This window comes from Arthrobacter sp. B2I5, assembly GCF_030816735.1.
In the GTDB taxonomy this organism is placed as follows: Bacteria; Actinomycetota; Actinomycetes; order Actinomycetales; family Micrococcaceae; genus Arthrobacter.
Genome location: NZ_JAUSYF010000001.1, coordinates 283,515 through 508,707, shown reverse-complemented (window position 1 = coordinate 508,707; position 225,193 = coordinate 283,515). Strand labels below are relative to the sequence as shown.

The window sequence follows — 225,193 nt, the reverse complement described above, 5'->3', positions numbered from 1 at the left end:
CGGCCTCCGGGCGCCTTCGTGCTTTTGCCGCACGCTGAGCGCAACCTGGACGCGGCATTCAGGGGCGGCTTGAGGAGCAGCACCACAGCGGTGCCCAGGAGCGCACAGAGGAGGACCGTCACAGGATGTCCCCCGGGTCCATGGCCAAACGGGCCGCCAGGGCAGGCCAGCCCGGAGCCCGCGCACCTGATTCTTCAAGGGCCGGCACCACCCTCAATCCCTCCGGGCCGTCGGCAATGAGTCCTACGCACAGGACTTCCCTGCCCCGGGGCGTCCTGCCCACATGGATGACAACATCGAGGGCGCTGGCAGCCTGGAGCCGCACGGCTTCGGGTCCCAGCCCTGCGAGCGCCCCGAGGGCGTTGAGCCTGGCGGGGACTGCTGCTGCCGTATTGGCGTGGATGGTGCCTCCGCCGCCGCTGTGCCCGGTGTTCATCGCGGTGAGGAGTTCGCGGACTTCCGCGCCCCGGCATTCGCCCACCACCAGCCTGTCCGGGCGCATGCGCAATGCCTGCCGGACGAGTTCACCCAAATCCACTGCCCCGCCGCCTTCAAGGTTTCCGTGGCGTGATTCCAGGGCGACCACATGGGGATGGACAGGATTCAGTTCGGACGCGTCCTCGATCAGGACCAGCCGTTCCTCCGCCGAACACAGGCCCAGCAAAGTGGACAGCAGGGTGGTCTTCCCGGAGCCCGTGGCGCCGCTGATCAGGAAGCTCAGCCTCCGCTCCACTACTTTCTCCAGCACGGCCTGCAATCCCGGACCGAACATTCCGCCGGACCGCAGCTCCTCCATGCTGAAGACCCGCTCCCTGCGGATCCGCACGCTCAGCAGCGTCCCGGACGTGGAAACCGGCGGCAACACGGCATGGACACGGTAGCCGCCGGCAAGCCTGACATCGACACAGGGTGAACCGTCATCCAGGCGGCGGCCGCCCGCGGCGACAAGCCTGCAGGCCAGGGCCCGCAGCTGGGCCTCGCCGTCGAACAGGACGGGAACCCGCTCGATGCCGCGGCCCCGGTCCACCCAGACGGAGCCGGGAGCGTTGACGAAGATGTCCGTGACAGCCGGGTCCCGGGTAAGCTCCTGCAGCGGCCCCAGTCCGTTCAGTTCGGCGCTGATCCGCTCCACCGCGGCGAGGGAACCAGCGGTGCCCAACAGCTTGCCGGTGGCCTGGACTGCCGCCGCAACGCGTGAAGGCGTCACGGCTCCCGCCTCAGCCATCATGGACTCCCGGACGGATTCCAGCAGTCCGGAATCGACCCTCCTGGCGCCGGTTGTTTCCCTGCTGCCCACCGGGCGGGCTGCCTGGTGCGCTTCCAGGATGCGGGTGCTGCGCCGTGAACCCAGGCCTCCCGCCGCCGCTGCACTGCCCGTTTCACTGGCCGGAGCCGGCGGACTGCCCGCCGCCCGCCTCATGCCATGTCTCCCACCGTCAGGTCCTCGCCCAGCCAATCGAGCGCAGAGGCAGCGAAGCGCCGGATATTCCGGCGCTTCCCCAAGTCCAGCAGTCGGCCGGATTCCATTGCTCCCGCAACGGCGCGCAGTTCAGGTATCCGGCCCTGCACCGGCAGCCCTACAGCATCAGCGATCAGCGCACTGTCCAGGGCAGAACCGGGCCGGCCCCGGACCAGCAGGGCCGCCTCCACCGGCGGAAGCTCCTGGAGCAGGCGCACCGCCGCCACTGCCGCCTTCAGCTGGGCGGGCACCACCATCAGGATCCGGTCGCAGTCCCACGCCACCGTATGGAGCGGCTCTGCACCCCTCCCCACGTCGAGCAGGACCAGTTCATAGCCACGGCGGGCCGCGTCAAGCACACCGGCTGCTGCGGCGGCGGCGACAGGAAGGGGCTGCTCCCGTGTGGCAGGCCAGGACAGGAAGGAAAAGCCTCCCGCGACTGGCAGGGAATCCGAGAGCTGGAGGGGGTCGATGCATCCCCTGGCCTCAGCGAGATCCGGCCACCGGAGCCCGGGGTTTTCCTCGGCGGCGAGGGCCAACTCCAGGCCCCCTCCCCATGGGTCGCCGTCTATAAGCAGCACACGCACCCCCAGCCCTGCTGCCGCCTGCGCTATCCAGATGGCGGCGGTGGTGGCTCCGGCCCCGCCGCAGCCGCCCGTGATGCCAAGGACCAATCCGCCGGGGCCCGGCGACCGGGACCTGCTGAGATGGTCGGCCAGCCAGGCAGCAGCATCCGGCAGCACGGCAACACGTTCCGCCCCCAGGGCAGCGGCGAGGTGCCAGAGGCTGTCCCCCTCACCGTCGAGGCCCACCATGACCGCAGGTGCGTGCCGCCGCGGCGGCAGTTCGCGCACGTCACTGCCTACCAGGACGGCGGACGCCGCTTCCCAATAGCGTCCAGCCTCCACGGCATCGGGCACAACGCGCAGCTGCGCACCGGCCGCTGCCACGATACGCTCCACTTCGGCCCGGAGGACCCCGGAGGAGGTCACCAGCAGCACCTCGCCCGAACCGGCCGGCAGCGAACCCTCAGGCTTTGCACCATCAGGTTTTGCGTTGTCCGGCAGCCAGGCCGTGCCGGATGACGCCACCTCCGTTGGCCGCCAGGAAGTGGCGGCCTGTCCCGGTCCGGACGGGGATGCGTTCAGCTGGTGCCTGCTCATGGAGCCACTCTGCCGCGGACACCCAATCCGGTTAAGGGAACAAACTCCGTATGTGGACAACCCGCACCACGGACACCGCTGACCACACCACCTCGAGGGCAAGCCAGACCGAACGGCAGAGCACACCGAACGGCAGGGCAGAATGGAACCATGTACCTGCTGCTCGCCGCCCACCCCCACGGCGCGGCACTCCAGGAACTGACGCAGGCGGGCCACGCCCAGCCGGCCAACCCTGAACCCCGCACCGTGGCACTCAGCGGCCTTGCCGGCGTCGTGCGCGATCTGGAAGCCCGGCGCCCCGGCGGCCAGCCGCCCCGCTGGATCTGGCAGCGGACCCAGGACTGGTACCCGGCGCTGCTCGCATCCGGGGTGGAGGTGGAACGCTGCTATGACCTCACCCTTTGCGGCAACATCCTGGCCTTCTCCCAGTTCAGCGCCCACACTGACTATGCCCGGAACACGGACAGGATGCCGGTGGAGGATCCCGTGCTTCCGCCAAAGGCGCTGCAGCCACCGCGTCCCCCTGCGGACCAGGGCGCCCTGTTCGACAACCCCGCCGCGGCACCGGCATCCGGCTGGACGCTTGAGGAGATCCGGGCTGAATACGCGGCCCAGCAGGCCGCGCTGGCCGCGGTGGGCATGGCGGAAAACCGTCGGAACCGCCTCCAGCTGTTGCTCGCGGCGGAGTCCGCGGCCGCCATCGTGGCCGCGGAGATGCAGCACGCCGGCGTCCCGTGGCGCGAGGACCTGCACGAACAGATCCTGGCCAGCCATCTGGGTCCCCGCCCGCCGATGGGCCAACGCCCGGTAAAGCTGGAGGCGCTGGCGGCGGAGCTGCGCACCCTACTCAATTCACCCGGGCTGAACCCGGATTCCCCGCAGGACCTGATGCGTGCCCTGCACCGCAACGGGATCGAGGTCAAAAGCACCCGGAAGTGGGAGCTCAGGGAGTCCAGCCATCCAGCCATCGAGCCGCTGCTGGAGTACAAGAAGCTTTCCCGCCTCCATACCGCGAACGGCTGGGCCTGGCTGGATGCCTGGGTGGACGGCGGGAGGTTCCGCCCGGAGTACGTGGTGGGCGGCGTGGTGTCGGGGCGCTGGGCTTCCCGTGGCGGCGGCGCGCTGCAGATCCCCCGCCAGGTCCGCGGCGCGGTGCACGCTGACCCCGGCCACAAGCTCATCGTGGCTGATGCCTCTCAGCTGGAACCGCGCGTTTTGGCTGCCCTCGCGCAGGACTCGTCAATGGCTGAGGCGGCGCGGGACCAGGACCTGTATGCCGGGATTGCCGCCAAGGGGTTTGGCGGGGACCGGGCCAAGGCGAAGATGGCGCTGCTGGGGGCTATGTACGGGGCCACTTCCGGCGAGGCGGGCCGGCTGATGCCGCAGTTGACACGCATCTATCCGCGCGCCGTGGACTTTGTGGAACGCGCGGCACGGACTGGTGAGTCGGGCGGGACGGTGACCACCAGGCTGGGCCGCAGCAGCCCTCCGCCGTCCGGGCAGTGGTTCCTGAGCCAGCGCTCGGCCACGGCGGACGAGCAGCGGCGGGCAGAGTCGATCGCCCGGTCCCGCGGGCGCTTCACCCGGAACTTCGTGGTCCAGGGCTCGGCAGCGGACTGGGCGGCCTGCTGGCTTGCAGAATTACGACGGCGGCTGCGCGCCTTGCGGACGGCAGGAACCGGTGGCAGCGGCGGGGGTGTCCGGGCCGAGCTTGCCTTCTTCCTGCACGACGAGGTGATGGTGCACGCGCCGGCTGACGGCGTCGGCGCCTGCATCGCGGCCATCGAGGAATCAGCGAAGGCGGCGAAGGAACTGCTGTTCGGCCCCATCCCTGTGGAGTTCCCGGTGAGCATGGCCGTCGTCGACTCCTACGACCTCGCCAAATAGCCGGGCGCAAGGGCACGCTGCTGCTAAGGCTGGCAGTACCCTTGGCGACGCAAAAGTAACCTACCCGGCGGTAGCTATACTCCCCCGGTGACGGACGTTACAGTCGAAGCGGCGACTGAAGCAGACCGGTCCACACGCTGATGCAACGACGCATACCAGGGAGGTCCCCGTCCATGGCGGGAAGATTTGAAATACACCGTGCAGGCGACGAGTCGTACCGCTTGAGGCTCACCGACGCCGAGGGCAACATCGTTGCGGTGTCCCCAACCTTCAAATCCCTCAGCATGCTCCGCGACGGGATCAAGGCCATGCGCGAGAATGCCGCCACCGGGATCGTGGTGGATTTGCGCCAGCAGCAGGCCTGAAAACTAAACCCCTATCGGGTGCAGCCTGGTGCGGTCCCATGGAACGGACCAGCCGAGCTGGTCGAAGAGGCCGCTCAGGACAATGCCGGTGAATCCCCACACCACCACGCCGTTGACGGTGAAGGCAGGGCTGTCGAACGAGCGGCCTGCCCGGTGGACGGTGGCCATGACCCTGTTGTCCGGGTCCAGGAGGTCCCTGACCGGGACGCGGAACACCTGGGCGGACTCGCCGTAGTCCACCACCCGGACCGGCGACGGCGAATGCCACCACCCGAGCACGGGCGTCACCAGGAAGTTGCTGTGGGCCAGGCCCAGGTCCTGGAGCGTGCCCAGGACTTCCACCCCGCCTGCGTCCAGTCCGGTTTCCTCCTCGGCTTCCCGCAGCGCAGCCGCCACCGGTGTTTCGCCCCGGTCTATGCTGCCGCCGGGAAACGCCACCTGCCCGGGATGCGAGCCCAGGGTGCGGGCGCGCTCCAGGAGCAGGACATCCAGGTCCGCCGGCGCCAGCGGTTTGCCGGACGCTGCCGGGACATCATCAAGCACGCCGAAGAGCATCAGGACCGCTGCCCTGCGGGCACGTGCGGCATCAACGGTCAGCGCGGCCCAGCGTGGATCAGGCGGGCCGGCCGTTCCGGATTCCGCCCGCCGGACCAGGCCGGCCAGGTCTTCGCGTGCGCTCACGAAGTCCTCGTCTGGGAAGCCATCCGGATCTCCGCGGCCCGGTGCTGTTCCGACAGGTACTGCTCCAGCAGTGCCTCGCTGCCGGGTGCAAGTTCATATTTAAGGAGCTTGGCCGCCTTGCCGGGGTCGGTTTCCCCCAGCCCGTAACTGGGGCACCAGTTGGCGACCGGACAGGCCCCACAGGCGGGCTTCCGGGCATGGCAGACGCGGCGGCCGTGGAAGATCACCCGGTGGGACAGCATGGTCCAGTCCCTGCGCTCAAACAGTTCCGCCACGTCCTGTTCGATCTGCACCGGGTCCTCGGACTGGGTCCAGCCAAACCGTTTGGCGAGCCGGGCGAAGTGCGTGTCCACGGAGATGCCCGGGATGCCGAAGGCGTTGGCGAGCACCACGTTGGCGGTCTTGCGGCCCACGCCGGGCAACGTGACCAGATCCTCCATCCGCCCCGGGACTTCGCCATCAAAGTCGTCCACCAGGCGCGTACACAACGCACGGACGTTACTCGCTTTGGCGCGGAAGAACCCGGTGGGCTTGAGGATGGTTTCCAGCTCCGTGGGGTCCGCCTCAGCCAAGGCCCGGGCATTGGGCCAGCGCGCGAACAGCACCTTGGTGACCTGGTTGACCGTGACGTCGGTGGTCTGGGCGGACAGCACGGTGGCCACCAACAGTTCGAACGGGTTGCGGAAGTCCAGTTCCGCATGGGCGTACGGATACTTTTCGGCCAGGGCCCGGTGGATACGCCGTGCCCGCCGCTTCAGCGCCAGGACGGATTCGGACGAGACCACGGGCATCCCCGTGGCCTGCCCGGTCTTGCTGCGGGGCCCTGCCACCGGCGTCAGCCGCGCTCGATGTTGCTGAGGTCGCGCAGGACGCCCAGCCGCCCGTCCGTGTGCTGGACCAGGAATTCGTTGCCCCGGTCCTCAAGTGCCAGCACCCATCCGCCGGGTTCAATCACGAAGGCAGGGGCACCAGTGCGGGGGTCGTACGCGGTGCGGTGCTGGGCAACGGCGAACCAGAACGCCTCATGGATCGGTTGTCCGTCAGCCTCGTCGTGGCGGCTGGACGGATCCACCGTTGCCCCGATCGGCTGCTCGGCACGGACCTGCTGGTGCACGGCCGTGGCGGCCGGCGGTTCCCATGCCGCCTGTGGAGCGCCGGCTGCAGGGGCTGCCGCGTGCTGCGTCTCCTCCGCTGCCGGGGTTGGGCCAGGGCGGACGACGTCGGCTGCCTGGGTGGGCGGGCCAGCGTCCGTATGCGGTGTCCCGGCTTCCTGGTCGGAGACTTCGGGGGCGGTTGATACGGGGGCGGTTGGCGCGGGGGCGGAGGCGGCCGCTCCGGCAGCTGCCGCGCCGGTTCCCGCACTGGCGGTTCCTGCGGTAGCGCTCCGGGGACTCGTCACGGGGACGGCAGCGGTGGCAGGCATGTGCGCCGAACGCGCGGGCTCATGGTCGGGCCCGGAAGCTCCCGGCTGGACTGCGGAGGAACCTGCTCCTGCGCCACCGAACAGGGCACCGCCTTTGAAGCCGCCCTTTGACTGGTTGGAGCCGGACTGGTTGGAACCGGACTGGGGCTTGGGGGCTTTGGGGGTCCGCGGCTTCCGGGCCGGGACCGCGGCCTCGCGTGCCACGATGTGGGCCGGCGCTTCGGGCCGGTCCTTGAAGTCGGCCGAGAGGTACGGCAGGAAGCGGCCGAGCACGGTGGCGGCGAAGAGGATGAGCGCGCCGATCAGCCCCACCAGCAGGCTGGTGGCATATCCGCCTGCAACCGACAGGAAGAAGAAGGCCAGGGCGAAGGAGGCCACTACGGAGGCGAACTGGTCGATCGAGAGCGACCCCACCCGGATCCTGGTGGCGGGTGCAAGGCGGCGGGCGGCGAACAGTGCGCTGGCGATCAGCGGCAGGATGATGCCCAGTCCCAGGAAGAACAGGTTGTTCAGGTTCCACAGGTTGTACCTGGCGCCGAAGAGGGGAAGCAGGGATGCGACGAACAGGACCAGGGTGGCGGCGAAGACGGCCAGGTCCCGCACGGTGAACGGACCAAGCACGGCCTGGTTGGCGTTCGGGTCGATCTTTGCGGAAGCGGCCTTCTGCCCTGCAGACTGCCCCTTGGCGTCGTTGCCGGCCGGTGTTGCGTGCCCTGATCCTCCCAGGGCGGATCCGGATCCGCCGGTTTCCGCCGTGGTATCCGGGCCCGTTCGCTGGCCGTAGCTCTGCTGGTTCATTCTGCTCTCCTTAGCGTGGCGGCACCGGGCCCGGTCCGGACCCGAAAACTGTGCCGTCTTGACATGCGGTCCGGGCCCGGCAAGGCACTGTTTGCGCCCCGCCGGAGGGGTCCGAAGTGAAGTCACAATTCCATCTCAGCCTAGTCAACGGCCAAGCTGATCACTAGCTGGGGCAGGTCTCCACGCGTGCCGGGCGAGTCATGAAGACGCCATTCACCGCATAAAAAATGCCGCTCGCGGTGGTGCATGTGACGCCGCACACAGACGGTGCGCGGGAAGCATTAGGCTTGATTGCGGAACAGCTCTTTGCGGTATGCCGCCCCGGCTGAAGCCCAGTGCCGTGCGAACGGCGGGCCATGCGGCGGCGGCGTCCCGCGCGGCAAAGATCGATGAATGATGAGGTTCACATGTCCCAGGACACCCCCAGCTCCACGGCCACCGTTCCGTCCGCTTCGGCCCAGCCGGCAGGACAGGAAGGCCGCCAGGGCGACGCCTTTGAGAACCTGCTCAATGAGACCCGGGCTTTCCCGCCCTCCCCTGAATTCGCTGCCGACGCCGTTGTCACCGCAGCCGAGTACGACGAGGCGAATGCTGACCGGCCGGCATTCTGGGCCAAGAAGGCACGGGAACTGCTGACCTGGAGCAAGGACTTCACGCAGGCCCTGGACTGGTCCGATCCGCCGTTCGCCAAGTGGTTCGTGGGCGGCGAGCTCAATGCCGCCTACAACGCCCTGGACCGGCACGTCGAGGCCGGCAAAGGCGACCGCGTGGCCATTTACTTCGAGGGCGAGCCCGGCGACACCCGCACCTACACGTACGCCCAGCTGACCGAAGAAGTGAAGAAGGCAGCCAACGCTTTCGAGTCCCTGGGCGTGGCCAAGGGTGACCGGGTTGCCGTGTACCTGCCCATGATCCCGGAAGCCGTCATCACCCTGCTGGCCTGCGCACGGATTGGCGCGGTCCACTCCGTGGTCTTCGGCGGGTTCTCCGCCGATGCACTCCGGTCACGGATCGAGGACGCCGAGGCCAAGCTCGTTGTCACCGCCGACGGCACCTACCGCCGCGGCAAGCCGAGCCCGCTGAAGCCCGCCGTTGACGACGCCCTGGCCCATGACGGCCACACCGTGCAGAACGTGGTGGTGGTCAAGCGCAACGGCCAGGACGTGGACTGGAAGGAAGGCCGTGACCACTGGTGGGCGGACACGGTGGAAGCCGCCTCCCCCAAGCACACTGCCGTGGGCCACGATTCCGAGCACCCCCTGTACATCCTGTACACCTCGGGCACCACCGGGAAGCCCAAGGGCATCCTGCACACCACCGGCGGCTACCTCACCCAGACCGCCTACACCCACAGGGCCGTCTTTGACCTGCATCCGGAAACGGACGTGTACTGGTGCACAGCCGACGTCGGCTGGGTCACCGGCCATTCCTACGTCGCCTACGCGCCGCTCATCAACGGGGCCACGCAGGTCATGTACGAAGGCACCCCGGACTCCCCGCATCAGGGCCGCTGGTGGGAGATCGTGGAGAAGTACAAGGTTTCCATTCTCTACACGGCCCCCACCGCCATCCGCACCTTCATGAAGTGGGGCGCGGAGATCCCGGCGAAGTACGACCTCTCCTCCCTGCGGGTGCTGGGTTCGGTGGGCGAGCCCATCAACCCGGAGGCCTGGATGTGGTACCGCAAGGTGATCGGCGGCGACAAGGCACCCATCGTGGATACCTGGTGGCAGACCGAAACCGGCGCACAGATGATCGCCCCGCTCCCCGGCGTCACCGCCACCAAGCCCGGTTCGGCGCAGGTTCCGCTGCCCGGCATTGCCGTGGACGTCGTGGATGAGATGGGCGAATCGGTCCCCAACGGCCACGGCGGCTTCCTGGTTATCCGCGAACCGTGGCCGGCCATGCTCCGCGGCATCTGGGGGGACCCGCAGCGGTTCAAGGACACCTACTGGTCCCGCTTCGAGAACATGTACTTCGCCGGTGACGGTGCCAAGAAGGACGAAGATGGGGACATCTGGCTGCTGGGCCGCGTGGACGACGTCATGAACGTCTCCGGGCACCGGCTCTCCACCACCGAGATCGAATCCGCCCTGGTGAGCCACCCCGCCGTGGCCGAGGCCGCCGTCGTGGGCGCCACGGACGAGACCACCGGCCAGGCCGTCGTCGCGTTCGTCATCCTCCGTGGCGATGCTGTGAACAACGGTGACGCCACCGTCCAGGAATTGCGCAACCACGTGGGCAAGGAGATTGGGCCCATCGCCAAGCCCAAGAACATCCTGGTGGTGCCGGAGCTGCCCAAGACCCGGTCCGGCAAGATCATGCGCCGCCTCCTCAAGGACGTGGCCGAGGGCCGCGACCCGGGCGACGCCACCACACTCTCCGATCCCACGATCATGCAGCAGATCGCCCAGTCGTTGCGGAAATAGCGGCATCAGTAAGACGACGGCGCTGCCCAGCCTGGGCGGCGCCGTCGCCGTATGCTGGGAGCAACCCTGTTACCCGCGATGAAGGAATCCGCCCACATGCTTGCAGCTGCCCGCCACCAGGCCATTGTGGATGCTGTTCAACGCGAGCGGGTGGTGCGGGTGTCGGACCTGGCCGCGCAGCTGGGTGTCTCGCTGATGACAGTGCGGCGGGATATTGAGCAGCTTGAAGAGGGCGGGAAACTGGAACGCATCCACGGCGGTGCGAAACTTCCCGGGGATGCCAGTGCCCATGAGCCCGGTTTCGAGCTGAAGTCCACACAGCTGACGGCGGAGAAGCGGGCCATCGCGGTGGCCGCGGCGGGGCTGGTGCAGGAAGGCATGGCGGTCGGTTTGAGTGCAGGCACCACCACGTGGGCCCTGGCCCGGGAACTGACGGGTGGACCGCGCATCACCGTGGTGACCAATTCGATGCGGATTGCCGATCTCTTCCACCCCGGCGGGTCCACCGTGATCCTCATAGGCGGCGAGCGCACGCCGTCAGACGCCCTGGTAGGCCCCATCGCTACGGGCGCCCTCAAGCAGCTGCACCTTGATGTCCTGTTCCTGGGGGTCCACGGGATGGATGCAGATGCCGGGTTCACCACTCCAAACCTGCTCGAAGCCGAGACCAACCGCGCGTTTGTGGCAGCCGCACGGACGACCGTGGTGCTGGCCGACCACACCAAGTGGGGAATGCTGGGCATCAGTTCCATCGCCGCCCTGGATGACGTGGATGAGGTCATCAGCGACGCCGGACTCAGCGAGGAGGCCCGGCGGATCCTGCAGGAGCGAGCCAAGCTGCGTATAGCCGCAGTACCCATGCCAACGTAAGAATGCGCGGCGGGCAGGGCCAACCGATAGATTTGCACGCATGACTGAAGCCACCTCCACTGTCGAAGCCGGCCGCGGCACCATCCTGGTCATCAATGGCCCCAACCTGAACCTGCTGGGTACGCGGGAGCCGGAGAAGTACGGCACGTCCACCCTTACCGATGTGGAGCAGCTGGCCGTTTCCGCGGGAGAGCAGCATGGCTTTGCAGTGGAGTGCGTCCAGTCCAACCATGAAGGCGTCCTGCTGGACACCATCCACGCCGCCCGGCAGAACGCCGTCGGGATTGTCCTCAACGCCGGCGCCTTCACGCACACGTCCGTGGCACTTCGTGACGCCCTGGCCGCCGTGCAGCTCCCCGCCGTCGAAGTTCACATCACCAATGTGCACCAGCGGGAGGAATTCCGGCACCACTCCTACCTGTCGCCGGTCTGCGCGGCGGTGATTGTTGGCGCCGGGGTCTTCGGCTACAAGCTCGCCATCGACTACCTCGCCGAGGTCCTCTAGCCGGGAGGCGCTATTTCTGGATGCACTGCCCGGACGAAACGGGAGCGGACAGTGCCGGCGCCTGCTCTGCCACCGGGTCAAGGTCGTTCATGGTGATGGCGAACCCCACCTCGGCATCGGAGGTTGCCTTGGCGAAGATCACGCCGGCCACCTGGCCGTCGTTGGTGAGCAGCGGGCCGCCCGAGTTTCCCGGCTGCACATCCCCTGCCAGGCGGTAGATGTCCTCCGGCGAGGGGTTGTTTCCATAGATGTCCGGGACCAGGACTGTGGCGATGTCCTGCACCGTGGCGGGCTTGGACTGGAAAGGTCCGCCGTGCGGATATCCGGCGAACGCGGCCTGGCTGCCGCCGGGCAGGTCGCGGCTCAGCGGCAGCGGCCGGGACGGCAGGTTGTCCACGGCAAGGACCGCCAGGTCCCGCTTGGTATCGAAGTAGACCACGCGCCCGGGCATCGCGCCGCCGTCGGACATCTCCACCACCGGCTGCGACACGCCCGCGACCACGTGCGCGTTGGTCACCACGCGGTCCTGCGAAACCACGAAGCCGCTGCCGGTCTGGTTCTGCCCGCATTCGTACGCGGTGCCGGCGATCCTGAGGACCGACTGTGCCGCTTTGTTAAGCGCCGGCGTATTGGTGCTGGTGTTGGGCACCTGGACTTTCTGGCCCTGGTCCAGCCCTTCGATCAGCGTGGGGATGCCGTTGCCGATCACCGTGGAGCGCAGCTGCGCCATGGTGGCCTTGACGGGAGTGGGGGTGAGACCGTCGATAAAGCGGATCACCTTGGACTCGGCCAACTGCTGGGACACCACCGGGACGCCGAGGGAGCTGACACTGAAGGCCAGCATGGACATCACCAGGGCCGAGACCACGAGGTTCAGCGCACCGCCCACCAGCCGGTCCACCGCACGCAGGGGCCGGATCCGCACCACGCCGCGGAGCTGGCGCCCCACCATGGTGCCCAGCCCGTGCCCCAACGCCATCAGGACGACGGCGGCGGCGATGATGGCGGTAAGCCTCCATCCGGAGTCCTCGACGAAGGTGCTGACGAGGGGGACGGCAAAGAAGGCGGCAATGGCACCTGCAGCAAACCCTGCAAGGCCACCGGCCGTGACCAGGAACCCGTTGCGGAGGCCATAGATCAGGTATGACAGCAGCGCCAGGATCAGGACGATGTCCAGGACAGTCAGGCCGACCACAAAGGCTCCTTATTAACAGTTGAATTCCCATTCTAGTGGCGGACACTGACAAACTTCCGCGGCCTGCGGCGCCGTCCGGCAGACCCGCGCTCAGCTGCCGGCAGGTGTTTCGGCTGCCAAGTTCGTCACAGAACGTTGAAAATTCTGAAACAATGGCACAAGCGCCACAGCCGATACTTTTACTCAGGAGATTTCATGGACATCGAGGTACTGCGCCGAGCACCCCTTTTCGCCACGCTCGACGACGACGCATTCCGGCTTCTGACGGATGAGCTGACCGAGGTGGACCTGTCCCGGGGCGCGTCCGTGTTCCGCGAAGGCGACCAGGGTGACCAGCTGTACTTCATCGTCTCCGGCAAGGTGAAGCTCGGACGCACCTCACCTGACGGCCGCGAATCGCTCCTGGCCATCCTCGGCCCGGGTGAGCTCTTCGGCGAGATGGCGCTGTTCGACCCCAGCCCCCGCACGGCCACCGCCACCGCGGTGTCCGAAACCCGCCTGGCCGGGCTCAAGAACGAGAGCCTGAACACCCTGCTGCGCACGCGCCCCGAGGTTTCGGCCCAGCTGCTGCAGGCCCTGGCCCGCCGCCTGCGCCGCACCAACGACTCCCTCTCCGACCTGGTGTTCTCCGACGTCCCCGGCCGCGTGGCCAAGGCCCTGCTGGACCTTGCGGACCGCTTCGGCCGGCCGGCCACCGATGGCGTCCTGGTGGCACACGAGCTGACCCAGGAAGAACTGGCGCAGCTGGTGGGCGCCTCCCGCGAGACGGTCAACAAGGCCCTGGCCGAGTTCGTCCAGCGCGGCTGGCTCCGCCTCGAGGCCCGCGCCGTGGTCATCCTGGACATGCAGCGCCTCCGCCAGCGTTCCCGCTAGGACCGGGCAAAAAGTAGGACACAGCAAAAAGGCCGCCCCGAGGGGCGGCCTTTTCCGTATCTGGGTAGCGGGTTAGTTCGTGACCACGTCCAGTTCGACGACGGCCCACGACAATGCGGGAAGGCTGAGCCGGAGCTCGGACCCGCTTGCCTTGGCGCCCTGGAGCGGTTTCAGGCCCACCCGTTCCGGATTCTCCTGGTTGTTGATGGTGAAGCGGTCACCGCCCTCCGGGATTTCGAGCACCTCCGCCCTGACTACCCGCTGCGCGTCGAAGCCACGCAGGCTGACCTCCACCTCGGCGGCCTCCTCCAGTCCCCGGTTGGCCAGGAACAGGGCCACGCGGCCCGTTTCCTCGTTCCAGGTGGCGCTGACATCCACCAGGTCGGTGTCGCCGAACCGCGCGTTGGCGTACTTGTCCGAGTCCACGGACAACCGCAGGATCCGGCCCTTCGCCAGTTCGGCCATCCGGGCGAACGGGTGGAAGATGGTCTGGCGCCAGGCCGGCCCGTTCTCCTCGCTGAAGATGGGGGCAATGACATTGACCAGCTGTGCCTGGTTGGCGATTTTGACCCTGTCCCCGTGGCGGAGCAGCGAGTTGAGCAGGGTCCCGACGACGACGGCGTCCGTCACGTTGTACTTGTCCTCGATGACCCGGGGGTGCTCACGCCAGCCGGCCTTGGAGACATTGTGCGGCTGGTCTTCGGTGTCCAGGCCCCGCTGGTACCAGACGTTCCACTCGTCGAAGGACAGGTTGATGTGCTTCTTGTGCTTGCCCTTGGCCCGGACGGCGTCGGCAGTAGCGATGACCGATTCGATGAAGTAATCGGTATCCACAGCACTGGCGAGGAAGCTGCCCACGTCGCCGTCACGCTCCTGGTAGTAGGCGTGCAGTGAGACGTAGTCCACCTCCTCATAGGCGTGCGACAGGACCGTCTGCTCCCATGCACCGAAGGTGGGCATCCCGGAATTCGAACTTCCGCAGGCCACCAGTTCGATGTCGGGATCCACGAACCGCATGGCCTTGGCCGCTTCCTGGGCCAGCCGGCCGTACTCTTCGGCCGTCTTGTGGCCGATCTGCCACGGACCGTCCATCTCGTTGCCCAGGCACCAGAGCTTGATGTCGAACGGGTCCTTGTGGCCGTTCTTTGCCCGCAGGTCGGACAGGCGGGTGCCACCGGGATGGTTGGCGTATTCGACGATGGCACGGGCGGCGTCCACTCCCCTGGTGCCCAGGTTGATGGCTTCCATGATTTCGGTGCCGGCCTGCCGGGACCAGTCCACGAACTCGTGGAGGCCGAAGGCATTGGTCTCCAGCGTGTGCCAGGCACCGTCCAGCCGGCGGGGGCGGTCTTCGCGCGGGCCGATCCCGTCCTCCCAGTCATAGCCGGAGACGAAGTTGCCGCCCGGATAGCGGATGACGGTGGCGCCGAGCTCCTTGACGAGCTTGAGGACGTCCTGGCGGAAGCCGTTTTCGTCGGCCTCCGGGTGGCCCGGTTCGTAGATACCGGTGTAGACGCAGCGGCCCATGTGTTCGACGAATGAGCCAAACAGCCGGCGGGGCACGTCGGCGATGGTGAAGTCGCGGTCGAGGGTGATCCTGGCGCGGGACATGTGCAAATCTCCTTGGTTGTGCTTCGGGTCTGTGCTGGAAAAGCGAAGGCGGGAATCAGGTGCCGGCGAGTCCCGTCGTCGCAACGCCTTTTATGATCTGGCGCTGGAAGAACAGGAACACCAGGATCAGCGGCAGGGCTGCGAGCAGGGCCGACGCCATGTTCTGGGCGTACTGGATGCCGTAGGCGCTCTTGATAGTCTGCAGCCCCACGGGGAGGGTCAGGATTGAGCCGTCGTTGGTGGCGATGAAGGGCCAGAGGAAGTTGTTCCAGGCGCCAATGAACACAAAGATCGCGACGGCGGCCAGGATGGGACGGGACAGCGGCAGGATGACCTGGAGGAAGATCCGCATCCGGCTGGCGCCGTCCATCACCGCGGCCTCCTCGAGTTCACGGGGAATCTGGTCGAAGAACTTCTTGAGCACGAACACCATGGCGGGGTGGATGACCTGCGGCAGGATGATGGCCCACGACGTATCGATCATGTGCAGTGCCACCATTTGGTAGAACAACGGAATGATCAGGACCGGCGGCGGGATGATGATGGACGCGATGATCACCACCATCAGGACCTTCTTGCCGCGGAAATCGATCCGGGACAGGGCATAGGCCACCAGCGCGGAGATCACCAGGGTGATAACCGTGATGGCCGCACTGGTGTACAGGGAATTCCAGGTCCACAGCGGGATGTTGCCGTCCTGGAACACCTTTATGAACGCATCGGCGGTAAAGCCCGACGGCGGGATCCAGCTGATCTTCGGAGCGGCGGCGTCCGTCTCGCTCTTGAAAGCAGTGGCGGTTGCCCAGGCGAAAGGTACCAGCCAGAGGACGGCCAGCAGCGCGGCGACTGCCAGGACTGCGGCCCGGCCGGGGGTCATCCTGCGGCCGGTCCTGCGGCCGGCGGATGATTTGGCAGTGGCGGTGACGGGGCGGGTGAGGGTTTCGGTTGCCATGGCTATGCACTCCTGCGGCGGGTGATGAAGAACTGGATGACCGAAACAGCCACGATCAATCCAAAGAAGATGTAGGAGATGGCTGCCGAATAGCCCAGCCGGTACCCGGTGAAGCCGGTTTCGAAGATGTACTGCACCACTGGCCTCGTTGCGCCCCCGGGCCCGCCGGCGGTCATCTGGTAGACCTGGTCGAAAATCTTCAGCGAGGCCAGGATCTGGAGGAGCACGATCATCACGGTGGTGGGGGCCAGCTGCGGCAGGGTGATGGAAAAGAACTGCCGCCAGGCGCCGGCACCGTCCAGCGATGCTGCCTCGTAGTGCTGGGCCGGGATGTTCTGCATCGCAGCCAGGTACAGCAGGAAGTTGAACCCCACGGTCCACCACAGCGTGGCGATGACGATGGCCCACATCGCTACGCCGGGGTCATTCAGCCAAGCCACCTTCGGCAGCCCGATCTTCACCAAGGTGTCGTTGATGAGGCCCAACTGGGGGTTGTACATCCAGGTGAAGAACAGGGACACCACCGTGGAGGCCAGCAGGTACGGGGCAAAGTAGGAAAGCCGCCACAGCCATTGTGCAGGCAGTCCGACGTTGACCAGTGCCGCCATGATCAGGGCAACGACCACCAGTGGGATGGTGCTGATGACCGTGAAGTAGAGGGTGTTGCCCAGAGAATGCCACATGTCGGCGTCGGCGAGGGCCTCTGCATAGTTGGCGAGGCCGATGACACTGTCGTTGGCACCGGTGAGCGACTTGCCCGTCATGCTCATGTACAGCCCGTAAAGGAGGGGCCAGACGAGGAAGACCAGGAAGAACGCCAGGAACGGCGCGGCGAACGCCCAGCCGTTGAGGTTGTCCCTGCTCCCTTGGGAACGGGGCCGGGCGGACCGGGATCCCGTTCGGTTGAACTGTTTTTGGTGGGACAGCCCTGGCAGCGTGCCCGCCTGCCCCTCGCTGTCGTGGGATGTAGCTAAGGAACTCATTTGGACTCCTGTGTCGCTTGGCGGTTCACACCGGGTTGGGCCGGGAAAGCAGGGTGTTGGTGCGCCGCACGAAGGCATCCCAGCCATCAGCAGCCTTGTCGCGGCCGAGGAGTACGTTCTGCACGGTCTCGGCAAAGTAGGTCTGCCAGTCGGAGCCTGAGCCGCTGAACCAGGCCTCGGGGTCGTAGGCGATAATGTCCGCCGCGTTGGCATAGTGGATCTGGGGGGTGAGGTCGCGGTAAGCCTGGGACTGCACCACCGGCTGGTACGCAGGGATGTGGCCTGCCTCGGCCCAGGACAGGGAGCCTTTGAGGATGTCGCTGACGAATTTGTAGACATCACGGCGCTTCGCGTCGTCGACATTCAACTGACGGGGCAGCACGAAGGAATGCGAGTCGGCATAGGCCGCTGGTGTGCCGTAAAGCGTTGGAATGGTTGCTGCGTCTACCGGGATGCCTGCCTTCTTCATCGTTGGCAGTTCCCAAACGCCGCTGAACAGCATCCCCGAGCCGCCCCTGGCAAACTCTGCGATCCCTGTACTGATATCACCGCTCTGCGCCGCGATGGTGTCGTCGAAGAGCGATGCCATGAACTCCAGGGACTCCACCGCCGCTTCATTGTCCGCAACCATCGGCTTGCCGGGCGTCAGCTCCATGTCCGCGCCGTGCTGCCGGTAGAGGGTGTAGAAGAGCCGCCACATCTGGGACCCGCTGCCAAGGTAGCCAAAGGACAGCCCGTGCGCCTGGGTCACCTTCTGCATTTCCCGGGCCATGCTGAGGAATTCCTGGGGCGACTTCGCCTCCTGCAATTGCCCGTTGCTGCCAAGCAGTCCCGCCTTTCCCGCCACGTCACGGTTGTAGAACATGACAAAGGGGTGCGAATCCAGGGCGATGGAAAAGACCTTGCCGTTGTTCTGGCTCTTGTCCCAGATCCTCGGCGCGAAGTTCTGGGCCGTGACGCCGAATTCGGACAGCAGGTCCAGGTCCCACGGGTCGATCAGGCCGCCGGGCGCGTAGCCGGGAACCCGGCTGGCATGCATGATGGCCAATTGCGGCGGCCGCCCGCCGGCCGAAGCCATGGCGAGCTTGGTGTAGTAGGGCGGCCCCCAGGCAAGGACCGTGGGATGAACCTTGAACCCGGGGTTTGCGTCATTGGCCTTGCTGATCATGGCCTGCATCTTGATGCCGTCACCGCCGGACAGCAGATGCCAGAACTGAATGTCCCTGACGGCCGCTGCGGAGGCGTTCCCGCCGCACCCGGCCAGGGCCGCTGCAGCGAACACGCTGCCCACGGCCGCGGTTCCTGATAACAGCTGCCGTCTTGACAGCTGCCTGCCTTCGAAAAACTTAAACTGCTTCACCCGTCACTCCTTTGGATGGGTCCGCTGAAAGTCATTTCCGTGCCACAAACCGTTGTCGCTGCCTACCCGCAGCCACGCCCCGGAGGGTTTCAGTGTGACGCACGCCTCACATTACATCGATGTAATGACTACCGCAATGAAAAATTGTTAGCGTTCCCAAAGTGACCCGCTGCTCTCGGTTAGCTGCCGGAAGGTGTGGCACGGGGTTGAGGGTGGGAGGCCGTACTCTCCCGCTCAACGATCCGGTAGTCGATGGCCACGACCCTCTGCGGGCCCTCGCGATCGCCCATGCGTTCGGTCAGGAGGCGCAGTGCCTCCCCGGCCACCTGGCGCTTGTCGAAGGAAACAGTGGTCAGCGATGGCACTGCGTACTGAGCGTCTGCAATATCGTCGAACCCGGCCACGGCCACATCGTCCGGAACCCTGATCCCGCGTTTCCACAGCACGCTGAGTGCTCCGATGGCCATGGAGTCCGTGAAACAGAACAGGGCCTCGGGGAGCGGGTGCGAGTCAAGATAGGTTGACAGCGCTTTCGCCGCTGTGTCCGGGCTCCATTTTTCGCAGGGGATGATCAGGGAGTCGTCCCGGGCAATGCCAAGTTCTTTGAGTGCCGCATGGTAACCACGGGTGCGGAGGACGGCCGCCGCCGAGCCCCGGCCTTCCGCGGCACCCAACACTGCGATGCGCCGCCTGCCGGTCCTGCCGAGCGCCAGGGTCATGTCGCGCGCGGCCGCGACACTGTCCACCCATACGCGGTCGGCCAGTTTCTGGGACACCTCCCCCAGCAGGACCACCGGCGGGAGGGCAACCCCCACTTTGACGGCACTTTCATCCAGAACCACGGGGTTCAGGATGAGCCCGTCGATCAGGTTGGACCGCGCCCGCGACATCAGTTCGTACTCACGGGCGGGGTCGGACCCCGTCTCCTCGATCTGTACGCTCCACCCCTGCTCGTGGGCTACTTCCACCACGCTGTGCGCGATCTCGGCGGAGTACGGCGTTCCGAGGTCGGGCAAGGCCAGGGCAATGACGCCCGACCTGCCGTTGCGGAGCCCCCTGGCCGAGAGGTTGGGGACGTAGTCCAGTTCCGCCATGGCCCGCTCCACCTTGACCCTGGTGGGACCGCTGACCGGAACAATGCCGTTCATGACGTTCGAGACCGTCTTCGGCGAAACCCCTGCGAGGCGCGCTACGTCCTTGACCGTTGCGCGCAACGGCGCCCCCTTGCTCCCGGTATGGCTTTGGTGACGATTTTACTCCGGCCCGCACTCCCCCAAGCTGCACCGAGGGCGGAGCTTCAGCGTTCGCGCTGGTGGTCCCCCGCCACGGTCTTGGCGGCCTCGACTTCGAGCATGAGCCTGCCGTCTTCTTCAACCAGTGTTGGCTGGTAGACGTGCGGCTTGCGCTTGTAGCTCAGGTAGGCGATGCAGCCGTTGGCCGAGGCCATCTTCTCGAGCATGATTTCGGAGCCGGGGACCAGCAGCTCACCCAGCTGGCGGCCTACGGTGTTCTCCTGCCCCGCCTCATCGCCCAGGGCCGTGGTGTTCCGCTCCTGGATCACCTGTGCGGCGTTGACCCACCTGCCCCACACGCCCTTGCCCTCAAGCAGCGAGGGTTCCTGGCCGAGCGGAACGGTGGCGGCGAAGTAGCGGGTGTCGAACCGGCGGTGCGCAAAGTCGGGGCTGCGCCAGTTGACGAGGGACTTGAGCAGATCGGTCCGGAGGGAGAGGCCTCGCTTGCCCAGCACCTGGGCGAGCGTTTTCTCCTGCTCGGCCACCGCAATGCGTGCCCGCATCCACTCGGGGGTGGAGGTGGCCTCGACCGTGCTGGACATGTCCGGGCCCGCCAGCAGCACCCCGGTTTCTTCGAAGAGCTCACGGATGGCGCCCACCACGTGGCGCCGCGCCAGCCCGACGTCGTCCGTTCCCATCTGCTCAGCCCAATGCTGCGGTGACGGGCCCAGCCACCCCATGGCATCGTCGTCGGCCGGATCAAGGGACCCGCCGGGGAAGGCGAGGACCCCCAGCGGCGAGGAGCCGGGCCGGTAACCCAGCCACGTCTCCAGGCCGGTGGGCGAATCACGCAGGAGGACTACGGATGAGGCGTAGCGCGCTGCCCGGGGGGTGCGCTCGCCGTATTCGAGCCAGCTTTGCGCTGCCCCTTCAAGGTCCTGGGGAAGTGCAAAAAGGCGTCGCGCGAGGTGTGGCAAGGGAAGTGTCCGGTCTTAGCTGAATTCGGCGATCAGCTCGACCTCTACGGGAGAGTCGAGCGGAAGAACGGCAACGCCGACGGCGGAACGTGCGTGCTGCCCGGCCTCACCGAGGACGCGGCCCAGCAGTTCCGAGGCGCCGTTGACGACGGCGGGCTGGCCGGTGAATGTGGGATCCGATGCGACGAATCCCACAACCTTCACGATCCGGGTGATCCGGTCCAGGTCGCCGATGACGCTCTTCACGGCGGCCAGGGCATTGACGGCGCAGACGGCTGCGTAACGCTGCGCGTCCTCGGGGGAAACGGTGGGCTCGTCGGCATACCCTTCGGTACCGGCGGACACCTTGCCCGTAGCTTCGAGTTTGCCGTTAATAAACGGAAGCTGGCCCGAGGTGTAGACGTGGCTGCCGGAGACGACGGCGGGAACGTAGGAAGCCACCGGGGCGGCCACCTCCGGGAGGGTGATGCCAAGTTCCGCGAGGCGCTGTTCGACGGCGGAAACGGGCGCCGTTGCGGCGCTGGACTGGGCTTCTGCGGGGGTGCCCATGCTACTGCTTCTCCCTCTTGAGGTAGGCGACCAGGCCGTTGCCGTCAGGTCCGGGGACCACCTGGACGAGCTCCCAGCCGTCCTCCCCCCACTGGTCCAGGATCTGCTTTGTGGCGTGGATAATGAGCGGAATCGTCGCGTACTCCCATTTGGTCATGAGAGAAAGCGTAGCCCTTGCCGGTAAAGTGGAAAACATGGCGACTCGCAACAACCCCTTATTCGACACTGCCACCACACTGGGTAAGATCCTCGTTTTCCTTGGTGTGAGCGCGATTTGCGGTGTCCTCGTGGCGGGCCTGCTGGTCCCTGCCGCGGCCGTCTCCGGCAGCGCGGCAAGCGGTTCCATCGACTTCTTTGATTCCCTTCCGGCAGAGCTGAAGGTTGATCCCCCCAGCCAGACCACCCGGATCCTGGCTGCCGACGGCAGCGAGATCGCCAGCGTGTACACCGAGAACCGCACCAAGGTTCCGCTGGACCAGATTTCGCCGAACATGAAGAACGCCATCATCGCCGTTGAAGACAGCCGGTTCTACGAGCACGGCGGCGTGGACACCACCGGTATCCTCCGCGCGTTGGTGAGCACCGCCCGGGGCAACAAGCAGGGTGCGTCCACCATCACGCAGCAGTACGTCAACAACGTGCTCAACGCGAACCTCGCCGCCGCCGGCGAAGAGGACCAGATCAAGCTCAACGGCGTCAACAAGGGCGTGGGTGACAAGCTCCGCGAAATGAAGCTCGCCATCGCCCTGGAGAAGGAGTTCAGCAAGGACCAGATCCTTGAGGGCTACCTGAACATCGTGTTCTTCAACCGTGACGCCTACGGCATTGAGGCCGCTTCCCGGTACTTCTTCAGCACCACCGCCAAGGACCTCACCCTCCCGCAGGCAGCGCTCCTGGCCGGCCTGGTGAACAGCCCCTCCGCCTTCGACCCCATCACCAACCCGGAGAAGTCCAAGCAGCGCCGCGACCTGGTCCTGGGACTCATGCTGAACCAGGGCAAGATCACCCAGGCCGAACATGACGCCGCCGTGGCCACCCCGGTGGAGCCCAAGGTGACCCAGCCCAAGCAGGGCTGCGCCTACGCGGCCTCTGCCCCGTACTTCTGCGATTACATCCTGCACCTGCTCGAAAACAACCCGGCCTACGGTGCGGACGTGAAAGAGCGCCAGCGGCTGATCTACGGCGGCGGGCTCACCATCACCACCACGCTGGATCCCAACGCCCAGGCCACGGCGCAGGAGCAGGCCAATGCAGCCGCCGGCGCCAACCCTGATAAGTGGGGCGCCGCCATGGTGTCCGTGCAGCCCGGCACCGGCAAGATCATTTCGATGGCCCAGAACACCACCTTCCTGCCCGGCCAGGGCTTCGACTCACAGTTGAACTTCAACGTGGACAAGCTGGACAAGGACGGCAACGACCTCAACGGCATGGGCGGCGCGCAGCCGGGGTCCACCATGAAGCCATTCACGTTTGCCGAGTGGCTCAACGAGGGCAAGACCATGAACACCACGGTCAACGCCGCGCAGCGCGTCTATCCGATTGGCTATCCGTGGAAGAACACCTGCGGCAAGATCCAGGGCGCCTACAGCACCGCACAGAAGAACGCCGGCCTGGACGCCGCGGACGACCTCCAGAACGCAGAGCCCCAGTGGTACAGGCCGTTGACGGTCCTGGAGGGCCTCTATAACTCCATCAACACCGTGACGTTTGCTTCGGCCGCCCAGCTGGACTTCTGCGGGATCCAGAAGATTGTGGACGCCGTGGGACTGCACAGCGGCTTGCCGTCAGCGGACGGCAGCGAGCCGAATCCCAAGGTGAACATGATGACCCTTGGCAACCTGCTGGGTTCCACCCAGACCTCGCCGCTGACCATGGCCAGCGCCTTTGCCACCTTCGCGAACGACGGCAAGTACTGCGAACCCATCGCCATCACCGCCGTCACGGACGCCACCGGCAAGCAGCTCCCGGCGCAGTCCAGCAGCTGCCGTGATGCCATCAAACCTGAAGTTGCCCGTGGCGTGAACTATGCGCTGCAGGAAGTCCTGAACCGGGGTTCCGGTTCGTTGATCCAGCCCCGCATCTCCACCCGGACCAACTTCCCCATCGGCGCCAAGACCGGTACGTCGAACAACAACGGCTCCACCTGGGTTGTGGGCCACACCACGGGGCTGGCAACGGCTGCCTGGTTCGGCGATCCGTTGGGCGACCAAAGCCGTGCAGGACAGAACATCACGGTCAACGGCAAGTTCTACAAGGGCATTGACGGCTACATGATCGCCGGCCCCATGTTCTCCAGCTACATGGCCAAGATTGCCCCGGCGTACGGCACCAACCCGTTCCCGGCACCGCCGAGCAACATGATCAGCGGAACCACCACTACCGCCCCGGGAAGGACCACCCCGCAGGCTACCCAGGCCCCCGTTCCGACGGCACCGGCTCCGCAGACTCCCGCCACCCAGGCGCCGGCCCCGGCACCCACGAGCAACGGAAACGGGAATAACGGAAAGGGCAACGGCTAAGCGTCCATGAACATCGACACCCTGGCAAGCCGCGCACGTGCAATCGGGCGCGGCTTTGCCGTCACTGCAGGCGCCGGCGCAGCAGCCGGAATGGCTGCCTTCGGCTATGGACTGTGGGAGAAGAACCAGTTCGTGCTCCGCAAAGAAACGCTGGCCATCCTGCCTCCCGGCCGCGAACCATTCCGGATCCTGCACCTCAGCGACATCCATTTCGTACCGGGGCAGAACAGGAAGGCTGACTGGCTGGGGTCGCTGGCGGACCTTCAGCCGGACCTCGTGGTGAACACGGGCGACAACCTGAGCCACGTCAAGGCCGTGGACCCGCTGCTGGACGCTTTGAAGCCGCTGCTGCAATTCCCCGGCGTCTTCGTCCCCGGCTCCAACGATTACTTCGCGCCCAGCCCCAAGAATCCGGCAGCGTACCTGTTGGGGCCGTCCAAGGTGAAGCCGAAGCCGATCGCCCTCGACTGGCCGCGCCTGCGCTCGGGCTTCGGCATGAGCGGCTGGGTTGACCTCACCAACCGCAACCAGTCCCTGGTCCTCAAGGGCATGCGCTTCGATTTCTCCGGCGTTGATGATCCGCACCTGAAGCGGGAACGGTACGCCGGCTGGCCCCGCGGAACTGTCAGCCAGGATGCGAATGACCACCTCCGGGTAGCGGTCATCCACGCGCCGTACCAGCGGGTCCTGGACCACTTCACCGAAAGCGGAGCGGACCTCCTGCTGGCCGGACACACGCACGGCGGCCAGCTGTGCATCCCCGGTTACGGAGCCATCGTGTCCAACTGCGACCTTCCCACCTGGCGTGCAAAGGGCCTCAACGACTGGTCAAGCAACGGAAGCACGACGCCGGTCAACGTCTCGGGCGGCATCGGCACCTCGCGCTTCGCCCCGGTAAGGATCGCCTGCAAACCTGAAGCGGTCCTGCTGACCCTGACCTCCCCCAACTAAGTCCCCCGCATTACGGTCTGCAATAACTGGGCAAGCGGCACGCGTCGCTCAAAATCGTTGTGAACCGCCTCACGCCAATGGCATAGGGTAGTTGCTACAGGAAACTACATTCGTTTTAGAGCTTGAGAAGCGGGCATGGCCAAGCAGACTCCATTTTTCCGATCCATCAGCCGTCTTTATCCGCACGTCCGGCCCATCATCCCCAGGCTCCTGATGGGACTCCTCTGCGCCCTCCTGGCCAGCGTGGTGGCCCTGACCATCCCGCAGGTGCTGCGGGTCCTGGTGAACACGGCACTGCAGCCAGGGGGTACGCCGGATGCCGTCTGGGTTTCCGCCGCAATCATCCTGGTCCTGGGCATCGCCGAGGCGGGACTGGTGGCCCTGCGCCGGCAGTTCGTCATCAACCCCGCCACCTCCGTGGAAACCCGGATGCGGGTGTCCCTCTATGACCACCTGCAGGAACTGACCGTCTCCTTCCACGACCGGTGGGGCTCCGGCCAACTGCTGTCGCGGGCCATGACGGACCTGAACTTCCTGCGCCGCTGGATGGCCTTTGGCGCCATCATGCTGGTAGTCACCACACTGACCGTGATCATCGGCATCGTGGCCATGTTCGCCATGAGCTGGCAGCTGGCCCTGATCTTCCTGGCCGCCGCCGTTCCCATCACCATCAACAGCTTCCGGTTCCGCACCCGGTTCAGCAAGGTTGCCCGCCAAAGCCAGGACCAGGCCGGGGACCTTGCCACAACGGTAGAGGAATCCGTCCACGGCATCCGGGTGCTCAAGGCCTTCGGGCGCAGCCGGGAGGCCCTGGAAAACTTCAACGAGCAGGCGGAGGAACTGCGCCAGACGGAGATCGCAAAGGCACGGCACCAGGCAACGTTCACCATGGTGGTCACCCTGCTTCCCGAACTCGCCCTGGGAGCCGGCCTGATAGTGGGCGTGATGCTGTGCGCCAGCGGCGAGTTGAGCATCGGCGCCCTGGTGGCGTTCTTTGCCACCGCCGCAGTCATCGCCTCCCCCGTGGAATTTTCCGGCATGCTGCTGGCCATGGCACTCACGGCCAAGACCGCCGTCGACCGCCACTACGAAGTGATGGACACGCAGAACGCCATCACCAGCCCCGCACAGCCCAGCAGCCCGGGCCAACTGTCGGGGGCGCTCCGCTTCAACCACGCAACCTTCGCCTTCGAGGACGCACCGGACAAGCCGATCCTCAAGGACATCAACCTGGACATCCTGCCCGGAGAAACCATGGCCCTGGTAGGCATTACCGGCAGCGGCAAGAGTGCGCTGATCCAGCTGGTGCCCCGGCTGTACGACGTCAGCGGCGGCGCCATCACCATCGACGGCGTCGACCTCCGGGACTTCGATGTCGAGGAGCTGCGCAGGATCGTCGGTGTAGCTTTCGAGGACACCACGCTCTTCTCCAATTCCGTGCGGGACAACGTTTTGCTTGGCGCCCCGGTCCGCACGGAGGATGTCCTGGACGAGGCCCTTGACGTGGCCCAGGCACACTTCGCCTATTCCCTGCCCGAGGGCGTGGACACGCTGATCGGCGAGGAAGGCCTGAGCCTGTCCGGCGGCCAGCGGCAACGCATTGCCCTGGCACGTGCCATCGCCGCGCGTCCAAGAGTCCTGGTCCTGGACGATCCGTTATCCGCCCTGGACGTTCACACCGAAGAACTGGTGGAGGCCCGCCTCCGGGAGGTCCTGAAGGACACCACCACCCTGATCGTGGCCCACCGTCCTTCCACCGTGGCCCTCGCAGACCGGGTGGCTTTGCTGGAGGACGGACGCATCACCGCGGTCGGAACGCACACCGAGCTGCTGGCCTCCAACCAGCACTACCGTTACGTCATCGCCAGCCTGGACCGGGAGCCGCGGGACCTGGACTCCGAACTGTCGGCCCTCGAAGACCAGGCTGAGGAAGTGACCCGATGAGCACCGCAACGTTCGGCACCGCCAATGAAGACAACGCCCACCTCAGCAAGAGCGACAGCAGGGCAGTACGACGCCGGTCGCTCGCCCTGCTGCGGTCGCTGATCCGTCCGGTGCGGGTACGGTTCTGGCTGACCATCGCCATGGTGGTCCTGTCCCAGGCCGCACGGGTCGCCGGCCCCGCACTGATCGCGTTCGGGATTGACCACGCCCTGCCCGCCCTCCAGGCCGGCGACAACCTCCCGCTGGTGTTCACCGGCGTCGCCTACCTTTTGGCAGCCATTGCGACGGCGGGACTCACCGCCCTCTACGTCACCTCCACTGCGCGGCTCAGCCAGGCGATGCTGCTGGACCTGCGCGTGCGCGTCTTCCGCCACACGCAGCGGCTCAGCCTGGAGTTCCACGAAAAGTACACCTCCGGCAGGATCATCGCCCGGCAGACCTCGGACCTGGAGGCGTTGCGCGAACTTCTCGATTCGGGCGTCAGCTCCCTTGCTTCCGGCATGCTCTTCATGGCCTTTACCGCCGTCACCATCTTTGCCCTGGACTGGCGGAGCGGCTTGTTGGTGCTGGCCGCCGGCGTGCCGATGTTCTTCCTCTCCCGCTGGTACCAGAAGCACTCGCAGATCGCGTTCCGGGAATCCCGCGTGGTCTCCGCCCGGCTGATCGTGCACTTCGTGGAAACCATGACCGGCATCCGCGCGGTCAAGGCCTTCCGCAAGGAGAAGGAGAACTCGGAGCGCTACGGCAAACTCGCCGAGGACTACCGGCTGGTCACCGTCCGGTCCATCAACCTCAACGGCATCTTCCAGCCTGGCCTGGTGCTGATCGGCAACGTCTGCGTTGCCGTGGTCCTGCTGTTCGGCGGATTCCGGGTGCTGGGCGGCGAGCTGGCAGTGGGCGTGCTCCTGGCCCTCATCCTCTCCACCAAGCGGTTCTTCCAGCCCGTGGACCAGATGGCCATGTTCTACAACTCATTCCAAAGCGCCCAGGCAGCCCTGGAAAAAGTGTCCGGACTGCTCGAAGAGGTGCCCACGGTCCGGCCGCCGAAGAACCCGCTGCCCCTTCCCAGTGCCACGGGGCGCATCGACTTCAACGGCGTGGAATTCCGCTACGGCGATGGCCCATTGGTGGTGCCCCGACTGGACCTGCACATCCCGGCCGGGCAGACCGTTGCGCTGGTGGGACAGACAGGCGCCGGGAAATCCACCCTGGCCAAACTCATTGCACGCTTCTACGACGTCACCTCCGGCACCCTCACCCTGGACGGCGTGGATCTCCGCGACCTGGCTACCACCGACCTCCGCCGGAACATCGTCATGGTCACCCAGGAAGCCTTCCTGTTCAGCGGCTCGGTGGCGGACAACATAGCACTTGGCCGGCCTGAAGCATCACGCGGGGAGATCGAAGAGGCCGCCAAGGCGGTGGGCGCGCATGAGTTCATCCTGGAGCTTCCCGAAGGCTACGACACCGACGTCAACAAGCGCGGCGGCAGGGTCTCCTCCGGCCAGCGGCAGCTGATCAGCTTTGCCAGGGCGTTCCTTGCGCAACCGGCGGTGCTGATCCTGGACGAGGCCACCTCATCGCTGGATATCCCGTCGGAGCGGCTGGTGCAGGCCGGGCTGGCCCGCCTGCTTGCTGGGACGGAGGCGGCGCGCAGGACGGCCCTGATCATCGCGCACCGCCTGTCCACGGTGGAGACGGCGGACCGTGTCCTGGTGGTGCACGACGGCCGGATCGTGGAGGATGGCACGCCGGAGGAACTGATCGGCGGCGGCGGACGCTTCGCCGACCTGCACGGGGCATGGAAAGACTCGCTGGTCTGACCCGCTTCTTCGGTTCGCCGCCCGGGATTTCACATCCAGAGCCTGGATCGGCTATCCTTGTAAAGTTGCTTTTGCAGCGGATCGGGATGTAGCGCAGCTTGGTAGCGCGCTTCGTTCGGGACGAAGAGGTCGCAGGTTCAAATCCTGTCATCCCGACCATAACGAAAAGAGGGTCTCCTTGCGGAGGCCCTCTTTTTTCATCTCGATGTGGTCACGGCCATCGCCTAGCGTTTAACAGAAACAGCCCCGGAGCGCTTGCTCCGGGGCTGTCTCATCGCCTCCTGTTGCGAGGAAGCTATTTATCCGGGATCAGGCCAGTTGCCCACGTAGGTAATGGTGGCATCCTTGCTTTTGTCCTTCTTCACCTTTGCAGAGGCGGGGTCAGGCCAGTTGCCTACAGCTACCGACGTACCCGAGTTATCGGCGACGGAACCTGAAGCCAGGACGGCCGGAGCCGCCGCAGAAAAAGCCAGGGCCCCAGCCAGGGCGGCCGCGGTTGCGATCTTCTTCAACATATAAGTTCCTCAATACGAGTCGGATTCGTTACAAAGCCAGCACTGTCCTTGTTGACACACATTGTAAAATATTTTCCACAGGGACTGTCAAGCATTCGGCAGCCCAAGTGTCCAGAAGGAGGAAACGCGTGGGCAACGGGTTCGGAGAGAAACTCCGCGCGGAGCGCCTCGAGCGTGGACTGACGCAGGCCGAACTGGGCAAGGACCTGTATTCACCCAGCTACATTTCTCTGCTCGAAACCGGACGCCGGGAGCCGACGGCCGAAGTCATTGAAGAATTGGCGCGCAGGTTGGAACTCGCCCCCAAGGCGCTGGAGGCGTGGAGCCAACCGATTTCCGTAAGCGACGCCGAGTACGTGCTGGCAGGGCTCTACGCCCGCCAGGCCTGGGACCTTCGTGACTATCCATTGGCAGCAAGTCACGCTGCCACGGCCGCGAAGATTGCCCTTGAGGGGCGAAACACCAGCGCGTGGTGGAACATGACCTACATGCAGGCCGAATGCCTTATCAAGCAGGGAAACTGGCGCGACGCCCAGAAAATCATGGAGCACCTGCTCGAGCACCCCATGGCCAGGGAATCGGCCGGCCTTGCCGTTCGGGCACACCAGATGCTGGCCGGAATTTACCAGGGCCAGGGGCAGCTGAGTCTTGCGGTGGACCAGGGGATCCAGGCAGTGGACCTCTGCAAGCAGCTCCCTAAGGGCTCCACGTTGATCATCAACGCCCATCACGCACTCATTGGCGCTCTTGCAGAAAGCGGTCGGCTGGACGACGCCTGGATGTATTGCCAGGCAATGATTGACCACGTCGACGAGCTCTCAATGACCCAGCTCGCCGGCGAGGTGGCTTGGGTTGTTGGGAACGTCGCATTTATGCGGCATGACTACATGGAAGGCGTCAAGCACCACGAACGGGCAGCGCGCCTGCTCTCCCCTGCCAACGACATCGAATTGTGGGCCCGGTTCAATAAGGCGTCGGCAGCGGTTCGGCTATCCTCTGGCATCGTGGAACCGGAGACGCTTTCGTCGATCGAACGGGCTGAACTGGCATTGTCGATTGTGGGTGGGAACAAGTCGGATCAATTGGAAGTCGCCTTCATCCGTGCCCGCTGGCTGTACCTGACCGGGGATATCGTTGCCGCCGTCGAAAAATTGCGCGAGATCCATGCGGAGCGGGAGCATCTTGCCAAGCACACCGCCGGGGAGGTTTCACTGCTGCTTGGCAAGTCCCTCAAGGCCGCGGGCGATACCGACGAAGCACTGGTCCATCTTGAGGACGCCCAAAAGGCGTTCGCCGCTGCCGGCGCACAGGACCGGGTCCAGCAGGCGCTGGACGCCATCCTGGAAATCAAGCTGGCGCAGAAACGCGCTGCCGCGGCCGCCAAAGCCAGTTAAGCGAAGCCAGGTAAACCCGCAAAAGCGGGCTTACCTGGCTTCAAGGTTGGCCGAGGCTGGCCTAGGAGAACGTCTTTCCAGTGATCTTCTCGTACGCTTCGACATACCGGCCGCGGGTACGCTCCACTACCTCCGCGGGAAGCGCGGGCGGCGGGGTGTCCGAAGATTTGTCCCAACCGGACTCGGCTGACGTGAGCCAGTCCCGGACATACTGCTTGTCGTAGGAAGGCTGGGCCTGGCCCGGCTTGTAGGTGCCGGCGTCCCAGAAGCGCGAGGAATCCGGGGTCAGAACCTCATCGCCCAGGGTGATGGACCCGGAGACGGCGTCGTAGCCGAACTCCACCTTGGTATCCGCCAGGATGATGCCGCGCTCGCGGGCGACCTTTTCCGCCGTCGTGTAGATCTTCAGCGTCAACTCGCTGAGGCGGGCGGCGATGTCGTCGCCAACCAGCGCCACCACGGCGTCGTAGGTGATGTTCTCGTCGTGCTCACCGATCAGCGCCTTGGCTGACGGTGTGAAAATGGGGCGCTCGAGCCGGGACCCGTCCAGCAGGCCTTCGGGCAGCGGGATGTTGCACACCGTTCCGGAAGCCTTGTACTCCTGCAGGCCGGACCCTGTGAGGTAGCCGCGGGCGATGCACTCCACCGGGAACATGTCCAGCTTCTTGCAGATCATCGCCCGGCCCTCCACCTCGGCCGGCACGCCGTCCTCCACGGTGGAGCCGAGCACGTGATGTTCCACGCCCAGTTGGTCAAACCACCAGAGGCTCAGCTGGGTCAGGATGCGTCCCTTGTCGGGGATTTCGCTGGACAGCAGGTGGTCGTAGGCGCTGATCCGGTCGCTGGCCACCACCAGCACGCATTCCTGGCCAACGCGCTGCAGGATGGACTCGTCGGCGGGCTCGTAGAGGTCGCGCACCTTGCCGGAGTAGACGTGTGTCCAGCCGGGCAGGTCAAGGGTTTTGGTGGCGTAGCCGCGGTTCTCTGGGGTTGCAGTCATGGGTCAGGCCTTTGCTTTCACGATGGGCATGGAGCCCGTGGCGCCGTAAGGCACCTTGATTTCCCCGCGGGCGGCTTTGCGTCCGACGTCGGTGCGGAACTGCGAGCCGTCCAGCTTCACCAGCTCCACGCCGTCGTACGCTTTCTCGCGTGCCTCCACCAGGTCGCTGCCAAGGGCGACGACGGCCAGCACCCGTCCGCCGGCGGACACCACCTTGCCTTCGTCGTCCAGGGCGGTTCCGGCGTGGATGATGTGCACGCCGTCGAGTTCCTCAACCTTCTTGAGCCCGCGGATGCGGTCGCCGGTGCGGGGCTTGTCCGGGTAGTTTTCCGAGGCGATGACCACGGCGACGGCGGTTTCCCTGGCCCAGCGCAGCTCTTCTGCCTTGTCCAGTTCGCCCTTGGCGGCCGCCATCAGCAGCGCACCGAGGGGGGTCTTGAGCCGGGCGAGGACCGCCTGGGTCTCGGGGTCGCCGAAGCGGACGTTGAACTCAATGACGCGGGTGCCGCGCGAGGTAAGGGCCAGCCCGACGAACAGGACGCCTACGAACGGGGTGCCGCGGCGGGCCATTTCCTTGACGGTTGGCTGGGCTACCCGGTCAAGGACTTCCTGGACCAGGCCTTGCGGGGCCCACTCGAGCGGCGTGTAGGCGCCCATGCCGCCGGTGTTGGGCCCTTCATCGTTGTCGAAGATGCGCTTGAAATCCTGTGCGGGCGAGAGCGCCACGGTGTTCTGCCCATCGCAGAGGACAAACAGGGAAACTTCAGGGCCGTCCAGGAACTCCTCGATGACCACCGAGCCGCCGGCGTCGAAGCAGGACTGGGCGTGCGCCAGGGCTTCATCGCGGTTGCGGGTGACCACAACGCCCTTGCCGGCGGCGAGCCCATCGTCCTTCACGACGTACGGGGCACCGAAGGTGTCCAGGGCGGAGGCTGCTTCCCCGGCATTCGTGGCCACCATGGCCATCGCCGTGGGGACGCCTGCTTCCGCCATGACTTCCTTGGCGAAGGCCTTTGACGCCTCCAGCTGGGCCGCTGCCTTGCTGGGCCCAAACACGGGAATGCCGGCTTCGCGGACGGCGTCCGATACGCCCGCGGCCAGCGGAGCCTCAGGGCCCACCACCACGAGGTCCACGCCGAGCCGGGTGGCCAGTGCCGCAACCGCCTCGGGATCGTTGCCGTTGATGTTGTAGGTGGGGACCAGCTTGCTGATGCCGGCATTGCCAGGCGCCGCGTGGACCTCGGACACGTTGGGGTCGGCAAGCAGGGAGCGGACAATGGCGTGTTCGCGGCCTCCGGGGCCAATGACGAGTACCTTCACAGTGTCCAAGGGTACTTTGTGCACCCTCCCGGCTCCTAAGCTGTGTCCTCCCCCGCCCAGTCAATCCGGACCCCCGCCCGCTCCGAACCATAGACATGACAAAGCTGCGAAACAGGATTACAGGCCCCGCAACCATGGCCGCATTGGCAGGCGTGGTGGCAGCCGCCGTCGTACTTGCTGTTGCGGAGCTGACCGGGGCGTTCTTCACCGCCAGGGCTACTCCCCTGTTTGCCCTGGGGTCCACCTTCATCGATTTCACGCCGCCGGCGTTGAAGGACTTTGCGATCGCCACCTTCGGTACCAACGACAAGGCGGCGCTGTTCGTGGGCATGGGCGTGACCATCGCGGTGCTTGCCTGCATTCTGGGCGTGGTGGCCTACCGGAAATGGGCGCTGGGCGTCCTGGGCGTGCTGTTCATGGGGGCCGTGATCGTGGCCAGCGTGGTGACCCGCGCGGGGGTGGGCGCCGCGGATGCCATCCCTTCCGTGCTGGGAACCATTGCCGGGTTGGTGGTCCTGCGCCGCCTGATGGTGCCGCTGTGGGGCTTGAGGTCGTGGCCGGAGGCTCCGGCGGATACAGCGGCCGACGGCGGGGAAGAGGTTGGGAGCAACGGCACCAGCCGCCGCCGGTTCTTCGCGGCTGCCGGGATCACCGCAGTAGCCGCGGGCATTGCCGCCACCGGCGGGCGGGTGCTGGCTGCCGCCCGCAGCAATGTGGCCAAGGCAAGGGAAGCGCTGGCCTTGCCGTCCCCGGCAAAGGCCGCAGCCGTCGTACCCGCCGGGGTCCAGTCCCCCGTGCCCGGGGTTCCGCCGTGGCTGACCCCCAACGGCGATTTCTACCGGATCGATACGGCGCTGAGCGTCCCGGAAATCAATGTTGACGACTGGGAACTGCGCGTGCACGGGCTCGTGGAACAGGAGGTCACTCTGACCTTCCAGGACCTGCTCGACGCCGACCTGATCGAGTCGCATGTCACGCTCACCTGCGTCTCCAATCCCGTGGGCGGCAACCTGGCCGGCAACGCCAAGTGGCTGGGCCTGCCCATCCGTGAAGTCCTGGCGCGCGCCAAACCCAAGGGCGGGGCGGACATGGTGCTGTCGAAGTCCATCGACGGCTTCAGCGCCTCCACTCCCCTGGAGGTCCTGCAGGACGACAGGGACGCCATGCTGGCCATCGGCATGAACGGGGAGCCGCTTCCGCTGGAGCACGGCTACCCGGTACGGATGGTGGTTCCCGGGCTGTACGGGTTCGTCTCCGCCACCAAGTGGGTGGTGGACCTGGAGGTCACGCGGTTCGCGGACAGCAAGGCCTACTGGACCGAGCGGGGCTGGTCGGAGCGCGGACCCATCAAGACGATGGCACGCGTGGACGTGCCGAAATCCTTTGCGAAAGTACCGGCCGGGAAAGTCGCCGTGGGCGGTACCGCCTGGGCCCAGACGCGCGGCATCACCAAAGTGGAACTCCAGATCGACAATGGCGACTGGACGGAGGCAACCCTTTCCACCGAAGCGTCCACCGTCACCTGGCGCCAGTGGTCTTACGAGTGGGACGCCACGCCCGGCCCGCATTACATCAAGGTCCGGGCCACGGACGGGACCGGGGAGGTACAGACGGACCAGCGCGCCGATCCCGTCCCTGACGGCGCATCGGGGTGGCAGTCGGTGATGGTCACCGTGCAGTAGTCCCGTGCTGCAGTCCCGGGCATCTGCGGGGCTGGCCCATAGACTGGCTGTATGCCGCACAATCCGCATGCCACCTTCACTGTTGACTCCGCCGTCGAACTGGCCGTGATCGAACGAAGCGGCTTTGTGGAGTCGCGGCACATCGGTTCGGCCGTGCTCCTGTCCGCGGACGGTTCGGTGGTCACGGAACTCGGGGACATCAACACCCCCATCTATGCGCGGTCCACGCTCAAGCCGTTCCAGGCCCTGGCGTCCATGCAGTCAGGGGTTCCGCTGAGGGGCGCCCAGGTGGCCATCGCGTGCGGAAGCCATACCGGATCCCTGGACCACATGGATGTGGTGGCGGGCATGCTCAAGGCAGCGGGCGTCCGTGAAGACCAGCTGCAGTGCCCTGAGGCGTGGCCGCAGGATGAAACGGCCCGGAACTGGCTGGTGCGCTCGGAGAAGGGGAAGTCGCGGCTGGCGTACAACTGTTCCGGGAAGCACGCAGCCTTCCTGTGGGCCTGTACTGAGAACGGGTGGGACACGCACAGTTATCTGGAGCCGAACCATCCGTTGCAGCAGCGGGTCCGGACCGTCGTGGAGGAATACACGGGCGAGAAGATCGCGCACCTGGGGATCGACGGCTGCGGCGCCCCCGTGGCGGCTGTTTCCCTGAAGGGCCTTGCAAGGGCATACTCCCACCTGGCCAAGGCCCCCGGCGACCAGAGCTTCAGCGCCAGGGCCGCCACCATCGCCACCTCGATGCTTGACTACCCCTGGGCGGTGCAGGGCCGCGGCGAAGCCAACACCCTGGTGATGGCTGAGCTGGAGGTCATTGCCAAAATCGGGGCTGAGGGCGTCCTGGCCATGGCAACGCCCCAAGGCGTCTCCGTGGCAGTCAAGATCCTTGACGGCAATGTCCGCGCCACCTCGCTGGTGGCCCTCACCCTCCTCGCCGCGGCAGGGGCCGTGGAGATCCCGGGAGTTGCCAGCACCCTGGAGCGCGTGGTGGAACCCGTGCTCGGCGGCGGCCGCCCGGTGGGCAAGATCAGGCTGGGACCGGCAGTTTCCGCGCTCCTGGACTGACGCCCCATCCCCCAGCGACACACCGAAGGAAGATTGAACGCATGGCCGTAGCCCGCCGTCGTATTGATGTCACGGAAGGCAAAGCAGCACTGAAGGCATGGCTGGAAGCTGCCCAGCCGGCGTCGGACGCTCCCCTGCCGCGGACCGTCCTGGCCACTGCGGTCAGGTACTCATTGGAGGAGGTGACGGCGCGCGCACCGGGGAACTCCGTGGAGGTGCGCGTCCCGCCCTTTGGCGTCACCCAGTGCGTTGAGGGTCCGCGGCATACGCGCGGAACCCCGCCCAACGTGATTGAGTGCGACGCCGCCACCTGGCTTGCGATGGTGACCGGCCAGTTGGGCTGGGCGGAGGCAGTCGGGGCCGGCAAGGTGGCAGCGTCCGGCCTGCGCGCGGACCTGTCGGCCCTGCTGCCGCTGTAGCCCTACCGGTGCGGCTACCCGCGGCCGATGAAGGGCATCCCCGCCGCGGTGACCACCACGGAGCCCACGCTGGCCGAGGCCGGCATGTTGGCCATCATCAGCACCGCACGCGCAGCATCCGCCACCGGGAACATCGGCTCCACCTTGCGGCTGCCGTCCGCCTGCAGCGCCCCCGAGCCGACGCCGATGGTGTCCATGATCTCGGTGGCGGTGTTGCCGATATCGATCTGCCCGCAGGTGATGCCGTAACCGCGGCCGTCCAGTTCGATGCTCTTGGTCAGGCCGGTCATGGCGTGCTTGGTGACGGTGTAGGCCACGGTACGCGGCCGCGGTGAATGCGCGGAGATGGAGCCGTTGTTGATGATCCGCCCGCCCTGGGGTTCCTGCACCTTCATGGTCCGGACGGCAGCGGCGGCGCACAGCATGGACCCGGTCAGATTCACGGCCAAGGTGGCGTTCCAGTCCGCCAGGCTGATCTCGTCCACCCCGGCCGCCGGGCCGAACACCCCGGCGTTGTTGAACAGCACGTCCACGCGCCCCCACCGTTGGCGGGCCGCCTCGAAAAGGCGTTCGACGTCGTCGGGCCGGGTCACGTCGCAGGGAACCACCAGTGCGTCCGGGCTGCCGTCCGCTGTTTCCTTCAGCTGCGCCTCCCGGCGGCCGGCAAGTGCCACCCGGTATCCGTCGGCCAGCATCTGCCGGGCAACCTCCCGCCCGATGCCGGAGCCTGCGCCGGTGACGACGGCGACCTTTCGGATCTGATCAGGGCTGCTCATAACGTCCTCCTCGCCTGCACCGGTCATATTTGCATCCTACGCGCACACATCCATAATCTCGAATAGCAAAAATGTTTTCTCGCAATACGAAAAACATGAGCCCGATGCGTTCAAAGATGAAAAGAGGCTGACGTGGCTGCAGGAGAAGATACCTCCCATATCCTCAGCGGGTTGACTAACCAGCTGCCTGATCGTGATCCGGAAGAGACTGCCGAGTGGGTTGAGTCCCTGGACGCGTTGATCAGGGAACAGGGCACCGAGCGTGCCCAATACATCATGCGGAGCCTGCTGCAGCGCGCGGGCGCGCAGAGCGTCGGGGTGCCGATGGTGACCACCACCGATTACGTGAACACGATCCCGGTGGACCAGGAAGCCGAGTTCCCGGGCAACGAGGAGTACGAGCGCCGGTACCGGGCGTACATGCGGTGGAACGCCGCGGTCATGGTCCACCGGGCGCAGCGGCCCGATATCGGGGTCGGCGGGCACATCTCCACTTACGCCGGGGCCGCGACCCTGTACGAGGTCGGGTTCAACCACTTCTTCCGCGGCAAGGACCACCCCGGCGGCGGGGACCAGGTCTTCTTCCAGGGCCACGCCTCCCCCGGCATGTACGCCAGGGCGTTCATGGAAGGACGCCTGTCCGAGGAGGACCTGGACGGGTTCCGGCAGGAAAAGTCCCGGGCCGGCCACGCCCTGTCCTCCTACCCGCACCCGCGCCTGATGCCGCACTTCTGGGAATTCCCCACCGTGTCCATGGGCATCGGCCCGATGAACGCGATCTACCAGGCCCAGAACAACCGCTACCTGCACAACCGCGGCCTGAAAGACACCTCTGACCAGCAGGTCTGGGCGTTCCTGGGCGACGGCGAAATGGACGAGCCCGAGTCCCGCGGCCTGCTCCAGCTGGCAGCGAACGAGAACCTTGACAACCTGAACTTCGTGATCAACTGCAACCTCCAGCGCCTGGACGGGCCGGTGCGCGGCAACGGCAAGATCATGCAGGAACTCGAAGCGTTCTTCCGCGGCGCGGGCTGGAACGTGATCAAGGTCGTCTGGGGCCGGGAGTGGGATGACCTGCTCACCCGCGACACCGACGGGTCCCTGGTGAAAATCATGAACGAGACCGTCGACGGGGACTACCAGACCTACAAAGCCGAATCCGGCGGGTTCGTCCGCGAACACTTCTTCGGCAAGACCCCGCAGACCAAAGACCTCGTCGCGGACCTGACCGATGACCAGATCTGGAACCTCAAACGCGGCGGCCACGACTACCGCAAGGTCTACGCCGCCTACAAAGCAGCCACCGAATTCAAGGGCAAACCCACCGTCATCCTCGCCCACACCGTCAAGGGCTACGGCCTGGGCCCGCACTTCGAGGGCCGCAACGCGACCCACCAGATGAAGAAACTGACCCAGGATGACCTGAAGAAGTTCCGCGACCACCTCCGGATCCCCGTCACCGACGAACAGATCGAGAACGACGCCTACCGGCCGCCGTACTACCACCCCGGTAACGACGCCCCGGAAATCAAGTACATGATGGAACGCCGCGCCGCCCTCGGCGGGTCCGTGCCGGAGCGCCGGAACACCCACGCCGAAATCGCCTTGCCGGACGCGAAGTCCTACGAGGTGGCCAAGCGGGGTTCGGGCAAGCAGCAGGCCGCCACCACCATGGCCTTCGTCCGGCTCCTCAAGGACCTGATGCGGGATAAGAACTTCGGCAAGAACATCGCCCCGATCATCCCCGACGAAGCCCGCACCTTCGGCATGGATGCGTTCTTCCCGACCGCGAAGATCTACAACCCCAAGGGCCAGAACTACCTGTCCGTGGACCGGGACCTGGTCCTGGCCTACAAGGAATCCCCCGCCGGGCAGCTGATCCACCCCGGCATCAACGAAGCCGGCGCCGTCGCAGCGTTCACCGCCGCCGGAACCGCCTACGCCACCCACGGCGTACCCCTGGTCCCGGTCTACGTGTTCTACTCCATGTTCGGCTTTCAGCGCACCGGCGACGCGTTCTGGGCCGCAGCGGACCAAATGACCCGCGGCTTCATCATCGGCGCCACCGCAGGCCGGACCACCCTCACCGGCGAAGGCCTCCAGCACGCCGACGGCCACTCCCCCCTGCTGGCCTCCACCAACCCCGCCGTCATCACCTACGACCCCGCCTACGGCTACGAAATGGGGCACATCATGCGCTCGGGCCTGGAACGGATGTACGGTCCGGACTCGGACGACAAGAACCTCATGTACTACCTCACCGTGTACAACGAACCCATCATCCAGCCCGCAGAACCGGAAAACCTCGACATCGAAGGCGTCATCAAGGGCATCTACCTGCTCGCCCCGGCAAAGATCGACGGTCCCCGCACCCAGATCCTCGCCTCCGGCGTCTCCGTGCCCTGGGCCATCGACGCCCAACGCATCCTCGCCGACGACTGGAACGTCTCCGCCGACGTCTGGTCCGTCACCTCCTGGAACGAACTGCGCCGCGACGGACTCGCCGCCGAAGAAGAAGCCTTCCTCAACCCCGGCCAACCCGCCCGCACCCCCTTCGTCACCCAGCAACTCGAAGGCGCCACCGGCCCCATCGTCGCCGTGTCCGACTACATGAAAGCCGTCCCGGACCAGATCCGCCAATTCGTCCCCAACGAATTCGCCACCCTCGGCGCCGACGGCTTCGGCTTCTCCGACACCCGCGCAGCAGCCCGCCGCTACTTCAAAAACGACACCCACTCCATCGTGGTGAAAGTGCTGCAGCTTCTGGCGGCGAGGGGCGAAGTGGAGGCGGGAGCGCCGCAATACGCACTGGACCGCTACAAGCTCCTGGACGTTACGGCCGGGACCACGGGCGGGGCAGGCGGCGACGCCTGATCCCGGCACAATCCGGCAGCCGGGTCATTTCCGTGGGCAGACTGACCCGGCTCCCTTGTTTGGTTAGGGTTCAGTTATGGGCAACACGGGGCCGGACAATTCGCAGCATTGCGAGACGACGGGCATCGTCCTGGCCGCCGGTGGAGGCACCCGGCTCGGTCTGGGCCCTAAGGCGTTGCTCCCCTACCGTGGACGGCCCCTTGTGGAAATGATCGCCGGGAACCTCCTCGACGGCGGCTGCCGCGAGGTGGTGGTGGTCCTCGGAGCGGGCGCACCGGACGTGGCAGCGACGGCAGAACTGGACCGCTACCGGGTCATCGTCAACCAGGACTGGCACACGGGAATGGGCGGTTCGTTCCTGCTCGGCCACCAGGCCGCTGATCCGGGAGACCACCTACTGATCGCACTGGTGGACCAGCCCGGCCTGACGCCCGCAACGGTGGAGCGGCTGCTGGCCCGCCACCGCCCCGGACGGATCACCGCCGCCGCGTACCGCCGCCGGGACGGCCTCGACGAAGGCGGCGACGCCGAACTCCAGAGGGGTCACCCGCTGCTCATCGACGCCTCGCTGAGGGATGCGGTGTGCGCGACTGTAACGGGCGACGCCGGGGCACGCCGCTTCCTGCAGGCGCATCCGGAGCTGGTGGACGCGGTGGATTGCAGCGACCAGTCAACGGGTGAAGACGTGGATACTCCGGACCAGTTGCACCTTCTCGGCTGACACCCGCTGATCATGCCTATATGCGAAGGTACCGTTCAAGGGCATCTTCTCCGGGTGACTTTCCATGTCGAAAGAAGTCAATACTGCCAGGCCTAAGTCCCTCCGGCCAGTGTGGTGGTTCCCAGTCCTGGTGTTCGCTTTTGTAGTGCCGGCCGGCCGGAGAGGTCCAGCCGGGTGGTTCGTTCTTGCCGGCCGGGGTGGGTTTCCAACGTGTGGTGTGCCGGAGCCTGTGGTGCTTGGGGCACGGTTGTCCCAAGTTGCTGATCCCCGTGGTGCCGCCTTTGTGCCAGGCGAGGATGTGGTCGGCTTCGTTGTCCAGCGAGTTGTTGCTGCACCCAGGGAACGGGCACTTGCCGTCCCGCATCCTCAGCCAGGCCCGCATCGCTTTCGTGATTCGGTAGCTGGTCCTGCCGATCTCCAACGGCGCCCCGTCCCGCGGATCCACCAACACCCGGTGGAAAGAATCTGCCCCGTCCGCGACCAGCCGCCGGGCCATCGACGCCGGGATCGGCCCGTACCCGTCCAGGACCGCCGGCTCCTCCGTCACCCCCATCAGCGCGAACACCGGGACCGTGACCAGAACCTGCGCCCGGACCGGCGAGGACGGGAAATCTGCTGCTTCAACAGTCCCCGCGGTGCTCCCGCGGGCGTCCGTGCTGGCGAGAGTTCCGCTGCCAAGAACCGCGTCGGCAAAGATGTCTGCACGGAGCTGGGCCATGGTGCGGGACTCGTTAGGGCCCTGCATCCCCCGGGCAACAGCGGTGAGCCGGTTCCAGCCAGCCAACGCCTGGTCCGAGGGCAGGCACGCGCTGAGCCAGGCCATCCCGTCCTGGTCCGGCCGGAACTCCACCCGCCGGTCCGCCACACTCTTGGCGTGGCGCTTCTCAATCGACTCCGCGTGATGGCGTTCCCGCCAGAGCCGGGCCTTAACCTTGAACCGGTGCGCCGGCATCTGCCCCACCGGGCACCCCCTTGCCGCACCCGGTGCGTCAGGATCCAGGAAATGCGCCTCCAAGGCCGCCGCCCCCGCAGCATCAAGGCTGGCCGTCTCATCGGCCATGGCCACGGCGTCCTGCCATGAAATCACCCCGACCTGCAAAGCCTCCAGGGTCCGCGGCAACGTGACGGTTACGGCGTGGGAGGTGGCAAGGAAAGACCCCGCAGCCCGCGGACCCAGCGCCAGCACGCACCCTATCTCCGCCGCGACCGCCATCTCCTGCGCCAGCACCGGCACATCCGCCCCGCCACAGCACAGGCGCTGTCCGCGTACCGTACCGCGGCTTTCGCCTTCAGCCCAGCGATCCCCGCCTCGGCCCGCCGGGACCCAGCCAAAATATCCAGGCACCCATCCGCCAAACCGGCCAACGGATCCGCGGCCGAAAAGGGCTCCAAACCCGCCCCATCAACTTCTGCGTTGAGCACAGCGAGGGCAGCCTTGATGTCCTCAAACGCCCTCACCACTGCCGCTTTTCCCATAAACCCATCATGACAAGGGGGTCTGACAATCCGGCCTGCAAAGAGTTCAGCTCAGTCCTGCACCCCTCCCGCCAGCAACTGCTCCAGTCCCCGTTTGAAGCCAGCCCGGCCGCCGTGGGCGGGATGCCGGATTTTGGGGGCGTTCAGCCCGCAGCGCTGCAGGCTGTGCTGCGCCACGTTGCCCACTGCCACGATGGAGCTGATCCCAAAGAGCTCCGCCAGGTCCTGCCAGAAAGGTGTCCCCAGCTTTGTTTCAGAGGGCCTGGGCGTGCGGTTGGACAACGGCTTCCCTGGTTGATGGGGATGCCAGGGAAATGCGCTCCACAGCAGTGGCAGAAGCCCGACTTCCTCCAGCACCTGCCACATCACAGTGGCCGTTGGCTCTGCGGCAACTCCCGCAGCTTCGGGCGGCAGCACGTACCCCTTCCCGGGTCCAAAGAGCCCGAAGCTGTTGGCGGGGCCCTCAAAGATGGTCCGGTTGGTGAAAGGGACGCCGGTGATGCGCATGCCCCTGAATCCAGGCGCCTCCCCTACCAGCAGCACTCCGGGCCGCCGATCGAGCATTTCCTGCAGATAGATTTCCAGGTTGCGGCGGCGCAGCTCATTTGCCGGAACCGAATGGTTGAAGAAGTTGTTGGCCGCCGCTCCCGTATCCACAGCCGCAAGCCGCTCAACAAAATCGTGGACGGAGGCGGTCACCGGCGTGCTCCCAATCAGGCGGCGAACGTTACCAGCGCGGGTGGATGGACTCGCGGAAGTAGTGGTCGTAGATCCAGCGCACCCCGTCGTCGAACTCCTTGCCCACGTTGACCGTAGCCGCCGCGGCATTGGCCCGGGCCTGCTCCACATTGCGGGCACCGGGGATGACGGTGGTGACCCCATCCTGTGCGGCGATCCAGGCGATGGCCGCCTGCGCCGTTGCAGCGCCGGAAGGCACCAGCTGCTCGAACTCAGCCACGGCCTTCAGGCCCAGTTCGTAGTCCACGCCAGAGAAGGTCTCACCGACGTCGAAGGCTTCGCCCTTGCGGTTGTAGTTCCGGTGGTCGTTCTCGGCGAAGGTGGTGTCTTTCGAGTACTTCCCTGACAGCAGCCCGGAGGCGAGCGGCACGCGTGCGATGATGCCCACGCCTGCGGCCTTGGCAGCAGGAAGCACTTCATCCAGCGGCTTGAGCCGGAAGGCATTCAGGATGATCTGGACCGATGCAGTCCCCTCGTGCCGGATCGCTTCGAGGGCCTCGTCCGTCCGTTCCACGCTGACGCCGTAGTTCTTGATTGCGCCTTCGGACACCAGGGTGTCAAGGGCGTCGTACACCTCGTTGTTGCTGTAGACCGGAGTGGGCGGGCAGTGCAGCTGGACCAGGTCCAAGGTGTCCGTGCCCAGGTTCTTCCGTGACCGGTCAACCCACTGGCGGAAGTTGGCCAGGGTGTAGTTTTCCGGCCGCTGTTCCACCCGGCGGCCCATCTTGGTGGCCACCGTGACGCCCAGGCCCGGGTTGTCCGCGAGGAACTTTCCAATGGCCTGCTCGCTCTTGCCGTCGCCGTAGACATCGGCGGTGTCAAAGAGGGTCACGCCGGCCTCCACGGAGGCTGCGAGGATGGCCTGCGCCTGTGCCGGGTCAACGTTGCCCCAGTCCGCCCCGAGCTGCCAGGTACCCAGCCCCACAATGGAGACGTTCCGTCCGGTCTTGCCTAAAATCCGCTGTTCCATCCCACGACTATATGCAACGATGCAACCCGCGGTCAGATCCGCCCCGCTGCGAACTCCTCTGAGGCAGGATGTGACCCCATCGCACTAGGACGGAACGTGCTCCACCTTGGGCACCAGTCCCGCCTCTCTAAGCCCCAGGTAGATCCGGTCCCGTGCAATGGGCAGGGACGCGAAGCGAACTCCGGTGGCGTTGCGGATGGCGTTCGCGAGCGCCGGGGCCACCGGGTTGAACGGGCTTTCGCTCATGGACTTGGCCCCCAGCGGCCCCATCTTGTCGTTGGTGTCCGCGAAGTAGACCTCGCTGCGCGGCACGTCCGCAAAAGTAGGAATGTGGTACTGCCGGAGGATGTCCGTGGTGACCTTGCCGGCGTCGTCCACCACCACTTCCTCGTACAGCGTGGCACCAAGGGCCTGCGCGATCCCGCCTTCGATCTGGCCGCGGCACTGCCGCGGGTTGACCACCACCCCGGCGTCGGCTGCCTGCACGCTTTGCAGGATTTTCAGCTCGCCGGTGCCGCGGTTCACCGCCACCCGGAAGCCGTGCACGTTGAACGCGACGGAGCGCGGCGTCCCGCCCCAGCGCCCTTCGGCAGTGAGTTCGACGCCGGCTTCCGCGGCCGCCTGCGCAAGTCCCGAAAGTGCCACGGGAGTCCCGTCCACCACCAGGGAATCCCCGTCGAGGACGCACGCGGAGGCCTGGGTCTGCCGGATGCCGGCGGCGAACGCCCGGATCCGGACCGCCAGTTCCTCCGCTGCTGCGAGGGTGGCCTTGCCGGCCACCACGGTGCCGGCTGAGCCGAACGCGCCGGTGTCGTGCTCCACGAGGTCGGTGTCCGATTGGCGCACCGCCACCCGGGACGCCTGCGTGGAGAGGGCGGTGGCGGCAAGCTGGGCGTGCACCGTGGTGGTGCCGTTGCCGAATTCGGCGGTTCCGACGTCGGCCTGGTACGTCCCGTCCGTCAGGAGCCGCAGGCGGGAATGGGCAAAGTGGCCTCGCGGCGGCACAGTGTCGATCATGGACAAGGCAGCGCCTTCGCCCACCATCCAGTCCGGCCCCAGATCGTCAAGGCCCGCCTGCCGGTAGCGTTCGCTGCCGCGGTCAAGCGCATCCCGGACCAGGTCCAGGCACTGGTCCAGCCCATAGCTGCCGTAGTGGACGTCCTCCTCCGGATCGGGCTGCGTGGACAGCATGTGGTCCCCCTCGCGGACCATGTTCAGCCGGCGGAACTCGAGCGGATCCATGCCGATCCCGGCGGCCAGCTCATCCATGGCGGACTCGATGGCGAAGATCATCTGGCTCAGCCCGTACCCGCGGAAAGCACCGGCCGGCACGGTATTGGTGTACACCGAGTGCGCGTCCACTTTTTTATTGGCGCAGTTGTAGACCGCCAGCGATTCGCCGCAGCCGTGGAACATGACCCCTGGACCGTGGTTGCCGTAGGCGCCGGTGTTGGTCACCACGTCCAGCTCCAGGGCCGTCAGCTTCCCGTACTGGCTGGCCCCCGCCTTCAGCTTGATGGTGAACGGATGCCGGGTGGTGGTGGCAATGAACTGCTCGGTGCGCGTCAGTTCCAGCTGGACCGGCCGCTTCAGCTTCAGGGCCGCGAGCGCCACGAGGTCCTCGGTGAGGACTTCCTGCTTGCCGCCGAATCCACCGCCCACGCGCCCGGCCACCACGTGGACGTTGTCCTCTTCCAGGCCAAAAATCCGGCACAGGGTACGGCGGACCAGGAACGGTACCTGGCTGGACGTGCGCACCTGCAGCCGCCCCTCGGCGTCCACCGAGGCGATGGCGGCATGGGTTTCCAGCGCCACGTGCTGCACCCGCTGGGTTTGGTAGGTCTGTTCATGGATGAAGTCTGCGGCGGCGAAGCCATCGGCCACGCTTCCCAGCTCCGAATGCAGCTCCGCCACCACGTTCCGTTCAGGCCGTGCAATCCGGGAGCGGGCAGCATCCTTGTCCCCATGGACCAACGGCGCGCCGGGCAGCAGTGCGTGCTGCGGCGAGAGGACGGCCGGGAGTTCCTCATACTCCACCTGCAGGGCACGGACGCCTGCTTCCGCGGCGCCCACTGATTCCGCCACGACGGCGGCAACCCGCTGCCCGATGAATCGGACCACGTCATCGAGCACCCGGGTATCGTCGGGGTCATCCGTGAACAACTCGTGCTGGGCCGTGGAGAACAGTTGCTCGGGCGCATCCTCGGAGGTGAAGACGGCGACTACTCCGGGGACCTTCAGCGCCGCGGCCTTGTCGATGGACACCACGCGGGCATGGGCAAGTGGCGACCGCAGGATCTTGAGGTGCAGCAGGCCCTTCAGCTGCTCCTGCGGAACGTCCAGGGTGTACCGGGCCGTTCCGGTGACCACTGCCCGGCTGGCCGGTGCCGGGACGTCGTCACCCAGCCGGCCGGCTTCCGGGTCCGGCTGCCCCTCCCCGGCGATGCCGGAGCCCGGCCCCTGGGGATCAGGATGGCCGGCATCCCCGCAAACCGCGTCCGCGATGGCGCGGTAGCCGGTGCACCGGCACAGGTTGCCCTTGAGGTTCCGCGGCAGGTTCTCCTTCTGTTCATCACTGAAGGAGGCGGCAGTCATCACCATGCCGGCCGTGCAGAAGCCGCACTGGAAGCCCTGGCGCTCCAGGAACTGCTGCTGCACGGGGTGAAGCTGCCCGCCGGGGAACTTCCCGTCAGCGCCGTTGGCCGCGGCGAGCCCCTCGATAGTGGTGACGGAGTGCCCTTCTGCCCTGACCGCCGGGTAGATGCAGCTGTGGACCGGGGTACCGTCCACGTGCACGGTGCAGGCTCCACAGTCGCCGCCGTCGCAGCCCTTCTTCACCCCGAGGTTTCCCTGCTCCCGGAGGAAGGTCCGCAGGCACTGCCCTGGACGGGGCGCGGCGTCCGCGGAAGCTCCGTTGATCTCGATGGCCATGCTCAGGCCCCTTTCGAAAGAGTTGTGCGCCCGGATCCCGGCATCCCGCCGGTCCTCGGCGGCCAAAAGTCCCCGGACACAGCCAGTCCCGGCGTTCCCTGCGGCGCTGCAAGTTCGGCCCGGATTTCCTCGGCCAGCCGGTAGGTCATGTCGCGGCGCCAGGCCGGAAGCCCGTGGATGTCGTCGTGGTAAAGGTCTGCAGGGATCGCCTCATCGAGGGCCGTCGTCAACTGGTCCGCCTCAGGCAGCGCGTCGAAACGGAGCTGCATGGGCCGCTTGGTGGCGGCGGTGACCGTCAGCACCAGGGAGGTCCCGCCGTCGAGCCTTCCAATGAGCAGCACCCCGGACCTGCCCAGGTTGCTCAGCGACAGGCGGCGGAAGGCCACGCGGGCGGAAAGGGCCGACGCCGGGAGGTGGACGCTGCGGAGCAGCTCGCCTGGTGCCAGGCCGTTCCTGGCATCACCGGTGATGAAGTCCGCCACCGGGAGGGTGCGGCTGCCGCCGCCTGGCGTCAGGATGGTGGCCACGCCGTCCAGCCCGGCGCAGAGGGAGATGACCGGTCCGGCGGGCAGCGAGGTGCAGAGGTTGCCGCCCACCGTGGACATGTTCCACACCTTGAAGGAGGCCACGAAGGAGTCGCAGCATGCCCGGACCAGGTCCAGCGCGGGCCAGCCGCGGCCCGAAACATCCGGCAGGCCCGGAAGGCTGTACAGCTCGGCGATGGTGCAGGTGGCGGCGAGCTCGATGCCGTCGTCGGTCACCGTGATGGGCGTCCATCCTGCAGCGCCCAGGTCCAGGAGCCGTTTGAGCGGCTGCGGCCCGAAAGCGTAGCTGCCGTAGGAGAAAAGGACCGTCCCGCCGGCCAGCCAGGCGTCGCCGTCGCGCCATTCCGCGGGGTCGGTGGTGCGGACCACCGCCTCAATGGTGTTCATGTCCATGCGATCTCCTGCTTGTCGACGTCTGTGGGCGCCGGGGCGGGCGCGGGGTGGGAATGCGTGGGATGTTGATGGATGGCGCCGGACGTTTCCCGCAGCGGCAGGCAACTGGCCGCACGGCTGCGGGCGGCGATGATTTCGGCGGTGATGGACACCGCCACTTCCGCGGGGGTGACGGCGCCGAGGTCCAGCCCGATGGGTGAGTGCAGCTGCGCGATCCGCTCCGGCGGCACGCCTGCGCTGAGGAGTTCGGCAACCCGCTGGAGGTGGCTGCGGCGGGAGCCCATGGCGCCCACGTAGGCAAGGTCCAGGGCAAGCGCGGTTTCCAGCAGCGGGATATCGAACTTGGGATCGTGGGTTAGGACGGCGGCCACGGTTCGGTGGTCCGTCCGGCCGGCGGCCGCCTCCGACGCAACGTACCGGTGCGGCCAGTCGGCCACTACCTGGTCGGCGGCGGCGAAACGGGGCTGCCCGGCAAACGCCGGCCGGGCGTCCACGAGGGTCACGTGGTAGCCGAGCAGCTTGGCGGCCGGGACCAGCGCCGCACCGAAGTCGTTGGCGCCGAACACCAGCATCCGCGGCGGGGCGAGCCGGGACTCCACGAGGATGGCCGGCTCGCCGGAAGGCTGCCCGTCGCCTGTCCGGTCCGGAGGACAATCCCCCGGCTGGCCCAGCCGGACCAGGCCCGTGCCGCCGCTGCGCACCAGGGATTCCACGTGGGCGGCGGGTTCCCCGTGCAGCAGCGACGCCAACTCCGGAGAGACAGCCAGACGGAAGGTGGCGGGATCGGAAAGGACGACGGCGCCGCCTCCTGCGCTGCCCAGCACCCGTACCAGGGCCACGGGTTGGTCCGGGCCCGTTTCGGCGAGTCGCAGCAGGGCGGCGCGCAGCGGATGCCCTGCCTCTCCGAACCTGGCGGCAGGCACCGGCTGGATGTGGATGTCCAGCTGTCCCCCGCAGGTGAGTCCGGCGGCGAAGGCGTCGGCGGCGCTGAAGCCGAAGGTCTCAAGGCGCGTGGCGTCGTCGTCCATTGCCTCCTGGGCGAGCGTCACCACGGCGCCTTCCACGCAGCCGCCGGAGAGGCTGCCCAGCACCTCGCCGGAGTCGGTGACCAGCATGGAGGTGCCCACTGGCCGGGGCACGGAGCCGGAGGCGGCCACGACGGTGGCCACGGCGAACCGCCGGCCTTCGAGCCGGGGCATCCAGGGGCCGAGCGAAGGGATCAGGTCAAGCATGGCGGCACTCCTTCTTCCGCGCGGCGGTGGTGTCTATTGTCGGTCCTGCCGGGGGCCGGGCCAAGAGTTGACCCGGCCCCCTGGGTGGTTGGGGCAACGCTCAGCCGCCCAGCAGGTGGTTGATCGGTCCGCGCGCGAAGTACACCAGGAACCCGATGCTCACCACCCACATCAGCGGATGGATCTTCTTCGCCTTGCCGGAGGCCGCCCCGATGACGGCCCAGCTCACGAAGCCGACGCCGATGCCGTTGGCGATCGAGTAGCTCAGCGGCATGGTGACGATGGTGAGGAATGCCGGCAGGGCCACCGTGAACTTGGTGAACTTGATCTCGCGGATCTGGGCCATCATCATCGCGCCCACCACCACCAGCGCGGCGGCTGCCACCTCGAGCGGCACCACGCTGGTGAGCGGCGTGAGGAACATGGAACCGAGAAACAGCACGCCGGTGACCACTGAGGCCAGGCCGGTGCGGGCGCCTTCGCCGATGCCGGCCGCGGAGTCGATGTACACGGTGTTGGAGGAACCCGAGGTTGCCCCGCCCGCCACGGCACCGAAGCCTTCCACGATGAAGGCCGCTTTCAGTCGCGGGAAGGTGCCGTCCTTGTGGGCCACGCCGGCGCTCCGGGCCAGGCCGGTCATGGTACCCATGGCGTCGAAGAAGTTGGTGAACACCAGCGTGAACACCAGCATGGTGGCGGCCAGGCCGCCGATCCGGGCGAACGAGCCGAACAGGTCGAACTGGCCCACCAGGCCAAGGTCCGGCGCTGAAACCAGCTGGCCGGACAGGACCGGGGTGTTCAGGTGCCAGCCGCCCGGGTTGGTGGCGCTGGCCGGGCCCAGCTTCAGGATGGCTTCCACGACGGCGGCCAGCACGGTGGTGCCGACGATGCCGATGAGCAGGCCGCCCTGGACCTTGCGGGCCACCAGGATGCCCATGGCCAGGAGGCCGATGACGAACACGAGCGTGGGCACCGAGGTGATGGAGCCGCCGTCGCCCAGCTGCACAGGCGGGCCGCCCGCGGTGGGCCGGACAAAGCCGGAGTCCACGAAGCCGATGAAGGCGATGAACAGGCCGATTCCGACGGTGATGGCGGCCTTGAGTTCCTTGGGCACCGCCCGGAAGATGGCGGTCCGGGCGCCGGTGACACCGAAGAGGACAATCAGGATGCCGTTGATCACCACCAGGCCCATGGCCTCGGCCCAGGTGACTTCCTGGATCACCGAGACGGCCAGGAAGGAGTTAATGCCCAGCCCCGCGGCAAGCCCGAACGGCAGGTTGGCGATGAGGCCGAAGAGGATGGTCATGACGCCGGCGGTGAGGCCGGTGACGGCACCCACCTGCGCGGCGGACAGCCAGCCCCCGGCGACGTCGGTGGGGGCGTTGTCCGCGCTGAACCCGCCGAGGATGAGGGGGTTCAGGATGACGATGTATGCCATGGTGAAGAAGGTGACCAGGCCGCCGCGGAATTCGCGGGCAAGGGTCGAGCCGCGCCGGGTGACCTGGAAGAAGCGGTCCAGGAAGGATTCCGGCGGCTGGGGGGTCTGTGATCCCTGTGCCGAAGTGCGCGGCGTCCGCCGGGAGGTGCTGGTGGTTGGAGCCGGATGCTCCTCGTGGGAATGGTCCAGGATGGTCATCGAAGCCGCCGGGCCTAGTAGTCGATCCTGGATTCGAGCGTGTTCCAGGTGTTGAACGGCTCCAGCGGGGCCGGGGCCTGGGGATCGCCCAGTTCCAGCTTGGAGACCGGCATCAGGGAGTCCCTGTCCTGGTTTTCGAAGTATTCGTAGAAGACGGCGTCGTCGAAGCCGACGGAGGCGGCGTCGTGGCGGTCGGCTGCGTAGACAACACTCCCTACCCGGGCCCAGAGCGCGGAGGCCAGGCACATGGGGCACGGTTCGCAGCTGGTGTAGAGGGTGGCGCCGCTGAGGTCGAAGGTGCCCAGCTCGCGGCAGGCGGTGCGGATGGCGGTGACCTCGGCATGTGCGGTGGGATCATTGTCGGCGGTGACGCGGTTGACGCCGTCGAACGTTTGGCCGTCCGCCGTGACGATCATGGCGCCGAAGGGGCCCCCGCTGTTAAGGACGTTGGCCGTTGCCAGCCGGATGGAGCGGGCCAAAAATTGTTCGGCCGTGACGGTGGTACTCATGATGCGACTTCCTTTTGCCGGGAAGCCTGGTGCTGCGCAGGACCAGTAGAACCAGGTGCGAACGGTTACCAGGCTTCAGCATGTGCTGTGAAGGTTAAGTTGCGCCTGGTAGATAGCTTCCCGGGTTCGGGCGCCCGCCTTTGGCAGAATCGAGATTAGCACCGCTGTGTGGGCCACGCCATAGTTTTCTGGAAATTTAATTTCGTAATGTGAAATCCATGTTTCAGCGCCTTCACGATGGGCCCGGGCGGGCAGTCACAAAGACTCCCATTGACGCCGGCGGGGCGTTTTCCTAGGCTGATCCCACCCGTCCTGCCCCGCAGGCCGCGGGCACCTGGATCAGCAGACAGGGCCTCACTGAGCTGGATTGACAACCACCAGCGCTCAGAGAAGGACAGCCATGACGCAATCCACCGCACCCGCAACCCGTTTGTGGATCAGGAATCCGCAGGCCGCTTTCACCGCCAACACCCTCGATGCCGCAGGTGGCCTGGTGGTCAGTGGCGGCGTCATTACCGAGGTCCTGGCAGCGGGGCAGCAGCCGTCCGCGCCGTGCGATGAGGCGTTTGACGCCGGAAGCCACGTACTGCTGCCGGGCCTGATCAACACGCACCACCACTTCTACCAAACCCTGACCCGGGCCTGGGGTCCGGTGGCGAATGCGCCGTTGTTCCCGTGGCTGCAGAACCTTTATCCGGTGTGGGCCAGGCTCACGCCAAAGGACCTGGAACTTGCCGCGACCGTGGCCCTCGCCGAGCTGCTGCTCTCCGGCTGCACCACCGCTGCCGACCATCACTACCTTTTTCCCGCCGGCCTCGAGGATGCCATTGACATTGAGGTGGCGGCAGTTCGCCGGCTGGGCATGAGGGCCACGCTCACCCGGGGCTCCATGACGCTGGGAACGGACGACGGCGGCCTGCCGCCGCAGTCCACGGTGCAGGCTCCGGAGGTGGTGCTGGCTGACAGCGAGCGCCTGGTGGGCCGGTACCACGAGCGCGGGGAAGACGCGGTGATCCAGATTGCCCTGGCGCCATGCTCACCGTTCTCGGTGACGAAGGAGATCATGGCCGAAAGTGCGGCACTGGCGGAGCGGCTGGACGTCCGGCTGCACACCCACCTGGCAGAGACCCTCGACGAGGAGGACTTCTGCCGGGAGATGTTCGGGCTGCGGACGGTGGATTACCTAAACAGCGTTGGCTGGCTGACGGACCGCACCTGGCTGGGACACGGCATCCATTTCAGCGACGCGGAGATCACGCGCCTCGGTTCGGCCGGGACCGCCGTCGCGCATTGCCCCACCTCCAACATGCGGCTGGCCTCGGGTACCGCACGCGTCCTGGAACTGGAGGACGCCGGAGTGCCGGTGGGGCTGGGGGTTGACGGCTCGGCGTCGAACGATGCCTCCAACATGATCCTGGAGGCGCGGCAGGCCCTGTACCTGCAGCGCCTCCGTTATGGTGCGGACGTGCCGGTGGAGCGGGCACTCGGCTGGGCTACACGAGGCTCGGCGGCAGTATTGGGCCGGAAGGGGCTGGGCCAGCTGGCACCCGGGATGCAGGCCGACCTCGCCCTGTTCAAGCTGGACGATCTGCGCTTCTCCGGCAGCCACGATCCCATCGCCGCCCTCCTCCTGTGCGCCGCGGACCGGGCAGACCGGGTGATGGTGGCCGGGCAGTGGCGGGTAATGGACGGGCAGATCCCGGGACTGGACGTGGCGGGGTTGATTGCCGAACACTCAGCCGCGGCACGGCGCCTGGTGAGTGGCTCGCGCTGAACGGCTGACGCTTTCCCGGCCAACTGCTAGCGTGGCGCCATGACTCCGTCAAAGACGCCGGCCGAGATCCTGGACATCGAGGGTGTTGAGGTCCGGATCTCCAGCCCGGACAAGGTGGTATTCCCCCAACCGGGGCTGACCAAGCTCGACCTCGTTCAGTACTACCTGGCCGTGGCGGACGGTGCGCTGCGGGGTGCGGGCGGCCGGCCCATGGTACTTAAGCGGTTTCCCAAGGGCATCGACGCCGAGCCGTTCTTCCAGAAGCGCGTACCGGAAAACCACCCGCCCTTCGTCGACACCACCACGCTGCACTACGCGTCCGGAACTTCGGCCGAGGAAGCGGTGATCCGCGACGCCGCGGGCCTCGCCTGGGTCATCAACCTCGGCTGCCTGGACCTGAACCCGCACCCGATCCGGGCCGAGGACCTGGAGCACCCGGACGAACTCCGGGTGGACCTGGACCCCATGCCGGGCGTGGACTGGTCCCAGATCGTGGACGTGGCCTATGTGGCGCAGGAGGTCCTGGACGACGTGGGGCTGGTGGGATGGCCGAAGACCAGCGGTTCACGGGGACTGCACATCCTGGCGCGCATTGCCCCGGAGTGGTCCTACCGCGACGTCCGGCTCGCCGCCGAAACGCTGGCCCGGGAAGTGGAGAACCGGGCCCCGGGCCTCGCCACGGCACGGTGGTGGAAGGAGGAGCGCGGCGAGAGCGTGTTCGTGGACTTCAACCAGAACGCCAAGGACCGCACGGTGGCCTCCGCCTATTCCGTCAGACCCCTGCCTGACGCCCGGGTCTCTACACCGCTCACCTGGGAAGAGGTGCGCACTGCCCGGCCGGAGCAGTTCACGGTGCCCACCGTCCTGGAGCGGTTCGCGGAGATCGGCGATCCGCATGCCGGCATTGACGGCGCGGCTGGCAGGCTGGACGGCCTCCTGGCCCTTGCCGAAAAGCTGGGGCCGGCGGAGAAGGCGCCGCGCAGCGGCAACGGTTCCGGACGCCGCCAGTCGCTGATGCCGCTCATCGAGGTGGCCCGGACCAGGACCAAGCCCGAAGCGCTCGCGGCGCTCGACGAATGGAAGTCCCGCCACGCCGCCGTCGTGTCCGCCCTCCAGCCCGCCGATGTCCTGGTGGACGGGATGCGCGGGTCCAGCTCACTCTGGTACCGGGTGCGGGTGAACCTGCAGCACGTGCCCGAGGCTGAACGGCCTCCCCAGGAGGACCTCATCGCCGACTATGACCCCTGGGCCGGCAAGCAGTGGCCCGGCGGACCCGGCTCCTGACTGGCTGCTGTTTGGATCAGCGGCGGCCGAAGACCGGAAGGGCGCGGAGCCAGCGGGAAAATCCTCCGGCCCGCCGCTCATGGTCGGCGGGAATGTAGAAATCCGGGTCACTGGCTCCGAAGGGCAGGTACAACTCCTGGCCCGGCGCCGGAAATTCCACTGCCTGGTTCTGTTCCTGGGGGTTCATCTGCTCCTCCTGTTCCACATAGCGTTTCCGTATCTCGGAAAATAGTTATTGCTATATGAAAAGAATAGATTGTGGCTTGCCGGGCGTCAATGCCAGCCTGATACCGGCCTTGACGCCCGGCAGTCACAAAATGAATTTTGATCCTGTGATGTACACCACCGGCTTGCGGGGGTACGCTGTTAGGCAACTCGTGGCGCACGTCACGTAACCTGGGAGCAGCAGGCAGGGTCGTAATGAGCTGGCATCAATGGATGCCGGCTCTTTTTTGTTGGGTCGGCTCCACCGGAAACGCGCTCGAAACGCGCGCTTAATTTCAGTGATGGAACCTTGGTTCCACTTACCGGAGATTGGGAACAGACCATGAGCAGCAAGATCATCCTCGGCGAAAACCAGTACGGCAAGGCAGAAGTCCGCGTCGTCAAGATCACCAGGGACACCAACCGCCACGAGATCGAAGACCTGAACGTCACCTCGCAGCTGCGGGGCGACTTCGCCGCAGCCCACCTCGAGGGCGACAACGCCCACGTGGTGGCCACCGACACCCAGAAGAACACCATCTACGCCTTCGCCCGCGACGGCATCGGCTCACCGGAAGCGTTCCTGCTGCGCCTCGGCGAGCACTTCACCTCCAGCTTCGACTGGGTCTCCGGCGGCCGCTGGGAAGCAGAGTCCTACGGCTGGAACCGCATCCAGGCTCACGGCAGCGAACACGACCACTCGTTCGTCCGCAACGGCCAGGAAGTCCGCACCGCGGTCCTGGTCCGTGACGGCGCCACCAGCCACCTGATCTCCGGACTGAAGGACCTCACCGTCCTGAAATCCACCCAGTCCGGCTTTGTGGGCTACCCCCGGGACCGCTACACCACGCTGCCCGAGACCACCGACCGCATCCTGGCCACCGATGTCTCGGCCCGCTGGCGCTTCAAGACCGGCACCGACTTCAGCGCGCTGGACTTCAACAAGAGCTACGACGACGTCAAGGGCCTCCTGCTCGAAGGTTTCACCGAGAAGTACTCCCACGCACTGCAGCAGACCCTGTTCGACATGGGCACCAAGGTGCTGGAGGCGCACAGCGAAATCGACGAGATCAAGTTCTCCATGCCCAACAAGCACCACTTCCTGGTGGACCTCTCACCGTTCGGCCTGGACAACCCCAACGAGGTCTTCTTCGCGGCAGACCGCCCGTACGGCCTGATCGAGGCCACCGTCCAGCGCGAGGACGCTGCGGCAGCCCCGGCCGCCTGGTCCGGCATCGCCGGCTTCTGCTAAAGCACAACACCCACAGGTCCCGGCGGCCCCAGCCACATGGCTGGGCCCGTCGGGGCCACCCCCACAGCTTTCACCTTGTTAGCCAGACACCAGTTAGCCAGACGATGACGTCTGCCATGAACCAAGAAAGTCTGCCATGAACACCAAGAAGAAACTGGCCCCTGCAGCCGCCGAAAAAGGTGCACGGCCTTCCCGCCCCGAGGACCAGCGCCTCCCGATCGGAAGCATGTTTGCCTACGGCTTCCAGCACGTCCTCACCATGTACGGCGGCATCATTGCCCCTCCCCTGATCATCGGCGCAGCCGCGGGAATGAACTCCCAGGACATCGGCCTGCTCATCGCGGCCTGCCTTTTCGTGGGCGGCCTGGCCACCATCCTGCAGACCGTCGGCGTCCCCTTCTTCGGTTCGCAGCTGCCGCTGGTCCAGGGCGTCTCCTTCGCCGGAGTCTCCACCATGGTGGCCATCGTCCATGGCGGCGGGGGAATCCAGGCCGTCTTCGGTTCGGTCATCGCAGCCTCCCTGATCGGCCTGCTGATCACGCCGTTGTTCTCAAAGATCATCAGGTTCTTCCCGCCCGTGGTCACGGGCACCGTGATCACCACCATCGGCCTCACCCTGATGCCGGTTGCCGCCAACTGGGCCATGGGCGGAAACAGCAAGGCGCCCAACTACGGCAGCGTTGCGAACATCGGCCTGGCGGCAGCCACCATGGGCATTGTCCTGCTCCTGAGCAAAGTGGGCAGCGCCGCCATCTCCAGGCTGTCCATCCTGCTGGCCATGGTCCTGGGCACGCTGATCGCCTTCGTCTTCGGCATGGCGGACTTCTCCAAGGTGGGCCAGGGCGAGATTGTCGCGTTCCCCACTCCCTTCGCCTTCGGACCGCCCACGTTTGAGCTTGCCGCCATCATCTCCATGCTGATCGTCATCCTGGTCACCCTCACGGAGACCTCCGCGGACATCATCGCCGTGGGCGAGATCGTGGGCACCAAGGTGGACTCCAAGCGGATCGGCAACGGCCTGCGGGCGGACATGCTCTCCAGCGCCGTCTCCCCGCTCTTCAACTCCTTCACTCAGAGCGCGTTCGCCCAGAACGTGGGCCTGGTGGCCATCACCGGCGTCAAGAGCCGGTTCGTGGTCAGCGCCGGCGGTGTGATCCTGGTGGTCCTTGGCCTGCTGCCAGTCCTTGGCCGGGTGGTCGCAGCGGTGCCCACGCCCGTCCTCGGCGGTGCCGGCGTCGTGCTCTTCGGCACGGTGGCGGCCAGCGGCATCCGGACCCTGTCCAAGGTGGACTACAAGAACAACATGAACCTGATCGTGGTGGCCGCCTCCATCGGCTTCGGCATGATCCCCATCGCCGCCCCCGCGTTCTACGACAAGTTCCCGTCCTGGTTTGGCACCATCTTCCACTCGGGCATCAGCTCCGCCGCCGTGATGGCCATCCTCCTGAACCTGCTGTTCAACCACCTCCGGGCGGGCAACTCGGACAACCAGTCGGTGTTCGTGGCCGGCACCGAGCGGCTGGTGCGCGCGGAGGACCTCCGCTGCCTGGCCGAAGGCGACCGCTTCGAAAACGGCAGGCTCATCGACTGCGACGGCAAGGAAGTGCCCGTCAAGTCAGCCGAGAAGGCGCCGGAGCACTAGGCCCAACGCGAGATGGCAGTTCACGGCAGTGTTCCCCGGGAACATTGCTGTGAACTGCCATCTCGCGGGTTAAGCGGGTTAAGGACGACGGCGGGAGGCCGCGTCAGTGCCTCAGGTGCGGTTGAGCTCGCGGGAGATGGCCTCGGCCGCTTCGCGGAGGACGGGCACGGCCTTGTCGGCGAAGTCCTCGTCCACCCGGGAGACCGGACCGGACACGGAAATCGCACTTGGGGTGGGGGCGTTGGGCACGGCCATGGCGAAGCAGCGGACACCCAGTTCCTGCTCTTCCTCGTCGATGGAGTAACCGCGCTCGCGGATCAGCTTGAGGTCGGCCAGGAGTTCGTCCACGTCGCCGATGCTCTTGGCAGTGGGGGTGGGCATTCCGGCGCGGGCCACGATGCCGCGGACAGTGTCGTCGTCGAGCTGGGCCAGGATGGCTTTTCCGACGCCGGTGGCATGGGTATGGGCGCGCCGGCCCACCTCGGTGAACATGCGCATGGAGTGCAGCGAGGGAACCTGGGCCACGTAGATCACCATGTCCGAGTCCAGCACGGCCATGTTGGAGGTCTCCCCCAGCCGGTCCACCAGGACCTTCAGCTGCGGCTGGGCCAGGGCGCCGAGCTGTTTGTTGGCACCCTCCCCCAGCCTGATGAGCCGGGGACCCAGGGCGTAGCGCCGGTTGGGCAGCTGGCGGATGTAGCCGAGCGAGACCAGGGTGCGGAGCAGCCTGTGGATGGTGGGCAATGGCAGGTCCGTGGAGGACGAGAGCTCGCTGAGCGTCACGTCACCGCCGGCGTCGGTGATGAGCTCCAGCAGTTCGAAGACGCGCTCCACCGACTGCACCCCACCAGAGGCTTTTTCTGCCATTCCGTTGTCTCCTATGGCTCGGAATCCGACAACTCTTATCCGCATCGTGAAAAGAATTGCTTAGAACACCCAAGATACAGCACAGAGGTTTCCGCGGCGACGTGGGCCTCCGGTCGCAATCCGAGGGCTTGTGTTTCCATAGAGTAGATAATAATATCCATAATACGAAAACATTCGGTTTGAAGCAGCAACAGGCCAAGGCCCTAACAGGAGGACATTCAATGGCGAACCCGAGCCCCGGAAATTCGATCACCCTGCGCGTGGAAGCACCGTCAAGCTTCAGCGCCACCAGCGAACTGGCCGCAGCCGTGGGAGCTGCCGGCGCCGCCATCACCGCCCTGGACGTCACGGAATCCCACCACGAGACCCTGGTTGTGGACGTCACCTGCAACACCACCGACGACGCCCACGCCGCCCGCGTCAAGGACGCCCTGGACGCACTCGACGGCGTCACGGTCCAGCACGTCTCGGACCGCACCTTCCTGATGCACCTCGGCGGCAAGCTCGAGGTTGTCCCCAAAGTAGCCCTGCGGAACCGGGACGACCTCTCCCGCGCCTACACTCCCGGCGTCGCCCGCGTCTGCCTGGCCATTGCCGAGGATCCCGCGGCAGCCCGCAACCTCACGGTCAAGCGCAACACCATTGCCGTCCTCACCGACGGTTCGGCCGTCCTGGGGCTGGGCAACATCGGCCCTGCCGCCGCCCTCCCCGTGATGGAAGGCAAGGCCGCGCTGTTCAAGCAGTTCGCCAACGTGGACGCCTGGCCGGTCTGCCTGGACACCCAGGACACCGAGGAAATCATCATGATCGCCAAGGCCATGGCACCGGTCTACGGGGGCATCAACCTGGAGGACATCGCCGCCCCGCGCTGCTTCGAGATCGAGAACCGGCTGCGCGACGAGCTGGACATCCCCGTGTTCCACGATGACCAGCACGGCACCGCCATTGTCACCCTCGCCGCCCTGGTCAATGCGCTGCGCGTGGTGGACAAGAAGCTGGAGGACGTGAAGATCGTGGTTTCCGGCGTCGGCGCCGCCGGCTCCGCCATCATCCAGCTGCTCAAGGCCCAGGGTGCGCGGCACATCATCGCCGCCGGCCGCTCCGGCGCCATCCACGCAGGAGAGAAGTACGACGACGAGCACCGCAGCTGGATCGCCGCGAACACCAACGAAGAGGGCTTCTCCGGAACCCTGCACGACGCCCTCAACGGCGCCGACGTGTTTATCGGCGTCAGCGCACCGCACGTGATCGGCGAAGAACAGGTGGCCTCGATGGCGGAGAACGCCATCGTCTTTGCGATGGCTAACCCCACCCCGGAAATCGACCCCGTCATCGCGTCCAGGCATGCGGCAGTGGTGGCCACCGGCCGCAGCGACTTCCCCAACCAGATCAACAACGTGCTGGCATTCCCGGGCTTCTTCCGCGGCCTGTTGGATGCCGGAGCCTCGGACATCACGCCGGACATGCTGGTGGCCGCCGCGGAGGCCATTGCCAATCGCGTGGCTGACGATGAGCTCAATGCCAGCTACATTATCCCCAGCGTCTTCGATCCCCATGTGGCTGCCGACGTTGCCGCAGCGGTGGCCGCGGCCGCCCGGTCAGCCCGCGTTGCAACGGCTGAACCGGCCGATTCCGCAGCGGAGCCGGCACTCGCCTCCGCCTGACCGCCCGACTTCCAGCCAAAGGAAAGGACCAGAAATGGCCATCACCGTCACAGATCCCCGGCCCATCGCCCGCGCAGAGGAAATCCTCACGCCCAAGGCACTGGCCTTCATCGAAGAGCTCCACACCCGGTTCGCCGGCACCCGCAACGAGCTGCTGGCAGCCCGCGCCGCCAAGCGGCAGCGGGTGGCTGAAACCGGCAAGCTGGACTTCCTGCCGGAGACGCAGGACGTGCGCGACGGCGACTGGAAAGTTGCGCCTGCACCGGCGGCTTTGCAGGACCGCCGGGTGGAGATGACCGGGCCTGCCTCACCGGCAAAGATGGCCATCAATGCCCTGAACTCCGGCGCGAAGGTGTGGCTGGCGGACCTCGAAGACGCCAGTACTCCCACCTGGGCCAACGTCATCGATGCCATCCTGAACCTCCGTGACGCCGCCCAGGGCACCCTCAGCTACACCTCGGACGAAGGCAAGGAGTACCGGCTCCGCACCGACGCGCCGCTCGCCGTCGTGGTGGCCCGCCCCCGCGGCTGGCACATGCAGGAGAAGCACCTGCTGGTCAACGGCGAACCCGCCGTAGGTGCGCTGGTGGACTTCGGCCTGCACTTCTTCCACATCGCCAAGCAGCTGGTCCTCAACGGGCAGGGCCCGTACTACTACCTGCCCAAGATGGAGAGCCACCTCGAAGCCCGGCTGTGGAACGACGTGTTCGTCTTCGCCCAGGACTTCCTGGGACTGAACCAGGGCACCATCCGCGCCACGGTGCTGATCGAGACCATTCCGGCCGCGTTCGAAATGGACGAGATCCTGTATGAACTCCGGGACCACGCCTCCGGCCTGAACGCCGGCCGCTGGGACTACCTGTTCAGCATCATCAAGTACTTCCGTGATGCCGGCGAGGAATTCGTCCTGCCGGACCGCGCCTCCGTGGTGATGACCGCGCCCTTCATGCGCGCCTACACCGAGCTCCTGGTCAAGACCTGCCACAAGCGCGGCGCCTTCGCCATGGGCGGCATGGCTGCTGTCATCCCCAACCGCCGCCACCCCGAAGTCACCGAAGCCGCCTTCGAAAAGGTGCGCGCGGACAAGACCCGCGAGGCCAACGACGGGTTCGACGGGTCCTGGGTGGCGCACCCGGACCTGGTGCCCACCTGCCGCGAGGTTTTTGACTCGGTGCTCGGCGACAAGCCCAACCAGGTGGACAAGCAGCGCCCGGAGGTCAACGTCACGGCGGAGCAGCTGCTGGATGTCTCCTCCGCCGACGGCCAGGTCACCGAGGCCGGCCTCCGCCTGAACCTCTACGTGGCGGTTGCCTACACGGCCGTCTGGCTCTCCGGAAACGGCGCGGTAGCCATCCACAACCTGATGGAGGACGCCGCCACCGCGGAAATCTCCCGCTCGCAGGTGTGGCAGCAGATCCGCAACAAGTCCGTGCTCGCGGACACCGGCAACACCGTGACCAAGGAACTGGTGGAGCGGATCCTGGCCGAGGAGACCGAGCGGCTCCGCACCGAGTTCGGTGACGAGGCCTTCCGCCGCTACTACCAGCCGGCCAGCGAACTGATCGCGGACATCTGCCTGTCCGAGGACTACACCGACTTCCTCACCACCCCGGCCTACGAACTGGTGGGCTGAGGCATGGCAGCATCACCCAAAACGTCACTGACCGCCGGAGACGTGGCGGCCATCGACGGGCAGCTGGCCGCCACGGACCGGCTGCTGGAGCAGAACTACCCGGGCGACGACGGCTCACGCCAGCCGGTCCACACGGTGTATGTGCCCGCGGACCGGTTCACTGCGTCGTTCACTGCCGACTGGGGCGCCCAAGCGCTGGCCACGGCCAACGCCCACGGCGGCCTGGAGAAGCTCGGCGCGCTGCTGGGCCAGGACGCGGCGCTGGCGGAGGCCGTTGCCCCCCGCGTGGAAGCCAAGCTGGCCAGCGAACCGATCGAGGACCTGCGGCTGGATTTTGAGGACGGGTTCGGGGACAGGGGCGACGACGCCGAGGACGTCGCAGCGGTTGCCGCGGCATCCGCCGTGGCCGCCGCAGTCGCGGCTGGGTCAGCTCCCCCGTTCATCGGCATCCGGTTCAAGTGCTTCGAGGCGCCTACCCGGGCCCGCGGGCTGCGGACCCTGGACCTGTTCGTTTCGGGCCTGGCCGCGGCGGGCGAACTGCCCGAAGGCCTGGTCCTGACCCTACCCAAGGTGAGCACCGTGGCCCAGGTCAGGGCCATGGACTACGCCGTGTCCCGGTTGGAGGAAGTCCACTCCCTGCCCACCGGGCGGCTGCGCTTTGAGGTGCAGGTGGAGACCCCGCAGCTGATCCTGGGGCCGGAAGGAACCTCGCCGGTGGCACAGCTGCCGCACGCCGTCCCCGGGCGGATCAGCGGGCTGCACTACGGCACGTACGATTACTCCGCATCACTGCAGATTTCCGCCGAGTACCAGTCCATGGAGCACCCGGTGGCCGACTTCGCCAAGGAAGTCATGCAGCTGGCCGTGGCCGGAACCGGCATCCGGCTCTCTGACGGGTCCACCAACATCATCCCGGTGGGCGACAACGTGGAGAACGCGTGGCAGCTGCACGGCCGGCTGGTCCGGCGTTCGCTGGAGCGCGGCTTTTACCAGGGCTGGGATCTGCACCCGGCCCAGCTGCCCAGCCGGTTCGCCGCCACCTATGCCTTCTACCGGCAGGGCCTTCCGGCCGCCGCGGCCCGCCTCCGCAATTATGTGGAGCGGACCGAGGGCGGCGTGATGGACGAACCCGCCACGGCCCGCGCCCTGGCCGCCTTCGTCCTGCGCGGCGTCCAGTGCGGCGCAGTAGGTGCCGAGGAAGTCCAGGCGCTTGCCGGCGTCGGAATTCCGCAGCTCACCGGGCTGGCGCACCCGCGGCTCGCCACCACTTCCAACTCGTAGTTAAGGATCTCTCTTCATGGGCAAGTACTACTCCCCCACCGGCGGGCTGCCGCCGCAGACGCACCTGACCACCGAGCGGGCCATCGTCACCGAGGCGTACACGGTGATCCCGAAGGGCGTCATGACGGACATCGTCACGTCCAACCTGCCGGGCTTTGTGAACACGCGCTCCTGGATCATCGCCCGGCCCATCTCGGGCTTCGCCACCACGTTCTCGCAGCTGATCGTGGAGATCGGCCCCGGCGGCGGCGCGCCCAAGGCCGAGTTCGAGGCCGGGGTGGAAGGCGTCATCTTCGTGACCCGCGGCAAGGTCAACCTCACCCTCGACGGCGAGCTGCACCAGCTGGAGGAAGGCGGCTACGCCTACCTTGCGGCCGGATCGGAGTGGGGCCTGGAAAACGTTTCGGACGACGTCGTGTCCTTCCACTGGATCCGCAAGGCCTATGAGCGCCTCGAAGGGTACGAGGCCAAGTCCTTCGTCACCAATGAAAAGGACGTGGAACCCACGTCCATGCCGGACACCAACGACGTCTGGAAGACCACCCGCTTCACGGACTCCAACGACCTGGCCCACGACATGCAGGTGAACATCGTGACCTTCCAGCCGGGCGGCGTCATCCCGTTCCCGGAAACCCATGTGATGGAACACGGCCTGTACGTCCTTGAGGGCAAGGCCATGTACCTGCTGAACAACGACTGGGTTGAGGTGGAGGCCGGCGACTTCATGTGGCTGCGCGCGTTCTGCCCGCAGGCCTGCTACGCCGGCGGTCCGGGCGAATTCCGCTACCTGCTCTACAAGGACATGAACCGCCAGGTGCGCCTCACCTAAGCACCATCCGCCCAACTGGGTAGCAGTAGGTGTCGTTATGGAACCCCATAACGACACCTACTGCTACCTACATGGGTCAGCTACTTGGATGGCTCAGGCGCCCGGGTTGAGGACCACCTTGATGCAGCCGTCCTGCTTCTTCTGGAACTTCTCGTACAGGGCCGGGGCGCCCTCCAGGCCGGAGCGGTGGGTGACCAGGTCCATGACACCCAGCGGGTCGGCGTCGTCCTCTACGAGGGGCAGCAGCGTATCCGTCCAGTTGCGCACGTTGCACTGGCCCATGCGAAGTTGCAGCTGCTTGTCGAACATGGTCAGCAGCGGCAGCGGGCTGGCCGTTCCGCCGTACACACCGCTCAAGGAGACCGTCCCGCCGCGGCGCACGGCGTCGATGGAGGTATGGAGCGCGGCCAGCCGGTCAACGCCGCCGGTCTCCATCGCTTTCTGGGCGAGCTTGTCCGGCAGGAGTCCCAGCGCCTGGTGGGCGAAGCCGGCCAGCGGTGAACCGTGGGCTTCCATTCCGACGGCGTCAACCACCGCGTCCGGTCCCCTTCCGTCGGTCATCTCCCGCAGTTCGTCCGCAATGTCCTTGCTGTAGTCGAAGGTCTCCACCCCGTGCCGGGCGGCCATCTCCCGCCGTTCGGGAACGGGATCCACACCCACCACGCGGAATCCCCGCTGCACACCGATCCGGCTGGCGAATTGGCCCACCGGCCCCAGGCCGAAGACCCCGAGCGTTCCGCCGGGCGGCACGTTGGCGTACTCCACCGCCTGCCAGGCGGTGGGCAGGATGTCCGAAAGGAAAAGGTAGCGTTCGTCGGGAAGCTCCGACCCCACCTTGACTGCACCGTAGTCAGCGTGCGGAACCCGCAGGAATTCAGCCTGGCCGCCGGGAACGGACCCGTACAGCTCGGAGTAGCCAAACAGGGCCGCGCCGGACCCTTTCTCCCGCACCTGGGTGGTTTCACACTGGGACTGCAGGCCCTGCCTGCACATGTAGCAGGAACCGCAGGCGATGTTGAACGGGATCACCACGCGGTCACCCTTGCGGAGGTTGGTGACGCCGCTTCCCACTTCCTCCACAGTGCCCATCGGTTCATGGCCGATGACATCGCCCTTGTGCATATACGGCCCCAGGACCTCATAGAGGTGGAGGTCGGAGCCGCAGATGGCGGTGGAGGTGATCCGGATGATTGCATCCGTCGGTTCCTGGATCACGGGATCGGGTACTTCCTCCACGCTTACCGACCGTTTTCCCTGCCACGTCAGTGCTTTCACAGTCTCCCTTTCGCTCTGTCTTGCCCCCGGGGTCTCTCCGGAGGGCGGCCAGGACGCCCGCAGGCACCCTTTCTTCGACGCTATCGGTTTTACGCGAAAAAAGTAAGCATGCTGATGAAAACCTTGTGGCCGCCGTCGACTGCTCATAGCGTAGGAAGGGCAGGGAAGAAGACCACGTGAAAGAGGAACGCCATGTCGCTGTACCAGCCGGAACCGGTCGAAATCTCCACGCGCATGCGTCCGGGTGAATGGACGGAGGACAGCTTGGTGGAATTGGTCAACAGCTACCGCACGCGGATTGCGGAAATGGGTGCACCCGCATCAGAGGTGACCACGGACATCGAGCGGAACGACGACGGCTCGGTGAAGGTGGTGGTGTCATGGGTCAAGCCTGCCGTCGCTGGCAACGAGGAATCAGTGCCCGGCGGCCAGCCGCTCTGAATGCCGGACGCCGGGGCTGTCAGGGGTTCGGCTGGAGGGCGAGCAGCCGGCCAATGGCGCTGGAGCCGAGGTTTTCCAGCAGGTGGCGCGGCCCGTCATAGACCTCCACTGCGCCGGCCTCGCGCAGCTGGCTTGCCTGGATTCCCCCGCAGGTAACACCGATGGACGGGATTCCCAGCGCCGCTGCCGCCTTCATGTCCCACACCGCGTCGCCGACATAGACGGCATCTGCCGCGTCAACGCCCGCCGCAGCCAGGGCCGCTTCCAGGATGTCCGGCGCAGGCTTGCTTTCCTTCGCATCGTTCGCGCTGGTGGCGGCATCGATGAAGGAGTCGGCGTCCAGCACGGATCGCATCACCTGCAGGTCCCGTTCCCGCGCCGAGGATGCCAGCGCCACGGCCAGGCCGCCGGAATGGCACTGGCCCAACAGATCCTTGGCCCCGTCAAAGGCGCGGAGCGAGGGCCAGTGTGAGGCATACAGGGCGCCATGGCTGGCCATGATGTCCCCATCCTCGTCACGGTCCCGGTCCGCCGGGAGGAGGTTGTCCACCAGCCGGGCACCACCCATGCCGACGAGCTGGTGGATGGCCGCCATGGGCAAGTCGTGGCCGTACTGGCGGAACGCGCCCCACCAGGCGATGGTGTGGATATAGGACGAGTCGATCAGCGTCCCGTCTACGTCAAAGAGGACCCCCCGGCGCGTGCCGCCAGGGGGTGTCGTGGTAGCCGGCATCAGCCCACCGCTGCCCGTCGCACGTCCGGCGCCTTCTTCCGCCGGGCCGCCTCCTCCTTGGGAGAGTTGACGGTGCGGACGCGGTCGCGGATCACGGATCCAGCCCCGTCCAGGCTCTTGTCCCGAATGAGGCCCGTGCCGGCGATTTCCCGGGCCATGGCAACGCCTGCCACAGCGGCCCTCTTGGTGGGGAAGGTCACCGAAATGGCCATCAGGTTCCCGCTTCCGTCCATCATCCTGATCCGGTATCCACCATCAGGGGCGTCAACGAGTTCAAAATATCCGGCCATAACTATCACTCCTCCATCAATCACGGCGCTGTGCTTGGGAGCACTCCATGAGGTGTTAGTAAGTATACTTATCTATCCTGCGAAGGAGAAGTTACAGCCCCGGTCCGCGCCGCCTCAGCGCGAATCCGCCCCTTCCGGCGGAATGGGGGTGTCACTGCGCCGAACCGTATCCTGATGCAGCTCCAGGGCGCTAGTCACAAGGGCAAAATGGCTGAAGGCCTGCGGGGTATTGCCCAGCTGCCGCTTCGCTTTCACTGCCCATTCCTCGCTCAACAGCCCCACATCGTTGCGCAGGTCCAGCAGCCGCTCAAAGAGTTCGCGGGATTCCTCGGGGCGGCCCGCACCCAACAGCGCCTCCACCAGCCAGAACGAGCAGGCCAGGAACACGCCCTCGTCGCCCGGCAGGCCGTCGTCGCTCTGCTCCGGCCGGTACCGCAGCACAAAGCCGTCCTGGGTCAGCTCCCGCTGGATTGCCTCGATGGTCCCCACCACCTTGGGATCATCGGGCGGCAGGAAACCCACCCTGGGGATCAGCAGCAGGCTGGCGTCCAGCTCGGGACGGCCGTAGGACTGGACAAACGTGTTGCGCCCGGCGTCGAAGCCGTTGGCCATGATGTCCCGGCGGATCTGGTCCCGCAGCGACTCCCAGCGCTCAACGGGGCCCGGCAGGCCGGACTCGCGCACGCCCTTCACCATCCGGTCGGCGGCGACCCATGCCATGACCTTGGAGTGCGTGAAATGACGGCGCGGTCCCCGCATTTCCCACAGCCCGTTGTCCGGCTGGTCCCAGATGGTTTCGAGGTGTTCCATCAGCGCAACCTGCACGTCCCAGGCCTCATCCGTGTGCTTCAGCAGCGAGTTCCGCGTCAGCGCCAGGCAGTCAAGGACCTCACCCCACACGTCCAGCTGGAACTGCTCGGCCGCTGCGTTCCCGATCCGCACCGGTACCGAGTTCTCGTACCCCTTCAACCACGTCAATTCCATCTCCGGCAGCCGCCGTTCGCCGTGGATCCCGTACATGATCTGCAGGTCCGCGGGATCACCGGCCACAGCCCGGAGCAGCCAGTCCCGCCAGGCGGCGGCTTCCGCGGTGTAGCCGGCAGCCAACAGCGCCTGCAGGGTCATGGTGGCATCCCGCAGCCAGCAGTAGCGGTAGTCCCAGTTGCGCTGGCCCCCCGGCTGCTCCGGCAGTGACGTTGTGATTGCGGCCACGATGCCCCCGGTGGGGCCATAGGTCAGCGCCTTGAGCGTTATCAGGGAGCGGACCACGGCCTCCTGGTACTTCCCTTTGACAGTGCATTGCGAGGACCAGCCCCGCCAGAACGCAAAGGTGCTGTCAAGGACTGCTTCCGCTTCCACGGATACCGGGCGTCCCACATGGCTGGGCGCCCAGGTCAGCACGAACGGCACTTTCTCGCCCGCGTTGATGGTGAAGTCGCTGACCGTGTGCATGTTCTCGCCATGCAGCGGCGCCGGAGTGACCAGGTAGACGGCATCGGGGCCGGCGATCGCGTGCAGCCCGCGCTTGTCCTTGCGCACCCATGGGACGATGTGCCCGTAGTCGAACCTCATGACCAGCTCGCCGTGCATTTTGACGCTGCCGCTGATCCCTTCCACAATCCGGACGATGTCGGCCACGGAATCGCGCGGCGGCATGAAATCGGTGACGCGAACGGTTCCGTCCGGCGTCTCCCATTCGGTGTCCAGGATCAGGCTGCCGTCGCGGTAGCTCCGGCGCGTGCACGCACCGCCGCTTTCGGGCGCCAGGAGCCAGCGCCCGGAGTCCGGCGTGTCCAGCAGGGAATTGAAGCAGGCAGGGGAATCGAACCGCGGCAGGCAAAGCCAGTCGATCGAGCCTTCCTTGCTGACCAGTGCTCCGGTTTGAAGGTCGCCAACTACCGCATAATCTTCGATTCGCGCCATGACATTACCCTGCCACAGAGAGCTCCGAAGGGAAGGGGATGCCCAGGTGTAGCCTGAGGCAGATGGCAATCCACATCGGCACCTCCGGCTGGAGCTACGACCACTGGGAGAACGTCCTGTACCCGCCCGGGCTGCCCGTCCGGGACCGGCTCCAGTGCTATGTCGCCGAATTCAGCACGGTGGAACTGAACGCCAGCTTTTACCGGTGGCCCAGGGACACCACCTTCGCCGGCTGGAACAGGCGGCTGCCGCCGGGGTTCAGCATGTCAGTGAAAGCTCCGCGGGGACTCACCCACGCGCGCAAGCTGTATTCACCGGAAGTCTGGGTGGAGCGCATCGCCCGCTGCTGGCACGAACTCGGGGACAAGCGTGCAGTGCTCCTGGTCCAGCTGCCGCCCCAACTGGAGCGGGACGACGCCCGGCTGGACTACTTCCTCGCTGCCGTTCCCCCGTGGATCCGGGTAGCTGTGGAGTTCAGGCACCCCACCTGGGACTGCCCTGAGGTGTTTGCCCTCCTGGAGCGGCACCAGGCCGCCTACTGCATCATGAGCGGCGCCAACCTGCCGTGCATCCTGCGGACCACCGCCCCCTTCGCGTATGTCCGGCTGCACGGACCCGACCAGGAGCACCTGTACGGGGGCTCCTACGCCGACGCCGACCTCCACTGGTGGGCCGACCGGATCCGTGAGTGGGACGCCACGGGCATCGACGTCTACGCGTACTTCAACAACGACGGCGGCGGGAACGCCGTGCGGAACGCCCGGACCCTACGCACGATCCTTGGCAACAACGGCTGATGCCTGACGCTGCCCTGTGGCAGAGTGGTGGCATGGACACGGCCCCGCAGAACCCAGCCCAGGACACGGCACGCCCAGCCGTGCGGAACACGAAGGGCCACACCGCCCTTTCCGGAAGCCAGTTCTTCCGGCTGGCACACCGATTGTCGGACGCAGTCAACGACGTCCGGATCCAGCTCGCCAAGCGTTGGAACTTCGTGCCGCAGACCATCGCCTACCAGGGCTACGGCTCCACCACGCGGGTGCGCGTACTGGGCAGGGTACTGCTGACGCAGAAGCCACTGCCCGGAAGCAAAGCCGAGCACGCGGCCAGGAACGGCAACCAGAACGTCCGCGGGTGGCGGGCATTCACGGGGGTGCCCTTGCAGTTTTCCGACGTCGAAATCACCATCGGCGATGTGGTCACCCACGTCACGGCGGACCGGGGCGGACTGATCGACACCGAGGTGGACGTGCAGCTGTCCCCCGGCTGGCACACCGCGGTGCTGCGCGCTGAGGGAACCGACCCGGCGGAAGCGCTGATCCAGGTGATCGCCCCGGGCGTGGAGTTCGGCATCGTCTCCGACATCGACGATACCGTCATGGTCACAGCCCTCCCCCGGCCCTTCCTGGCCTTGTGGAACACCTTTGTGCTCAGCGAACGGGCGCGCATGGCCACGCCGGGAATGGCCGTGCTGCTGGACCGGCTGACCATCGAGCACCCGGAAGCCCCGGTCATCTACCTGTCCACCGGCCCCTGGAATGCCGCCCCGACCCTGGCACGGTTCCTGACCCGCAACATGTACCCCAAGGGCGCGCTGCTGCTGACCGACTGGGGACTGACGCAGGACCGCTGGTTCCGCAGCGGCCAGGACCACAAGCACCGCAACCTGGAGCGGCTTGCCCAGGAATTCCCGGATATGCGGTGGCTCCTGATCGGTGACAACGGGCAGCATGACGAGGCCATCTACTCGGCCTTTGCCACCGAAAACCCGGACAAGGTTGCTGCCATCGCCATCCGCCAGCTGTCCGTCAGCGAGTCCGTGTTCGCCGGCGGCCACTCCGAGGACGGTGACCACACCACCTCCCGGGTGCCGTGGATCTACTCGCCCGATGGCGCGGGCATCGCAAAGCAGCTCGCCATGCTGGACCTGCTCAAGGGCTGACCAGCCCTCACGACTACTGCGCTGTCCGTTACTTGGCGCCGGCACCCAAGGGTGCGCCGTCGTCGGGCAATTCACCTTCCAGTAGATCGCTTTCCAGGAGATCCGGAACCACTGCCTGCGCGATCGCCGCCCCGGCCGCAGCAGCCAGGTCGCGTTCCTCGATAAGTTCCTGGAACCAGAAATAGGAGGCCTTGGGCGTGCGCTCAAGCGTTTCGAAGTCCACGTGCAGGAGCCCGAACGGCTGGTTGTAGCCGGCGGACCATTCGAAGTTGTCCAGGAAGGACCACACGTAGTAGCCCCGCAGGTCCATGGATTCGGCCACGCCGCCGGGCGCCGTGGCGCGCAGGGCGGTTTCCAGGTGGTCGGAAATGTACTTCAGCCGGCGCTCGTCCGGGATGAACCGGGTGTTGGTGGACTTGTCCCGGACGATGATGTCCTCGAAGCTCGCCCCGCCCTCGGTAATGATCACGGGAGGCAGGTTGGGGTACCGCTCCGCCATCTCCTTCAGGGCCACTGCCATGTACTCCGGCTTGACCGGCCAGCCGTAGGCGGTGATGTCCGCTTCCGGCCAGGTTTCGACGTGGAACGGCGTTGCGCCGCTGCCCGTTGCGCTGAGGTCGCTGCCCATGGCCTCCGCCATGCTTGACGGCACCGTACCGCCGCCGGGGCCCGCTGCAACCTTGGTGGGCATGTAGTAGTTGAGCCCGTAGAAATCCAGGGGCTGGGAGATGACCGCCATGTCCTCTTCAGGGTGCTCGAAGGAGCTGAAGAACTTGGCCGCGCGGATGAGGTCCGGGTACTTGCCCGTCAGGACGGGATCGGCGTAGAGCCGGTTCTGGCCCAGGTCCATGAGCCCGGCACTGATCCTGTCCAACGGGTTGATCGAGTTCGGCACCATGGGCGAGTACACGTTGGTCATGCCGATCTCGCCCGGCACTTTTGCCGCGCGCAGGGCCTGGACGGCGAGCCCATGCCCCAGCAGCTGGTGGTGGACGGTGGGGAAGGCGCCGAGGGCCAGCTCCTTCCCCGGTGAGTGCAGGCCGAATGCGTAGCCATTGGCGCTGACGGTGGCCGGCTCGTTAATGGTCACCCAGCGTGCCACCCTGTCACCGAAAGCCTCCGCCACGAGCGCGGCATAGTCCCCCAGGCGGTAGCCCGTATCCCGGTTCATCCAGCCGCCCGCTTCATCCAGCTCCAGGGGCGTGTCCCAGTGGTAGATGGTGGCCATGGGCGAGATGCCGTTGGCCAGGAGCTCGTCCAGGAGCCGGTCGTAGAACGCCAGGCCTGCGCGGTTGGCCGGGCCGGTGCCGCCCGGCTGGATCCGCGGCCAGGAGAAGGAGAACCGGTACGAGTCAACGCCAAGCTGCTTCAGGAGCGCCACGTCCTGGGGCATCCGGTGGTAGTGGTCCGTGGCCACCACGGGACTGTGGTCCTCCACGATGGCACCGGGGCTGGCGGCGAACCTGTCCCAGCCCGCGGGTCCCCGGCCGTCCTCGTCCAGCGCCCCTTCAATCTGGAATGCTGCAGTTGCGACGCCAAGCGTGAACCCCGGAGGGATGAGCGCTGCGAGGTCCTTGGCGGAGATGTGCATTGGGTCCAGCCTTTGTGTCACGGGAGTCAGGGTACGTCTCAGGATGGCACAGCAGGGGTCCGCTGACGAGCAGCGACTCCGCCCCGGCCGGCGTCTACTGGGTACCGAAAAGGAACTCCTTGGCGTGCACCACTGCCTTGCGGAAGGCATCGTTGCGCAGGGTCACCAGATGTTCCGTATCGCCGTCGGACGGCTCAAGGTACCCGGTGAAGCCGGGCCGCAGGACCCAGATGTCCCCGGCCGGCGGGAGGTAGAACACGCCGAAGGAGCGCTGCTGCGTCTCGTCGGCGGTCCAGACCGGGACCACCGCCAGCGCAGCACCGGTGGCGGGGTTGATCCACTGCGCGCGCGGCAGCGGCTGTTCGTGCGCTTCCGGGTCCAGGAAGGGCGCCGTTCCCTCCCCCCACCGCTGCTCAAAGCGCTCAAAAAATGCAGGAATAAGGTGTGAATCGTAGCGCCGCCAGTCGCTCATGCAGTCTTCCGCCTCCTTGGCTGAATGGCCCTGCCCCTGTTCAGGACCAGGGCCCGCTTTCCCACCGCACCGGGGTGACGCGGATGGCTGGTCCGGACGGGCCGCCACTCCTGCGGACTTTCCGGACCGGAATAATGGTGGGCGCCGCTGCCGCCAGCGTCCTGTCATAGTCGGCGCGGCGAACCGGGTCACGCAGCACGTTGAATGCCTGCATGATCCGGAGAAGTTCGTCCCCCTGCCCGGAGTGGCCCGTCGTCGCAGGCGTGTCCCCCATCGTTTCCGTGACCCCGTAGGCCCGCCCGCCGTCCAGGTCCGGATGGTGGCTGCGCATGAGAGCCCGGTACGCGCGGGAGATTTCCTGCCGGCCGGCATCCCTGCCTACGCCCAGGATGGTGTAGTAGTCGGGAACTTCAGTCATCCCTGCCTCCTGTTTCGCCCGGCGCCCCTGCCGAAGGGCAGGGGCGCCCGGCACGAAAGCATGGTCCTAGCTCTTGATCTGGTGCTTTTCGCCCTGTTGCGTCTGGATCTCGATCCTGCGCGGCTTGGCCTGTTCGGCAACCGGGATCCGCAGGGTCAGGACGCCCTGGTCGTAGCTGGCCTTGATCTTCTCGCTGTCCAGGGTGTCACCGAGGATCAGCTGGCGGCTGAACACGCCACGGGGACGCTCAGAAGCCACCAGCTCCACGTTGGGCTGCGTGGGGTCCTGGCGCTCCGCCCGCACTGTCAGGACATTGCGTTCAACGTTCAGGTCAAGGGAGTCCACCTTCACACCGGGAAGGTCGAACGCCACAACGAATTCCCCGTCTTCCTGCCAGGCGTCCATGGGCATGGCGGCCGGGCGGGCGGCGGTGCCAAAGACCTGCTGCGTGAGCCGGTCCAGCTCACGGAACGGGTCCGTGCGCATCAACATCATTTCCCACTCCTTAGCTTCCAGGTGTTGGATCTGTGGCTACCCACCACCTGTTTAATCTATGGTGGTGAATATAGATTTTTTATAGCACCCGTGCGAAACTGAAGCAAGATTCCGGCGGCGCGATTTTTGGGAGAGACAATGGCAGATCCTGTTGCGGGACGAGCTGGCCGCTCCCCCGGCCCGCGGGCCCTGTACGCCATCTCGGTGGCAGCGGAGCTGACGGGAACCGGGCAGCAGAACATCAGGCTTTACGAAACCAAGGGGCTGCTGACGCCGGCACGGACAGCGGGCGGCACCCGGCAGTACAGCGATGACGATATTGCCGTGCTGTTGCGGATCGGCGAGCTCCTGCAGGAGGGGTTGAACCTGGCAGGCGTTGCCAAGGTCCTGGAGCTGGAGGCGGCCAACGTGAAGCTGCACAGGGCGCTCCAGCGGGCCAGGTCGCGGCCACAGTGAAGGCAGTATCCCTGCAGGAGTTTACTCGTGCGGCGACTCGGCCCTTGACAGCTCCCCGGTGATCGGCTCCCCCGGAATCCTGGCGGTCCGCCAGGTGTCCAGCGCGATGACGCCGCCGAGGATCAGCAGCGACAGCGAGAACGACGCAAGCGCATCCGTGGTCCAGTGATAGCCGAGGTACAGCCGGCTGACCACAGCGAGGACGATTCCGATTCCGGCCCCGATGAATCCAAACACTGCTGCCCGCGGGTTCCGGCGCCGGGAGAAGATGAGGTAGGTCCCCACCAGCAGGAAGTCGCAGGCTCCCAGGACGTGCCCGGACGGGAACGAGAACGTCTGGTCCGCACCGAACAGCATCTGGTCCACCGGCGGCCGGGAGCGCTGGACGATGTGGAGGATGATCTGCGAAATGATCACGCCGGTCAGCATGGCGGACGCGAGCAGGATGGGGCGCCAGGCGTGCTTCGCCGCGAATCCCCAGACAAGGATCACCACCAGCACGATGATGGGCAGTGCAATGGGGCCGAAGAACACCGCCAGGAAGATCATGATGGCAGTAACGGCGCCTGAACGCGTCGTGAGGAGCCAGTCATGCACGGGAACATCGGCAGCGGAAAGGCCGTCGGCCTGCACCACGCTGATCAGCGTGGCGATGAAGAGTGCCACCCCCACGACGGCCAGGATGATGGACGTCCGGTAAAGAGCGCGCCGGTCGGCAGGGTCCAGGTAGCGTTCCTCCACCACGAACTTCTCGTGGAAGGCATGCCACCTGCCCGCCCTTCGGTCAGAGACTGCGGAACCTGCTGATTTCTGCGCCAATGTGCTGCCCGTCCCTACGCCGCGGAAGATGCGTGCCGTGATGAATGCCTAGGGTGAAGATTATCCCGGCCTTCGGCCGTTCACTCCATCACGCCGTCAAAACGAGCCGGTGGTGAACTGCCAGCTCCGGCCCGCGAGCGGGTTTGCGGCCAGGTCCCGGATACCGGCAGTCCCCCCGGCAAGGGTCACGGTGTACCGGGTCTTGGCAGCCAGGGGCTCCTGCGGGTCCAGGATCCACTGGTTGGTGGTGCCGTTGCGGTAGGCCGATGCCGCCACCACGGCGCCGGTTACGGAGTTTTTCAGGGTGAACGTGGTGGTGCCCACGCCCTGGACTGCCTCGCTGAAGGTGGCGCTGATGTTGCTGCTCCTGCGGACCAGGAGGGCGTTGCTGCCCGGCGAGTAGCTGGTGACGGTGGGCGCCGGGCCGGTGGTGAACGTCCAGCTGGTGGAGGCCAGCGGGGTGCCTGCGGCATCACGGATGGCCGAGGTTCCGCCGGTCAGGGTGGCCGTGTAGCTTGCGTCCGGGGCAAGGTTTGCCGCCGGATCAAGGGTGGCGGTCATGGTGGTGGCGTTGTAGGTGACAGTGGCCGCGATGGTGCTGCCGCCAGCGTTCCTGAGCATGAAGGTCCCGGCGGACACACCCTGTACGGCGGCGCTGAAGGTGGCTGCTACGTTCGCACCGGAAGTGACCGCCGTGGCCTTGGCGGCTGGCGAAATGGACGTCACAGTGGGCGCAGGGGCAGGGGCAGGGGCAGGCGCCGCTGCACCGGTGTACAGCAGGCGGTTGGGAGTCCCCGTGGAAGCCCCGGCGATCACTCCGGGAGTGGCATTGGACACCAGGGCTGCAGCAACGTCAGCCGGAGTCAGGGCGGGGTTCTGCGACAGCATTACGGCGGCTGCTCCGGCGGTGTGCGGCGCGGCCATGGAGGTCCCGGACATGGATGCCGTGGCGGTGGTGGACGTGTAGTAGGCGGAGGTGATGCCCACGCCGGGAGCATAGAGGTCCACGCAGGACCCGAAGTTGGAGAAGGAAGCCTGCCGGTCGGCCGAGTCGCTGGCTGCGACGGTGATGGCCCCCGGGACGCGGGCGGGTGACGCGGTGCAGGCGTCCACGGCGGAGTTTCCGGCGGCAACCACGGTGGTGACGCCGTCGTTCAGGACCGCCTGGACGGCGGCGTCCACCGTGCTGCTGGCTGCCCCGCCCAGGCTGAGGTTGGCCACGGCGGGCGTGCCGGCGGCATGGTTCGCGGCGATCCAGTCCAGGCCTGCCACCACATCCGAGTTGTAGCCGGAGCCAGCGCAATCGAGCACCCTGACCGGTACCAGGGTGGCGCCCTTGGCCACGCCGTACGCGGTGCCGGCCACGGTTCCGGCCACGTGGGTTCCGTGGCCGTTGCAGTCAGTGGTCCCGTTGCCGTCCGCCACGGCGGTCCAGCCTGCCGTCACCCGGCCCCCGAAGTCGGTGTGCGATGCCAGGATCCCAGTGTCCACCACGTAGGCGGTCACACCGGCGCCGGCAGCTGCCCAGGAGTAGGAACCGGAGAGTGGAAGGGCACGTTGGTCCGTGCGGTCCAGGCCCCAGGGGGCGGGCTGCTCGGTCCCGGAAAGTTTGATGGGGGCGTCGGCCTCCACGGACAAGACCTTTCCGGATTTGGCCAGTGCCGCCGCCTGGGTGGGGGTGGCGGTGATGACAGCGCCGCGGATGGCGTGCTCGAAGGTGCGGCCGACGGCAAGGCCCTGGCCGCGCAGTCCGGCAACCTCTGCTGCGACGTCGGCGGTGGCGGCGTACTGGACGATGTAACGGCCGGCACCGGCAACAGGGGCGGGGGCAGCAGCTGCCGGCAGGGACGCCATGGAAAGGGCGACGGCGGAGAGCAGCGCCGTGAGGGCAGGCAGCGCGAGGAAACGGGTACGGATTTTGGGGTCCTTCAGGTGGCGGGAAAGGGGTGGCTGTACCAAAAGGATAGGAGCCGGAAGCACACGGCTTCCGGCTCCTTGGATGATCCTTCGCCAACCCTTGGCGGTTCCTGCGGACCGGTGACTATTCCTGGTTTTCCCCGGTAGCGGAGGCGGCTGCCACGTGGTTCCGCCAGCTGTGCTCGGGCTCGAAACCGAGCAGGCGCCGCGCCTTGTCGATGGAGAGCATCGTTTCGTGTTCACCCAGTTCCTTGGTGACCTTGACTCCGGGAAAGACCTCTGCGGCCAGGCCGGCGCTTGACCGGCTCATGACAGTGTCCGCGTTGGCGATGATGAAGGCTTCGAACCCCGGCTTGGCGTTCTCCAGCGCGCGCACTACTGCCTGCGCGCCGTCCCGGCCGTCGATGTAGCCCCACAGGTTCCATTTCCGCAGGGTGGCGTCGGCATCGAAGGAGGGGAATCTGGCGTAGTCCGCCTCGTCCATGACGTTGGAGAACCGCAGGCCCGTGATGCTCAGTTCCGGGTCCCACCGCGTCATCTCCACGGCCATCTGCTCCTCGAGGCGCTTCACCAGCGAGTAAGTGCTTTCCGGCCGCGGCGGGTATTCCTCATCCACCGGGATGTAGGGCGGGTCGATGTCGAACGGCAGGCCCAGCACGGTCTCGCTGGAGGCATACACCACCTTCTTGATGCCGGCGCGCCGTGCAGCCTGGAAAACGTTGTAGGTGGAGAGCATGTTGTTCTCGAAGGTGGCTGCGTCCGGAAGGATGCCCGGGGCGGGAATGGCACCAAGGTGCACCACGGCGTCGAACCCGTTGTGCCGGTCATCCACGCCCAGCAAGGCGTCCACTACCTCGCCGTAGTTGCGCAGGTCCACCACCAGCAGCTCCGGACTCCGGGCACCCGCCCGGTCCAGCGTGAGGACCTGGTGGCCGTCATCGACCAGCCGGCGCACCACATGCCGCCCCAGTTTTCCGCTTCCGCCTGTAACGGCAATTCTCATCACTGTTTCCTTTTGCTCGAGTGCGTTCACCGTGCGGTGTTTCGGTCAGGACCGGGGCCGCGGGGCGGCAAGGAACTGTTCGACGGCGGCGATCGCCAGGGCGGTAATCCCGCCCGCGTCCCCGCTGCCGTTGACGGACACAAGAATGCCCCGGCCCGCGTACACCGAGACTACTTCATGCGTCTGCCGGTGGTAGAGGTCCAGCCGGCGCCTGAAGACGTCGATGGTGTCATCCGTGCGCCCCTGCTCCAGGGCGCGGCGTTGCATGCGCTGTTCCAGTTCCGCGTCAGGCGCCTGGAGCTCAATGACGGCATCCAGCCCATGCCGCTGTGCCGCAAGCATGCGGTCGAGTTCCGTGGCCTGTTGCGCTGTCCGCGGATAGCCGTCCAGCAGGAACCCCTGCACCGCGTCGCGCTCGAGGAGGCGGTCCCTGACCAGCGCGTTGGTGAGGTGGTCCGGGACGAAATGGCCGTCGTCCAGGTACTTGGCGGCCTGGTTCCCCAGTTCGGTCTGCCGGGTGACGTTGCTGCGGAAAATGTCCCCCGTGGAAACGGCCGGGACCCGGAAATGCCGCGCCAGGTGTTCGGCCTGCGTTCCCTTGCCGGACCCGGGCGGGCCGATAATGAGCAGCCTGGTCATGTTCCTGTCCCTCCGCCGCCGGGCAGCCGTTGGTCCCAGGGCCAGCCCGCAGCAGTACCGGCGCCTGCTTCATTGTGCCGGTACTGCCTGGCCCCGCGCCAGCCTTCATCCCGTTCCAGGGCGGCGAATATGACGCTGTGGGCGGCCCGGGAATGTATATACTTCTGGTTATCGGTTTAGCAGCAGGCCGTTGGAAAGTTCGTCGATCCAGCGACCATCACCGGCCCCCACCCAGTTGCGGGGGTTCGCGTGTTGCCGGCTCGTTTTGACCTGAACGAATGGCACCAGAAAACCGTGGCCAGCGAGTCAACAGCAAAAACTGATACATCGATTACCGAGCACCTGCATGAACTAGTCCTCAACAGCTCCGACGTTGAGGACTTCCTTAATGAACTGGCACAAGTCTCCGCACGCAATCTCTCCGAGCCCGGCGACGAAATGCTGTGCGCCATCGCCCTTCTCCGGCAGCGCAAAGCCGCCACGGTGGCAAGCAGCAGCCAGGAGGCGAAGTCGATTGGACGGCTTGAACACAGCTTCAGCGACACCCCGGGCCTGACGGCTTCCACCGTCCAGGAGATTGTCCACGCCCCGGACCTCACCGCCGACGGCCGTTGGCCGGACTACTCCACGGCCGCCATTGCCCAAGGGGTCCGCTCCGTGGCAGCGGTTCCGTTCCGGCTTGAAGGGGAAACCAAGGCGTCCCTGCTGTTGTACTCCCGCCGCGCTCACCGGTTCGAAGGCCGGGTGCTGAAGTTCGCCGAGGATTTCGTCAGCCAGACATCGCTGGCGCTCCGCCTCGCGGTGCGGTTTGCCCATTACAGCGAAACGGCCGCGAACCTCCGGGCCACACTTGAGTCCCGCACGGTTATCGACATGGCTGTGGGCATCATCATGGCCCAGAACCGGTGCAGCCAGCAGGACGCTTTCGACATCCTGAAGACCGCTTCCAGCACCCGCAACACCAAGCTGCATGACGTGGCAGCCGCCGTGGTCAACGCCTTGGGACAGGGACCGGCACGGACGCATTACGACGGTTAGCTTTACAACTGGTGCGGCCGTCCGCAGGCGGCTTTTCCGCCGGTAGACTGGTGCCAACTTTTCGCCGGGGGGCTTGATGGAACAGCAGCGTGTTTGCCTTGTCGTGGAAGATGACGACGATATCAGCGGACTGATCGAAGTGGTCCTGTCACAGGCGGGTTTTGAGGTCAGGACCGTGGGCACGGGGGCTGGGGCCATCGCCGCCGCGGCCGATCCCGCCATTGCACTGGTGACCCTTGACCTTGGCCTGCCGGACATGGACGGGCACGTGGTGGCCCGCGCCATCCGGGAGGTCAGCAGCGCGCCCCTGCTGTTCCTGACGGCCCGTTCGGAGGGTGACGACGTTCTGGCGGGCATGGCATCGGGGGCTGCCGGCTACCTCACCAAGCCTTTCCGGCCGCGGGAGCTCAGGGAGCTCGCAGGACAGCTCGCGGCGTCGACGCCGCCGGTTTCACAGGAGCCGCACATAACGGGCAAATCCTGCTGCTAAGTTCGCCTCCTAGAAATGAGGCATGACACCTCAGCAGCGATCAGCACGAAAACCCGGACGCGTCCGCCGGGCCGTCACGGCAGGAGCGGTAGCCTTCACGCTGTCCGCCGGAGGGGCAGCCGCCTGGGCAGTTGACCGGTACGTTGTCCCGCACGTCGAGATCTCCGACGTCTCCGCCTACCAGGCCGGCCAGGCAGGCACGACGGCGGACACCTCCGCCGCCTCCAGCGGCACCGGCGGCGCGGTCACCACCGACACCACCTACGTCTCCGATTCTTCCAACATCTCGATCTCCAAGGTGACCACCGGCAGCGGCGACAGCACCGTCACCTACTACGTTGCCGACGTCGTCCTGTCCGACGCCACGGCGCTGCAGTCCGCGTTCGCCAACAACAGCTTCGGCGAAAACATCACCGAAAACACGTCCGCCATGGCAGCAGACAACAATGCCGTGTTCGCCATCAACGGCGATTACTACGGCTTCCGCGATACCGGGATCGTCATCCGCAACGGCGTGGTGTTCCGGGATGCCGGGGCGCGCCAGGGGCTGGCTTTCTACCGGGACGGGACCGTGAAGGTCTACGACGAGACCACCACCACCGCAGCCCAACTGGTGGCCGACGGTGTGTGGAACACCCTCTCCTTCGGCCCGTCCCTGCTGGATAACGGCCAGGTGGCGGCCGGGATCGAGGACGTGGAGGTGGACACCAACTTCGGCAACCATTCCATCCAGGGCGAACAGCCCCGCAGCGCCGTGGGCATCATCGACCAGAACCACCTGGTGTTCGTGGTGGTGGACGGGCGGAGCCCCGGCTACAGCGCAGGAGTCACCATGACCGGCCTGGCCGAAATCATGCAGGGCCTGGGCGCCACCACCGCGTACAACATCGACGGCGGCGGCTCCTCCACCATGTACTTCAACGGGTCCCTGGTGAACAATCCGCTGGGCCAGAACAAGGAACGCGGCACCTCCGACATCCTCTACATCGGGCAGTAGGAACAGCCATGGTCATCCTGATCCCGGCCTTCGAGCCGGACCGGCAGCTTCCCGCCCTGGTCCGTTCCATCCGCGGCACCAGGCCGGACGTACCAATCGTGGTGGTGGATGACGGCAGCGGGCCCGCCTTCCGGGACGTGTTCGACGACGTCAGGACACTTGGGTGCCACGTCATCGGCTACGCCCGCAACCGGGGAAAGGGCTTTGCCCTCAGGGCGGGATTCGGCTTCATCGTGGACAACCTGCCCGGCCGGGACGTGGTGTGCTCGGACAGCGACGGGCAGCACACCGTGGCGGACATCCTGCGGGTGGCGGACCGGCTGCTGGCCAACCGGGACGTGGAATGGGGACACTCCACCATGGTGCTGGGCGCCAGGAGCTTCACCGGGAACGTCCCGGCCAGGAGCCGCCTGGGCAACACCGCCACCGGTCTGCTCTTTGCCCTGGCCACCGGCGAGCGCATTCCGGATACCCAGACGGGCCTCCGGGGCTACCCCGCCGCAATGCTTCCCTGGCTCCGCTCAGTCCAGGGTGACCGCTACGAGTACGAGTTGAACCTGTTGCTCGAGGCACAGAACAACGGCTATTCCATCGAATCCCTCACCATCGCCACGGTCTACCTGGACCACAACTCCGGCTCGCATTTCCGGCCGTTCGCGGACTCGGCCAGGATCTATGCGCCGCTCCTGAAGTTCCTCGCCTCCTCCTTCACAGCCTTTCTGGTGGACACCGTGGTGTTTGTCCTGCTCACCGTGGCCATCGATTCCCTGCTGCTGGCGGTGGTCGGCGCCAGGGCCGTGAGCTCCGCGGTGAACTTCCTGGTCAACCGGCGGCTGGTGTTTGAGCACGGCAGGGACAGTTCGGCCGGTAAGGCGGGCGTCCGCTACTTCAGCCTGGTGGCCGTGCTGCTGGCCGCCAACTTCGGGCTTGTCTGGGCCCTTGAAGCCGCCAGGGTGCCGGCCCTTCCGGCGAAAGTCCTGGCCGAGGCCGCGCTCCTTGCCGTCAGCTTCGCCGTGCAGCAGCGCTTCCTTTTTACCCGCCGGACCGCCACGGGAGCGCCCGGCAGTTCCCGGTCCCGGACTCATATTTCCGCCTAGGGCCCGGCACAGCCCCGGCACAGTTTGGCCGGGCAATGTCTATACCAGCCCGCCGTTACCACCCGGAGAACTTCACATGAACCAGCTTCTTTTCATCACCGCGGACCTCGCAGCCATCAGCATCCTCACCTTTGCCCTGTACCTGCGCAGGCACCGCCGCCGTGACCTGGTGGTGTCCTACCTGGGCATGAACGTGGGCGTCCTGGCCGTGGCCACGGCCCTTTCCGGTTCCGCAGCAGGCCTTGGCCTTGGACTGGGGCTCTTTGGGGTCCTGTCCATCATCCGGCTGCGCTCCACGGAACTGGCCCAGCACGAGGTTGCCTACTACTTCTCCGCCCTGGCCCTGGGCCTCATCGCCGGACTGGGAATCGAACCGCTGTGGCTGACCGGATCCCTGATGGGGCTGATCCTGCTGGTGATGTTCATCGGCGACCATCCGCGGGTGCTGCCGGCCTACCGGCACCAGACAGTCATCCTGGACCGCGCCATTTCCGAAGACGGCGAACTCCGCGCCCGGCTGGAAGAGGTCCTCCACGGGAAGGTCCACTCGGCCACCATCTCAGAGCTGGACCTGGTGAACGACAAGACCATCGTGGATGTCCGGTTCGCCTACATCCCGGCCGCAGTCCCTGCCATGCCCCGCCGTGCCTACGCCGGCCCCTCCCCTGCCCAGGCACCCATCCAAGAAGCCGTCCAAGCACCCGTCCAGGCAGGTGCCGCATGAGCACCCTGGTGGACACCGCCGTCGGCCACCTCGATTTCCTGCCGTCCGTCAGCCTTGAGGAACTCAACGCCCAGGCGGCACTGCAGACGCGGGTTGACCGGAAGTATGTGGTTCCGCTCGAGGTGGCCGGCCGGCTGCTTGCGACCGTCCGCACCGGAATGCGCGTCCTGGACATGGCCGGCTCCCGCAGCTTCGCCTACGACTCCGTCTACTTCGATACCGCCGCGCTTGACAGTTACCTGCTGGCTGCACACGGCCGGCGCCGCCGCTACAAGGTCCGCACCAGGACCTATGTGGACAGCGCTTTGAGCTTCCTTGAGGTGAAAACCGAGGGATCGCGTGAGGCAACGGTCAAGGAACGCATCCCGTACAGCCTTGGCGACCGGACCCGTCTGACCCCCGAGGGCCTGGCCTACATCCGGGAAACCCTCAGCGCAGCCGGGATTAAAGTACCCGCACTGCCCCTGGAACCCGTGCTGGTAACCCGCTACGACCGGACCACGCTGTACCTGCCGGAGTCGGGCAGCCGCGCCACCATCGACACTGACGTGACCTGGCAGCGTCCGGAGCACCAGCCCTGGGTCCTGCACGGCGCCGTCATCCTGGAAACGAAGTCGGGCTCCACGGCCGGGCCCCTGGACCGGCACCTCTGGGCCGCCGGCGTCAGGCCCTCCCGGATCTCGAAATTCGCCACCGGGATGGCGGCGCTGCGTCCCGGGCTTCCCGCCAACCGCTGGAACCGGACCCTGCGCCACCTGGCGCTGCGCCCCGTTCCACCCGCCTGACCACCCACACCGACTGCCTCCTGCCTTCCCCCACACGTCAAAGGACACCCCATGAAGAAAATCCGCTCCTACCTGTCCGTCGCCGCCCTGGCCCTCTCGCTTGGTCTCGCCGGCTGCTCCACCGCCGGCACCAGCACAGGCAGCACCTCGTCCGCCGGCGGCACCTCGTCCACCGCTGCAACCGGCGCCACTGCCGCCGTCGCCCTGGATACCGTGGCGGAGGACACGCACTACGATGCCGACGACCTCACCTGGGACGCCGCCAGCGAGGGAGCCGTGACCCTGGCGGACGGCGCCAGCAGCGTTGCCGCGGGGTCGGACGCCGTGAAGGTGGACGGCGACACGGTCACCATCAGCGCCGCCGGCACCTACCGCCTCAGCGGGTCCCTGGCCAACGGCCGCATTGTGGTGGCTGCGGGCGATCAGGACACGGTCCGCATCATCCTGGACGGCGCCAGCATCTCAAGCGCGGACGGCTCACCGTTCGTGGTCCAGAGCGCCGACGAAGCCATTCTCTACCTGGCGGACGGCACCTCCAGCTCCCTGAGCGACGCCACCAACTACGCGGACCAGGGCACCGACGCGCCCAACGCCGCCCTCTACTCCAAGGCCGACCTGACCATCGCGGGCAGCGGATCCCTGAACGTGAACGGCAACTTCAACGACGGCATCTCGTCGAAAGATGGGCTGGTCCTCGCATCCGGCAACGTCACCGTGAAGGCAAAGGACGACGGCATCGTGGGCAAGGACTACGCCGTCCTGCTGGACGGGGCATACCAGGTGACCGCCGGGGACGACGGCTTCAAGTCCGACAACGACCAGGACGAGGGCCGCGGCTGGGTGCTGCTCAACGGCGGCACCCTGAACGTCTCCGCAACGGATGACGGCATCAAGGCCTACGACACGCTGACCATAGCGGGCGGGACCGCCACCGTCGCCAAATCCGATGAGGGCCTGGAGGCCCAGCACATCGTGGTCTCCGGCGGCGCCACCACGGTCACGTCCAACGACGACGGCGTGAACGCCTCGGGCGGGTCTTCCACCTCCGGCGGGGGCGGCATGGGCGGCGGAGGCATGGAGGTGGGTGACTACAGCGTGGACGTCACCGGCGGCACCCTGACCATCAATGCGCAGGGTGACGGCCTGGACTCCAACGGCAACGCCGGCATCTCGGGCGGCACCGTGGTGGTCAACGGTCCCACAGCCAACAACAACGGTGCCCTGGACGTCAACGGCGAGCTGACGGTTACCGGCGGTACCGTTGCGGCGGCCGGCAGTTCGGGCATGGCGGTGGCACCGGGCGATTCCTCCACGCAGTCAGGCGTGCAGGTGACGCTGGGGTCCCCGGTTCCGGCCGGGACCGTGATCCAGCTTGCCGATTCGGCCGGCAACGTGGTGGCCGCGTTCACCACCACCAAGGCCACGGCCTCCCTGGTCTTCTCCTCACCTGACATTGCCAAGGGCCAGCAGTACACCGTCTACACCGGCGGCACGGCCACTACGGCCGCCGGGATCGGCGCCGGCAGCCTGGACGGGGCCAAGCAGGTGGGGACGGTGACAGCCGGCCAGTACACCGCGTCCCAGGGCCCGGGCGGCGGTGGCGGGCCGCGCTGGTAGTCCCGGAAAACAGATGGCGACGGCGGGAACCCGCCGTCGCCATCCGCGTTTGCCGATCGCTACTTCGAAAGGAAACCGAGCAGGGCCTTGTTGACCTCTGCGGCGTGGGTCCACAGCAGGCCGTGCGGGGCACCCTCGATCTCCACGTACTCGGCGCCCGGCAGGACCTTGGCGAAAAGCCGGCCGGTGGAGTCGATGGGCAGGATGTTGTCCGCCGTGCCGTGCAGAATCAGTGCCGGAACGTCGATCTTCGGGATGTCGCCGCGGAAGTCCGTGATCCAGGTGGCCTGGGCGGCAACCAAGGCGGTGGCGCCCGCTCCGGCGGCCACGTTCCAGCTGGCGTTGACGGCCTCCTGGCTGAGGCGCGGGGTGCCCAGGAAGGTGTCGGAGTTGTAGAAGTTCTTGAAGAAGTCGCCCAGGAACGCGTACGGGTCAGCCGTGACCGCCTCCTTGAGGCCGTCGAACACGTCCTGCGGGACGCCGTCCGGGTTGTCATCCGTCTTGAGCAGGAACGGCTCCAGGGATCCGAGGAATGCGGCCTTTGCAACCCGGGCCGATCCGTAATTGCCCAGGTACCGGGCCACCTCACCGGTGCCCATGGAGAAGCCCACCAGCACGGCGTCACTGAGGTCCAGGGCAGTCAGGAGCGTGTTGAGGTCCGCCGCGAAGGTGTCGTAGTCATACCCTTCGGTGGTCTTGCTCGATTTCCCGAACCCGCGGCGGTCGTAGGTGATCACGCGGTAACCGGCATCCAGCAGCGCAGTGGTCTGCTTCTCCCAGGAGGCCCCGTCCAGCGGGTAGCCGTGGATCAGCACCACAGGCTGCCCCGAACCGTGGTCCTCGTAGTAGAGCTCGATGTCAGTGCTGTTCTCGGTACCTACGGTGATGAAAGCCATGGAGGCGGTCCTTTCGAGGCTGTGGAATCGGTCCGGGCCGGGCAGTGCCTGGCCCTCCAGTTCCTACTCTAGGGGGGTCCGCCATGCCGTGCGCTACCGGGAAGGCTGCGGAAGTTCGCAGGATATCCGGGGGTTGACGCCCATGTAGTTCAGTGGGCCGGCTGCGATGGTCAACGCTATGGTGCTGGCCTCGGCGCAATTCCCCGGCGCCGAGCCGAAGTAACCGCGCTGCCAGGCGGCCACGCCGCCGATGATCAGCCAGATGACGATAAGTGCTCCGAGAATCCGCATGATTCCTCCATGGCCGCGGCGGCTGTGGGATCAATTATGCGGCAAAAATGCACCTCCGGTCCCGGGTGGTTCCCGGTGCCGGAGGCGCATTTTTGTCAGGCGGTTTTGGCTAGGCCCGGGCCGCTTTGCCGGGCAGTGCCAGCTTGAAGACCTTGGCCCAGGACGACCCCACCTGCTTCAGCAGCGGGCCCGTGGTGTACTTCAGGCCGTAGCGCTGGCAGATTTCGCGGACCCTGGGCGCCACCTCGGCGTACCGGTTGGAGGGCAGGTCCGGGAAGAGGTGGTGCTCGATCTGGTGCGAGAGGTTGCCCGTCATGAGGTGCATGAACTTGGAGCCCGAGATGTTGGCCGAGCCGATCATCTGCCGCACGTACCAGTCCCCGCGGGTTTCCCCGTCAACCATCTCTTCCGTGAAGGTGTCCGTTCCTTCCGGGAAGTGGCCGCAGAAGATGACCGCGTGGGCCCACACGTTGCGGACGGCGTTGGCAGTGATGGTGCCGAACAGGGCTTGCTTGGCGGATCCGGTCAGCATGGCCACGGCGGGGGTGGCAGCGTAGTCCTTGGTGAACTGGGTGACAACCTTCTTGCCCAGCGCCTTGAGGTCCTTGAGCAGGGCCTCCTTGGACTTGGTGCCTTCCTTGTACTCGGTCAGCTCGAGGTCGTAGATGGCGATGCCCCACTCGAAGACCGGTGCCAGGATGGCGTTGAACAGCGGGTTGGCAAGGTTGATGGGCTTCCACGGCTGGTTCTCGTCCATCCGGAGGAGGTTGTATCCGACGTCGTTGTCCTTGCCCACCACGTTGGTCCAGCGGTGGTGCAGGTCGTTGTGGGTGTGCTGCCAGGACCGTGAGGGGGTGACGAAGTCCCATTCCCAGGTGGTGGAGTGGATGTCCGGGTCCCGCATCCAGTCCCACTGGCCGTGCAGGATGTTGTGGCCCAGCTCCATGTTTTCCAGGATCTTGGCCAGGCTGAGCAGGGTGGTGCCCGTGACCCAGGCGGCCTTGTTCTTGCTGACCAGCAGGGCTGCGCGGCCGGAGAGTTCCAGGCCGCGCTGGATCTTGATCATCCGGCGGATGTAGGCGGCATCCTCGGCCCCGCGCTTGCCCAGGATCTCGTCCCGGATGGCGTCGAGTTCGCGGCCAAGCTCGGCTACCTGTTCATCGCTAAGGTGCGCGGCGGCAGGCGGCCGGACGGCGGGGCTGCCGGATTCGGCCAGCTTGCCGGGCCGCGTCCGTGAGGTACCGGCGCTGGCTCCTCCGGCGGCAGTGGTCTTTGTGGGTGAGATGACAGACATACGTACTGCTCCTCAGAGTTCGAGGTTGACGGGCCCGGCGGCTGCCGAGACACACGTTTGGATCAGTTGGCCTGGTTCGCCGTGGATTTCCCCGGTCCGCAGGTCGCGGACCTGGCCGGCCAGGAGCGGTGTGAGGCAGCTGTGGCAGATGCCCATGCGGCAGCCGCTGGGCATCAGCACCCCGGCGTCCTCGCCGATATCCAGGATGGGGGTGTCGCCGTCGGCTTCCACCTCCCGGTCGGACGCTTCGAAGGTGACCAGGCCGCCGTCGTGTCCTACGCCGGCGTTGAAGGTGGTGTTGAAGCGTTCGATCATGAGGTTGCCGGCTTCCCCGGCAACGGCGACGTCGGTCCCCGGCGCCCGGGTGGTCAGCGCGGCGCGCTTCCAGAGGGCTTCGGCGTCGTCCAGGAAACTGTCGGGCCCGCAGGCGTAGGCAGCGCGGTCCTTCCAGTCGGGGCAGATCTCGTCCAGCTCCTTGGTGCTGGAGAAGTCCATGCGGCCCTGTTCTCCGGTGTACCAGTGGGCCAGCCGGAAGTTGGGGAACTGGTCGGCAAGTTCGGCCAGCTCTTCCCTGAAGAGGCTGTCACCCGGAGTGCGGGCGGAGTGGACCAGCACGACGTCGGCATCCGGGCGCCGCGGCACGAGGGTACGGATCATGGACATCACCGGAGTGATGCCGCTGCCCGCGGTGACCATCAGGAGGGGGCGGGGGTGCTCCGGGAGCACGAAGTCGCCCTGGGGCGGAGCCAGGAACAGGACGTCGCCGGGTTTGGTGGTGCGCACCAGGGTGCCGGAGACCGCGCCGACGTCGGTGACGGTGATGGCCGGGTCTTTTCCGGCCGGGGCGCTGAGCGAGTAGGAGCGCCAGTGGCGGACGCCGTCGAGTTCGACGCCGATGCGCGCCCACTGTCCTGCCAGGTGCGCCTTCCAGCCGCGTCCTGGGCGGAAGAAGATGGTGGCCGACTGGGCGGTCTCCTGGACCACCCGGGTCACCACGCCGCGCAGCTGCCTGGCTGAGTAGACGGGGTTGAACAGCGCCAGAATGTCTTCGGGCGCCAAAGGGGTAGTAAGCACTGAGGCCGCCTGGGCCAGCTGACGTAGCCGGATCATGCGTTAAAGCCTAGAGCGGTGTGAGCCATATATCTCTCTCTCCGTCATATGACCGTTCCGCAGTCACACACTAGTTGAAGGCGCGAAGCCCCCACGCCGCACTCTAAGAGTAACGGTTCGGTCTCACAATTGGTTCCCGCACCCTATCGGCGGCTCCAGCCGAGGGCGGGGGCGACGTGCTCCACGATGCTGCCCAGCAACTTGGCGTTGAACTCCACACCCAGCTGGTTGGGCACCGTCAGCAGGAGGGTGTCGGCCGCCTGCACGGCGGTATCGGCGGCCAGTTGCTCCGCCAGGAGGTCCGGCGCGCCCACGTAGCTCTTCCCGAACCTGGCGGTCAATCCGTCGATGACGCCCACCTGGTCGCGGCCGTCCCGGAGCGCACTGCCGGCGAAGTAGTAGTTGTCTTCCTCGTCCACGATGGGAAGGACGCTGCGGCTGACCGAAACACGCGGGGTGTGGGCATGGCCTGCCGCCGACCACGCATCCCTGAACAGCTGGATCTGTTCGGCCTGGAGTTCATGGAAGGGAACACCGGTGTCCTCGGTGAGCAGCGTGGAGCTCATCAGGTTCATGCCCAGTTCCGCGGCCCAGACGGCGGTCTTCCTGCTGCCGGCGCCCCACCAGATCCGTTCGGACAGGCCCGGTGACTGCGGCTGGATGGGCAGGAGGCCGGTGGCACCGCCGGCGTACCGCGGGTCCGCCTCAGCCACGCCGGCCCCCGTGATGGCCTTGCGGAACACGGCAGTGTGGCGCCGGGCCATGTCCGCGTCGGTCTCCCCCGGCTGTGGGCGGTAGCCGAAGGCTGACGCACCCTCCCTGGCGGGTTCGGGTGAACCGCGGCTGATGCCCAACTGCAGCCTGCCGCCGCTGATCAGGTCTGCCGCTGCGGCTTCCTCCGCCATGTACAGGGGATTTTCGTAGCGCATGTCGATGACGCCGGTGCCTATTTCGATGCGGCTGGTGCGGGCGGCGATGGCCGACAGGAGGGGGAAGGGCGATGCCTGCTGCCTGGCGAAGTGGTGGACGCGGAAGAATGCGCCGTCCACGCCGAGCTCTTCAGCGGCAACCGCCAGTTCGATCCCCTGGAGCAGGGCGTCCGCCGCTGTCCTGGTTCGGGAACCCTGGCCGGGGCCCCAGTGGCCGAATGAAAGGAATCCTATGCGCTCCATACTTTCCTCAACTGCATGGCCGGCGGCGGCATTCCCGGCTGGCATGATGACTGCGTGGGACATTGCGGGATCCCTGGTCTGCCTGCTGGGTGTCGCCGTGATCATGTTTGCCCCGCGGAGCGGCGGATAGGCCACGGCTAAACTGGCCCGGTGACCAACAGCGAGCAGCAGCCCGGACCGGCAGGCCCGCCCCCGCGCGGAAGAATCGCCGAACGGCTGCTGCCCGGCGGAGAGGAACCCGACCCCCGCTTCACGCTGGCCAACGAGCGAACTTTCCTGGCGTGGATCCGTACGTCGCTCGCGCTGCTGGCGGGCGGCATTGCCGTCGAGGCGTTCACGTCCGGCCTCTTCATCGAGCCTGTCCGGAAAGGCCTGGCCGTCCTCCTGCTCCTGCTGGGCATGATGCTCAGCGGTGGCGCCGCCGTGCGGTGGCTTCGGGTGGAACGGAGCATGCGCACCAAGGCCCCGCTGCCCCTGCCGCTCTTCGTGCCCCTGTTGGCCGGGGCAGGGGCGCTGGCTGCCGCCGTCGTACTGGTCTTTATCCTGTGGCGCTGAGCCGATGGCATCCCGCGCACCCAGCCACCATGGCGATCCCGGCCTGCAGCCCGAACGGACGGCCCTCGCCTGGGGCCGGACCATGCTGGCGCTGGTGACGGCGAGCGCCTTCTTCCTGCGCTGGCTTCCCACCTACGGGCCGCCCATCCTCATGCTGCCGGTGATTTCCGGGGGCGCCGCCCTCACCATTTACCTGACGCAGCGCCGCCGGTACCGGGCAAGGTCGCACGGCCTGGCAGGCGAAAGCATCGAAGCCGACCTGACTGCGGTGCTCTGGACCGCAGCCGCCGGGGTGGTCCTGGGCGGCCTGGGCATCGTGGTGGTCCTGGTCAGCTAGAACATCAGCCAGCTAGAACATCGGCAGGACGAAGCCGGCCAGCAGCGCCACCGAGCCGATCGCTGTCAGGCAGCGCCCCAGGACTGAGGCCGTCCTGCCGGCTTCCTCCGGCGTGGTGGTTTGCCATTGGGTTGGGCGCTTGGGGTGGTAGTAGATGGGCAGGGTGTCCCCCACTGCCATGTCCCTGATGTCGTAGGGGGACATGGGCGCGTTGTGCACCTGGTGCTTCCGGTCGAACCAGCGGAACCCCACCCCGGTGGAATCGGAATACACCACGGCTTCGGCCACCTCCCAGGGGTGCACGAAGCGGCGGAGGAAACCGGTGTAGAACAGCAGCCCCAGTCCGGCGGGCAGGCACAACCAGGTGAGCACTTCCAGGATGGGACCTGCCATATCGAGCGCAGTGGGCATGAAGTTGATGGTACAGCGCGGGGACTGGTGGCTTCAGCACCTGATCCGTACGCTGAAGGAGACCGGACCGAAGTAAGGGGAAAGCATGAACGATCAGGACATTTTGACGCACATCCAGGCCCTGGTGGAGGAGGAGCACTCGCTGCGCGAGGGTTCCGGGGACGGGCAGGCGCCGGACCAGGCGCGCCTGAAGTACGTGGAGGAAAGCCTGGACCAGTGCTGGGACCTGCTGCGCCAGCGCCGGGCCAAGAAGGAATCGGGCGAAAACCCGAACGACGCCGAGCCCCGCCCCATCAGCGAGGTTGAGGGCTACCGGCAGTAATGCGGATTGCAGTAGCGCAGGTCATCAGCGGCGCCGACACCGCCGCCAACCTTGAACTGGTGTGGGACTACGCCGCCCAGGCCAGCAATGCCGGCGCCCGGTTAGTGGTGTTTCCCGAGGCGACGATGCGCGCCTTTGGCCACTCGCTCAAAGACATTGCCGAGCCGCTGGACGGCCCCTGGGCCAGCGAGGTCCGCAGGATCGCAAAGGACCTGGACATCACCATCGTGGCCGGCATGTTCACTCCAGGGAAGGACGGCCGCGTCCGCAATACGCTGCTGGTCACCGGCCCCGGCGTGGAAGCGTCCTACGACAAGGTGCATCTTTTTGACGCCTTCGGCTTTACCGAGTCCAAGACGGTCGATGCAGGGGAAGGGCCGGTGACGTTTGAGCTGGACGGGACCCTATTCGGCCTGGCCACCTGCTACGACGTGCGCTTCCCGGGCCTGTTCACGGCAAACGCCAACGCCGGCGCGCGGGTGAACATCGTGTGTGCTTCCTGGGGCGCCGGTGAGGGCAAGACCGAGCAGTGGGACCTGCTGGTGCGCGCCCGGGCGCTGGACAGCACCACATATATGGTTGCCTGTGGCCAGGGTGATCCCGAAACCACTGGCGCAGGTCCCGCGGGCGCGGCTCCAACCGGAGTGGGACACAGCGCCGTTGTCACCCCCTTGGGCAAGCCGGTGGTGGCACTCGGCGGCAAGCCTGAACTCGCCGTCGTCGATATTGATCCCGCAACCGTGGATGACGTGCGGGCCACGCTGCCGGTATTGGCCAACGCCCGCAGGTTCTAACCCCGTGAGGCGCCGTTCACCGCTCTGAAACAGAAGGCAAAACAGGTACGACGGCGTTTCTCACCTTGGGCGGGCCGGGTGGCCCGTAGTGGCGGGGAATCTCCGCGGAAATTCCCGCCGCGGGAGTCTTCAGCCAGAGCCGCCGTTTACATGCCGGAAACATGGCGGATACGTGAACTTCACGTGGGAGCAGTTTGTGTAACGTGGCCGCAACTTTAAGCGGCATTGGCTGAAACACGCGGCGCCAAAAATGGGACCCGGGGGAAATGCCCCGGGGCCAAACGGGCCCTGGACCACGATCACGTTGCGAAGGGACCCACCGGTGGAAATCACTGCCCAACACGTCTGGCTGATGATTTCGGCCGCCATGGTTCTGCTGATGACCCCCGGGCTTGGCCTGTTCTACGGCGGCATGACCCGCGCCAAGGCCGCGCTGAACATGATCATGATGAGTTTCATCTCGGCAGGAATCGTGGGCGTTGTCTGGGTTCTCTGGGGTTACTCGATGACCACGGGCGACGGCTTCCTGGGGCTCTTTGGAAATCCCTTCACCAGCTTCGGCCTGCAGAACCTGATGGGTTCGCCGGACCTCATCAAGGCCGGTTACAGCGCCACGTTCGCCATCATCACCGTGGCCCTCATCAGCGGGGCCATCGCAGACCGCGCCAAGTTCAGCGCCTGGGCTCTGTTCGTGCCCGTATGGATCACGCTGATCTACTGCCCCCTCGCCTACATGGTCTGGGGTGGCGGCCTGATGAGTGCCGGCGGAGCCGTGACTGCAATCTTCGGCCAGGTGATCGACTTCGCCGGCGGCGCTGTAGTGGAGATCAGTTCAGGAACTGCCGCGCTGGTGCTGGCGGTCATCGTGGGCCAGCGCCATGGCTTCGCCAAGGACCCCAACCACCGCCCCCACAACCTGCCCTTCATCATGCTGGGCGCGGCCATCCTGTGGTTCGGCTGGTTTGGCTTCAACGGCGGCGCCGCAACCACCGTTGAACAGGCCGGCCTCATCTGGATCAACACCCTGGTGGCCCCTGCCGCAGCCATGCTCACCTGGCTCATTACCGAAAAGGTCCGCCACGGGCACCCCACCTCGCTGGGCGCCGCCTCAGGCGTTGTCGCCGGCCTGGTGGCCATCACCCCTTCCTGCGCCAACATCAGCCCGGTGGCAGCAATCGGCCTGGGCCTGGTGGCCGGAGCGGCGTGCTGTGTTTTCGTGGACCTCAAGTACCGCTTCGGCCTTGACGACTCCCTGGACGTGGTGGGTGTCCACCTGGGTGCCGGCCTCATCGGCACCCTGTCCCTGGGCTTCATCGCCCTGCCTGTGGATGGCCAGGGCGGCGGCCTCTTCTACGGCGGCGGTGTCCAGCAGCTCATTGCCCAGACAGCCGCCGTCGTCATTACCCTACTCCTGTCCGGCATTGGCACGGCAGTCATTGCCCGGATCATCAACAACACTGTGGGCTTCCGCGTCAGCCACGAGGCCGAGACCGCCGGCGTGGACCTGTCCGAGCACGCCGAGACCGCCTACGCGTTCGGCGAGATCGGAGCAGGCTTCAATCCCCTGCGCCAGGCTGCGGCCCACATCCCCACCGCTGCGGCTCCCGCAGAACGGCACGCCAAGGAAGACTCCTTCGCGTAGGTCCTAGTCCGCGAGGATCTTATACAGCGCGCGGCGGGTTTCGTCCATCTTCTCGACGGCAGCAGCACGCTGTTCCTGCGTCACGCCCGTGCGGAACTGGTGGATGGCGCCCAGGAGCTTGCCGATGCTTTGGTGGAAGTCCCTGTCAACACTGTCCGGTTCGGCGTTCCAGGCGTTCTCCATCTCCTCGGCGTGCTCCGCCACGTAGGCCCTGCCGGCGTCGGTAAGGGCAAACTCCGTGCCGCGCCCTTCGCTCAGCGCCTCGATCAGGCCCTCGTCCACCAACTGCTGCAGCGTGGGGTAAATGGATCCCGGGCTTGGCCGCCACATTCCCCCGGTCTTCGCGGCGATGGTCTTGATCAGTCCGTAACCATTGGAGGGCGCCTCCGCCAGCAGCGAGAGGATGGCTGCGCGGACGTCACCCCGGCTGGCGCGCCGGCCGCCCCGTCCAAAACCCGGACCGAAGCCGGGTCCGAAACCCGGGCCAAAACCGGGTCCAAATCCAGGTCCGAAACCGGGACCGAAGCCTGGACCCCGGTGCCCGTGGGGTCCCCGGTGGCCCCTCCCCCGCTCGAACCGCCCCTTGCCAAACTCGGGGCCAAACTCCGGGCCCGGATTCCTGTCGTCGAATATGCCTTTCATGGTGGCATGGTCCTTTCATTCCTGAAGTCGTCGCTGCTTATTCAGCGATAGTTAACGATATGTCGGTAACTATCGCTGGTCAATGGTTTTGCGTGACCAAATCCTGACCTTCCGCCCCCTGTTTCACCCCTTGGCGGGAGCGTATTCTGTTCCCACCTTCAAGGACGAGGGCTGAGGAATGGTGAAGAGGCGGAAGCGCAGGCGCGGCTTTGGTGTTTTCCTGGGACGGATCCTGGGGTTCCTTGCAGCGAGTGTCATGTGCGGCGTGCTGGTGGCCAGCCTGGTGGTCCCGGCGGTGGCAGCCGCAGGGATGGGTGTCAGTTCCTCCATTGGCTACTTCGAACGCCTGCCGGAGGAGCTGGCGGTGCAGCCGCCGTCGCAGGCTACGAAAGTCCTGACGTCCGACGGGCAGCCAATCGCAACGTTCTATGCGGAAAACCGCGTGCGCGTGCCGCTGGACCAGATGTCGCCCTTCATCAAGGACGGCATTATCGCCATCGAGGACAGCAGGTTCTACGAACACGCAGGTGTGGATCCGCAGGGGATCCTGCGGGCACTGGTGTCCAACCTGACCAAGGGCGGCGAACAGGGCGCATCGACCATCACCCAGCAGTACGTCACCAATGTCCTGAACGAGGCGCAACTTTCGCAGGACAGGCCGGACGAGGTGGTCCTGAACGGGCAGAAGACCCTCGGCGACAAACTGCGGGAGATGAAACTTGCCGTCACCCTGGAGAAGAAGTACACCAAGAACCAGATCCTCGAGGGTTACCTCAACATCGTGTTCTTCAGCAGCAATGCCTACGGAATTGAAGCCGCGGCGCGCTACTTCTTCAGCACCACAGCGAAAGACCTGACGCTTCCCCAGGCAGCCCTCCTGGCCGGGCTGGTCAACAGCCCCACCCTGTACAACCCCGCCACCAATCCGGACAAGTCCATCGTGCGCCGCAACCAGGTCCTGTCCGAGATGCTGCGCCTGAAAAAGATCACGCAGGCCCAGCACGATGAGGCCGTGGCCGCTCCCATCGAATTGAAGATCACTCCGCAGCAGCAGGGTTGCGCCAATGCGGCCATGGCGCCGTACTTCTGCGACTACATCTCACACCTGATCCTGAACAACCCCGCCTACGGTCCGACGGAGCCTGAACGTGAGCGGAGGCTGTACCGGGGCGGCCTCACCATCATCACCACCTTGGACAGCAGGCTCCAGGCGGCCGCGCAGGCCCAGGTGGACGGGACTGCAGGCGCAAATCCGGACCGGTGGGCAGCTTCGCTGGTTACCGTTCAGCCCGGCAGCGGCAAGATCCTGGCGATGGCCCAAAACACCACATTCCTTCCGCAACCCGGCAAGTTCGACACCAACCTGAACTTCAACGTGGATGCCAAGGACGCGCAGGGCAATGACCTGAACGGCGCCGGCGGATTCCAGCCGGGGTCCACCATGAAGCCCTTCACTTTCGCGGAATGGTTGAACGAGGGCAAGCCGATTACCGCCGAAGTGGACGCATCGAAGCGGGTCTACCCCCTGGGCTTCCCGTGGAAGGACAGCTGCGGCAAGGTGCTGGGAGCCTACAGCACTGCGCAGGCAAACCCTGCCCTTGGTGCTGCCGATGACCTGCAGAACGCGGAAGAGGGCTTCTACCGGCGCATGCCCGTCAACTACGGCCTCTACAACTCGATCAACACCGCCACCTTCGCCTCCGCATCCCAGCTGGACTTCTGCGGCATCCAGAAGATGGTGGATGCCGTGGGCCTGCACAGTGGCCTCGACAGCAGCCCTGTCAACATGCACCAGCTGGGCAACCTGCTGGGTGGCACCGGCGTTGCCCCCCTCACCCTTGCGAACGCGTTTGCCACTTTCGCCACGGACGGCCGCTACTGCGCACCCATCGCATTGACTGAGATCACGGATGCGGCCGGAGCGAAACTGCCTGCCCAGGCACCGGACTGCCACGACGCCGTCAAACCGGACGTGGCCCGCGGCGTCAACTCGGTGCTGCAGGATGTCCTGAAGAAGGGCTCCGGCGTCTGGATCAACCCCAAAGTGCATGACAAGGTTCCCACCGCGGCCAAGACCGGCACCTCGAACAACAACGGTTCCACCTGGGTGGTGGGATACACCACCGGCCTGGTCACCGCGTCCTTCTTCGGCGACGCGCTGGAAGGCCAAAAGCGTGCAGGACAGAACGTGACGATCAACGGCACCTTTTACCCGCGCCTTGATGGGTTCATGATCGCCGGGCCGCAGTGGGCCAACTACATGCTCAAGGTGGCACCGCTTTATCCCGCTGCCCCGTTCGCGCCGCCTCCCGCGTCGATGATCGGCCCCAACCCGAATTACAAACCCTAGGGCCAGTCACCTGCTCATCGCCGCGGCTGCGGCACCGGCGGCTGTCGCGGATGCGCCGCGCGGTTCGCGACCCGGGACAGAAGAGGCACAACCCCGGCGCCTTCCATAGGGGTGGACATCGCCGTGACCGTGGCGCCGGGGAGTGGTGGTGCGGTGGAGTGGTAGGTGTGGCCGGTTGGGGTGGTGGTCGCGACGGTGTGCCGCGGACCGACTGTCTGTTTTGCGGTCCAGCCCGGTGTTTCCTTGGTGTGGTTGCAGGCTTCGCAGAGCCCCTGGCCATTACCGGAGCTAGTGGGTCCGCCGGCGTACCACGCAATGACGTGGTCGTGGTGGCGGATGGGGGCGTCGCAGTACGGGGTGTGGCAGGTATCGTCCCGGACCTGAAGGAAGCGTTTCAATCCAGCCGGGAAGAACAGGGCCTTGGAGTCCATCGCCACCAGCTCCCCATTGCCGGGTGCGGCGTAGAGGCGGCGGACCCAGAGGCTCAGTTCGTTCTCCCCAGAGCCTGCGAGGGCGATGCCCCGGGCGACTGCTGCGGGGATGGTGCCGTAGCCGGGGAGCCGTGCGGGTTCAGCGTCGGCCTCCAGGAGCGTGCGGTCGGTCATGACGAGCTGGATCTGAACCCCGCTGATCCCGCCCGGGGTACCAGTGACGCGTTCGACGAGGGTGTCGGCCATGACCTGCCCCCGCGACCGGTCATCCCCGGCGGACCGTGCCGTGTCGGCATCCTTGGCGAGGGCGGTGTAGGCGGCCACGCCCTGGGCGACGGGCAGCAGCGCGGTCAGGTAGGTCATGGTGTCCGGGGCCGGGCGCAGGCTCACACTCCGTTCCGTGACCGCACGTGCGGCCCGCTTCGCCACCGAGGCAGGGTCCCGCCGGTACGCCCCGGCCCGGACCGCAGCCACAAGGGCCTTATCTCCCATGCCGTCCAGGGCACCGGTATCGGCCGCGAGTTCCTCATCCACCCCCGCCCGGTCCTCGACGCTGAGGCAGATGGTTTCCTTCACGACGAGCGTCACCCGCCACTCATTTAACAACCCGGCCCTGAACGCGGCGAACGTGTGCGGCATCCCGGTCACGGTTTTGGCCAGGCCCAGCGACCGTGACCCCCTGGCCGGGGACTCCCGCCGGGCCAGCGCGATCTGCGCCGCGACCCCGGCGCCCTGCTCATCGGCCGGGACCCCTGCGGCGGCCTGCTCCCGCCGCTGCTGCAGATCAAACGCCACCGCGGCATCGGCCTGGCGGGCACCGGCGAGGCACTTCAGATCCTCCAGCCCGCGCATCTGATCGATCATCCCAGCACCATCGACAGCCAGCGGAACGGAACGCAGCAGGGCCAGCACATCACCAATCGAAGGTGCAGCAGGCCGGACCGGAAGCGCGTCCCTGGGAGCCGGAGCAGCGAACGTGGAGTGCGGCGGATCAGCAGTGAACAGCGCCTGAGGTTCTGCCTCCAGTACCGCCGCCGTCCCCACAACCGCTTCCATAACCAAGGTCTTCCATCAGGGCGTGACAGTTACCGCGCACCAAAACCCGTATGTGGAAAACGGACAGTCACCCGTGAATGTACAGCCCGCTGTGAACTGTCTGAGCGGTGGAACCCCTTGTCCTAGCCCATCCCCTTCCACAGCCGCTTCCACCAGGAACGCCCCTGCTCCGGCTCGGCCGGAAGTTCCACAACCCGCGCCGCCCGCCGGCCGCGCCAGCGCTCCACTTCTTCCTCCACGTCACGGGTCTTGGTGATCACCGGCGGGCCGCCCTGCAGTTGGCGGCGGGCATCGACCACCCGCCGGTTGAAGTCCTGCAGGAGATCCCGGACCTGCTGCTCCGTGTACTGGGCGTCCAGCTTGGCATCGAGTTCAGCATCCTCGGTGCGGAGCAGGATGGCAGCCGGGCCCAGGCCGCTGATGTTCTCCCGCTGGATCAGCCCTTTGACCCACCAGTCGGGGTCGTAGGATTCGCCCAGGCCGGGGATCGGCTTGCCCGCGTACTTGAGGTTGTCGAACTTGCCGTGCGCCATGGCGTCCCGGACCAGGTATTCGGCGCGGGCGGCGTCGCTGACTTTCCTGCGCTTTTCCCGCTCCTGGGCGTCGAGGGCATCCAACGCGGCTTCCTCTTCGGCGCTGATGCCCGCGCCGCGGTATGAACGGAGCTCCGCCGCCCTCTCCAGGCGCTTCCGGAAATCCCCTGCCCCGCCGCTCATCGCTGCCACCGCCTTCCCTCGGGCTGCCTGACTTCCAGTATTTCAGCGGCGGGCTTGCTCTATCAACGCCCAAAGGTGGGCGGAGGTTGGTGACGGCAATCAGGCGTTGGCGTGCTCGGCGAGGATGCCATCGATCTGGCCCACGGCCTCCTTGAGGCCCTCTTCCATGCCCATCTGCATCACCTGCTCCAGCTGTTCCTCGGACTCAAACGTGGACAGGATGGTCATTCTGGTCCGCTCCCCCGCGGGCTCAAGGGTGACTGTGGCGTGGCTGATGCCAAATTCCCCGGTGGGATTGCCGTCGTTGTCCGCAAAGCCGTCGTTGAACTCGAGCTGGCGCGGCGCCTCGATACTGGTGAACTCCCACCAGCCGTGCGCCTTGTCCCCTTCAGGACCTGTCATGTAATAGCTGGCCTTGCCGCCCGGAACGAAGTCATGCCTGTAGAAGGTGGCCGGGTAGGTGGGTGGACCCCACCAGCGCTCCAGCTGCCGCGGGTCCTCGAAGAGCTGCCAGACGCGTTCCACGCCGGCGTCGAACTCGGCAACCAGGGTGAGGCTCAGGGCCTCGGGGTTCTTATCCGTACTGATGACTGTCATGGCAAAGCCTTCCTAACCTTCAGCGAGAATCTCTTCCATCCTGGCGGCGCGCTGCCGCCAGATCCGTTCATATTCATCGAGCAGCCGCCGGGCTTTTTCGAGTCCTTCGTGATTGCCCCGCACGATTTGCTCCCTTCCGCGTTTTTCCTTGGTGACCAAGGATGCGCGCTCCAACACCGCCACATGCTTCTGGACGGCCGCGAAGCTCATGGCGTAGAGGGCTGCCAGGCCCGAGACGGAGTACTCGCCGACAGTGGCCCGGCGGACGATGTCCCGGCGGGTGGAATCGGCGAACGCCTGGAAAAGGCGGTCCAGTTCGGTCTCACTCAGCTGATCTACAACCATTTGGTTGTAGATTAGCCCTCGCGTAGACGTGCGTCAATGGGTTCTGGTCGGCATCCATCCGGCGCCCCCGCCGCCGCCCCTGCCGGTGCCGGTATCTTGAACCCCATGAGCATTTTCCTCGCTGGCGCGGGCCCGGATCCGCTGGGATTCCCGGAAGTCTTTGACCGGTTCACGCTCAACGTCCGGGAGCATGTTGGCAGGGACCGGCAGGCACGCATTGCCGTCGCAGTGCACGTTCGCGAAGGAAACGCGGACAACCTCGTGGCGATCTATGCCGGACCCCTCCAGGCCAGGATCGATTGCGTAATAATCGCCCTGCCGCTTATTACGGGAAACCCTGCCGAGGCCGCCGCCTTGGACGAAGTGGATGCAATCGTGGTGGGCGGAGGTTTGACGCCGGCCTACTGGGAGGCCCTTCATCCTCTGGCCGCAGCCATCAGGAGAAAGGTTGTGGACAGCGCGCCGTACCTGGGGTTCTCCGCCGGTGCCATGGTGGCAGCGCAGCGCGCGCTGGTGGGCGGATACAGGATCTGCGGGGTGGAAGTGTGCGGCCAGGAGTGCTCGGAAGGCCTGGACTCAGTGGATATCCGGGAGGGCCTGGGGCTTGCCGCGTTTTCTGTGGATGTCCACGCGGCGCAGGCCGGGACGCTGAGCCGGGCGGTGGGCGCCGTGGCGGTGGGTCTGATGGAGAGGGCCGTGGCCATAGACGAAAACACGGCCATGATTCTCGCGGCCGCAGGAGACCGGGACTACGACGTCATTGGCAGCGGGAACTGCTGGGACATCCACCGAACCGGAGGGGCCGCCACCGCCGTCGTCGTCCGCTCGGCGACCTGACCGGGCCGGAACAAGACTGGCGCAAACGTACGGGCTAAGAGTCGAAGTGGGTGCGGACGCTGCCGCCGGACAGCTGCTCGATCAATTCCCTGGCAACATCCCGGAGCTTGCGGTTGCGGTTGCTGGAGACCTTGGTGAGAATTTCCATGGCTTCCTCCTGCGAGCACCGGTTCTGCGCCATGATCACGCCGCAGGCCAAATTGATGGCAGTCCTGCTCTCGAGCGCGGCCTCAAGATCTTCGGCCCGGTTTTCTATCGTGTTGATGCGCACGGAGAGTTGCATGGTGTTGTGCACCGCCCCAGCGAAACCCACTGCCTTGTCGTAGACATCCGCTGTGAACACATGTGGTTTGGTTGCGAAAAAGTTCAAGGCCGCCTTGGCATCACCCGTGATTTCGAGCGGCACGCCAAGGGAGCTGCGCACGTTGTGCTCTGCCAGCTTTTCGTTGAATTCAGGCCACCTCGGATCTTTTGCGACATCATCGATCATGATGGGAGTCATTTCCCGGAGGGCACGGACGCAAGGCCCATCGCCCAACATCTGCTCGATGTGGTCAAGTTCCACGGCACGTGCACTGCTGCCGGCTGCAGTGGTGGGCCGACGACGGAGCTTGAGGGTGACGGCGCACTCGATCGTATCGTCCGCAGCTTCGGAGACCGCGGCGGCAGCCATCTCCGAGAGCCCGGACAGGAAATCCACAATGCCCTCGGCGCCCACCAGGATTTCCTGCAGCTGGCGCACGGACTCGTTATCTGCTGACGTCGACATGGAGCAATCTTACTGTCACAACGCGCAGGCCGCATGGAGGCGTCAAAGGGTTGGCATATGCTGGAGAAATGCCCCAGCATCTCCCCCTTGACGAGCTCAGCACCGTTATCGCTCGCATCCAGGGACTGTTGTTAACGGAAGAAAAGGTGGGCACCGCGGTGAGCCTCCTGGCCCAGGCGGCCAAGGATTCAGTCCCCGGCACCATTGGCGCCGGTGTCTCCCTGCTGGATTCCAGGGGCCGCCGTACCAGCAGCGGCTACACGGACAGGGTGGTGGAACAGGCTGACGCCGCCCAGTACCGGCACGGTGAAGGCCCCTGCCTGACGGCCTGGGCAGCAGAGACTCCCGTCCTGGTCCAGGACCTCCACGACGACCCGCGCTGGCCGCTATGGCGGGATTCCGTGCGGGACCTGCCCATCCGGTCTGTGGTCAGCGCTCCATTGATAGCCGGCAAGGAAACGCTCGGCGCCATCAAGCTGTACGCGGCCACCCCATCCGCCTATGACGCGGGGAGCGTGCGGCTGCTTCAACTGTTCGCCGCACCGGCGGCCACCCTCCTGTCGCATATCCAGGGGACCGAGGCTCCGCACAAGATGACGGAGGCACTGCGAACGTCGCTCCACAGCAGGGATGTCATCAACCGCGCCTGCGGTGTCCTGATGGAACGCCGGGGCACAACGCACCAGGCGGCGCTGCAGCAGCTGATGAACCAGGCGCGGCAGGAGCGCACCACCCTGCTCAACGTCAGCGAATCCATCCTGGCCGGGACGCCGGCGTCCGGGATTTAGGCAGCGCGGATGGGTTTTGATCCACACGAACCAGAGCAGAGACGCCGGCTCCGCGCAGCCATCAGGGCAGCAGACATTTCCGTGCCTGAGCTGTGGTTGAAGTACTTTGGCATGTCCGGGGACGCAGGCGAGTACGAGGTGGAGGCCTACCTTCAGGGCCTTCTCTCGCTGCCGCCGGTCCAGCGCGACCTGCTGGCACTGGCTGCAAACGAACTCATTGACGAGCGGCCCCGGCCGCGGGCGCCGTACTCCAATGACTTCACATCCGAGCCGCGGGCCGCGGAAGGAAATGACGACGGCGGCAGCCAGCCAGGTGCCGCCGCACCCGGCCCCTAGGTTCCGGCTTCCCGCGGGAAGGACTTGAGGCCCTGTTACGAAGCCCCTGCACAGGCGTAGTGTCGAAGACAGGAGATTTCCGGACGCAGCATCCGGACATTGAATTCCGGGCCTTCCGCATCGAGAGCAGGAGGCCGACAGCCAGCAGCAACGGTCACTGGCGCAACTAGGGATCGAGGCCCTATGGCCCACAACGATGCAGTCACCGCAGCGGACGAGTACCAGGACTTACTGCTCAACACTCCGGAATTTTCAAAGTTCCTCCTGGGCCTGGCCACCATATCGGCATCGCAGCTGGGGGGTGACGGCGCTCCGGTGGAATGCACGGTCACGGTGGAGCGCGACGGTGCGCTGTCCACCTTTGCCTACAGCAGTGAAGAGGGCCGGCGGCTGGATGAGACGCAATACTCCTTTGGTACCGGCCCCTGCCTCACCGCCCTCCGGGAGCAGCACACGGTATTGATTGAGGACCTGCAGCTTGACCAGAGGTGGGCCCCGTACACCTATGCCGTTGCAAAGCTGGGCGTCCGTTCGGCCCTGGCGGTCCCCATCCACACGGATCCCCTTTCCCAGGCAGCATTGAATTGCTATGCACATACCGTCCACGCTTTCGGCCCGGACACCGTCAGGCTGGTGGAGGACCAGGCCGCGTCGATGTCCCGCATCCTTCGGCTTGCCCTGCGGCTCCACGCCCCTGAAGTCTTTCCCGCGGACCTGCGGGCAGCGCTTAAGTCACGCGCGGTGGTGGACGCGGCCGTTGCGCTGGTGATGCTCCAGGCGCGCGGCAGCCGGGATGGCGCACTGGAGCTCCTCCAGGCCGCCGCCAAGTCGGGCAACCGCCGAATCCAGGAAATTGCGCAGGAAATCGTGGCAAGGGGAAGCTTCAGCGCTGGTCCGGGTAAGGGGGAAGCATGAATGCCGAATGGACCGGGGGTCCGGACCAGTTGGCCGAAGCCGACGAGCAGCGGCATGGAGCAGCACGCCGCTTCCAGGACACCGGCGTTCCACTCCTGAAGTTGTGGACGTATTACTACGGCATCGGCGGGGACGTGGACGAGCTGTCCCTCGACGCCTACCTCAACGAAGCATTGCACCTCCCCGCGGCCCAGGTGGGACTCGTGAACACGGCCATGACCGAATTGACATGGGATGATGCCGAATGACGGACAACACGGGACCGCTGCAGGAACCTGGTGGCCTGGCCGATTCGGACTCCGAACAGTCCTTCCAGCGATTGGTCCTGGAGAGCCGCGACGTCCGTGACTTCCTCGCGGAACTGGCCGTCCGGGCAGCTTCGCGGTTGTCCGTACGGGGAAATACCATCCACAGTGGTGTGACCGTCATCCGCCGCAGGAAGCCCCAGGCCGTAGCGGCCAGCGATGCCGCGGCCAGGGTTCTTGACGAACTGCAGAACGGATTCGGCGATGGCCCCTGCCTCACGGCGCTCCGAAAACGAACCACCCTCCTGGTTCCCGATCTGGCCACCGAAAAGCGCTGGGAGCCCTACGTCCGGGCCGCCCTGGAACACGGGGTTTCGTCGATCCTTGCCGTTCCACTGGACCTTTCGGGGGATGCCGAGGCCGTGCTCAACCTCTACTCCGGCTGCAGCAACGGGTTCTCGGCCGAAGACATCAGCACAGCGGAGGCGTTCGCCCGGCAGGCCGCCGGCTCCATCCGGCTGATCCTGCGGATCACCCAGCTGAACGAAGCACGGGAAGACATGTCCGCAGCCATGCAGTCGCGCACCGTCATCGACATGGCCATCGGCGCCATCATGGCTGAAAACAGATGCACCCGGGACGAAGCCTTCAACGTCCTCACCCGGGCCTCCAGTACGCGCAACATCAAACTCAGGGACGTGGCGGCGTCGGTCATCACCTCGATCTCCGGTGAAGAGAAGATTCCCACCCATTTCAGTGAGTAGACGACTGTGTCGCCGCTCACAGGTGATGAGAATCACTCGCAATAATTCAGTGTTTTGGTTGAGTCGGTTGTTCAAGCACGGGCACTATGGATAGGCAGGGCTGGGAACATCCGCCCTTGACATCCTGGTGACGCAACGAGGCCCACCGGTGAGCACAGGCCACCGACCCTCCGAGCGCGGACAGGCCATTGACCGGACACAGTGCCGGCTTGATACAGGAAAGTACTGAACAATGACGTTTAACACTGCCGAATCCGTGACCCTGAAGATCTGGGACCGTGCCGCACTCCACGAGACCCTGGATTCCGCCGTCACCGATCTTTCGTCCCGCCACAACACCACCACCTGCCGGATCGCTGTCACCTGCAGTGGCCCCAACACCTTCACGCTGAGCCTGCGCGGCGAAGAGCCGGCACTGGTTCTCTAAGCACTCCAATACCAAAGGGAGCGGACCACGCCGGACACCACCCGGCGTCGTCCGCTTCTTTCCTGTCCTTGGAACGGCGTAGCATTCGTCAGGTACGCGCAGCAGGACGGGGAGGATATGGATACCCAGCACAAGGCCAGCCGCTTCAATCCTGGGTCCCTGGCAGTCCCGGTCATCCAGGCGCCGATGGCAGGCGGACCCTCCACCCCGCAACTCGCCGCGGCCGTCAGTGCCGCCGGCGGGCTGGGTTTCCTGGCGGCAGGCTACAAAACCGCTGCCGCCATGCGCTCCGAGATTGAAGCCATCCGGTCGCTCACGGACCGGCCCTTCGGGGTCAACCTGTTCGTCCCCCAGCCGTCGGTCATCAGCTCTGCGTCCATGCAGCAGTACGCGGCGTCCCTGGCCGCCGACGCCGAACGCTTCGGTGTCGGCCTGGGAGAGCCACGGCATGACGACGACGACTGGGACAAGAAGCTCGAGGTCCTGCTGGAGCTCGCACCGGCGGTTGTTTCGTTCACCTTCGATGTTCCCGGTTCCGGGATTGTCGAAGCGCTCCACAAACGCGGTGTTTATGTGATCGCCACGGTGACGAACCGCGGGGAAGCACTCCGGGCGCTTTCGGCAGGCGCCGATGCCCTGTGCGTCCAGGGCCCGGAAGCCGGCGGCCACCGGGGAACGTTCAACGCCGTTGCTCCGCCGCCCACGGTGCCCCTGCATGGCATCCTCGAAGAGCTGGCCGATCTTGAGGTGCCGCTCATCGCAGCAGGCGGCATTGGGACGCGGGAGGATACGCGGGCTGCGCTCGACGTCGGCGCGGCTGCGGTCCAGGCGGGAACGGCTTTCCTCTTGTCCGATGAAGCAGGAACCAAGGCGGCGCACCGTGCCGCATTGTCGCCGGCCGGGCGCTTCACCACCACCGCCGTCACCCGGGCTTTCTCCGGCCGCAATGCCCGCGGCCTCTATAACGAATTCATGCGCCGCCATGACGCGTTTGCCCCGTACGGGTACCCGGAGATCCATCACCTGACCACTCCCCTGCGCGCCGCGGCCGCAGCCGCAGGAGAGCCGGACTGGCTGAACCTGTGGGCCGGCATCAACTACCGGCATGCCAAGGAAGGCCCTGCTGCGGCGGTCCTCACAAGCCTCGCGCCGTAAGGGCGCTGCACCCCCACGAACGACGGCGGGCCGGCCCCTTTCGGAGCCGGCCCGCCGCGCGTGGGTGGTGCTTTAGAGGGTGGCGGTGTCGATCACGAAGCGGTACCGGACGTCCGAGGCGAGGACGCGCTCGTAGGCCTCGTTGATCTTCTCTGCCGGAATGACCTCGATCTCGGCGCCCAGGCCGTGCTCAGCGCAGAAGTTGAGCATTTCCTGGGTCTCGCGGATGCCGCCGATCATGGAACCGGCAAACGAGCGGCGGCCGCCGATCAGTGCGAAGGCATTGACGGGGAGCGGCTCGGCGGGGGCACCGACGTTCACCAGGGCGCCGTCGAGCTTCAGCAGGCCCAGGTAGGAGCTGATGTTGATCGAAGCGCTCACGGTGTTGATGATCAGGTCGAAGCTGCCGGCGAGGTCGCTGAAGGTGCTCTCGTCGCTGGTGGCGTAGTAGTGGTCCGCGCCAAGCTTCAGGCCGTCTTCCTGCTTCTTCAGCGACTGGGACAGGACCGTTACGTCGGCGCCCATGGCGTGGGCGAGCTTGACGGCCATGTGGCCCAGCCCGCCGAGGCCGACGACGGCGACCTTCTTGCCGGGCCCGGCGCCCCAGTGGCGCAGGGGGGAGTAGGTGGTGATGCCGGCGCACAGCAGCGGTGCGGCGACGTCGAGCTCGATGCCCTCGGGGATGGTTACCACGAAGTCCTCGGTCACCACGACGTGGGTGGAGTAGCCGCCCTGGGTGATGGTTCCATCGCGGTCAACGGCACCGTAGGTGCCAACGTTTCCCTTGAGGCAGTACTGTTCCTCGCCCTTCTGGCAGTTGACGCACTCCTTGCAGGAGTTGACCATGCAGCCAACACCAACGCGGTCGCCAACGGCGTGCTTGGTCACGGCCGTTCCCACCTCGGTGACGATGCCGGCGATTTCGTGGCCGGGAACCAGCGGGTACTGCTGCGGGCCCCAGTCGCCGCGGACGGTGTGGATGTCCGAGTGGCAGATGCCGGCGAACTTGATCTCGATCATGACGTCGTGCGGACCCACTTCGCGGCGCTCGATGGTGGTTGCCACCAGGTCCTCCGTGGCGGACGGGGATGCATAAGCCTTGACGGTAGTCATGGTTCTCCTGTGATCTGTTGGGGATTATTGAAATGCTACCGGGGTTGTTCGGATCAAACCCCGGAAAAAGTGGGGCAAACGTGGCCCTGTTGTACCTGGTCTTGGGAGTCCTACCCTTGGCGGCAGCCAGGGCCACGCCGGTGGAACTGTTGGTCAGGGGCGGAGGAGCACCTTGATGGCACGCCGTTCGTCCATGGCCTTGTACGCCTCTGCCGCCTGGTCCAGCGGGAGTTCAAGGTCAAACACCTTGCCTGGGTTGATTTCACCCCGCAGGATCAGGTCGATCAGTTCGGGGAGGTACTGCCGGACCGGAGCCGGGCCGCCGTGCAGGTGCACGTGCGAGTAAAACAGGTCCCGGCCGGGCAGCGCCACGTCGTGGGACACGCCCACGAAACCGACATGGCCGCCGGCACGGGCAGCGTGGATTGCCTGCAGCATCGATTCCTGGGTACCCACAGCCTCGATGACCGAGTGTGCTCCGAGCCCATTGGTGAGTTCCTTGATCTTCTTCACCCCTGCGTCGCCGCGCTCCGCCACGATCTCGGTGGCACCAAACTCACGGGCCAGGGCCTGCCGGTCGGCGTGCCGGGACATGGCAATGATCCGTTCGGCTCCCATCTGTTTTGCTGCCAGGACCCCCAAAAGTCCCACGGCACCGTCGCCCACTACCGCCACGGTCTTGCCGGGTCCCACCTCGGCCGCCTTGGCGGCAAACCAGCCTGTACCCAGCACGTCGGAGGCGGCAAGCAGCGACGGAACCATGCCGGCGTCGGGCATGTCAGGCGTTGCCACCAGGGTGCCGTCCGCGAGCGGGACGCGCAGGTACTCAGCCTGCGCGCCGCCCACGCCCTGCCGGTGGATGCAGCCGCTTTGGTAGCCGGAGCGGCAGATTTCGCAGGTGTTGTCCGAGGCAAAGAAGGATCCAACGACGAACTGGCCTGGCCGAACGTTCTTCACCTCAGCCCCGACTTCTTCGACCACCCCCACGTACTCGTGTCCCATCGGCACGGGCTTGGGCAGTTTGTCGGCGCCGCGGTAGGGCCACAGGTCGGACCCGCAGACACAGGCGGCAACGATCTTGATAACCGCATCCGTGAGCTGCTTGATGGCGGGCTTGTCACGGTCCTCGACGCGCACGTCTCCGGGAGCGTGCATGATGGTTGCTCGCATGCTGGGTCCTCCAAGTGGGGAAAGGCTGAAAGCGGACATTCCCATCAAACCCGGCCAGGGACCGGTTAGCGAGGGTGCTGCTGTAACTGGTTCCGGCAGAACCTCCTTAGGGTTGGACCATCCGTCGTAACGTGTTCCCTATGGATAACCGAGCCGAGGTACGACAGTTCCTGTCCTCCCGCCGTGGGCGCATCACCCCCGAGCAGGCAGGCATTGAACCGTACGGCGGACGGCGGCGCGTGCCGGGTCTGCGGCGCGAGGAAGTGGCGCGGCTTGCGGGCGTGAGCGTGGACTACTACACCCGCCTGGAACGCGGCAATCTCTCCGGCGTTTCGGACAGCGTGCTGGACGCCATTGCCGGTGCCCTGGAACTGGACCGGGCCGAGCACGACCACCTCTACGACCTGGCGCGGGCGGCCAACACGCCGGCGAGGAAGAGGGCTGCAGGCACGGGCGGTTCCCCTCCCTCGAAGGTCCGCCCGGAACTGCAGTACCTTTTGGACACCATCACCGGAGCGCCTGCCTTCATTGGCAACAACCGGCTGGACATCGTGGCCGCCAACACGCTGGGCTACGCCCTGTATTCGGACATGTACCGCAGCCCGGCACGGCCGGCCAACCACTCCCGCTTCATCTTCCTTGACCCCCGGGCCCACAACTTCTACCCGGACTGGGACCGGGCCGCCAACACCAACGTGGCCATCCTCCGCCGGGAGGCCGGGCGCAACCCGCACGACAAGGGTATCGCCGAACTCATCGGTGAACTGTCCATGCGCAGCGACGAATTCCGCACGCTCTGGGCAGCCCACAATGTCCGCCGCCACTACGCGGGGACCAAGTTCTTCCAGCACCCCGTAGTGGGCCTCCTGGAACTGAACTACCAGGTCCTGGGCCTCGAAGAGGACCCCGGGCATACCCTGACCGTCTATCCCGCCACTCCCGGCAGCGCCTCCGAGGAAGCCCTCAAGCTCCTGGCGTCCTGGGCCGTTACCGAGAACATCGTGGAGATGGCCCACGCACGCGCCTGACGGTCACCGGCCGTCCACGCACCCCAATTCCAGTCACATTAACCCCCGTTGCGGTTCGTGGCTCCGCATTGCCTGACTTGTCGCCATTGGTCCGCATTTGTCGCCCGGATGGCGCCATAAGTAGCGGCATTTCGCAGGATTTAGCGTCCATTGCGCGTTGCTGGCCAACGCCGTGGCCGCCGTGTTTAGGTGTTTCCATGGCACCGGCCAGGCCGTAAGCAGAACCCCCAAAGCACCAGCCAGAAGCACGCGCACACCGCCGCGCAGGCGGTCCCATCCACCTCCCACGCCCACCCGGGCACACACCCGGGTGCCGTCGTCGTACCCGGAATCTTTCCCCGAAAGGAACACCATGTCCTTCCCAGCACCCAAGCCCCACTCCAGTCCCGGCTCCCCTGCGTTCACCCGGCGCCGCGCCCTGGGCGCACTCCTGGCGGTTCCCGCCGCCGGCCTGCTGTCCGCCTGCGGTGGAACCGCCACCGCAGGCAGCCAACGCATCAGCCAGGCCGCCCTGGAACCATTGGCTGCCTCCGTGCCGGCCGGGACCACCATCAAAGTTGGCGATCCCAGCATCAAAGTGGCGCTGGAACTATCCGGACTGGCCAAGGACCTGGACGGCTTCACGGTGGAGTTCGCGAACATCTCCGGCGGCCCGCAGACCACCGAAGCGTTCCGGGCCAACGCCCTCGACGTGGGATCCGTGGCGGACATTCCGGCCATCCACGCCACCTGGACCGGCCTGGACGTCCGCATCATCGCCGCCGGCTACCGGCAGGACGCCGTGAACCATCCCATCTACGAGCTGGGCGTCGCACCCGGAGCCGGCATCGGCAGGCTTGAAGACCTGCGCGGCAAGAAGGTGGCGTACAGCCCGGGCCAGGCCCAGGGCGCGCTGGTCCTGCGCATCCTGGACAAGGCCGGGCTCAAGCAGGAGGACGTCAAGCTCGTGGAGCTGCCCAGCACCGGCGACGCCTATGCCACGGCCCTGGCCAGCAGGCAGGTGGACGCCGCTCCCCTGGGCGGGGTCCAGATCAAGCGCTACCTGGCCAAGTACAGGGCCGACGGCGCCACCACCCTCCGCCACGGCCTGCGCGACGATCCCAGCCTGCTCTACTCCCCCGCCAAAGTCCTTGCTGATCCCGCCAAGGCCGCCGCGCTTGCCGTCTACGTGAAGGTCTGGGGCAAGGCGCAGCGCTGGATCGAGGACCACCCCGCCGAATGGCTGGAGGGCTACTACGTCAAGGACCAGGGCCTGTCCCGCGAGGACGGCCAGTACCTGATCGACGCCACCGGCAATCGCGACCTGCCGACGGCCTGGGCCGAGGCAATCGCCAGGCACCAGGAAACCATCGACCTGCTGGCCCGGGAGCAGAAGAAGCCGCAGCTGAAGGCGGAAGACCTTTACGACACCCGGTTTGAAGCCATCGCCGGCACCGCCTTCACTTCCACCGCTAAGGCAGGTGCCGCATGAGCGCCGTCCTGGACCGTCCTGTACTGGCCCCGCACCAGGATCCGGCATTGGCCGGGGCGGCAGACGTGCGGCCCGCAGGGAAGAGGCTGGGGCCCGGACGACGGCGGCAGCTCGCCTGGGTGGGCCCGTCCGCTTTGCTGCTGCTGTGGACAGCCTCTTCCGCGACAGGGCTCCTTGACCCCAGGATCCTGTCCGAGCCGTGGACCGTGGTGGCCACCGCCGGTGAGCTCATCGCGGACGGCCGGCTCCAGGAGAACCTGGCCATTTCCGCCCAGCGCGCGGGCCTGGGACTGTTCTTCGGCATCCTGGTGGGCGCCGTGCTGGCGCTGCTGTCCGGGCTGAGCCGGGTGGGTGAGGCCCTCATTGACGGTCCGGTGCAGATCAAGCGCGCCATCCCCGGGCTGGCCCTGATTCCGCTGCTGATCCTGTGGTTCGGCATCGACGAGACCATGAAGGTCCTCACCATCACCCTGGGCGTCTTCGTCCCGGTCTACCTGCAGACGCACGCGGGGCTGCGCAGCATAGACCTGCGTTTCGTGGAACTCGGGCAGACCGTGGGGCTCAGCCGGGCCGGGTTCATCCGCAAGGTTGTCCTCCCCGGTGCGCTGCCCGGCTTCTTCCTGGGCTTGCGCTTCGCGGTCACCGGTGCCTGGGTGTCCCTGGTGGTGGTGGAGCAGATCAACGCAACCAGCGGCATCGGCTACATGATGGAGCTCGCCCGAACCTATGGCCAAACCAACATCATCGTCCTGGGCCTGGCCGTCTACGGCATCCTCGGCCTCCTCTCCGACGCCATTGTCCGCTTCATCGAACGAAAGGCCCTCTCATGGCAGCGCACCCTGGCGGGCTGACCGCCGTCGACACCCGCCAGGCCGGAACCCCTGCCGGCACGTCCGCCGCCGTTTCCGTCCGGAACCTGGTCCGCGGCTTCGGCCGCAAAGGAGTCCTGAACGGCGTGGACCTGGACATCGCCCCCGGTGAGTTCGTGGCTCTGCTGGGACCCAGCGGCTGCGGCAAAAGCACCCTGCTGCGGGCCCTCGCCGGGCTGGACCACGACGTCCGCGGCAGCGGTGTGATCACAGTCCCGGACCGCGTCTCCGTGGTGTTCCAGGACTCGCGGCTCCTGCCCTGGGACAGCGTGCTGGGCAACGTCACCCTTGGCATTCGGGAGCACGACGCCGGCACCCGGGCCCGCAAAGCCCTCGCCGAGGTGGGGCTCGCCGGACGCGAAAAAGCGTGGCCACACCAGCTGTCCGGCGGCGAACAGCAGCGCGTGGCGCTGGCCCGGTCGTTGGTCCGTGAACCCCAGCTGCTGCTGGCGGACGAACCGTTCGGCGCCCTGGACGCGCTGACCCGCATCAAAATGCACGGGCTGCTCCAGGACCTGGTGGCCGCCCACCGGCCCGCCGTCCTGCTGGTCACCCACGACGTGGACGAGGCCATCGCCCTCGCTGACCGGATCGTGGTCCTGGACCACGGCCGCATCGCCACTGTCCGCCCGGTCTCACCGGAAATCCGCTCGTCCGCCGATGCTTCCGGGCACGAGGCCCTCCGCCGCGACCTGCTGGCCGCGCTGGGTGTCTTTACTGCAGCAGGAGTCGAGCCAACCCACCCTGCTGAACCCGCCGCCGTCGGCCATTAACCCACCCCTACCCGCAAGGAGCCTTCCCATGACTGACCAGAACCCTTCCCGGCGCCAGCTGCACCTGAACGCCTTCCTCATGAGCACGGGCCATCACGAAGCCTCGTGGCGGCTGCCGGAGAGCGACCCGCATGCCGGCACCAACGTGGGGCACTACCAGCAGCTGGCCCGCACCGCCGAGCGCGGCAAGCTGGACTCCATCTTCTTCGCCGACTCCCCGGTCCTGTTCGGCGAGGTGGGCCGCCGTCCGGCCGGCAAACTCGAACCCACCGTGCTGCTCACCGCCATTGCCGGGGCCACCGAACGGATCGGCCTGATCGCCACCGCGTCCACCACCTACAACGAACCGTTCAACCTGGCCCGCCGCTTCGCCTCGGTGGACTGGGCCAGCGGCGGCCGTGCCGGCTGGAACGTGGTGACTACCGCCGGCCCGGACGCCGCCCGCAACTTTGGCGTGGATGACCAGCCTGCCCACGCCGCCCGGTACGAGCGTGCGGCCGAGTTCATCGAAGTGGCACAGAAGCTGTGGGACAGCTGGCAGGACGACGCCGTGCTGGCGGACAAGGCCGAGGGCGTGTGGGGCGATGACGGCAAGATCCGGACCATCGACCACGAGGGCAGGCACTTCAAGGTCCGCGGCCCGCTCAATGTCCCCCGCTCCCCGCAGGGGCACCCGCTGATCGTCCAGGCGGGTTCATCCGAAGACGGCAAGGACCTCGCCGCCCGCTATGCCGACGCCGTCTTCACCGCCCACCAAACCCTCGCCGACGCCCAGGAGTTCTACCGGGACCTCAAGGCCCGTACCGCCGCTGCCGGCCGTGACCCGGAGACCATCAAGATCCTGCCCGGCATTGTGCCCGTCATTGGTGCCACCGAGGCGGAAGCCCTGGAGCTGGAACGGAAACTGGACCGCCTGATCAAGCCCGAGTACGCCCGGATCCAACTGGCCAAGACGCTGCGCGTGGACCCGGAGGACCTGCCGCTGGACCGCCAACTGCCGGACAACCTGCCCAGCGAGGACGAAATCGAGGGCGCCAAGAGCCGCTACACGCTGATCGTGCAGCTGGCCCGCCGGGAGCAGCTCACCGTGCGGCAGCTGATCGGCCGTCTTGGAGGCGGCCGCGGGCACCGCACCTTTACCGGGACCCCCGTGCAGGTGGCGGACGCCATCCAGGAATGGTTCGACGGCGGCGCGGCGGACGGCTTCAACATCATGCCGCCGGTGCTCCCGTCCGGGCTGGAAACGTTTGTGGACCAGGTGGTGCCCATCCTGCAGGGGCGCGGCCTGTTCCGCACCGACTACAGTGGCCGGACCCTGCGGGAGCACTACGGCCTGCCGCGGCCGGAGAACCGGTTCAACCGGCAGGCGGCCACGGTTGCGGCGGCAGCCGTGTGATTCGGGGACTTCCGGAGGGTACTCCCTAGACTGGCAGCTGAACGTTGATGCCAGGACTGGATAAAGGAGCAGGATATGAGCGGAGTAATCGTTGTAGGTGTGGACGCCAGCCCGTCTGCACGGAAGGCCGCGGAAGTGGCGCTGGGCCTGGCTGACTCGCTGGGGGCGTCCCTTCATGTGGTGACCGCCTTTGACGTCGAGAACGCTGAAACCTTCGGGGTGGGCTCGGACAAGGTGCGGATCTCCAACGCGGACAGCTCGGAGATGGTGGCAAAGTCCCTGGGCGCATCGCATCCGGGAGTGGAAATCACCCACTTCGCTGCCCGTGGCAAGCCGGCCGATTCGCTCATCAAGGAAGCGGTCCGCCTGGATGCCCGGCTGATCGTGGTGGGAAACCGGCGGATGCGCGGCATCGGCAGGCTCCTGGGCAGCGTCGCCAACAGCGTGGCGCACAACGCCCCGTGCGATGTCTACATCGCCAACACCTACGACGACTGACCTGACTCCCGGAAAAGGGGAGCGGACGACGGCGGAACCTCCCGCCGTCGTCCGCTCCCCTTTGCGCAGTGGCCCTACTAGGCGCCGTACTCCTCATCGGTCACGTGGTCGAGCCAGGTGACCACCTCGCCGTTTTCGTCGGCCTCGTGCATGGCGACATGCGCCATGAACCGCTCGGGAGTGGCCCCGTGCCAGTGCTCCTCACCGGGCTCGATGTAGACCACGTCGCCGGGTCGGATCTCCTGGACCTCCCCGCCGCGCCGTGCCACCAGCCCGATCCCGTCCGTGACGTAGAGGGTCTGGCCCTTGGGGTGGCGGTGCCAGGCGGTCCGGGCGCCGGGGGCAAACCGGACGTGCGCGCAGCCGATGGCCGACTGCTCATCAGGGTTCCGGATGCCGTCAATCTGCACGGTTCCGGTGAACCATTCCTTGGGGCCGGCTCCTGTCTGGCCGCCGCTCTTGGTATACTTCATGTTCTCCTCCTCAGGGATGGGTTATGTGGTCTGGCGGGCCGTGGACCGGGATGTCAGGAATGACAGGACGGCGGCGATGGAAAGAATGGCCGCGGCGGCCAGGAATGTGGCCTGGTAGCCCGCAGAGTCGAACAGCACGCCCCCGAGCGTGGATCCGATGGCGATGGAAGTCTGGACCACCGCGACCATCAGGCCGCCGCCGGCTTCGGCGTCATCCGGCATCGCCTCCGCCAGCCAGCTCCACCAGCCGACGGGCGCGGCCGTGGACATCAGGCCCCAGAGGCCCAGCAAGACCACCACGGCGCCGATCCAGCCGCCGGCGGGAACGAGCGCTGCAGCAATGGCCGCCATCAGCACCGGAATGATGGCCAGCGTCCGGTACAGGCCCTTGCCCAGGAACCGGCCAATGAGCAGCGTTCCGGCGAAGCCCGCCACGCCAATCACCAGCAGGACCAGCGACACCGCGGCAACGTCCACGCGCGTCACGGTCTCCAGGAACGGGCGGATGTAGGTGAACAGGACGAACTGGCCCATGAAGAAGAACCCGCAGGCAGCCATTCCCCAGGCGACCGGCCGGCTCTTGAGCCCGGCGAAAATCCCGAGCACGCTGCCGGAAGCCCGCTTCTGGACCTTCATCGACGGCAGGCTGATCCACTGCCAGGCCAAGGCAAGCACCGCTATGGGCACCAGGCAAAAGAACGCGCCGCGCCAGCCGATGACGGAGCCAAGGTAACTTCCCAGGGGTGCGGCCAGGACCGTGGCCAGGGCGTTGCCGCCATTGAAGATCGCCAGGGCCCGCGGCACCTGGTGCGCCGGCACCAGCCGCATGGCCGTGGCTGCAGACATGGACCAGAAGCCGCCAATGACCACGCCGATGAGGGCGCGGCCCACCATGAACAGCAGATAGCCGGGCGCCATGGCCACCAGCGCCCCGGAGACCGCCATCAGCCCCGTCAGGCCCAGCAGGAGTGTTTTGCGGTTCATGCTGCCGGCCAGCGTGGAAACCGAGAGGCTGGTCAGGACGGCGAAGACACCGGAAATCGCGATCCCCTGCCCCACCATGCCTTCTGAAACCTGCAGTTCGGCGGCCATGGGCGTGAGCAGGCTGACGGGCATGAATTCGGAGGCGATCAGCGCGAAGACGCACAGCGACATCGCGAAGACTCCGCCCCAGTGGGCCGGGTGGTGCCCGCGGGCGCCTGCTTCCTGCGGCTCGCTGGAATTGATGACTGTTGTTTCGGGTGGCATGTCCTCCATCAAACCGTGCTCCCGGCACCCTAGCGAGGGCCCTGCTGAAACGGGTCTTGGCAGACCCCCCTTACGCGCCCTCGCCGCAGCGGACAACTGGGCCTCCCCCCGTCGTCCGTGTCCTGTTCCCTGTCTTCTGGTTTTCACCCACGTTGCCACGGTTTTGTATCGACGGGGGGTTGTAGGCTTGGAGAAGTTAAGCAACGGCGGCCGTTTCACATCATGCCTCTTTGAGGCTTATTGAGGCGTTGGAAAGAGCAGGACAGCGTGGCCAGAGACCGCATGATCCAGCATGATGAAACAGTCACGGAACACCTGCAGGACCTCCTGCTGGAGTCAGTCGACGTCGGGGCGCTGCTCAGCGAGCTCGCAACTGTTTCAGCCGCCACCCTCTCGGTTGACCACGAGGTGATGTGCGGAGTGACGCTGATGCGTCGAAAGAAGCCCAGCACTGTTGCGACGAGTAATTCCCGTGTTCCGGCCCTGGACGAGCTGCAGTACGGGAAGGGCGAAGGGCCCTGCCTGACGGCGCTTCGGAAACTGGCAACCATCCATGTTCCTGACGTGCGCGAAGACAGACGGTGGCCGCACTACACTGCGGCTGCCTGGGCGGAAGGCATAGGCTCCATCCTGGCCGTCCCGCTCCCGCTCGAGGGCGAAGCGAACGCCGCACTTAACGTCTACTCCGCGAAGACCCATGCCTTCAGCGGGGAAGCCATCGAAAAAGCGGAAGCGTATGCGCTGGAAGCGTCCAAATCCCTGCGCCTGGCTGTCCGGATCGCCCAGTTGGTCGATGACCGCGAGAACCTTATCGCGGCAATGGAATCAAGGACCACCATCGACGTCGCCGTCGGGGCGATCATGGCCCAAAACCGGTGCAGCCAGGAGTCGGCCATCAAGATTCTGCGCATCGCCTCCAGCTCACGCAACGTCAAGCTCCGTGATGTGGCAGCCGCCGTAGTCGCTTCGGTGGCTGATGATCCGAAAGTCCTTACGCATTTTGATGACTGACAGCAGACTTGCCTGACTGGGGGTTCCTTTTCAGGTCCTTGTCCAGTTCGCGCAGGCAGTAATCCTTGAACCAGTACCTGATGCCCTGCGGCAGCTTTGGGTAGGCCGCGGCCAGGATGCGGAACGTCCGGTGGAAGCGGCGCTCGTGCCGGTCACTCCAGGCCAGTCCGAAGTCCTTCCGCAACTGTTCCGGAAGGAGCCCGGCAGTGAGGAACCTGGCCGGGGGGATGATGGCGCGGTACCAAAGGGCGGTGTGCTTGGGAAACAGCAGGCCGCGGCCAACACGCACACCGGGGTACTCGGCCCGGAGGGTGGATATGTGCTCCGCCCAGTAGCGGCCGAACTCGGTCCGGTCCTTCGGCCACATGCCAGGCGGAAGCTGCAGGGCGGTGCCGATCCGCGCGTAGTCCCGGTACATCGCGTCGGCAGCGGCGTCGTCCAGCGGGCCGTAGATCTTTTCAATGATGGTGAGTGCGGTGTCGTAGAGCGTGGCCACCACCCAGAGCTGCAGTTCCGGATCGTAGGCGCTGTATCCGGCGGAGGCTTTATCTGCCGGACGCTGCACCGGCACGTGGGCCCGGTTGACCCTGCGGCGGACCTCGTTCACCTGCGCGTCGTTGCCATAAACAACGGCGTAGACGTAGGTGAGGGTGCCCTTGAGCCTGTTGACGGGGCGTTCGATGAACGTGCTGTGTTCCGCCACGCCCCTGCCGATGGCCGGATGGGCAAGCTGCAGCAGGATGGCTCGACCTGCCCCAGCAAGCAGGATGCCTTCCGCACGGTAATCGGAAAATTCCTGCACCATGTCAACAGGGTACCGTCACCGCAGGAGCGTGGAACCGGACCTTTGGCCCGTTGACATGGGACACCTTCGGGTCCCTGTCCGCGGCCACCTGTTGGCCGGCCGCAGCGAGGTGATCATCCTCTTGATGTCCGCGTACTCGGCCGTGCCCCGGTATTTCCTCGCCAGTTCCAGATAGGGCAGCGACGGGTCACCGGGCGTTGCGTTGTTCTCCGGGTTGTAGGATGCGCCGAACATGGCAGCATTCGGCGGCCATCGGAAAAATTGGAAGATGGGGCAGGCGTCAGGGCCGCTTGCCGCGGGGCCGGACGTAATCCCGTAGCCGGCAGCCGGGGTGCGGTAATTACCCGGCGTGGCGGCGTTTCCGCGGGTCTCGAAAACGAACTGCGGCACCACCCCGCCCTGGGCCAGTACCGGGATATCCGCTGTGTCCAGGATTTCGTAGGGGTACCGCTCGGTGCATGTGGATCCGGTGGCCATGTTGGTCCGCAGTGTCGCCATCACCTTGCCGGCCTGGTTCCGCACCTCGGCGAAGGCCCCGCCGCCCTCGGCCAGTTCCCCCGCAGGGTCCTTGACGCGCCAGGCGGCAGGGAGGTCGAACGCCATGGTGCCGTCCGCCGTCGTAGAGGTGGTCCACTCCGCCGCGGCGGTGCTGACGGGAGGATTGCCGGCGGCGGAAGGAACGTCCGACGGCGTGGGCGCGCCTGACGTCCCGGCTTCCGTTGCGGAGGGACTGGCAGGGCGGGACGACGTGGGCGAGGGCTGCGGACTTCCGTCCTGCGGGGAGCACCCGGCCAGGACTGGTGTGAACAGGACCACGGCGGCCATTAACAGTCCGGGGAAAGCTTTGCTGAGCCTGCGCACCACACCCTCCTTTGGGCCTGACGGTGACCCTTCAAGTGTGGCGCGGCATGCCCAGGCGGGGCAGGGCTAAAAGACCTGTCCCCTCCCCCGCCGGCAGCCGTGCTACCGCTCCAGTGTTACCGCTCCAGCAGGGACACGTCGCGGACGGCGCCCTTGTCCGCGGACAGGGCCATGGCAGCGTAGGCGCGCAGCGCGGCGGACACCTGGCGGTCCCGGTCCTTGGGCTTGTATCCGCCGTTGACCTCCAGCTTTTCGCGGCGTTCGGCCAGGATCTCGTCGGAGACCTCCAGCTGCAGGGAGCGCTGGGAGATGTCGATGCTGATGATGTCGCCATCCTCCACCAGGGCGATGGCACCGCCTGAAGCAGCCTCCGGGGAGATATGTCCGATGGACAGGCCGGAGGTTCCGCCGGAGAAACGGCCATCGGTGATGAGGGCGCACTTCTTGCCCAGGCCGCGGCCCTTGAGGAACGACGTGGGGTAGAGCATTTCCTGCATGCCGGGACCGCCGCGCGGGCCTTCGTAGCGGATGACCACTACGTCGCCTTCCTTGATGGTCTTGTTCAGGATCTTTTCCACGGCTTCGTCCTGGGACTCGCACACCACGGTCGGTCCGGAGAAGGTCCAGATGGACTCGTCCACGCCCGCGGTCTTCACCACGGCGCCGTCGATGGCCACGTTGCCGCGGAGCACGGCCAGGCCGCCGTCCTTGGAGTAGGCGTGCTCCACGGAGCGGATGCAGCCTTCGGCAGCGTCGGTGTCCAGGGAGGTCCATTCATTCGACTGGGAGAACGCGGTGGAGGAGCGGACGCCGCCGGGAGCGGCATGCCACAGGGCCTTCGCTTCTTCCGTGGCCTTGCCGCCGCGGATGTCCCAGTCGTCCAGCCAGCCGTCCAGGTCGGCGGAGTGCACGGAGTGGACGTCCTTGTGCAGGAGGCCGCCGCGGTTCAGCTCGCCCAGCAGTGCCGGGATGCCGCCGGCACGGTGCACATCTTCCATGTAATAGGTCTTGTTCCCGGCAACGTTCGGGGCAACCTTGGCCAGGCAGGGCACCTGGCGGGATTTGGCGTCCATCTCGGCCAGGCCGTAGTCCACGCCGGCTTCCTGGGCCGCGGCGAGCAGGTGCAGGATAGTGTTGGTGGAGCCGCCCATGGAAATGTCCAGGGCCATGGCGTTGTCGAAGGCCTTCGCGGTGGCGATGGAGCGCGGCAGGACCGACTCGTCGTCGCCGTCGTAGTAGCGCTTCACCAGCTCGACGACGGTGCGGCCGGCTTTCTCGTACAGCGCCTTCCGCGCGGTGTGGGTGGCCAGCACGGAGCCGTTGCCGGGCAGGGCCAGGCCGATGGCCTCGGCAAGGCAGTTCATGGAGTTGGCGGTGAACATGCCGGAGCAGGAGCCGCAGGTGGGGCAGGCGTTTTCTTCGATGAGGTTGATGTCAGCATCGGAGATGGACTCGTCCACCGCGTCGGCAATCGCGTTCACCAGGTCCAGGGAGCGCACGGAGCCGTCGGTCAGGGTCACGCGGCCGGCCTCCATGGGGCCGCCGGAAACGAAGACCACGGGGATGTTCAGGCGCAGCGCGGCCATGAGCATGCCGGGGGTGATCTTGTCGCAGTTGGAGATGCAGACCAGGGCGTCGGCGCAGTGGGCGTTGACCATGTATTCAACGGAGTCGGCGATCAGGTCGCGGGACGGCAGCGAATAGAGCATGCCGCTGTGCCCCATCGCAATGCCGTCGTCCACGGCGATGGTGTTGAACTCGCGCGGCACGGCGCCGGCGGCGAGGATCGCGTCGGAGACGATCCGGCCCACGGGGGCGAGGTGCGTGTGGCCGGGAACGAATTCGGTGAAGCTGTTGGCCACGGCGATGATCGGCTTGCCGATGTCAGAGTTGGCGACGCCGGAGGCGCGCAGCAGTGCGCGGGCGCCGGCCATGTTGCGGCCATGGGTGACTGTTTTAGAGCGGAGTGCAGGCATGCGTACCATCCTGTCCTGTCGCTCCCGGTCCCGGAAGACGGCGCTGCTACTAGTAGCAGGAGTACCAGAGTAATAGTATTTACGGGTGAGTGATCCCGGGCGGCGCAAAGAACTTGGCCTCTTCCTGCGGGCCCGCCGGGACCAGGCGCTGCGGGCCGATTACGGCCTGCCGCCGATCGGCCGCAGCCGCGAGCGCGGGCTCCGCCGCGAAGAGGTGGCCTTCCTGTCCGGCGTCAGCGTCACCTGGTACACCTGGCTGGAACAAGGCAGGGACATCAGCCCGTCACGCCAGGTCCTGGAGGCCATCAGCCGCGCACTGCATCTTTCCCCCACCGGCCTTGGCTATGTCCTGTCCCTGGGCGGCTACGCATCCGCCGCCCCTGCCGGCCCCGCGGCAGACACCGCCCCGCCGCATATCCAGCGGCTGATGGATGCGCTGGATCCCAATCCGTCCTTTGCCCTGTTCCCGGACTGGGGCGTGGCCGGCTGGAACAAGGCCTACGCTGCGCTGTACCCGAACATCGCCACGGTGCCGTCGGCGGACCGGAATCTGCTGTGGCTGGTGTTCACGGACCCCTATGTCCGGGACCTGCTCCCGGACTGGGACACCACCAGCAAGCGGTTCCTTGCCGAGTTCCGGGCCGAAACCGGTCAGCGGCTCGGCGACCCGGACATCCAGTACCAGGTGGAACGGCTCAAGGAAGCCAGCCCGGAGTTCCGGCAGGGCTGGGACCTCTACGACATCCTGGGCTTCGAATCCCGCGAGCGGCTCTTCCACCACCCGGCGGTGGGGGTCCTCCAGCTGGAACACCACCAGGTCTCCCCCTCTGACCGGCCAGACCTGCACATCGTGGTGTACACGCCCGCCCCGGGCAGTGACGCCGCTGTACAGATGCAGTCCCTAATGGCGGCAGCCGAATAGCCAGGCCCGCGCAGAACCGGCCTGGCTATCCAGGGTGGGGCGCAACGGGTCCTAGGCCGGTACCCCCTGCCGCACAACGGCCGGCGTGAACTTCGCACCCGCGCCCGGGAATACCGGCACGTCAATCCGCGCGTGGGTGTGGACCTCGGTGACCGTGGCCTTGGTGTGAAGCGCAATCTGTTCCATGGTGGTCACCCACATGCCGTCCATGGCCTTCACCCGCTCGATCAGCTGTTCCAGCGCCACCGCCTTGGATGGCCGGCCGGAGATGAACGGGTGGTTGGTCAGCACGAAGCAGCTGCCCTGGGAGTGGTGCGCCTCGGCTTCCAGGGTCCACATGTCCAGGACCTTGGCCGGACTTTCGATGACGCCGCTGCCCGTCACGCCGGGGTAGAACGCGTACTGCTCCCAGTCGTCAAGGGTCCAGTCCACCGGAATCTCCACGATGTCCCGGGGATCGTCCGCGGCGACGGCGAAGCGGTAGGGGGCGTCGCCGTCGAGCAGGCTGGAATCGTAGAGGAAGCCGCGGTCCGCCAGCAGCCCCGGGGAGTGCCAGTTCAGTTCCCACCAGGGCGCCCGGTAACCTACCGGCCGGACTCCCGCCACCTTGGCCAGTGCTTCCAGGCCGCGGTCAATGTAGCTTGCCTCGGTGGCGGCATCGATGCCCTGCATGGGCTCGTGCAGGTAGCCGTGGTGCGCCACCTCGTGCCCGCCGTCCACGATCCGCCGCACCACGTCCGGGTAGGACTCTGCGGTGAAGCCCGGGATGAAGAAGGTGGCCTGAATGCCCTGGCGGGCCAGGATCGCCAGGAGCCGCGGCACCGCGACCTTCGGACCGTAGGACTGGTGGCTCATCAGCGACATCCGCCGGGTGCTGGTGGGATCGTGGGCGATGGTGCAGGACTCGGCGTCCACATCGAAGGTGAAGGACGCGGCGGCCTTCACGCCGTCCGGCCAGGTGATGGGGTGCTGTGCGTCCGCGATGGCGTGCTGGTTCACGGGACATCCTTTCGGCGGGCGCAGTGCGCCCGCCAGGTGTTGAGGGAAGAGGGTGGGGTTGCTTAGAGGGCGGGGAGGGCGGGCGTGCTGTCCGCCGCCGTGCCGTCTGTTCCGGGAGCGGTATCCGCCTTCTGTGAGGCGCGGGGCTCCAGGGCCAGGTAGCGGATGTGCTGCCGCGGGCCGAGGATGGCGTACACCCCGGCGCTGGTCAGTCCGCCGGCCAGCCAGGACAGGTCCCAGCCGCCCAGGGCCACGGCGATGGGGCCCTGCATGATGGGGATCAGTCCGTACATGAACAGCCAGGTGGCGAAGATGCCGGCCAGGAGGGCAATGATGCCGGCCCAGTTGACGCCGGGCAGCCGCTTGGTGCCCACGCCGTCGAACAGGCGCTCCGGCTCACCGGGCCAGCGCTTGTCCAGCCAGAAGTAGTGCACCAGCATGATTCCGCCCCAGGCAGCCACCCAGGCCACCAGGCCGATCAGCCAGGCGTCGAGCACTGCGGCGAAGTCCTCCTGGAAGATGAAGAAGACGACGGCGGCGAGCGAGAAAACGCCGACGAACAGGTTGAGCTTGCGGCGGCTGATGGAGATGTCCAGGGCTTGGGTTGCCACGGAGAAGGTGTAGATGTTCAGGATGTTGGTGGCGATGGGGCCGTGGAGCACCATGAGCAGCACCGGCAGGGCCATGGCGCCGAAGTTCAGGACGATCAGCTTGCCGGGGTCGATTTCGCCGCTGTTGGTGGCCAGGCTGGCGCCGAGGACACCGAGCCACACGACGGGGATGAACTGGCCCAGCACGGAGGCCAGGTAGACCTTCTTCTTGGGGACGCTGGTGCTGACGAAGCGGGAGTAGTCCGCGGCGTAGGTGAACCAGGTGATGCCCCAGCCGATGCCGATGGCGGTCATGACGGCGCTCATGGCGGCGATCCGCTCCGAGCCTTCGAGGATGGCGCCGGCGGGTCCGGCGTAGCCCCAGTCGATGTCCATGCCGAACCAGGCCACGGCGGACATGACGGCCAGGATGAGGATGGTGGGCGGTACGGTCCATTTTTCGAAGGCGGCGATGGCCTTGTAGCCGAACCAGGCGATGGCAACCTGCAGGGCCATGATGAAGGTGGCGACGCCGATCTTCCAGCCGTAGTTGGGGGCGTCTGAGTCAACCCAGCCGAGGGTTCCGAAGAGCGCCATGACCAGGTCCAGGATGATCCAGGTGTTGACCGCACACCAGCCGATGACCAGCAGGGCCTGGATGGCGGCGGGCAGGTAGTTGCCGCGACGGCCGAATGCCGCGCGGGCCAGGACCATGCCGGTGGCGCCGGTCTTCTGGCCCAGGAGCACGAAGCAGCCAAAGAGCAGCATGCCGATCAGGTTGCCGAGGACCAGGACGGTGACGGTGTCCGCCAGTCCGAGTCCCAACTGGATGCCGAGTGCCCCCAGCACCCAGTTGATGGGTGCCAGGTTGGCGCCCGCCCAGATCCAGAACTGTCCGGATACCTTGCGTGTTCGTGCTGATTCAGGGATGGGCTGCAGCCAGGCTTCGTGGTCCACGACGTTGTGGTCCTGCGTGCCCTGGCCGGGTTGGCCGTGCGTGGCTGGTGAAAGCTTTTCTTGCATGGGGGCCTCCGTGAGGTGGATAAGTACCAAAAGGCTATGTGGCCCCCATCACAAGGAACAAGATACGATGTGTCGAACAGATTCTCCTACTACGTTACGGAACGTCGTGTCAGTGTTTCTTGGCGAAATACTCGCCCACCCCGCCCTTGCCGCCGCCAACCCCCTGGTCCATCCGCGGGGTGCGGCGGCCGATGCGCAGCCGGTCCGCTGGGTCCACTCCAGCGAGGTGCTGGACATCGCTCCCCTGCTCCGCGGCGGCGAACTGCTGCTCTGCGGCGGGATTACCCTGGCCACTGCCACGCCGGCCAAACGTGAAGACTACGTGCGCGAACTGGCCCAGCGCGGCATTGCAGCGCTCGCCATCGAGACCGGCGGCGCCCTGCCGGAAATCCCGGCGGACATGCTTGCCAAGGCCGAGGAATTCGGCCTTCCGGTGGTGGAGCTGCGCAAGGTGGTGCCGTTTGTGGGCGTCATGCAGGCCATCAATTCCATGCTGGTCAGCGAGTCCGTGGGGCACCTGCAGCAGGCCGACGCCGCCACGCGCGCCATGGCTGCCGAACTGGCCCACGGTGCCTCGCTCGACAAGATCCTGGGCGTGCTGGCAGGTATCACCGGTTCCGCCGTGACGCTCACCTCCCCGTGGGGAGTCACCATGGGCAGCGCGGCCCCGGAGGATTGGGAGGACGACGGCGACGCGCGGGCAGGCCGGCAGGACGCGTTTTCCGGGGTGGCCGGCGAAACAGTGGTCAGCGTGGACATCCCTGTGCGCGGGGTCCTCATGGGCCGGCTGGAGGTGCGGGTGCCGGATGCTGCGGACCTGGCCCTGGCGCAGGTGGCAGGGGAACGCGCCGTGGACATCCTGGGCCTGGCACTGCTGCAGCATACCCCTCCCGGGCTGCATGCCCTGGCCGGCGCCGAACTGATGCGGGCCGTGCTCCACTCTGCCCCCGAGTGGCGGCTGGAGCAGCTCGCGCCGGCCGCCGGCTTCCCCATTGACTCCCCCGCCGTGGTGGCGGCTATCCACGCGGCATCACCGCAGGAGCTGCGCGGCGCCGTCGAAACCTTCCTGAGCTCGCAGCGCATCCCGTGCGCTGCGTACCTGGACGACGCCGAACTGGTGGTCATGATCGGCCTGCCCTGCACGGACACTGCCGGCGAACGGCGGCAGCTCCTGGAAGCGCTCCGCGGGCTGGAAGGGGACCATGATGCGGTGATCGCCGTCGGTCCGGTAGCCGGCGGGGTGGCTGACGCTGCGTGGTCCCTGGCCGAAGCCCGCCGAACCTTGGAGGTGCGCCAGATCCGGCGCCGGAACGCCTCGACGCGCAGGCGGTTTCCGGCCCGCGGCCTGGTGGTGGTGGACGCCGACGACGCCGCCGTGGAGAGCCTCTCCCTGACCTGCCTCGACGGCTCGGCGCGCGAGGCGTTCGTCAACCGGCACCTGCGCGCAGTGTTGGAGCATGATGCGCAGCGGCAGTCCCAGCTGCTGGAGACCCTGCAGGTCTGGTTGGACTCAGGCTGCAACACGGCGCAGTCCGCGCGGGAACTGCACCTGGAGCGGCAGTCGATGCATCACAGGCTGCAGCGGATCTTCGAGCTGTGCGGCGGCGACCCGCGCGGAACGGGCCGGCTGGCGGCGCTGCACCTGGCGGCGCGGATGGCCGGGCTGCCGTAACTGGCGGCAGGGCGCTCAGCGCCTGGTCTGGTACCTGGTCAGGACCACGCCGTCGGGAAACGTCCGGGTCTCCACCAGGCTCAGCTTCACCCAGTGATCCAGGGCCGCGAAGAATGGCGTGCCGCTGCCCACCAGGACCGGATGGGTGACGGTCACGTACTCGTCGATCAGCCCGGCCCTCATGGCTGCCGCGGCGAGGGTGGCACCGCCGATGTCCATGGGGCCGCCTTCTTCCGCTTTGAGCCTGGTGATTTCAGCGACCGCGTCGCCGGTGACCAGCCGGGTGTTCCAGTCGACTGTGCGGGTGGTGGACGAGAACACCACCTTCGGCATGTCCCGCCAGCGGTGGGCGAACTCGACGTGCGCCGGTGTGACGCCAGGCTGCTGGTCGGCCGTGGGCCAATCGGAGCTCATCGTCTCCCACAATTTGCGCCCGTACAACGCCAGGCCCGTCGCCCCCACTCGGTCGGACCACCACTGGAACAGCTCGTCGCTCGGTACGCTCCACCCGAGGTCGTCGCCGGGCGCGGCAATGTAGCCGTCCAGGCTCACGTTCATGGCGAAGGCCAGTTTGCGCATGGCGTCAGTCTTCCCTGAGCCGGCAGTCGTTGTACAGAGCAGCACGGCACGGGATCATCGGGTCAGGTTGCCGGGCGGCCGCCCAGGCGGGTGGTGACCTTGGCGGCGGCGGCCACACAGGCCTCGCCCAGGCTCCCGAACTGTTCCTTCGATACCCGGAAGCGCGGTGCCGGGATCAGGACGGCACCCACCACGTCGCCGCGGTGGTCCCGGACGGGGGCGGCCACGCCCACCTCGTCCATTGACGATTCGCCGTAGTTTCCCGCCCATCCCCGTTGCGCCACATCCTGGAGCCTTGCCTCATAGGCCGCCAGTCCGGCGTCGTCCATTCCCGGGAAGGTGATGGTTCCGCTGCGCAGCAGCTCCCGCACCCGCTCCGCCGGCAGGGTGGAGAGAAACACCTGCACGGAAGCGCTCATCGCGTCCCGGTAGCGCGCGCCAAGGGGCGTGGTGTGCTTGATCTGGTGGTGGCTGGCGATCTGCTCCACGCAGATGGCCTCGTCCCCATTCCACAGCATGAGCGCACTGGTCTCCCCGGTCTGCTCGGTCAATTGCCGCAGGACCGGGTACGCCACGCGCCGTTCCTCCATCTCGGCCAGCAGCGGTCCGGCGACGGCGATAAGCCCGAGTCCCAGCCGGAACCGCTTGGTTTCCGGGTCACGTTCCACCAGGTTTTCCTGCTCGAAGGTGGCCAGGATCCGGGAGACGCTGCTCTTGTGCATGCCCACGCGGTTGGCGATTTCAGTGACGCCCAGCAGCGGTTCGTCGGCCGTGAAGGTGCGCAGGACGGCGATGGCATTGACGACGACGGAGGCGCCTTTGGCGTCCGTCCCGCCGTTGGTGCCGGTGCCGCTGCCGTTGCTGTGGGAGGTTGTTGCAGGAGTCATGGTGGACACCATCTTTCCTCATGCGCGGGTATTTGGCGGGGACGGCGGAAGCGGCGCCACGTGACCGTGGCGCCGCTTCCCGGTGCTGATGGTTAGCCCTGGATGATGTTGTGTTCCGGGCCGAACGGGAACTTGGTGATGTTCTCGACCGTGTTGTCCTCGCCGATGACCAGGATGTCGTGTTCGCGGTAGCCGCCTGCGCCGGGCAGGCCGTCCGCCACGGTGATCATGGGCTCCATGGACACCACCATGCCCGGTTCCAGCACGGTGTCGATGTCCTCACGCAGTTCCAGGCCGGCTTCGCGGCCGTAGTAGTGGCTGAGGACGCCGAAGGAGTGGCCGTAGCCGAAGGTGCGGTTGGCCAGCAGGCCATGGCTGATGTAGATCTCGTTGAGCTCGGCGGCGATGTCCTTGCAGACGGCGCCGGGCTTGATGAGTTCCAGGCCGCGCTTGTGCACCTCCACGTTGATGTTCCACAGTTCCAGGGACCGCTCGTCCGGCTGGCCCAGGAAGAGCGTGCGTTCCAGGGCGGTGTAGTAGCCGGAGGTCATGGGGAAGCAGTTGAGCGAGAGGATGTCGCCCTGCTGCAGCTTCCGGGTGGTGGCCCAGTTGTGGGCGCCGTCGGTGTTGATGCCGGACTGGAACCACACCCAGGTGTCGCGGACCTCGCGGTGCGGGAACGTGCGGGCGATCTCGTGCACCATGGCCTCGGTGCCGATCAGCGCCACCTCGTACTCGGTGATGCCCTCGCGGATGGCGTTGCGGATGGCTTCGCCGCCCAGGTCGCCGATGCGGGCGCCGTGCTTGATGACCTCGATTTCCTCGGCGGACTTGATCATGCGCTGGCGCATGGCGTCCTGCGAGACATCCAGAAGTTCTGCCCCCGGGAAGGCTGCGGCGATCTTCTCGCGGGTCAGGCCCGGGAGGAAGTCGTCCTCGACGCCCAGCCGGGAGGCCTTGACGCCGCGCTGGCGCAGAGCCTCCTGCAGGCCGAAGAAGAAGTTGTCGCGGCGCCAGTCGGTGTAGACGATGTTCTCGCCGTAGGAGGTGCGCCACGGCATGCCGGCGTCGATGTTCGCAGTGACGGTGACTGAATCGTCCGCGGTGACCACCAGGGCGTAGTTGCGGCCGAACGTGGTGTACAGGAAGTCGGAGTAGTACTTGATGCCGTGGTAGCTGGTGAGGATGACGGCGTCCAGGTCCTTGGCGGCCATGATCCGGCGGAGCCCGCCCAGGCGGCGCTCGAACTCTGCGTCGGAGAACGTGAGCTTGCCCTTGGAGCCAATGTGGAGGACCTTGAGGCGCTCGAGTTCGGCGATGGACGAGGCGTTATCGGCAGTGATAGTCACAGGGGTGGTGCCTTTCTAATGGATGCCAGCTGCTATTGGTGCAGTTGGTGTTGGTTTGCGTAGTGAGGTTGGTTTAAGGGCCTCTGGTTGCTCAGAGGTGTTTGAGGGGCTTCCGCGACGTTTCGGCGGCGAACAGCACGGCCACCAGGGATACGGCGGAGGCGGCCACCAGGTACCAGCCGGGGGCCAGCTTGCTCTGGGTCAGGCCGATCAGCAGGGTGGCCATGAAGGGCGCGGTGCCGCCGAACAGCGCGTTGGAGAGGTTGAAGCTGACGGCGAAGCCGCTGTACCGGACCTTGGTGGGGAACAGTTCGGCAAGGAAGCTGGGCAGGGTGCCGTCGTTCAGGGTGAGCATGCCGCCCAGCAGGATCTGGACCAGGACGATGACCAGGAAGTTGCCGGTGTCCAGCAGCATGAAGGCCGGGACCGTCAGGAGCATGAACAGGACGGAGGCAGTAATCAGCATGCGCTTGCGGCCGAACCGGTCTGACGCGATGCCGGTGAGGAAGATGAAGCCGATGTAGCTGGCCAGGGCGATTGTGGTGGCCAGGAAGGATTCGGTGGGCCCGAAGCCCAGTTCCTCCGACAGGTAGGTGGGCATGTAGCTGAGGATGACGTAGAAGCCGACGGCGTTGAGCAGCACCGCGCCGCAGGCGATGACCAGCTGTTTGCGGTAGGTCCGGAACATGTCCAGGGCAGGGGCTTTGGGTGCTGATTCTTCCTGGTCAGCCAGGGCGCGGAAGGCAGGGGTGTCTTCGAGCTTGGTGCGGATGTAGCGGCCTATCAGGCCCATGGGCGCCGCCAGGAGGAACGGCAGCCGCCAGCCCCACTCGTGCAGCTGTTCGGTGCTGAGCACCGAGCTGAGGAGCGCCGCGATCAGTGAGCCCAGGAGCAGGCCCGCTGCGGTGCTGGCCGGCACCACCGCGGCGTAAAGTCCGCGGCGGTTGGCCGGCGCGTATTCCACCAGGAAGGCTGAGGCACCTGCGTATTCGCCGGCTGCCGAGAACCCCTGGACCACACGGACCAGGAGCAGCAGGAGCGGAGCCAGCATGCCGATGGTGGCGTAGCCCGGGATGAGGGCGATGCAGAAGGTGGAGACGGACATGATGACGATGGACAGTGACAGTGCTTTGCGCCTGCCCAGCTTGTCGCCGATATGGCCCCAGAAGAAGCCGCCCAGGGGCCGGACGAAGAAGGAAATGGCAAAGACGCCGAAAGTTGCCAGCAGTGCGGTCTGCCGGTCCGCTTCGGGGAAGAAGACCGAGGAGATGACCGCCGCGAGGTAGCCGTACACGGCGTAGTCGAACCACTCGACGAAGTTGCCGATGAAGCTCGCGGTGACCACCCGGCGTCGTACGTCTTTGCTGGGCACCGTATTGTCCACGCCATGCCCTGCCCGGGCAGGAGCATTGTCGTCATTGGCAACGACTCCTGTGGGGGGTGAGGTTGATTCTTTACTCAATGGAACCACCAGTGAAAGTAGGAGTTGCATCTGTTGCAACGTGGTTGTTTCAAGATAGGCCGTGACGCCGACCACAGTCAATAGGTGCGGCGCAGATTTCTAGCTCACCACTGACAGGCGGTGATACCAGTCCGGGAGACTGCGCAGAGGAGACGCACCGTTTTAGTTTGTTGCGCTTGTTGCAACGTGGTTGAAACAAGTGAACCCTGCGGAAACGGGTCCTAAGACACGGGCCCAAACCCCCACCGTGCCGCATACTTTCGCCATGGACGTTGCAGCGCGTAAACCGGACCGGATCCTGCTCGCGCTGGTGGGCGTGGTGCTGGTTCTGGTAGTTGTTGCGCTGGCGGTGGTGTTCACCCGGGGAGAGCCGGCTCCGCTGGATCAGTCCAGCCCGGCCGGAGTGGTCCAGCAGTACAGCAAGGCCGTGATCGACGGCGACATTCCCACCGCCCAGTCCTTCCTCACGCCGGGTGCCCGGAGCAGTTGCCGTGGATCGTATCCAGGTGAACCCCGCCCGGCCCGCGTGGTGTTGATTTCGACGACGGAGCGCACCGATTCAGCCACCGTGAGGGTTTCGATCATCCAGTCATCCCAGGGCGGACCGTTCGGCCCGTCGGAGTATGAAATGGAGGAAGCCTTCCTGCTTCTGAAAGTGAACGGGAAATGGATGATTGACCAGCCGCCGTATCCCCTGACGGCCTGCTCCGTAGTTCCGGCCAAGCAATGACAGCGCCGGCAGCCCCAGCAGTCCACGCACCGGCCAGCGGCCTGGCAACCCTCCGCCGGCTGATCCTGTATGTCCTGCTGTTTGCTTTGGTTGTTATCACGGCGTCAGGCCTCGGCGGACTGCTGGAGCGCCTTTTCCGTACGGCGTCAGTCCTCGTCCAGGGCGACGTGGCCGGCCTGGCCCTGTCCCTGGCCTTCACGCTGATCGGCGGCCCGCTTGCGCTCCTTCTGTGGTGGTTCGTCTGGAGGCGGCTCGACGACGAGTCGGAGCGGACAGCAGCCGGCTGGGGCCTTTACCTCACGGGGATGTATGCAGTCTCCCTCATCATTGCCACCACATCCCTGCTGAACCTGGCCGCATCCTTCCTTGAATTCCAGGCAACCCAGTGGCCGTCCCCCTTGGCCAACGGCCTTGTGTGGGGAGCCATCTGGTGGTGGCACCGGTGGATGTGGAAGCACCCGCACAGATCCCCGCGGCATCTCGAAGATATCCGGGTGCTCATCGGGTGGGTCTTCGGCTTGCTGCTGGGCGCAGGCGCCGCTATTGCCGCACTGAGCTCACTGCTGGACGTCGCGATCCGCGGCTTCACCTCCACTGCCACTCTGGAACCCTGGTGGTTTCCCATCCTGCGGTCCCTCATTTGGGCAGCCGGCGGCGCGGTGGTGTGGTGGTGGCACTGGTTCAGGGAAGGCGGGCGGCGCTTCCAGACAGCACTGGTGGACGTCACCATCATCGCCGTAGGAATCTTCGTCGCCGGCATCACGGCTTTGGGCGGGCTGGGCCTCATCCTGCTTGTGCTCCTGCGGCTGGCGTTCGACCGCAGCGAGCCGCTGAACCTCCTCCTCGAACCGCTCGCCCCGGCCATCGCGGCCGCCGTCATCGGGGCCGTGGTCTGGCGGTACCACCGCACCGAGTCCGTCCACCGGTCCACCCGGACCCGCCGCGCGAGCCTGCTGGTGACGTCGGCTGTGGCACTCGCGGCAGCGGCTTCCGGCGTGGGGGTAGTGGTGAATGCCTTGCTCGCCGCAGCGGTTTCGCCGCTGGCCGGCGGCGCCACGCGCAGCCTTCTTCTGGGCGGCATCAGTTCGCTGGTGATGGGAGGCCCGGTATGGTGGCTGGCCTGGAAGCCGAGGCACCAGCCGCGGACGGCGGACGACATTCCCCCCGGCCGGCGGCTCTATCTGGTGGCGTTTTTTGGTGTCAGCGCGGTGGTGGCGCTCATTACGCTGCTGGTCATTGGCTACCGGCTGTTCGAATTCCTGCTGGGCGATGTCTCGGGTGGAAGCCTCCTGGACCGCGTCCGGGCACCACTGGGACTCCTGGTGGCCGCCGGGCTGGTGGCGGGTTACCACTTTGCTCTGTGGCGGCACGACCGGGCACTGCTTGCTGCCGCGGCCCCTGTGCACCAGCGGGTGATTGACCAGGTCACGCTGATCAGCGGCTACGCACAGGACGCCGTGGACCCGGAGGTTTTGGCGCGCGGCATCACTGATGCCACCGGCGGCGCCAAGGTGACCACCTGGCTCAGGGCGGACGACGACGGCGCCGGACTTCCGCCGTCGTCCGACCTTCCTGGCGGGGTTGACGAGGTCATCCGGCAGGTGGCAGCGGCACTGGAGGGCGTGACGGCCCGGCATGTCCTGGTGATTGCGGGGCCGGGGACGCGGCTGGAAGTGGCCCCGCTGGTCCCCGCCGGCACGGAACCCTGGAAGGCTGCGAGCGCTGCCCGCACGCCGGCTGCTTCGGGCACCGATTAACCCGATCCTCAAGATTTGCCAAGTTTATCCTGCTGGTGGATTAATCCTCTTCCTTTGGCTTTGCAGGGTGCCTAGTGTGGCACACATGCTTGCCAAGGGGGATAAATGAAAAGCACCACCGAAGGTCCTCAGGACGCCGCAAACCAGGACACGCAGCAGGTGGCAGCGCCGAATTCCATGGACTCACATGGCAAAGTTGCCGAGTGGACGTCTGACTGCCTTCTCACACTCACGAGTCCCATCCGCTTTATCCGGGCCGACTGGCCCTAAGCGGGACCACGCCGCCCGGGGGCGGGCCACCTGGACCACCGGTATGACTCAGTGGAGCCATGTGCCCAACACGGCCAGCACACTGGTCCAGGTCGTTACCCGCCGTTTCAGGCCCGCCCGGGTTCGGAAACATGTGCTTCCTGACGCTAAAAGCCAAGTGTCAGCTTGAGGCGTCCCGCTCGATTTCTTCGGCGAGGTCTTCCACCTCTTCGGGGCGGGCTTCAATACCCGCTTCCTCGAAGCGCTCCTCGAGGACGTGCGTCACATCGTCCTGGACATGGCCCAGCTGGATGTCATGGCGGACATCCTCGGCGATGCTTTCAGGCGTCTCATGGTGCTCGGTTCCGGCCACGATCTCGTCGTTGCCGTCAAAGGGGTCATTGGCGCCGCCAGCTCCGGAATCAGTCATACTCCATCGTTACCCTTCGCTGTCCGGCAGTAAACGGGCGGCAGGAGCCAACGGAAACGGACGACGGCGGGTGCCTCCCGCCGTCGTCCGTTTCCGTTGCCTGTCAGGAGACGTCCGCGAGAATCCCGTCAATCCGGGCCAGCGGGCCCGGCCAGCCGTTGCCCATGCCTTCGATGGCCTGCCTGCCCATGGGGGTCTCCAAGCGGAATCCGGCGTGTTCGTGGTGGAGGATGGTCCCGCCGTGGGCGGGCTCAAGCCGCCAGGTGATGGTGGTGTCAAGCATGCCCTCCGAGAAGAGGAAGCTGATGGATTTTCCCGGATCCATGGTGAGGACCTCGCATTGCTGGTGGCCCCACGCATCCATGTTCATGGTGAAGCGGTGGCCCACCACGGGTGCGATGTCGCCCGGCGCCCACCAGCGGGCCAGCAGTTCCGGGGTGGTCAGCGCCGCCCACACTGCCGTGGCGGGGTACGGAAAGCGGCGTTCCAGCCGGATGGCCTTCTCGGTCATGTCGGATTCTCCTCGTCGCCTAGTGCGGTTGCGCCGGGTTGGACACTCCGCTGGCCCGCCGTCCAAACCTGTAGCCGGCCCAGAAAGCGGGGACCAGCAGGCCCGCGACGGCAACGGCAAGGCCGAGCTGGGTTCCCTGGGTGACAAAGGCCGCTCCATTGGCGCTGAACGGCTGGTTGCTCAGCGGGGCGTAGGCAACCCACCCGGTGAAATCCCGGTTGAGGTAGGCGATCAGGAAACCAACAAGCACGGCAACCAGGCCAAGCAAAGGCACGACGGCGGCAGGAACCTTGCCGCGTCTGGACGCCGGGCGTTCTTCAGGTGTTGCATTCTCCCCCATGCAGGCGAGCTTAGCCGCGGACGCCTACCTGCCGGAAAGCTCGGGCCGGCAGTACTTCCGCCACTTTAGAAACATCTGCCTCTTCTATTGCCGAGAAAACGCTTTCTCGGTATGGTCCTTGTCAGCGCTCACAAGTATTCGGCGGCAAAGTGGCCCCGGACCGGGGCGCAGTTCATTCCAATGACGGAAGAGAGAACATGCGAAAAAGCAGTACGCACTTATCCATGTCTGCAGCCATCGCCGTGGCAGGAGCACTCCTCGTTGCCGGACCGGCAGGGGCTTCCCCAAACCCGGCGGCCGATCCTACCGCCCAGACCACCCAGACACCCCTTGAACGCCAGGTCCTGCCAGCAGGAAACGGCTGGGCATCCGAAGGGACGGGAACCACCGGCGGGTCGGCAGCAGAGGCCGCCAACGTTTACGACGTCTCCAGCAAGGCAGAACTGCTGGCCGCCTTCGCCGCCGGAAGCCAGGCCAAGATCATCCGGATCCACGGCAGCATCAACGCCAACACTGCGGCGGACGGCTCCCCTCTCACCTGTGAAAGCTATGCCGAAGGAACGGGCTACAGCCTTGCGCAGTACCTCCACGATTTTGACCCCGAAACCTACGGGCGGGACCAGGAGCCGGCAGGTCCACAGGAGGACGCCAGGCGCCTGGCAGCCGCCAAGCAGGCGAAGACCATCCGGTGGGATATTCCCAGCAACACCACGATCGTTGGCGCCACCCCGGACAGCAGCATCACCGGCGCAGCCCTCCGCATCAATGGTGCCGGGAACGTCATCGTCCGCAACCTCACCCTGAAGGATGCGGCGGACTGCTTCCCCGCCTGGGATCCGACTGATGGCACCGAGGGAAACTGGAACAGCGAGTACGACCTGCTGCAGGTCATCAACAAAGCCACGCACGTCTGGATTGACCACTCGGCTTTCACGGACGCCCCCAACCTGGACAGCGCCCAGCCGCTGTACTTCGGCCGCCCCTACCAGGTGCATGACGGCGCAGTGGATGTCACCAACGGCTCGGACCTGGTGACCATGTCCTACAACCGGTTCTCCGAGCACGACAAGCTGCTCCTGATCGGTTCCACCGATTCACCCACGCGCGGAGACCCCGGCAAGCTGCGGGTCACCATCCACCACAACGTCTTCCAAAATGTGGGCCAGCGCGCGCCACGCGTCCGGTTCGGCCAGGTGGATGTGTACAACAACCACTTCGAGGTGACCGAGGACAGCAAGATCCCGTACGAATACACCCTGGGCGCCGGGTTCAGCTCCCATCTCTACGCAGAGGCAAACGCCTTCACACTTCCGGCCGGCATTGACGCCGCGGACATCATCGGCCGCTACAAGGGAACGGCCATCACCACCATCGCCAACGCGGTCAACGGCAAGATCACCGACCTTCGCGCGGAGTACAACGCGGCCGCAGCCCCCGCCGACCAGCTGGCTGAGGATACGTCCTGGACCCCAACCCTGCGTACCCAGGTCCACCCGGCCCAAGCCGTGCCGGCGCTGCTCAAGGACTCCACGGGACCGGTCTTCACGGCCGGAGGCGACCTCTGATGGCTGCCATCCTGCCCAGCCGCCGCGGCGTCCTGGCGGCACTGGCACTCACCGCCGGGGCCGCGGCATTCTCAGGAACGGGCATGGCGAACGCACTCTCCCAAACGGGCCCCGACCCCACCAAGCCCCGCACCAAGCCGGTCATCTTCGTGGTGGGGGACTCGACGTCGTCGGCCTACCAGCAGTCCGAACGCCCCCGTGCCGGCTGGGGACAGGCGCTGCCGCTCCTGCTGGGCCCGCAGGCAACCGTCTTTGACTATGCATGGTCCGGCGCGTCCTCCAAGAGCTTCGCCGACGCCGGGCTGCTGGACCGGGTGCTGGCCCTGATGCAGGCGGGTGACTACCTGCTGATCTCTTTCGGCCACAACGACGAAAAAGTGGCGGACCCGGCCCGCGGAACGCTCCCCGACACCACCTTTAAGGAGTACCTGGGCCGGTACATCGACGGGGCCAGGGCGCGTGGAGGCAAGCCTGTGCTGGTCACGCCGGTGGAACGCCGCCGCTTTGATTCGTTCGGCAATGCCAAGGACTCCCACGGGGCGTATCCGCAGGCCGTCCGGGAGCTCGCCGCCGCGTCCGGGACTCCCCTGGTGGACCTCACGGCGTCCTCCAAGGCGCTGTGGCAGCAGCTGGGGCCGGAAGGAACCAAGTCGCAGTTCCTCTTCCTGGCTCCCGGTGAGCACCCGCAGTATCCGCAGGGTTCGGAGGACAACACGCATTTCCAGGCCGCCGGTGCGGTGGCCGTTGCCGGCCTGGTGGCCAGCGAACTGCAGTCCAAGGAGATCGTGCCGCCGGGCTACTTCCTGAACATCGACGCGGTCACCGACCCCCTGCTGGACATGTACTGGCCCGCCGAGCGGCCAATCGACCTTCCGGTTACGCTCGACGTCGGACCCGGCCGGACGTTCGCGACCGTTCAGTCCGCCGTCGATTCCGTCCCTGCGGGCAGCCTCCAACGGACAGTCATCAGGATCCAGCCCGGCACCTACCGGGAAGCCGTTCGGGTTCCGGCGGACAAGCCGCGGATCTCCTTCCTTGGCCAGGGCGGGCGGCCGGAGGACGTGCTGCTGGTGTTCAACAACGCATCCGGCACGCCGAAGCCCGACGGCAACGGCAACTTCGGCACCTCCGGCAGCGCGTCCGTCCGCATTGACGGGCCGGACTTCGTGGCGCGGAACCTGACCATCAGCAACGATTTCGACGAGGCCGCCAACATGGGGATGAAGGACCGCCAGGCCGTGGCGCTGCACATCACCGGGGACCGTTCGGTGCTGTCCAACGTCAGGCTGCTGGGCAACCAGGACACCCTGCTGGTCAACTCACCGGGCGCAGGCGTCCAGGCCAGGTTCTACTTCGAGGGCTGCTACGTGGAGGGCGACGTGGACTTCATCTTCGGCCGCGGAACCGCCGTCTTCAGCGGCTGCGAGATCACGTCGCTGGACCGCGGCTCCGCCACCAACAACGGTTACGTGACCGCGGGCAGCCAGGACCTGTCCATCCCGTACGGCTACCTCTTTGACCAGTGCCGGCTCATCTCGGATGCCGCGAGGGATACCGTCCATCTCGGCCGGCCGTGGCATCCCAGCGGTGACCCGAAAGCCATTGCCCAGGTGCTGGTGCGGGATTCCTGGCTGGGCGCACACATCTCCGGAACGCCGTGGACGGACATGAGCGGCTTCTCCTGGCGGGAGGCACGGTTCCACGAGTACAACAACCGCGGCCCCGGCGCGCAGGTTACCCCCGACCGTCCGCAGTTGCCCGGGGCTGAGGCGGGCAAGTACACGGTCAGGACGTACCTGCAGGGAACGGACGGGTGGGCGCCGCAGCTCGCCGGTACCAGGGCGGACTGCAGCGTGGTGCCGGCGGAGGTGGCTGCCTAGACGAGGGGATGCCCGGCTCCGGAATGAAGCCGGGCATTTCCCCTCTCCAGGGGCGGGACAGCGGGCCGGACCCGGGGTTAGGCTGGGCGGATGTTGACCATTGGAACCATCGTCCTCGGCGTCAACGACGTTGCCGCCGCCACCACGTTCTGGCAGGAAGCCATCGGCTACGTCCCCCGGGAACCCGGTGACGACACGTGGGTGACCCTTGTGCCGGCGTCGGGCCCGGGCGCGTCATTGTCCCTCATGCTCAGCGAAACCCCGGTCCAGGCCTACCCGCGGATCCATCTGGACCTGTACGCGGATGACCAGGGTGCGGAGGTGGAGCGGCTGGTATCCCTCGGAGCCAAGCACGTGGACTGGGACATGTACCCCGACGACCCCGACTTTGTGGTTTTGGAGGATCCGGACGGAAACCGGTTCTGCGTGATCGACAAGAGTCCGCAGTAGCCGCCGGGAACAAGCCCGCCGCCCAGGCCGTTGGCACCCGTACGACACGTGCCGCATTCCAAGCGGCGGCAGCGACGGAAGGAACCTCATGGTCAGGGCTATCTGGAACGGAAAAGTCATCGCCGAGTCCGCGGACACAGTGGTGGTAGAGGGCAACCACTACTTCCCGCGGGACGCCGTTAACGCCGGCTACCTGCGGGACAGTGACAAGAACACGTTCTGCCCCTGGAAGGGCCAGGCCAGCTACCACACGCTGGAAGTGGACGGCCAGCGGAACGACGCCGCCGCCTGGTACTACCCCGATCCCAAGGACAAGGCCAAGCACATCGAGGACCGTATCGCCTTCTGGCGCGGCGTCACCATCGAGGACTAGCAGGCATACAGGAAGGACGACGGCGGGTGGGAACCCGCCGTCGTCCTTCTGCGTCACTTGCTGTTGCTACCGGCGGCGGGTGGCCGGGCTAGGAGTTCCGGCCGCCCGCTGGCCTGGTCAGCGGCGATTCTTGCGGGGCTTTACAACGTTGAGTTCGCCGCTCTCATGCTTTGCTTTTTTGTCAGCGCGTTTTTCCAGGATTGACTTGCCGACTTTCTTGGCGGCGCTGCTTTTGGGGGATTTTCCGGACATCGGAATCACGCCTTTCCTTGCTTGCGTACCCGCAACGCTACGCGCTTTTATTTTTTTAGCCAGCCCTCTGAAGTACCGGAATCCCGGCTAATCTCCCTGCTGAATTGCCGGGTTTTTCGTCATCCCCTCAGCGCCAAAATTCGGTGAGCTGCTGCGCAAGCATTTCACCTTGGCGGTGCCCCGCCCGTACGGCTGCCGGGCGCAGTGAAAAGTCCATCGCGTTGGCGCCGAACATGTGCTCGGAACCGCTGTCGGGGAAGACCGTTTCCACCCTGCTCCCGCCTGCCTGCAGCTCCTCCACCTGCGCGGCGAGCTGCATGCCCCACTCCAGCGGCATCCGGGTCCTGCCGCCGAAGGGCGAGAGCACCAGGACGCGAGCGAACCCCGACGCAAGGTCCGCGTTCTCGTTGCGCCGGTAGCCGCCGTCGATATAGCGCCTGTCCCCGATCCCGTAGGCGAACCCGCTGGCACAGCTGGCGGCGACGGCGTCCACCAGATCCACGCCACTGCTGCTGTCGAACACTGCCGGCTCGCCGGTGTGGGCATCGACGACCGTGATGAGCAGTTCGTGGTGCGGCCACTCCCGGGCTGGCAGCCGTGCGGCCACCGTCTCGCGCCAGCGTGCCGTCGCGTCATAGGCGGAGGCCAGGTCCATGGCCAGCGCCCCCATCCGGCGGCGCATGTCCCCCGCGTCTTTCGATGAGGCAATGATCCTGCCCGTCCGTTCCAGATGGTCGGACACCGGCCGGGCAGGAGCGGGTCCACTGACTGATCCTGACGAAGCATTCGGGTGCCGGGGCGTGTCAAGGACCGCGGCATAGAGGTCGGGGAGCGCGGCACCGGCGATCTGCGCCGCGGCGGTGGACCCGGCCGAGGTGCCGATGACCAGGTCCGCGTCCGTCGCGTCCAGGCCGGCCTCGGCCAACCCGGCGAGGACGCCGATCAGCCAGGCATTGCCGGTTGATCCGCCGCCGCCGAGGACCAGCGCACGTCCGGATGCCTCCGTCGGGATGAGGTGCGGCGTTGAAGAAGGTGTTGAGTTCATGGGAGTCGCCTTTCGCGAATAGCGTTTTCAGCGCTCCCGGCGGCGGCTACGTCAGCCGCACGATCGTGGACTGCAGGGAGCACCCATTGCGGATACAGCATTCATGGGTCTCACCTCCTGCGGTCGGGTCACGATCACGGGAATCATGGCACAGCGGAGAAGCTGGGTGCAACAGGTAAATTTGAGGCGATGATTTCCATAGACCGGGACAGCCCCATGCGCGACGATGTCCACCTCCTGCTCAGCGAGCACCTGGCAGACATGTTTGCTACCTCGCCGGCCGAGAGCGTCCACGCCCTGGACCACTCGGCGTTGGCCGCCCCCTCGATCACGTTCTGGACGGCCCGGGAGGACGGCAACCTGCTGGGGTGCGGCGCCCTTAAGCTCCTGGACTCCCCCACCGGCCCTGCAAGGCACGGCGAGATCAAGTCGATGCGCACCACGGCAACCGCGCGGGGACGGGGCGTTGCCACCCTCATGCTCCGCCATATTCTGGACGACGCCCGTGCATGGAACCTTGAGCACGTCTACCTGGAGACGGGAACCGAGGACTACTTCGCTCCCGCACGCCGCCTCTACGCCCGGCACGGTTTCAGCGAGCGCCCGCCGTTCGCCGATTACGTGCTGGACCCCAACAGCGTCTTCATGGAGCTTCGCCTTTAGCAAGGCACATGCCCGGCACATGCGAACGACGGCGGGTGGGCACGCGCCGTCGTCCCTCCCGCGTGTGGGCGCGTACTGGTTACCCCAGCCGGGCGTTGCTGGCACACTGGGCCAATGAATGAGGCGCTCCCACCCACCCGGCGGCCCGGCATACGTGCTGCGATGTTCGTTGACTTCGATAATGTCTTCACCGGCCTGCAGGCCATCGATCCAGAGGCGGCGAAGCGTTTCGCCGAGGACCCCAAGCATTGGGCCGAGGCACTGTCAGCCGGCGACTCCGGCAAAGGCGCCCGCCGCTTCCTGATCCGCAACTGCTACCTGAACCCGACGGTGTACTCGAAGTACCGGACCTACTGGACGCGCGCCGGGTTCCGCGTGATCGACTGCCCGTCGCTGACACAGCGGGGTAAGAGCAGCACTGACATCAACCTGGTTCTTGATGCCATGGACGCGCTCTCTGGAAGCGTTGGCATCGAAGAGTTTTTTATCGCTTCTGCGGATGCTGACTTTACGTCGCTGATACAGCGGTTCCGCGCCGCCGACCGGATGACCACTGTTATCGCGGCAGGCGCCGTGGCCTTCGCGTACCGGGAGATGGCGGACCACGTTGTGGAGTCCCATGACTTCGTTGCCATCCTCAACGGCACGCCCAGCGATCCCATTCACATGGTCACCTCAGGGAATCAACGCCAGGCCCCCACTGCAGCGAAGACCAAAATCAAGGCAGCTTCGCCGGGTGTCCGGGAGGTGCTGGAGTTCATCCGTACCGCCCCGGGCCCGGTAGTCGGAGCGATGGTTGCTCACCGTGCCCTCGCCGCAGATCCTGCCCTGAAAACGGACTGGGGCGGTTTTGGACGATTTGGAACGTGGGTCTCCCAAATTGGCAAGGATATCGAGTATTCGTCGGCGCAGGGCGGCTGGGTTTGGGACGCGAAGCGGTTCTCAATCGACGATCTTCCGGCTCCGGCTGACAAGCAGCCCGGCGTCGAGGAGCAAGTCACGAGGGTAACGGATGTCCCGGCACTCTCGGCCGCCCAGTTCCGGCAAATCTTCCAGTCCATGGCAACGCGGCTCCGCGAGCATCCGGCCAACCGCACCGAGCTGTCACGGCAGGTTCGGGACGATTGCGTCAGCGCGGGCGAACCAGTGTCGCGGAACGCCGTGAGTTTCGTGCTGCAGGGCCTCTCCTACGCCGGCTTCCCGTTCAATGACGAGGCAACGGCAGCCGAACTGGCAGCTGCCTGGACACGGTACGTGGAGGAACTGTGCCGGGTTGCCTCGCTCGAGTTCGACGCCGACGAGCAGCTCGCGGTCCGGCGTTGGGCCAGCGGCGGGTTGTTGGATACCTAGACCTCCTCAGCCGAGGATTGGGAACCTTACGCCGCCTTAGGCAATTCCGGCTCCAACCGATTAGCCCGGCACCTGAGGAACGCAAACGACGGCGGGTGGGCACCCGCCGTCGTCCGCTTCTGTTTGTCGGGCAGCGGACACACAAGGGTGGCCCTGCCAGAACCCGTTTCAGCAGGGACTCCCTTAAGCGCCCGGGATGCCGTTGACTGGAGTAAGGCCGCACGGTGGTAACGGCAGGTATGACCGCAACGGACACGGGAGACATCATGCACACACGGACACTTGGGCAGGGCCTGCAGGTATCGGCGATTGGGCTTGGCTGCATGGGGATGTCGCAGAGCTACGGCCCCAACCCTGGGGACCGCCAGGCCATGATCGGGGTGCTGCGCGACGCGGTGGGGATGGGGATCAACTTCTTTGACACGGCCGAGGTATACGGCCCCTTCGTCAATGAGGAACTCGTCGGCGAGGCACTCGCGCCGGTCAGGGACGAGGTGGTTATTGCCACCAAGTTCGGGTGGCGGATCGAGGACGGCAAGTCCGTGGGGCTCGACAGCTCCCCCGCGCGTATCAAACACGTAGCTGACGAGTCACTGCGCCGGCTGCGCCTGGACACGCTTGACCTCTTCTACCAGCACCGGGTGGATCCCAATGTGCCGATCGAAGAAGTGGCAGGTGCCGTTGGTGAACTTATTCAGGCCGGAAAAGTCCGCCACTTCGGCCTGTCTGAGGCCTCGGCTGCGACCATCCGGGCCGCCCACGCCGTGTATCCGGTGACGGCGGTCCAAAGTGAGTATTCCCTGTGGACGCGTGACCCTGAGCCGGAGGTGCTGCCCACCTTGGCGGAGCTGGGCATCGGTTTCGTGCCGTTCAGCCCGCTCGGCAAGGGCTTCCTCACCGGAACCGTGGATACGTCCACTCAGTTCTCCGAGGGTGACGTCCGCGGCACGATTCCGCGGTTTTCACCTGAGAACCGCGCCGCCAATCAGGCATTAGTGGATCACGTGGCCGGACTCGCCGCCGCCAAAAACGCCACGCCAGGACAGATTGCGCTGGCGTGGCTTCTGGCACAGCAGCCGTGGATTGTGCCGATCCCCGGGACCCGCCGCCGCGAGCGCCTGGCGGAAAACGCGGCCGCGACAGCCGTGGACCTGTCCGCCGATGAAGTTGCGGACCTCAACGCAGTCGCCGCCCGGATCGGTGTGCAGGGAAACCGCTACAACGATCTGCACATGGGGCTTGTTGGGCGATAGTCCCCTGGGTGGGTAACAACTTAGGAAAGCGGACGACGGCGGGTGGGCACCCGCCGTCGTCCGCTTCCTGTTTGTTGGCATCGATTCCTCAGCCGCTGGCACTTCTAGAACTGTCCGGTGGGCCCGGTGTCCTTGACTTCGCCACGCCAGCCGCCGGTTTCGGTGCCGCGCGATTCGATGAAGTCCTTGAACTTCCGCATGTCCGCCTTCACCTGCATCTCGTCGACCTTCAGGGCTGCGCCGGCTTTTTCGGTGGCAGTTTCCGGCGCCCACTCGAAGTGGACTTGACCTTCGTGTGGTTGGCATCCAGCGGCGTGAACCTGATGATTCCAGCGTGGGACTTGCCGTCGGTGCTGCGCCAGGCGATGCGGTCGTCCGGCTCCTGGTCGACTATTTCAGTGTCGAATTCCCGCTGGACACCACCCACTTTGGTGACCCAGTGGTTGGTGGTGTCGGTGAGCTGGGTTACGGATTCCACGCCGGACATGAACTGAGGAAAGGATTCGAACTGCGTCCACTGGTTGTACGCGGTGCGCACCGGTACAGCGACGTCAACGGTCTCTTCTACGTGCTCCATCTGCTGCCTCCTAAAAACGGACGGCCGCAACAGCGGACTGGCAGGGCTTGGCATCCTGCCAGTCAGGCAGCCGCCACCCTTTCACCATAAATCCGCCGGCTACCGGGGTCCAGACCTCCACAAAGAAGCGGACGACGGCGGGCGGGAACCCGCCGTCGTCCGCTTCCGCTGGGTGACTACCCGCTGAAGGGGACCTTTTCCCAGCTCAGCACGTCTGCACCCGGGGCGCTGTTGCCCGTGACCGTGAACCGGACGTAATCGACAGCGTTGCCGGCGCCGTCCACGGTGATGCGCTGCAGGTTGTCCGCGGCCGGCGAGTCGTAGATGTCGAGCCACGGGGAGCCCGTGGCGAGGGGCTGGTCCTCGGCAAAGACGTGGCTGTCGCCGTTGACCAGGTAAACGGGAGCATCGAAATAGTTGGTTTCGTCCACGACCGCCTGCACGATCTCCCGGAAGCCGGACACGGTGTCCGGGTCGGCGGTGGCGCCGGCGAGCAGCGACGGATCGAACATGTCGGCCTGCTCCATGAGCACCACGGCCCGGTCATTGCTGCGCCTGGCGTCGGCGAAGGTTTGGTGGATCTGGGCGATGACGGCGTCCGTCCGGTGCTCCACCTCGGCGAGCTGCTCCGGTGTGGGCGCCGTCTTGCCCAGGCCGGTCCACGGCAGGAGGGAATTGTTGCTGCCCTGGACGTTCAGGACGGAGAAGGCCACCCGATTCTTGGTGAAGCGGACGTCCTCGGGAAGGCCCAGGTTCTCCTGGCTCTTCACCGGCATGGTTGCGCCGAGAGTCTTGCCTGGCTGGTTGAAGAAGACTTCCCGCAGCTTGTCCAGGCGTTCCAGTGGGTTGTAGGCGCCGTTGTTGTTCCGGTGGCAGTCCACCCACTCGTTGTCGCCGGGCGTGTAGACCAGCGGGTGGGTGAACGTGTCGAACTGGGTCCGGATGTAGGAGAAGTACTGGTCCGAGCAGACGGAGGAGCCGTTCTTGATATCGCCCACGTGTGCTACAAACTTCAGGCCCTTGTCCGCGTTGAGGTCCTGGATGCGGGATGGAAACTTGGCGATCTCGGTTTCGCCGTACGGGATGTCGCCGATGGCGGCGAAGGTGAAGGCCTCCTTGTCATCTGCTACGTTGTCGGCTGCCTGGGCAGGCTGGGCCGCAAGGAGGCCGAGTGCCAAGGCGAGTGCCGTCGTCGTGGTTTTTGTGACGGCGACGGCGGCAGGGTTGCTTTTCACGAACACGCAGTACTCCTGGTACCTCGGGGATGTCCGCCCGGCTTGGGGTGCGCGGGGCGGAAGGGTGCGTGAAAAGACTCCTGGGCGCGCCGAAACGGTTTAGGGCGTACTGATAGACGGCGGGTGAACGCAACGGGAAGGGACAAAGCGCTCGGAATATCAACGTCCGTGCCTACAGGGCGCGAGCGGCAGCGGAAAACGCGCAACCTGCCCCTCACGCTGCCGGGGGAAGCAGCGTCTTGCTGGGCCCGGGTATGGTCGCGTGACTCCTAGGCAACGAGATAGTCAACGATCAGTATCTCCAACGGGCTGCTGCTTCCGTCCGGGAGGAGACCTGGTGGCCAGAGCGTTGGTTCCCGGTCAGCTCGTTCGGCGTTGTATTGGCGGCCGGAGGGCGAAACCCAGCCGGGCGGTTCATTCGCGGCTGCCGGGCCCGGGCTCCAGCGGGTTCGATGCTTAAGCCGATGGTGCTTGGGGCACAGCTGGCCCAGGTTGCTGATCCCGGTGCTTCCGCCTCGCTCCCAGGCTCTGAGATGGTCGGCTTCGTTGTCCTGACTGTGGTTGCTGCAGCCGGGAAACGTGCACTTTCCATCGCGCATCCGCAACCACCGCTTCAGTGATTCCGGAAGCCGGTAGCTGGTCCGGCCGATTTCCAGCGGCGCCCCGTCCCGCGGGTCCACCAACACCCGGTAGAAGGAACCGGCGCCTTCCGAAACGAGTTTGCGTGCCATCGATGCCGGGATGGGTCCGTAGTTGTCAAGATCTGCGGGTTCGTCCGTGGCGCCGAAGAGGGAGAGGACCGGCACCGTGACCATGACGTCCGCTTTGAGCGACGGCCCGGCCCCGGCGTTCTTCCCTGCGGCACCAAGCAACAATCTGGCGGCCTCGTCGACCTTGATTTGGGTGAGGGTCCGCGGTTCGTCTGGTCCCTGCAGGCCACGGGCCAGGGCAGTGGCCTTGTTCCAAATGGCGCAGGCCTTGTCTGCAGGCATGTACAGCGAAACCCACGCCATCCCGTTGCGGTCCGGGGAGTATTCCATCCGTCGGTCTTCCACGGACTTCGCGTGCCTGATTTCGAGGGACTCAGGGTGGTGGCGTTCCCGCCAGGACCGGAGCTTCCGCCGGAACCGCGACGGCACGAGATCGCCTGGCGCGGCGCCACGGGCCGGGTTCGGTGCATAGGGATTGAAGAAGTGGTTCTCCAGCGCAGCGGCGGCACCTTTGTCCAGGCCTGTGGTTTCATCAACGACGGCGCAGGCGTGCGGCCACGAAATCATTCCAGCCTGCAAGGCATCCAATGCCGCCGGCAACGTTGTGGTCAGCGCGTGCGCCTCGCCCAGACAGCGCGGCTGCGGCACGTTCACCAATGGTCAGAACGCAGGCGACTTCCGCTACCAGGCTCATCTCGCGCGCCGACGACTCATACGCACTTTCTGCCGGTGCTTCCATCGCGGCTGTCGACTCTGCATACGTGGCCAGCAGCCTGACTTTTGCCGCCGCTGCAACTGCTTCGATCCGCGCCACAACCCCCAGACCGTCCAGGCACGAATCAGCAAGGTCGCCTAGCGGATCGTGATCATCCCGGTGAGCACCATCCGAATCGTGTGCAGACCGGCCAAGGACTTCAGCCAGCTCGTCCGCCAGCCCCCTTATGGACATAACGGCAGCGGCCAATCCGGCACTGCCTCTTGCGTCCACGGCCACTCCGGTTTCCATACTCAAAGCTTGGCAGGAGGGTGTGACATTTTGATTTCAGCCCACGCCGCACCGCTGCCGGCTGCCGGAACGAGGTTTACATCGCGGAAACGCAAAGCCCTGTTCGCAAACGAAATTGCAGAGTACATTAGATGCAATTGCACTTGCAGAGTGATCTGCATTACAGGACAGGCCTTTCATGAACCCCAGCGCTTTCCCGGAGCAGGCAGCCGAACAGTCCGTGGAAGTGGACGGCAACGGCTCCGGCATCAGCTCGCACGCCTGGCTCGGCGATGCCCTGCCCGACGTTCCGCTGACCAAGGCCCAAAGCCGTGTGGTGGAGGTCATCCGCCGCAACCCGCAGCTGTCCTCCTACGCGGACATAGCCGAAATCGCCCAGCGCGCTGATGTGAACAACTCCTCCGTAGTGCGCACTGCCCAGCACCTGGGCTACCGGGGCTGGCCCGACCTGCAGCGCGAACTCCGCTCCCGCTACCTGGTGATGATCTCCACCGAAGACACCCTCACCGAGCACGGCGAAACCCGCAGCCCCTTGTATGAGGCCATCAACCACGACATTGAAAACCTCCGCCTGACGCTCGACTCCAACACCCCGGAGGAAGCCGAGGCCGCCATTGCCGCGCTGGCGGCAGCCAAGTCCATTACCGTCGTCGGCATTGGCTCCTTTGCCGGACCTGCCAGCGTCATGGCCCATCTGGGGTCCACCATGGGTTATCCCATCAGCCTGGAAAGCCGCGCCGGCCCGCACCTGGCATCAAGCACCAACAGCCTCGGCCCCGGCGACGTCCTGGTGGTCATCAACATGTGGCGCTCGGTCAAGCAGATCATCATCGCCGCAGAAGCCGCCAAGCAGGCCGGTGCCACCGTCGTCGCCATCAGCGATCTGCGCCGCGGCCGCCTGGCCACGGCAGCGGACCACCTCCTGGTGGTGGCCTCCGAAGGCATCTCATTCTTCCAGTCCGTCACCGCCGCGAACTCCCTGGTTTACGGCCTGCTCGCCGGCATGGAAGCAGCGCACCCGGAGCGCAGCCGGGCCACCATCCGCCGGACCCAGCAGCTCTGGAAAGACCTGGACATCTACCTCGACTGACTTCCCTGACCAGGCAAGACCTCCCGCACAGAACCACAACAGCCACCCAGGAGTACCCCTATGAACGAGCCACAAAACCGCCGCGTCGCCGTCATCGGCCTCGGCGCCATGGGCGGAGCCATGGCCGCCACCCTGCACAAGGCAGGCTGGGATGTCACCGGCTTCGACCCCTCGGAAGCCGCCCGGAAAGCTGCCGAAGAAACAGGCATCAGCACCACAGAATCCCTGGCCAGCGTGGCCGGAACCCCCTACGCCGTCCTTTCCCTCCCCGCCGCCGGCATCGTGGAAACCACGGTGCCGCAGCTCCTGGCCAGCCCGGGAACCGTCGCCATCGTCGACACCACCACCTCAGAGCCGGCCACCAGCAAGCAGATGGCCCGGCTCGCCGAAGCCCACGGTGCCGCCTTCATTGACGCCCCCGTCTCCGGTGGCCGCGACGGCGCTGCAACCGGCACGCTCAGCGCCTTCGTGGGTGCCACGGATGCCGCCCTGAAGGCTGCCGAGCCCGTCCTGCTGGCGCTCACCGGCGGCAACTTCAGCCACATCGGCGGCCCCGGCAGCGGCAACGTGGTCAAGCTCCTCAACAACGTCCTGGCCGCCGCCAACCTCGCCTCCGTGGGCGAGGCCCTGGGCGTGGCCAAGGCGTACGGCATCGACCCCGCCACTGCAGCGGCCAGCATCAGCGGTGCCTCCGGCGGCAGCAAGGTCTCGGCCAACATGTACCCAAACTGGGTGCTCACCGGCAGCCACGATTCCGGCTTCTCCATGGGCCTGATGGCCCGGGACGCCGCCCTCGCCGTGGACGTCGCCGCCCAGATCGGCGAGAAGCCCGCGCTCCTGGCCGCCGTCGCCAGCCAGTGGCAGGACGCCCTGGCAGTGCTCGGACCAAAGGCCGACTTCACCGAGATCGCCCGCACGGTTGCTCCAGCCATCACCCCCGCCGGCGCCCCCGGCACCCCATCCGCCGTCTAACGCCTCCAGCGACAAAGCGCACCAAAGGAACAGCATCTTGAGTATCACCACAGCACCCACCTCATCCTCCGCGGCCACCGCCAGGGAAGTCCTGGACGCCGCCTTCCCGGACGGCCTCGGCGCCTTCGTTGACGGCCGCGTAACCACCGGCAGCGGTGAGAGCATCACCCTCACCGCCGCAGCCACCGGCGAACGCTTCGCCACCTACGCGGACCCCGGAGCCGAGGGTGCCAACGCCATCCTGGAAAGCGCGACGGCGGGAGCCGCCGTGTGGGGGCGGCTGAACGGTTTCGAGCGGGCCGCCATCCTGCGAAATGTCAGCCGCGCGGTGGAGCAGCACGCCGAAGAACTGGCCGTCCTCGAATCAGCCACCACTGGCAAGCCCATCCGCGACTCCCGTGCAGAAGCCGCCAAGGTAGCCGAAATGTTCGGCTACTACTCAGGCTGGGCGGACAAGCTCACCGGGCAGACCATTCCCGTCCCCGGCAACTGGCACACCTACACCGAGCGCGTGCCGTGGGGAGTCGTCGTCGCCATCACCCCCTGGAACGCCCCCCTGTTCACCGCCGGCTGGAACTCCGCCGCACCGCTCGCCGCGGGCAATGCCGTGATCGTCAAACCCAGCGAATTCACCCCCGCGTCTTCGGTCCGGCTCGCCCAGATCGCCCACGAAGCAGGGCTTCCGGCCGGCGTCTTCAACGTGGCCGCCGGCCTGGGCCAGACGGTCGGGACGGCACTGACCACGGACCGGCGCGTGGGCAAGGTCAGTTTCATCGGTTCCGTCCCCACCGGCCGCCGCGTGGCGGTGGCAGCAGCCCAGGCCGGCATCCCGGCCCTGCTGGAACTCGGCGGCAAGAGCGCCAACATCGTGTTCGCCGACGCCGACCTTGAGCGCGCCTCGGATGGTGCCATTTCCGCCATCTTCTCCGGAGCGGGCCAGTCCTGCGTGGCCGGGTCCCGCCTCCTGGTGGAGCGGAGCGTGCACGCAGAATTTGTGGAGCTGGTCGCCGCCAGGGCAGCAAAGCTCCGCGTCGGTGACCCCCTCAGCGCAGATACCGAGGTGGGCCCCATCATCACGCCGCAGCAGTTCGCCACCGTCACCGGCCTGATCGAGGAGGGAATGGACGACGGCGGCCGCCGCCTCACCGGGACCACGTTGCCGGAGGCGCTGAGCGGCTCAGCCCTGAAGGGCGGGCACTGGGTGATGCCCACGCTGCTGGACGGCGTCACTCCCCAGAACCGGCTGGAAACCACCGAGGTCTTTGGCCCGGTGGTGGGCGCGGACGCGTTTGATACTGAAGCCGAGGCCATCGCCCGCGCCAACAACACCAGCTTCGGCCTGGCCGGCGCGGTGTGGACTTCGGACGTGTCGCGCGCCCACCACGTGGCCCGCGAGGTCAAGGCCGGCACGTTCTGGATCAACTCCTACAAGACCATCCACGTGGCGGTGCCGTTCGGCGGGTTCGGCGATTCCGGCCACGGCCGTTCCTCCGGCCCGGGCGTGCTGGACGAGTACATGCAGACCAAGGCCGTCTGGGTGCCCACCCGCGCCGCCGGCTCCCCCTTCCCGTCCCTGTCCTACTAGGAGACCCATGGAAACGACTGACACAACCCCCGCGGCCGGTGCGCTGCGCACTGCCTTGGCGGACGGCGTCGAACGCTGGAAGCCAAAGGTGAAGGCGCTGGCCAAGGACATCCACGGCTACAAGGAAATCTCGTTCGAGGAGGTGAAGTCCGCCGAGGCCATCACCGCCCTGCTGGCCGAGGGCGGCTTCGAGGTGGAGCACGGCACTGCTGGGCTGCCCACCGCCTTCACGGCGACCGCAGGCAACGGGGACCTGGTGGTGGCGCTGTGCGTGGAGTACGACGCGCTGCCCGGCATCGGCCATGCCTGCGGGCACAACCTGATCGCCGGTGCGTCCGTCGCGGCAGCTTTGGCGCTGCAGCCTTACGTGGACGAACTTGGCATCACCCTCAAGGCCATCGGCACCCCCGCGGAGGAGCACGGCGGCGGCAAGGCGCTGATGCTGGAGCAGGGAGCGTTCGACGGCGTGGGGCTGGCGTTGATGGTCCACCCCGTCCAGGACGGGGTCACCTACAACCCGGCCGGCACGAGCGCGCAGGCCGTGGGACGGTACAAGGCCACGTTCACCGGCAAGGCGGCCCATGCGGCGGCCGCCCCGCACATGGGCGTGAACGCCGCGGATGCGGCCGTGCTGAGCCAGGTGGCGATCGGCCTGCTGCGCCAGCAGATCCCGTCCGACCACCGGATTGCCTGCTTTGTGGCCGAGGCCGGGCACGTCACCAACATCATCCCGGAGAAGGCCGTGGTGGAGTTCGAGTGCCGGGCCTTCACCCTGCGCGAGTTCGAGGCACTGCTGGTGCGGGTGCGCCGCTGCTTCGAAGGGGCCGCGCTGGCCACCGGAACCACGCTGGCATTCGAGGACACCGAACCTCTGTACGAGCCGCTGGTCCAGGATGACGACCTGGCAGCGCACTGGACCGCGGCGATGGACGCCTTCGGCAAGGACACTTCCCCGGCCGCCGGGCTGAGCGGCGGCTCCACGGACATGGGCAACATCTCCCAGGTCATCCCGTCCCTGCACCCATGGCTGAGCATTCCGGGTGCGGACCTTCCCATCCATTCGCATGCGTTCGCCGCCCTCGCGGACAGTCCGCAGGCGTACGGGGTGATGTTCGAGGCCGGAACCGCGCTGGCCTGGACCATCGCCGCGGCTGCCTCAACCCCCACCCAACGTCAACGCTTCACCCAAGCGGCGTACCGCCGTCGTACTTTCACCCAGGAAGGCGCATCATGAGCACTGTTAAAACAGCCCGGACGGATAAGGCCGGCACCAGGCTGACCATCCCCATCGCCGCATTGGCGTTCGTGATTGCCCTCGCCGTCCAGTTCATTGGGCAGGCGAAGATCGACCTGGGCATCGGCGCCATCATCATTTTTCCCATGGTGTGGGGCCTGATTTTGGGCCTCCTGGTGTCCATCCAGAAGTTCAAGCCGCTGGGCATTGACCTGCAGCGGGTTGCGGCGGCGCTGGTGGGCGTGGCGGTGCTGCTGCTGGTGGCGCGGTTGGCGTTCAACATCGGCCCCAGCCTGCCCACGCTTTTGAAGGCTGGCCCGGCGCTGCTGCTGCAGGAGGTGGGCCACCTGCTGGGGACCATCGTGCTGGCGCTGCCGCTGGCCGTGCTGCTGCGGATGGGCAAGGCCACCGTGGGTGCCACGTTCTCGCTGGACCGTGAGCCGTCCTTCGCCATGGTGTCCGAGAAGTACGGGCCGGACTCGGACCAGTACCGCGGCGTGCTGGCCATGTACGTGTTCGGGACGCTGTTCGGCGCCGTGTTCATCACGCTGCTGACGTCGCTGGTGGCCAACTGGAAGATCTTCGATCCGCTGGCGCTGGCCATGGGCGCCGGCGTGGGGTCCGGTTCCATGATGGCTGCGTCCGTCGCGAGCATCACCGCCGCCTACCCGGGCGACCAGGAGGCTGTCCTGGGCATGGCCGCCGTGTCCAACCTGATCACCACGGTGCTGGGTGTGTACGTGGGCATCTATGTGGCGCTGCCGCTGGCGGACAAGTTCTACCGGGTGCTGACGCGGAAGCAGGAGAGCCGGGAGGTTGTTGCTGCTGGTGCTGGCGCTGGTTCTGCTCCTGCTGAGCGGAGCACTGCCGATGTGGAGCGCGAGGCCGCGCAGGCGGAGGAGAACCGGCGGTTCCGTGAGCGGGTGGCCGAGTCTTCCGCGGCGATCAAGCTGCCGCTGTGGCTCTCACTGTCTGTGCTGACGGTGCTGGGTATTGGCACGGCGTCGATCGCCGCGAAGGGGTTCAGCCTGACCATCGTGCTGGGGTACGTGGTCCTGCTGGCGCTTGTCCTGGTGGGCATCGCGCTGGCGAAGGTGACGCGGAAGATCTCGGCGATCGTGTTCATCACCACCATCGGCGCGTACATTTCCAGCCCGTGGTTCTTTGGGGCGGAGGCGCTGAACGCGGCCGTCAAGACCGTGGACTTCCTGTCCATCGCCACCGTGATGCTGACCCTGGCCGGCCTCTCCCTGGGCAAGGACATCCCGCTGCTGAAGAACATCGGCTGGAAGATCATCCCCGTCGGGCTGGTGGCGATTACGGCGTCGTTCCTGCTGTCCACGGTGATTGCCGAGTTCGCGCTGGGGTTGTGGCACTGAGTTAGTTTGCGGGCCGCCTTTGGGGCGGGCTTGGTGGAGCGGACGACGGCGGGTGGGCACCCGGCGTCGTCCGCTTTTCATTTCAGACGCCGGATCCGGGAGGCAAACCCGATGGGGATTTTCAGCTCGCGCCTATTCTGCGGTCAGCCCGCGCCCTGGCCCTCGCGCGCCGTCTCCTCCAGAATCCTGGCCGAGGGCGCTGCGGTCATCAGTTGCCCTATCACGTCGGGGTTGTCCCACACGTCGCGGCGGAGCCCCTTCAGGAAGCCGTCCGCAGCATCCTTGGTATCGAAGTCAAGGAGTACGGCAACGTTGTTTTGCTCCTGGGTATCCCGGAAAAGCCGGACAGACCTGGCGCCGGAGGAAGCGCGGCCTGCAGGATCACTGTCGAATACCTTCTTGAAGGCCTCGTAATCCCGGACTGGATAGCTGATCTGCAAGGTGAACATCATTGTTCCTTTCCTTCGGGCTGGGTCAGGTAAAGATAGGCCTTCCCGTGTCATCCCGATAGGGCCGGAGGGCCCCGCTGCCCCGGCTGCCTTTCCATCGTCCTGCAAGGCCGGCCCAGCCGCCGTCGGGCGACAGAACGGGGCCTTGATATTGATGCCCACCGCGGCGACGAGCGGAAGCGAGCCCCTTAAACCTCCGCCACCGGCGCCGCGAACTGGGCCTCGTACAGCCTTGCGTAAGCACCGCCGGCAGCCAGCAGTGAAGCGTGCGTCCCCTGCTCCACGATCTGGCCGTTCTCCATCACCAGGATGAGGTCGGCGTCGCGGATCGTGGACAGGCGGTGCGCGATCACAAAGGACGTCCGGTCACTCCGCAAAGCACTCATCGCTTTCTGCACCAGCACCTCGGTGCGGGTGTCCACCGAGGACGTTGCCTCGTCCAAGATCAGCACCGAGGGCTGCGCCAAGAACGCCCGGGCAATCGTCAGCAGCTGCTTCTCACCCGCGGAGACATTGGCGCCTTCGTCATCCAGCACCGTGTCGTACCCCTCGGGCAGGGACTTCACGAACCGGTCCACATAGGTCGCGGTAGCCGCCTCCAGAATCTCGTCCGAAGAAGCAGTAGGCCGCCCGTACGCGATGTTGTCCCGGATGGTCCCGCCGAACAGCCACGTATCCTGCAGCACCATCCCCATCCGCGAGCGCAGGTCGTTCCGGGTCATGGTCGTGATGTCCACGCCGTCCAAAGTGATCCGGCCGGCATCCAGCTCATAGAACCGCATCATCAGGTTCACCAGCGTCGTCTTGCCGGCACCGGTCGGCCCCACAATGGCCACCGTTTGCCCCGGCTCCGCCACCAAGGACAACCCGGAAATCAGCGGCTTGTCCGGTGAATACGAGAACGAAACATCCTCAAACACCAGCCGCCCCCGCGCCGCACCATCAGGGCTCTGCAAAGCAGAACCGGCAGGATCAGGGGACTGCTCCTCCGTATCCAGCAGCTCAAACACCCGCTCGGCCGAGGCAACGCCGGACTGCAGCAGGTTGGCCATCGACCCCAGCTGCGCCAGCGGCTGGGTGAACTGCCGCGAGTACTGGATGAACGCCTGCACATCGCCCAGCTGCATCGCCCCGGACGCCACCTGCAGGCCGCCCACCACGGCAATCCCCACGTACACAAGGTTCCCAATGAACGTCATGGCGGGCATGATCAGCCCGGAAATGAACTGCGCCCCAAAGCTCGCCTCGTACAGTTCCACGTTCTTCTGTCGGAACCGCTCCCCCACCTCACGCTGCCGGCCAAACACCTTCACCAGCGCATGCCCGGTGTAGGTCTCCTCGATCTGCCCGTTCAGCTCGCCCGTGTTCTTCCACTGCTGCACGAAAAGCTTCTGCGAGCGCTTGGCAATCAGCGCCGTGATCCCCAGCGTCAGCGGAATGGTCACCAGCGCGATCAGCGCCAGCGTGGGCGAGAGGATGAACATCATCACCAGCACGCCCAGCACCGTCAGCACCGACGTCACCGCCTGGCTGATGGACTGCTGCAGGCTCTGCGAAATGTTGTCCACGTCGTTCGTCACCCGGCTGAGCAGCTCACCGCGCTGGATCGAGTCGAAGTACCGCAGCGGCAGCCGGTTGATCTTCGCCTCAATCTTCTCGCGCAGCCCGAACACGGTCCGCTGCACCACGCCGTTGAGCACATACGCAGTCCCCCACATGAACGCCGACCCCAGCACATACAGCACCAACGCCCACGTCAGCACGCTGGCCAGCGCGTCGAAATCGATCCCCATCCCAGGCGTCAGCGTCATGGCGCTGAGCATGTCCGCCTTCTGGTTCTCCCCCGCCGCCCGTAGCTGCGCAATCAGCTGTGCCTGCGTCACACCCGGCGGCAGCTGCTTGGACACCACCCCGGCGAAAATCAGGTTGGTGCCCTCGCCCAGCAGCCGCGGCCCGATCACCTGCAGCACCACGCCCGCCACGGCCATGAACAGCACCAGGATCAGCCGCGCACGCTCCGGCCGCAGGGTGGCCAGCAGCCGCTTGGCCGAGCCCTTGAAATTCATCGCCTTCTCGGCCGGGACGTTCATCCCGGCAAAGGGTCCGCCCCTTCCCGGACCGCCTGCCGGGCGGGGAATGCGTACGACGTCGGCACTTGCAGTTTTGGAGGCCGGTGCGGCTTTGGTGCCGGCCTCGCGAGTGGGCTCCGGGCTCATACCGTCTCCTCCGCTGCCAGCTGGGACGAGACAATCTCGCGGTACGTCTCGGACGCCTCCAGCAATTCATGGTGCGTTCCGTGCGCAACGATCCTGCCGTCGTCGAGCACCAAAATCCGGTCCGCGTCCACGATGCTGGACACGCGCTGGGCGATGATCACCAGCGTGGCCCCGGCGGTGCTGCGCTTCAAGGCCTGGCGCAGCCGGGCGTCGGTGCCCGTGTCCAGGGACGAGAACGAATCGTCAAAGATGTAGAGCTCGGGCCGCTTGACCAGGGCCCGGGCGATGGCCAGGCGTTGCCGCTGCCCGCCGGAGACGTTGGTGCCGCCCTGCGAGATGGCCGCGTCCAGCCCTTCCTCCATCTGCTCCACGAAGTCCCGGGCCTGCGCGATCTCCAGCGCGGTCCACAGCTCGTCCTCGGTGGCGTCCGGGTTGCCGTACAGCAGGTTGCTGCGCACCGTGCCGGAGAACAGGTACGGCCGCTGCGGCACCAGGCCAATGTGCCCCCAGAGCAGGTCCGGGTCCAGCTCGCGGATGTCCACGCCGTCGATCAGTACCGCCCCGGAGGTGACGTCGAAAAGCCGCGGCATCAGGTTCACCAGGGTGGTCTTGCCGGACCCGGTGCTGCCGATGATCGCGGTCGTCTGCCCTGCCTTCGCGGTGAAGCTGATCCCGGATAGGACGGGCTGGTCGGCACCCGGGTAGGCGAATCCGACGTCGCGCATCTCCAGCTCGCCGCGCCGCACCTTGGTACTGACAGGCTTCGCCGGCGGCCGCACGCTGGACTCGGTGCCCAGCACCTCGCCGATCCGGTCCGCGGACACCGACGCGCGCGGGATCATCACGGCCATGAAGGTGGCCATCATGACGGACATCAGGATCTGCATCAGGTAGCTCAGGAACGCGATCAGGGTGCCCACCTGCATGGACCCGTCCTCGATCCGGAACGACCCGAACCAGATCACCGCCACGCTGGAGACGTTCAGGACCAGCATCACCACGGGGAACATGAGGGCCATCAGGCGGCCGGCGCGCAGGGCAACGTCCGTGACATCGGTGTTGGCGCGGGCGAAGCGGGCCGTTTCCATGTCCTCGCGCACGAACGCCCGCACCACGCGGATGCCGGTGAGCTGCTCACGCAGGACACGGTTCACGGTGTCGATCCGGGCCTGCATCTTGCGGAACAGCGGCACCATGCGCGTGACGATCAGGCCGACGGCGATCAGTAGCACCGGGACGCACACGGCAATCAGCCAGGACAACTGGGCGTCCTGCCGGATGGCCATGATCACCCCGCCGATGCTGAGCATGGGGGCCGCGACCATCAGCGTTGCGGACATCAGCACCAGCTGCTGGACCTGCTGGACGTCGTTCGTGGACCTGGTGATCAGGCTCGGAGCGCCGAAGCGCGTGACCTCCTGCTCGGAGAACTCGCCCACCCGTTCAAAGATGGCGCCGCGCAGGTCCCGGCCCAGGCCCATGGCGGCCTTGGCGCCAAAGTACACGGCGATGACGGCGCATACGATCTGGGCCAACGTGATGAGCAGCATGAAGCTGCCCGTGGACATGATGTAGCCGGTATCACCCCTGGCCACGCCCTGGTCAATGATGTCCGCGTTCAGCGTGGGCAGGTACAGCGACGCGATGGACTGCGCCAGCTGGAAAACCACGACGGCTGCGAGCAGCGGCCGGTGCGGCCGCAGATATTCGACGAGCAACTTCCAAAGCAAGGCCGGGCTCCAACCTGACGGAGTGTCCACAAACGTGTGGTGCGAAGGTCAGTGTACGTCCGGAAACTGAGCTTTAGCCGGGCGTTTTTGCAGGAAGTTGCCCGGTTCTCTTACGGCGTACGCCTGTCCTACGCATGCCGCGCGTCGAACCGCCGCCTGTAGTCTGTGGGCGTTGTGGAAAAGGCGGCGGCGAAGTTCTGGCGCAGGGTGACGGCGTTGCCGAATCCGCAGTCGGCGGAGATCTGTTCGATGGAAAGGTCAGTGGTTTCGAGCAGCCGCCGGGCCGCGTCCAGGCGGCGGGCGCGGATCCAGGCCGCAGGCGTGGTCCCGGTTGCGGCCCGGAAGGCGCGGACAAATGTGCGGCGGCTCAGGTGCGCCTGGGCCGCGAGGCGGTCGATGGTCAGCGGCTCCCCCAGGCGGGCCAAGCTCCACTCCAGCAGACGCGAAATCGGATCGTCACTTGAACGCTGCGGCACCGGATGCTCGATGTACTGCGCCTGTCCACCCTCCCGGTGCGGAGCGATGACCAGGCTGCGGGCCACCTGGTTGGCTGCCTCCGCCCCCAGGCGGGCCCGCACAACATGCAGGCAGGCATCCAACGCGGAGGCGGTGCCGGCGGAGGTCAGCACATCACCGTGGTCGATGTAGAGGACAGACTGGTCCAGAGGGACATCCGGGTGCCGCGCGGCAAGGGAGTCAAACGCCTGCCAGTGCGTGACGGCCCGGCGCCCGGCGAGCAGACCGGCGTCGGCTACGGGGATCGCGCCAAGGCACAAACCAAGGATGGGCGCCCCGCGCCCGTGTGCCCCTTGGAGCACCTGCCGCAGCGCACCGCTCAGCATGCGCCCGTCGTCGAACCATGAAGGCACCACCACGATATCCGCTTCCTTTGCGGCCGCCGGCCCTTCCACCTCCCCCAGCCGGTATCCCTCAGCGGTGGTGATCCCGCCTTCCTGGTCGGAAAAAAGAACCGTCGTCCAGCCGGCAAGGCCCTGCCGTGCCACCTCATCGAAAACCATCTGCGGCACGGAGAGGTGGAACATCGTCACCCCGTCGAAGGCGTACACCGCGATCCTCATCTTTGCCCTTTCGTACTTTTGGCCCGAATCCATCGTACGTTCGCCTTCGTGCCACTGTTGAGCGGCGTCCCCGGCGGGAAGACTGGAACGGCCGCCAACCGGCAGCCGAATTAACCGTCAGGGAGAACCAAGACCAATGAGCAGCCCCCGCCGCGCCCTCATCCTCATCGATGTGCAGCAGCAGTACTTCAGCGGCCCCCTCGAAATCCAGTACCCGCCGCACCAGCAGTCGCTGCCCACCATTGCGAAAGCGGTGGACGCTGCCACCGCCGCCGGCATTCCGATCGCCGTGATCCAGCATTCAGCGGGTGAAGGCGCGCCGGTGTTTGCGCCGGGCACACCTGCCTTCGAGCTGCACCCCGAGATCGAACGCCGCAAAACCGGCGAATGGAAGTCGCTGGTCAAGCAGTACGGCTCGGTGTACGCCGGCACGGACCTCACCGAATGGCTGCGGAAGCACGACGTCGACACGGTCACCTTGGTGGGCTACATGACCAACAACTGCGTGCTCGCCTCGGCCGTGGAGGCAGAGTTCCTTGGCTTCAGCACCGAAGTCCTCTCCGATGCCACGGGTGCCATCAACCTCGTCAATGACGCAGGTTCCGCCGACGCAAAAACTGTGCACACCACGCTGCTCGCGCTGCTGAACTCGAACTGGGCAGCAGTAGCCGACACCGACACGTGGGCCAACGCCCTGGCCGCGCAGCAGCCACTCACCGGCAGCGACCTCGGCAGCTCCGCCGTGGCCGGCTTGGAACTGGTCCCGCAAACCTAGCCGGCATTCCGCACTTCCCGCCTGGTGTTCCCGGGGGAAGCCCGGGAACACCAGCAGCAATCGCGGCGTTGCATCCACGGGAACCAGCCCAAACGACTTTCAAGGACTGCTTAGATGATATGGATTTTCCTCGCCGGCGCCATCCTGAGTGAGGTGACAGCGTCCCTCGCCTTGAAGGCGGCCCTTGATAATCCTGTCCTCTTCATCGTGGTTGTCCTCGGTTATTCGGCGTCTTTCGCTTTCCTCGCCGGCGTCCTCCGCAAAGGTCTGGGCCTCGGCGTTGCCTACGGCATCTGGGCTGCGCTGGGCGTGACACTCACCGTGCTGCTGGCGGCCGTCATCTTCGGCGAAGCACTGACCCCGGTGATGATGATCGGCGTCGCCATGGTGATTGGCGGGGTGCTCTGCGTTGAACTCGGCTCGCACAAGGAGCCGGCGGACGAACCCGCCAAAGAAATGGTCAACTCATGATGTGGCTGCTGCTGGCCGCGGCAATCCTCACTGAAGTCACCGCCACCCTCCTCCTGCGGGTCGCCTCCACAGGTAAGCGGCGCTGGTACGCACCGGTCGCCGTCGGGTATGTCCTGGCGTTCACGCTCCTCACGCTGACCCTTGACCGGGGCATGAGCCTCGGCGTTGCCTATGGCATCTGGGCCGCCGCCGGCGTCGCACTCACTGCCCTGGCCAGCCGGGTCTTCTTCAAGGAGGCCATCACCCCCGTCATGATGCTCGGGCTCGGACTCATCATCGGCGGCGTCCTGCTCATCGAGCTGGGCGCAGGGCACTAAACGAGGCACCCAGACGTCGGGACAGTCAAGCGCCGCCTTAACCTCCGGGCTGGCCGTGAGAGCATGATAACGATCCCAAAAACGGGTGTATTGAGTCGGCAGCCGCGGACGCAGCGCTGAAACTTCCTGAGGAGGGGAACCCCGTGAGCCAACCGCCGCTTCCTCCAGCCACCATTATCGACGTCGCATTGAAGGCAGGCGTTTCGAAGTCAACCGCCGCCAGGGCACTGGCTCGGTACGGATCGGTCAGCCCGAAGACCAGGGAACGGGTGCAGAAAGCGGCGGATGAACTGGGTTACCAGCCCAACGCCCTTGCCCGCAGCATGATCACTGGGCGAACGCGGACCATTGGCGTGGTGATACCCGATGTGGGAAACCACTTCTTCGCTGTCGCGATGAGGGGAATTTCCACTGCGGCGCGCGACGCAGGCTATGAGGTCCTGTTGAGCAGTACCGAGGGCGATCTGGCGTTGGAGCGCCGCGCCGTTGAACTTCTCGCTGGTAAACGGGTAGACGGCATTGTCATTGCGCCTGTTTCCACGGAGGAAACAGAGCACTTGGAACGACTTGAGAGCCAGGGTATTGCAGTGACCTTGCTGGATCGTCCGGCCCCTAAAGTCAAGGCTGCTTCCTACATCTCGGTGAATCACGTGGAGGCTTCCAGTCTTGCCGTTAATCACCTCATCGACCTTGGACACCGCGATATCGGGATCGTCACCGAGGCGCTGATGCCGGCGGGATGGCAGGCATCTGTCCCTGAGGCGGGCAAGAAGTTGCGGCCCAGCGCGGCACGTCTCCTCGGATATGTGAATGCACTCCAGAGCGCGGGAATTCGGTACCGAGACGAATATGTGGCGCACAGCGCCTACGCAAAGGCTGCGGCCTACCAGGCTACCCGGCGGTTGATAAGGGATAACCCCGGGCTGACCGCGATCTACTGCACGGACAGTGAACTGAGCGCAGGGGCCTTCGCGGCCCTGCAGGATCTGGAGATCGCGTGCCCGAAAGATATGTCCTTGATCGGATTCGACGACCAGGAATGGGCCACTCTGGTCCGCCCCAAGCTGACGGTTGTGGACCAGCCCAGCCACCAGCTGGGGATGGCGGCCACCAACGAACTCTTGCTGGCCATAGGTGCGCCCCAGGACCGCCGCGGAGACCGGACGCTGAGCGGCCGCCTGATCCTGAGGGACTCTACCGCCAGGCCCCGCACACCATTGGCAACGGGTCGCTGAAGCTTTCTGAGGTGAGCAGGCGAAAGGCCGGGACGCGTAGTTCCGCGTCCCGGCTATCGCCAGGAATCAAGCCGTAACTGCTACCTCCGTTTTGGCAGGCGGCACCCGGTGGAGTGCAGCGGGGAGGGCGAAGATCGCCACGCAGATCGACACCACGCATGCGGCTGTGGTGTACCAGCCGAACGAGACGTTGGACCCGGTGACCGAGAAGAGCCATACGGCGACGAGTCCTGCGGTAGCTCCGATCACGGAGGTGCCGATGTTGAAGTTCAGGGCTGCAGCCGTTGCCCTCACTTCCGGTGGGAAGCTGAGCACGTAGGCCACGCTCAATGGCGCCGCGACAAGGTTGTTGATGAGGGTGAAGACGATGACCGCGGCGGTGGCCAGCAGGATGGACTTGTTGCTGATGGCGTAGAAGGCCGGCACGGTCAGGGCGACGAAGAGTCCGTATCCGGTCAGCAGTACACGCCGGGCACCGTACTTGTCCGAGAGCTGTCCACCCCAGATGCTGGTGATGGGTCCAACGAGGTAGGTCAGCATTGAGGCCAGTAGCGCCTGGGACGCCGGGAAGCCTGCGGTGATCAGAGCTGTGACGAAGTACGCCTGGATGGTGTAGGAGCCAATCCGCTGCCCGGCGCCCAGGCCGATAGCCTTCAGCATGTCTCGCCAGTACAGCCGCAACGCGGTGCGCAGCGGGGTCTGCTTGACCTTTTCGGCTGCGACTGTCCGGACCACTTCCTGGAATTCGGGGGTCTCGCTGAGGTGGTTGCGCATGTAGACACCGATGAGGGCAATGGGGATCGAGAGCAGGAAGGGGATGCGCCATCCCCATGAGGTGAAGACGTCTCCCGGCATGGCGACGCTGAGGACATAAGCCAGCCCTGCCGCAAGGAAGGAACCCACGGAAGCGGTGGAATTCAGCACCCCGGCGATGAAGTTGGGCCGGCGGCCCCGTTCATGTTCGAAGAGGAAGTTTGCCGCCGTCGTGTATTCAACGCTGGCTCCGATTCCCTGAAGGAGCCGGGAGAGCAGCAACAGAACGGGTGCTGTGACGCCAATGGCAGCGTAGGTCGGCAGGAAACCAATCCCTGCCGTCCCGATGCTCATCAGGGCGATGGTCAGGATCAGCACAAATTTCCGTCCCTTGATGTCGCCCAGCGGCCCCAGGATGATGCCACCGAGGGGGCGGATGGCGTAGGAAAGGACGACGCCGACGTACACGGCCAGGAGGGCGACGGTGGGATCGCCGGAGGGAAAGAACTGGGTGGCGATGATAGCTGCCAGGGTTCCATAGAGCGTGAAGTCGTAATATTCGACCACGTTTCCCAGCATGGTGGAGGCGAAGATCCGCCGCCGGGCTGCCGGTGCCGCCAACAGGTCGGTGTCCGGCGTCTTGTTATCAGACATGATTCTTCCTTTGGGTGAAGGCTGAGCCTCGAGGCGTCAGCGGGGGCCTTTCGGCACAGCGTCTTTGCCGGGCCGAAAGCCGACTGTTACGGGAAACAAAAATTTGCGGGCGTTTTCAGTTGAAGTGCCGGGCCGCCGGCGGGCTGCTGCGCCGCCCACCGGCGGCCCTGGCACGATTCCTGGTCAGGAACCGTCGGACTTGGTGAGGTCCTGCATCTGGTTCGGGTAGGCCTGCCGAGCGTAGGCGTCCGAGATCTTCTGTTCGGCCAGGTCGCGGGCGACTTGCTCCGCCTCCCGGAGTGCGGGTGAGCCGTATCCGCCGGCGCCGGCCGTCTCAATGGCAACCCGGTCACCTGGCTGCAGCACCGTATACCCGTGGTCGATAGGCCGTGCTTCCGGATTGAGCACTGCTTTCGCACTGGCTCCCGGCATCCCTCCGTCCAGTCCCCAGGGCTGGGACTTCTGCCGGCTGGTATCAAGCCAGAAGTGGATGTCTGGATCTTCCACCCGGACGGCGCGCCGGATGCCAAGGCCTCCCCTGTGGCGCCCCGCCCCGCCCGAGTCCTGGATCAGTTCGTAGGCTTCGATGACCAGGGGGTATTCGGCTTCAAGGCTCTCAACCGGCAGGTTGGAGGTGTTGGTCATGTGGACCTGGACGCCGTCGAGCCCGTCCTTGGTGGCCCGGGCGCCGCATCCGCCGCCGATCGTTTCCAGGTAGACGAACTCTTTGCCGGTGCGTGAGTTTTTTCCGGAGAAGTGCACGCCGGTGTTGGCTCCATTGCTCGCCGCGGTGACGCGTTCGGGCACCGCTTCGGCAAGGGCGCCGTGGATCAAGTCAACTATGCGTTGGCACGTTTCGCTGCGTCCATTGACGGCGGCTGGTTCCTGGCAGTTGATGATGGACCCTTGAGGCGCCTCGATACGGACCGGCCGGTACAGGCCGGCGTTCGGCACGATGTCGGCGTCGATGAGGCTCTTCAACGAGTAGTAGACGGATGCGTAAAGAGCCGTCCAGACAACGTTTACACTGGCCCTCACCTGTGGCGGGTTGCCGTCGAAATCGAACAGGATTTCCTCCCCGGAGACTGTAATCCGGATCTGCAGATCGAGTTCGTTGTCGAGCTCCGGGCAGTCGAATTTGTCGGTGAAGGTGTAGACGCCGTCAGGCATATTTCCGATCGCTGCCCGCGTCCGGCGTTCTGTGTAGTCCAACAGTTCGGCGGCGGCGGAGACCATGACCTCCCGGCCGTAGCGGTCACACAGGTCCTTGTATCGTTGGCAGGCCAAGCGGTTGGCTGCCTGTTGGGCCCGGAGGTCGGCCTGACGCTCGTGGGGTACCTGGCAGTTGAGCAGGATCAGGTTGAGCATTTCCTGCTGCAGGATGCCGGCCCTGATCAGGCGCACAGGCGGGATCCGCAGGCCTTCCTGGAAGATGTGGGCGTGGCCGCGGTCACCGAAGTCGGCATGGTGGGCAAGGTTGGCCGCCCAGGCGGTGAGCACGCCATCGATGAAGATGGGGGTGGCCAGGACGATATCTGGAAGGTGCGAGCCACCGCCGCTGTAGGGGTCGTTTCCGATGAAGGTGTCACCCTCGGCGATCTCTTCGAGCGGGTAGCGGGCGAGAATTCCGTCCACGATGCCCATCAATGATCCGAGATGCAGTGGCGAGCCGCCTTCGTCCTGGGCGATGCCATGTCCGCTGGCGTCGAAGAGTCCGGCGGTGCAGTCCCTGCGTTCCTTGATGTTGGTGGAGTAGGCGGCACGGACGAGGGTGCCGCCCATTTCCTCCACGATGGTTGACAGTGCGGAGCCGATGACCTCGACCAGGACAGTGTCCGGGCGGGCGGAGTCGGCTGAAACGGGCTTATTCACTGGTGCTCCTGCGGATTTCGATGACAAGGTTGCGCAGGTCGTCCACGACGCAGACGTCCGACGGCAAGAGGAGGGTGGTGGTGTCCATCTGTTCGACGACGGCGGGTCCGGCAACGCGGTGGCCGACGTCCAGCTTGGTGCGGTCATAGACCGGGCACGGGACGTAATCTGCCTTTTCGGGCAGGAAGACATCCCGGTATCCGATGATGGCGTCTTCAGGCTTGCGCCCCTCCGAGTTTGAGCGGCGCAGGTCTGCGCGCGGAACGGTGGCGATGGCCTGGACGCGGAAGGTCACGGCCTCGACCACTTCGTTCCGGGCGCTGTAGCCGTACATCCGGTCGTGGGCCCGCTGGAAGGCTTCGATCAGTGAGCTGATCGATTCCTCGTCCAGGGCACCGTCAGGGACATCGACAGGAAGTTCATAGTTCTGCCCGGCGTAGCGCATCTCGATACGGCGCAGGAGGCTTCGACGGTCCTCTCCAATGTTTTCCTCGGCGAACCAGGCGGACGCCTGCTCCGTGAGTTCGGCGAAGACCTGACTGAAGCCGCTGGACGATTCGGGAGTAACCTGCAGGATCTTGGTCCGCATGAAGTCGCTGCGGATGTCGGTCATCAACAGCCCCAGGGCGGATTGGGCGCCGGGGGTCTCCGGAACAATGATCCTGTCGATTCCCAGTTCCGTGGCCAGCCGGGACGCGTGCAGCGGACCGGCTCCTCCGAACGGCACGAGGACGTAATCACGGGGATCGTATCCGCGCTGCACAGAGATAACCCGGATGGCGCGGGCCATGTTGGCCGTGACCACGCGGATGATGCCTTGTGCAGCTTCCGGCACTGACAGGCCGAGCGGGTCTGCGATGGCCTTTATCGCCCGGTGTGAAGCCTGCGCATCGATTTTGAGCTGGCCGTTAAGCAGGTATTCAGGATTCAGGACCTGCAGAACCACATTGGCATCGGTCACAGTCGCTTCCTGGCCGTTGCCGTAGCAAGCCGGCCCGGGGAAGGCTCCGGCACTGGCGGGGCCGACACGCAGGTGGTTTCCACTGTCGATCCAGGCGATTGAACCGCCCCCGGCACCGACGGTGTGGATGTCGAGCATGGGAGAGCGGATGGGCCGGCCGTCGAGCTCCATGCTGGAGGTGACTTTGGGGGTGCCGTTCTGGACGAGCGAAACGTCCGAAGATGTTCCGCCCATATCGAAGGTGATGATGTCCGGGCTGCCTGCGGCCGCGGTGATGGCTGCGGCTCCCACCACGCCTGTACTTGGGCCTGACAGGACAAGGCGGACCGGAAGTTCTTCCGCCGTCGGGAAGGGGATGATGCCGCCGTTTGACTGTGTGACGTGCGGAAGGCACTTAAGCCCGGCGTCCGCAAGGTTACTCCGAAGCCGTGCCAGGTACTTGGCAACGACCGGTCCGACATAGGCGTTTGTCACTACCGTTGAGAGCCGCTCGAATTCACGGAATTCGGGCAGCACCTCACTGGACAGGGAGACATAGGCTTCCGGAAATTCCTCGGCGATGATACGGCCGATTTCACGCTCGTGTTCCGGGCGGACGTAGCTGTACAGAAGGCACACCGCAATTGATTCAACGCCCTTGGCCTTCAGGTCGCGGACCGCTGCCCGGACCTCATTGGGGTCCAGGCCGGTTTCCACCCGGCCATCGTGACGCACGCGTTCGGTGACCTCCACGCGCAAGTCCCTGGGAACGAACGGCTCCGGCTTATCCGCCTGGAGGTCGTACATGTGCGGCCTGCGTCCCCGGCCCAGCTCCAGCAAGTCCCGGAAGCCCTTGGTGGTGATCAATCCTGTGCGCACGCCGCGTCCAGTCAGGAGGGCGTTGGTCCCTACGGTGGTCCCATGGGCAAAGTAACTGATCTCCCCGATATTCCGCCCGCCGATCTGGTCAAGCAGTTCTTGGACTCCCTGGATGATGGCCCGGCCTGGGTCATCCGGAGTAGAGGAGACCTTGCGGACATGGACCTGTCCGGTCAATTCGTCGAACGCGCAGAGATCCGTAAATGTACCTCCGGTGTCTACACCGATTCTTAGACTCATGATTTTCTGCCTGCCTGTCGTGCGGCTGCTGTTAGGGGTCTTTGGTCCCGTAGTGAGAGAGAGTTGGGAAGGTTCCCATCGGGATCTGATATCGAGTGTGACATGAGCTGGATCACACGTCAACGCTTTTTGGGATCGTTCTCAATCGAATCGCAGAGTCACTGATTCGGGCAGTGTCGGAAAGGTCCCGCGGCACCACAGCGACCTATTGACGAGCTGACGGGCCAGCTGTAGCGTCATCACAACATCTCTTTGGGAACGTTCCCCACTAGTTGTGATATTCGAAAGGATGAGTCCTTGAAAAGGCGCACACCAGTACCGGCAGCCCTCCCTGGACCGCACGCGCTACCAGCCCCTGAAGACCTGCCGGCATGGGATGGAGTGCAAAATGTCCTCCTGCGCGTGAGGCCCGCAAACTTCGAAGCTGGCGCTGATCGCGAAACGAAGACCGGAAGCCACTGTCCGTTATCCGGAATGTGGACCGCCGAGATTGAAGGCCGAACCGTCGAAGCCTGGATCAATGAAGGCGAACTTATGCCTCCCAGTGCGGGCGCGGCGGCCACATGGACTTACAGGGGCGGACGGGCTGGGACTCCCGGTCGAAACGGAGTCAGCCGCACCGCGAACAAAAGCAACCATTCAAATTGAAGAAAGTGAGTCCCAAGAAATGACTTCCACCAGAAGTGAAACCGACGTCGCCGTCCTGGGAGGCGGCATCCTGGGCGTTTCGACGGCCGTCCATCTCCTGCGTAGCGGGGCTTCCGTGGTCCTCATTACGGAAGGTGAACTTTCCAGCGGTGCAACCGGACGTTCCCTGTCGTGGCTGAACTCTGCAGGACAGCGATCCGACGCTTATCACCACCTGCGCATGGCTGGCATTGACCGCTACCGGACGCTCTTCGCAGCGGACCCCACACGGGAATGGCTGCAGTTCCAGGGTGGCCTCTTCTGGGCACCGGCCGGGGACGCGCCGAAGGCGGAAGCCCGGCATGAGTACGAGCAATCCCATGGGTACGATTCCATCCTGATCAAACCCGAGCAAATTTCGGAACTCACCCCCGGAATCGATGACACAGCGGTCACAGACGCTGCTGTCTTCAACCCCGGAGAAGGATGGGTCAGCCTCCCGCACCTGGTGGCCTACCTTATGGAAGAGTTCCGGGCCCGCGGGGGCGAGCTGGTTACGAACTCAGGCAAATCACGGGTCCTCGCCACAGACGGAATGGCAGCAGGCGTCATAACAGAAGACGGCACCAGGTACCCCGCCGATAAAGTGGTCGTCGCCTGTGGAGCCGCTACACCCAGTGTTGTTAAAGAGCATGGCGTGTATATCGCAGACGCATCGCCTCTCTCCGCGCTCGTCATTACCGAGCCCGCGAACACTGACCTTCAAGCCGTCCTGAACACGCCCCGGGCAGCAGTTCGACCCAACCCCGGAGGCAGCCTCGCACTCGATCATTCGTGGTACGAGGAGCAGATAGTGGAAGCAGCAGACGGTACCTTTTCCATGCCGGATGAGGTGGTGAAGGAGCTGGCTGAGGAAGCCTCCCGGCTCCTGCAAGGCAATCCCCAGCTCACAGCTGCCAGCTGCAGGGTCGGTCGGAAGCCGGTACCGGGAGATGGCCAGCCGGTGTTCGGAGAATTGGAAAAACTCCCGGGTTGCTTTGTGGCTTTCTCCCACTCTGGAGCGACCGTGGGACTCATCGCCGGAGAACTGCTCTCCTTCGAAATCATCACCGGACAAAAGCACCCAATGCTGGAGACTTTCCGACCTGAACGATTCAGCCGCTGAGGCCGGGTTCCGCACGGCGTACAGCTGGCCCCACTGACAGATATTGGGCCTCCACCATCAGGGAATCAGATTGTCCGCCCGGTAGCGGTCAAACAGTGCAATGAAGGAGTCCAGCGTCCGCCGGTACCCCGTGAACCCGGCATCACGGCTCTTCCCCATGTCCGTCACCACCTCAATGCCGCGCCCCAGGTCACCGTCCGTGTGCCACCAGGACGCCACCCGGTCCAGCTCCGGTTCGCTGAGGTTGTACTTGGCAGCAAGCTGCCGCCACTCGTCTTCACGGCCCGCCATGGACTGCTCCAGGGGACGTGGCTCACCTTGGTATCCCTCCCACTCCACGCCGAAGTAGGCTGCGAGTTTCGGCCACATCCAGCGCCAGCGGAACACATCACCGTTGACGATGTTGAAAGCCTCGTTCGCGGCTGCGGGAGTGGTGGAGGCCCAGAGCATATGCTCGGCCAGCAGACCGGCATCCGTCATGTCGGTCAGCCCGTTCCATTGTGTTTCGGATCCCGGAAAGACGAACGGCTCCCCGCTGTCCCGGCAGAGGGTGGCCTGCGCGGCGAGCGTGAGGCCCATGTTCATGGCGTTGCCTACCGCATGCCCGATCACGGTGTGTGCACGGTGCACGGACCAGGTGAAGCCCTGCTGAGCCGCTGCTGCCCAAAGTTCGTCCTCCTGGGCATAGTAGAAGTTCGGCACCGGAAGCCGCGGTTCCTCCTCGTGGAAGGGTGTGTCCGGCATTTCCCCGGCAGCGTATGCCTCGAACGGTCCGAGGTAGTGCTTAAGGCCGGTCATCAGGGCAACGTGGGCCACTTCCTTTCCCCGGAGGGCTGCGAGGAGGTCACGGACCATGCCGGCGTTGACGGCGATGTTCTCTTCCTCGGTGGCCCGCCGCGACCATGCGGTGAAGTAGACGTGGGAGGGGTTCTCCGGACCAAGCACGGCGGCGAGGGAGGCAGCCGAGGTCAGGTCTGCGGAGAGCCACTTGACGCCGGGGCGCTCCACTCCGGACCTTCGGGACAAGGCAAGGACTTCCCAGCCTTCCCCAACCAAAGTATCCACCAGGGCAGACCCCGCGATTCCGGTGGCTCCGACGACGAGCGCCGTCCGCCCATTGCCCGCTGCTGTTCCTGCGCCGATGGTCATAGTGCTCCTTCTCGTGGGTGCTTGGTTGGGCCGGGATGTTAGTTCCGACGACGGCCCCCTAGCGACAAGCTGCAGCCTTAGGCAGATATTCCGCACTTATGCGGTGGCCGCTCCGGAAACGCCAGGCCAGACGCGTTCGGCGAGCGCGATGACCGGCGGCAGGGCGGGGTTGTCCGAGTCCCCGGGCCGCGCCATCCACAGGTCGACTGGCAGGGGAAGCGCTCGACGCAATGCGTTTCCTATTGTTCCTGCAGTTTTCCCGGACAAGTTCCTGCAGATTTTCCGGACAAAGAGGACCTCCCCCGGGCGGCCCCGCCTATGTTCAAATGGGAAGGTTGAACCGGCCCCCCGAGTCCGCTCCACGGCCTCGACCCGATGGAAGGAAGCACATGACCGACCGCCAGGAACACCCTCCAGTCCCCACGCCGGGTAGCGCCCAAGGCCTGGACAGCAAAGCTGAGGGCGGGTGCCCGGTGGCCCATGGCAGCGCCACCGCCCAGGGCAGTGAAAGTGAAAACCCGGCGATCGATTCCCCGCAGCCCAAGGGCCACCGGCCGCGGACCAACCAGGACTGGTGGCCCAACCAGCTGGACCTCTCCGTGCTGCACGCGCACGGCAAGGCCAGCAACCCGCTGGACCCGTCGTTCAGCTACCGTGAAGAATTCCAGAAGCTCGACGTCGAGGCCCTGAAGCGCGACATCACCGAGGTCCTGACCACGTCACAGGACTGGTGGCCGGCGGACTTCGGCCACTACGGCGGCCTGATGATCCGCATGAGCTGGCACGCGGCCGGCACCTACCGCGTCCATGACGGCCGCGGTGGAGCGGGCGACGGCGGCCAGCGGTTCGCGCCGCTGAACAGCTGGCCCGACAACGCCAACCTGGACAAGGCCCGGCGTCTGCTGTGGCCGGTCAAGCAGAAGTACGGCCAGAAGCTCTCCTGGGCCGACCTGCTGGTCCTGGCCGGCAACGTTGCCCTGGAATCCATGGGCTTCGAGACTTTCGGCTTCGCCTTTGGCCGCGAGGACGTGTGGGAGCCCGAGCAGATCTTCTGGGGCCCTGAGGACGCCTGGTTGGGCGACGAGCGCTACGTGAGCGAAGGCCAGATGTCCGAAGACGTCGGTTCCACCGAAATGGGCCTGATCTACGTCAACCCGGAAGGCCCCATGGGCAATCCCGATCCCGTGGCTGCTGCCGCCTTCATCCGCGAGACGTTCAAGCGCATGGCGATGAACGACGAAGAGACGTTCGCGCTGATCGCCGGCGGCCACACGTTCGGCAAGACCCATGGCGCCGGCCCGGCCGATGCGCACGTGGGTCCCGAACCGGAGGGTGCCAACCTTGAGGCACAGGGCCTGGGCTGGCTGAGCACCTACGGCAGCGGCAAGGGCGGCGACACCATCACCTCGGGCCTTGAGGTCACGTGGACTGACAAGCCCACGCAGTGGAGCAACCGCTTCCTGGAGATCCTGTTCGAGTACGAATGGGAACTGGTCAAGAGCCCCGGCGGCGCCCACCAGTGGGTTGCCAAGGACGCGCCCGAGATCATCCCGGACGCCCACGATCCCGCCAAGAAGCACCGCCCCACCATGCTGACCACGGACCTGTCGCTGCGCTTCGACCCCGCCTACGAGGAAATCGGCCGCCGCTTCCTCCAGAACCCGGACGAGTTCGCCCTGGCCTTCGCCAAGGCCTGGTACAAACTGCTCCATCGTGACATGGGCCCGGTTGGCCCGCACATGCTGGGTCCCTGGGTGCCGGAGGCGCAGCTGTGGCAGGACCCCGTTCCCGCCGTCGACCATGAACTGATCAATGAACAGGACGTTGCCTCCCTCAAGGCCAAACTCCTGGACTCCGGCCTGACCATCCCGCAGCTGGCAGGCACGGCCTGGGCTTCCGCCGCCACCTACCGCAAGACGGACCGGCGCGGCGGTGCCAACGGCGCCCGGATCCGGCTGGAGCCGCAGCGCAGCTGGGAAGCGAGTGAACCGGAGCAGCTGGCCACCGTGCTGCAGGCCCTTGAGCGTGTGCAGGAAGAGTTCAACTCCGCGCAGACGGGCGGCAAGAAGGTCTCCCTCGCTGACCTGATCGTCCTCGGCGGTGCCGCCGCGGTGGAAAAGGCCGCTGCCGACGCCGGCTTCCCCGTCACCGTGCCGTTCCGCCCTGGACGCACCGATGCCGCGCAGGAGCAGACCGACGTCGAATCCTTCCAGTACCTGCAGCCGAAGGCTGACGGGTTCCGCAACTACCTGCGTCCCGGCTCGAAGCTCCCGCCCGAAACCCTCCTGCTGGACAAGGCCTACATGCTGGACCTCTCCGCACCGGAGATGACGGCACTCGTGGGCGGCATGCGTGCCTTGGGCACCAACGTGGGCGGTTCCAGCCACGGCGTGCTGACGGACAAGCCGCAGGTCCTGACGAACGACTTCTTCGTCAATCTCCTGTCGCCGGGCACCAAGTGGAAGGCATCCGAGTCGGAGGAGAACGTCTACGAGATCACCGACGTCGCCACCGGTGAGCTGAAGTGGACGGCCGCCCCCGTGGACCTGGTGTTCGGCTCCAACTCGCAGCTGCGGGCCCTTGCCGAGGTCTACGCCAGCGGGGACGCCAGGGAGAAGTTCGTCAACGACTTCGTGGCCGCCTGGACCAAGGTCATGGAGCTGGACCGGTTCGACCTGAACTGACCAAGGTGAGCTGAACCGCTGTGTCAGGGCCGGCTGCAACTGCAGCCGGCCCTGACCCCTTTAAAGCGCTTAGTGTTCAGCGGGAAAGCTGACCACCACGGTGGTGCCGCCGCCGGGCGTCTCCTTCAGGCTTAGCTCTCCCCCATGCGCTTCAGCAATCCGCCGGCAGGTGGCCAGGCCCAGGCCCGACCCCTGTCCGTCGCCCTCCCGATGCAGTCTGACCAGCGGTTCCAGCACGCGCTGCCGGTCCTCCGGGGCAATCCCTTTGCCATTGTCTGCCACCAACACCGTGGTCCCGTGATAGTTGGACATGCCGCTGATCCGCACCTTAAGCTCCCGGTCCGGGCTCGGGTAATTGACTGCATTGGCCACCAGGTTCTGCAGCAGGATGCGGAGTTGGCCAGGATCAACCTGCAGCTTCAAGTCATCGCTGTCCAAAACCGAGCCAGGTCCGAACGACAGGCCCAGATCATGCGCCACTTCGCCCGCCACGGTCTGGAGTGATACACGCTGCCTCTGGATGGCTCCGCCGACACTTGAGTACTTCAGGACGTCCTGGAGCATGGCAAGCATCCGGTGGCCGCTGGCGCCGATGAGCTGAAAGTACTCAGCGGCCGGGTGGGTGCTGTCCACCCCGGGGTCATCCTCACCCATCTCCACGTAGCCCAGGATGGTGGTGAGCGGCCCGCGGAGGTCGTGGCTTACGCGGCCCGCGAACTCCGCCAGCTTGGCATTGCTTTCCCGCACTTCGTGGAGGGCGCTGTTCAGCTGCAGGGTCCGGCGCTGCAGCTCGAGCAGTTGCACGGCCTGGCGGGCCAGGATTTCCAGCATGTCCAGCTTGTCCGCGTCAGGCACCGCCGGCGAATCGGAAAATACGCACAAGGAGCCGAGCACGAACCCTGATGCGGTTTCCAAGGGTACCGAGGCGTAGAACCGCACGGCGGCGATCTCCCCGGTCACAAATGGATTCGAGGCGAAGCGCGGATCCAGGGAGGCGTCCGGAACAACAGTCCTTTCCCCTGTGAGGAAGACTTTGGCGCACATCGAGTCCTGCCGGGAACAGACGGCGGCTTCAAAACCGACGGCGGCCACCTGGCGCTGCTCGTCGGAGGTGACAACATTGATCACCCCGTAAGGGACCCCGCAGAGTTTGGCGGCCAGCTCAACGAGGTTTTGAAGGGGTTCCATTGACTGCTCGGCACCGGTGACAAGCATGCCCTCCCCGGTTGGCGATGCCAAACCGTATTCCTGCAGCAGCTGGTCCCGCCCGATCGGATCCCCGAGGGCTGCAGGTGCCATGAGAGTGCGCGCCATTGATTGTCCCCTTTCAGACCACACATTAGGGTCCCGGGCGATAGTACAGGCCAATGCCTGTTTCCCGCCGAACCCACTCCCCCGGCGCGGCCGGCAGGAAGCCCGGCACCGTAGGATCTTGTGATGGCCCAGCTCATTGCCCCAAACATCAGCTTCCACTCGTCCTGGCTTGAAGCAGCCGCGGAGTTTGCCGGCGCCCGCCAGGACGGGGCGGGCGCCGACGGCTGGTCCCTGGACGAACTCAAGGACGCCCAGGTGTTTGGCCGCTTCGTCGATGCCCTCGTCAAGGACGCCCTGCCCGAAACCGTGCGCAAGCCCGGCTTTGTGCCCTGCACCTACCTTTGGATTGTCGACGGCGGCACTTTCCTCGGCTCGCTGGCCATCAGGCACGAGTTGACGGGCTACCTCCTCAACGAAGGCGGGCACATCGGCTACAGCGTCAGGCCCAGTGCCAGGCGGCGGGGCCATGCAGCGCAAGCCCTTGCTGACGCGCTTCCCGTGGCGCGGTCACTGGGGATCGAACGGGTTCTCCTGACCTGCGACGAGGACAACGCCGGATCGCGGGCAACCATTGAGAAAACCGGTGGCCGGTATGAGGACACGCGCAACGGCAAGCGCCGCTACTGGATCAATAACCCCTAGCCGGGCGTATTCCCCGCCGCCCGTCTGCCAGACTTGCCCAGTGATTACCGAACATGCGCTGCTTCCCGTCATCCCTGGCCGCGAGGAGCAATTCGAGGCCGCGTTCCGCCAGGCCCGTCCCATCATTGCTTCGATGCCGGGCTTCGTTTCGTTGTCCCTGTCCCGATCGACCGAATCCCCTGGCACCTATTTGCTGCTGGTCGAGTGGGAGAAGCTGGAGGACCATACGGTGGGTTTTCGCGGGTCCCCGGAATACCAGCGGTGGCGGGCCCTGCTGCACCAGTTCTATGAGCCGTTCCCGGTGGTTGAGCACTTCGAACATGTGAGCTTGGCAGGCCGCTGACACGGCCCGAACATGGGGGAAGCCCCCGCGCGAGTCTGGCTCCAGCGCGGGGGCTTCTTGCTTCCCTGCCGGGGGAAATGGCGGGCAAGCAGTTACAAACTACCGGTCAGTAGGTTGGCAAAAGTGCCAAATCGGGCACCTTCGGCCAATCTTGAGCCAACCTTGAGAGGAGCCGTGGGACCTCTTCAGGAAACCTCAGTCAGCAGGCCCCGCCGTGGCATCAGGATCCTCTTCAGGTTCAAAGGTGTTGGGCTCGGCGCCATCGGATATACCCACGCCGTCCTTGCCGCCGGGGATCCCGCCGTCGGGGTTGCCCTTACGGGCCGCCGAACCTTCCTGCGGCTCATCCTCGGGCAGTGAATCAGGTGAATTGATGGACATCGCTCCTCCTTCTGTGGCTGGGCCTCCACGCTAACAGCCCCCACGGAAAAAGGCGCCGGTAAAGGGCCATCACTTTCGCAGGCAACCAGGAAACATCAAAACCTCCCAGTAATCTCCCAAATTCTCTTGACTCCGAACGTTTAGCGCTGTTACAAATCTTGTAACAGCGGCAGCATGCCAATCCCCACACCGCCACGCTTCAGGCGACCCGTTACTCAGGGCCATTTTTTGAATCGATACAACTACGCCGTTATGGACTCAGTCCACCCCCATCAAAGGAGATGAACGTGACAGCAGAACCCCCCACCTTCCGATCAAGGTTCCATAGGCGAGTGGCTCGTTCCCTCGCTGTGGCCGCGCTGGCCGCAGGCGCGGGACTCACGGTGTCCGCCCCCGCAGCCAATGCCGATCCCAGCAACTACCGCTTCGATTTCGGTGCGGGTCCAGTGGAGCAGGGCTACACCGGGGTCAGCGCAGCGGACGCGTACAGCCCGGAGAGGCGCTACGGCTTTAACACGCCCGAACACATGGTCAATGTCCCGGCAAAGGGCAGCGGTGCGGGCAGCGGTGCGGGCAGCGATGCCGTCCGTTTCCTGGAGTTCGGCACCAAGAGCAGCAATACGTTCAACGTGGATCTGAAGGAGGGCCTGTACAAAGTCACGGTCACCCTGGGCGACACCTTCCGGGCCAGCATCGCGGCTGAAGGGGTTTTCCAGGCCATGAACCTCACCGGCAACGGTGCCACGGATTCCTTTGAGATCCCGGTGACGGACGGCCAGCTGAACCTGCTGGTCACCGAGGGCAAGGTGGGAACGGCCTTCACCCTGAGCTCGCTGGAAATTGAAAAGGTGTCCCGCCACCCGGAGATGGATCCCACCATCTGGGTGGGCGGCGACTCCACAGTGGCCAACTACTACCCCTTGGAAACAAGCGTCCAGGGCGGCTGGGGCCAGATGCTCCCGCAGTTCGTGGACCGGGATGCCTTCGATATCCGGAACATGGCCACAGGCGGCCAGATCGCCCGCGGCTTCCGCAACGACGGCCAACTCGAGGCCATCCTGCAGTACATCAAGCCCGGCGACCTGTTCCTCCTCGAAATGGGCATCAACGACACCGCCGCGAAGAACACCACCACCGAAACGGAGTTCAAGGAGATCATGCGCGACATGGTCCGCCAGGTGGCCGCCACGGGCGCCACCCCCGTCCTGGTCACGCCGCAGGGCCGGGCAACCGACTTCGTGGACGGGATCCACAGTTCGGTCAACCGCTGGTACCGGCACTCCACAGCTGCCCTGGCGCAGGAGGAAGGCGTGCCGCTGGTGGACTTGAACGTCCTGTCCTCCGCTTACTTCACCGGGATCGGGCCCGACGCCACGCTCGCCCTGTTCATGACCGGCGATACCCTGCACCCCAACCGGGCAGGTGCAGCTGAACTGGCCCGCCTGGTCACCGCCGACCTCACCAGGCAGGGCCTGCTGGGCGGGGTGGCCTGACGGGACCCACAAAAGGAACCACGACGGCGATGTGCGGCACCCATGGTTTCGGAACCATGGGTGCCACGCACCGCCGTCGTCCTTTCCTGTCCTGTTTAACTGCCCGCTTCCGCGGCCCGCTGCTGCCTCAGGATGTAGCGCTGCAGCTTCCCCGACGGCGTCTTGGGCAAGTCCTTAACGAAGTGGATGCGGCGCGGGTAGGCGTGCGCGGCGAACTGTGTCTTGACCATGGTCTGGAGTTCGGCCACCAGGGCATCACTGCCGTTGGTCCCTTCCGCCAGCACGACATAGGCCTCCAGGACTTCTCCGCGCAGTTCATCGGGGGCGCCCACCACGGCAGTTTCCAGGACCGCCGGATGGGTGGCCAGGACGCTCTCCACATCGAAAGGGCCAATCCGGTATCCGGCCATGATGATCACGTCGTCATCCCGGGAGGAGAAGAAATAGTAGCCGTCCGCGTCCACCATGCCCGCGTCACCGGTCAGGTACCACTTGGCGTCGGCGCTGAACCTTTCGGCCGTCTTGTCCGGGGCGTCCCGGTAGCCCCTGAACCACATCATGGGACTTTCGGCCACGTTGACGGCAACCCTGCCCAGTTCACCCGGCCCGGCCGGTTCATCGGCGTTGTCCTTGAGGACCGCGCAGCTCCACCCCGGCAGGGGCCGGCCCATGGATCCTGGCCTGAGCTCCGTCCTGACCTCGTCATGCCAGGCGTTGATGATCATCATCCCGTGTTCGGTCTGTCCGTAGTGGTCCCGGACGGGAACGCCCAGCACCTCGCGGGCCCAGCTGATCACTTCGGGGGTCAGCGGTTCGCCGGCGGAGGAGGCACGCCGAAGCCGGAAGGGTCCCGTTCCGGCCTCTGTTTTTGCGCGCATGGTGCGGTACACCGTGGGAGCAGCCGCGAAGTTGGTGACGGAAAACCTCTCCAACACCTGGAAGCTGAGTTCCGGCGAGAATCCCGGCCGCAGCAGCAGGTTGCGCCGTCCTGCCGCCATGGGCCCCAGAATCCCGTAGTAGAGGCCATATGCCCAGCCGGGATCTGCGGCATTCCAGAAGACATCCTCTTCACTGACGTCCAGGCCCACTCCAATGTACTGGCGGAAAGCGGCCAACGCCCGGACGGGCACCGGCACTCCCTTGGGGGCGCCCGTGGTGCCGGACGTAAAGATCAGCACCAGGTCACCGTCACCTCCCACAGCTTCAGCCGCGATTCCCGGTTGCTGCCTGGCCAGGAGCGGCGCGAGCGCCAGGTCCGGCCCGGATGCTTCTGCACCGGCAACCACGACGACGGCCGTGGTTTCCTGGATCTTCGCCCGCTGGTCGGCGTCAGTGATCACAACCTTTGCGCCGGAGGCGGTGAGGCGAAGTTCGATGGCCGGCCACGCAAAGGCAGTGAACAGCGGCACATGGACAGCCCCGCGCCGCCAAATGGCCAGGAGCATGACCACCAGGTCAGCCGATTTCCCCATCAGGGTGGCCACCGCATCTCCGGGACCCACCCCCAGCTCTGCCAGGGCAGCCGCTCCCCGTTCCGAGCGCTCCCGGAGTTCGCCGTAGGTGATGTCCTCCGCGGTGAGGTCGGCGGCAACCACCGTGAAGGCAACACCGTTGGGATCGTGGCTGTCGCACAGGAGTTCGGCCGCGCAGGCATCAGGAGCACCGTAAGTGGCAAGAAGGGCATCAACGGCTGGAACCGGACGGGACATTCATTCTCCTTTGAACAATGCGATCTGGGGGCAGTGGAATAAACCTACTGCACAGTCAGCCCTTGGAACCCGGCGCCCGGATGATGCGCCGCTGCGTGGCCGCGGCGATGGCGGCCGTGCGGTTATCCACGCCGAGCTTGCCGTAGATGTGCACCAGGTGGGTCTTCACCGTGGCCTCCGAGATGAAGACCTGCTTGGCGATGGCGCGGTTGGACAGGCCGGTGGCCAGCAGTTCCAGCAGCTGCACTTCGCGCGGGGTGAGGGAGGTGCCGGGGTTGCTGATCCGCTCCATCAGCAGGGCAGCGGCACGGGGCGCCAAGGCGGTGCCGCCCGCCGCGGCCTGCAGGACGGCCTGCCGCAGCTGTTCCGGCGGCGCGTCCTTGAGCATGTAGCCGCTGGCCCCGGCCTCCACGGCGGCCAGGATGTCCGCGTCGGTGTCGTATGTGGTGAGGATGAGCACCGGCGGCGGTGCAGCGAGCTTCCGGATCTGTGCGGTGGCCGTGACCCCGTCCATCCCATCGCCCATCTGCAGGTCCATGAGGACAACATCCGGCGCCTCGCCAAGCGTCCGCAGCCGCGCCAGTTCCTTCAGCGCAGACGCGCCGTCGGCGGCCTCGGCAGCTATGGAGATGCCCTCGAATCCGGTGAGCATGGCCCGCAGCCCGGCACGGACCACGGGGTGGTCGTCCACCAGCAGGACGCGGACTTCACCCACGCGGTCTTCCGTCCAGCGGCAGCCGGATGGCCACCACGGCGCCCTCTCCCGGCGCGGATTCAACTGCCAGCGAGCCGTTCAGTGCGTTGACGCGCTCCCGCAGCGAGCGCAGCCCAAACCCACTGCCGTCCGCTGCGTCCGTGGCACCGGCCGCAGCAGCGGGATCAAAGCCCGCACCGTCGTCGTAAATGTCCATGGTCACCTCGCTGCCCAGGAAGGCAAGGGTGACGACGGCGGAGGCGGCCCGGGCGTGTTCGCGGACGTTCGCGAGGCTGGCCTGGGCCGCCCGCAGCAGGGTGACGCGGACCGGCTGGGGCAGCTCCTGCGGCTCGCCGTCCACCTCGAGCCGGCACCGCAGCGCCACCCCTGCGGCCACGGCGCCGGTCTCCGTGGTGCCGCACAGCCGGCGCAGGGCCTCCACCAGGGTGGTCCCCTCCAGCTGCGGCGAGGACAGGCCGCGGACAAAGCTTCGCGCCTCCGCAAGGTTGTCCGCGGCGGTCTGCTGCACCAGCGCCAGGCGGGCGGAAGCGGTGGCAGTATCACCGTCCGTGAGCGACTGCTCCGCCGCCCGCCCCAGGAGCACGATGCTGGACAGCCCCTGCGCCAGGGTGTCGTGGATTTCCCGGGCCAGCCGCTCGCGCTCCGCCAGCACGCCGGCCTCGTGCTGGGACCTGGCCAGTTCCTCCCGGGTGCGGCGCAGTTCGACCGCCGCACGCCGCTGGTCCTCTGCTTCCCGGTACAGGGCCGAATAGGCAAGCCCGGTAATCACCGCGAAGACCGCACCCAGCACGGGCCCCACCACGGCTGCGGCGTGGGGCACCGGAGTACCGCTGGCAGCCCACTGGGACGCGACCACCGCCACGGTCATCAGCGCGATCGCCGGCAGCGCGGCCCGCCGGGGCAGCAGGTGGAGGTGCAGGAAAAAGATGGGGAAGGCCAGCCAGGCGAAGTCGGCGCTGCCCGCGAGCAGGAACGCCCACAGTCCCGTGACCAGGCCCAGCCACAGCAGCCCGTAGCGGCGGGGGTTAAACCCGGTGCGCGCTTCGGCATGGCGTTTTTCAAGGACCGTTCCGGCCAGGTAAACAGCAGCCAGGACGACGGCGGCGGTCGCCAACAGCCAGCGCAGCGGACCCCCGGCCATCAGCATCCGGACCAGTGCCACAGCGAGCAGCACGGCGAACCCCGTATGCAGGGTGACCCGCAGGACCCGGAGGATGGCTGCCGACGAGGCATTTTCCAAGGCATTCAGCGGCCCCTTCGCCGGGATGCCGCCGGTCTTTTCCAGTGTTCGCGGCAGGGGCGTGGCAGGCATTCCCTCAGCTTATGCCGGGACCGCCCACCGGGGATCAACCGAAAGGTTGACTCCGGGATCAACCTTTCCACGCCGCCGGATCAACCGTCCCCGCGATGCCACTCGATGCCGTTCCCGGGAAAGTGGAAGGACAGAAGAAACCACCCCTGCTGAGAGAAGAAACAACGTGTTCCTGGCAATCCGCGATATCCGCTTCGCCAAAGGCCGGTTCGCCATGATGGGCGGGGTCGTAGCCCTGATCACCCTCCTGCTGGTCATGCTGTCCGGCCTGACGGCGGGCCTTGCCGAGCAGTCCACGTCCGCCATAGGCAAGCTCGGTGCGGCCGGTGCCAAACCGGTGGACACCATCGCTTTCGGCGCCCCCGGTTCGGCCACCCCCAAGGCGTCCTACACGGAAAGCTCCGTGACCGCCGCCCAGGTGGAGGGCTGGCGGAACCAGCCTGGCGTGGAGTCCGCCGAGCCGCTGGGAATTACCCAGACCCGGGCCCAGGCGGCCGGTGGCTCAGGGACGGCCAACGTGGCGGTTTTCGGTGTTTCGCCGGGCAGTTCGCTGTCGCCCGTTGACGTATCTGCCGGAACTGCCGCCCTGGGCACAACCGTTGCGGAGGCCCTGTCCGTGGGCCAGGGGGACAGGGTGTCCTTCGGAGGCGTGGAGCTTTCGGTCGCCGCCGTGGTTCCGGACCAGTGGTATGCCCACACCAGCGTGGTGTGGACGGCGCTGCCCGCGTGGGCCAAGGCTGCGCACGTGTCCGACGGCGGCCAGCTGGCTACCGTCGTCGCCGTCACCTACGGGGACGGGGCCACGGTGGACGAGGCCGCGGCCAACGCAGCTGCGCATACGGTCAGCGAGTCCCGCACGGGATCGTTCCAGGCACTGGGTTCCTTCAAGAGCGAGAACGGCTCCCTGACCCTAATGCAGGCCTTCCTGTACGGGATCTCATCCCTGGTGATCGTGGCCTTCCTGACCGTCTGGACCATCCAGCGCACCCGGGACATCGCCGTGCTGAAAGCCATGGGCGCTCCCGGTTCCTACATCCTGCGCGACGCCATGACGCAGGCCGCGATCGTCCTGCTGTCGGGCGCTGGAGTGGGTGGGGCCGTTGGCGTGGCCGCCGGTTCCCTGGCCGCCCAGGCTGCCCCGTTCCTGCTGAACGCGGGCACCACGGTGCTTCCCGTCGTCGGGATTGTTGCCCTGGGCCTGGCCGGTGCCGCCCTGGCCGTCCGCCGCGTGACCAAGGTCGATGCGCTCCTGGCGCTCGGCGGCAACTGACCCCTCACTTCCCGAAAGGAACACCCTTATGTCCTCCTCCACTCCCGCTCCCCTGAGCCTGGTCAAGGTCACCCTCGAATATCCGGACGGGGGCGGAACCACCACGGCCCTGGACCGGGTCAGCCTGACCGCCCACGCCGGGCAGCTGGTGGCGCTCGTGGGACCCTCGGGCTCCGGCAAGTCAAGCCTCCTGGCTGCCGCCGCCACCCTGGTCCGCCCCACCCGCGGGCAGGTCATCATCGACGGCACCGATACCGCCGGCCTCAAGGACCGGGAGCTCACCGCCCTTCGCCGGGACAAAGTGGGCATCATCTTCCAGCAACCCAACCTGCTGCCGTCGCTCACCGCCGTCGAACAGCTCATCATCGGCGACCACCTGCGCGGAATACCCGTCAAGGCGGCACGGGCCAAGGCAACGGAACTGCTGGACGTCGTCGGCCTCTCCGCGGGCGCCCGCAAGCTGCCGCACCAGCTCTCCGGCGGGCAGCGGCAGCGGGTGAACATCGCCCGGGCACTCATGGGCAGTCCCAAGGTGCTGCTGGTGGACGAACCCACCGCCGCCCTGGACCACGAGCGCAGCACCTCGATCATCGCCCTGCTGCGCCAGGTGACCACGCAGTTCAGGGTGGCAACGGTGATGGTCACGCATGACACCGAGTTCGTCCCGCTGACGGACGCCGTGGCCACCATGCGGGACGGACGGCTGACGGTACCGGTCCCGGCCCTTACCCCAGGTGGTGCACCGTGAACGCCGTCAGGAACCCCACAGAAGCGGTCAGCCCGGTGAGGTTGTGGTGCTCCTCGAAGGCCTCCGGAATCATGGTGTCCGCCAGCATCGCCAGGATGCCGCCGGCCGCAACGGAGGTGATGAAGGCGACCAGCTCGTCCGGCGCGTTTTCCAGCGTCACGTAGCCCAGCAGCGCGGCCAGCCCGCTCAGGACTGCGATGCCGCCCCAGAGCCCGAACACGTAACCCCTGCTCCGGCCCGCCTTCTTCATGCCGGCCGTACCGGACAGGCCTTCGGGCACGTTGGAGATGAAGACGGCCGCCAGCATTGCAGGACTCACCGCTCCCCCGGCCAGCAGGCCGACGCCCAGAACCACCGATTCCGGAACGCCGTCCAGCAGTGCGCCGACGGCTATGGCCGTACCGCTGCCGGGATCGTCCTTCTCGGAGGGCTGCTGGTCCCCGGACCGCTTTCGGTGCTTGGCGCCAGCCCGAGCCAGGAGCATGTTGGCGCCCACGTACACCACCGCACCGGCCAGGAAGCCGGCCACCGTGGGCCACAGACCGCCGCCCTTCACGGCCTCGTCCACCAGCTCAAAGGCAAGCGCGGAGATCAGCACGCCGGCGCCGAAGGCCATGATCGTGGAAACAATTTTGGACGGGATGGACCACCGCCAGGACACGGCAGCTCCCAGGACAAGGGCCGCACCGGCACCGGTGCCCCAGACAAGTGACATCAACCAAGCAGGCATACGTCTTCCGTCCCCAGTGCGGCGGAGCTGAAACAAAGGGCGGCAGTGCAGCCCGTCACCATCCACGCGCAGAATTGATGCGATCTTGAGGCAAACCTTGCGATCCCTAGACCTTACAGGTCCACGCTGAAGCCATAGGACCAAACCAGCTTGTGGGGAGCAGGGCGTCATGGGAAGCAGAACAGTGTTGGACAACGGGGTCACAACCGTGGGAGGCGTGCTGACGGACAAGCAGCCGCTGGATTTCCACGCATTGGGGCTCGCCGGTTGCATCGACCGGCTCACCGCACCCCTGCGGCAGCGCGGGACCGCGGTCCACTGGGATACTCCGCACTGGGGCGTCGAGATCCCGGCGGACTGCGCGTCCCTCCTGTACCAGTCCGCCCGCGAGGCACTCAGCAACGCGTTCAAGTTCTCGTCCGCATCCACGCTGAACATCCAGCTGGCGGCCGTTGACCATGGCATCCGCCTGGTAGTGGCCGACGACGGCACAGGCTTCGACAGCAACCTCGCCACGTGCGGGCGGCACCACGGGTACGGCCTGCGGCTCATGGCGGTGGCCGTTCAGGAAGCAGGCGGTGCGATGGACATCAATTCCACTCCCGGCCAGGGCACCAGCGTGACGGTGACGCTGCCGCTGGACTGACCCGCCGGCGCACTGTGCCGGCCCAATAGACTCGGATGCCCGCCGTTGCTGGGACGGCGGGCATCCGTATGCCGTATGAAGACAGTCCGGGAATCAGCGGGAGAGCTTGGCGGCGTCCGGCTCCAGGTCGCCGATATGGCCTGGCGCATTGGCGGCCAGGACCCTGGCCACGAAGGCCGCATACTCCTCCATGTAGTGGCTGAGGAACTTGGCGGTGGACTGGTCCTTGACCTCGCCGTCGTCCTCGAAAACCGCGGGATCGTACTTGACGTACGCCTCCGGGGCATTCAGCTGCGGGGCATCCAGGAAGCTCAGGACCGCCCGCATGGAGGACTGCATCACCGCTGTGCCGATGCTGCCCGGCGAGGCTCCGATGATGCCGGTGGGCTTGCGGGCAAAGGAGTTGGTTCCCCAGGGGCGGGAGCCCCAGTCGATGGCGTTCTTCAGGGCTCCCGGGATGGAGCGGTTGTACTCCGGGGACACGAACAGGATCCCGTCCGCGGCCTCGATGGCTTCCTTGAGGGCGCGGCCTTCGGGCGGGAAATCGGCGTCGTAGTCGTAGCTGTAAAGCGGGAGGTCCTTGATGGGGATCTCGGTGAATTCCAGGTCCTCGGGGGCGAGTTTGATCAGGGCCTTGGCCAGGGTCCGGTTGATGGAGCCGGCCGCCAGGCTGCCCACGAAGTATCCAATCTTGTACGTTGCCATGAGTGATCCTTTCCAACAGCCGGGCCGCGCCGGCTTGCTTGGTTTGGGCTGGAAATGGTGCCGTACCCAGGCCCGGTGGCAAAGAAACGGCTGCTGGTTCCCCACTGCGCCACCAGTCCAGCACAACAAGCCCGGCCGCGGCAGGTCCTTGACAGGTCAGGGAGCGGGGCGCTGAATGAGGGGTACCGTGAACACCGCCACGAGGAGCAGCCATGACCGAGAATCCCGCAAAGGACGACGACGACCGGATCCACAACCAGGCGCCTGCCGAAGGCGATCCGGGCGCGGACCCCACTGATCTCCGCGCCCACCCCCAGGACCCGGCCGAGGGGCCGGACGACGACGGGGACGCCAAAAAGTAACCCCTCCCGGCTTCCGCCTATTAACACCCCCTTGCACCCACGCCACTGGTCTACTACGTTGTAGTTCAAATCGAGAAAGCGCTTTCCCGCTTTGGTTGGGACATCTTTGCGCAGCAATCACCAGTGGAATTGGATGACATGACGGACAGCACCCTCATCAGGTGGATCGATGGACAGGCACCGGCGGAAATCAGCGGCGGGACCACGTGGGGCATGCCGTTCCCGCGCGGGACCGTGCCCGGCACGGATGCCCTGGCTGTTGCCGACAGCAGCGGCACGCCGGTCCCCAGCCAGGCCTGGCCATTGGCAACATGGCCGGACGGCTCCCTGAAGTGGGCGGGCATCGCGCTCCCGGCCACGGATACGCCGTCGGCCAGCTACCACGTGACGGCCGACGGCGGCACGGTCTTCACCGCCGGCCATCCGTCCCCGGGCGGTGGGTCCGTCACGGTAACCGAGGGTGCCGGTGCTCTCACCGTGGACACCGGGGTCCTGCAGATGGTGATCAAGCGCAGCGGATCCACCCTGTTCAGCAGCCTGTCCCGGAATGGGCGGGAAGTTGCCCGGGACGGCCGGCTGGTCAGCCTGGTGCAGGACAGCGTTGCCGAGGCCGCGGGAACGGTTGGCAGGGACGCCTTCACCGGTGGGGTCAACGCCGTGGTGCTGGAGCAAAGCGGTCCCGTGCGTGTCGTTGTGCGGCTTGAAGGCCACCACCGCGCGGACGCGCCGGAGAGCGGAAGGCGGGACTGGCTGCCGTTTGTTGTCCGCTTCTACTTCCACGCCAACGCCCGCAGCGTCCGGATGGTGCATTCGTTCGTCTGGGACGGCGACGCGGACCGTGATTTCCTGGCCGGGCTGGGCGTCCGCTTCGCCGTGCCGCTTGAGGCCGACCTGCATGACCGGCACATCCGGATCGCGGGCGCCGATGGAGGATTCCTCACCGAAGCGGTCCGGGGCCTTACCGGGCTCCGCAGGGACCCGGGAGCGGAGGTGCGGGAGGCGCAGATCGCCGGCCGCCCCACTCCGCCGGCGGATACCTGGAATCCGGAAGTCGCAAACCGCCTGCACCTGATCCCCGCCTGGGGCGACTACACCCTCAGCCAGCTCAGCGCTGATGGATTCGAGCTGCGCAAGCGCACCGCCGCCGGCCACGGGTGGGTAGGGATCTCCGGGGGCACCCGCGCCGCGGGCTTCTGCTCCCTGAGCGATACCCGCGGCGGCCTGGGTGTGGGTATCAAGAATTTCTGGCAGTCCCACCCGGGCCAGCTGGACATCCGCGGCGCGGGCACGGATGAAGCATCGTTGACCGCCTGGCTTTACTCTCCCGAGGCGCAGCCGATGGACCTGCGTTTCTACCATGACGGCTTAGGCCAGGACACGTTCGAGGAGCAGCTCGAAGGCCTGGAGATCACGTATGAGGACTACGAGCCGGGCTTCGGCAATCCCACCGGAATCGCCCGGACGCATGAGCTGACCCTGTTCGCCTACGAAGCGACCCCAACCACCGTAAGCCTCGCCGCCGACGCTGGGGCCGCCTCCACCCCCGCCCTCCTGCAGGCCACACCGGAATACCTGCACGCGGCGGGCGTCTTCGGTGACTGGGATCCGGTGGACCGCAGCACGCCGGCCCGGGCACGGCTGGAGGACCGGCTGGACTTCCTGTTCGATTTCTACGCCGGACAGGTGGAACAGCGGCGCTGGTACGGCTTCTGGAACTACGGCGACGTGATGCACACCTACGACTTTGACCGGCACGTGTGGCGGTATGACGTGGGCGGCTACGCGTGGGACAACTCGGAGCTCTCCCCGGATCTGTGGCTGTGGTATTCCTACCTGCGCTCCGGCCGGGCGGATATCTTCCGCTTTGCCGAGGCCATGACACGGCACACGGGCGAGGTGGACGTCTACCACCTGGGCCCCTGGAAGGGGCTGGGTTCCCGGCACAATGTCCAGCACTGGGGCTGCAGCGCCAAGCAGCTGCGGATCAGCACGCCCGCCTACCGCCGCTTCTACTACTACCTCACAGCGGACGAGCGCACCGGGGACCTGCTCACCGAGCTGGTGGACAGCGACCAGAACTTCCTGGGACTTGACCCGGTCCGCAAGGTCCGGCCCGACGCCGCCACCTACCGTCCCAACCGTGAAGCACTCGGCGTGGGCCTGGGGACGGACTGGGGCTCACTCGCCGCCACCTGGCTGACGGACTGGGAACGTACCGGCAACCCGCGGTCCCGGGACCGGCTGCTGGGCACCATGGCGGACATCGGCGCACTCAAGTACGGATTCCTCACGGGTGAAGCGCTGTACCACCTGGACAAGGGCCGGTTCGACACGGGCCGGGAAATGATCTCGGTTTCCCACCTCAGCGCCGTGTTCGGCCTGGTGGAGATCTGCAGCGAACTGGTGGACCTGGTGGACGATCCGGAATTCGAGCGGGCGTGGCTGCAGTACTGCCGCCTCTTCCTGGCAAGCAAGGAGGAACAGGTGGACGCCGTGGGCCAGCCGCTCGATGGGATCTACCTCACCCAGGCTCACAGCCGGTTGACGGCCTACGCGGCGGCGAAGCTGAATGATCCCGATCTGGCAGCCCGGGCGTGGCAAAGCTTTGCCGAAGGCGGCGAGCACCTGAACCACGAATCCGCCTTCACGCTCCGCAGGATCGAGCCGCCGCACGTGCTGCTACCGGTGGATGAAGCACCCACCGTCTCCACCAATGACACCGCCCAGTTCGGGCTCGCAGTCATCCAGAACCTGGCGCTGGTGGGCCAGTACCTGGATTAACGCTGCCAGCCCCCTACAAGACCGCGACGGCGGCACCCACCCGGGTGCCGCCGTCGCGGTTTTCCCATACCCGGCTGAAGTGGGGCTCTGGAAACATCCGCACCCAAAAGGTATGTTGGTAAGCATGCTGATGATTTTTCCTACTCATCAGTTCCCGGTAGCAAAGCGAAGGAGACGTTATGAGCACGAAGGTGGAAAAACGCATTCTGGTGAACGTACCGGTGAGCACCGCTTATAACCAGTGGACGCAGTTCGAGGAGTTCCCGCACTTCATGGGCGGCGTCAAGAGCGTGACCCAGCTCAGTGACGACCGACTGGAGTGGGTGGCCGAAATTGGCGGCGTCCGCAGGCAGTGGGAAGCCAAGATCCTGGAGCAGGTTCCGGACCGCAAGGTTGCCTGGGCCGCGACCGAAGGCGCCACGAACGCCGGCGCGGTGGAATTCGAGGACGTCGGAGGCGGCCAGACCTCCATCAAGCTGACCCTCGAATATGAGCCCGAAGGCCTGATCGAGAAGGTGGGCGACAAGCTCAATGTCGTGGACCGGCAGGCAGAATCAGACCTGCAGAAGTTCAAGGAATTCATCGAGGACGAAGGCTATGCCAGCGGCGCATGGCGCGGTTCCGTCAATCCCGGCGCCACGGTGGGCACGCCCGGTGTTGAGCATGCGGGCGCATCCCTCGGTGATTCCGGCAAGGCCGGTGTCTCCGGCAAGGTTGCTGCCGGCGTGGGCATCGCAGCAGCGGCGGGCGCAGCAGCGGCCATGGCTGCAAGCGGCAACAAGGGAGACACGGCGGCCGCCGATGAAACGGTAACGCCGGTGGCTCCCGGCGAGCCGGCCACCGTCACCCCGATTACGACGGACACCACCACGGACACTTCATCCACCGCGGGCGCAGTCCCGGCCGAGCCCCTCACCACCGGCGCCACCACCGGCAGCGCCTACCCGGGCACGGGGACAGCTGACACCACAACGGCAGGCACGACGTCGGCAGCCGGCTCTTCCGGCTCGGTCGCCGACCTGGATGACGGCAGGATCGGCCACCCGTTCGACCAGACCAACGGGCTGGTGGACGCCACGGGCGAGTCCGATGAAACGCTGGAGGGTGAGAACCTGAGTGCCGGCGAACGGCGCGAGGACGACCGCAACGACGGCGGCCTGCCGCCGGTCGGCGGCAACCTCGGCGGCCACTGACCCGGCTCTGCCCATAAGACAAGCGCCGCCCGCCTTCCCCCAAGGCGGGCGGCGCTTTGCCGTTATGCAGGTCGGTTTACTTGGTGTTTCCTGCGTAGAAAACAGCCGGCGCGGCCGGGGTCTGCATTCCCTCGCCGATGAAGAAGCTCGGGTGCGGAGGCTGGTTGTAGCCCACCGTTTCGCGGGCTACCGCAGTCCGGTACATGGGGTCGTGCATCAGGGTGCGGAGCCGGATCTCCGTGGGTGAGGTGGTGGTGTAAACCCGCAGTTCGGTGCTGTCCGCGGACGGGAACACCAGCTCCTCGCGCCAGTCGCCCAGCAGGTCCGCCTGAAGTGACGGGTTGCCCTTGGTGTGGTTGTTGGTGCGGGCGCCGGTGGCCGTCAGGAGCCGGTCGCTGGTTTCGGTCTCCCAGTTCCACTTGGAGACGGTGGGAACACCCACGCCTGCGTCGGCGTTGAAGTCGTGGTCAACGATTTCCCGCAGCGGGTCGCCGTCCCACCACGCCATGAAGTTGGCGGCCGGGATCTTGTCCGAAATCCGCTCACCCTTGGCGGACATCAGGAACCCGACTGGCGAGTTCCAGGCAGCGTCGCCGCCCACAGCCCAGCTTTCCGAACCGGGAAAGCGGGGGTCGATGTCGCCGGTGGCACCGCGGCCGGTGTCCTTGACGGCGGGAATGCTCCACAGCACCTCGCCCGTTGCGGCGTCACGGAAAGTGGCGCCGCGGTTGCCACTCTGGCTCATGCTTTCGTGGACGGCGAACGTCTCCAGGCCCGGGTGTGACGGATCAAGGTCGCCGGTGTGGATGGCGTCGCCGTGGCCCAGCTTGGTGTTGTAAAGCGGGGTGCCGTCGTCGTCGATGGTCATGGAGCCAAAGACGAACTCGTCCTTCCCGTCCTGGTCCACGTCCGCCACGGAGAGGTTGTGGTTGCCCTGGCCTTTGTACTCGGCGCCCGCAACGTCGGAATCGAACTTCCACCGCTTGACCAGTTTGCCGTTGACCAGGTCGTAAGTGACCAGGACGGTGCGGGTGTAGTAGCCACGGCTGAACATCATGGACGGGTGCTCGCCGTCGAGGTAGGCAACGCCTGCCAGGAAACGGTCCACGCGGTTTCCATAACTGTCGCCCCAGGCGGCAACGCTTCCGCGGGGCGGGTCATAGGGAACGGTATCCATGATGGTGCCGCTGGCGCCGTTGAACACCGTGAGGAATTCCGGCCCGGAGAGCACGTAGCCGGCACTGTTGCGGTAATCCGCGGCAGGGTCTCCGATGACCGTCCCTGCCGCATCGGTGGTGCCGTCCGCGGTCTTGAAGGCCACTTCCCCCTTGCCGTCGCCGTCAAAGTCGTAGGCCAGCATCTGCGTGTAGTGGGCCCCCGCACGGATGTTTCGGCCCAGGTCGATGCGCCACAGCTTGGTGCCGTCCATCTTGTAGGCATCGACGTATACGTTGCCGGTGTAGCCGGATTTGGAGTTGTCCTGTGCATTGGATGGGTTCCAGAGCTGGATGATTTCGTAGGCACCATCGCCGTCCAGGTCCGCCACGGTCGAATCGTTGGCCGTGTAGGTGTACGGCTTACCGTCCTTGCTGACGCCATCGGCCGGCTTGTCCAGTTTGATGGGCAGGTAGTTCTGTGCCAGCGGGCTGAACTCGGCACTGAGCTTGTCCTGCCCATTGCCGTTCCCCACCGTCTTGATGACGTACTTCGAGGCGGCCGTTCCCGCCGGGTCCACATAGGTGGTGGTGCTGCGGATGGGCTCGTCGGTGATCTGGACGCCGTCGCGGATGACATGGAAGCCCACACTGTCCTTGTCCAGGCCCAGCATCCGCCAGCCCAGGGTGACGCCCTGGTCCGTGAGCACTGCCACCGGGGCGCGGTCCAGGTTTTCCACCTGGCGCGTGGGTCCGGACACTGCCGGGGTTGCCGGGGTTGGCTGGCCTGGATCAGCAGCGGCGAACGGGACGCCGGTGAAAGCGAGAGCCGCTGCGGTGAGAGTGGCCGCGGCTGCGGCGGGTGCCTTCCAGGCCCTGCCCGCCGGGGACTTCGGGGAACACATTGAGGGGTGTGCCAAAAGAAACATCTCCTTTGATGCGGCGGCAGCTGAGTCTGCCGCACGACAGTTTTGTAACGTTTCATTCATTTGGCCAAGCATGCCCACGGGAGTAATTTCGAGGGAGTTGGTCTGCGAGGAAACGCTTTCTGCCCTTCAGGTTTATCAGCGCCTGACAAAGTCCGTCAACAGTTTGACCGAAAGTTATTGGGAGAATTTGTTCTATTGCGTTTGCTTCTACGCCCCCTGGACGCCCGCTCACTTTTGACGCCTATTGCCCAATCGCACGCTCACTCTCAACCCCTGGAGTGAGCGGGCGTTGCCTCAAAACGGGTCAAAGGTGAGCGGGCGTTGCCAGAAGACGCGCCAAAGGTGAGCGGGCGTTGATCCGCTATTTGCGTGTTGCCGCCTGCAGCAGCGGGAGGGTGCGGGTGGGCATGACCTCCACCAGGGACATGGCCGTGCTGGTGCGGACGACGCCGTCAATCGCCAGCATCGCGTTGGTGATGCGGTGCAGGTCGGCCGGGTCCTTCGCGGCCACCTTGGCGAGCAGGTCGGCGTCCCCGGTGGTGGCATGCATCTCGATGATTTCCGGGATGGTCTGCAGCGCCGCCACGGCAATGTCACTCGAGGACTGGCTGATGGAGATGGAGATGAAGGCCAGCAGCGGCAGGCCCAACGCTTCTGTCCGCACCCGCTGGCTGAAGGGCGCTAGGCTCCCGTCGTTGGCCAGGCGGCGGAGCCGGGCGTGCACGGTATTGCGCGCCACGCCCAGCGTCCTTGAGAGGGACAGCACGGTGGCCTGGGGGTCCTGGTCGAGTGTGAGGAGGATCTCTGCGTCAAGAGCATCGATGCGGTGCATACTAAGCATTTTGCCACCAGCGCCTTTCGTAAAGGCTTGATCTGTCCTCCACCAAACAGTTGTGTTGCGCAAACGTCCTTAATCCGCGCACCATGCTTCCATGACCAGCACCCTTCCCGAAGCTGCGGCACCCGAGGTCCGCGCCGCCGTCGCCCAGCTTCCCGCGTACGTGGCCGGCAAAAGCGCGCAGTCTGACCTGACCGCCGCCCTGGCCTCGAATGAAAGCCACTTCACTCCCCTGCCTTCCGTCATCGATGCCATCTCAGCCGAGGCGGGCAGGATCCACCGGTACCCCAGCATGGGTGCGGTGGAGGCAAGGGATGCCATCGCCGCCCATTTCGGTGTCAGCGCCGGGGAAATTGCCGCCGGGCCGGGAAGCTCGGGCGTGCTGCAGCAGATCATCTCCGCCGTCTGCGGGCACGGCGACGAGGTGGTGTACGCGTGGCGTTCGTTCGAGGCCTACCCCATCCTGGTGGCAGTGGCAGGCGCCGTTTCGGTCCCCGTGCCGCTGCTGGCCAATGAACACCACGACCTGGACGCCATGGCCGCGGCGATCACCGACCGAACCCGCCTGGTGATCCTGTGTTCGCCCAACAACCCCACGGGCGTGTCCATCAGTGAGGCCGCCCTGGAGGAGTTCCTCCGCTCGGTTCCGCCACGCGTGCTGGTGGTGCTGGATGAGGCCTACATCGAGTTCCAGCGCGGCCCTGGCGTCGACTCGCTCGATTTTTACCGCCGCTACCCCAACCTGTGCATCCTGCGGACCTTCTCCAAAGCCTATGGGCTGGCAGGCCTGCGGATCGGCTACGCCATAGCCCGCCCGGACATTGCGGAAGGCCTCCGCCGCACTGCCGTCCCCTTCGGTGTCAACAGGATGGCGCAGGCGGCCGCGGTTGCCTCGCTGGCGGCCGGGGACGAGGTCCTTGAGCGGACCGAGGCGGTAGCCCGGGAACGCACCAGGGCCATCGAGGCGCTTCGGAGCTACGGCTGGGATGTGCCGGCCAGCCAGGCCAACTTCTACTGGCTGCGGGCTTCAGACGATCTGCGGGTACGGCTCCTCGATGCGTTGGCAGACGCCGACATCCTGGTGCGCGGCTACGCCGTGGACGGGGTACGCATCACCCTGGCCGATGAAGCCACCAACAACCGGGTCCTGGCTGTCCTGGCCGACAGGTCGAGGTTCCTGCGCGGGGCGGGCACCGCCCAGTGAGTACCTCCACAGAAGCACCTGCTGCCGCAACCTCTGCCGGCCCAGCCCTCCACCTGGAAGGGCCGACGGCGGCACCTTCAGCGCCGCCGTCGGCCGTCCGTCATTCCGTGGTTGAGGACGTCCTGGGCATCCTGACCGGGACGTTCGCCGCGTCGCTGGGGCTGTTCCTGCTCAAGTCCAGCGGGGCGGTGACCGGCGGTACCGCCGGCCTGGCGCTGCTGCTCAGCTATTCGGCCCCGCTGCCGTTCGGCGTCCTCTTCTTTACGGTGAACCTTCCGTTCTTCGCCCTGGCGGTGTGGAAGAAGGGCTGGAACTTCGCCCTCCGCACCGGCGCCGCCATCGCCCTGGTCTCGGTGATGGCCAGCCTGCACCCTGCCGCCCTGGGATCGCTGCATATTGACCCGGTGTACGGCGTGCTGGGCGGAAACCTGCTCGCCGGCGTCGGCCTCCTGATCCTGTTCCGGCACCAGTCCAGCCTGGGCGGCTTCAACATCCTGGCCCTTTTGCTGCAGGAAAAGCTGAAATGGCGGGCCGGGTATGTGCAGATGGTGCTGGACGTAGCCATCGTCCTGGCATCGCTCATCCTCGTAACGCCACTGATGGTGCTGCTGTCCGCGGCCGGCGCCACCCTCCTGAACCTGGTCATTGCCCTGAACCACCGGCCCGGCCGCTACCTGGGAAAGTAGGCAGGCGGCCGGGCATTTATTCCCCGCAGGCGGCTGAAATATCTGCGCGGGGACCTGCGTTGGCGCCCATATGACAACAATCGGAATCATCGGTGCAGGACATATTGGAAGCCAGGTTGCACGGAAGGCCGTGGAACTGGGCTACGACGTAGTCATCAGCAACTCCCGCGGCCCGGAAACCCTCCAGGACCTGGTTTCCGAGCTGGGCCCCAAGGCCCGGGCGGCAACGGCAGCTGAAGCGGCAGCCGCCGGCGACTTCGCCGTGGTCACGGTGCCATTGAAGAACTACAAGGACGTTCCCGTGGAGCCGCTCGCGGGAAAGATTGTGATCGACACCAACAACTACTACTGGGAGCGGGACGGCAGGATCCCCGCCCTGGACAATGGTGAAGCAACCACCTCGGGCCTGCTGCAGGAGCACCTGCCCCAGTCCAAGGTGGCCAAGGGCTTCAACCACATCATGGCCAAGGACATCACCACCGACGGAACTCCGGCCGGCACCGAAAACCGGCGTGCGCTGGCCACCGCCAGCAATTACCCCGAAGCCGCGGATCTGGTGACCCGCCTCTACGACGAATTCGGCTTCGACACCGTGGACGTCGGGCCGCTGTCCGAGAGCTGGCGCGTCGAGCGGGACCGCCCCGCCTACGTGAAGCGGCAGAACGCCCTGGAGCTGAAGGACAACCTGGCCAAGGCGCCACGGACCGTCTGATCCGTCCCACTCAAAACTTTCGTCCCACCCCAAACTGGCTGGCAGTTCCCACTGCCAGCCGGTTTTGTGTTTTCGGCACTACTTCCAGGCGGGTACCAGCACCACTTCGAACGGGCTCGGCGGCTGGTTGAACTGGGCATTGACCGCAGCGAGGGTGCCCTCCCCGAACAGGGCCACGGTGGTGGGGATATTGAATGCGCCGCTCTTGATGATGTTCCTGACCTCGGCGGAGGACAGGTCACTGGAAAGATCCAGGCGCGTTATCTGGTTCAGCTGGTTCTGGACCGCCCATACGTTGTCGCCGCGCACCAGGATGCCGTCCACAAACGGTACGCTGGCGCCCTTGATCGCGGCGCTTTCCCCGGTCTTGGGGTTGACCGTGTACAGGGCTCCGTTCATGGAGTGGGCCACGATCAGCACTTTGCCGTCCTCGGATCCGGCGATGCCGTTGAGGTTGAATCCCTGCGTGAGCTCTGCCGCCGGGCCGCTCAGCTTAAGGGCCTTCACCTTGCCCAGCTCGCCGTGTTCGCCCACGGGCAGGAAGTAGAGTTCCGCCGCCGCTGAATTGGTGAACCAGGCTCCATCACCGGTGAGGGTGACGTCGTTGATGAACCCTTTGCCCAGCTGGAAGTCGGCAACGGGCTTGCCGGTTTCGGTGCTGTAAACGAACGCCTTGCCGGTGGCTCCCCCTGCCACAAACAGCAAACCGTTGCAGGTATCGGCCTTCATCCCCACGGCGGCGCGGCCGGCGGGAGCGTCGATGAAGCGGGTTACAGTGCCCTTGCGGATATCGCCGCGGAAAATGTCACCGGTAGTGAGTTCACCTGCGTAGAAAGTCTTGCCTTCCCCTGCCGCGATGCCCTCGGCGGAGGTGGCGCCGTCGAGCACTATCTCCCTGGGATCCGGCGCGGCCAGCGCCGGAAGGGCGGTGGGTAGAAGCAATGAAAATGAGGCCACGAGCCCGGCGGCGGCACGGCGGCGTACTGTTTGGCGCATGCTGGTTCCTTAGTCTGGGTCGATGCGCGCGGGGCCCATCTGCGGAAGCTCCGCACGATTGGTGCTGCCAGTTTAAGCGCCGGTAATGAGCTTGCGAAGGCATGGGGCTACCCAATCTGCTTACAATCGAAACCTCTGACCACTACTGAGGGACCCATGAAGAAATTCGCCACAGCCCTGTTTGCCGCCGGCCTCGTTGCTTCCGCCACGGCCTGCTCCGCCACGCACCAACTGTCCACCGCTGAAACCTGCGAGCGGATCCAGGCCGTTGTGTCGAACCCCGCCAACAACGCCGGCAAGACGGGCATGAACAACCTCGCCAACCAGATCCGCCCCATCCACGCGGTTGCCTCGGACGATCTCAAGCCCGCCCTGGCCTCGATCCTTGCGTACACGGACGAGCAGGCCAAGGAAAACCCTGACAAGGACAAGCTGGCCGATCTCCAGTCGGGCTACCAGGAAGCCGGCAGCACGTACAGCAAGTTCTGCGGCCAGGCCGGCGGCTAAACAATCCGTTCAAATGGGGACCGGCCGCCTATGGACAGGCGGCCGGTCCCCATTCGTGTTTCGGTCTAGAGCGTGGCCGGGTCCGTGTTGGCGCCGCACAGGATAACGGCCACACGTTCATCCTGCCGCGGCACGTAAGCGCCTGAGGTCAGCGCGGCATAGGCAGCTGCGGCGCCGTGCTCCACCACAATCCGGTAGTCGTTCCACAGCGCGGAACGCGCGGCATGGATCTGTTCGTCGGTCACCAGGACGCTTTCGACGCCGCAGCGGACCGCCACGGAGAATCCAATGTCGCCTATGCGCCGGGCACCCAGGGAGTCCGCCGCCACTCCCGATACCGCTACGTCCACCGGTTCCCCCGCCGCCAGGGCAGCGTGCAGGGTGGGGGCCGTTTCGGGCTCAACGGCCACGACTTTGGCAACGCCTTCGACGGCGGCAGCTACACCCGCCATCAGCCCGCCGCCCCCCACGGCCACCAACACGGTGTCCACGTCCGGCACCTGTTCCAGTAACTCGGAGCCAACGGTCCCGGCACCCGCGGCGATTTCCGGCTGGTCATAGGCATGGCAGTAGATGGCGCCGGTCTCCTCCGCGTACACGACGGCGGCCTGGTAGGCGGCCGCGTACTCCGCGCCGCCCTGGACCACAGTGGCGCCGATGGCCTTCAGTTTGCTGACTTTGACTGCCGGAGCTGCTTCGGGCACGAAGACGGTTGCGGGCACCCCGAGCTGCCCGGCCGCATAGGCGTTGGCCAGGCCCGCGTTTCCGCCGGACGCCACCACAACGCCCACATCCGCCCGCAATTCGCCCCGCTCCTTGCTGGCCAGGATCCGGTTGAGTGCGCCCCGTGCCTTGAACGTGCCCGTGTGCTGCATGAATTCGCATTTGAACCAGACCTGGCCCTTGACGGCGCCCGGGTCCGCCTCCATGACGGGGGTCCTGCGGATGAGGCCCGCGGTCCGCTGTGCGGCCTGGTCAACGTCGGCGCGGGTGATCATCCGTCAGACTTCGTCATCCCACGTGCCGGGCTCCTTAAGCGCGTCTTCCGGCTCGGGCTCCCGGGCCGCTTCTTCGCCGCCCACGTATGAAGCCGGGACCGTGCCGGCAGCGTGTGCCTGCTGTTCCTCCCGGATGTTCGATGCACCCGGCTGTTCCGGGTGCATGCCGGCCTGCGGCGCCTCTTTGGCTTCGTTCCTGGCCTCGTCCGGGTCGCCCGGTCCGCGAAGGTCTGCGGTGTTCTGGGGATCGTCGCTGGAAACGGTCATGGTCCTGCCTTTCACCTGGGAACTGCTGTGCAACCGGCCGGGTAACCCCGCCGGCTTCCAGCCTACGGTCTACAGGTAGTCGGCGGCGCGTTCCCGCGCGATTTCCAGCAGGGTTGAGTGGAAGGCGACCTCCGCCGGGGCGTACACCTTGTCCTGCCGCTGCGCCAGCAGCACCCTGCGCAGCGGTGCAGCCTCGCCCAGGCTCAGTACCCGCACGTCAGGGTGCTGCAGTGCCACCGCAGTCTTGGGCACCATGGCCACCCCCATCCCGACGCTCACCATCGCCTGGGCCTCCTGGTAATCGTTCGCCTGGAACGCAATCACCGGCTCGAAACCGGCGTCATGGGCGGAGCGCTGAAGCACCTCCACCACCGGGTGCGCCTCCGCCCGCACAATCCACGACTCGCTGCGAAGATCCTCCATGCTGACCTCCTCCCGGTCCGCCAGCCGGTGCCCCCGGGCCACCAGGACCACCGTGCTCTCACGGAAGACTTCCGTGACCCGGATGGCGTCGTCGTGAAAGGGATTCCAGGGGTAGTCCCAGAGCAGGCACAGCCCGGTAACCCCGGATTCGAGGTCCGCTACGAGTTCGTCGAAGCGGGCGCTGCGGAGGGACAGGCCGATTGCGGGGTAACGCTTCTTGAAGGCGCGGATGACGAGGGGCAGGAAGGATCCCGCCAGCGTTGGAAAGGTACCTACAGTCAGGGATCCGCGGTTCAGTCCAGCCAGCTGGTTCAGGTCGGACTGCGCCGCCCGCATCTGGCGCACGATCTTGCGTGCGTGGCCGGCCAGCATCTGTCCTGCTTCGGTGGGCACCACGCCACGGGAACGGCGGTTCAACAACGGCTGGCCCACCTCCTGCTCCAGCTTCCGGAGCTGCTGGGACACTGCCGATGGGCTGTACATCTTCAGCTCGGCTGCCGCGGTGATGGAGCCCTGCTCCACCACCTCCAGCAACAGGGCCAGCCGCCGGATGTCGAATAAATTGTCCTCTTCTTCGTGAAGCAACGCTTAATCCTTCCGCGGATTTGATTCATTGGCTGAACTGGGCCGTATAAAACCTGATTGCTGCCGGACTTTTCCAGCCGCGACGGCACATACCACCGCCCCTCGCCCTTTGCTCCTAGTGATTGAAGCAATGCTACAGCCCTCTTCAACTATTGAACATTGTCTTAACTTGTGATCTGGCTCATTCTCGATTCAGGCGCCAAATCGAAGATCAGGCACAAGGAGATGTGGGACGACAATGAGGTTTGAAGCGGAATGGATGCGCGGGGGCACCAGCAAATGCTGGGTCTTCGAGGCCGGGCACCTTCAGGAGGGCGGCGCCAGCCTGGATGTGCTGCTGCCGCGGCTGTACGGGAGTCCCGACTCCCGGCAGATTGACGGCGTGGGCGGGGCCACGTCCACCACCAGCAAGGCCGTGATCCTGCACCGGCCGGCCGGGGACGGTGTGGACATCGAGTTCACCTTCGCCCAGGTAGGCATCGAAGAGGCCACCGTTGACTGGGGCAGCAACTGCGGAAACTGCTCGGCAGTAGTTGGCCTGTACGCCATCGAGAAGGGGTGGGTGGTTCCGGAAGGCGACGTCACCCGCGTTGTCACGAGGAACACGAACACGGGACAAATCATCGTCCAGCGTGTGGCCACTCCGTCCGGGGAACTGCCGGACGTACCGTCGGCCCACATGCCCGGCGTACCGTTCGCGGGCCACCTGGTGGGGCTGGGTTTCCAGGACCCCGCCGGGAAGACCACCGGAGCCCTGCTTCCCACCGGCGCCGCAACCGACACCATTACTGCCGGCGGGACGCGTTGGACAGTCTCCATGGTGGATGCCGGAGCCCCGGTGGTGATGGTCCAGGCTTCTGAACTCGGCCTGGACCCGTCCCGCTACGAAACCTGGCAGTCCGGCATCGAACAACAACTCGACGTCCTGGAACAGATCCGGCGGCAGGCAGCCGTGCGGATGGGGCTGGCTCCCACCATCGCCGGTGCGGCCCGCGCCATCCCCAAGCTCGCCGTCGTCGGACCTCCCGTTGACAGGGACCCGGACTGCGATGTCAACGTCATGATGCTTTCGATGGGCAAGCCGCACCCCGCGCTGGCCATCACCGGGAGCATCGCCCTGACACTGGCCGCCCGGACGCCGGGAACCATACTGCACGCCTTTGCCGGCGACTCCCTTGGCGCCACGCTCCGCCTCCGCACCCCGGCCGGGGTGATCGAGACGTGGACCGAAGCCCACGACGGAAGCCTGCTCGTCGGCGTCGACCGCACGGCCCGCACCATTGCCACCACCATCATCCATCTCCCCGAGGTCTCCGGCAGCGCCGCCGCTGCAGCCCTCGCGGGCGCTACCCTCTGAGGAGACCGTCATGACCAAGACTGCCCAAACAGAAGAAACGCAGACCAAAGACGTACTAACCCAAATCGCGGAGCCCAAGGCAGCGCCTGTACCAGAAACGCTGGATGGGCACCCCTCGCGCGCTTCCTCCCGCCGTCGTCGTATCCTGCTGTGGGTGGTGGCCGGCCTGGCCATCCTGGGTGTGATCGCCCTCGTTGTCGGCGGCATCTTCAACCAGGGAGCCGCCACGGACCCGGAGCCGACCATGACCGCTGTCCAGATCATCCCGCTGGTGATCCTCGTGGTGATGTTCGTCGTGGCCACCAAATGGCCGTTGAACATCGGCGTGATGGGGCTCGTGGCGTCCTTCGGCGTCGGCTATTTCATGCTGGGGATGTCCGATAAGCAGATCCTTGAAGAGTTCCCTGCCAGCATCGTCCTGACCATCATCGGCGTCACGTACTTCTTCAGCATGGCCCAGCGGAACGGCACCATCGACATCATCGTCAAGGGCTGCGTTCGGATGGTCCGCGGCAAGACGCTGCTGCTGCCGTGGGTGTTCTTCCTGATCGCCGCCGCATTGACCTCGCTCGGAACGTTCTCCCCCGCCGCCATCGCACTGCTGGCACCGGCCGCCATCGGATTCGCGTACGAATCGCGCATCCACCCGGTGGTCATGGGCGCCTTCATCATCAACGGTGCACACGCCGGTGGCTTCTCCCCGCTGTCCGTGGCCGGCGTCCTGGTCCACGACATCGCGGTGAAGAATGACTTCCCGATTTCCCAGGGTGGCTTGTTCATCGCCAGCTTCGCCCTGAACCTGATCCTGTCGGTGCTGACCATCGTCCTGTTCGCCCTGATCGGCAAGCTGCGCGACGGCGCAAGCGGGCAACACGTGGACATCGATACGTCCTCCACCGGCCGCCCGCACGGCCAGCAGATCCTGACGCTGGCGCTGATCGCGGCAATGCTGGTGTGCACCCTCGGCTTCCACATGCCCATCGGCTTCGTGGCCCTTTCCGCCGGCCTGCTGCTCGCCTTCATCAACATCAAGGAACAGAAGACCTTCATCGGCGGCATCTCCTGGTCCACCGTCCTGCTGGTGGCCGGCATGATCACCTACGTGTCCCTGCTGCAGCACGTGGGCGTCATCGACACCCTGGCCGAGCAGGCCCTGGCCCTGGGCGCTCCGCTGCTGATCGCGCTGGTCCTCTGCTACGTGATCGGCGTTGGCTCCGCCTTCGCGTCGTCCACCGCCCTGCTGACCGCGTTCATCCCGCTGGCCGGCCCGCTCCTGGCCACCAGCTCGCTCAGCGCCTCCGGAACCGTGGCCGCCCTGGCCATCGCCGCCACCGTCGTCGACGTCTCCCCCTTCTCCACGGACGGTGCGCTGGTTGTGGCCAACGCACGCGACGACGACCGGCAGCGCGTCTACAAGCAGCTGATGTTCTACGCAGGCGGCGTGGTGCTGGTAGCCCCCGCCCTGGCCTGGGCATTGCTGGTGCCTACCGGCATCATGTAGGTCAGCTCTTCATCACAAGCGGCCCGTCAGCATGCGCTGGCGGGCCGCTTGGCTGTTCCCTTTATTTCCGCCCATCTCCCCTGATTCTGTTTCCCAGCTGTGAATTACGGCTTACCCGGGACGTTGCGCCCGCCCGCGGCGTTAAACGGAACGGCGGAAGGAGGCCGGATGATCATTGTGCTGACGGGAATCGACGGATCGGGGAAGTCGACGGCGGCCCGCGCCTTGGTGTCATCGGTGCGGGCGCAGGGCGGCAGGGCGCTGCTCCTGAGCAACCATGCGGGCCGGCGGGTCATGTCCCTGCTGGCCGCCAGGCTGGGAGTGCGCCTGCCCGTCCAACTGGCTGACGCCGTCGAGACCACCCTCCGGGTGGGCAACGTCCTGGTCTCGCACCTGCGCGCCGGCCGCTTCGACGGCCTGGTGGTCATGGACCGGCACCTGCACTGCCAGCTGGCGCTGCGTTCCGCCAACGGACTGCCGCGCGGGCGGTTCCTGCCCTGGCTGCTGGCCCGCCTGCCGCGGCCTGACGCCGTCGTCCACCTGGACATCGAGCCCGCCGAGGCACACCGCCGCATCATTTCGCGCGGAACGGATTCCGAGAACCTTGCCGATCTGGCCGCCTTCCAGGCCGGGTACCGGGAACTGCCGGAGTATGCGGGGTTCGTGAAAGTGGACGCCTCCGCCCCGAAAGAACAGTTGATGGCGGACCTGCTCTCGCGGCTGGCCGCCGTCGGTGTGGATAACGACTCCGCATTTTCCGGCTAGACGGATTGTCCTTAAAGAAAGGAGCGGGCCAGGACAGTTATGTCCTGGCCCGCCCCTTTCAAACGTTGCGGAGTGATGCCGCTACCGCGATGCCGTGGGAGAGGCCGACGACGAGGAGCCGCTGCCGGAGGACATCGTCGCCGACGAGGTGGACGAGGCAGTGGACGAGGCCGAGCTGCTCGGCGAGGACGTGCTAGCCGCACCGGCCGAACTGTTGGCGGTGGCGCTGGAGGTCGCGCTGCTTTCAGCCTTCTTCAACACGTCGTTGATGAGGTCCTCAAGCTCCTTCTGGTCCTGGTCGCCCAGGTCCGTGCCGCTCTTGGTGGCAACCACCAAAAGGCGGCCTTCGGCAGCGGAAACCTGCATCAGCTTCTGCTGGTCGTCGCCGCTGCGGGTGCTGACCGTGGCGAAGGTCTTTTCAGCGTCAGTGTCCGCCTTCAGCTCCTGGCTGGAGACGTCGTACTTCTGGCCCAGCGCAGAGACCGAGAATTTGGCGCACTGGTTCATCTTGCCGCTGATGTCGCTCAGCGTCTTGACGGCGTCCGGGCCCTCGCTGCCGGACTGGGCGGACAGCGTGCGCGGCTGGTTGCCTTCGGAGAGCGCCACGGCCACGTCGCCGCTTTCCACCTTGTCCAGCAGGCCGGCGGTGGCAATGTCCTTGCAGTCCTTGGGATCAATGGTTGCCGTGCTCATCAGCAGGTTGGCGATGTTACCGCCCTGGTCAACCTGTTCCTTGGAGTAGAGCTTGAGTTCGTTCCCGTCGGCATCCTTCTTGCCGGAGATGAGGTTACGGAGCTCATCCTCCGAATACACCTTGGCGTTCGCGGTCTGGGTGGGGGAAGGGGTCGGGGTTGTAGTCGTGCTTGACGGGGTGGCAGTACCGCCGCCTCCTCCCGTGCAGCCGGCCAAGGCCAGCATCGCCGCAGTCACCACTCCAAGCGCAGAAACTTTTCGCATCAGGATCAACCTCCGAAATAGACAGCATGCTTAGTAGTTCTAAGCGTAAAGGGTGAAGGGCGGGGACGGAAATAACGGAATGGTTTCAAAAACAGGCGCCGGTGACACGGGGTGGCCGCACGTCAGGCGGGGACATGACCCGGCTCCAGCGGCGGCGGGTGCGGGTGCGGGTGGAGCTGCGGGTGCCGCCAGGCGCCGCTGGCTTTCGCCTGGTGGCCAAGGCTCCGTGAGATGGCACGCGCGGCGGCGCGGACCAGCGGTACCAGCTCATGCGCCGGCGTCTGGGCATCCGGAACCACAATGGACAGCGCAGCCACCACGCCGCCGTCCGCCCCGTGGATAGGTGCGGCAACGGAGACAGTGCGGGACGGATGGTCCCGGCGGACCACAGCGACGCCGGATTGCCTTACGTTTGCCAGGACGCCGCGAAGCAGGGCCGGCGGAAGGCCGCCGGAATCCGGAACTCCGACCTGCGCTTCATAGGGTCCCGCCTGCTGGGAAATCAGTTCCTGCAGGAGGTCCGGACCGGCGCTGGCAAGCAGGACCTGCCCGACGGCGGTGGTGGGCAGGGGCATCCGGCCTCCAACCCGGTAAGCCACTTCAGTCGCGGTACGGGAGGAGAGCCTGTCGATCAGGACTGCGTCCGTGCCTTCGCGGACGGCCAGCAGCACGTGATGCCGCGTGACCTCGTAAAGGTCCTCAAGGTATGGCAGGGCGATCTGCCTCACCCCGTGGCCCCGAGGTGAGAGCGAGGCGATTTCCCAGAGGCGAACCCCCACCACATAGCGCCCGTCCTCGAGGCGCTCCAGTGCACCCCATTCGGTCAGGTGCCGCGCCAGCCGCAGTGCCGTTGCCGGGGCAAGGCCGGCCTGGCGGGACAGTTCGGACAGACTCAGGGCCCGGCGCTGCTCGGTAAACTGCGCCAGCAGGCTCAGGGCCCGCACCAGCACGGGCGTGCCGGGAAGTGCAGGTGCAGCATCGCTGGGCGCGGCTGCTGTTTGCCTGCCTGCTCCGGCCATGTCCGCCTCCATTTGTTGCCTCCATCAAGCTTGGATAACGTTGGCGCCGCCACAAAGAGGAATTTCACCCAGTGAAAAGACTGCCCACAGGGCAGGCGCCGTGGGGCGAAGCTGATGGACGTCGCGCAGGCATCCAGCCAGCGTCCCTTGACCCGATTGGAATCAATGATGAACTCCAATGCCCCCAGGAAATCCCTGGCCGGAATCTTCGTGCTGTGCTGGCTTGGCCTGCTTGCCGACGGCTATGACCTCTACGTCTACGGCGCCACCCTGCCCGCCCTGATCGGGCAGCCGCCCTTCAATGTCTCGCCTGCCGGGGCCGGGGCGGTGGGATCCCTGGCGCTGGTGGGAATGCTGCTCGGTTCACTGATCGTGGGTACCCTGACGGACCGGCTGGGCCGCCGTCGGATCTTTGTGGGCGCCCTGGCGCTCTTTTCGCTGGCCATGCTCGCCTGCGCCATGGCACCGAGCTGGGAGCTCTTCGCGGTGTTCCGCTTCATCGCCTGCTTCGGCGTGGGCGGCCTTTTGCCGACGGCGGTGGCCCTCACCAACGAGTTCGCCCCGCCCGGGAAGAAGTCGCTGGTCCTGGGCGCCGTGCTCACGGGCCCTGCGACGGGCACGGTTGCCGCCTCGCTGACGTCCCTCACTGTCCTGGAGTCCAGCGGTTTCCGCCCGGTCTACGCCATTGGAGCTGCAGGGCTGCTGATCGTTCCCTTCGCCTGGTTCCTGCTGCCGGAGTCGCCGTCGTTCCTGCGGACCCAGTTCCGCGCGGCCGAGGCGGACAGGATCGAGGCAGCCTACGGCCTGCCCCGCACCCTGGATGTCCCGGCCGCTGCCGTGCGCGTCTCCCCCACCCGCACCCTGTTCGCCCATGGCACCGCCGGAACCACTGTCCTGCTGTGGGCCATCACCATCCTGAGCCTGCTGACCATCTTTGGCGTCAGCACATGGCTGCCGCAGATTATGCGCACGGCCGGGTTCGGCGTCGGATCCTCCGTGTCATTCCTGCTGGCGTACTCGGTGGGTGCTGTGGTCGGCACTGTCCTGGCATCTGTTGCCAGCCAGAAGTTCGGGCCGCGGCCGCTGGTGGTGGTGGGCTTCGTCAGTGCAGCGGCAGCCCTGCTCCTGATGTCCACCAACCCGCCGGCCGCGCTCATGACGGTGCTGGCCGCCGTCGCAGGCTTTGGCGGCCTAGGGACGCAAAACATGATTAACGACTACATTGCCCAGTTCTACCCAGCTGCCACCCGGGCCACCGGCCTTGGCTGGGCGCTTGCCGTGGGACGCATCGGGGCCATCGCGGGGCCAACCTACGGCGCCCTGCTGGTCAGCTTCGGCGGCGGCGTGCCCGTAGCCGCCATGTCATTCGCGGCGCCCGCGCTGCTGGGTGCCGTGCTCATGCTCGCCCTCCGCGCCAGGGCCGTTCGGCGCCCCGCCTTGACCCAGGATGCGGAACTGGTGGGCTGACCCCCAGTCCGGCCACAAACGTGCCGTGGCGGCCCCCGACGGCCCCCGCCTATGGAATAATCCAAGCAGGTGGTCCGGACCGGACTTATCCAGCAGCAGGAGGGGCCCCAATTGTCCGCCACATCAAGGAGCACCGCGGGAGCGGCGGCCACCGCTATCAATAACACCCAGGTCCCCAAGCACGAGCAGCTGCGGCTGATCATACTCAAGCTCGCCAAAGAGGAACTGGAGCCGGGCGCCCGGCTGCCCAGCGAGCGGACGCTCATGGACTCCTACGGCGTCAGCCGCATCACAGTCCGCGCCGCCATCGGCCGCCTGGTCAACGAAGGCCACCTGGTCCGGGTTCCGGCGAAGGGTACCTTCGTGGTGGATTCCCCTGTGCAGTCAACGCTGCACCTGGCGTCGTTCACGCAGGAGATGGAGTCCATGGGGCACGTGCCCAGTACGGTGGTGCTGATGGCCGAGACGGGCACTGCTCCCATGGATACGGCCGAGGCGCTCAGCCTGCCGCCGGGCTCCGAGGCCATCCACTTGAAGCGCCTCCGCCTGGCAGACGGCCGGCCGGTCAGCGTGGATGACGCCTGGTACAACCCCGAGCATGCCCGCGGACTTCTGGATATCGACCTGACCGGCTCGGTTTACAAAGCCCTCGCCGCGCAGTTCGGGCACCAGATCGACAGGGCCCGGCAGAGCGTGAGGTCCGAGGGCGCCCCCGCGGATGTGGGGGCGCTCCTCGGTACCGGCACAGGGGCGCCGGTATTGGCCTTCGACCGGGTGTCCTATTCAGGCCCCCTTGCCATCGAACATTCACGCTCGTGGTACCGCTCCGACCGCTACTCCCTGAACATGGAAGTCCGGCTCTAGCACTCAGCCCTAATCGAGCGAGAACAACTCCTCACCGGCAGTGACAGTGCCGGCTCCAGTGAGCGTTGCCACGTCCGGCTTGGTATCGAGGACGACGACGGGGCTCACCATCGAGTAACCGGCGGCAAGGGCGGCGGTGGGATCGACGCGCATGACGGGAGCGCCGGCGCCGACAGTGTCGCCTTGGGCAATCAGCAGCTTAAAGCCTTCGCCTTTGAGCTTGACCGTGTCAATGCCCACATGGGTGAGGACGCCGCGCCCTGAGGACTCAACCACTACAAAGGCATGCGGCAGCAGCTTGATCACCTTTCCCGCCACCGGGGACACGACGTCGAACATCTCGCCTGCCGGCGGTTCCACTGCGGCACCGGAACCAACCATCTGGCCGGCGAAAACAGGGTCCGGGACGTCAGCAAGGGGAACTACGGTACCGGCGATGGGTGCCAGCACCACCAGGGACTGTGCCACTAGAGGAGGTCCTCGATGTCTTCGGCCAGGGTGTCGGCCTCGGGGCCAACGATGACCTGGACGGCAGTGCCGGAGGCCAGCACGCCGTGGGCTCCCGCGGCCTTCAAGGAGGCCTCGTTCACGAGGGAACCATCTTTAACCTCAGTGCGAAGGCGGGTTATGCAGGCTTCAATCTCCACGATGTTGCCGGCTCCGCCCAGTCCTTCAATGATCTTTTCTGCTTTGGACATGGTTGCCCTTTCTGACGGTGCCCGCTCGGAGCACTGCTTCCACACCGGGGCCGGCGGCCCAAGTGCGACCAATTATGGCTTCAACCACCGGCCTTTTTGAATGGCCCGGCAGGATTTCCCATTGCCTTGACAGGCGCTCGTGGGATGGATCACACTGAACTGGTCATAACCAGACAGTACCGGCTGGAACCCCTCCTTCACAAGCCCCACCCGAACCCGCAGAGGTGCAACCATGTCAACATCCGAGACCGCCGCCCTGGCTCCCGAAAAGAAGCCAAACAGGGCCTTTGCCACCCTGCAGCGCCTGGGACGCACGCTGATGCTGCCCATCGCTGTTCTTCCCGCCGCAGGCATCCTGCTGCGCATTGGCCAGGCCGACCTGCTCGGCGCCATCCCTGGATTTGAAGGCGGCGCCGCCGTCATCTCCGCAGCCGGCAATGCCGTTTTCACCTGGCTGCCGCTCATCTTTGCAGTGGGCATCGCCATCGGCTGGGCCAAGAAGGCAGATGGTTCCACTGCTTTGGCCGCCGTGGTTGGCTACATGGTGATCGACGGCGTCTTCAAGGCCATGTCCCCGCTGGTCCTGGCTGGACAGGTTGACCCGGCCGGCAAGCAGGCGATGATCAATTATGGAGTCCTCGCCGGCATTGTGGTGGGCCTGCTCTCCGCAACGCTGTGGCAGCGGTTCTATCGGACGAAACTGCCGGACTTCCTTGGCTTCTTCAGCGGCCGCCGATTGGTGCCCATCCTGACCTCCGTGTCCAGCCTGGTGGCCGGCGTCCTCCTTGCCCTGGCCTACCCGCTGTTCAACGCCGGACTTTCCGCGGTGGGCCAGGCCGTGGCCAGCAACGCTGTTGCCGGCGGCGGCATCTACGGCTTCGCCAACCGCATGCTGATCCCCGCAGGCCTGCACCACATCCTGAACTCCGGCGTTTGGTTCCTCATCGGCGACTACACCGACGCCTCGGGCCACCTGGTCCGCGGTGACCTCAACCGCTTCTTCGCCGGGGACCCCAGCGCGGGCATCTTCATGACCGGTTTCTTCCCCATCATGATGTTCGGCCTGCCTGCAGCAGCACTTGCCATCTGGCGCCACGCCAAGCCCTCGCAGAAGAAGATCGTCGGTGGCATCATGCTTTCCACCGCGCTGACGGCTTTCTTCACCGGCATCACCGAACCGCTTGAGTACTCCTTCATGTTCGTGGCCTTCCCGCTCTACATCGTCCACGCCGCCTTGACCGGAACATCCATGGCCCTGGTCAACGCGCTGGGAATCCATCACGGGTTCACGTTCTCAGCAGGCCTGATCGACTTTGTCCTCAACTTCGGCAAATCACAGAACGGCTGGCTGCTCATCCCCATAGGGCTGGGTTACGCAGTGATCTACTACTTCCTCTTCTCCTTTGTCATCAAGCGCTGGAACCTGCGCACCCCTGGCCGCGAGGACGACGAGGTCACCGTGGAGACCGACGCCGCCAAGTAGCGTCCCCCGTCCTCATCCTCATCTCCCGCAACTGCAACCGGAAGCACTCAGACCGCATGGAAATCATCATTCTGCCCACCCCTTCCGAGGTCGCCCGCGCGGCGGCCGACGCCATCGAGGACCAGGTCCGCCGCGGCCCGTCCGTCCTGGGCCTGGCCACCGGGTCAACACCGCTGGGCACCTACCAGGAACTTATCGAACGGCACCGCAGCGGCGGCCTGAGCTTCGCACAGGCCCAGGCGTTCCTGCTGGACGAGTACGTGGGACTGCCAGCCGGGCATCCGCAGTCCTACCACTCGGTCATCCGGGAGGAATTCACGGCAAGCGTGGATTTCGGCGCCGACGCGGTACATGGCCTGGACGGCATGGCGGAGGACCTGCAGTCCGAGGCGGCCGCTTATGAGGCCCGGATCGCCGCCGCGGGAGGGGTGGATATCCAGATCCTGGGCATCGGCACGGACGGGCATGTGGGCTTCAACGAGCCCATGTCCTCCCTCGCCTCCCGTACGCGGATAAAGACCCTTACCCGCCAGACGCGCCTGGACAACGCCCGCTTCTTCGACTCCGCGGACGCCGTGCCGGATCACGTCCTGACGCAGGGCCTGGGAACCATCCGGGAGGCCAGGCACCTGCTGCTGCTGGCTATGGGGGAGGCCAAGGCCGGAGCCATAGCGGCTGCCGTCGAGGGCCCGGTCGCCGCCAGCTGCCCTGCGTCCGCGCTCCAGCTGCACCCGCACGTCTCGGTCCTGGTGGATGAGGCTGCAGCCTCCCGGCTCACCCACCGCGAGTACTACCAGGACACCTTCGGCCGGAAGCCGGCATGGCAGGGACTCTGAGCTCCAGGCCGATGTCCGTGGCCGGGACCGCGCCGCAGTTGGAGCTTGCCGTGGAAGATGCCGACGGCGTCCGGCTGGCGTCCGCCGTGGGCGCGGCCCGGGTTGAACTCTGCGCCGCCCTGGCGGAGACAGAGGGCGTCACGCCAAGCATCGGCACCATCGAGCAGGCGTGCGGGCTGGGCCTTCCCGTCCACGTCCTGGTGCGTCCGCGGCCGGGCAACTTCACCTATTCGCCCAGCGAGCTTGATGTCATTGAGCGCGATGCCGCTGCGGCTTTGGGTGCCGGAGCCGCGGGCGTGGTGGTTGGTGTCCTGGCACCCGACGGCGGCCCGGATGTTCAGGCAATCCGGCGCGTCGTGGCAGCAGCGCGGGCCGTGAGGCCGGACGCCCAAGTCACGTTCCACCGCGCGTTCGACGCGGCCCTGGCCGCCGGCTTGGACCCCGCCGAGGCGCTCTCCCGGCTGGAGGAGGCCGGGGTGGACCGGGTCCTCACCAGTGGTGGTGGCCCCGACTGCGCCGCGGGACTGGAGATGCTTGGCAGGATTGTGCAGGAGGGACGCCGGAGTGCTCCCTCAGTCCAAATCATGGCAGGCGGGGGTGTCACCCTGGCGCTGGTACCGTCGCTCCTTGAAGCGGGAGTCCATGCCGTGCACACCTCGGCGCGGCCCCGGCACGGGGGCGCTGCGGGCGGCGGGGGCCGGGCCGGCGCCGCGGACCACGGCTTGGCCGCCCGCATGGCTGCCGCCGTGGCCGGCCGTGCTGCTGATGCAACCGACGAACGAAGGACAGGAAACGATGGGCAATGAACTGTTTCTTCGCGGCCGTATAGTCACGGCGTCGCTGGATATTGCGGACGGGGTGGTGGCGGTCGACGGGGGCCTGGTCACCTTCGCTGGGCCGGCGTCCACATTCCCCGGGGTACTTCCGAAGGATGCCCCTTCCGGCCAGGTTCTGCTGCCGGGCCTGGTGGACGTGCACTGCCATGGCGCCTATGGTTCGGATTTCTCCGAGGGCGATCCCGACGGCGCCGAGCGGGCTGCACGCTACCTGCACAGCCGTGGAACCACCACGCTGGTGGCCAGCCTGGTCACCGGAGAGCCCGGCCACCTCGTCCGGAACCTTGGGATGTTGCGGGAACTGGCAAGCCTGGGGCTGATTGCCGGATCGCACCTGGAGGGTCCCTTCCTTTCGGGCCAGCAGTGTGGCGCGCACGATCCCGCCCTGCTCCTGGAACCCGATCCGGATATGGTGGCCCGGATGCTGGCCGCGGCAGGGCCAACCTTGGCCTCGATGACCTTGGCGGCCGAACTGCCCGGCGCCTTGGACCTTGCTGACCTGCTGGCCGCCCGCGGCATCATTCCTTCGCTGGGGCACACCGCGGCGGACCACTCGACGGCGGCAGCCTTCCTGGCGCGCGCGGCGGCGGCTTTGGACCCGGCCGGCAATTCCACCGGGAGGCACCGCCCGACGGTAACCCACTTGTTCAATGCCATGCCTTCCCTGCACCACCGCTCCCCCGGCCCTGTCTCGGCCAGCCTCAGCGCGGCAAAAGCTGGAAAAGCAGTAGTGGAACTGATTGCCGATGGCGTGCACCTGGCCCCGGAAACCGTGAAGCTGGTGTTCGACCTTGTGGGTGCGGAGAACATCGCCCTGGTGACCGACGCGATGGCCGCCACCGGCCTGGACGACGGGCGGTACCGGCTGGGTTCCCTCTCGGTGACAGTCAGCGGAGCCGTGGCGCGCGTGGATGGCACCGGGGCCATCGCCGGTGGTACCAGCACTTTGCTGGACGTCGTCCGGACCACCGTTGCTGCTGGTGTTCCCCTGCGGGATGCGGTGACGTCCGCGACCGCCGTCCCCGCCGCCGTGCTGGGGCTTTCAGCGAAGGCAGGCGACCTGCGGCGTGGAATGCCCGCGGATGTGGTCCTGGTTGATCAGGAACTGAACCTGGCCGGGGTGCTGCGAAAGGGTGCTTGGGCCACCGCACCAAGCTAAGTGCCCCGATACCGCATGTCCCGGTCGTCCTGGGCGGGGCTTGATGCCTGGGAAACCGTGATTGTCGGACCCTCGATGGATGATGTTTCCATGGGAATCGGCAGCGGTTGTGAGGTGGTTCTGGAGGGTGTTCATGCCTCCGTTGCTGCCCTTGATGCGCTGGCTGCTGAGGACGCTTTCCTGGCTGCCGGGGTTGGTGTTGGCGCTGACGTGGATGTGTTGCAGCGGCGGTACGAGCTGCGGCTGGAACGGCTGGAAGTGACGCGCCGCCTAAAGGCACAGCTGGCGGCCGTGGAAGCCCGGGACGCGGTGGAGTGTGTTGGGTTCCAGCAGGCACTGCTCGCCCCGGACGCGCCGGTGCATGAACGCACGTATGCGGAGATGTCAGCGGTGGAGGAGATCGCCGGGGTCCTGACCATCAGCTCAGGCGCGGCCGGGGCGTTCGTGGAGCAGTCCCGCCGTGTCTGTGCCCTGCCGCCGGTGATGGACGCTTTGGCCGCCGGGGACCTGTCCTGGCAGCACGCGAAAGTTGTAGCGGACGAGACCGAAGGCCTCACCCCCGACGGTGCCGCCGCATTAGTAGCCCACTTCTTCAGCCCCGATGCCCCGGACGGCCCGCGGCGCGGCACCCGGCGAACTCGTTCCCTCCCGGCTCCGGGCGAAGGCCCGGGGCTGGCGCGAACGCCACCACCCCGAAACCCTGGAGAAACGCCACGCCAAGGGCGTGGCGGACCGGCGGATGGAATACACCCCGGACCGCGACGGCAGGGCCTGGATCTCCCTCCACCTCCCCGGGCACACCGCTTCGGCCATCTGGAACCGCACCACCGCCACCGCCCGCGGCCTCCAAGGCCCCGATGAGCCCCGCACCCTCACCCAACTCCGCCCCGACATCGCAGCATCCCTGCTCCTCGGCACCGGCAGCGCCACCGACGCAACTCAGGCCAACGGAAGCACCGGTGGGATCGGGAAAGTCCCCACCCCGCGGGCCGACGTGCTGGTCATGGTCCCGGTCTTCTCCCTCCTCGGTGTCACCGACGAACCCGCAGAACTGGACGGCCACGGCCCCATCCCGGCCTCCATGGCCCGGAAACTGGTCGCGGACGGGGCGGACTCGTTCTACCGGGTCCTGGTCGACCCCCGCGACGGGGCCCCGCTGGAGATCGGCCGCACCCGCTACCGGCTCCCGGAGACCATCAAACAATGGATCCGGATGCGCGACGGAAAATGCACCTTCCCCGGCTGCAGCAACCGCACCCCGGACAATGACACGGACCACCTCACCGCCTGGGACCACGGCGGCACCACCGGCACCAGCAACCTGGCGCAACTCTGCCCAAAGCACCACCGGCTAAAACACGCCCGGCCCTGGATCCCGGACCCCGCAACCCAAAACGGGCCGCCCGGCTGGACCTCACCCACCGGACGCCACTACAAACCCGAACACCCAGACCCCGAACCAACCCACTGGCCACCTGGCATCATGCCCGGGCAACGAAGCCTGCTGGAGGAAGCACTTCTGGAACGCCTCGTGGTTTAACCCTGCCATCTAAGGCTGGCCTGAAGCAGCAGTTACACAAATCCGGTGTGCTGTGCATGGTCGCGGACACTTGTTCGCAGACCCAGTTGCCTATGCTGCCTCGGGCCCTCCCGCAATGCGGCGACGAAGTGGGACCCGTTGAGCGCGCTCCCCGGCAGCCAGAGCCCGCAGCCGGGGCACAACCCCCATGGCCAGCGGCGGCCCGTGGCCGGGTGCCAGCAACCGGGGGCCCAGCTCCGCCAGGCGCGCAGCCGAGTCCTTTGACAGCTTCCAGTTCCACGTGGTGTACCGGGGTGGTCCGGACAGATCCGGCACCCCGAACAGGATTCCGCCGATTGAATTCAGGTTGACTGTCACAACAGCATCGCCCGTGATCAGGACGCCGTCGCTGGAGCGCCAATACGCTACATGCCCGGCGGTGTGGCCAGGGGTGGGGACGGCAGCCCACTCGGGCAGGCCAGGCACTTTCCCGTCCGCGGGAAGGCTCTGCACCACGTCGGTAATGTCGCCTGCCGCTTCGATCCGCCGGCGTGCCCGGGCCGGGAGGGACCACAGGAACCGTGCGATGAACCACCTGTCCAATGGCATGGAAAACTCAGGGATGTACCGTCCGGCAGCCATGGGCAGCTCGGCCTGGTGAACGAACACCGGGATACCCCACAGCCGCGCCAGGGTTCCGGCTGCGCCGGAGTGGTCCGGATGGATGTGGGTCAGGAGGATGGCTGCGGGGGCGTTGCCGGGTCCGAGAATTTTTTCCACCGCAGCGCGCACCGGTTCCGCGCTGCCCGCCCATCCGCAATCAACCATCACCCACGCGGGGCCGGACCTCACCAAGTAGAGATTTGAGGCCATCGGCCCGGAACCTGTGGTCATGAGGATCACTCCGGTGGCAATCTCCCGTGGTTCTGAAATCCGCATCATCTCCCTCTCACACCACCGGGTGGCGAATCAGGGTGCGCAGCTTTTCCGGTGCACTGCGCCGGGGATCACCCAGGTAAATCTCGTGGTGGCGCCCCCGGACCTTTAGTCCGGCTTCCGTGATGGCAGCGTCCAGTCGGGCAATAGTGGGACCTTCGTCCGCGTAGGGACCGATATGGAGCACTTGGGCACATCGGCCTTCTTCCCAACGTTCGAAGCGGACCAACGCCAAGCCCGGAAGGCCTTTGGGACGGGAGTCGTCCAAGGCCCGTTCCAGAAGGGCTTCATCGATAGGTTCCGGCTGGAGCATCATGGCCTGCCAGCGCCATGACTCCCGGGCAATGCCTGAGAGTCCCGTAAAGTTAGCGGCCACACCTTCCGCATTCTCCGCATAGTTCGGGTCCTCAAACCACCACAAGGCTTCCAGGGGCATTACTTTTGGCACCTCGCCGGACTGCTTCTTCAGCCCGAAGTGCGCTGCGTAGCTGACCGTAAACAGCGCCTGGACCGCCTCGGCGAACGCCGGTCCGTCAGGGTCCCCCTGACCCTGGACAAGGGCGAAGAGAAGCGGAGGGACGTCGACGAAGTCGACAGACCCCTTGCGTGTTTTATAGAGAGCCGCAACGTCCTGCCGAAGGTCACTCACCGTACATGCACTCCATTCGGCTGCCTTGGATGGAACGGCATGGAGAGCCCCACCGCGGGAAGCCAAAGCCTCCGGGGCCAAGCCAAAGCATGTATGGCCCTGACAATGTCACTCCAATGGACCTCGCCATGAAGCCAGTTTTCCTTGGTGTGGGAGCAGCCAGTAGGGCCGAATGTCCTTCGCTACCCGTCTGCCCCGGGCAGGCACACTTCCACGAGTTCCCCACTCACCCGGGTCTCGAAAACCGGCTGCCGGGAAGTGGCGGGACCGGCCTTCACTTCCCCCGTGCGCAGCGCGAAAGTGCTCCGGTGCCAAGGGCAAACCACGCAGGCTTCCCCCGCTACATCCTTGATCTTGCCTTCATGCAGCGGTCCGGACAAGTGGCTGCAGACGTCGGACAGCACGTTGACGGTGCCGCCTTCACGGTGGACCAGCAATGGAATGCCCGCCACCTCGCGCTTATGGAGGCCGCCCTCCGGCAGCTCGGTCAGCGGTGCCAGCGGATGCCAGCCGGACGGAAAACGGTGCGGGATTTCCTCGCTGTGGTTGACGCCTGCGGCCTGTCGGTACGTGAGATGCCCACCGAGGAAGCCACCGGCACTCACCGTTGCGAGCCCCAGATACGCCAGAACCTTGCCGCGGCCCTGGCCGCCCCGGGCCCGCTGGACAAGTGACGCTATGTAGAGGCCGGTCGCGGTGATATTGGCCGCCGCATGCACCAGGCCAACCCTCTGCTGCTGCGGATGCAGCTGCGTCCAGTCCGTAAGCCCGGCCAGCGCAGAAGGAATCACACTTGCGGTACCCACACCGATCAACAGCCTGGCAGCTTTCCCGCCACCTGGAACGGCATCAAGGACGCCGGCTGACAGCCAGGCGCCGATGGGGACCTGCACGGCAAGGGGGTGCACCGGGTGGCCGATGGGAACTCCATGCAGGAGGTCGCGGGCCCATTGTGGCTTGATGACCTTCTTGACGGCTTTCCGGACGCTCTTGGCCAGTGGGTCCAGCCATTCAGCTTCCTCAAGACGCGTGACAAGCTCAAGTGCAGGCAGTGGCTTCATGTGTGTCCCCTTACCCCGTTTCCGGCTACCCAGTCAATGCCCGAGAGCATAGCCCTGGATCAGGAGGGGCAACAATGGTGGGCCGAAATTCAGGTGACTAGGGTTAGAGCAGGGGTGACCCCACCACCGTGAACCGATGGCCTCCCATCTCCCCGGACAGCAGCGGCATCGCCTCGGCGATCGCGGCCCTGGTGCTGTCCAGTTCCAGCGATGCCCGGTGGGCCTGCGCCGATTCCCACAGTTCGGAGACGAAGACGGTGTCCGGCATGTCATCGTTGATCCCCACCTCATAGAGGAGGCAGCCGGCTTCCTTCATTCCGGTCTTGGGTCGCAGCAGGATGGCCACGAGGGCGTCGCGCTGGCCAGGCTTGGTTCCAAGTACTCCCACATTGGCAAATGTCATAGGGACAGTGTGCAGTACGGACCGGACAACGGTGCCGACGGACAGTCGTACTCTGGCGGGCTCTTGAAATCTATGCGCAAGTAGGGTAGGCCGCCCCCTAGCGCAGCGTTGGACACAGGCGGAGGATTGAACGACCGGATCACCACTCACAGCGAAGCGGAAGGGTCCGAAGTCGAAGCCGCCCGCATTTCCGGGCTGGCAGTTAAATGGGGCGGGCAGTGCCGCCATGCTGTATCAGTGAAAATGCTCATGATGTGACGGCTTCAAGGCTGCCCGCAAAGGTGAATCGCACCCTTGAGGAGCAACAAAAGAAATGTCCAAAATTTTAGTAAACCGCTCAACGCGGGCAAAGGTGGCCCTGGTTCCGGTTCTGTCATTAGGTATGTTCGGAGGTTTCCTGGCTCTGGCCGCACCGGCCAATGCCGAAACCAGCCGCTACGGCTGTACGGTCGACCCGCTTGATCCAGAGGACCTCCGCGGCGACAAAGTCGACTTCAGTATTAAGGTCGATTGCAACGGCGAAAAGACCGTCGAGATCCGCCAGTGGATCTATGAGGACGAACGAGGTCATCACCACGACGACCTCCTGGCGGAAAGGACGGTCAGCGTGGACTTTGACCGCCATGACGACGCAACGACTATTCACTGCTACGTGGATTTCGGCGACGACCATGGACGCCATGACTACGCGATGAATAAGCACGACGACTGTGACGATCTCAAAAAGTATGACCGCAAACATGACCGCAAGGTTGAAGAGGTCTACCAGCGCGTCCAATTCCGTGTTCAGAACCACGGCGGACACTGGTCCGACTGGACGCCATGGGAGAAGAGCGACGTAGTGGAAGTAGACCATAACGGTAAGTAGGCCTTTTACGGTCCGCTCAATCCACATACCCACTGGGGAGCCAGGGGCAAGGCCCCCTGGCTCCCCAGTGTGCCTGAACTGCTCACTCCGCGGCGCCCAGGCTTCCAGCATGGACGACGGCGCCACTCGCCGTCGTATCTTCCTTCAGCATCCAGCCCACGCGCTTGACCGTCCGCAGCATCACCGCGCTTTCCACGATCTCGATGCCGGGCACCTTCTGCTGCAGCGCCAGCTCGGCCGACATGACATCCGCCAGCGTGTGCAGCCACATGATGATCACGAAGTTGGTGGGCCCTGTGGTGGAGGCGCTCAGCCGGACATTGCTGATGGTGCGGATCCCGGCGGCAGCCGCCTCATGCTGCCCCGCCGGTACGTTGACGAACCACTGGCACGTCACCGGGAAGGACGAGTACCGCTGGGCGATTTCGCAGCGGAACGACAGAATGCCGCTTGACAGCACCCGGTTCAGCTGGCGCTGCACCGTTGCCGGATGACGGCCAAGGGAGCGGGCGATGTCGGCAGCCGTCGCACGGCCGTCCCTGGCCAGGAACGGCAGCAGGTCGAGGTGGCTTTGCGGAAGTTGTGCCGCCTGAACGGAGGCCGGACCAACCGGGGCGGCAAGCGTCCGGAGCGCGGCCAGCTGTGAACGGCTCAGGACATTCAGCCGCCAGTCGTCACCGCTGCTGTGCAGCCGCGTGCACAGGGCCACCTGGTATTTGGTGAGCCCCTCAACTGCCTTCAGGCGCCTGATGACCTTGTCGCTGAACTCCTCCAGTGACCGCGTAATCACCGTCAGCATCAGGTCGCGGTTGCTGGCCGCCTCCTCCACGGTGATGATTTCCGGAACGGCGGCCAGTTCCGCCGTGACACTGTCCCGCCGGTTCATCTCGCAGTCCACCGCCACGTAGGCCAGGAGCATCTGCTTCGGGTCGCCCGCGAGGTGCGCCGTCACCCACGCGGCGCCGCTGGCGGCAAGCCGTTCCCAGCGGGCTGCCAGCGTGGTGGCATGCACATCCAGCACCTTGGCGGCATCCGCCCAGCCGAGGCGCGGCGCGGCCTGCAGGACCTGGATCAGGGCAAGGTCATCCTCGCTGAGCTCCATTTCGCTTCCTTTGCTTATTTATGAATCCTGCCCTGAAACAGCAGATTTTGAATACTTCCTGCGCTTTCGCAACATGTGAACCACGCCACTTCAGAATAGTCCCCAAGCCCCGATGCCCATTTCCAAGGAGTGACACGTGCCCATAACCGATGACGCCAAGGACCTGCAGGAAGACCTCGCCAGGCTCCGCCACGACCTGCACCGGCAGCCGGAAATCGGCCTGCACCTCCCCCGCACCCAGGAGCGCGTCCTTCAGGCGCTGGACGGACTTCCCTACGAGATCACCCTGGGCAAGGACACGACGTCGGTCACTGCGGTCCTGCGCGGCGGGCACCCGGACGCCGGGAAGCAGGAGGCTGCAGGGGACACGACGGCCCGCCCTGCCGTCCTGCTCCGCGCCGACATGGACGGCCTCCCCGTCCAGGAAAGAACCGGTGTGGACTTCGCCTCGCAGGCCGACGGTGCCATGCACGCCTGCGGCCATGACCTGCACACCTCCATGCTCGCCGGTGCCGCCACCCTCCTTGCGGAGAAGAGGCACCAGCTGCACGGCGATGTGGTCCTCATGTTCCAGCCGGGTGAGGAAGGCTTCGACGGTGCCAGCTACATGCTGCGCGAAGGCGTCCTCGACGCTGCCGGACCCCGCGTCCAGGCGGCCTACGGTATGCACGTGTTCTCCTCGCTCGAGCCGCACGGCACCTTCTGCACCAAGCCCGGCGTCATGCTCAGCGCCTCGGACGGCCTGGAAGTCACGGTGCTTGGCGCCGGCGGCCACGGCTCGGCCCCGCATTCGGCAAAGGATCCCGTCACGGTGGCCGCGGAAATGGTGACGGCCCTGCAGGTGATGGTCACCCGGCAGTTCAACATGTTCGATCCCGTGGTCCTGTCCGTGGGTGTCCTCCACGCCGGCACCAAGCGGAACGTCATCCCGGAGTCGGCCCGCATCGAGGCCACCATCCGGACGTTCTCGGAAGCATCGCGCCTGAAGATGATGGACGCCGTGCCGCGGCTGCTCACGGGGATCGCGGCCGCGCACGGGGTGGAGGTCGCCGTCGACTACCTGCAGGAATACCCCCTCACCATCACCAACGAGGACGAAACCCACACCGCCGAAAAGGTGATCAGCGAGCTCTTCGGCGAGCGCCGCCTCTCGCGCTGGGCCACTCCCCTCAGCGGCTCGGAAGACTTCTCCCGAGTCCTCGAGGAGGTGCCCGGCACGTTCGTGGGGCTCAGCGCCGTCGCCCCGGGCGGCGATCCGGCAACCTCGCCGTTCAACCACTCACCGTACGCAACGTTCGACGACGGCGTGCTGGCTGACGGGGCCGCCCTCTATGCGGAACTCGCCATCTCCCGGCTGGCCGCACTTTCACAGCCCGCCTAAGGCCGGCACCAGCTCCACCGGTATCCCCCAGACCCAACCGACCAGGAAGAAAACCATGTCCGTTGCAGCAACCAAGGCACAGACTGGACGCATGTCCACCGCCAAAACCGTCATCGGCACCGGCATCGGCAACGCCGTTGAATGGTACGACTGGGCCATCTACGCCACGTTCACCCCCTTCATCGCCAGCCAGCTGTTCAGCAAGGCGGACCCCGCGTCGGCCGTCCTGTCCACCCTGGCGATCTTCGCCGTCGGCTTCGTCGCCCGGCCGTTCGGCGGCTTCCTCTTCGGCTGGATCGGCGACCGCGTGGGCCGAAAAACGTCGATGACCCTCGCCGTCGGCCTCGCCTCACTGGGCAGCCTGATGATCGGCGTCGCCCCCACCTTCGCCAGCGTCGGGGCATTCGCCTCCCTCATGCTGCTGGTGGCACGGCTGGTGCAGGGCCTGGCGCACGGCGGTGAGCTGCCGTCGTCGCAAACGTACCTGTCCGAGATGGCTCCCAAGGAGCACCGCGGTTTCTGGGCCACCCTGATTTACACGTCCGGGACTGTGGGCATCCTCTTCGGCACCCTGCTGGGCGCCGTCCTGAACATGAGCCTGAGCACCGAAGCGATGAACGCGTGGGGCTGGCGGATCCCGTTCCTGATCGGCGCCGCCATGGGCCTGTATGCACTGATCATGCGGTCGCGCCTGCACGAAACCGAGGCCTTTGAAGGTGAAGCCACCTCAGAACGGCGCGCCCCGATCTGGCCGCAGATCGTCCGCTACCGCAAGCAGGCGCTGCAGGTCATCGGCCTGACGGTGGGCCTGACGGTGATCTACTACATCTGGGGCGTGGTGGCACCGAGCTACGCCACCACTGCCTTGAAGATCGACCGCGGCGAGGCGCTGTGGGCAGGCGTCATTGCCAACATCGTATTCATCGCCGCCCTGCCAGTGTGGGGCAAGCTCTCGGACCGGATCGGCCGCAAGAAGGTTCTCTGGGCCGGCGCCATCGGCTCCGCCGTCATGCACTTCCCCATGACCTGGCTGCTGAAGGATTCCGCCTGGCAGCTGGCTGTCAGCATGTCCGTGATGCTCGTCTTTATTGCCGCGAGCGCCGCCATCGTCCCGGCCGTGTACGCAGAGTTGTTCCCGACGTCGATCCGCACCGTTGGCGTGGGCGTCCCGTACTCCATCTGCGTGGCAGTGTTCGGCGGCACCGCGCCCTACCTGCAGCAGTGGCTCGGGTCCTCGCTGGGTGCCCCGCAGGTGTTCAACGCCTACGCCGTGCTGCTGCTGGTGGTCAGCGCCGCGTTCGTGTTCACCATCCCCGAAACCAAGGGCAAGGACCTGACGCACTAGCCGCCCGTACTGGCAGAAGGGTCCCCGGCGCAGTTGAGCGTGCCGGGGACCTTTCTGCATTTGCGTCTGCGGGCTGCCGCCGTCAGTGTGCGCCAATCTTCAGTGCCTGCTTCACGGCCGCTTCCGCTCCCTGCTTCCAGGGGTCGCCGTGGCCCGGTAGCAGCGTGGTTGCTCCCGTGGCGGCAATGGCCTCCAGCGATTCCAGCGCCTGCCCTGTGTCCTTGGTGGCGGCGGAGGCCACGATCTGCGCACCGGCCTTTCCGGTGTAGGGGTCCAGGGTCACCAGCGCGTCGCCGGTGAGGACCACCCCCCGGTCCCGTAGGTGGAGGATGCAATGCCCGTCCGTGTGGCCCGGAGTATGGACGACGGCGGGACGGCCAGTCAGTGCATCCGCGACCCCGGTGCCCAGCGGCTGGGTCTCGGAGATGCCCTTGACGGCCAGGGCACCTGCCGCCGCCATGCTGCCGAGCCGCGGCAGCGATTTGGGGTGGGTGAACGGGTACAGGAACCTGTTCCGCTGCGGCTTGTAGCGGTAGGGATGCGCCGCCAGCCTGGCGTCCCCCTGGTGCACCAGTACTGGGATCCCCCACTGCCGGTGGGCCCGCAGCGCGAACCCCACGTGGTCGAAGTGGCCGTGCGTGAGGACCAGGGCCTTGACGTCCTGCGGGCGCCGGTTCCGTTCCTCAAGGAGCTGGGTGAGCATGGGCCACATGGTGGGCAGGCCGGCGTCCACCAGGGTCACGCCGTGGTCGTCCTCGATGACGTAGCAGTTGACGTTGGCGTGGGTGATCAGGTGAATGCCGTCTGCGACGTTGGGGATGATCATTGCCGGGGGCTCCTTCAGGTAGGCGGGCTGCTTGGTCACTGTCCCCTGGAAGTACCCAGCAACAGGGAGACTGAAGCCGCCTGCAGGCACTCGTCCTGTCCCATGTGCCCCAACCCCGGCGGTGTCGAGGGCTAGTGCCGGGGAGCGGCGATCGAAGCCCGGCGAATCAGCGGGCAGCCCAGAACGGTGGGTTGGGATCCCGTGACGGGGAGGTTGGACTTTCCTTCTATGGCATCAATCAGGTGCTCCGTGGCCCAAGCCCCCATCGCGTAGTGCGGCAGGGCCACGGTGGTCAGGCCCGGATGGAGATTGGCGGCGATCAATTCCTGGTCATCGAAGCCGACAACCGAAAGGTCGGCGGGGATGGAGAGCCGCAACTCCGCGGCAGCGCGGTAGGCTCCCATCGCCATGCGGTCGTTGTAGCAGAACAAGCCGGTGGGCGGCTCCTCCCCAGCAAGGATCCGCAGCGCCGCCTCATAGCCGCCCTGTGCATCGGAGGCCGCGGACTCGACAGGTGCCGCGTCGCCGTCGAACCCTGCTTCGGTCAGGGTGGCGCGGAAGGCCTGAAGCCGCTGGCGGGTTGAGGGTACGTCCGTGGTGTTGTTGATGAAACCGATCCGGGTATGGCCGGCCTCAAGGAGCGCTTGCACTGCAACGCGGGCACCCCCTGCTTCGTCCGGGATGACAGCGACGATGTCACCGTCGGCCGCCACGGAGTCGACCAGGATGGAGGGCACGCTGCCGAGGTTTGGCGGCAGCTCGACGCTGCGGTGGTACATGGTGGCGTAGAGGATTCCGTCCACCCGGCGCTCCAGGAGGGCCCCGACGTCGGCCTGCCGGGATTCCAGGCTGGCCGAGCCGGACGTGTTGATGACCATGAGGTTGTACCCGCGCGCCCTGGCGGCTTCATCAGCGCCCAGGATGATCCTTCCGGCATGGGGCGTGGTGGCGATGTCCTCGCTGAGCAGGCCCAGCATCCCGGTCCTTTGGGTGCGGAGGGCCTGGGCCAGGCGGTTGGGCCCATAACCCAACTGTTCCGCAGCGGACCGCACCTTATTCCGGGTTTCCTGGCTTACCCTGGCGTAAGAGACCTCGTTGAGGACGTGTGAAACGGTGGTGGCGGACACGCCGGCGGCCACGGCTACGTCCTTGATGCCAATATTCCTGTTGCTCATCTGTCTCGGACGTCCTCATGTTTGGATGCTGCCGCGGGGGTTACCAGTAGGCTACTTGCTACTTTGTCCCGCGCCTGGCGGCGCTCAGGCAGCGACCGGCAGTACCAGGAGGTACCCGGCGGGAAGGCTGCTGCTCCAGCGGCGCGGTTCGCGGACCACGAACTGCGTGGCCAGCTCCTCCGGCGTCAACAGGCTGTTGGGGACAGGCGACGGTCCCCACTGTCCGCTGCCGTACGGGTACAGCGGGTCCAGGACATGGACTCCGGTCACGGCGAAGTCGCCGAACTGCCGGGGGTCGCCGATGGATTCGAATCCGCTCATCACCCAGGCATGCCGCCCGCTCCACATGACCAGTCCCACCGGCCGGCCCGTGTCAGTGATAGCGCGGGCAGCCGTCCGCACCGCCTCGCCGTAGTCGGGAATGCTCACCACGCGGTAAGGCCCCATTCCCGATTCGGTCAGCACCTGCGCCCAGCCGAAGGGGTTGGCGCCATTGAAGGAGTCGGACGAGCGGGCGCGGGCCATCTCCCACAATTGGCCCTGCTGAGTGGAGTCGGCCCAGGTGCCGCCGCCTGTGTCATCAATGAGGTTGTGCGCCATCTGGATGCTCGCCGCCACGCACCAGTCGAAGGTGTACTGCGGAACAAAGTCCCCCTCCCGGTACAGGTTCAGGGCGAACGGCTGTGGCACTGGCGCAGGGGCCGGGGCAGCGACGGGCGCCTGGGGTGGGACCGGTGCCGGAATTGGCGTCGCGGATTCGACGGGAGCCGCGGGCGCAGCCAGGGCAGTACCCCCGGACGCGTCTTCAGGCGAACCTGCCTCAACGGAGGAACCCGCCGAGGCGGCGGGAGCGGGAGTGGCGGCTCCCTCCTGCAATCCGGCCACGGGAACGCAGGCGGTGAGGAATCCGGCCAGGGCAACGAGCCAGGCCACAAGGCGCAGGCGGGCACCGGTCATGATCGCTCGCATCCATTCCTGTTGAGCTGGCTTACCTCATACCAGTCTCCTGCCAACGACTCCCCTTGACTACCCCGCCCCGCCTTCCCTACACTTTTCATAAAGCAGAATCTAAATTCCACAAAGCGGAAACGGTAAAGAAGCCGGAAGCAAGGGAAGATAGATCAAAGCCCTCCTCGGAAGGACCTACGATGACGTACACAGTGAACTGCTCCATCCTCCTCACGGAGCTTCCCCTGCTTGAGCGCCCCGCTGCCGCAAAGGCAGCAGGCTTTGACGCCGTTGAGTTCTGGTGGCCCTTCGAAACCTCCGTTCCGGCGGACAGCGAGATCAGCAAGTTCGAGAACGCCATCACGGGCGCCGGAGTCCAGCTCACGGGCCTGAACTTCAATGCCGGCAACATGCCCGGCGGCGACCGCGGCCTGGTTTCCTGGAAGGGGCGCTGCTCCGAGTTCAAGGACAACATCGACGTCGTGGCCGGCATCGGCGAGCGCCTGGGCTGCAAGGCCTTCAACGCCCTCTACGGCAACCGGCAGGAAGAATTCACTCCGGAGGAGCAGGACGAGCTCGCCGTCAAGAATCTGGCAGCGGCGGCAGAAGGCGTGGCCCGCATCGGCGGCACCGTCCTCCTGGAACCGGTCAGCGGCGCATCCAGGTACCCCCTCCTCACCGCCGACGACGCACTCAAGGTCATCGCCCGCGTCAAGGCGGAGGCCGGCGTCGGAAACATCAAGCTCCTCGCCGACTTCTACCACCTGGCAGTCAACGGCGACGACGTCCCGGCCGTCATTGAAAAGCACGCCAAGGACTTCGGCCACATCCAGATCGCCGACAACCCCGGCCGCGGCGCCCCCGGCACCGGCACCCTCCCCCTCGGTGAATGGATCGCCCGCAGCCGCGAACTCGGCTACGAGGGCTACATCGGCCTCGAGTACAAGGAACCGCAGGAGACGGCCTTCAGCTGGGCCATCCGCCAGCGCATCTCCCAGTAATCCCCACCCGCCCAACTGAGTAGCAGTAGATGTCGTTTAGAGCCCTCAAAACGACATCTACTGCGACCTAGTTGGGTAACCCCACACAGACTTTCAGAAAGAGAACCATTATGAGCAACGTTGCAGTCATCGGACTCGGAATCATGGGCCTGCCCATGGCCATCAACCTGGTCAAGGCCGGACACAAAGTCACCGGCTTCAACCGCAGCCAGGACAAGATCGACAAGCTGGTCTCCGAAGGCGGCAAGGGCGCCTCGAGCATCGCGGACGCCGTCAAGGACGCCGACGTCGTCATCACCATGGTGCCGGACTCCCCCGACGTCGAGGGTGTAGTCAGCGGCAAGGACGGCGTCTTCGCCAACGCAAAGCAGGGCGCCCTCTGGATCGACGCCTCCAGCATCCGCCCCGACGTCGCCGTCCGCCTCGCGGCAGAGGCCAAGGAAGCAGGCATCCGCCCCCTTGACGCCCCGGTCTCCGGCGGCGAACAGGGCGCCATCGACGCCGTCCTGTCCATCATGGTCGGCGGCGAGAAGGCCGACTTTGACGCCGCCTCGGACGTCCTCAACGCCGTTGGCAAGACCATCGTCCACGTCGGCCCCTCCGGCTCCGGCCAGACCGTCAAGGCTGCAAACCAGCTGATCGTTGCCGTGAACATCGAGGTCCTCGGCGAGGCCATTGCCTTCCTCGAGGCCTACGGCGTGGACACCGACGCCGCCCTCAAGGTCCTCGGCGGCGGCCTGGCCGGCTCCAAGGTCCTGGACCAGAAGGGCCAGAAGATGCTGGACCGCAACTTCGACCCCGGCTTCCGCCTGGCCCTGCACCACAAGGACCTGGGCATCGTCACCTCCGCCGCCCGCGAAGCCAATGTCGCCATCCCGCTCGGCGCCGTCGTCGCACAGCTCGTCGCCGCCACCGTCAACCAGGGTGACGGCGCACTGGACCACTCCGGACTCTTCAAGCAGGTCCTCCAGCTCTCTGGCCGCAAGTAACCCAGGCAGCAGCTAAACCAGCCCCTCCATAACGGGGCACTTCGACACAGACACGCCGGCCGCCGTCGTCAATTACGACGGCGGCCACCCCCCAAAGTGCCCCACGACGGTTCGTGGGCGCACTTCAGCACACCCAAAAACAGACTTCCCAAGCTTTCAAGGAGCACCCCATGAGCAAGATGCGTACCGTTGATGCAGCGGTGGCCATCCTGGAAAAGGAAGGCGCCATCGAGGCGTTCGGCCTGCCAGGCGCCGCCATCAACCCCTTCTATTCCGCAATGCGTGCCCACGGCGGCATCCGCCACACCCTGGCCCGCCACGTTGAAGGCGCCAGCCACATGGCCGACGGCTTCAGCCGCGCCAAGGACGGCAACATCGGCGTCTGCATCGGCACCTCCGGCCCCGCCGGCACGGACATGATCACCGGCCTCTACGCCGCCTGGGCAGACTCCATCCCCATGCTCTGCATCACCGGCCAGGCCCCCGTGGCCAAGCTGCACAAGGAAGACTTCCAGGCCGTGGACATCGAGTCCATCGCCAAGCCCGTCACCAAGATGGCCATGACCATCCTGGAGCCCGGCCAGGTACCCGGCGCCTTCCAGAAGGCCTTCCAGCTGATGCGCTCCGGCCGCCCGGGACCGGTCCTGCTGGACCTGCCCATCGACGTGCAGCTGGCCGAGATCGAGTTCGACATCGACACCTACGAGCCCCTGCCCGTCGAAAAGCCCAAGGCCTCCCGCAAGCAGCTGGAAAAGGCCCTGGATATGCTCCTCGCCGCCAAGCACCCGCTGATCGTTGCCGGCGGCGGCATCATCAACGCCG

The 225,193-nt window shown here is 66.2% G+C and carries 213 protein-coding genes, 1 tRNA gene and 3 pseudogenes (2 of these 217 only partly in view); 108 read left to right on the top strand and 109 right to left on the bottom strand.

The window, feature by feature from the left end; translation table 11 throughout:
- The 3 genes in view from QFZ60_RS02365 to ssd are tightly spaced (each overlapping or abutting the next) and all read right to left on the bottom strand, a layout consistent with a single transcriptional unit that may run on beyond the window.
- A protein-coding gene (locus tag QFZ60_RS02365) for a type II secretion system F family protein (RefSeq protein WP_307087794.1) crosses the window boundary here: on the bottom strand, positions 1–122 show its 5' portion. The gene continues 673 nt to the left of window position 1, outside the view; the window shows 122 of its 795 coding nt (coding positions 1–122); its start codon is at positions 120–122; its stop codon lies beyond the left edge, outside the window.
- The gene (locus QFZ60_RS02360) at positions 119–1,420 is read right to left on the bottom strand and encodes a TadA family conjugal transfer-associated ATPase (RefSeq protein ID WP_307087792.1); all 1,302 of its coding nucleotides are present in this window, start codon (positions 1,418–1,420) and stop codon (positions 119–121) included. The genes QFZ60_RS02365 and QFZ60_RS02360 overlap by 4 nt, the downstream gene beginning before the upstream one ends.
- Positions 1,417–2,451, bottom strand: a complete 1,035-nt coding sequence (ssd, locus tag QFZ60_RS02355; protein WP_307093182.1) for a septum site-determining protein Ssd — start codon at positions 2,449–2,451, stop codon at positions 1,417–1,419. Before ssd ends, QFZ60_RS02360 begins: the two co-directional genes overlap by 4 nt.
- A gap of 321 nt (positions 2,452–2,772) precedes the next feature.
- Between ssd and QFZ60_RS02350 the strand changes: the two genes are divergently transcribed.
- Positions 2,773–4,509, top strand: coding sequence for a bifunctional 3'-5' exonuclease/DNA polymerase (locus QFZ60_RS02350; RefSeq protein ID WP_307087791.1), 1,737 nt, complete (start codon positions 2,773–2,775; stop codon positions 4,507–4,509).
- A gap of 173 nt (positions 4,510–4,682) precedes the next feature.
- Positions 4,683–4,874 carry a DUF1508 domain-containing protein gene (locus tag QFZ60_RS02345; protein WP_082566611.1) on the top strand — a complete coding sequence of 64 codons (192 nt, stop codon included), beginning with the start codon at positions 4,683–4,685 and terminating at the stop codon, positions 4,872–4,874.
- A 3-nt stretch (positions 4,875–4,877) separates the two neighbouring features.
- Here QFZ60_RS02345 and QFZ60_RS02340 read toward each other — a convergent pair whose 3' ends face one another.
- From QFZ60_RS02340 to QFZ60_RS02330, 3 genes are read right to left on the bottom strand one after another with little or no spacing between them, the layout of a single operon-like run.
- Positions 4,878–5,555, bottom strand: coding sequence for a CoA pyrophosphatase (locus tag QFZ60_RS02340; RefSeq protein ID WP_307087789.1), 678 nt, complete (start codon positions 5,553–5,555; stop codon positions 4,878–4,880).
- Positions 5,552–6,346 carry an endonuclease III gene (gene nth, locus QFZ60_RS02335; protein ID WP_142122502.1) on the bottom strand — a complete coding sequence of 265 codons (795 nt, stop codon included), beginning with the start codon at positions 6,344–6,346 and terminating at the stop codon, positions 5,552–5,554. Before nth ends, QFZ60_RS02340 begins: the two co-directional genes overlap by 4 nt.
- Positions 6,347–6,390: 44 nt before the next feature.
- Complete coding sequence (locus tag QFZ60_RS02330) at positions 6,391–7,776, bottom strand: hypothetical protein (RefSeq protein ID WP_307087788.1); 1,386 nt, start codon at positions 7,774–7,776, stop codon at positions 6,391–6,393.
- Between the two features lie 407 nt (positions 7,777–8,183).
- On the opposite strand from QFZ60_RS02330, the gene acs reads away from it, so the two are divergent.
- The 3 genes from acs to aroQ all read left to right on the top strand — a co-directional run bounded on the left by acs (position 8,184) and on the right by aroQ (position 11,580).
- Positions 8,184–10,205, top strand: coding sequence for an acetate--CoA ligase (gene acs, locus QFZ60_RS02325; protein WP_307093180.1), 2,022 nt, complete (start codon positions 8,184–8,186; stop codon positions 10,203–10,205).
- Positions 10,206–10,301: 96 nt separating this feature from the next.
- Complete coding sequence (locus QFZ60_RS02320) at positions 10,302–11,075, top strand: DeoR/GlpR family DNA-binding transcription regulator (protein WP_307087786.1); 774 nt, start codon at positions 10,302–10,304, stop codon at positions 11,073–11,075.
- Positions 11,076–11,115: 40 nt separating this feature from the next.
- Positions 11,116–11,580 (top strand): type II 3-dehydroquinate dehydratase, encoded by a 465-nt coding sequence (gene aroQ, locus QFZ60_RS02315; RefSeq protein ID WP_307087784.1) that lies wholly within the window; start codon positions 11,116–11,118, stop codon positions 11,578–11,580.
- Positions 11,581–11,590: 10 nt separating this feature from the next.
- Here aroQ and QFZ60_RS02310 read toward each other — a convergent pair whose 3' ends face one another.
- Positions 11,591–12,775 carry a MarP family serine protease gene (locus QFZ60_RS02310; protein ID WP_307087782.1) on the bottom strand — a complete coding sequence of 395 codons (1,185 nt, stop codon included), beginning with the start codon at positions 12,773–12,775 and terminating at the stop codon, positions 11,591–11,593.
- A 195-nt stretch (positions 12,776–12,970) separates the two neighbouring features.
- Here QFZ60_RS02310 and QFZ60_RS02305 point away from each other — a divergent pair, with 195 nt between their 5' ends.
- Entirely contained in the window at positions 12,971–13,648 is a 678-nt protein-coding gene (locus QFZ60_RS02305) for a Crp/Fnr family transcriptional regulator (RefSeq protein ID WP_013602309.1), read from the top strand.
- Between the two features lie 72 nt (positions 13,649–13,720).
- On the opposite strand, the gene QFZ60_RS02300 is transcribed toward QFZ60_RS02305, so the two are convergent.
- The 8 genes from QFZ60_RS02300 to QFZ60_RS02265 all read right to left on the bottom strand — a co-directional run bounded on the left by QFZ60_RS02300 (position 13,721) and on the right by QFZ60_RS02265 (position 21,469).
- Positions 13,721–15,259: an alpha-N-arabinofuranosidase gene (locus tag QFZ60_RS02300; RefSeq protein ID WP_307087780.1), complete on the bottom strand. Its 1,539-nt coding sequence runs from the start codon at positions 15,257–15,259 to the stop codon at positions 13,721–13,723.
- A gap of 55 nt (positions 15,260–15,314) precedes the next feature.
- Entirely contained in the window at positions 15,315–16,211 is an 897-nt protein-coding gene (locus QFZ60_RS02295) for a carbohydrate ABC transporter permease (RefSeq protein WP_307087777.1), read from the bottom strand.
- A gap of 2 nt (positions 16,212–16,213) precedes the next feature.
- The gene (locus QFZ60_RS02290) at positions 16,214–17,194 is read right to left on the bottom strand and encodes a carbohydrate ABC transporter permease (RefSeq protein ID WP_307087775.1); all 981 of its coding nucleotides are present in this window, start codon (positions 17,192–17,194) and stop codon (positions 16,214–16,216) included.
- 25 nt (positions 17,195–17,219) lie between these two features.
- On the bottom strand, positions 17,220–18,554 hold the full coding sequence (locus tag QFZ60_RS02285) for an extracellular solute-binding protein (protein ID WP_307087773.1): 1,335 nt from the start codon (positions 18,552–18,554) through the stop codon (positions 17,220–17,222).
- 179 nt (positions 18,555–18,733) lie between these two features.
- Positions 18,734–19,768, bottom strand: coding sequence for a LacI family DNA-binding transcriptional regulator (locus QFZ60_RS02280; protein WP_307087771.1), 1,035 nt, complete (start codon positions 19,766–19,768; stop codon positions 18,734–18,736).
- Between the two features lie 83 nt (positions 19,769–19,851).
- The gene (locus QFZ60_RS02275; RefSeq protein ID WP_307087768.1) at positions 19,852–20,763 is read right to left on the bottom strand and encodes an NUDIX hydrolase; all 912 of its coding nucleotides are present in this window, start codon (positions 20,761–20,763) and stop codon (positions 19,852–19,854) included.
- Positions 20,764–20,778: 15 nt separating this feature from the next.
- Positions 20,779–21,312, bottom strand: coding sequence for a RidA family protein (locus QFZ60_RS02270; RefSeq protein ID WP_307087766.1), 534 nt, complete (start codon positions 21,310–21,312; stop codon positions 20,779–20,781).
- 1 nt (position 21,313) lies between these two features.
- Complete coding sequence (locus QFZ60_RS02265; protein ID WP_009359196.1) at positions 21,314–21,469, bottom strand: DUF4177 domain-containing protein; 156 nt, start codon at positions 21,467–21,469, stop codon at positions 21,314–21,316.
- Positions 21,470–21,506: 37 nt separating this feature from the next.
- Between QFZ60_RS02265 and QFZ60_RS02260 the strand changes: the two genes are divergently transcribed.
- From QFZ60_RS02260 to QFZ60_RS02240, 5 genes are all read left to right on the top strand, one after another.
- Positions 21,507–23,831, top strand: coding sequence for a transglycosylase domain-containing protein (locus tag QFZ60_RS02260; RefSeq protein WP_307087764.1), 2,325 nt, complete (start codon positions 21,507–21,509; stop codon positions 23,829–23,831).
- A 6-nt stretch (positions 23,832–23,837) separates the two neighbouring features.
- Positions 23,838–24,782, top strand: coding sequence for a metallophosphoesterase (locus tag QFZ60_RS02255; RefSeq protein WP_307087763.1), 945 nt, complete (start codon positions 23,838–23,840; stop codon positions 24,780–24,782).
- Positions 24,783–24,917: 135 nt separating this feature from the next.
- Positions 24,918–26,726, top strand: a complete 1,809-nt coding sequence (locus QFZ60_RS02250) for an ABC transporter ATP-binding protein (RefSeq protein ID WP_307087762.1) — start codon at positions 24,918–24,920, stop codon at positions 26,724–26,726.
- Entirely contained in the window at positions 26,723–28,549 is a 1,827-nt protein-coding gene (locus tag QFZ60_RS02245; RefSeq protein WP_307087760.1) for an ABC transporter ATP-binding protein, read from the top strand. Before QFZ60_RS02250 ends, QFZ60_RS02245 begins: the two co-directional genes overlap by 4 nt.
- 82 nt (positions 28,550–28,631) lie before the next feature.
- A tRNA-Pro gene (locus QFZ60_RS02240) sits at positions 28,632–28,708 on the top strand.
- Between the two features lie 140 nt (positions 28,709–28,848).
- Here QFZ60_RS02240 and QFZ60_RS02235 read toward each other — a convergent pair.
- A complete protein-coding gene (locus tag QFZ60_RS02235) occupies positions 28,849–29,064 on the bottom strand; it encodes a hypothetical protein (protein ID WP_307087758.1) in 216 nt (71 codons plus the stop codon).
- A gap of 128 nt (positions 29,065–29,192) precedes the next feature.
- Between QFZ60_RS02235 and QFZ60_RS02230 the strand changes: the two genes are divergently transcribed.
- On the top strand, positions 29,193–30,458 hold the full coding sequence (locus QFZ60_RS02230; RefSeq protein WP_307087756.1) for a helix-turn-helix domain-containing protein: 1,266 nt from the start codon (positions 29,193–29,195) through the stop codon (positions 30,456–30,458).
- A 61-nt stretch (positions 30,459–30,519) separates the two neighbouring features.
- On the opposite strand, the gene QFZ60_RS02225 is transcribed toward QFZ60_RS02230, so the two are convergent.
- Together QFZ60_RS02225 and purD are read right to left on the bottom strand one after the other, a co-directional pair.
- Positions 30,520–31,458, bottom strand: a complete 939-nt coding sequence (locus QFZ60_RS02225) for a phosphoribosylaminoimidazolesuccinocarboxamide synthase (RefSeq protein WP_307087754.1) — start codon at positions 31,456–31,458, stop codon at positions 30,520–30,522.
- Positions 31,459–31,461: 3 nt separating this feature from the next.
- Positions 31,462–32,778, bottom strand: coding sequence for a phosphoribosylamine--glycine ligase (gene purD / locus QFZ60_RS02220; protein WP_307093178.1), 1,317 nt, complete (start codon positions 32,776–32,778; stop codon positions 31,462–31,464).
- A 95-nt stretch (positions 32,779–32,873) separates the two neighbouring features.
- On the opposite strand from purD, the gene QFZ60_RS02215 reads away from it, so the two are divergent.
- Genes QFZ60_RS02215 through QFZ60_RS02205 form a run of 3 tightly spaced genes read left to right on the top strand, consistent with a single transcriptional unit; the run spans position 32,874 to position 35,947 of the window.
- Positions 32,874–34,460 (top strand): molybdopterin-dependent oxidoreductase, encoded by a 1,587-nt coding sequence (locus QFZ60_RS02215; protein WP_307087752.1) that lies wholly within the window; start codon positions 32,874–32,876, stop codon positions 34,458–34,460.
- Positions 34,461–34,511: 51 nt separating this feature from the next.
- The gene (locus tag QFZ60_RS02210) at positions 34,512–35,528 is read left to right on the top strand and encodes an asparaginase (RefSeq protein ID WP_307087750.1); all 1,017 of its coding nucleotides are present in this window, start codon (positions 34,512–34,514) and stop codon (positions 35,526–35,528) included.
- 41 nt (positions 35,529–35,569) lie between these two features.
- Positions 35,570–35,947: a sterol carrier family protein gene (locus tag QFZ60_RS02205; RefSeq protein ID WP_307087748.1), complete on the top strand. Its 378-nt coding sequence runs from the start codon at positions 35,570–35,572 to the stop codon at positions 35,945–35,947.
- 14 nt (positions 35,948–35,961) lie between these two features.
- Here QFZ60_RS02205 and QFZ60_RS02200 read toward each other — a convergent pair whose 3' ends face one another.
- Complete coding sequence (locus QFZ60_RS02200; RefSeq protein WP_307087746.1) at positions 35,962–36,723, bottom strand: SDR family oxidoreductase; 762 nt, start codon at positions 36,721–36,723, stop codon at positions 35,962–35,964.
- A gap of 132 nt (positions 36,724–36,855) precedes the next feature.
- On the opposite strand from QFZ60_RS02200, the gene aceE reads away from it, so the two are divergent.
- Positions 36,856–39,597 (top strand): pyruvate dehydrogenase (acetyl-transferring), homodimeric type, encoded by a 2,742-nt coding sequence (gene aceE, locus QFZ60_RS02195; protein WP_307087744.1) that lies wholly within the window; start codon positions 36,856–36,858, stop codon positions 39,595–39,597.
- Between the two features lie 76 nt (positions 39,598–39,673).
- Positions 39,674–40,318 carry a nicotine blue oxidoreductase gene (nboR, locus tag QFZ60_RS02190; protein WP_307087742.1) on the top strand — a complete coding sequence of 215 codons (645 nt, stop codon included), beginning with the start codon at positions 39,674–39,676 and terminating at the stop codon, positions 40,316–40,318.
- 16 nt (positions 40,319–40,334) lie between these two features.
- Here nboR and QFZ60_RS02185 read toward each other — a convergent pair.
- The 8 genes and pseudogenes from QFZ60_RS02185 to QFZ60_RS02150 form a co-directional block, all read right to left on the bottom strand.
- Positions 40,335–41,794: pseudogene (locus tag QFZ60_RS02185) on the bottom strand (DUF222 domain-containing protein).
- Positions 41,795–41,845: 51 nt separating this feature from the next.
- Entirely contained in the window at positions 41,846–42,493 is a 648-nt protein-coding gene (locus QFZ60_RS02180; protein WP_307087740.1) for a uracil-DNA glycosylase, read from the bottom strand.
- A gap of 28 nt (positions 42,494–42,521) precedes the next feature.
- A complete protein-coding gene (locus QFZ60_RS02175; protein ID WP_307087738.1) occupies positions 42,522–43,502 on the bottom strand; it encodes an aldo/keto reductase in 981 nt (326 codons plus the stop codon).
- Between the two features lie 84 nt (positions 43,503–43,586).
- Positions 43,587–46,433: a molybdopterin-dependent oxidoreductase gene (locus tag QFZ60_RS02170; RefSeq protein WP_307087736.1), complete on the bottom strand. Its 2,847-nt coding sequence runs from the start codon at positions 46,431–46,433 to the stop codon at positions 43,587–43,589.
- Between the two features lie 2 nt (positions 46,434–46,435).
- Complete coding sequence (locus QFZ60_RS02165) at positions 46,436–47,371, bottom strand: xanthine dehydrogenase family protein subunit M (protein ID WP_307087734.1); 936 nt, start codon at positions 47,369–47,371, stop codon at positions 46,436–46,438.
- The gene (locus tag QFZ60_RS02160; protein ID WP_307087731.1) at positions 47,362–48,603 is read right to left on the bottom strand and encodes an XdhC family protein; all 1,242 of its coding nucleotides are present in this window, start codon (positions 48,601–48,603) and stop codon (positions 47,362–47,364) included. The genes QFZ60_RS02165 and QFZ60_RS02160 overlap by 10 nt, the downstream gene beginning before the upstream one ends.
- A 100-nt stretch (positions 48,604–48,703) precedes the next feature.
- Positions 48,704–50,239 (bottom strand): NCS2 family permease, encoded by a 1,536-nt coding sequence (locus QFZ60_RS02155; RefSeq protein WP_307087730.1) that lies wholly within the window; start codon positions 50,237–50,239, stop codon positions 48,704–48,706.
- Between the two features lie 14 nt (positions 50,240–50,253).
- Complete coding sequence (locus QFZ60_RS02150; protein ID WP_142029051.1) at positions 50,254–50,748, bottom strand: nucleoside deaminase; 495 nt, start codon at positions 50,746–50,748, stop codon at positions 50,254–50,256.
- Between the two features lie 400 nt (positions 50,749–51,148).
- Here QFZ60_RS02150 and QFZ60_RS02145 point away from each other — a divergent pair, with 400 nt between their 5' ends.
- Together QFZ60_RS02145 and ligD are read left to right on the top strand one after the other, a co-directional pair.
- A complete protein-coding gene (locus QFZ60_RS02145; protein WP_307087728.1) occupies positions 51,149–52,522 on the top strand; it encodes an 8-oxoguanine deaminase in 1,374 nt (457 codons plus the stop codon).
- 39 nt (positions 52,523–52,561) lie between these two features.
- The gene (gene ligD, locus QFZ60_RS02140) at positions 52,562–53,806 is read left to right on the top strand and encodes a non-homologous end-joining DNA ligase (protein WP_307087726.1); all 1,245 of its coding nucleotides are present in this window, start codon (positions 52,562–52,564) and stop codon (positions 53,804–53,806) included.
- Between the two features lie 16 nt (positions 53,807–53,822).
- Here the strand turns inward: ligD and QFZ60_RS02135 are convergent, their stop codons facing one another.
- The gene (locus QFZ60_RS02135) at positions 53,823–53,993 is read right to left on the bottom strand and encodes a hypothetical protein (RefSeq protein ID WP_200831297.1); all 171 of its coding nucleotides are present in this window, start codon (positions 53,991–53,993) and stop codon (positions 53,823–53,825) included.
- Between the two features lie 360 nt (positions 53,994–54,353).
- Here QFZ60_RS02135 and pucL point away from each other — a divergent pair, with 360 nt between their 5' ends.
- Positions 54,354–55,262, top strand: coding sequence for a factor-independent urate hydroxylase (gene pucL / locus QFZ60_RS02130; RefSeq protein ID WP_307087724.1), 909 nt, complete (start codon positions 54,354–54,356; stop codon positions 55,260–55,262).
- A gap of 136 nt (positions 55,263–55,398) precedes the next feature.
- A complete protein-coding gene (locus QFZ60_RS02125) occupies positions 55,399–56,904 on the top strand; it encodes a nucleobase:cation symporter-2 family protein (RefSeq protein ID WP_307087722.1) in 1,506 nt (501 codons plus the stop codon).
- Positions 56,905–57,015: 111 nt separating this feature from the next.
- Here QFZ60_RS02125 and QFZ60_RS02120 read toward each other — a convergent pair whose 3' ends face one another.
- Positions 57,016–57,771 (bottom strand): IclR family transcriptional regulator, encoded by a 756-nt coding sequence (locus QFZ60_RS02120; protein ID WP_142029056.1) that lies wholly within the window; start codon positions 57,769–57,771, stop codon positions 57,016–57,018.
- A gap of 221 nt (positions 57,772–57,992) precedes the next feature.
- On the opposite strand from QFZ60_RS02120, the gene QFZ60_RS02115 reads away from it, so the two are divergent.
- The 4 genes from QFZ60_RS02115 to QFZ60_RS02100 are packed head-to-tail and all read left to right on the top strand — an operon-like array spanning position 57,993 to position 63,178.
- The gene (locus QFZ60_RS02115; RefSeq protein ID WP_307087720.1) at positions 57,993–59,435 is read left to right on the top strand and encodes an NAD-dependent malic enzyme; all 1,443 of its coding nucleotides are present in this window, start codon (positions 57,993–57,995) and stop codon (positions 59,433–59,435) included.
- Positions 59,436–59,469: 34 nt separating this feature from the next.
- Positions 59,470–61,068: a malate synthase A gene (gene aceB / locus QFZ60_RS02110; protein WP_307087718.1), complete on the top strand. Its 1,599-nt coding sequence runs from the start codon at positions 59,470–59,472 to the stop codon at positions 61,066–61,068.
- A 3-nt stretch (positions 61,069–61,071) separates the two neighbouring features.
- Positions 61,072–62,349, top strand: a complete 1,278-nt coding sequence (locus tag QFZ60_RS02105; RefSeq protein WP_307087716.1) for an aldolase — start codon at positions 61,072–61,074, stop codon at positions 62,347–62,349.
- Between the two features lie 16 nt (positions 62,350–62,365).
- Positions 62,366–63,178, top strand: a complete 813-nt coding sequence (locus QFZ60_RS02100; RefSeq protein ID WP_307087714.1) for a bifunctional allantoicase/(S)-ureidoglycine aminohydrolase — start codon at positions 62,366–62,368, stop codon at positions 63,176–63,178.
- A 93-nt stretch (positions 63,179–63,271) separates the two neighbouring features.
- Here QFZ60_RS02100 and QFZ60_RS02095 read toward each other — a convergent pair whose 3' ends face one another.
- On the bottom strand, positions 63,272–64,453 hold the full coding sequence (locus tag QFZ60_RS02095) for a zinc-dependent alcohol dehydrogenase (RefSeq protein WP_307087711.1): 1,182 nt from the start codon (positions 64,451–64,453) through the stop codon (positions 63,272–63,274).
- 192 nt (positions 64,454–64,645) lie between these two features.
- Between QFZ60_RS02095 and QFZ60_RS02090 the strand changes: the two genes are divergently transcribed.
- Entirely contained in the window at positions 64,646–64,894 is a 249-nt protein-coding gene (locus QFZ60_RS02090; RefSeq protein ID WP_307087710.1) for a hypothetical protein, read from the top strand.
- Positions 64,895–64,913: 19 nt separating this feature from the next.
- Here the strand turns inward: QFZ60_RS02090 and QFZ60_RS02085 are convergent, their stop codons facing one another.
- From QFZ60_RS02085 to QFZ60_RS02075, 3 genes are all read right to left on the bottom strand, one after another.
- Positions 64,914–65,627, bottom strand: coding sequence for an HAD family hydrolase (locus tag QFZ60_RS02085; protein ID WP_307087709.1), 714 nt, complete (start codon positions 65,625–65,627; stop codon positions 64,914–64,916).
- Positions 65,627–65,917 (bottom strand): hypothetical protein, encoded by a 291-nt coding sequence (locus QFZ60_RS02080; protein ID WP_142117710.1) that lies wholly within the window; start codon positions 65,915–65,917, stop codon positions 65,627–65,629. The genes QFZ60_RS02085 and QFZ60_RS02080 overlap by 1 nt, the downstream gene beginning before the upstream one ends.
- A 114-nt stretch (positions 65,918–66,031) precedes the next feature.
- Positions 66,032–67,858, bottom strand: a complete 1,827-nt coding sequence (locus QFZ60_RS02075; RefSeq protein ID WP_307093177.1) for a glycoside hydrolase family 15 protein — start codon at positions 67,856–67,858, stop codon at positions 66,032–66,034.
- A 44-nt stretch (positions 67,859–67,902) separates the two neighbouring features.
- Between QFZ60_RS02075 and QFZ60_RS02070 the strand changes: the two genes are divergently transcribed.
- Complete coding sequence (locus QFZ60_RS02070; protein WP_307087705.1) at positions 67,903–68,637, top strand: DUF72 domain-containing protein; 735 nt, start codon at positions 67,903–67,905, stop codon at positions 68,635–68,637.
- A gap of 32 nt (positions 68,638–68,669) precedes the next feature.
- A complete protein-coding gene (locus QFZ60_RS02065) occupies positions 68,670–69,782 on the top strand; it encodes an App1 family protein (protein WP_373427655.1) in 1,113 nt (370 codons plus the stop codon).
- A gap of 28 nt (positions 69,783–69,810) precedes the next feature.
- Here QFZ60_RS02065 and QFZ60_RS02060 read toward each other — a convergent pair whose 3' ends face one another.
- From QFZ60_RS02060 to QFZ60_RS02045, 4 genes are all read right to left on the bottom strand, one after another.
- Positions 69,811–71,373, bottom strand: a complete 1,563-nt coding sequence (locus QFZ60_RS02060; RefSeq protein WP_307093176.1) for a glycoside hydrolase family 1 protein — start codon at positions 71,371–71,373, stop codon at positions 69,811–69,813.
- Positions 71,374–71,467: 94 nt separating this feature from the next.
- On the bottom strand, positions 71,468–71,845 hold the full coding sequence (locus tag QFZ60_RS02055; RefSeq protein WP_307087701.1) for a hypothetical protein: 378 nt from the start codon (positions 71,843–71,845) through the stop codon (positions 71,468–71,470).
- Between the two features lie 40 nt (positions 71,846–71,885).
- Entirely contained in the window at positions 71,886–72,263 is a 378-nt protein-coding gene (locus QFZ60_RS02050; protein ID WP_307087699.1) for a J domain-containing protein, read from the bottom strand.
- Positions 72,264–72,329: 66 nt separating this feature from the next.
- Complete coding sequence (locus QFZ60_RS02045; RefSeq protein WP_307093175.1) at positions 72,330–72,755, bottom strand: Hsp20/alpha crystallin family protein; 426 nt, start codon at positions 72,753–72,755, stop codon at positions 72,330–72,332.
- Positions 72,756–72,896: 141 nt separating this feature from the next.
- Here QFZ60_RS02045 and QFZ60_RS02040 point away from each other — a divergent pair, with 141 nt between their 5' ends.
- On the top strand, positions 72,897–73,214 hold the full coding sequence (locus tag QFZ60_RS02040; RefSeq protein ID WP_142117716.1) for a MerR family transcriptional regulator: 318 nt from the start codon (positions 72,897–72,899) through the stop codon (positions 73,212–73,214).
- A 21-nt stretch (positions 73,215–73,235) separates the two neighbouring features.
- Here QFZ60_RS02040 and QFZ60_RS02035 read toward each other — a convergent pair whose 3' ends face one another.
- From QFZ60_RS02035 to QFZ60_RS02020, 4 genes are all read right to left on the bottom strand, one after another.
- Positions 73,236–74,033 (bottom strand): phosphatase PAP2 family protein, encoded by a 798-nt coding sequence (locus tag QFZ60_RS02035; protein WP_307087696.1) that lies wholly within the window; start codon positions 74,031–74,033, stop codon positions 73,236–73,238.
- Between the two features lie 96 nt (positions 74,034–74,129).
- Complete coding sequence (locus QFZ60_RS02030) at positions 74,130–76,013, bottom strand: S8 family serine peptidase (protein WP_307087693.1); 1,884 nt, start codon at positions 76,011–76,013, stop codon at positions 74,130–74,132.
- Between the two features lie 61 nt (positions 76,014–76,074).
- Positions 76,075–76,953, bottom strand: coding sequence for an NAD(P)-dependent oxidoreductase (locus QFZ60_RS02025; RefSeq protein WP_307087691.1), 879 nt, complete (start codon positions 76,951–76,953; stop codon positions 76,075–76,077).
- Positions 76,954–76,998: 45 nt separating this feature from the next.
- Positions 76,999–77,592: an adenylate kinase gene (locus QFZ60_RS02020; protein WP_307087689.1), complete on the bottom strand. Its 594-nt coding sequence runs from the start codon at positions 77,590–77,592 to the stop codon at positions 76,999–77,001.
- A 294-nt stretch (positions 77,593–77,886) separates the two neighbouring features.
- On the opposite strand from QFZ60_RS02020, the gene QFZ60_RS02015 reads away from it, so the two are divergent.
- The 7 genes from QFZ60_RS02015 to QFZ60_RS01985 all read left to right on the top strand — a co-directional run bounded on the left by QFZ60_RS02015 (position 77,887) and on the right by QFZ60_RS01985 (position 84,340).
- Entirely contained in the window at positions 77,887–78,630 is a 744-nt protein-coding gene (locus tag QFZ60_RS02015) for a GAF and ANTAR domain-containing protein (RefSeq protein WP_142122508.1), read from the top strand.
- 76 nt (positions 78,631–78,706) lie between these two features.
- Positions 78,707–79,120, top strand: coding sequence for a response regulator transcription factor (locus QFZ60_RS02010; protein WP_142117720.1), 414 nt, complete (start codon positions 78,707–78,709; stop codon positions 79,118–79,120).
- Between the two features lie 22 nt (positions 79,121–79,142).
- Positions 79,143–80,117, top strand: a complete 975-nt coding sequence (locus tag QFZ60_RS02005; RefSeq protein ID WP_307087685.1) for a phosphodiester glycosidase family protein — start codon at positions 79,143–79,145, stop codon at positions 80,115–80,117.
- Between the two features lie 8 nt (positions 80,118–80,125).
- Positions 80,126–81,214 carry a bifunctional glycosyltransferase family 2/GtrA family protein gene (locus tag QFZ60_RS02000; RefSeq protein WP_307087683.1) on the top strand — a complete coding sequence of 363 codons (1,089 nt, stop codon included), beginning with the start codon at positions 80,126–80,128 and terminating at the stop codon, positions 81,212–81,214.
- A 76-nt stretch (positions 81,215–81,290) separates the two neighbouring features.
- Positions 81,291–81,938, top strand: a complete 648-nt coding sequence (locus QFZ60_RS01995) for a DUF4956 domain-containing protein (RefSeq protein WP_307087681.1) — start codon at positions 81,291–81,293, stop codon at positions 81,936–81,938.
- A complete protein-coding gene (locus QFZ60_RS01990; protein WP_307087679.1) occupies positions 81,935–82,723 on the top strand; it encodes a polyphosphate polymerase domain-containing protein in 789 nt (262 codons plus the stop codon). Before QFZ60_RS01995 ends, QFZ60_RS01990 begins: the two co-directional genes overlap by 4 nt.
- A gap of 51 nt (positions 82,724–82,774) precedes the next feature.
- Positions 82,775–84,340 (top strand): carbohydrate-binding domain-containing protein, encoded by a 1,566-nt coding sequence (locus tag QFZ60_RS01985; protein WP_307087677.1) that lies wholly within the window; start codon positions 82,775–82,777, stop codon positions 84,338–84,340.
- Between the two features lie 59 nt (positions 84,341–84,399).
- On the opposite strand, the gene QFZ60_RS01980 is transcribed toward QFZ60_RS01985, so the two are convergent.
- The 5 genes from QFZ60_RS01980 to QFZ60_RS01960 form a co-directional block, all read right to left on the bottom strand.
- Positions 84,400–85,236, bottom strand: coding sequence for an alpha/beta fold hydrolase (locus QFZ60_RS01980; protein WP_307087675.1), 837 nt, complete (start codon positions 85,234–85,236; stop codon positions 84,400–84,402).
- A gap of 93 nt (positions 85,237–85,329) precedes the next feature.
- Positions 85,330–85,527 carry a hypothetical protein gene (locus QFZ60_RS01975; RefSeq protein ID WP_307087673.1) on the bottom strand — a complete coding sequence of 66 codons (198 nt, stop codon included), beginning with the start codon at positions 85,525–85,527 and terminating at the stop codon, positions 85,330–85,332.
- Between the two features lie 109 nt (positions 85,528–85,636).
- Positions 85,637–86,821 carry an acyl-CoA desaturase gene (locus QFZ60_RS01970; protein ID WP_307087670.1) on the bottom strand — a complete coding sequence of 395 codons (1,185 nt, stop codon included), beginning with the start codon at positions 86,819–86,821 and terminating at the stop codon, positions 85,637–85,639.
- A 12-nt stretch (positions 86,822–86,833) separates the two neighbouring features.
- A complete protein-coding gene (locus tag QFZ60_RS01965) occupies positions 86,834–87,931 on the bottom strand; it encodes a ferredoxin reductase (protein WP_056330028.1) in 1,098 nt (365 codons plus the stop codon).
- Positions 87,932–88,074: 143 nt separating this feature from the next.
- Positions 88,075–89,103 (bottom strand): LLM class flavin-dependent oxidoreductase, encoded by a 1,029-nt coding sequence (locus QFZ60_RS01960; RefSeq protein WP_307093173.1) that lies wholly within the window; start codon positions 89,101–89,103, stop codon positions 88,075–88,077.
- A 150-nt stretch (positions 89,104–89,253) separates the two neighbouring features.
- Here QFZ60_RS01960 and QFZ60_RS01955 point away from each other — a divergent pair, with 150 nt between their 5' ends.
- Together QFZ60_RS01955 and QFZ60_RS01950 are read left to right on the top strand one after the other, a co-directional pair.
- The gene (locus QFZ60_RS01955; protein WP_056330021.1) at positions 89,254–89,658 is read left to right on the top strand and encodes a YidH family protein; all 405 of its coding nucleotides are present in this window, start codon (positions 89,254–89,256) and stop codon (positions 89,656–89,658) included.
- A gap of 4 nt (positions 89,659–89,662) precedes the next feature.
- Positions 89,663–89,995 carry a DUF202 domain-containing protein gene (locus QFZ60_RS01950; protein ID WP_307087668.1) on the top strand — a complete coding sequence of 111 codons (333 nt, stop codon included), beginning with the start codon at positions 89,663–89,665 and terminating at the stop codon, positions 89,993–89,995.
- A gap of 12 nt (positions 89,996–90,007) precedes the next feature.
- Here the strand turns inward: QFZ60_RS01950 and QFZ60_RS01945 are convergent, their stop codons facing one another.
- Positions 90,008–90,406, bottom strand: coding sequence for a hypothetical protein (locus QFZ60_RS01945; RefSeq protein WP_307087666.1), 399 nt, complete (start codon positions 90,404–90,406; stop codon positions 90,008–90,010).
- Positions 90,407–90,491: 85 nt separating this feature from the next.
- Between QFZ60_RS01945 and QFZ60_RS01940 the strand changes: the two genes are divergently transcribed.
- The 3 genes from QFZ60_RS01940 to QFZ60_RS01930 all read left to right on the top strand — a co-directional run bounded on the left by QFZ60_RS01940 (position 90,492) and on the right by QFZ60_RS01930 (position 93,164).
- Positions 90,492–90,728 carry a DUF2630 family protein gene (locus tag QFZ60_RS01940; protein WP_142029088.1) on the top strand — a complete coding sequence of 79 codons (237 nt, stop codon included), beginning with the start codon at positions 90,492–90,494 and terminating at the stop codon, positions 90,726–90,728.
- The gene (locus QFZ60_RS01935) at positions 90,728–91,522 is read left to right on the top strand and encodes a carbon-nitrogen hydrolase family protein (RefSeq protein WP_307087664.1); all 795 of its coding nucleotides are present in this window, start codon (positions 90,728–90,730) and stop codon (positions 91,520–91,522) included. Before QFZ60_RS01940 ends, QFZ60_RS01935 begins: the two co-directional genes overlap by 1 nt.
- Before the next feature lie 322 nt (positions 91,523–91,844).
- On the top strand, positions 91,845–93,164 hold the full coding sequence (locus tag QFZ60_RS01930; RefSeq protein WP_307087661.1) for an ammonium transporter: 1,320 nt from the start codon (positions 91,845–91,847) through the stop codon (positions 93,162–93,164).
- A gap of 3 nt (positions 93,165–93,167) precedes the next feature.
- On the opposite strand, the gene QFZ60_RS01925 is transcribed toward QFZ60_RS01930, so the two are convergent.
- Positions 93,168–93,806: a PadR family transcriptional regulator gene (locus QFZ60_RS01925; RefSeq protein ID WP_307087659.1), complete on the bottom strand. Its 639-nt coding sequence runs from the start codon at positions 93,804–93,806 to the stop codon at positions 93,168–93,170.
- A gap of 178 nt (positions 93,807–93,984) precedes the next feature.
- On the opposite strand from QFZ60_RS01925, the gene QFZ60_RS01920 reads away from it, so the two are divergent.
- Positions 93,985–96,156, top strand: coding sequence for a transglycosylase domain-containing protein (locus QFZ60_RS01920; RefSeq protein ID WP_307087657.1), 2,172 nt, complete (start codon positions 93,985–93,987; stop codon positions 96,154–96,156).
- Between the two features lie 14 nt (positions 96,157–96,170).
- Here QFZ60_RS01920 and QFZ60_RS01915 read toward each other — a convergent pair whose 3' ends face one another.
- The 4 genes from QFZ60_RS01915 to QFZ60_RS01900 all read right to left on the bottom strand — a co-directional run bounded on the left by QFZ60_RS01915 (position 96,171) and on the right by QFZ60_RS01900 (position 99,301).
- On the bottom strand, positions 96,171–97,643 hold the full coding sequence (locus tag QFZ60_RS01915; protein ID WP_307087655.1) for an HNH endonuclease signature motif containing protein: 1,473 nt from the start codon (positions 97,641–97,643) through the stop codon (positions 96,171–96,173).
- 122 nt (positions 97,644–97,765) lie between these two features.
- Positions 97,766–98,359, bottom strand: a complete 594-nt coding sequence (locus QFZ60_RS01910; protein ID WP_307093171.1) for a DUF1992 domain-containing protein — start codon at positions 98,357–98,359, stop codon at positions 97,766–97,768.
- Between the two features lie 99 nt (positions 98,360–98,458).
- Complete coding sequence (locus QFZ60_RS01905; RefSeq protein ID WP_307087653.1) at positions 98,459–98,956, bottom strand: SRPBCC domain-containing protein; 498 nt, start codon at positions 98,954–98,956, stop codon at positions 98,459–98,461.
- A 12-nt stretch (positions 98,957–98,968) separates the two neighbouring features.
- Positions 98,969–99,301 (bottom strand): helix-turn-helix transcriptional regulator, encoded by a 333-nt coding sequence (locus tag QFZ60_RS01900; protein WP_307087651.1) that lies wholly within the window; start codon positions 99,299–99,301, stop codon positions 98,969–98,971.
- Positions 99,302–99,406: 105 nt separating this feature from the next.
- On the opposite strand from QFZ60_RS01900, the gene QFZ60_RS01895 reads away from it, so the two are divergent.
- Positions 99,407–100,138, top strand: coding sequence for a Type 1 glutamine amidotransferase-like domain-containing protein (locus tag QFZ60_RS01895; protein ID WP_307087648.1), 732 nt, complete (start codon positions 99,407–99,409; stop codon positions 100,136–100,138).
- 34 nt (positions 100,139–100,172) lie between these two features.
- On the opposite strand, the gene QFZ60_RS01890 is transcribed toward QFZ60_RS01895, so the two are convergent.
- Positions 100,173–100,907 carry a GAF and ANTAR domain-containing protein gene (locus QFZ60_RS01890; protein WP_307087646.1) on the bottom strand — a complete coding sequence of 245 codons (735 nt, stop codon included), beginning with the start codon at positions 100,905–100,907 and terminating at the stop codon, positions 100,173–100,175.
- Positions 100,908–100,975: 68 nt separating this feature from the next.
- Between QFZ60_RS01890 and QFZ60_RS01885 the strand changes: the two genes are divergently transcribed.
- From QFZ60_RS01885 to QFZ60_RS01855, 7 genes are all read left to right on the top strand, one after another.
- Positions 100,976–101,695: a GAF and ANTAR domain-containing protein gene (locus QFZ60_RS01885; protein ID WP_307087644.1), complete on the top strand. Its 720-nt coding sequence runs from the start codon at positions 100,976–100,978 to the stop codon at positions 101,693–101,695.
- Between the two features lie 9 nt (positions 101,696–101,704).
- A complete protein-coding gene (locus QFZ60_RS01880) occupies positions 101,705–102,031 on the top strand; it encodes a hypothetical protein (RefSeq protein WP_307087642.1) in 327 nt (108 codons plus the stop codon).
- Positions 102,032–102,214: 183 nt separating this feature from the next.
- Entirely contained in the window at positions 102,215–102,946 is a 732-nt protein-coding gene (locus QFZ60_RS01875; protein ID WP_307087640.1) for a GAF and ANTAR domain-containing protein, read from the top strand.
- The gene (locus QFZ60_RS01870; protein ID WP_307087638.1) at positions 102,943–103,194 is read left to right on the top strand and encodes a hypothetical protein; all 252 of its coding nucleotides are present in this window, start codon (positions 102,943–102,945) and stop codon (positions 103,192–103,194) included. The genes QFZ60_RS01875 and QFZ60_RS01870 overlap by 4 nt, the downstream gene beginning before the upstream one ends.
- The gene (locus tag QFZ60_RS01865) at positions 103,191–103,955 is read left to right on the top strand and encodes a GAF and ANTAR domain-containing protein (RefSeq protein WP_307087636.1); all 765 of its coding nucleotides are present in this window, start codon (positions 103,191–103,193) and stop codon (positions 103,953–103,955) included. The genes QFZ60_RS01870 and QFZ60_RS01865 overlap by 4 nt, the downstream gene beginning before the upstream one ends.
- Before the next feature lie 232 nt (positions 103,956–104,187).
- Entirely contained in the window at positions 104,188–104,382 is a 195-nt protein-coding gene (locus tag QFZ60_RS01860; protein WP_142117744.1) for a hypothetical protein, read from the top strand.
- 117 nt (positions 104,383–104,499) lie between these two features.
- Positions 104,500–105,537: a nitronate monooxygenase gene (locus tag QFZ60_RS01855; protein WP_307087632.1), complete on the top strand. Its 1,038-nt coding sequence runs from the start codon at positions 104,500–104,502 to the stop codon at positions 105,535–105,537.
- 72 nt (positions 105,538–105,609) lie between these two features.
- Here the strand turns inward: QFZ60_RS01855 and QFZ60_RS01850 are convergent, their stop codons facing one another.
- Positions 105,610–106,650 carry an NAD(P)-dependent alcohol dehydrogenase gene (locus QFZ60_RS01850; RefSeq protein WP_307087630.1) on the bottom strand — a complete coding sequence of 347 codons (1,041 nt, stop codon included), beginning with the start codon at positions 106,648–106,650 and terminating at the stop codon, positions 105,610–105,612.
- A 153-nt stretch (positions 106,651–106,803) separates the two neighbouring features.
- On the bottom strand, positions 106,804–107,820 hold the full coding sequence (locus tag QFZ60_RS01845; RefSeq protein WP_307087627.1) for a zinc-dependent alcohol dehydrogenase family protein: 1,017 nt from the start codon (positions 107,818–107,820) through the stop codon (positions 106,804–106,806).
- 140 nt (positions 107,821–107,960) lie between these two features.
- On the opposite strand from QFZ60_RS01845, the gene QFZ60_RS01840 reads away from it, so the two are divergent.
- From QFZ60_RS01840 to QFZ60_RS01815, 6 genes are all read left to right on the top strand, one after another.
- Positions 107,961–108,848, top strand: coding sequence for a helix-turn-helix transcriptional regulator (locus tag QFZ60_RS01840; RefSeq protein WP_307087625.1), 888 nt, complete (start codon positions 107,961–107,963; stop codon positions 108,846–108,848).
- 352 nt (positions 108,849–109,200) lie between these two features.
- Positions 109,201–110,319, top strand: coding sequence for an ABC transporter substrate-binding protein (locus QFZ60_RS01835; RefSeq protein WP_307087623.1), 1,119 nt, complete (start codon positions 109,201–109,203; stop codon positions 110,317–110,319).
- A complete protein-coding gene (locus QFZ60_RS01830; protein WP_307087622.1) occupies positions 110,316–111,170 on the top strand; it encodes an ABC transporter permease in 855 nt (284 codons plus the stop codon). Before QFZ60_RS01835 ends, QFZ60_RS01830 begins: the two co-directional genes overlap by 4 nt.
- On the top strand, positions 111,146–111,961 hold the full coding sequence (locus QFZ60_RS01825) for an ABC transporter ATP-binding protein (RefSeq protein WP_307087619.1): 816 nt from the start codon (positions 111,146–111,148) through the stop codon (positions 111,959–111,961). The genes QFZ60_RS01830 and QFZ60_RS01825 overlap by 25 nt, the downstream gene beginning before the upstream one ends.
- Before the next feature lie 28 nt (positions 111,962–111,989).
- Entirely contained in the window at positions 111,990–113,357 is a 1,368-nt protein-coding gene (locus QFZ60_RS01820; RefSeq protein ID WP_307087618.1) for an LLM class flavin-dependent oxidoreductase, read from the top strand.
- A gap of 75 nt (positions 113,358–113,432) precedes the next feature.
- Positions 113,433–113,855 (top strand): universal stress protein, encoded by a 423-nt coding sequence (locus QFZ60_RS01815; protein WP_142117753.1) that lies wholly within the window; start codon positions 113,433–113,435, stop codon positions 113,853–113,855.
- A gap of 77 nt (positions 113,856–113,932) precedes the next feature.
- Here QFZ60_RS01815 and QFZ60_RS01810 read toward each other — a convergent pair whose 3' ends face one another.
- Both QFZ60_RS01810 and QFZ60_RS01805 read right to left on the bottom strand, forming a co-directional pair.
- Complete coding sequence (locus QFZ60_RS01810) at positions 113,933–114,328, bottom strand: cupin domain-containing protein (protein ID WP_307087615.1); 396 nt, start codon at positions 114,326–114,328, stop codon at positions 113,933–113,935.
- 21 nt (positions 114,329–114,349) lie between these two features.
- Positions 114,350–115,576, bottom strand: a complete 1,227-nt coding sequence (locus QFZ60_RS01805; protein WP_307087613.1) for an MFS transporter — start codon at positions 115,574–115,576, stop codon at positions 114,350–114,352.
- A gap of 267 nt (positions 115,577–115,843) precedes the next feature.
- Between QFZ60_RS01805 and QFZ60_RS01800 the strand changes: the two genes are divergently transcribed.
- Positions 115,844–116,587, top strand: coding sequence for a GAF and ANTAR domain-containing protein (locus QFZ60_RS01800; RefSeq protein ID WP_307087611.1), 744 nt, complete (start codon positions 115,844–115,846; stop codon positions 116,585–116,587).
- On the opposite strand, the gene QFZ60_RS01795 is transcribed toward QFZ60_RS01800, so the two are convergent.
- The 3 genes from QFZ60_RS01795 to ilvD form a co-directional block, all read right to left on the bottom strand.
- Positions 116,568–117,392, bottom strand: coding sequence for an oxygenase MpaB family protein (locus tag QFZ60_RS01795; protein ID WP_307087610.1), 825 nt, complete (start codon positions 117,390–117,392; stop codon positions 116,568–116,570). The two genes, QFZ60_RS01800 and QFZ60_RS01795, sit on opposite strands and share 20 nt — an antisense overlap.
- A 15-nt stretch (positions 117,393–117,407) precedes the next feature.
- The gene (locus tag QFZ60_RS01790; protein WP_307087609.1) at positions 117,408–118,253 is read right to left on the bottom strand and encodes a hypothetical protein; all 846 of its coding nucleotides are present in this window, start codon (positions 118,251–118,253) and stop codon (positions 117,408–117,410) included.
- 116 nt (positions 118,254–118,369) lie between these two features.
- On the bottom strand, positions 118,370–120,229 hold the full coding sequence (gene ilvD / locus QFZ60_RS01785; protein ID WP_307087608.1) for a dihydroxy-acid dehydratase: 1,860 nt from the start codon (positions 120,227–120,229) through the stop codon (positions 118,370–118,372).
- An 85-nt stretch (positions 120,230–120,314) separates the two neighbouring features.
- Here ilvD and QFZ60_RS01780 point away from each other — a divergent pair, with 85 nt between their 5' ends.
- A complete protein-coding gene (locus tag QFZ60_RS01780) occupies positions 120,315–121,151 on the top strand; it encodes a helix-turn-helix transcriptional regulator (RefSeq protein ID WP_307087606.1) in 837 nt (278 codons plus the stop codon).
- Positions 121,152–121,202: 51 nt separating this feature from the next.
- On the opposite strand, the gene QFZ60_RS01775 is transcribed toward QFZ60_RS01780, so the two are convergent.
- Both QFZ60_RS01775 and QFZ60_RS01770 read right to left on the bottom strand, forming a co-directional pair.
- Positions 121,203–122,150, bottom strand: coding sequence for a polysaccharide deacetylase (locus tag QFZ60_RS01775; RefSeq protein WP_307087605.1), 948 nt, complete (start codon positions 122,148–122,150; stop codon positions 121,203–121,205).
- Between the two features lie 62 nt (positions 122,151–122,212).
- The gene (locus QFZ60_RS01770) at positions 122,213–123,763 is read right to left on the bottom strand and encodes a cytosine permease (RefSeq protein ID WP_307087604.1); all 1,551 of its coding nucleotides are present in this window, start codon (positions 123,761–123,763) and stop codon (positions 122,213–122,215) included.
- Positions 123,764–123,869: 106 nt separating this feature from the next.
- Here QFZ60_RS01770 and QFZ60_RS01765 point away from each other — a divergent pair, with 106 nt between their 5' ends.
- A complete protein-coding gene (locus QFZ60_RS01765) occupies positions 123,870–125,435 on the top strand; it encodes a PucR family transcriptional regulator ligand-binding domain-containing protein (protein ID WP_307087602.1) in 1,566 nt (521 codons plus the stop codon).
- Positions 125,436–125,450: 15 nt separating this feature from the next.
- On the opposite strand, the gene QFZ60_RS01760 is transcribed toward QFZ60_RS01765, so the two are convergent.
- From QFZ60_RS01760 to QFZ60_RS01745, 4 genes are all read right to left on the bottom strand, one after another.
- Positions 125,451–126,014: a dihydrofolate reductase family protein gene (locus QFZ60_RS01760; protein WP_307087600.1), complete on the bottom strand. Its 564-nt coding sequence runs from the start codon at positions 126,012–126,014 to the stop codon at positions 125,451–125,453.
- 62 nt (positions 126,015–126,076) lie between these two features.
- Entirely contained in the window at positions 126,077–126,913 is an 837-nt protein-coding gene (locus QFZ60_RS01755) for an IclR family transcriptional regulator (protein ID WP_307087598.1), read from the bottom strand.
- Positions 126,914–126,993: 80 nt separating this feature from the next.
- Positions 126,994–128,250 (bottom strand): aminopeptidase P family protein, encoded by a 1,257-nt coding sequence (locus tag QFZ60_RS01750; RefSeq protein ID WP_307087596.1) that lies wholly within the window; start codon positions 128,248–128,250, stop codon positions 126,994–126,996.
- A 91-nt stretch (positions 128,251–128,341) separates the two neighbouring features.
- Positions 128,342–129,712 carry an MFS transporter gene (locus QFZ60_RS01745; RefSeq protein WP_307087594.1) on the bottom strand — a complete coding sequence of 457 codons (1,371 nt, stop codon included), beginning with the start codon at positions 129,710–129,712 and terminating at the stop codon, positions 128,342–128,344.
- A 265-nt stretch (positions 129,713–129,977) separates the two neighbouring features.
- Here QFZ60_RS01745 and QFZ60_RS01740 point away from each other — a divergent pair, with 265 nt between their 5' ends.
- Both QFZ60_RS01740 and QFZ60_RS01735 read left to right on the top strand, forming a co-directional pair.
- Positions 129,978–130,442 carry a hypothetical protein gene (locus QFZ60_RS01740; RefSeq protein WP_307087593.1) on the top strand — a complete coding sequence of 155 codons (465 nt, stop codon included), beginning with the start codon at positions 129,978–129,980 and terminating at the stop codon, positions 130,440–130,442.
- Positions 130,439–132,199, top strand: coding sequence for a DUF5671 domain-containing protein (locus QFZ60_RS01735; protein WP_307087592.1), 1,761 nt, complete (start codon positions 130,439–130,441; stop codon positions 132,197–132,199). Before QFZ60_RS01740 ends, QFZ60_RS01735 begins: the two co-directional genes overlap by 4 nt.
- A 430-nt stretch (positions 132,200–132,629) precedes the next feature.
- Here the strand turns inward: QFZ60_RS01735 and QFZ60_RS01730 are convergent, their stop codons facing one another.
- From QFZ60_RS01730 to QFZ60_RS01720, 3 genes are all read right to left on the bottom strand, one after another.
- On the bottom strand, positions 132,630–132,878 hold the full coding sequence (locus QFZ60_RS01730; protein WP_142029136.1) for a hypothetical protein: 249 nt from the start codon (positions 132,876–132,878) through the stop codon (positions 132,630–132,632).
- A gap of 103 nt (positions 132,879–132,981) precedes the next feature.
- Complete coding sequence (locus QFZ60_RS01725) at positions 132,982–133,389, bottom strand: SRPBCC domain-containing protein (RefSeq protein WP_307087591.1); 408 nt, start codon at positions 133,387–133,389, stop codon at positions 132,982–132,984.
- A 19-nt stretch (positions 133,390–133,408) separates the two neighbouring features.
- Complete coding sequence (locus tag QFZ60_RS01720; RefSeq protein WP_307087589.1) at positions 133,409–133,729, bottom strand: hypothetical protein; 321 nt, start codon at positions 133,727–133,729, stop codon at positions 133,409–133,411.
- A 224-nt stretch (positions 133,730–133,953) separates the two neighbouring features.
- Between QFZ60_RS01720 and QFZ60_RS01715 the strand changes: the two genes are divergently transcribed.
- From QFZ60_RS01715 to QFZ60_RS01700, 4 genes are all read left to right on the top strand, one after another.
- Positions 133,954–135,294: a polysaccharide lyase family 1 protein gene (locus QFZ60_RS01715; RefSeq protein WP_307087587.1), complete on the top strand. Its 1,341-nt coding sequence runs from the start codon at positions 133,954–133,956 to the stop codon at positions 135,292–135,294.
- A complete protein-coding gene (locus tag QFZ60_RS01710) occupies positions 135,294–137,174 on the top strand; it encodes a pectinesterase family protein (protein WP_307087585.1) in 1,881 nt (626 codons plus the stop codon). The genes QFZ60_RS01715 and QFZ60_RS01710 overlap by 1 nt, the downstream gene beginning before the upstream one ends.
- A gap of 90 nt (positions 137,175–137,264) precedes the next feature.
- Positions 137,265–137,624 carry a VOC family protein gene (locus QFZ60_RS01705; protein ID WP_307087583.1) on the top strand — a complete coding sequence of 120 codons (360 nt, stop codon included), beginning with the start codon at positions 137,265–137,267 and terminating at the stop codon, positions 137,622–137,624.
- Between the two features lie 88 nt (positions 137,625–137,712).
- Positions 137,713–137,997: a DUF427 domain-containing protein gene (locus tag QFZ60_RS01700; RefSeq protein ID WP_307087581.1), complete on the top strand. Its 285-nt coding sequence runs from the start codon at positions 137,713–137,715 to the stop codon at positions 137,995–137,997.
- Between the two features lie 117 nt (positions 137,998–138,114).
- On the opposite strand, the gene QFZ60_RS01695 is transcribed toward QFZ60_RS01700, so the two are convergent.
- Positions 138,115–138,258 (bottom strand): hypothetical protein, encoded by a 144-nt coding sequence (locus QFZ60_RS01695; RefSeq protein ID WP_160141877.1) that lies wholly within the window; start codon positions 138,256–138,258, stop codon positions 138,115–138,117.
- Between the two features lie 118 nt (positions 138,259–138,376).
- Positions 138,377–139,294, bottom strand: a complete 918-nt coding sequence (locus QFZ60_RS01690) for a patatin-like phospholipase family protein (protein ID WP_307087579.1) — start codon at positions 139,292–139,294, stop codon at positions 138,377–138,379.
- Positions 139,295–139,483: 189 nt separating this feature from the next.
- Here QFZ60_RS01690 and QFZ60_RS01685 point away from each other — a divergent pair, with 189 nt between their 5' ends.
- From QFZ60_RS01685 to QFZ60_RS01675, 3 genes are all read left to right on the top strand, one after another.
- Positions 139,484–139,957: a GNAT family N-acetyltransferase gene (locus QFZ60_RS01685; protein WP_307087578.1), complete on the top strand. Its 474-nt coding sequence runs from the start codon at positions 139,484–139,486 to the stop codon at positions 139,955–139,957.
- Between the two features lie 114 nt (positions 139,958–140,071).
- Positions 140,072–141,307, top strand: a complete 1,236-nt coding sequence (locus QFZ60_RS01680; RefSeq protein WP_307087577.1) for an NYN domain-containing protein — start codon at positions 140,072–140,074, stop codon at positions 141,305–141,307.
- Between the two features lie 266 nt (positions 141,308–141,573).
- Positions 141,574–142,560, top strand: a complete 987-nt coding sequence (locus tag QFZ60_RS01675) for an aldo/keto reductase (protein WP_307087576.1) — start codon at positions 141,574–141,576, stop codon at positions 142,558–142,560.
- A gap of 104 nt (positions 142,561–142,664) precedes the next feature.
- On the opposite strand, the pseudogene QFZ60_RS01670 reads toward QFZ60_RS01675, so the two are convergent.
- From QFZ60_RS01670 to QFZ60_RS01655, 4 genes and pseudogenes are all read right to left on the bottom strand, one after another.
- A pseudogene (locus tag QFZ60_RS01670) lies at positions 142,665–143,137 on the bottom strand (SRPBCC family protein).
- Between the two features lie 176 nt (positions 143,138–143,313).
- On the bottom strand, positions 143,314–144,372 hold the full coding sequence (locus QFZ60_RS01665; protein ID WP_307087574.1) for a hypothetical protein: 1,059 nt from the start codon (positions 144,370–144,372) through the stop codon (positions 143,314–143,316).
- A 269-nt stretch (positions 144,373–144,641) separates the two neighbouring features.
- Entirely contained in the window at positions 144,642–145,730 is a 1,089-nt protein-coding gene (locus QFZ60_RS01660; protein WP_307087573.1) for an HNH endonuclease signature motif containing protein, read from the bottom strand.
- Positions 145,615–146,088, bottom strand: a complete 474-nt coding sequence (locus tag QFZ60_RS01655) for a hypothetical protein (protein WP_307093426.1) — start codon at positions 146,086–146,088, stop codon at positions 145,615–145,617. The genes QFZ60_RS01660 and QFZ60_RS01655 overlap by 116 nt, the downstream gene beginning before the upstream one ends.
- A gap of 178 nt (positions 146,089–146,266) precedes the next feature.
- On the opposite strand from QFZ60_RS01655, the gene QFZ60_RS01650 reads away from it, so the two are divergent.
- From QFZ60_RS01650 to QFZ60_RS01630, 5 genes and pseudogenes are all read left to right on the top strand, one after another.
- Positions 146,267–147,178, top strand: coding sequence for a MurR/RpiR family transcriptional regulator (locus QFZ60_RS01650; protein ID WP_307087571.1), 912 nt, complete (start codon positions 146,267–146,269; stop codon positions 147,176–147,178).
- 57 nt (positions 147,179–147,235) lie between these two features.
- Positions 147,236–148,150 (top strand): annotated as a pseudogene (locus QFZ60_RS01645) (NAD(P)-dependent oxidoreductase); the annotation flags it as partial.
- 37 nt (positions 148,151–148,187) lie between these two features.
- Positions 148,188–149,735, top strand: a complete 1,548-nt coding sequence (locus tag QFZ60_RS01640; RefSeq protein WP_307087570.1) for an aldehyde dehydrogenase — start codon at positions 148,188–148,190, stop codon at positions 149,733–149,735.
- A gap of 7 nt (positions 149,736–149,742) precedes the next feature.
- Positions 149,743–150,969, top strand: a complete 1,227-nt coding sequence (locus tag QFZ60_RS01635) for an amidohydrolase (RefSeq protein ID WP_307087568.1) — start codon at positions 149,743–149,745, stop codon at positions 150,967–150,969.
- Positions 150,966–152,348, top strand: coding sequence for a DUF3100 domain-containing protein (locus QFZ60_RS01630; protein WP_307087566.1), 1,383 nt, complete (start codon positions 150,966–150,968; stop codon positions 152,346–152,348). Before QFZ60_RS01635 ends, QFZ60_RS01630 begins: the two co-directional genes overlap by 4 nt.
- Before the next feature lie 143 nt (positions 152,349–152,491).
- On the opposite strand, the gene QFZ60_RS01625 is transcribed toward QFZ60_RS01630, so the two are convergent.
- The 4 genes from QFZ60_RS01625 to QFZ60_RS01610 all read right to left on the bottom strand — a co-directional run bounded on the left by QFZ60_RS01625 (position 152,492) and on the right by QFZ60_RS01610 (position 157,855).
- A complete protein-coding gene (locus QFZ60_RS01625) occupies positions 152,492–152,800 on the bottom strand; it encodes a hypothetical protein (RefSeq protein WP_235565071.1) in 309 nt (102 codons plus the stop codon).
- Between the two features lie 185 nt (positions 152,801–152,985).
- A complete protein-coding gene (locus tag QFZ60_RS01620; protein WP_307087563.1) occupies positions 152,986–155,013 on the bottom strand; it encodes an ABC transporter ATP-binding protein in 2,028 nt (675 codons plus the stop codon).
- On the bottom strand, positions 155,010–156,743 hold the full coding sequence (locus tag QFZ60_RS01615; protein ID WP_307087561.1) for an ABC transporter ATP-binding protein: 1,734 nt from the start codon (positions 156,741–156,743) through the stop codon (positions 155,010–155,012). Before QFZ60_RS01615 ends, QFZ60_RS01620 begins: the two co-directional genes overlap by 4 nt.
- Before the next feature lie 128 nt (positions 156,744–156,871).
- Positions 156,872–157,855 (bottom strand): GlxA family transcriptional regulator, encoded by a 984-nt coding sequence (locus tag QFZ60_RS01610; protein ID WP_307087559.1) that lies wholly within the window; start codon positions 157,853–157,855, stop codon positions 156,872–156,874.
- 103 nt (positions 157,856–157,958) lie between these two features.
- Between QFZ60_RS01610 and QFZ60_RS01605 the strand changes: the two genes are divergently transcribed.
- The 4 genes from QFZ60_RS01605 (at position 157,959) to QFZ60_RS01590 (ending at position 160,620) form a co-directional block, all read left to right on the top strand.
- Complete coding sequence (locus QFZ60_RS01605) at positions 157,959–158,597, top strand: isochorismatase family protein (protein ID WP_307087557.1); 639 nt, start codon at positions 157,959–157,961, stop codon at positions 158,595–158,597.
- Positions 158,598–158,711: 114 nt separating this feature from the next.
- On the top strand, positions 158,712–159,068 hold the full coding sequence (locus tag QFZ60_RS01600) for a multidrug efflux SMR transporter (protein WP_307087555.1): 357 nt from the start codon (positions 158,712–158,714) through the stop codon (positions 159,066–159,068).
- Entirely contained in the window at positions 159,065–159,385 is a 321-nt protein-coding gene (locus QFZ60_RS01595; protein WP_307087553.1) for a multidrug efflux SMR transporter, read from the top strand. Before QFZ60_RS01600 ends, QFZ60_RS01595 begins: the two co-directional genes overlap by 4 nt.
- A gap of 143 nt (positions 159,386–159,528) precedes the next feature.
- A complete protein-coding gene (locus QFZ60_RS01590; protein ID WP_307087551.1) occupies positions 159,529–160,620 on the top strand; it encodes a LacI family DNA-binding transcriptional regulator in 1,092 nt (363 codons plus the stop codon).
- A 66-nt stretch (positions 160,621–160,686) separates the two neighbouring features.
- Here QFZ60_RS01590 and QFZ60_RS01585 read toward each other — a convergent pair whose 3' ends face one another.
- From QFZ60_RS01585 to QFZ60_RS01575, 3 genes are all read right to left on the bottom strand, one after another.
- Positions 160,687–162,027: an MFS transporter gene (locus QFZ60_RS01585; RefSeq protein WP_307087549.1), complete on the bottom strand. Its 1,341-nt coding sequence runs from the start codon at positions 162,025–162,027 to the stop codon at positions 160,687–160,689.
- A 183-nt stretch (positions 162,028–162,210) separates the two neighbouring features.
- A complete protein-coding gene (locus QFZ60_RS01580) occupies positions 162,211–163,899 on the bottom strand; it encodes a hydantoinase B/oxoprolinase family protein (protein WP_307087547.1) in 1,689 nt (562 codons plus the stop codon).
- A complete protein-coding gene (locus tag QFZ60_RS01575) occupies positions 163,892–165,958 on the bottom strand; it encodes a hydantoinase/oxoprolinase family protein (RefSeq protein ID WP_307087545.1) in 2,067 nt (688 codons plus the stop codon). The genes QFZ60_RS01580 and QFZ60_RS01575 overlap by 8 nt, the downstream gene beginning before the upstream one ends.
- 667 nt (positions 165,959–166,625) lie before the next feature.
- Between QFZ60_RS01575 and QFZ60_RS01570 the strand changes: the two genes are divergently transcribed.
- On the top strand, positions 166,626–167,750 hold the full coding sequence (locus tag QFZ60_RS01570) for an FAD-binding oxidoreductase (protein ID WP_307087543.1): 1,125 nt from the start codon (positions 166,626–166,628) through the stop codon (positions 167,748–167,750).
- A gap of 57 nt (positions 167,751–167,807) precedes the next feature.
- Here the strand turns inward: QFZ60_RS01570 and QFZ60_RS01565 are convergent, their stop codons facing one another.
- Together QFZ60_RS01565 and QFZ60_RS01560 are read right to left on the bottom strand one after the other, a co-directional pair.
- Entirely contained in the window at positions 167,808–168,899 is a 1,092-nt protein-coding gene (locus QFZ60_RS01565) for an SDR family oxidoreductase (protein ID WP_307087541.1), read from the bottom strand.
- 96 nt (positions 168,900–168,995) lie between these two features.
- Complete coding sequence (locus tag QFZ60_RS01560; RefSeq protein WP_307087539.1) at positions 168,996–169,130, bottom strand: hypothetical protein; 135 nt, start codon at positions 169,128–169,130, stop codon at positions 168,996–168,998.
- A gap of 158 nt (positions 169,131–169,288) precedes the next feature.
- Between QFZ60_RS01560 and katG the strand changes: the two genes are divergently transcribed.
- A complete protein-coding gene (katG, locus tag QFZ60_RS01555; protein ID WP_307087537.1) occupies positions 169,289–171,583 on the top strand; it encodes a catalase/peroxidase HPI in 2,295 nt (764 codons plus the stop codon).
- Between the two features lie 69 nt (positions 171,584–171,652).
- Here the strand turns inward: katG and QFZ60_RS01550 are convergent, their stop codons facing one another.
- Positions 171,653–172,897: a GAF domain-containing sensor histidine kinase gene (locus QFZ60_RS01550; protein WP_307087536.1), complete on the bottom strand. Its 1,245-nt coding sequence runs from the start codon at positions 172,895–172,897 to the stop codon at positions 171,653–171,655.
- Positions 172,898–173,020: 123 nt separating this feature from the next.
- On the opposite strand from QFZ60_RS01550, the gene QFZ60_RS01545 reads away from it, so the two are divergent.
- Both QFZ60_RS01545 and QFZ60_RS01540 read left to right on the top strand, forming a co-directional pair.
- Positions 173,021–173,539, top strand: coding sequence for a GNAT family N-acetyltransferase (locus QFZ60_RS01545; RefSeq protein WP_307087535.1), 519 nt, complete (start codon positions 173,021–173,023; stop codon positions 173,537–173,539).
- A 40-nt stretch (positions 173,540–173,579) separates the two neighbouring features.
- Positions 173,580–173,882 (top strand): antibiotic biosynthesis monooxygenase, encoded by a 303-nt coding sequence (locus QFZ60_RS01540; RefSeq protein ID WP_307087532.1) that lies wholly within the window; start codon positions 173,580–173,582, stop codon positions 173,880–173,882.
- A 195-nt stretch (positions 173,883–174,077) separates the two neighbouring features.
- Here QFZ60_RS01540 and QFZ60_RS01535 read toward each other — a convergent pair whose 3' ends face one another.
- Positions 174,078–174,263, bottom strand: a complete 186-nt coding sequence (locus QFZ60_RS01535; RefSeq protein WP_307087531.1) for a hypothetical protein — start codon at positions 174,261–174,263, stop codon at positions 174,078–174,080.
- 332 nt (positions 174,264–174,595) lie between these two features.
- Here QFZ60_RS01535 and QFZ60_RS01530 point away from each other — a divergent pair, with 332 nt between their 5' ends.
- Positions 174,596–175,756, top strand: coding sequence for a rhamnogalacturonan acetylesterase (locus tag QFZ60_RS01530; protein WP_307087530.1), 1,161 nt, complete (start codon positions 174,596–174,598; stop codon positions 175,754–175,756).
- Positions 175,757–175,851: 95 nt separating this feature from the next.
- On the opposite strand, the gene QFZ60_RS01525 is transcribed toward QFZ60_RS01530, so the two are convergent.
- Genes QFZ60_RS01525 through QFZ60_RS01515 form a run of 3 tightly spaced genes read right to left on the bottom strand, consistent with a single transcriptional unit; the run spans position 175,852 to position 179,492 of the window.
- Positions 175,852–177,465 carry an AMP-binding protein gene (locus QFZ60_RS01525; protein WP_307087528.1) on the bottom strand — a complete coding sequence of 538 codons (1,614 nt, stop codon included), beginning with the start codon at positions 177,463–177,465 and terminating at the stop codon, positions 175,852–175,854.
- Between the two features lie 55 nt (positions 177,466–177,520).
- The gene (locus QFZ60_RS01520; RefSeq protein ID WP_307087526.1) at positions 177,521–178,180 is read right to left on the bottom strand and encodes a response regulator transcription factor; all 660 of its coding nucleotides are present in this window, start codon (positions 178,178–178,180) and stop codon (positions 177,521–177,523) included.
- Entirely contained in the window at positions 178,173–179,492 is a 1,320-nt protein-coding gene (locus tag QFZ60_RS01515) for a sensor histidine kinase (protein ID WP_307087524.1), read from the bottom strand. Before QFZ60_RS01515 ends, QFZ60_RS01520 begins: the two co-directional genes overlap by 8 nt.
- A gap of 166 nt (positions 179,493–179,658) precedes the next feature.
- On the opposite strand from QFZ60_RS01515, the gene QFZ60_RS01510 reads away from it, so the two are divergent.
- Together QFZ60_RS01510 and QFZ60_RS01505 are read left to right on the top strand one after the other, a co-directional pair.
- The gene (locus QFZ60_RS01510; protein ID WP_307087522.1) at positions 179,659–180,762 is read left to right on the top strand and encodes an FtsX-like permease family protein; all 1,104 of its coding nucleotides are present in this window, start codon (positions 179,659–179,661) and stop codon (positions 180,760–180,762) included.
- A gap of 28 nt (positions 180,763–180,790) precedes the next feature.
- Positions 180,791–181,510, top strand: a complete 720-nt coding sequence (locus QFZ60_RS01505; RefSeq protein WP_307087521.1) for an ABC transporter ATP-binding protein — start codon at positions 180,791–180,793, stop codon at positions 181,508–181,510.
- Here QFZ60_RS01505 and QFZ60_RS01500 read toward each other — a convergent pair.
- Positions 181,488–182,240, bottom strand: coding sequence for a ZIP family metal transporter (locus tag QFZ60_RS01500; protein WP_307087519.1), 753 nt, complete (start codon positions 182,238–182,240; stop codon positions 181,488–181,490). The genes QFZ60_RS01505 and QFZ60_RS01500 overlap by 23 nt on opposite strands.
- Positions 182,241–182,409: 169 nt before the next feature.
- On the opposite strand from QFZ60_RS01500, the gene QFZ60_RS01495 reads away from it, so the two are divergent.
- The gene (locus QFZ60_RS01495; RefSeq protein ID WP_307087517.1) at positions 182,410–182,886 is read left to right on the top strand and encodes a sensor histidine kinase; all 477 of its coding nucleotides are present in this window, start codon (positions 182,410–182,412) and stop codon (positions 182,884–182,886) included.
- A gap of 93 nt (positions 182,887–182,979) precedes the next feature.
- Here QFZ60_RS01495 and QFZ60_RS01490 read toward each other — a convergent pair whose 3' ends face one another.
- The gene (locus tag QFZ60_RS01490) at positions 182,980–183,591 is read right to left on the bottom strand and encodes an NADPH-dependent FMN reductase (RefSeq protein WP_307087515.1); all 612 of its coding nucleotides are present in this window, start codon (positions 183,589–183,591) and stop codon (positions 182,980–182,982) included.
- 212 nt (positions 183,592–183,803) lie between these two features.
- On the opposite strand from QFZ60_RS01490, the gene QFZ60_RS01485 reads away from it, so the two are divergent.
- The 3 genes from QFZ60_RS01485 (at position 183,804) to QFZ60_RS01475 (ending at position 187,927) form a co-directional block, all read left to right on the top strand.
- The gene (locus QFZ60_RS01485) at positions 183,804–183,953 is read left to right on the top strand and encodes a hypothetical protein (RefSeq protein ID WP_307087513.1); all 150 of its coding nucleotides are present in this window, start codon (positions 183,804–183,806) and stop codon (positions 183,951–183,953) included.
- 138 nt (positions 183,954–184,091) lie between these two features.
- Positions 184,092–186,734, top strand: coding sequence for a Tat pathway signal sequence domain protein (locus tag QFZ60_RS01480; protein WP_307087511.1), 2,643 nt, complete (start codon positions 184,092–184,094; stop codon positions 186,732–186,734).
- A 179-nt stretch (positions 186,735–186,913) separates the two neighbouring features.
- A complete protein-coding gene (locus QFZ60_RS01475) occupies positions 186,914–187,927 on the top strand; it encodes an SRPBCC family protein (protein ID WP_307087510.1) in 1,014 nt (337 codons plus the stop codon).
- A 76-nt stretch (positions 187,928–188,003) separates the two neighbouring features.
- On the opposite strand, the gene QFZ60_RS01470 is transcribed toward QFZ60_RS01475, so the two are convergent.
- Both QFZ60_RS01470 and QFZ60_RS01465 read right to left on the bottom strand, forming a co-directional pair.
- On the bottom strand, positions 188,004–190,010 hold the full coding sequence (locus QFZ60_RS01470) for a rhamnogalacturonan lyase (RefSeq protein ID WP_307087508.1): 2,007 nt from the start codon (positions 190,008–190,010) through the stop codon (positions 188,004–188,006).
- A gap of 361 nt (positions 190,011–190,371) precedes the next feature.
- Positions 190,372–190,851 (bottom strand): Lrp/AsnC family transcriptional regulator, encoded by a 480-nt coding sequence (locus QFZ60_RS01465; protein WP_307087506.1) that lies wholly within the window; start codon positions 190,849–190,851, stop codon positions 190,372–190,374.
- A 91-nt stretch (positions 190,852–190,942) separates the two neighbouring features.
- Here QFZ60_RS01465 and hisC point away from each other — a divergent pair, with 91 nt between their 5' ends.
- The 3 genes from hisC to QFZ60_RS01450 all read left to right on the top strand — a co-directional run bounded on the left by hisC (position 190,943) and on the right by QFZ60_RS01450 (position 193,450).
- Positions 190,943–192,052: a histidinol-phosphate transaminase gene (hisC, locus tag QFZ60_RS01460; RefSeq protein ID WP_307087505.1), complete on the top strand. Its 1,110-nt coding sequence runs from the start codon at positions 190,943–190,945 to the stop codon at positions 192,050–192,052.
- 53 nt (positions 192,053–192,105) lie between these two features.
- A complete protein-coding gene (locus QFZ60_RS01455) occupies positions 192,106–192,738 on the top strand; it encodes a YitT family protein (RefSeq protein ID WP_307093170.1) in 633 nt (210 codons plus the stop codon).
- Positions 192,739–192,808: 70 nt separating this feature from the next.
- Entirely contained in the window at positions 192,809–193,450 is a 642-nt protein-coding gene (locus QFZ60_RS01450) for an NADPH-dependent F420 reductase (protein ID WP_307087503.1), read from the top strand.
- A 78-nt stretch (positions 193,451–193,528) separates the two neighbouring features.
- On the opposite strand, the gene QFZ60_RS01445 is transcribed toward QFZ60_RS01450, so the two are convergent.
- Positions 193,529–194,446 carry a hypothetical protein gene (locus tag QFZ60_RS01445; RefSeq protein WP_307087501.1) on the bottom strand — a complete coding sequence of 306 codons (918 nt, stop codon included), beginning with the start codon at positions 194,444–194,446 and terminating at the stop codon, positions 193,529–193,531.
- Positions 194,447–194,602: 156 nt separating this feature from the next.
- Between QFZ60_RS01445 and QFZ60_RS01440 the strand changes: the two genes are divergently transcribed.
- Positions 194,603–194,953: a hypothetical protein gene (locus QFZ60_RS01440; protein WP_018770711.1), complete on the top strand. Its 351-nt coding sequence runs from the start codon at positions 194,603–194,605 to the stop codon at positions 194,951–194,953.
- A 65-nt stretch (positions 194,954–195,018) separates the two neighbouring features.
- Here the strand turns inward: QFZ60_RS01440 and QFZ60_RS01435 are convergent, their stop codons facing one another.
- The 3 genes from QFZ60_RS01435 to QFZ60_RS01425 form a co-directional block, all read right to left on the bottom strand.
- On the bottom strand, positions 195,019–195,951 hold the full coding sequence (locus QFZ60_RS01435; RefSeq protein ID WP_307087499.1) for a threonine/serine dehydratase: 933 nt from the start codon (positions 195,949–195,951) through the stop codon (positions 195,019–195,021).
- A gap of 3 nt (positions 195,952–195,954) precedes the next feature.
- Positions 195,955–196,218, bottom strand: coding sequence for a hypothetical protein (locus QFZ60_RS01430; protein WP_307087497.1), 264 nt, complete (start codon positions 196,216–196,218; stop codon positions 195,955–195,957).
- Between the two features lie 69 nt (positions 196,219–196,287).
- The gene (locus QFZ60_RS01425) at positions 196,288–197,226 is read right to left on the bottom strand and encodes a LysR family transcriptional regulator (RefSeq protein WP_307087495.1); all 939 of its coding nucleotides are present in this window, start codon (positions 197,224–197,226) and stop codon (positions 196,288–196,290) included.
- A 238-nt stretch (positions 197,227–197,464) separates the two neighbouring features.
- Here QFZ60_RS01425 and QFZ60_RS01420 point away from each other — a divergent pair, with 238 nt between their 5' ends.
- From QFZ60_RS01420 to QFZ60_RS01410, 3 genes are all read left to right on the top strand, one after another.
- Positions 197,465–198,583 (top strand): PrpF domain-containing protein, encoded by a 1,119-nt coding sequence (locus tag QFZ60_RS01420; protein WP_307087493.1) that lies wholly within the window; start codon positions 197,465–197,467, stop codon positions 198,581–198,583.
- 10 nt (positions 198,584–198,593) lie between these two features.
- On the top strand, positions 198,594–200,084 hold the full coding sequence (locus QFZ60_RS01415) for an SLC13 family permease (protein ID WP_373427654.1): 1,491 nt from the start codon (positions 198,594–198,596) through the stop codon (positions 200,082–200,084).
- A 168-nt stretch (positions 200,085–200,252) separates the two neighbouring features.
- Positions 200,253–200,849 carry an AAA family ATPase gene (locus QFZ60_RS01410; RefSeq protein ID WP_307087490.1) on the top strand — a complete coding sequence of 199 codons (597 nt, stop codon included), beginning with the start codon at positions 200,253–200,255 and terminating at the stop codon, positions 200,847–200,849.
- Between the two features lie 81 nt (positions 200,850–200,930).
- On the opposite strand, the gene QFZ60_RS01405 is transcribed toward QFZ60_RS01410, so the two are convergent.
- Together QFZ60_RS01405 and QFZ60_RS01400 are read right to left on the bottom strand one after the other, a co-directional pair.
- On the bottom strand, positions 200,931–201,806 hold the full coding sequence (locus QFZ60_RS01405) for a hypothetical protein (protein WP_307087489.1): 876 nt from the start codon (positions 201,804–201,806) through the stop codon (positions 200,931–200,933).
- Between the two features lie 122 nt (positions 201,807–201,928).
- Complete coding sequence (locus QFZ60_RS01400; protein ID WP_373427653.1) at positions 201,929–202,837, bottom strand: IclR family transcriptional regulator; 909 nt, start codon at positions 202,835–202,837, stop codon at positions 201,929–201,931.
- 153 nt (positions 202,838–202,990) lie between these two features.
- On the opposite strand from QFZ60_RS01400, the gene QFZ60_RS01395 reads away from it, so the two are divergent.
- Positions 202,991–204,292 (top strand): MFS transporter, encoded by a 1,302-nt coding sequence (locus QFZ60_RS01395; protein WP_307087487.1) that lies wholly within the window; start codon positions 202,991–202,993, stop codon positions 204,290–204,292.
- A gap of 111 nt (positions 204,293–204,403) precedes the next feature.
- Positions 204,404–205,156 (top strand): GntR family transcriptional regulator, encoded by a 753-nt coding sequence (locus QFZ60_RS01390; RefSeq protein WP_307087485.1) that lies wholly within the window; start codon positions 204,404–204,406, stop codon positions 205,154–205,156.
- Positions 205,157–205,165: 9 nt separating this feature from the next.
- Here the strand turns inward: QFZ60_RS01390 and QFZ60_RS01385 are convergent, their stop codons facing one another.
- Both QFZ60_RS01385 and QFZ60_RS01380 read right to left on the bottom strand, forming a co-directional pair.
- Positions 205,166–205,624 (bottom strand): glucose PTS transporter subunit IIA, encoded by a 459-nt coding sequence (locus tag QFZ60_RS01385; RefSeq protein WP_307087483.1) that lies wholly within the window; start codon positions 205,622–205,624, stop codon positions 205,166–205,168.
- Complete coding sequence (locus QFZ60_RS01380; protein ID WP_050053469.1) at positions 205,624–205,854, bottom strand: glucose PTS transporter subunit EIIB; 231 nt, start codon at positions 205,852–205,854, stop codon at positions 205,624–205,626. Before QFZ60_RS01380 ends, QFZ60_RS01385 begins: the two co-directional genes overlap by 1 nt.
- Before the next feature lie 232 nt (positions 205,855–206,086).
- Here QFZ60_RS01380 and QFZ60_RS01375 point away from each other — a divergent pair, with 232 nt between their 5' ends.
- The 5 genes from QFZ60_RS01375 (at position 206,087) to QFZ60_RS01350 (ending at position 211,708) form a co-directional block, all read left to right on the top strand.
- Complete coding sequence (locus tag QFZ60_RS01375; protein ID WP_307087476.1) at positions 206,087–207,337, top strand: PTS transporter subunit EIIC; 1,251 nt, start codon at positions 206,087–206,089, stop codon at positions 207,335–207,337.
- A 56-nt stretch (positions 207,338–207,393) separates the two neighbouring features.
- Positions 207,394–208,173, top strand: coding sequence for a glucosamine-6-phosphate deaminase (gene nagB / locus QFZ60_RS01370; RefSeq protein ID WP_307087474.1), 780 nt, complete (start codon positions 207,394–207,396; stop codon positions 208,171–208,173).
- Positions 208,158–208,979, top strand: coding sequence for a copper homeostasis protein CutC (locus QFZ60_RS01365; RefSeq protein ID WP_307087472.1), 822 nt, complete (start codon positions 208,158–208,160; stop codon positions 208,977–208,979). Before nagB ends, QFZ60_RS01365 begins: the two co-directional genes overlap by 16 nt.
- The gene (locus QFZ60_RS01360) at positions 208,969–210,168 is read left to right on the top strand and encodes an N-acetylglucosamine-6-phosphate deacetylase (protein ID WP_307087469.1); all 1,200 of its coding nucleotides are present in this window, start codon (positions 208,969–208,971) and stop codon (positions 210,166–210,168) included. The genes QFZ60_RS01365 and QFZ60_RS01360 overlap by 11 nt, the downstream gene beginning before the upstream one ends.
- A gap of 601 nt (positions 210,169–210,769) precedes the next feature.
- Positions 210,770–211,708: an HNH endonuclease signature motif containing protein gene (locus QFZ60_RS01350; RefSeq protein ID WP_307087466.1), complete on the top strand. Its 939-nt coding sequence runs from the start codon at positions 210,770–210,772 to the stop codon at positions 211,706–211,708.
- Positions 211,709–211,798: 90 nt separating this feature from the next.
- On the opposite strand, the gene QFZ60_RS01345 is transcribed toward QFZ60_RS01350, so the two are convergent.
- From QFZ60_RS01345 to QFZ60_RS01330, 4 genes are all read right to left on the bottom strand, one after another.
- On the bottom strand, positions 211,799–212,581 hold the full coding sequence (locus QFZ60_RS01345) for an MBL fold metallo-hydrolase (protein ID WP_307087464.1): 783 nt from the start codon (positions 212,579–212,581) through the stop codon (positions 211,799–211,801).
- 55 nt (positions 212,582–212,636) lie between these two features.
- Entirely contained in the window at positions 212,637–213,272 is a 636-nt protein-coding gene (locus tag QFZ60_RS01340; protein WP_307087462.1) for a GyrI-like domain-containing protein, read from the bottom strand.
- 182 nt (positions 213,273–213,454) lie between these two features.
- Positions 213,455–214,333, bottom strand: a complete 879-nt coding sequence (locus tag QFZ60_RS01335) for a Rieske 2Fe-2S domain-containing protein (protein WP_307087460.1) — start codon at positions 214,331–214,333, stop codon at positions 213,455–213,457.
- 103 nt (positions 214,334–214,436) lie between these two features.
- On the bottom strand, positions 214,437–214,736 hold the full coding sequence (locus QFZ60_RS01330; protein WP_307087459.1) for a putative quinol monooxygenase: 300 nt from the start codon (positions 214,734–214,736) through the stop codon (positions 214,437–214,439).
- A gap of 313 nt (positions 214,737–215,049) precedes the next feature.
- Between QFZ60_RS01330 and QFZ60_RS01325 the strand changes: the two genes are divergently transcribed.
- Positions 215,050–215,604, top strand: coding sequence for a hypothetical protein (locus QFZ60_RS01325; protein WP_307087458.1), 555 nt, complete (start codon positions 215,050–215,052; stop codon positions 215,602–215,604).
- 82 nt (positions 215,605–215,686) lie between these two features.
- On the opposite strand, the gene QFZ60_RS01320 is transcribed toward QFZ60_RS01325, so the two are convergent.
- On the bottom strand, positions 215,687–216,706 hold the full coding sequence (locus QFZ60_RS01320) for an Lrp/AsnC family transcriptional regulator (RefSeq protein ID WP_307087457.1): 1,020 nt from the start codon (positions 216,704–216,706) through the stop codon (positions 215,687–215,689).
- Between the two features lie 136 nt (positions 216,707–216,842).
- Here QFZ60_RS01320 and QFZ60_RS01315 point away from each other — a divergent pair, with 136 nt between their 5' ends.
- Both QFZ60_RS01315 and QFZ60_RS01310 read left to right on the top strand, forming a co-directional pair.
- Positions 216,843–218,087 carry a M20 family metallopeptidase gene (locus tag QFZ60_RS01315; RefSeq protein ID WP_307087455.1) on the top strand — a complete coding sequence of 415 codons (1,245 nt, stop codon included), beginning with the start codon at positions 216,843–216,845 and terminating at the stop codon, positions 218,085–218,087.
- Positions 218,088–218,142: 55 nt separating this feature from the next.
- Positions 218,143–219,432: an MFS transporter gene (locus QFZ60_RS01310; RefSeq protein WP_307087453.1), complete on the top strand. Its 1,290-nt coding sequence runs from the start codon at positions 218,143–218,145 to the stop codon at positions 219,430–219,432.
- Positions 219,433–219,514: 82 nt separating this feature from the next.
- Here the strand turns inward: QFZ60_RS01310 and QFZ60_RS01305 are convergent, their stop codons facing one another.
- The 3 genes from QFZ60_RS01305 to QFZ60_RS01295 form a co-directional block, all read right to left on the bottom strand.
- A complete protein-coding gene (locus QFZ60_RS01305) occupies positions 219,515–220,297 on the bottom strand; it encodes an MBL fold metallo-hydrolase (RefSeq protein WP_307087451.1) in 783 nt (260 codons plus the stop codon).
- Positions 220,298–220,389: 92 nt separating this feature from the next.
- Positions 220,390–221,433 carry a LacI family DNA-binding transcriptional regulator gene (locus QFZ60_RS01300; protein WP_307087450.1) on the bottom strand — a complete coding sequence of 348 codons (1,044 nt, stop codon included), beginning with the start codon at positions 221,431–221,433 and terminating at the stop codon, positions 220,390–220,392.
- 84 nt (positions 221,434–221,517) lie between these two features.
- The gene (locus QFZ60_RS01295) at positions 221,518–222,390 is read right to left on the bottom strand and encodes a hypothetical protein (protein ID WP_307087448.1); all 873 of its coding nucleotides are present in this window, start codon (positions 222,388–222,390) and stop codon (positions 221,518–221,520) included.
- A gap of 191 nt (positions 222,391–222,581) precedes the next feature.
- Between QFZ60_RS01295 and QFZ60_RS01290 the strand changes: the two genes are divergently transcribed.
- The 3 genes from QFZ60_RS01290 to gcl all read left to right on the top strand — a co-directional run.
- On the top strand, positions 222,582–223,382 hold the full coding sequence (locus QFZ60_RS01290; RefSeq protein WP_307087447.1) for a hydroxypyruvate isomerase family protein: 801 nt from the start codon (positions 222,582–222,584) through the stop codon (positions 223,380–223,382).
- Between the two features lie 110 nt (positions 223,383–223,492).
- On the top strand, positions 223,493–224,371 hold the full coding sequence (locus QFZ60_RS01285) for a 2-hydroxy-3-oxopropionate reductase (RefSeq protein ID WP_307087445.1): 879 nt from the start codon (positions 223,493–223,495) through the stop codon (positions 224,369–224,371).
- A 170-nt stretch (positions 224,372–224,541) separates the two neighbouring features.
- On the top strand, positions 224,542–225,193 hold the 5' portion of the coding sequence (gene gcl, locus QFZ60_RS01280) for a glyoxylate carboligase (protein WP_307087443.1). It continues 1,139 nt past the right edge of the window; 652 of the gene's 1,791 nt are visible here — the first part of the coding sequence; it begins with the start codon at positions 224,542–224,544; its stop codon lies off the right edge, out of view.

Bases quoted from the DNA above. Each gene is read 5' to 3' on its own strand.
- QFZ60_RS02360 (WP_307087792.1), bottom strand. From the start codon at position 1,420: ATGAGGCGGGCGGCGGGCAGTCCGCCGGCTCCGGCCAGTGAAACGGGC.
- QFZ60_RS02350 (WP_307087791.1), top strand. From the start codon at position 2,773: ATGTACCTGCTGCTCGCCGCCCACCCCCACGGCGCGGCACTCCAGGAA.
- QFZ60_RS02345 (WP_082566611.1), top strand. From the start codon at position 4,683: ATGGCGGGAAGATTTGAAATACACCGTGCAGGCGACGAGTCGTACCGC.
- nth (WP_142122502.1), bottom strand. From the start codon at position 6,346: ATGCCCGTGGTCTCGTCCGAATCCGTCCTGGCGCTGAAGCGGCGGGCA.
- QFZ60_RS02330 (WP_307087788.1), bottom strand. From the start codon at position 7,776: ATGAACCAGCAGAGCTACGGCCAGCGAACGGGCCCGGATACCACGGCG.
- acs (WP_307093180.1), top strand. From the start codon at position 8,184: ATGTCCCAGGACACCCCCAGCTCCACGGCCACCGTTCCGTCCGCTTCG.
- QFZ60_RS02320 (WP_307087786.1), top strand. From the start codon at position 10,302: ATGCTTGCAGCTGCCCGCCACCAGGCCATTGTGGATGCTGTTCAACGC.
- aroQ (WP_307087784.1), top strand. From the start codon at position 11,116: ATGACTGAAGCCACCTCCACTGTCGAAGCCGGCCGCGGCACCATCCTG.
- QFZ60_RS02305 (WP_013602309.1), top strand. From the start codon at position 12,971: ATGGACATCGAGGTACTGCGCCGAGCACCCCTTTTCGCCACGCTCGAC.
- QFZ60_RS02300 (WP_307087780.1), bottom strand. From the start codon at position 15,259: ATGTCCCGCGCCAGGATCACCCTCGACCGCGACTTCACCATCGCCGAC.
- QFZ60_RS02295 (WP_307087777.1), bottom strand. From the start codon at position 16,211: ATGGCAACCGAAACCCTCACCCGCCCCGTCACCGCCACTGCCAAATCA.
- QFZ60_RS02290 (WP_307087775.1), bottom strand. From the start codon at position 17,194: ATGAGTTCCTTAGCTACATCCCACGACAGCGAGGGGCAGGCGGGCACG.
- QFZ60_RS02270 (WP_307087766.1), bottom strand. From the start codon at position 21,312: ATGGGCACCCCCGCAGAAGCCCAGTCCAGCGCCGCAACGGCGCCCGTT.
- QFZ60_RS02265 (WP_009359196.1), bottom strand. From the start codon at position 21,469: ATGACCAAATGGGAGTACGCGACGATTCCGCTCATTATCCACGCCACA.
- QFZ60_RS02260 (WP_307087764.1), top strand. From the start codon at position 21,507: ATGGCGACTCGCAACAACCCCTTATTCGACACTGCCACCACACTGGGT.
- QFZ60_RS02255 (WP_307087763.1), top strand. From the start codon at position 23,838: ATGAACATCGACACCCTGGCAAGCCGCGCACGTGCAATCGGGCGCGGC.
- QFZ60_RS02250 (WP_307087762.1), top strand. From the start codon at position 24,918: ATGGCCAAGCAGACTCCATTTTTCCGATCCATCAGCCGTCTTTATCCG.
- QFZ60_RS02245 (WP_307087760.1), top strand. From the start codon at position 26,723: ATGAGCACCGCAACGTTCGGCACCGCCAATGAAGACAACGCCCACCTC.
- QFZ60_RS02235 (WP_307087758.1), bottom strand. From the start codon at position 29,064: ATGTTGAAGAAGATCGCAACCGCGGCCGCCCTGGCTGGGGCCCTGGCT.
- QFZ60_RS02225 (WP_307087754.1), bottom strand. From the start codon at position 31,458: ATGACTGCAACCCCAGAGAACCGCGGCTACGCCACCAAAACCCTTGAC.
- QFZ60_RS02215 (WP_307087752.1), top strand. From the start codon at position 32,874: ATGACAAAGCTGCGAAACAGGATTACAGGCCCCGCAACCATGGCCGCA.
- QFZ60_RS02210 (WP_307087750.1), top strand. From the start codon at position 34,512: ATGCCGCACAATCCGCATGCCACCTTCACTGTTGACTCCGCCGTCGAA.
- QFZ60_RS02205 (WP_307087748.1), top strand. From the start codon at position 35,570: ATGGCCGTAGCCCGCCGTCGTATTGATGTCACGGAAGGCAAAGCAGCA.
- QFZ60_RS02200 (WP_307087746.1), bottom strand. From the start codon at position 36,723: ATGAGCAGCCCTGATCAGATCCGAAAGGTCGCCGTCGTCACCGGCGCA.
- nboR (WP_307087742.1), top strand. From the start codon at position 39,674: ATGGGCAACACGGGGCCGGACAATTCGCAGCATTGCGAGACGACGGGC.
- QFZ60_RS02175 (WP_307087738.1), bottom strand. From the start codon at position 43,502: ATGGAACAGCGGATTTTAGGCAAGACCGGACGGAACGTCTCCATTGTG.
- QFZ60_RS02170 (WP_307087736.1), bottom strand. From the start codon at position 46,433: ATGGCCATCGAGATCAACGGAGCTTCCGCGGACGCCGCGCCCCGTCCA.
- QFZ60_RS02165 (WP_307087734.1), bottom strand. From the start codon at position 47,371: ATGGACATGAACACCATTGAGGCGGTGGTCCGCACCACCGACCCCGCG.
- QFZ60_RS02160 (WP_307087731.1), bottom strand. From the start codon at position 48,603: ATGCTTGACCTGATCCCTTCGCTCGGCCCCTGGATGCCCCGGCTCGAA.
- QFZ60_RS02155 (WP_307087730.1), bottom strand. From the start codon at position 50,239: ATGACCATCCTGGACCATTCCCACGAGGAGCATCCGGCTCCAACCACC.
- QFZ60_RS02150 (WP_142029051.1), bottom strand. From the start codon at position 50,748: ATGAGTACCACCGTCACGGCCGAACAATTTTTGGCCCGCTCCATCCGG.
- QFZ60_RS02145 (WP_307087728.1), top strand. From the start codon at position 51,149: ATGACGCAATCCACCGCACCCGCAACCCGTTTGTGGATCAGGAATCCG.
- ligD (WP_307087726.1), top strand. From the start codon at position 52,562: ATGACTCCGTCAAAGACGCCGGCCGAGATCCTGGACATCGAGGGTGTT.
- QFZ60_RS02135 (WP_200831297.1), bottom strand. From the start codon at position 53,993: ATGAACCCCCAGGAACAGAACCAGGCAGTGGAATTTCCGGCGCCGGGC.
- pucL (WP_307087724.1), top strand. From the start codon at position 54,354: ATGAGCAGCAAGATCATCCTCGGCGAAAACCAGTACGGCAAGGCAGAA.
- QFZ60_RS02125 (WP_307087722.1), top strand. From the start codon at position 55,399: ATGAACACCAAGAAGAAACTGGCCCCTGCAGCCGCCGAAAAAGGTGCA.
- QFZ60_RS02120 (WP_142029056.1), bottom strand. From the start codon at position 57,771: ATGGCAGAAAAAGCCTCTGGTGGGGTGCAGTCGGTGGAGCGCGTCTTC.
- QFZ60_RS02115 (WP_307087720.1), top strand. From the start codon at position 57,993: ATGGCGAACCCGAGCCCCGGAAATTCGATCACCCTGCGCGTGGAAGCA.
- aceB (WP_307087718.1), top strand. From the start codon at position 59,470: ATGGCCATCACCGTCACAGATCCCCGGCCCATCGCCCGCGCAGAGGAA.
- QFZ60_RS02105 (WP_307087716.1), top strand. From the start codon at position 61,072: ATGGCAGCATCACCCAAAACGTCACTGACCGCCGGAGACGTGGCGGCC.
- QFZ60_RS02100 (WP_307087714.1), top strand. From the start codon at position 62,366: ATGGGCAAGTACTACTCCCCCACCGGCGGGCTGCCGCCGCAGACGCAC.
- QFZ60_RS02090 (WP_307087710.1), top strand. From the start codon at position 64,646: ATGTCGCTGTACCAGCCGGAACCGGTCGAAATCTCCACGCGCATGCGT.
- QFZ60_RS02085 (WP_307087709.1), bottom strand. From the start codon at position 65,627: ATGCCGGCTACCACGACACCCCCTGGCGGCACGCGCCGGGGGGTCCTC.
- QFZ60_RS02080 (WP_142117710.1), bottom strand. From the start codon at position 65,917: ATGGCCGGATATTTTGAACTCGTTGACGCCCCTGATGGTGGATACCGG.
- QFZ60_RS02070 (WP_307087705.1), top strand. From the start codon at position 67,903: ATGGCAATCCACATCGGCACCTCCGGCTGGAGCTACGACCACTGGGAG.
- QFZ60_RS02065 (WP_373427655.1), top strand. From the start codon at position 68,670: ATGGACACGGCCCCGCAGAACCCAGCCCAGGACACGGCACGCCCAGCC.
- QFZ60_RS02060 (WP_307093176.1), bottom strand. From the start codon at position 71,373: ATGCACATCTCCGCCAAGGACCTCGCAGCGCTCATCCCTCCGGGGTTC.
- QFZ60_RS02055 (WP_307087701.1), bottom strand. From the start codon at position 71,845: ATGAGCGACTGGCGGCGCTACGATTCACACCTTATTCCTGCATTTTTT.
- QFZ60_RS02050 (WP_307087699.1), bottom strand. From the start codon at position 72,263: ATGACTGAAGTTCCCGACTACTACACCATCCTGGGCGTAGGCAGGGAT.
- QFZ60_RS02045 (WP_307093175.1), bottom strand. From the start codon at position 72,755: ATGTTGATGCGCACGGACCCGTTCCGTGAGCTGGACCGGCTCACGCAG.
- QFZ60_RS02040 (WP_142117716.1), top strand. From the start codon at position 72,897: ATGGCAGATCCTGTTGCGGGACGAGCTGGCCGCTCCCCCGGCCCGCGG.
- QFZ60_RS02025 (WP_307087691.1), bottom strand. From the start codon at position 76,953: ATGAGAATTGCCGTTACAGGCGGAAGCGGAAAACTGGGGCGGCATGTG.
- QFZ60_RS02020 (WP_307087689.1), bottom strand. From the start codon at position 77,592: ATGACCAGGCTGCTCATTATCGGCCCGCCCGGGTCCGGCAAGGGAACG.
- QFZ60_RS02010 (WP_142117720.1), top strand. From the start codon at position 78,707: ATGGAACAGCAGCGTGTTTGCCTTGTCGTGGAAGATGACGACGATATC.
- QFZ60_RS02005 (WP_307087685.1), top strand. From the start codon at position 79,143: ATGACACCTCAGCAGCGATCAGCACGAAAACCCGGACGCGTCCGCCGG.
- QFZ60_RS02000 (WP_307087683.1), top strand. From the start codon at position 80,126: ATGGTCATCCTGATCCCGGCCTTCGAGCCGGACCGGCAGCTTCCCGCC.
- QFZ60_RS01995 (WP_307087681.1), top strand. From the start codon at position 81,291: ATGAACCAGCTTCTTTTCATCACCGCGGACCTCGCAGCCATCAGCATC.
- QFZ60_RS01990 (WP_307087679.1), top strand. From the start codon at position 81,935: ATGAGCACCCTGGTGGACACCGCCGTCGGCCACCTCGATTTCCTGCCG.
- QFZ60_RS01985 (WP_307087677.1), top strand. From the start codon at position 82,775: ATGAAGAAAATCCGCTCCTACCTGTCCGTCGCCGCCCTGGCCCTCTCG.
- QFZ60_RS01980 (WP_307087675.1), bottom strand. From the start codon at position 85,236: ATGGCTTTCATCACCGTAGGTACCGAGAACAGCACTGACATCGAGCTC.
- QFZ60_RS01975 (WP_307087673.1), bottom strand. From the start codon at position 85,527: ATGCGGATTCTCGGAGCACTTATCGTCATCTGGCTGATCATCGGCGGC.
- QFZ60_RS01970 (WP_307087670.1), bottom strand. From the start codon at position 86,821: ATGTCTGTCATCTCACCCACAAAGACCACTGCCGCCGGAGGAGCCAGC.
- QFZ60_RS01965 (WP_056330028.1), bottom strand. From the start codon at position 87,931: ATGATCCGGCTACGTCAGCTGGCCCAGGCGGCCTCAGTGCTTACTACC.
- QFZ60_RS01960 (WP_307093173.1), bottom strand. From the start codon at position 89,103: ATGGAGCGCATAGGATTCCTTTCATTCGGCCACTGGGGCCCCGGCCAG.
- QFZ60_RS01950 (WP_307087668.1), top strand. From the start codon at position 89,663: ATGGCATCCCGCGCACCCAGCCACCATGGCGATCCCGGCCTGCAGCCC.
- QFZ60_RS01945 (WP_307087666.1), bottom strand. From the start codon at position 90,406: ATGCCCACTGCGCTCGATATGGCAGGTCCCATCCTGGAAGTGCTCACC.
- QFZ60_RS01940 (WP_142029088.1), top strand. From the start codon at position 90,492: ATGAACGATCAGGACATTTTGACGCACATCCAGGCCCTGGTGGAGGAG.
- QFZ60_RS01935 (WP_307087664.1), top strand. From the start codon at position 90,728: ATGCGGATTGCAGTAGCGCAGGTCATCAGCGGCGCCGACACCGCCGCC.
- QFZ60_RS01925 (WP_307087659.1), bottom strand. From the start codon at position 93,806: ATGAAAGGCATATTCGACGACAGGAATCCGGGCCCGGAGTTTGGCCCC.
- QFZ60_RS01920 (WP_307087657.1), top strand. From the start codon at position 93,985: ATGGTGAAGAGGCGGAAGCGCAGGCGCGGCTTTGGTGTTTTCCTGGGA.
- QFZ60_RS01915 (WP_307087655.1), bottom strand. From the start codon at position 97,643: ATGGAAGCGGTTGTGGGGACGGCGGCGGTACTGGAGGCAGAACCTCAG.
- QFZ60_RS01910 (WP_307093171.1), bottom strand. From the start codon at position 98,359: ATGAGCGGCGGGGCAGGGGATTTCCGGAAGCGCCTGGAGAGGGCGGCG.
- QFZ60_RS01905 (WP_307087653.1), bottom strand. From the start codon at position 98,956: ATGACAGTCATCAGTACGGATAAGAACCCCGAGGCCCTGAGCCTCACC.
- QFZ60_RS01900 (WP_307087651.1), bottom strand. From the start codon at position 99,301: ATGGTTGTAGATCAGCTGAGTGAGACCGAACTGGACCGCCTTTTCCAG.
- QFZ60_RS01895 (WP_307087648.1), top strand. From the start codon at position 99,407: ATGAGCATTTTCCTCGCTGGCGCGGGCCCGGATCCGCTGGGATTCCCG.
- QFZ60_RS01890 (WP_307087646.1), bottom strand. From the start codon at position 100,907: ATGTCGACGTCAGCAGATAACGAGTCCGTGCGCCAGCTGCAGGAAATC.
- QFZ60_RS01885 (WP_307087644.1), top strand. From the start codon at position 100,976: ATGCCCCAGCATCTCCCCCTTGACGAGCTCAGCACCGTTATCGCTCGC.
- QFZ60_RS01880 (WP_307087642.1), top strand. From the start codon at position 101,705: ATGGGTTTTGATCCACACGAACCAGAGCAGAGACGCCGGCTCCGCGCA.
- QFZ60_RS01875 (WP_307087640.1), top strand. From the start codon at position 102,215: ATGGCCCACAACGATGCAGTCACCGCAGCGGACGAGTACCAGGACTTA.
- QFZ60_RS01870 (WP_307087638.1), top strand. From the start codon at position 102,943: ATGAATGCCGAATGGACCGGGGGTCCGGACCAGTTGGCCGAAGCCGAC.
- QFZ60_RS01865 (WP_307087636.1), top strand. From the start codon at position 103,191: ATGACGGACAACACGGGACCGCTGCAGGAACCTGGTGGCCTGGCCGAT.
- QFZ60_RS01860 (WP_142117744.1), top strand. From the start codon at position 104,188: ATGACGTTTAACACTGCCGAATCCGTGACCCTGAAGATCTGGGACCGT.
- QFZ60_RS01855 (WP_307087632.1), top strand. From the start codon at position 104,500: ATGGATACCCAGCACAAGGCCAGCCGCTTCAATCCTGGGTCCCTGGCA.
- QFZ60_RS01850 (WP_307087630.1), bottom strand. From the start codon at position 106,650: ATGACTACCGTCAAGGCTTATGCATCCCCGTCCGCCACGGAGGACCTG.
- QFZ60_RS01845 (WP_307087627.1), bottom strand. From the start codon at position 107,820: ATGCGAGCAACCATCATGCACGCTCCCGGAGACGTGCGCGTCGAGGAC.
- QFZ60_RS01840 (WP_307087625.1), top strand. From the start codon at position 107,961: ATGGATAACCGAGCCGAGGTACGACAGTTCCTGTCCTCCCGCCGTGGG.
- QFZ60_RS01835 (WP_307087623.1), top strand. From the start codon at position 109,201: ATGTCCTTCCCAGCACCCAAGCCCCACTCCAGTCCCGGCTCCCCTGCG.
- QFZ60_RS01830 (WP_307087622.1), top strand. From the start codon at position 110,316: ATGAGCGCCGTCCTGGACCGTCCTGTACTGGCCCCGCACCAGGATCCG.
- QFZ60_RS01825 (WP_307087619.1), top strand. From the start codon at position 111,146: ATGGCAGCGCACCCTGGCGGGCTGACCGCCGTCGACACCCGCCAGGCC.
- QFZ60_RS01820 (WP_307087618.1), top strand. From the start codon at position 111,990: ATGACTGACCAGAACCCTTCCCGGCGCCAGCTGCACCTGAACGCCTTC.
- QFZ60_RS01815 (WP_142117753.1), top strand. From the start codon at position 113,433: ATGAGCGGAGTAATCGTTGTAGGTGTGGACGCCAGCCCGTCTGCACGG.
- QFZ60_RS01810 (WP_307087615.1), bottom strand. From the start codon at position 114,328: ATGAAGTATACCAAGAGCGGCGGCCAGACAGGAGCCGGCCCCAAGGAA.
- QFZ60_RS01805 (WP_307087613.1), bottom strand. From the start codon at position 115,576: ATGCCACCCGAAACAACAGTCATCAATTCCAGCGAGCCGCAGGAAGCA.
- QFZ60_RS01795 (WP_307087610.1), bottom strand. From the start codon at position 117,392: ATGGTGCAGGAATTTTCCGATTACCGTGCGGAAGGCATCCTGCTTGCT.
- ilvD (WP_307087608.1), bottom strand. From the start codon at position 120,229: ATGCCTGCACTCCGCTCTAAAACAGTCACCCATGGCCGCAACATGGCC.
- QFZ60_RS01770 (WP_307087604.1), bottom strand. From the start codon at position 123,763: ATGCAAGAAAAGCTTTCACCAGCCACGCACGGCCAACCCGGCCAGGGC.
- QFZ60_RS01760 (WP_307087600.1), bottom strand. From the start codon at position 126,014: ATGCGCAAACTGGCCTTCGCCATGAACGTGAGCCTGGACGGCTACATT.
- QFZ60_RS01755 (WP_307087598.1), bottom strand. From the start codon at position 126,913: ATGGTGTCCACCATGACTCCTGCAACAACCTCCCACAGCAACGGCAGC.
- QFZ60_RS01740 (WP_307087593.1), top strand. From the start codon at position 129,978: ATGGACGTTGCAGCGCGTAAACCGGACCGGATCCTGCTCGCGCTGGTG.
- QFZ60_RS01735 (WP_307087592.1), top strand. From the start codon at position 130,439: ATGACAGCGCCGGCAGCCCCAGCAGTCCACGCACCGGCCAGCGGCCTG.
- QFZ60_RS01730 (WP_142029136.1), bottom strand. From the start codon at position 132,878: ATGACTGATTCCGGAGCTGGCGGCGCCAATGACCCCTTTGACGGCAAC.
- QFZ60_RS01725 (WP_307087591.1), bottom strand. From the start codon at position 133,389: ATGACCGAGAAGGCCATCCGGCTGGAACGCCGCTTTCCGTACCCCGCC.
- QFZ60_RS01720 (WP_307087589.1), bottom strand. From the start codon at position 133,729: ATGGGGGAGAATGCAACACCTGAAGAACGCCCGGCGTCCAGACGCGGC.
- QFZ60_RS01715 (WP_307087587.1), top strand. From the start codon at position 133,954: ATGTCTGCAGCCATCGCCGTGGCAGGAGCACTCCTCGTTGCCGGACCG.
- QFZ60_RS01710 (WP_307087585.1), top strand. From the start codon at position 135,294: ATGGCTGCCATCCTGCCCAGCCGCCGCGGCGTCCTGGCGGCACTGGCA.
- QFZ60_RS01705 (WP_307087583.1), top strand. From the start codon at position 137,265: ATGTTGACCATTGGAACCATCGTCCTCGGCGTCAACGACGTTGCCGCC.
- QFZ60_RS01700 (WP_307087581.1), top strand. From the start codon at position 137,713: ATGGTCAGGGCTATCTGGAACGGAAAAGTCATCGCCGAGTCCGCGGAC.
- QFZ60_RS01690 (WP_307087579.1), bottom strand. From the start codon at position 139,294: ATGAACTCAACACCTTCTTCAACGCCGCACCTCATCCCGACGGAGGCA.
- QFZ60_RS01685 (WP_307087578.1), top strand. From the start codon at position 139,484: ATGATTTCCATAGACCGGGACAGCCCCATGCGCGACGATGTCCACCTC.
- QFZ60_RS01680 (WP_307087577.1), top strand. From the start codon at position 140,072: ATGAATGAGGCGCTCCCACCCACCCGGCGGCCCGGCATACGTGCTGCG.
- QFZ60_RS01675 (WP_307087576.1), top strand. From the start codon at position 141,574: ATGCACACACGGACACTTGGGCAGGGCCTGCAGGTATCGGCGATTGGG.
- QFZ60_RS01655 (WP_307093426.1), bottom strand. From the start codon at position 146,088: ATGGAAACCGGAGTGGCCGTGGACGCAAGAGGCAGTGCCGGATTGGCC.
- QFZ60_RS01650 (WP_307087571.1), top strand. From the start codon at position 146,267: ATGAACCCCAGCGCTTTCCCGGAGCAGGCAGCCGAACAGTCCGTGGAA.
- QFZ60_RS01635 (WP_307087568.1), top strand. From the start codon at position 149,743: ATGGAAACGACTGACACAACCCCCGCGGCCGGTGCGCTGCGCACTGCC.
- QFZ60_RS01630 (WP_307087566.1), top strand. From the start codon at position 150,966: ATGAGCACTGTTAAAACAGCCCGGACGGATAAGGCCGGCACCAGGCTG.
- QFZ60_RS01625 (WP_235565071.1), bottom strand. From the start codon at position 152,800: ATGATGTTCACCTTGCAGATCAGCTATCCAGTCCGGGATTACGAGGCC.
- QFZ60_RS01620 (WP_307087563.1), bottom strand. From the start codon at position 155,013: ATGAGCCCGGAGCCCACTCGCGAGGCCGGCACCAAAGCCGCACCGGCC.
- QFZ60_RS01610 (WP_307087559.1), bottom strand. From the start codon at position 157,855: ATGGATTCGGGCCAAAAGTACGAAAGGGCAAAGATGAGGATCGCGGTG.
- QFZ60_RS01605 (WP_307087557.1), top strand. From the start codon at position 157,959: ATGAGCAGCCCCCGCCGCGCCCTCATCCTCATCGATGTGCAGCAGCAG.
- QFZ60_RS01600 (WP_307087555.1), top strand. From the start codon at position 158,712: ATGATATGGATTTTCCTCGCCGGCGCCATCCTGAGTGAGGTGACAGCG.
- QFZ60_RS01595 (WP_307087553.1), top strand. From the start codon at position 159,065: ATGATGTGGCTGCTGCTGGCCGCGGCAATCCTCACTGAAGTCACCGCC.
- QFZ60_RS01585 (WP_307087549.1), bottom strand. From the start codon at position 162,027: ATGTCTGATAACAAGACGCCGGACACCGACCTGTTGGCGGCACCGGCA.
- QFZ60_RS01575 (WP_307087545.1), bottom strand. From the start codon at position 165,958: ATGAGTCTAAGAATCGGTGTAGACACCGGAGGTACATTTACGGATCTC.
- QFZ60_RS01570 (WP_307087543.1), top strand. From the start codon at position 166,626: ATGACTTCCACCAGAAGTGAAACCGACGTCGCCGTCCTGGGAGGCGGC.
- QFZ60_RS01565 (WP_307087541.1), bottom strand. From the start codon at position 168,899: ATGACCATCGGCGCAGGAACAGCAGCGGGCAATGGGCGGACGGCGCTC.
- katG (WP_307087537.1), top strand. From the start codon at position 169,289: ATGACCGACCGCCAGGAACACCCTCCAGTCCCCACGCCGGGTAGCGCC.
- QFZ60_RS01550 (WP_307087536.1), bottom strand. From the start codon at position 172,897: ATGGCGCGCACTCTCATGGCACCTGCAGCCCTCGGGGATCCGATCGGG.
- QFZ60_RS01545 (WP_307087535.1), top strand. From the start codon at position 173,021: ATGGCCCAGCTCATTGCCCCAAACATCAGCTTCCACTCGTCCTGGCTT.
- QFZ60_RS01535 (WP_307087531.1), bottom strand. From the start codon at position 174,263: ATGTCCATCAATTCACCTGATTCACTGCCCGAGGATGAGCCGCAGGAA.
- QFZ60_RS01525 (WP_307087528.1), bottom strand. From the start codon at position 177,465: ATGTCCCGTCCGGTTCCAGCCGTTGATGCCCTTCTTGCCACTTACGGT.
- QFZ60_RS01515 (WP_307087524.1), bottom strand. From the start codon at position 179,492: ATGCCTGCCACGCCCCTGCCGCGAACACTGGAAAAGACCGGCGGCATC.
- QFZ60_RS01505 (WP_307087521.1), top strand. From the start codon at position 180,791: ATGTCCTCCTCCACTCCCGCTCCCCTGAGCCTGGTCAAGGTCACCCTC.
- QFZ60_RS01500 (WP_307087519.1), bottom strand. From the start codon at position 182,240: ATGCCTGCTTGGTTGATGTCACTTGTCTGGGGCACCGGTGCCGGTGCG.
- QFZ60_RS01495 (WP_307087517.1), top strand. From the start codon at position 182,410: ATGGGAAGCAGAACAGTGTTGGACAACGGGGTCACAACCGTGGGAGGC.
- QFZ60_RS01490 (WP_307087515.1), bottom strand. From the start codon at position 183,591: ATGGCAACGTACAAGATTGGATACTTCGTGGGCAGCCTGGCGGCCGGC.
- QFZ60_RS01485 (WP_307087513.1), top strand. From the start codon at position 183,804: ATGACCGAGAATCCCGCAAAGGACGACGACGACCGGATCCACAACCAG.
- QFZ60_RS01480 (WP_307087511.1), top strand. From the start codon at position 184,092: ATGACGGACAGCACCCTCATCAGGTGGATCGATGGACAGGCACCGGCG.
- QFZ60_RS01475 (WP_307087510.1), top strand. From the start codon at position 186,914: ATGAGCACGAAGGTGGAAAAACGCATTCTGGTGAACGTACCGGTGAGC.
- QFZ60_RS01470 (WP_307087508.1), bottom strand. From the start codon at position 190,010: ATGTTTCTTTTGGCACACCCCTCAATGTGTTCCCCGAAGTCCCCGGCG.
- QFZ60_RS01465 (WP_307087506.1), bottom strand. From the start codon at position 190,851: ATGCTTAGTATGCACCGCATCGATGCTCTTGACGCAGAGATCCTCCTC.
- hisC (WP_307087505.1), top strand. From the start codon at position 190,943: ATGACCAGCACCCTTCCCGAAGCTGCGGCACCCGAGGTCCGCGCCGCC.
- QFZ60_RS01450 (WP_307087503.1), top strand. From the start codon at position 192,809: ATGACAACAATCGGAATCATCGGTGCAGGACATATTGGAAGCCAGGTT.
- QFZ60_RS01445 (WP_307087501.1), bottom strand. From the start codon at position 194,446: ATGCGCCAAACAGTACGCCGCCGTGCCGCCGCCGGGCTCGTGGCCTCA.
- QFZ60_RS01440 (WP_018770711.1), top strand. From the start codon at position 194,603: ATGAAGAAATTCGCCACAGCCCTGTTTGCCGCCGGCCTCGTTGCTTCC.
- QFZ60_RS01435 (WP_307087499.1), bottom strand. From the start codon at position 195,951: ATGATCACCCGCGCCGACGTTGACCAGGCCGCACAGCGGACCGCGGGC.
- QFZ60_RS01430 (WP_307087497.1), bottom strand. From the start codon at position 196,218: ATGACCGTTTCCAGCGACGATCCCCAGAACACCGCAGACCTTCGCGGA.
- QFZ60_RS01420 (WP_307087493.1), top strand. From the start codon at position 197,465: ATGAGGTTTGAAGCGGAATGGATGCGCGGGGGCACCAGCAAATGCTGG.
- QFZ60_RS01415 (WP_373427654.1), top strand. From the start codon at position 198,594: ATGACCAAGACTGCCCAAACAGAAGAAACGCAGACCAAAGACGTACTA.
- QFZ60_RS01410 (WP_307087490.1), top strand. From the start codon at position 200,253: ATGATCATTGTGCTGACGGGAATCGACGGATCGGGGAAGTCGACGGCG.
- QFZ60_RS01405 (WP_307087489.1), bottom strand. From the start codon at position 201,806: ATGCGAAAAGTTTCTGCGCTTGGAGTGGTGACTGCGGCGATGCTGGCC.
- QFZ60_RS01400 (WP_373427653.1), bottom strand. From the start codon at position 202,837: ATGGAGGCGGACATGGCCGGAGCAGGCAGGCAAACAGCAGCCGCGCCC.
- QFZ60_RS01395 (WP_307087487.1), top strand. From the start codon at position 202,991: ATGATGAACTCCAATGCCCCCAGGAAATCCCTGGCCGGAATCTTCGTG.
- QFZ60_RS01380 (WP_050053469.1), bottom strand. From the start codon at position 205,854: ATGTCCAAAGCAGAAAAGATCATTGAAGGACTGGGCGGAGCCGGCAAC.
- QFZ60_RS01375 (WP_307087476.1), top strand. From the start codon at position 206,087: ATGTCAACATCCGAGACCGCCGCCCTGGCTCCCGAAAAGAAGCCAAAC.
- nagB (WP_307087474.1), top strand. From the start codon at position 207,394: ATGGAAATCATCATTCTGCCCACCCCTTCCGAGGTCGCCCGCGCGGCG.
- QFZ60_RS01365 (WP_307087472.1), top strand. From the start codon at position 208,158: ATGGCAGGGACTCTGAGCTCCAGGCCGATGTCCGTGGCCGGGACCGCG.
- QFZ60_RS01360 (WP_307087469.1), top strand. From the start codon at position 208,969: ATGGGCAATGAACTGTTTCTTCGCGGCCGTATAGTCACGGCGTCGCTG.
- QFZ60_RS01350 (WP_307087466.1), top strand. From the start codon at position 210,770: ATGCCCCGGACGGCCCGCGGCGCGGCACCCGGCGAACTCGTTCCCTCC.
- QFZ60_RS01345 (WP_307087464.1), bottom strand. From the start codon at position 212,581: ATGACCACAGGTTCCGGGCCGATGGCCTCAAATCTCTACTTGGTGAGG.
- QFZ60_RS01335 (WP_307087460.1), bottom strand. From the start codon at position 214,333: ATGAAGCCACTGCCTGCACTTGAGCTTGTCACGCGTCTTGAGGAAGCT.
- QFZ60_RS01330 (WP_307087459.1), bottom strand. From the start codon at position 214,736: ATGACATTTGCCAATGTGGGAGTACTTGGAACCAAGCCTGGCCAGCGC.
- QFZ60_RS01325 (WP_307087458.1), top strand. From the start codon at position 215,050: ATGTCCAAAATTTTAGTAAACCGCTCAACGCGGGCAAAGGTGGCCCTG.
- QFZ60_RS01320 (WP_307087457.1), bottom strand. From the start codon at position 216,706: ATGGAGCTCAGCGAGGATGACCTTGCCCTGATCCAGGTCCTGCAGGCC.
- QFZ60_RS01310 (WP_307087453.1), top strand. From the start codon at position 218,143: ATGTCCGTTGCAGCAACCAAGGCACAGACTGGACGCATGTCCACCGCC.
- QFZ60_RS01300 (WP_307087450.1), bottom strand. From the start codon at position 221,433: ATGAGCAACAGGAATATTGGCATCAAGGACGTAGCCGTGGCCGCCGGC.
- QFZ60_RS01295 (WP_307087448.1), bottom strand. From the start codon at position 222,390: ATGACCGGTGCCCGCCTGCGCCTTGTGGCCTGGCTCGTTGCCCTGGCC.
- QFZ60_RS01290 (WP_307087447.1), top strand. From the start codon at position 222,582: ATGACGTACACAGTGAACTGCTCCATCCTCCTCACGGAGCTTCCCCTG.
- QFZ60_RS01285 (WP_307087445.1), top strand. From the start codon at position 223,493: ATGAGCAACGTTGCAGTCATCGGACTCGGAATCATGGGCCTGCCCATG.